At 63.6% G+C, this 230,686-nt stretch carries 194 protein-coding genes (2 of these 194 running past the window's edge); 85 read left to right on the forward strand and 109 right to left on the reverse strand.

Going from position 1 to position 230,686, the window contains the following annotated elements; all coding sequences use genetic code 11:
- On the reverse strand, positions 1 to 1,564 hold the 5' portion of the coding sequence (gene gshA / locus Q2K57_RS02025) for a glutamate--cysteine ligase (protein WP_112054758.1). It extends 44 nt beyond the left edge of the window; the window shows 1,564 of its 1,608 coding nt (coding positions 1–1,564); it begins with the start codon at positions 1,562 to 1,564; the stop codon falls past the left edge of the window.
- A 172-nt stretch (positions 1,565 to 1,736) separates the two neighbouring features.
- Complete coding sequence (locus Q2K57_RS02030) at positions 1,737 to 4,100, reverse strand: Tex family protein (protein ID WP_304526643.1); 2,364 nt, start codon at positions 4,098 to 4,100, stop codon at positions 1,737 to 1,739.
- A gap of 217 nt (positions 4,101 to 4,317) precedes the next feature.
- Here Q2K57_RS02030 and Q2K57_RS02035 point away from each other — a divergent pair, with 217 nt between their 5' ends.
- Positions 4,318 to 6,048 (forward strand): methyl-accepting chemotaxis protein, encoded by a 1,731-nt coding sequence (locus Q2K57_RS02035; protein ID WP_304525999.1) that lies wholly within the window; start codon positions 4,318 to 4,320, stop codon positions 6,046 to 6,048.
- An 82-nt stretch (positions 6,049 to 6,130) separates the two neighbouring features.
- On the opposite strand, the gene msrB is transcribed toward Q2K57_RS02035, so the two are convergent.
- The 5 genes from msrB to yrfG all read right to left on the reverse strand — a co-directional run bounded on the left by msrB (position 6,131) and on the right by yrfG (position 10,697).
- Positions 6,131 to 6,628 (reverse strand): peptide-methionine (R)-S-oxide reductase MsrB, encoded by a 498-nt coding sequence (gene msrB / locus Q2K57_RS02040; RefSeq protein WP_112054701.1) that lies wholly within the window; start codon positions 6,626 to 6,628, stop codon positions 6,131 to 6,133.
- A 231-nt stretch (positions 6,629 to 6,859) separates the two neighbouring features.
- A complete protein-coding gene (locus tag Q2K57_RS02045) occupies positions 6,860 to 8,440 on the reverse strand; it encodes a phosphoenolpyruvate carboxykinase (protein WP_304526000.1) in 1,581 nt (526 codons plus the stop codon).
- Positions 8,441 to 8,681: 241 nt separating this feature from the next.
- A complete protein-coding gene (hslO, locus tag Q2K57_RS02050; RefSeq protein WP_112054703.1) occupies positions 8,682 to 9,563 on the reverse strand; it encodes an Hsp33 family molecular chaperone HslO in 882 nt (293 codons plus the stop codon).
- A 61-nt stretch (positions 9,564 to 9,624) separates the two neighbouring features.
- Positions 9,625 to 10,011 carry an RNA-binding S4 domain-containing protein gene (locus Q2K57_RS02055; RefSeq protein WP_304526001.1) on the reverse strand — a complete coding sequence of 129 codons (387 nt, stop codon included), beginning with the start codon at positions 10,009 to 10,011 and terminating at the stop codon, positions 9,625 to 9,627.
- Between the two features lie 2 nt (positions 10,012 to 10,013).
- Positions 10,014 to 10,697, reverse strand: coding sequence for a GMP/IMP nucleotidase (yrfG, locus tag Q2K57_RS02060; RefSeq protein ID WP_304526002.1), 684 nt, complete (start codon positions 10,695 to 10,697; stop codon positions 10,014 to 10,016).
- 73 nt (positions 10,698 to 10,770) lie between these two features.
- Between yrfG and nudE the strand changes: the two genes are divergently transcribed.
- Positions 10,771 to 11,361, forward strand: coding sequence for an ADP compounds hydrolase NudE (gene nudE / locus Q2K57_RS02065; RefSeq protein ID WP_112054706.1), 591 nt, complete (start codon positions 10,771 to 10,773; stop codon positions 11,359 to 11,361).
- A 36-nt stretch (positions 11,362 to 11,397) separates the two neighbouring features.
- On the opposite strand, the gene Q2K57_RS02070 is transcribed toward nudE, so the two are convergent.
- The 14 genes from Q2K57_RS02070 to nrdR form a co-directional block, all read right to left on the reverse strand.
- Positions 11,398 to 12,465 (reverse strand): oxidoreductase, encoded by a 1,068-nt coding sequence (locus tag Q2K57_RS02070; protein WP_112054707.1) that lies wholly within the window; start codon positions 12,463 to 12,465, stop codon positions 11,398 to 11,400.
- Between the two features lie 417 nt (positions 12,466 to 12,882).
- A complete protein-coding gene (gene ilvD / locus Q2K57_RS02075; RefSeq protein ID WP_304526003.1) occupies positions 12,883 to 14,727 on the reverse strand; it encodes a dihydroxy-acid dehydratase in 1,845 nt (614 codons plus the stop codon).
- Positions 14,728 to 14,992: 265 nt separating this feature from the next.
- Entirely contained in the window at positions 14,993 to 15,691 is a 699-nt protein-coding gene (locus tag Q2K57_RS02080; protein WP_304526004.1) for an ATP-binding cassette domain-containing protein, read from the reverse strand.
- Positions 15,691 to 17,406 carry a thiamine/thiamine pyrophosphate ABC transporter permease gene (gene thiP, locus Q2K57_RS02085; RefSeq protein ID WP_304526005.1) on the reverse strand — a complete coding sequence of 572 codons (1,716 nt, stop codon included), beginning with the start codon at positions 17,404 to 17,406 and terminating at the stop codon, positions 15,691 to 15,693. The genes Q2K57_RS02080 and thiP overlap by 1 nt, the downstream gene beginning before the upstream one ends.
- Before the next feature lie 42 nt (positions 17,407 to 17,448).
- A complete protein-coding gene (gene thiB, locus Q2K57_RS02090; RefSeq protein WP_304526006.1) occupies positions 17,449 to 18,474 on the reverse strand; it encodes a thiamine ABC transporter substrate binding subunit in 1,026 nt (341 codons plus the stop codon).
- Between the two features lie 101 nt (positions 18,475 to 18,575).
- Positions 18,576 to 21,008, reverse strand: coding sequence for an endopeptidase La (lon, locus tag Q2K57_RS02095; RefSeq protein ID WP_112054712.1), 2,433 nt, complete (start codon positions 21,006 to 21,008; stop codon positions 18,576 to 18,578).
- Between the two features lie 128 nt (positions 21,009 to 21,136).
- Complete coding sequence (locus Q2K57_RS02100) at positions 21,137 to 22,384, reverse strand: DUF945 family protein (RefSeq protein WP_304526007.1); 1,248 nt, start codon at positions 22,382 to 22,384, stop codon at positions 21,137 to 21,139.
- Between the two features lie 100 nt (positions 22,385 to 22,484).
- A complete protein-coding gene (locus tag Q2K57_RS02105; protein ID WP_112054714.1) occupies positions 22,485 to 22,958 on the reverse strand; it encodes a phosphatidylglycerophosphatase A in 474 nt (157 codons plus the stop codon).
- Entirely contained in the window at positions 22,955 to 23,908 is a 954-nt protein-coding gene (gene thiL / locus Q2K57_RS02110; protein WP_112054715.1) for a thiamine-phosphate kinase, read from the reverse strand. The genes Q2K57_RS02105 and thiL overlap by 4 nt, the downstream gene beginning before the upstream one ends.
- Before the next feature lie 40 nt (positions 23,909 to 23,948).
- A complete protein-coding gene (gene nusB, locus Q2K57_RS02115; protein WP_112054716.1) occupies positions 23,949 to 24,458 on the reverse strand; it encodes a transcription antitermination factor NusB in 510 nt (169 codons plus the stop codon).
- Positions 24,455 to 24,937, reverse strand: a complete 483-nt coding sequence (ribE, locus tag Q2K57_RS02120) for a 6,7-dimethyl-8-ribityllumazine synthase (protein WP_092522121.1) — start codon at positions 24,935 to 24,937, stop codon at positions 24,455 to 24,457. Before ribE ends, nusB begins: the two co-directional genes overlap by 4 nt.
- 119 nt (positions 24,938 to 25,056) lie before the next feature.
- A complete protein-coding gene (gene ribBA, locus Q2K57_RS02125; protein ID WP_112054717.1) occupies positions 25,057 to 26,238 on the reverse strand; it encodes a bifunctional 3,4-dihydroxy-2-butanone-4-phosphate synthase/GTP cyclohydrolase II in 1,182 nt (393 codons plus the stop codon).
- A gap of 190 nt (positions 26,239 to 26,428) precedes the next feature.
- Positions 26,429 to 27,562, reverse strand: a complete 1,134-nt coding sequence (gene ribD, locus Q2K57_RS02130; protein ID WP_112054718.1) for a bifunctional diaminohydroxyphosphoribosylaminopyrimidine deaminase/5-amino-6-(5-phosphoribosylamino)uracil reductase RibD — start codon at positions 27,560 to 27,562, stop codon at positions 26,429 to 26,431.
- Positions 27,563 to 27,604: 42 nt separating this feature from the next.
- Positions 27,605 to 28,084: a transcriptional regulator NrdR gene (gene nrdR / locus Q2K57_RS02135; protein ID WP_092522115.1), complete on the reverse strand. Its 480-nt coding sequence runs from the start codon at positions 28,082 to 28,084 to the stop codon at positions 27,605 to 27,607.
- Positions 28,085 to 28,248: 164 nt separating this feature from the next.
- Here nrdR and Q2K57_RS02140 point away from each other — a divergent pair, with 164 nt between their 5' ends.
- Complete coding sequence (locus Q2K57_RS02140) at positions 28,249 to 30,033, forward strand: sugar phosphorylase (protein WP_112054719.1); 1,785 nt, start codon at positions 28,249 to 28,251, stop codon at positions 30,031 to 30,033.
- A gap of 212 nt (positions 30,034 to 30,245) precedes the next feature.
- On the opposite strand, the gene Q2K57_RS02145 is transcribed toward Q2K57_RS02140, so the two are convergent.
- The 9 genes from Q2K57_RS02145 to Q2K57_RS02185 form a co-directional block, all read right to left on the reverse strand.
- Positions 30,246 to 30,665 (reverse strand): DUF6691 family protein, encoded by a 420-nt coding sequence (locus Q2K57_RS02145; RefSeq protein ID WP_112054720.1) that lies wholly within the window; start codon positions 30,663 to 30,665, stop codon positions 30,246 to 30,248.
- On the reverse strand, positions 30,662 to 31,120 hold the full coding sequence (locus Q2K57_RS02150) for a YeeE/YedE family protein (protein WP_112054759.1): 459 nt from the start codon (positions 31,118 to 31,120) through the stop codon (positions 30,662 to 30,664). Before Q2K57_RS02150 ends, Q2K57_RS02145 begins: the two co-directional genes overlap by 4 nt.
- A gap of 165 nt (positions 31,121 to 31,285) precedes the next feature.
- Positions 31,286 to 31,477, reverse strand: a complete 192-nt coding sequence (locus Q2K57_RS02155; RefSeq protein WP_112054721.1) for a DUF2892 domain-containing protein — start codon at positions 31,475 to 31,477, stop codon at positions 31,286 to 31,288.
- Positions 31,474 to 33,249 (reverse strand): SulP family inorganic anion transporter, encoded by a 1,776-nt coding sequence (locus tag Q2K57_RS02160; RefSeq protein WP_112054722.1) that lies wholly within the window; start codon positions 33,247 to 33,249, stop codon positions 31,474 to 31,476. Before Q2K57_RS02160 ends, Q2K57_RS02155 begins: the two co-directional genes overlap by 4 nt.
- A gap of 28 nt (positions 33,250 to 33,277) precedes the next feature.
- Positions 33,278 to 34,543, reverse strand: a complete 1,266-nt coding sequence (locus Q2K57_RS02165) for an FAD/NAD(P)-binding oxidoreductase (protein ID WP_304526008.1) — start codon at positions 34,541 to 34,543, stop codon at positions 33,278 to 33,280.
- A gap of 57 nt (positions 34,544 to 34,600) precedes the next feature.
- Entirely contained in the window at positions 34,601 to 35,467 is an 867-nt protein-coding gene (locus Q2K57_RS02170; RefSeq protein ID WP_304526009.1) for an MBL fold metallo-hydrolase, read from the reverse strand.
- A 260-nt stretch (positions 35,468 to 35,727) separates the two neighbouring features.
- The gene (locus tag Q2K57_RS02175) at positions 35,728 to 37,164 is read right to left on the reverse strand and encodes an MBL fold metallo-hydrolase RNA specificity domain-containing protein (RefSeq protein WP_304526010.1); all 1,437 of its coding nucleotides are present in this window, start codon (positions 37,162 to 37,164) and stop codon (positions 35,728 to 35,730) included.
- 85 nt (positions 37,165 to 37,249) lie between these two features.
- Complete coding sequence (locus tag Q2K57_RS02180) at positions 37,250 to 38,470, reverse strand: glycosyl transferase (protein ID WP_112054726.1); 1,221 nt, start codon at positions 38,468 to 38,470, stop codon at positions 37,250 to 37,252.
- A gap of 79 nt (positions 38,471 to 38,549) precedes the next feature.
- Positions 38,550 to 39,425, reverse strand: coding sequence for a mannosyl-3-phosphoglycerate phosphatase (locus Q2K57_RS02185; RefSeq protein ID WP_304526011.1), 876 nt, complete (start codon positions 39,423 to 39,425; stop codon positions 38,550 to 38,552).
- A 259-nt stretch (positions 39,426 to 39,684) separates the two neighbouring features.
- On the opposite strand from Q2K57_RS02185, the gene Q2K57_RS02190 reads away from it, so the two are divergent.
- Positions 39,685 to 40,296 (forward strand): gluconokinase, encoded by a 612-nt coding sequence (locus Q2K57_RS02190; protein ID WP_309251219.1) that lies wholly within the window; start codon positions 39,685 to 39,687, stop codon positions 40,294 to 40,296.
- 474 nt (positions 40,297 to 40,770) lie between these two features.
- Here the strand turns inward: Q2K57_RS02190 and Q2K57_RS02195 are convergent, their stop codons facing one another.
- The 8 genes from Q2K57_RS02195 to Q2K57_RS02230 all read right to left on the reverse strand — a co-directional run bounded on the left by Q2K57_RS02195 (position 40,771) and on the right by Q2K57_RS02230 (position 51,319).
- On the reverse strand, positions 40,771 to 42,072 hold the full coding sequence (locus tag Q2K57_RS02195; protein ID WP_304526012.1) for a TRAP transporter large permease subunit: 1,302 nt from the start codon (positions 42,070 to 42,072) through the stop codon (positions 40,771 to 40,773).
- Positions 42,072 to 42,689 (reverse strand): TRAP transporter small permease subunit, encoded by a 618-nt coding sequence (locus tag Q2K57_RS02200; protein WP_304526013.1) that lies wholly within the window; start codon positions 42,687 to 42,689, stop codon positions 42,072 to 42,074. The genes Q2K57_RS02195 and Q2K57_RS02200 overlap by 1 nt, the downstream gene beginning before the upstream one ends.
- Positions 42,690 to 42,792: 103 nt before the next feature.
- A complete protein-coding gene (locus Q2K57_RS02205) occupies positions 42,793 to 43,842 on the reverse strand; it encodes a TRAP transporter substrate-binding protein (protein ID WP_112054731.1) in 1,050 nt (349 codons plus the stop codon).
- 81 nt (positions 43,843 to 43,923) lie between these two features.
- Positions 43,924 to 44,712 carry a FadR/GntR family transcriptional regulator gene (locus Q2K57_RS02210; protein WP_112054732.1) on the reverse strand — a complete coding sequence of 263 codons (789 nt, stop codon included), beginning with the start codon at positions 44,710 to 44,712 and terminating at the stop codon, positions 43,924 to 43,926.
- A gap of 207 nt (positions 44,713 to 44,919) precedes the next feature.
- The gene (gene glyA, locus Q2K57_RS02215; RefSeq protein WP_112054733.1) at positions 44,920 to 46,185 is read right to left on the reverse strand and encodes a serine hydroxymethyltransferase; all 1,266 of its coding nucleotides are present in this window, start codon (positions 46,183 to 46,185) and stop codon (positions 44,920 to 44,922) included.
- A 185-nt stretch (positions 46,186 to 46,370) separates the two neighbouring features.
- A complete protein-coding gene (locus Q2K57_RS02220) occupies positions 46,371 to 47,810 on the reverse strand; it encodes a hypothetical protein (protein WP_304526014.1) in 1,440 nt (479 codons plus the stop codon).
- A 111-nt stretch (positions 47,811 to 47,921) separates the two neighbouring features.
- A complete protein-coding gene (locus tag Q2K57_RS02225; RefSeq protein ID WP_369700304.1) occupies positions 47,922 to 50,579 on the reverse strand; it encodes an ABC transporter permease in 2,658 nt (885 codons plus the stop codon).
- Entirely contained in the window at positions 50,579 to 51,319 is a 741-nt protein-coding gene (locus Q2K57_RS02230) for an ABC transporter ATP-binding protein (RefSeq protein ID WP_304526644.1), read from the reverse strand. The genes Q2K57_RS02225 and Q2K57_RS02230 overlap by 1 nt, the downstream gene beginning before the upstream one ends.
- A gap of 319 nt (positions 51,320 to 51,638) precedes the next feature.
- Here Q2K57_RS02230 and Q2K57_RS02235 point away from each other — a divergent pair, with 319 nt between their 5' ends.
- Positions 51,639 to 52,295, forward strand: a complete 657-nt coding sequence (locus tag Q2K57_RS02235) for an arylesterase (RefSeq protein ID WP_304526016.1) — start codon at positions 51,639 to 51,641, stop codon at positions 52,293 to 52,295.
- Here Q2K57_RS02235 and Q2K57_RS02240 read toward each other — a convergent pair.
- On the reverse strand, positions 52,286 to 53,176 hold the full coding sequence (locus Q2K57_RS02240) for a DMT family transporter (RefSeq protein ID WP_304526017.1): 891 nt from the start codon (positions 53,174 to 53,176) through the stop codon (positions 52,286 to 52,288). The genes Q2K57_RS02235 and Q2K57_RS02240 overlap by 10 nt on opposite strands.
- Positions 53,177 to 53,333: 157 nt before the next feature.
- Positions 53,334 to 53,603 carry a SelT/SelW/SelH family protein gene (locus Q2K57_RS02245; protein ID WP_112054738.1) on the reverse strand — a complete coding sequence of 90 codons (270 nt, stop codon included), beginning with the start codon at positions 53,601 to 53,603 and terminating at the stop codon, positions 53,334 to 53,336.
- Between the two features lie 86 nt (positions 53,604 to 53,689).
- Here Q2K57_RS02245 and Q2K57_RS02250 point away from each other — a divergent pair, with 86 nt between their 5' ends.
- From Q2K57_RS02250 to Q2K57_RS02270, 5 genes are all read left to right on the forward strand, one after another.
- Positions 53,690 to 55,006, forward strand: coding sequence for an MFS transporter (locus Q2K57_RS02250; protein ID WP_304526018.1), 1,317 nt, complete (start codon positions 53,690 to 53,692; stop codon positions 55,004 to 55,006).
- Positions 55,007 to 55,113: 107 nt separating this feature from the next.
- A complete protein-coding gene (locus Q2K57_RS02255) occupies positions 55,114 to 55,545 on the forward strand; it encodes a PAS domain-containing protein (RefSeq protein WP_304526019.1) in 432 nt (143 codons plus the stop codon).
- Between the two features lie 132 nt (positions 55,546 to 55,677).
- Positions 55,678 to 55,920 carry a PA3496 family putative envelope integrity protein gene (locus Q2K57_RS02260; RefSeq protein WP_304526020.1) on the forward strand — a complete coding sequence of 81 codons (243 nt, stop codon included), beginning with the start codon at positions 55,678 to 55,680 and terminating at the stop codon, positions 55,918 to 55,920.
- Positions 55,921 to 56,161: 241 nt separating this feature from the next.
- Complete coding sequence (ettA, locus tag Q2K57_RS02265; protein ID WP_304526021.1) at positions 56,162 to 57,823, forward strand: energy-dependent translational throttle protein EttA; 1,662 nt, start codon at positions 56,162 to 56,164, stop codon at positions 57,821 to 57,823.
- A gap of 265 nt (positions 57,824 to 58,088) precedes the next feature.
- A complete protein-coding gene (locus Q2K57_RS02270) occupies positions 58,089 to 59,441 on the forward strand; it encodes a DUF2254 domain-containing protein (RefSeq protein ID WP_112054322.1) in 1,353 nt (450 codons plus the stop codon).
- A gap of 81 nt (positions 59,442 to 59,522) precedes the next feature.
- Here the strand turns inward: Q2K57_RS02270 and lpxL are convergent, their stop codons facing one another.
- The 14 genes from lpxL to gap all read right to left on the reverse strand — a co-directional run bounded on the left by lpxL (position 59,523) and on the right by gap (position 72,441).
- On the reverse strand, positions 59,523 to 60,449 hold the full coding sequence (lpxL, locus tag Q2K57_RS02275) for an LpxL/LpxP family Kdo(2)-lipid IV(A) lauroyl/palmitoleoyl acyltransferase (protein ID WP_112054321.1): 927 nt from the start codon (positions 60,447 to 60,449) through the stop codon (positions 59,523 to 59,525).
- Positions 60,450 to 60,473: 24 nt separating this feature from the next.
- Positions 60,474 to 61,574: an alanine racemase gene (gene alr, locus Q2K57_RS02280; protein ID WP_112054319.1), complete on the reverse strand. Its 1,101-nt coding sequence runs from the start codon at positions 61,572 to 61,574 to the stop codon at positions 60,474 to 60,476.
- Between the two features lie 327 nt (positions 61,575 to 61,901).
- The gene (gene rpoS / locus Q2K57_RS02285) at positions 61,902 to 62,876 is read right to left on the reverse strand and encodes an RNA polymerase sigma factor RpoS (protein WP_112054316.1); all 975 of its coding nucleotides are present in this window, start codon (positions 62,874 to 62,876) and stop codon (positions 61,902 to 61,904) included.
- A 120-nt stretch (positions 62,877 to 62,996) separates the two neighbouring features.
- On the reverse strand, positions 62,997 to 64,181 hold the full coding sequence (locus tag Q2K57_RS02290) for a peptidoglycan DD-metalloendopeptidase family protein (RefSeq protein ID WP_112054315.1): 1,185 nt from the start codon (positions 64,179 to 64,181) through the stop codon (positions 62,997 to 62,999).
- Positions 64,182 to 64,198: 17 nt separating this feature from the next.
- Complete coding sequence (locus tag Q2K57_RS02295) at positions 64,199 to 65,131, reverse strand: DUF368 domain-containing protein (RefSeq protein ID WP_258396032.1); 933 nt, start codon at positions 65,129 to 65,131, stop codon at positions 64,199 to 64,201.
- Positions 65,128 to 65,808: a protein-L-isoaspartate(D-aspartate) O-methyltransferase gene (locus tag Q2K57_RS02300; protein WP_112054313.1), complete on the reverse strand. Its 681-nt coding sequence runs from the start codon at positions 65,806 to 65,808 to the stop codon at positions 65,128 to 65,130. Before Q2K57_RS02300 ends, Q2K57_RS02295 begins: the two co-directional genes overlap by 4 nt.
- Entirely contained in the window at positions 65,795 to 66,541 is a 747-nt protein-coding gene (gene surE, locus Q2K57_RS02305) for a 5'/3'-nucleotidase SurE (protein ID WP_112054311.1), read from the reverse strand. The genes Q2K57_RS02300 and surE overlap by 14 nt, the downstream gene beginning before the upstream one ends.
- An 87-nt stretch (positions 66,542 to 66,628) precedes the next feature.
- Positions 66,629 to 67,657 carry a tRNA pseudouridine(13) synthase TruD gene (truD, locus tag Q2K57_RS02310; protein WP_304526022.1) on the reverse strand — a complete coding sequence of 343 codons (1,029 nt, stop codon included), beginning with the start codon at positions 67,655 to 67,657 and terminating at the stop codon, positions 66,629 to 66,631.
- A 76-nt stretch (positions 67,658 to 67,733) separates the two neighbouring features.
- On the reverse strand, positions 67,734 to 68,234 hold the full coding sequence (gene ispF, locus Q2K57_RS02315; RefSeq protein ID WP_112054402.1) for a 2-C-methyl-D-erythritol 2,4-cyclodiphosphate synthase: 501 nt from the start codon (positions 68,232 to 68,234) through the stop codon (positions 67,734 to 67,736).
- Positions 68,235 to 68,236: 2 nt separating this feature from the next.
- Positions 68,237 to 68,959: a 2-C-methyl-D-erythritol 4-phosphate cytidylyltransferase gene (gene ispD, locus Q2K57_RS02320; protein ID WP_112054307.1), complete on the reverse strand. Its 723-nt coding sequence runs from the start codon at positions 68,957 to 68,959 to the stop codon at positions 68,237 to 68,239.
- On the reverse strand, positions 68,956 to 69,252 hold the full coding sequence (gene ftsB, locus Q2K57_RS02325; protein WP_112054305.1) for a cell division protein FtsB: 297 nt from the start codon (positions 69,250 to 69,252) through the stop codon (positions 68,956 to 68,958). Before ftsB ends, ispD begins: the two co-directional genes overlap by 4 nt.
- A gap of 86 nt (positions 69,253 to 69,338) precedes the next feature.
- Positions 69,339 to 70,496: a GNAT family N-acetyltransferase gene (locus Q2K57_RS02330; RefSeq protein ID WP_112054304.1), complete on the reverse strand. Its 1,158-nt coding sequence runs from the start codon at positions 70,494 to 70,496 to the stop codon at positions 69,339 to 69,341.
- A gap of 291 nt (positions 70,497 to 70,787) precedes the next feature.
- A complete protein-coding gene (locus Q2K57_RS02335) occupies positions 70,788 to 71,204 on the reverse strand; it encodes a hypothetical protein (protein WP_112054303.1) in 417 nt (138 codons plus the stop codon).
- A 235-nt stretch (positions 71,205 to 71,439) separates the two neighbouring features.
- Positions 71,440 to 72,441, reverse strand: a complete 1,002-nt coding sequence (gene gap / locus Q2K57_RS02340) for a type I glyceraldehyde-3-phosphate dehydrogenase (RefSeq protein ID WP_112054400.1) — start codon at positions 72,439 to 72,441, stop codon at positions 71,440 to 71,442.
- A 223-nt stretch (positions 72,442 to 72,664) separates the two neighbouring features.
- Between gap and edd the strand changes: the two genes are divergently transcribed.
- From edd to Q2K57_RS02380, 8 genes are all read left to right on the forward strand, one after another.
- Positions 72,665 to 74,551 carry a phosphogluconate dehydratase gene (gene edd / locus Q2K57_RS02345; RefSeq protein ID WP_181463047.1) on the forward strand — a complete coding sequence of 629 codons (1,887 nt, stop codon included), beginning with the start codon at positions 72,665 to 72,667 and terminating at the stop codon, positions 74,549 to 74,551.
- Positions 74,552 to 74,624: 73 nt separating this feature from the next.
- The gene (gene glk, locus Q2K57_RS02350; RefSeq protein ID WP_112054300.1) at positions 74,625 to 75,593 is read left to right on the forward strand and encodes a glucokinase; all 969 of its coding nucleotides are present in this window, start codon (positions 74,625 to 74,627) and stop codon (positions 75,591 to 75,593) included.
- Entirely contained in the window at positions 75,590 to 76,636 is a 1,047-nt protein-coding gene (locus tag Q2K57_RS02355) for a D-hexose-6-phosphate mutarotase (RefSeq protein WP_258396028.1), read from the forward strand. The genes glk and Q2K57_RS02355 overlap by 4 nt, the downstream gene beginning before the upstream one ends.
- Positions 76,636 to 77,511 (forward strand): aldo/keto reductase family oxidoreductase, encoded by an 876-nt coding sequence (locus tag Q2K57_RS02360; protein ID WP_112054298.1) that lies wholly within the window; start codon positions 76,636 to 76,638, stop codon positions 77,509 to 77,511. The genes Q2K57_RS02355 and Q2K57_RS02360 overlap by 1 nt, the downstream gene beginning before the upstream one ends.
- A gap of 130 nt (positions 77,512 to 77,641) precedes the next feature.
- The gene (gene pgi, locus Q2K57_RS02365; RefSeq protein WP_304526023.1) at positions 77,642 to 79,336 is read left to right on the forward strand and encodes a glucose-6-phosphate isomerase; all 1,695 of its coding nucleotides are present in this window, start codon (positions 77,642 to 77,644) and stop codon (positions 79,334 to 79,336) included.
- Positions 79,333 to 80,307: a carbohydrate kinase gene (locus Q2K57_RS02370; protein ID WP_304526024.1), complete on the forward strand. Its 975-nt coding sequence runs from the start codon at positions 79,333 to 79,335 to the stop codon at positions 80,305 to 80,307. The genes pgi and Q2K57_RS02370 overlap by 4 nt, the downstream gene beginning before the upstream one ends.
- 125 nt (positions 80,308 to 80,432) lie before the next feature.
- Positions 80,433 to 82,997 carry an ATP-binding protein gene (locus tag Q2K57_RS02375; protein ID WP_304526025.1) on the forward strand — a complete coding sequence of 855 codons (2,565 nt, stop codon included), beginning with the start codon at positions 80,433 to 80,435 and terminating at the stop codon, positions 82,995 to 82,997.
- A 50-nt stretch (positions 82,998 to 83,047) separates the two neighbouring features.
- Positions 83,048 to 84,796: an EAL domain-containing protein gene (locus Q2K57_RS02380; protein WP_258396027.1), complete on the forward strand. Its 1,749-nt coding sequence runs from the start codon at positions 83,048 to 83,050 to the stop codon at positions 84,794 to 84,796.
- A gap of 160 nt (positions 84,797 to 84,956) precedes the next feature.
- Here Q2K57_RS02380 and Q2K57_RS02385 read toward each other — a convergent pair whose 3' ends face one another.
- The 3 genes from Q2K57_RS02385 to zwf form a co-directional block, all read right to left on the reverse strand.
- Complete coding sequence (locus Q2K57_RS02385) at positions 84,957 to 85,619, reverse strand: bifunctional 4-hydroxy-2-oxoglutarate aldolase/2-dehydro-3-deoxy-phosphogluconate aldolase (protein ID WP_112054396.1); 663 nt, start codon at positions 85,617 to 85,619, stop codon at positions 84,957 to 84,959.
- 160 nt (positions 85,620 to 85,779) lie between these two features.
- Entirely contained in the window at positions 85,780 to 86,445 is a 666-nt protein-coding gene (gene pgl / locus Q2K57_RS02390; RefSeq protein ID WP_304526026.1) for a 6-phosphogluconolactonase, read from the reverse strand.
- A gap of 49 nt (positions 86,446 to 86,494) precedes the next feature.
- Positions 86,495 to 87,988, reverse strand: a complete 1,494-nt coding sequence (gene zwf / locus Q2K57_RS02395; protein ID WP_112054290.1) for a glucose-6-phosphate dehydrogenase — start codon at positions 87,986 to 87,988, stop codon at positions 86,495 to 86,497.
- A 268-nt stretch (positions 87,989 to 88,256) separates the two neighbouring features.
- Between zwf and Q2K57_RS02400 the strand changes: the two genes are divergently transcribed.
- Positions 88,257 to 89,123 carry a MurR/RpiR family transcriptional regulator gene (locus tag Q2K57_RS02400; RefSeq protein ID WP_112054288.1) on the forward strand — a complete coding sequence of 289 codons (867 nt, stop codon included), beginning with the start codon at positions 88,257 to 88,259 and terminating at the stop codon, positions 89,121 to 89,123.
- A gap of 127 nt (positions 89,124 to 89,250) precedes the next feature.
- Entirely contained in the window at positions 89,251 to 90,006 is a 756-nt protein-coding gene (locus tag Q2K57_RS02405; RefSeq protein WP_304526027.1) for an outer membrane lipoprotein carrier protein LolA, read from the forward strand.
- On the opposite strand, the gene Q2K57_RS02410 is transcribed toward Q2K57_RS02405, so the two are convergent.
- Entirely contained in the window at positions 89,996 to 90,355 is a 360-nt protein-coding gene (locus Q2K57_RS02410; protein WP_304526028.1) for a RidA family protein, read from the reverse strand. The two genes, Q2K57_RS02405 and Q2K57_RS02410, sit on opposite strands and share 11 nt — an antisense overlap.
- Positions 90,356 to 90,487: 132 nt before the next feature.
- On the opposite strand from Q2K57_RS02410, the gene Q2K57_RS02415 reads away from it, so the two are divergent.
- Positions 90,488 to 91,681 (forward strand): MFS transporter, encoded by a 1,194-nt coding sequence (locus tag Q2K57_RS02415; RefSeq protein WP_304526029.1) that lies wholly within the window; start codon positions 90,488 to 90,490, stop codon positions 91,679 to 91,681.
- Positions 91,682 to 91,704: 23 nt separating this feature from the next.
- Here the strand turns inward: Q2K57_RS02415 and Q2K57_RS02420 are convergent, their stop codons facing one another.
- The 5 genes from Q2K57_RS02420 to Q2K57_RS02440 all read right to left on the reverse strand — a co-directional run bounded on the left by Q2K57_RS02420 (position 91,705) and on the right by Q2K57_RS02440 (position 98,270).
- Positions 91,705 to 92,559, reverse strand: coding sequence for a universal stress protein (locus tag Q2K57_RS02420; RefSeq protein ID WP_304526030.1), 855 nt, complete (start codon positions 92,557 to 92,559; stop codon positions 91,705 to 91,707).
- A gap of 124 nt (positions 92,560 to 92,683) precedes the next feature.
- Positions 92,684 to 94,174 carry a SulP family inorganic anion transporter gene (locus tag Q2K57_RS02425; RefSeq protein WP_304526031.1) on the reverse strand — a complete coding sequence of 497 codons (1,491 nt, stop codon included), beginning with the start codon at positions 94,172 to 94,174 and terminating at the stop codon, positions 92,684 to 92,686.
- Positions 94,175 to 94,735: 561 nt separating this feature from the next.
- Complete coding sequence (locus Q2K57_RS02430) at positions 94,736 to 95,515, reverse strand: slipin family protein (protein WP_304526032.1); 780 nt, start codon at positions 95,513 to 95,515, stop codon at positions 94,736 to 94,738.
- Between the two features lie 85 nt (positions 95,516 to 95,600).
- Positions 95,601 to 97,205 carry a nodulation protein NfeD gene (locus tag Q2K57_RS02435; protein WP_304526033.1) on the reverse strand — a complete coding sequence of 535 codons (1,605 nt, stop codon included), beginning with the start codon at positions 97,203 to 97,205 and terminating at the stop codon, positions 95,601 to 95,603.
- Between the two features lie 267 nt (positions 97,206 to 97,472).
- Complete coding sequence (locus tag Q2K57_RS02440) at positions 97,473 to 98,270, reverse strand: aspartate/glutamate racemase family protein (RefSeq protein ID WP_112054268.1); 798 nt, start codon at positions 98,268 to 98,270, stop codon at positions 97,473 to 97,475.
- A 426-nt stretch (positions 98,271 to 98,696) separates the two neighbouring features.
- Here Q2K57_RS02440 and Q2K57_RS02445 point away from each other — a divergent pair, with 426 nt between their 5' ends.
- The 8 genes from Q2K57_RS02445 (at position 98,697) to Q2K57_RS02480 (ending at position 105,874) form a co-directional block, all read left to right on the forward strand.
- A complete protein-coding gene (locus Q2K57_RS02445) occupies positions 98,697 to 99,797 on the forward strand; it encodes an aminoglycoside phosphotransferase family protein (protein WP_304526034.1) in 1,101 nt (366 codons plus the stop codon).
- Positions 99,798 to 99,893: 96 nt separating this feature from the next.
- Complete coding sequence (locus tag Q2K57_RS02450; RefSeq protein WP_304526035.1) at positions 99,894 to 101,165, forward strand: ABC transporter substrate-binding protein; 1,272 nt, start codon at positions 99,894 to 99,896, stop codon at positions 101,163 to 101,165.
- Between the two features lie 4 nt (positions 101,166 to 101,169).
- Positions 101,170 to 102,867 (forward strand): ABC transporter permease, encoded by a 1,698-nt coding sequence (locus Q2K57_RS02455; protein ID WP_304526036.1) that lies wholly within the window; start codon positions 101,170 to 101,172, stop codon positions 102,865 to 102,867.
- A gap of 86 nt (positions 102,868 to 102,953) precedes the next feature.
- Positions 102,954 to 103,619: an ATP-binding cassette domain-containing protein gene (locus Q2K57_RS02460; RefSeq protein WP_304526645.1), complete on the forward strand. Its 666-nt coding sequence runs from the start codon at positions 102,954 to 102,956 to the stop codon at positions 103,617 to 103,619.
- A gap of 48 nt (positions 103,620 to 103,667) precedes the next feature.
- The gene (locus tag Q2K57_RS02465; protein WP_304526037.1) at positions 103,668 to 104,378 is read left to right on the forward strand and encodes a TIGR04283 family arsenosugar biosynthesis glycosyltransferase; all 711 of its coding nucleotides are present in this window, start codon (positions 103,668 to 103,670) and stop codon (positions 104,376 to 104,378) included.
- Complete coding sequence (locus tag Q2K57_RS02470) at positions 104,368 to 104,994, forward strand: TIGR04282 family arsenosugar biosynthesis glycosyltransferase (RefSeq protein WP_304526038.1); 627 nt, start codon at positions 104,368 to 104,370, stop codon at positions 104,992 to 104,994. The genes Q2K57_RS02465 and Q2K57_RS02470 overlap by 11 nt, the downstream gene beginning before the upstream one ends.
- Positions 104,995 to 105,047: 53 nt before the next feature.
- Complete coding sequence (locus tag Q2K57_RS02475; protein WP_304526039.1) at positions 105,048 to 105,656, forward strand: sigma-70 family RNA polymerase sigma factor; 609 nt, start codon at positions 105,048 to 105,050, stop codon at positions 105,654 to 105,656.
- The gene (locus Q2K57_RS02480; protein ID WP_304526040.1) at positions 105,653 to 105,874 is read left to right on the forward strand and encodes a zf-HC2 domain-containing protein; all 222 of its coding nucleotides are present in this window, start codon (positions 105,653 to 105,655) and stop codon (positions 105,872 to 105,874) included. The genes Q2K57_RS02475 and Q2K57_RS02480 overlap by 4 nt, the downstream gene beginning before the upstream one ends.
- Positions 105,875 to 105,950: 76 nt before the next feature.
- Here the strand turns inward: Q2K57_RS02480 and Q2K57_RS02485 are convergent, their stop codons facing one another.
- The 12 genes from Q2K57_RS02485 to doeA all read right to left on the reverse strand — a co-directional run bounded on the left by Q2K57_RS02485 (position 105,951) and on the right by doeA (position 121,672).
- Positions 105,951 to 106,622, reverse strand: a complete 672-nt coding sequence (locus tag Q2K57_RS02485; protein ID WP_112054261.1) for a haloacid dehalogenase type II — start codon at positions 106,620 to 106,622, stop codon at positions 105,951 to 105,953.
- A 216-nt stretch (positions 106,623 to 106,838) separates the two neighbouring features.
- Positions 106,839 to 107,816 carry a cyclodeaminase gene (locus tag Q2K57_RS02490; protein ID WP_304526041.1) on the reverse strand — a complete coding sequence of 326 codons (978 nt, stop codon included), beginning with the start codon at positions 107,814 to 107,816 and terminating at the stop codon, positions 106,839 to 106,841.
- A gap of 46 nt (positions 107,817 to 107,862) precedes the next feature.
- Positions 107,863 to 108,861 (reverse strand): hydroxyectoine utilization dehydratase EutB, encoded by a 999-nt coding sequence (gene eutB, locus Q2K57_RS02495; protein ID WP_112054259.1) that lies wholly within the window; start codon positions 108,859 to 108,861, stop codon positions 107,863 to 107,865.
- Positions 108,862 to 109,018: 157 nt separating this feature from the next.
- A complete protein-coding gene (locus tag Q2K57_RS02500; RefSeq protein WP_304526042.1) occupies positions 109,019 to 110,425 on the reverse strand; it encodes an aspartate aminotransferase family protein in 1,407 nt (468 codons plus the stop codon).
- A 132-nt stretch (positions 110,426 to 110,557) separates the two neighbouring features.
- Complete coding sequence (locus Q2K57_RS02505) at positions 110,558 to 112,051, reverse strand: NAD-dependent succinate-semialdehyde dehydrogenase (protein ID WP_112054256.1); 1,494 nt, start codon at positions 112,049 to 112,051, stop codon at positions 110,558 to 110,560.
- A gap of 310 nt (positions 112,052 to 112,361) precedes the next feature.
- Positions 112,362 to 115,151: an aminotransferase class I/II-fold pyridoxal phosphate-dependent enzyme gene (locus Q2K57_RS02510; RefSeq protein ID WP_304526043.1), complete on the reverse strand. Its 2,790-nt coding sequence runs from the start codon at positions 115,149 to 115,151 to the stop codon at positions 112,362 to 112,364.
- Positions 115,152 to 115,229: 78 nt separating this feature from the next.
- Positions 115,230 to 116,276: a C45 family peptidase gene (locus tag Q2K57_RS02515; RefSeq protein WP_304526044.1), complete on the reverse strand. Its 1,047-nt coding sequence runs from the start codon at positions 116,274 to 116,276 to the stop codon at positions 115,230 to 115,232.
- Positions 116,276 to 117,745: a biotin carboxylase gene (locus Q2K57_RS02520; protein ID WP_112054253.1), complete on the reverse strand. Its 1,470-nt coding sequence runs from the start codon at positions 117,743 to 117,745 to the stop codon at positions 116,276 to 116,278. Before Q2K57_RS02520 ends, Q2K57_RS02515 begins: the two co-directional genes overlap by 1 nt.
- 184 nt (positions 117,746 to 117,929) lie before the next feature.
- Positions 117,930 to 118,799 (reverse strand): carbon-nitrogen hydrolase family protein, encoded by an 870-nt coding sequence (locus Q2K57_RS02525; protein WP_112054252.1) that lies wholly within the window; start codon positions 118,797 to 118,799, stop codon positions 117,930 to 117,932.
- Positions 118,800 to 118,952: 153 nt separating this feature from the next.
- Positions 118,953 to 119,423, reverse strand: coding sequence for an Lrp/AsnC family transcriptional regulator (locus tag Q2K57_RS02530; RefSeq protein WP_112054251.1), 471 nt, complete (start codon positions 119,421 to 119,423; stop codon positions 118,953 to 118,955).
- A 7-nt stretch (positions 119,424 to 119,430) separates the two neighbouring features.
- Complete coding sequence (doeB, locus tag Q2K57_RS02535) at positions 119,431 to 120,462, reverse strand: N(2)-acetyl-L-2,4-diaminobutanoate deacetylase DoeB (protein ID WP_304526045.1); 1,032 nt, start codon at positions 120,460 to 120,462, stop codon at positions 119,431 to 119,433.
- A 10-nt stretch (positions 120,463 to 120,472) separates the two neighbouring features.
- On the reverse strand, positions 120,473 to 121,672 hold the full coding sequence (gene doeA / locus Q2K57_RS02540; RefSeq protein ID WP_304526046.1) for an ectoine hydrolase DoeA: 1,200 nt from the start codon (positions 121,670 to 121,672) through the stop codon (positions 120,473 to 120,475).
- Positions 121,673 to 121,949: 277 nt separating this feature from the next.
- Between doeA and Q2K57_RS02545 the strand changes: the two genes are divergently transcribed.
- The gene (locus Q2K57_RS02545; protein WP_304526047.1) at positions 121,950 to 122,921 is read left to right on the forward strand and encodes a glyoxylate/hydroxypyruvate reductase A; all 972 of its coding nucleotides are present in this window, start codon (positions 121,950 to 121,952) and stop codon (positions 122,919 to 122,921) included.
- Positions 122,922 to 123,021: 100 nt separating this feature from the next.
- Here the strand turns inward: Q2K57_RS02545 and Q2K57_RS02550 are convergent, their stop codons facing one another.
- Complete coding sequence (locus Q2K57_RS02550) at positions 123,022 to 123,606, reverse strand: TetR/AcrR family transcriptional regulator (RefSeq protein ID WP_304526048.1); 585 nt, start codon at positions 123,604 to 123,606, stop codon at positions 123,022 to 123,024.
- A 185-nt stretch (positions 123,607 to 123,791) separates the two neighbouring features.
- Positions 123,792 to 124,349 carry a DJ-1/PfpI family protein gene (locus tag Q2K57_RS02555; protein ID WP_112054246.1) on the reverse strand — a complete coding sequence of 186 codons (558 nt, stop codon included), beginning with the start codon at positions 124,347 to 124,349 and terminating at the stop codon, positions 123,792 to 123,794.
- Between the two features lie 244 nt (positions 124,350 to 124,593).
- Between Q2K57_RS02555 and Q2K57_RS02560 the strand changes: the two genes are divergently transcribed.
- The 3 genes from Q2K57_RS02560 (at position 124,594) to Q2K57_RS02570 (ending at position 127,357) form a co-directional block, all read left to right on the forward strand.
- Entirely contained in the window at positions 124,594 to 125,274 is a 681-nt protein-coding gene (locus Q2K57_RS02560) for a hypothetical protein (protein ID WP_112054245.1), read from the forward strand.
- Positions 125,275 to 125,450: 176 nt separating this feature from the next.
- Positions 125,451 to 126,377 carry a lysine exporter LysO family protein gene (locus Q2K57_RS02565; protein WP_112054244.1) on the forward strand — a complete coding sequence of 309 codons (927 nt, stop codon included), beginning with the start codon at positions 125,451 to 125,453 and terminating at the stop codon, positions 126,375 to 126,377.
- A 155-nt stretch (positions 126,378 to 126,532) separates the two neighbouring features.
- Positions 126,533 to 127,357, forward strand: a complete 825-nt coding sequence (locus Q2K57_RS02570) for an AraC family transcriptional regulator (RefSeq protein ID WP_112054243.1) — start codon at positions 126,533 to 126,535, stop codon at positions 127,355 to 127,357.
- Positions 127,358 to 127,368: 11 nt separating this feature from the next.
- Here Q2K57_RS02570 and Q2K57_RS02575 read toward each other — a convergent pair whose 3' ends face one another.
- The gene (locus tag Q2K57_RS02575; RefSeq protein ID WP_112054242.1) at positions 127,369 to 127,968 is read right to left on the reverse strand and encodes a LysE family translocator; all 600 of its coding nucleotides are present in this window, start codon (positions 127,966 to 127,968) and stop codon (positions 127,369 to 127,371) included.
- Between the two features lie 342 nt (positions 127,969 to 128,310).
- On the opposite strand from Q2K57_RS02575, the gene Q2K57_RS02580 reads away from it, so the two are divergent.
- The 12 genes from Q2K57_RS02580 (at position 128,311) to betT (Q2K57_RS02635) (ending at position 146,084) form a co-directional block, all read left to right on the forward strand.
- Positions 128,311 to 129,606 carry an ABC transporter substrate-binding protein gene (locus tag Q2K57_RS02580; protein WP_112054391.1) on the forward strand — a complete coding sequence of 432 codons (1,296 nt, stop codon included), beginning with the start codon at positions 128,311 to 128,313 and terminating at the stop codon, positions 129,604 to 129,606.
- A 12-nt stretch (positions 129,607 to 129,618) separates the two neighbouring features.
- The gene (locus Q2K57_RS02585; protein WP_112054241.1) at positions 129,619 to 130,596 is read left to right on the forward strand and encodes a carbohydrate ABC transporter permease; all 978 of its coding nucleotides are present in this window, start codon (positions 129,619 to 129,621) and stop codon (positions 130,594 to 130,596) included.
- A complete protein-coding gene (locus Q2K57_RS02590; protein ID WP_112054240.1) occupies positions 130,593 to 131,435 on the forward strand; it encodes a carbohydrate ABC transporter permease in 843 nt (280 codons plus the stop codon). The genes Q2K57_RS02585 and Q2K57_RS02590 overlap by 4 nt, the downstream gene beginning before the upstream one ends.
- Positions 131,436 to 131,461: 26 nt before the next feature.
- Positions 131,462 to 133,099: an alpha-glucosidase family protein gene (locus Q2K57_RS02595; RefSeq protein ID WP_112054390.1), complete on the forward strand. Its 1,638-nt coding sequence runs from the start codon at positions 131,462 to 131,464 to the stop codon at positions 133,097 to 133,099.
- A gap of 47 nt (positions 133,100 to 133,146) precedes the next feature.
- Positions 133,147 to 134,253 (forward strand): ABC transporter ATP-binding protein, encoded by a 1,107-nt coding sequence (locus Q2K57_RS02600; protein WP_304526049.1) that lies wholly within the window; start codon positions 133,147 to 133,149, stop codon positions 134,251 to 134,253.
- Between the two features lie 125 nt (positions 134,254 to 134,378).
- Positions 134,379 to 135,431 carry a LacI family DNA-binding transcriptional regulator gene (locus tag Q2K57_RS02605; RefSeq protein WP_304526050.1) on the forward strand — a complete coding sequence of 351 codons (1,053 nt, stop codon included), beginning with the start codon at positions 134,379 to 134,381 and terminating at the stop codon, positions 135,429 to 135,431.
- Between the two features lie 481 nt (positions 135,432 to 135,912).
- Positions 135,913 to 137,172 carry an efflux RND transporter periplasmic adaptor subunit gene (locus Q2K57_RS02610; RefSeq protein WP_304526051.1) on the forward strand — a complete coding sequence of 420 codons (1,260 nt, stop codon included), beginning with the start codon at positions 135,913 to 135,915 and terminating at the stop codon, positions 137,170 to 137,172.
- Entirely contained in the window at positions 137,169 to 140,348 is a 3,180-nt protein-coding gene (locus Q2K57_RS02615; protein ID WP_304526052.1) for an efflux RND transporter permease subunit, read from the forward strand. Before Q2K57_RS02610 ends, Q2K57_RS02615 begins: the two co-directional genes overlap by 4 nt.
- A complete protein-coding gene (locus tag Q2K57_RS02620) occupies positions 140,345 to 141,781 on the forward strand; it encodes an ATP-binding protein (RefSeq protein ID WP_304526053.1) in 1,437 nt (478 codons plus the stop codon). The genes Q2K57_RS02615 and Q2K57_RS02620 overlap by 4 nt, the downstream gene beginning before the upstream one ends.
- Before the next feature lie 79 nt (positions 141,782 to 141,860).
- Positions 141,861 to 142,574: a response regulator gene (locus Q2K57_RS02625; RefSeq protein ID WP_112054235.1), complete on the forward strand. Its 714-nt coding sequence runs from the start codon at positions 141,861 to 141,863 to the stop codon at positions 142,572 to 142,574.
- Positions 142,575 to 142,757: 183 nt separating this feature from the next.
- Positions 142,758 to 143,465 carry a Spy/CpxP family protein refolding chaperone gene (locus tag Q2K57_RS02630; RefSeq protein ID WP_304526054.1) on the forward strand — a complete coding sequence of 236 codons (708 nt, stop codon included), beginning with the start codon at positions 142,758 to 142,760 and terminating at the stop codon, positions 143,463 to 143,465.
- Between the two features lie 582 nt (positions 143,466 to 144,047).
- The gene (gene betT, locus Q2K57_RS02635; RefSeq protein ID WP_181463043.1) at positions 144,048 to 146,084 is read left to right on the forward strand and encodes a choline BCCT transporter BetT; all 2,037 of its coding nucleotides are present in this window, start codon (positions 144,048 to 144,050) and stop codon (positions 146,082 to 146,084) included.
- A 157-nt stretch (positions 146,085 to 146,241) separates the two neighbouring features.
- Here the strand turns inward: betT (Q2K57_RS02635) and Q2K57_RS02640 are convergent, their stop codons facing one another.
- The 3 genes from Q2K57_RS02640 to adhP form a co-directional block, all read right to left on the reverse strand.
- Positions 146,242 to 146,889, reverse strand: coding sequence for a periplasmic heavy metal sensor (locus tag Q2K57_RS02640; RefSeq protein WP_304526055.1), 648 nt, complete (start codon positions 146,887 to 146,889; stop codon positions 146,242 to 146,244).
- Positions 146,890 to 147,195: 306 nt separating this feature from the next.
- On the reverse strand, positions 147,196 to 148,716 hold the full coding sequence (locus tag Q2K57_RS02645; protein ID WP_304526056.1) for an aldehyde dehydrogenase family protein: 1,521 nt from the start codon (positions 148,714 to 148,716) through the stop codon (positions 147,196 to 147,198).
- A 242-nt stretch (positions 148,717 to 148,958) separates the two neighbouring features.
- Positions 148,959 to 149,987 (reverse strand): alcohol dehydrogenase AdhP, encoded by a 1,029-nt coding sequence (gene adhP, locus Q2K57_RS02650; RefSeq protein ID WP_181463041.1) that lies wholly within the window; start codon positions 149,985 to 149,987, stop codon positions 148,959 to 148,961.
- Positions 149,988 to 150,140: 153 nt separating this feature from the next.
- Here adhP and Q2K57_RS02655 point away from each other — a divergent pair, with 153 nt between their 5' ends.
- Positions 150,141 to 150,821 (forward strand): response regulator transcription factor, encoded by a 681-nt coding sequence (locus Q2K57_RS02655; protein WP_112054230.1) that lies wholly within the window; start codon positions 150,141 to 150,143, stop codon positions 150,819 to 150,821.
- On the opposite strand, the gene Q2K57_RS02660 is transcribed toward Q2K57_RS02655, so the two are convergent.
- The 4 genes from Q2K57_RS02660 to Q2K57_RS02675 all read right to left on the reverse strand — a co-directional run bounded on the left by Q2K57_RS02660 (position 150,813) and on the right by Q2K57_RS02675 (position 155,970).
- Positions 150,813 to 152,288, reverse strand: a complete 1,476-nt coding sequence (locus Q2K57_RS02660) for a hybrid sensor histidine kinase/response regulator (RefSeq protein WP_304526057.1) — start codon at positions 152,286 to 152,288, stop codon at positions 150,813 to 150,815. The two genes, Q2K57_RS02655 and Q2K57_RS02660, sit on opposite strands and share 9 nt — an antisense overlap.
- Positions 152,218 to 153,417, reverse strand: coding sequence for a nitric oxide-sensing protein NosP (gene nosP, locus Q2K57_RS02665; protein WP_304526058.1), 1,200 nt, complete (start codon positions 153,415 to 153,417; stop codon positions 152,218 to 152,220). Before nosP ends, Q2K57_RS02660 begins: the two co-directional genes overlap by 71 nt.
- Positions 153,418 to 153,673: 256 nt before the next feature.
- Complete coding sequence (locus Q2K57_RS02670) at positions 153,674 to 155,155, reverse strand: TrkH family potassium uptake protein (RefSeq protein WP_112054384.1); 1,482 nt, start codon at positions 155,153 to 155,155, stop codon at positions 153,674 to 153,676.
- A gap of 101 nt (positions 155,156 to 155,256) precedes the next feature.
- Positions 155,257 to 155,970 (reverse strand): ZIP family metal transporter, encoded by a 714-nt coding sequence (locus Q2K57_RS02675; protein ID WP_304526059.1) that lies wholly within the window; start codon positions 155,968 to 155,970, stop codon positions 155,257 to 155,259.
- A 392-nt stretch (positions 155,971 to 156,362) separates the two neighbouring features.
- Between Q2K57_RS02675 and betT (Q2K57_RS02680) the strand changes: the two genes are divergently transcribed.
- Entirely contained in the window at positions 156,363 to 158,435 is a 2,073-nt protein-coding gene (gene betT, locus Q2K57_RS02680) for a choline BCCT transporter BetT (protein WP_304526060.1), read from the forward strand.
- 90 nt (positions 158,436 to 158,525) lie between these two features.
- Positions 158,526 to 160,220, forward strand: coding sequence for a choline dehydrogenase (gene betA / locus Q2K57_RS02685; RefSeq protein ID WP_304526061.1), 1,695 nt, complete (start codon positions 158,526 to 158,528; stop codon positions 160,218 to 160,220).
- A 190-nt stretch (positions 160,221 to 160,410) separates the two neighbouring features.
- On the opposite strand, the gene Q2K57_RS02690 is transcribed toward betA, so the two are convergent.
- Genes Q2K57_RS02690 through ptsP form a run of 3 tightly spaced genes read right to left on the reverse strand, consistent with a single transcriptional unit; the run spans position 160,411 to position 166,015 of the window.
- Entirely contained in the window at positions 160,411 to 162,156 is a 1,746-nt protein-coding gene (locus tag Q2K57_RS02690) for a PTS fructose-like transporter subunit IIB (protein ID WP_304526062.1), read from the reverse strand.
- A complete protein-coding gene (gene pfkB, locus Q2K57_RS02695) occupies positions 162,153 to 163,127 on the reverse strand; it encodes a 1-phosphofructokinase (protein WP_304526063.1) in 975 nt (324 codons plus the stop codon). Before pfkB ends, Q2K57_RS02690 begins: the two co-directional genes overlap by 4 nt.
- A complete protein-coding gene (gene ptsP, locus Q2K57_RS02700) occupies positions 163,127 to 166,015 on the reverse strand; it encodes a phosphoenolpyruvate--protein phosphotransferase (protein ID WP_304526064.1) in 2,889 nt (962 codons plus the stop codon). Before ptsP ends, pfkB begins: the two co-directional genes overlap by 1 nt.
- A 234-nt stretch (positions 166,016 to 166,249) precedes the next feature.
- Between ptsP and cra the strand changes: the two genes are divergently transcribed.
- A complete protein-coding gene (gene cra, locus Q2K57_RS02705; protein WP_304526065.1) occupies positions 166,250 to 167,239 on the forward strand; it encodes a catabolite repressor/activator in 990 nt (329 codons plus the stop codon).
- Between the two features lie 59 nt (positions 167,240 to 167,298).
- On the opposite strand, the gene Q2K57_RS02710 is transcribed toward cra, so the two are convergent.
- The 7 genes from Q2K57_RS02710 to Q2K57_RS02740 form a co-directional block, all read right to left on the reverse strand.
- Positions 167,299 to 169,575: an ATP-binding protein gene (locus tag Q2K57_RS02710; RefSeq protein ID WP_304526066.1), complete on the reverse strand. Its 2,277-nt coding sequence runs from the start codon at positions 169,573 to 169,575 to the stop codon at positions 167,299 to 167,301.
- 39 nt (positions 169,576 to 169,614) lie between these two features.
- Positions 169,615 to 170,130 carry a molybdopterin-dependent oxidoreductase gene (locus tag Q2K57_RS02715; RefSeq protein ID WP_304526067.1) on the reverse strand — a complete coding sequence of 172 codons (516 nt, stop codon included), beginning with the start codon at positions 170,128 to 170,130 and terminating at the stop codon, positions 169,615 to 169,617.
- 71 nt (positions 170,131 to 170,201) lie between these two features.
- Positions 170,202 to 171,029 (reverse strand): MOSC domain-containing protein, encoded by an 828-nt coding sequence (locus Q2K57_RS02720; RefSeq protein WP_304526068.1) that lies wholly within the window; start codon positions 171,027 to 171,029, stop codon positions 170,202 to 170,204.
- A gap of 133 nt (positions 171,030 to 171,162) precedes the next feature.
- Positions 171,163 to 171,978, reverse strand: a complete 816-nt coding sequence (locus Q2K57_RS02725) for a DUF2189 domain-containing protein (RefSeq protein WP_304526069.1) — start codon at positions 171,976 to 171,978, stop codon at positions 171,163 to 171,165.
- Between the two features lie 288 nt (positions 171,979 to 172,266).
- On the reverse strand, positions 172,267 to 172,695 hold the full coding sequence (locus Q2K57_RS02730) for a universal stress protein (protein ID WP_304526070.1): 429 nt from the start codon (positions 172,693 to 172,695) through the stop codon (positions 172,267 to 172,269).
- A 15-nt stretch (positions 172,696 to 172,710) separates the two neighbouring features.
- Complete coding sequence (locus Q2K57_RS02735) at positions 172,711 to 175,305, reverse strand: TRAP transporter permease (RefSeq protein WP_304526071.1); 2,595 nt, start codon at positions 175,303 to 175,305, stop codon at positions 172,711 to 172,713.
- A gap of 142 nt (positions 175,306 to 175,447) precedes the next feature.
- Complete coding sequence (locus tag Q2K57_RS02740) at positions 175,448 to 176,422, reverse strand: TAXI family TRAP transporter solute-binding subunit (protein WP_112054215.1); 975 nt, start codon at positions 176,420 to 176,422, stop codon at positions 175,448 to 175,450.
- Between the two features lie 408 nt (positions 176,423 to 176,830).
- Here Q2K57_RS02740 and Q2K57_RS02745 point away from each other — a divergent pair, with 408 nt between their 5' ends.
- Entirely contained in the window at positions 176,831 to 177,367 is a 537-nt protein-coding gene (locus tag Q2K57_RS02745) for a macro domain-containing protein (protein ID WP_304526072.1), read from the forward strand.
- Positions 177,368 to 177,431: 64 nt separating this feature from the next.
- Complete coding sequence (locus Q2K57_RS02750; protein ID WP_304526073.1) at positions 177,432 to 178,352, forward strand: histone deacetylase; 921 nt, start codon at positions 177,432 to 177,434, stop codon at positions 178,350 to 178,352.
- A 119-nt stretch (positions 178,353 to 178,471) separates the two neighbouring features.
- Here Q2K57_RS02750 and Q2K57_RS02755 read toward each other — a convergent pair whose 3' ends face one another.
- From Q2K57_RS02755 to Q2K57_RS02770, 4 genes are all read right to left on the reverse strand, one after another.
- The gene (locus Q2K57_RS02755) at positions 178,472 to 178,924 is read right to left on the reverse strand and encodes a DUF4124 domain-containing protein (protein WP_304526074.1); all 453 of its coding nucleotides are present in this window, start codon (positions 178,922 to 178,924) and stop codon (positions 178,472 to 178,474) included.
- 135 nt (positions 178,925 to 179,059) lie between these two features.
- The gene (locus tag Q2K57_RS02760) at positions 179,060 to 180,355 is read right to left on the reverse strand and encodes a TRAP transporter large permease (protein WP_304526075.1); all 1,296 of its coding nucleotides are present in this window, start codon (positions 180,353 to 180,355) and stop codon (positions 179,060 to 179,062) included.
- Positions 180,345 to 180,824 (reverse strand): TRAP transporter small permease, encoded by a 480-nt coding sequence (locus tag Q2K57_RS02765; RefSeq protein WP_304526076.1) that lies wholly within the window; start codon positions 180,822 to 180,824, stop codon positions 180,345 to 180,347. The genes Q2K57_RS02760 and Q2K57_RS02765 overlap by 11 nt, the downstream gene beginning before the upstream one ends.
- A gap of 118 nt (positions 180,825 to 180,942) precedes the next feature.
- Positions 180,943 to 181,950 carry a DctP family TRAP transporter solute-binding subunit gene (locus Q2K57_RS02770; RefSeq protein ID WP_304526077.1) on the reverse strand — a complete coding sequence of 336 codons (1,008 nt, stop codon included), beginning with the start codon at positions 181,948 to 181,950 and terminating at the stop codon, positions 180,943 to 180,945.
- A gap of 295 nt (positions 181,951 to 182,245) precedes the next feature.
- Here Q2K57_RS02770 and Q2K57_RS02775 point away from each other — a divergent pair, with 295 nt between their 5' ends.
- Entirely contained in the window at positions 182,246 to 183,106 is an 861-nt protein-coding gene (locus Q2K57_RS02775; protein ID WP_304526078.1) for a DMT family transporter, read from the forward strand.
- On the opposite strand, the gene Q2K57_RS02780 is transcribed toward Q2K57_RS02775, so the two are convergent.
- The 4 genes from Q2K57_RS02780 to modA are packed head-to-tail and all read right to left on the reverse strand — an operon-like array spanning position 183,076 to position 186,418.
- Entirely contained in the window at positions 183,076 to 183,681 is a 606-nt protein-coding gene (locus tag Q2K57_RS02780; RefSeq protein ID WP_304526079.1) for a DUF192 domain-containing protein, read from the reverse strand. The genes Q2K57_RS02775 and Q2K57_RS02780 overlap by 31 nt on opposite strands.
- A 16-nt stretch (positions 183,682 to 183,697) precedes the next feature.
- Positions 183,698 to 184,900 carry an ABC transporter ATP-binding protein gene (locus Q2K57_RS02785; RefSeq protein ID WP_304526080.1) on the reverse strand — a complete coding sequence of 401 codons (1,203 nt, stop codon included), beginning with the start codon at positions 184,898 to 184,900 and terminating at the stop codon, positions 183,698 to 183,700.
- On the reverse strand, positions 184,893 to 185,558 hold the full coding sequence (gene modB / locus Q2K57_RS02790; RefSeq protein WP_304526081.1) for a molybdate ABC transporter permease subunit: 666 nt from the start codon (positions 185,556 to 185,558) through the stop codon (positions 184,893 to 184,895). The genes Q2K57_RS02785 and modB overlap by 8 nt, the downstream gene beginning before the upstream one ends.
- Positions 185,558 to 186,418 carry a molybdate ABC transporter substrate-binding protein gene (modA, locus tag Q2K57_RS02795; RefSeq protein ID WP_304526082.1) on the reverse strand — a complete coding sequence of 287 codons (861 nt, stop codon included), beginning with the start codon at positions 186,416 to 186,418 and terminating at the stop codon, positions 185,558 to 185,560. Before modA ends, modB begins: the two co-directional genes overlap by 1 nt.
- Before the next feature lie 179 nt (positions 186,419 to 186,597).
- Between modA and Q2K57_RS02800 the strand changes: the two genes are divergently transcribed.
- The 6 genes from Q2K57_RS02800 to fetB all read left to right on the forward strand — a co-directional run bounded on the left by Q2K57_RS02800 (position 186,598) and on the right by fetB (position 194,569).
- Complete coding sequence (locus Q2K57_RS02800; protein ID WP_304526083.1) at positions 186,598 to 188,349, forward strand: bifunctional diguanylate cyclase/phosphodiesterase; 1,752 nt, start codon at positions 186,598 to 186,600, stop codon at positions 188,347 to 188,349.
- Positions 188,350 to 188,736: 387 nt separating this feature from the next.
- Positions 188,737 to 189,585 (forward strand): formate/nitrite transporter family protein, encoded by an 849-nt coding sequence (locus Q2K57_RS02805; RefSeq protein ID WP_304526084.1) that lies wholly within the window; start codon positions 188,737 to 188,739, stop codon positions 189,583 to 189,585.
- A gap of 107 nt (positions 189,586 to 189,692) precedes the next feature.
- The gene (locus Q2K57_RS02810) at positions 189,693 to 191,216 is read left to right on the forward strand and encodes a methyl-accepting chemotaxis protein (RefSeq protein ID WP_304526085.1); all 1,524 of its coding nucleotides are present in this window, start codon (positions 189,693 to 189,695) and stop codon (positions 191,214 to 191,216) included.
- Between the two features lie 180 nt (positions 191,217 to 191,396).
- A complete protein-coding gene (locus Q2K57_RS02815; protein WP_304526086.1) occupies positions 191,397 to 192,986 on the forward strand; it encodes an ABC-F family ATPase in 1,590 nt (529 codons plus the stop codon).
- Between the two features lie 150 nt (positions 192,987 to 193,136).
- Entirely contained in the window at positions 193,137 to 193,760 is a 624-nt protein-coding gene (locus Q2K57_RS02820; RefSeq protein WP_304526087.1) for an ATP-binding cassette domain-containing protein, read from the forward strand.
- Complete coding sequence (fetB, locus tag Q2K57_RS02825; protein WP_304526088.1) at positions 193,757 to 194,569, forward strand: iron export ABC transporter permease subunit FetB; 813 nt, start codon at positions 193,757 to 193,759, stop codon at positions 194,567 to 194,569. Before Q2K57_RS02820 ends, fetB begins: the two co-directional genes overlap by 4 nt.
- Positions 194,570 to 194,616: 47 nt before the next feature.
- On the opposite strand, the gene Q2K57_RS02830 is transcribed toward fetB, so the two are convergent.
- A complete protein-coding gene (locus tag Q2K57_RS02830; RefSeq protein WP_304526089.1) occupies positions 194,617 to 195,519 on the reverse strand; it encodes a LysR family transcriptional regulator in 903 nt (300 codons plus the stop codon).
- Positions 195,520 to 195,610: 91 nt separating this feature from the next.
- On the opposite strand from Q2K57_RS02830, the gene Q2K57_RS02835 reads away from it, so the two are divergent.
- Positions 195,611 to 196,360 carry an NAD(P)H-dependent oxidoreductase gene (locus tag Q2K57_RS02835; RefSeq protein ID WP_304526090.1) on the forward strand — a complete coding sequence of 250 codons (750 nt, stop codon included), beginning with the start codon at positions 195,611 to 195,613 and terminating at the stop codon, positions 196,358 to 196,360.
- Here Q2K57_RS02835 and Q2K57_RS02840 read toward each other — a convergent pair.
- Positions 196,326 to 197,876, reverse strand: a complete 1,551-nt coding sequence (locus Q2K57_RS02840; RefSeq protein ID WP_304526091.1) for a PLP-dependent aminotransferase family protein — start codon at positions 197,874 to 197,876, stop codon at positions 196,326 to 196,328. The two genes, Q2K57_RS02835 and Q2K57_RS02840, sit on opposite strands and share 35 nt — an antisense overlap.
- Positions 197,877 to 197,961: 85 nt before the next feature.
- On the opposite strand from Q2K57_RS02840, the gene Q2K57_RS02845 reads away from it, so the two are divergent.
- From Q2K57_RS02845 to Q2K57_RS02855, 3 genes are read left to right on the forward strand one after another with little or no spacing between them, the layout of a single operon-like run.
- Positions 197,962 to 198,423 carry a GNAT family N-acetyltransferase gene (locus tag Q2K57_RS02845; protein WP_304526092.1) on the forward strand — a complete coding sequence of 154 codons (462 nt, stop codon included), beginning with the start codon at positions 197,962 to 197,964 and terminating at the stop codon, positions 198,421 to 198,423.
- A gap of 51 nt (positions 198,424 to 198,474) precedes the next feature.
- Positions 198,475 to 199,218, forward strand: coding sequence for a GNAT family N-acetyltransferase (locus tag Q2K57_RS02850; RefSeq protein ID WP_304526093.1), 744 nt, complete (start codon positions 198,475 to 198,477; stop codon positions 199,216 to 199,218).
- Positions 199,219 to 199,256: 38 nt separating this feature from the next.
- Positions 199,257 to 199,871 carry an FMN-binding negative transcriptional regulator gene (locus Q2K57_RS02855; RefSeq protein WP_304526094.1) on the forward strand — a complete coding sequence of 205 codons (615 nt, stop codon included), beginning with the start codon at positions 199,257 to 199,259 and terminating at the stop codon, positions 199,869 to 199,871.
- A gap of 153 nt (positions 199,872 to 200,024) precedes the next feature.
- Here the strand turns inward: Q2K57_RS02855 and Q2K57_RS02860 are convergent, their stop codons facing one another.
- Complete coding sequence (locus tag Q2K57_RS02860) at positions 200,025 to 200,405, reverse strand: phasin family protein (RefSeq protein WP_304526095.1); 381 nt, start codon at positions 200,403 to 200,405, stop codon at positions 200,025 to 200,027.
- Positions 200,406 to 200,752: 347 nt separating this feature from the next.
- Here Q2K57_RS02860 and Q2K57_RS02865 point away from each other — a divergent pair, with 347 nt between their 5' ends.
- From Q2K57_RS02865 to Q2K57_RS02880, 4 genes are read left to right on the forward strand one after another with little or no spacing between them, the layout of a single operon-like run.
- Positions 200,753 to 201,535 (forward strand): ABC transporter ATP-binding protein, encoded by a 783-nt coding sequence (locus Q2K57_RS02865; RefSeq protein ID WP_112054186.1) that lies wholly within the window; start codon positions 200,753 to 200,755, stop codon positions 201,533 to 201,535.
- On the forward strand, positions 201,532 to 202,251 hold the full coding sequence (locus Q2K57_RS02870; RefSeq protein WP_112054185.1) for an ABC transporter ATP-binding protein: 720 nt from the start codon (positions 201,532 to 201,534) through the stop codon (positions 202,249 to 202,251). The genes Q2K57_RS02865 and Q2K57_RS02870 overlap by 4 nt, the downstream gene beginning before the upstream one ends.
- 2 nt (positions 202,252 to 202,253) lie before the next feature.
- The gene (locus Q2K57_RS02875) at positions 202,254 to 203,123 is read left to right on the forward strand and encodes a branched-chain amino acid ABC transporter permease (RefSeq protein WP_112054184.1); all 870 of its coding nucleotides are present in this window, start codon (positions 202,254 to 202,256) and stop codon (positions 203,121 to 203,123) included.
- On the forward strand, positions 203,123 to 204,067 hold the full coding sequence (locus tag Q2K57_RS02880) for a branched-chain amino acid ABC transporter permease (RefSeq protein WP_181463039.1): 945 nt from the start codon (positions 203,123 to 203,125) through the stop codon (positions 204,065 to 204,067). The genes Q2K57_RS02875 and Q2K57_RS02880 overlap by 1 nt, the downstream gene beginning before the upstream one ends.
- A 233-nt stretch (positions 204,068 to 204,300) precedes the next feature.
- On the opposite strand, the gene Q2K57_RS02885 is transcribed toward Q2K57_RS02880, so the two are convergent.
- On the reverse strand, positions 204,301 to 205,521 hold the full coding sequence (locus Q2K57_RS02885; RefSeq protein WP_112054183.1) for an ABC transporter substrate-binding protein: 1,221 nt from the start codon (positions 205,519 to 205,521) through the stop codon (positions 204,301 to 204,303).
- Between the two features lie 261 nt (positions 205,522 to 205,782).
- On the opposite strand from Q2K57_RS02885, the gene Q2K57_RS02890 reads away from it, so the two are divergent.
- The 4 genes from Q2K57_RS02890 to Q2K57_RS02905 all read left to right on the forward strand — a co-directional run bounded on the left by Q2K57_RS02890 (position 205,783) and on the right by Q2K57_RS02905 (position 210,341).
- Positions 205,783 to 206,001, forward strand: coding sequence for a DUF1656 domain-containing protein (locus tag Q2K57_RS02890; RefSeq protein ID WP_112054182.1), 219 nt, complete (start codon positions 205,783 to 205,785; stop codon positions 205,999 to 206,001).
- Entirely contained in the window at positions 206,001 to 206,867 is an 867-nt protein-coding gene (locus tag Q2K57_RS02895; RefSeq protein ID WP_112054181.1) for an efflux RND transporter periplasmic adaptor subunit, read from the forward strand. The genes Q2K57_RS02890 and Q2K57_RS02895 overlap by 1 nt, the downstream gene beginning before the upstream one ends.
- Positions 206,864 to 208,915 carry an FUSC family protein gene (locus Q2K57_RS02900; protein WP_369700287.1) on the forward strand — a complete coding sequence of 684 codons (2,052 nt, stop codon included), beginning with the start codon at positions 206,864 to 206,866 and terminating at the stop codon, positions 208,913 to 208,915. The genes Q2K57_RS02895 and Q2K57_RS02900 overlap by 4 nt, the downstream gene beginning before the upstream one ends.
- 247 nt (positions 208,916 to 209,162) lie before the next feature.
- Entirely contained in the window at positions 209,163 to 210,341 is a 1,179-nt protein-coding gene (locus tag Q2K57_RS02905; RefSeq protein ID WP_304526096.1) for a hypothetical protein, read from the forward strand.
- 125 nt (positions 210,342 to 210,466) lie between these two features.
- Here Q2K57_RS02905 and Q2K57_RS02910 read toward each other — a convergent pair whose 3' ends face one another.
- A complete protein-coding gene (locus Q2K57_RS02910; RefSeq protein WP_112054179.1) occupies positions 210,467 to 211,177 on the reverse strand; it encodes a glutathione S-transferase N-terminal domain-containing protein in 711 nt (236 codons plus the stop codon).
- Positions 211,178 to 211,451: 274 nt separating this feature from the next.
- On the opposite strand from Q2K57_RS02910, the gene Q2K57_RS02915 reads away from it, so the two are divergent.
- From Q2K57_RS02915 to Q2K57_RS02950, 8 genes are all read left to right on the forward strand, one after another.
- On the forward strand, positions 211,452 to 213,152 hold the full coding sequence (locus Q2K57_RS02915) for an L-lactate permease (protein ID WP_304526097.1): 1,701 nt from the start codon (positions 211,452 to 211,454) through the stop codon (positions 213,150 to 213,152).
- 358 nt (positions 213,153 to 213,510) lie between these two features.
- Positions 213,511 to 215,010, forward strand: a complete 1,500-nt coding sequence (gene glcD / locus Q2K57_RS02920) for a glycolate oxidase subunit GlcD (protein ID WP_304526098.1) — start codon at positions 213,511 to 213,513, stop codon at positions 215,008 to 215,010.
- Positions 215,011 to 215,093: 83 nt separating this feature from the next.
- Complete coding sequence (gene glcE, locus Q2K57_RS02925; RefSeq protein WP_304526099.1) at positions 215,094 to 216,170, forward strand: glycolate oxidase subunit GlcE; 1,077 nt, start codon at positions 215,094 to 215,096, stop codon at positions 216,168 to 216,170.
- A gap of 81 nt (positions 216,171 to 216,251) precedes the next feature.
- A complete protein-coding gene (gene glcF, locus Q2K57_RS02930; RefSeq protein WP_304526100.1) occupies positions 216,252 to 217,484 on the forward strand; it encodes a glycolate oxidase subunit GlcF in 1,233 nt (410 codons plus the stop codon).
- 104 nt (positions 217,485 to 217,588) lie between these two features.
- Positions 217,589 to 217,990 (forward strand): heme-binding protein, encoded by a 402-nt coding sequence (locus Q2K57_RS02935; protein WP_112054174.1) that lies wholly within the window; start codon positions 217,589 to 217,591, stop codon positions 217,988 to 217,990.
- Between the two features lie 642 nt (positions 217,991 to 218,632).
- Entirely contained in the window at positions 218,633 to 218,923 is a 291-nt protein-coding gene (locus tag Q2K57_RS02940; RefSeq protein WP_304526101.1) for a hypothetical protein, read from the forward strand.
- A 130-nt stretch (positions 218,924 to 219,053) separates the two neighbouring features.
- Complete coding sequence (locus Q2K57_RS02945) at positions 219,054 to 219,674, forward strand: flavin reductase family protein (RefSeq protein WP_304526102.1); 621 nt, start codon at positions 219,054 to 219,056, stop codon at positions 219,672 to 219,674.
- 230 nt (positions 219,675 to 219,904) lie between these two features.
- Entirely contained in the window at positions 219,905 to 220,171 is a 267-nt protein-coding gene (locus Q2K57_RS02950) for a DksA/TraR family C4-type zinc finger protein (RefSeq protein ID WP_304526103.1), read from the forward strand.
- Positions 220,172 to 220,213: 42 nt separating this feature from the next.
- On the opposite strand, the gene Q2K57_RS02955 is transcribed toward Q2K57_RS02950, so the two are convergent.
- The gene (locus Q2K57_RS02955; protein ID WP_304526104.1) at positions 220,214 to 221,131 is read right to left on the reverse strand and encodes a DMT family transporter; all 918 of its coding nucleotides are present in this window, start codon (positions 221,129 to 221,131) and stop codon (positions 220,214 to 220,216) included.
- Positions 221,132 to 221,440: 309 nt separating this feature from the next.
- Here Q2K57_RS02955 and ftsH point away from each other — a divergent pair, with 309 nt between their 5' ends.
- The 7 genes from ftsH to Q2K57_RS02990 all read left to right on the forward strand — a co-directional run.
- Entirely contained in the window at positions 221,441 to 223,381 is a 1,941-nt protein-coding gene (gene ftsH, locus Q2K57_RS02960; RefSeq protein WP_304526105.1) for an ATP-dependent zinc metalloprotease FtsH, read from the forward strand.
- Positions 223,382 to 223,391: 10 nt separating this feature from the next.
- Entirely contained in the window at positions 223,392 to 225,158 is a 1,767-nt protein-coding gene (locus tag Q2K57_RS02965) for an alpha/beta hydrolase (protein ID WP_304526106.1), read from the forward strand.
- Positions 225,159 to 225,333: 175 nt separating this feature from the next.
- Entirely contained in the window at positions 225,334 to 226,905 is a 1,572-nt protein-coding gene (locus Q2K57_RS02970; RefSeq protein WP_112054167.1) for a carbon-nitrogen hydrolase family protein, read from the forward strand.
- 3 nt (positions 226,906 to 226,908) lie between these two features.
- Positions 226,909 to 227,715, forward strand: coding sequence for a zinc-dependent peptidase (locus Q2K57_RS02975; RefSeq protein WP_112054166.1), 807 nt, complete (start codon positions 226,909 to 226,911; stop codon positions 227,713 to 227,715).
- A gap of 606 nt (positions 227,716 to 228,321) precedes the next feature.
- Positions 228,322 to 229,152 carry a glycosyltransferase family 2 protein gene (locus tag Q2K57_RS02980; protein WP_112054165.1) on the forward strand — a complete coding sequence of 277 codons (831 nt, stop codon included), beginning with the start codon at positions 228,322 to 228,324 and terminating at the stop codon, positions 229,150 to 229,152.
- Complete coding sequence (locus Q2K57_RS02985; RefSeq protein WP_112054164.1) at positions 229,149 to 229,448, forward strand: lipid-A-disaccharide synthase N-terminal domain-containing protein; 300 nt, start codon at positions 229,149 to 229,151, stop codon at positions 229,446 to 229,448. The genes Q2K57_RS02980 and Q2K57_RS02985 overlap by 4 nt, the downstream gene beginning before the upstream one ends.
- Before the next feature lie 40 nt (positions 229,449 to 229,488).
- Positions 229,489 to 230,686, forward strand: the 5' portion of a protein-coding gene (locus Q2K57_RS02990; RefSeq protein ID WP_112054163.1) for a glycosyltransferase family 39 protein. The gene runs 587 nt beyond the window's last position; the window shows 1,198 of its 1,785 coding nt (coding positions 1–1,198); its start codon is at positions 229,489 to 229,491; its stop codon lies beyond the right edge, outside the window.

Below are 230,686 nucleotides of genomic sequence, written 5' to 3' on the forward strand. Positions count from 1 at the left end.
AGTGAGCCAGAAAGTCGTCGAAGTTCTCCACGTCAGCTGCCTCGATGTCGCCCTGCTGCTGCAGGGAGGTCTCGCGAAGCTCTTCAAGCAGCGCATCACGGGCGCGATCCATCGGCTCGGCGCGCCAGGCCTCAGCCTGCTCCCTGGCAAGCGCCAGGGTCGCCTCGACGAAGTCTTCGTCGTTGTCGCGCAGTCGAGCCGCCAACTGCCCGGAAGGCGTCAAGCGCGGGTCATCGAGACGCGGTTCCAGTGCGTTCAGCGCCTGGGCATGTGCTTCGCCACCTTCGATGATATCGAGCAATTCGGCCACGCCCCTGAGCTCCGAGAAGATCGTGTGGCCGCGCTCGGCAAGACGCTGAGACTGGCCGTCGATGGTCAGGCACAGCTCGGGGTCACGGCCGCGCTCGACAACGAGCCGGCGATTGTCGTCGAGCCGATCGCACTCCTCATCGGAAATCCACGGGCTTTCAGTAAGCAGGCACCACAGCAGGAAGGTATCGAGGAAGCGCATCTGCGTCTCGTCCAGGCCCAGCGCCATGAAGGGGTTGAGGTCGAGACAGCGCACCTCGATGTACTCGACGCCACGCGCCTCCAGGGCCTGGGTCGGGGTCTCGTCGTGGCGCGCCACCCGCTTAGGGCGAATGTCGCTGTAGTACTCATTTTCGATCTGCAGGATATTGGCATTCAGCTGCCGCCATTCCCCGTCTTCCTTGACGCCCTTCTCCTGATAGGCCGGCCAGGGGGTCGAGATGGCATGGCGAAGCGTGCCGACATAGTTCGACAGCGAGTTGAAGCAGATTTTGAGCTGCTCCTGCACCTTATTCTGGTAACCCAGATCGGACATGCGAAGCGTCGTGGCATAGTCGGACAACAGCGTATGGCGGCCATGACGGTGGAGCTTGTCGGAGGCAAGCCGGCCCTCGAGGAAGCTCTCATCGATGGCAGGCGACGCACCGAACAGATACATCAAGAGCCAGCTATTGCGACGGAAATGCCGGATCAGCCCGAAATAACGCAGCGACCGATAATCACCCTCGGTGTCACGACCCGCCTGGCGGTCGAGTTCCTTGAGCAGCGGCCAGAGGTTGTCCGGCACCGAGACGTTATAGTGCAGTCCGGCGATGGCCTGCATGATGCGCCCATAGCGCACATCCAAGCCCTTGCGATAGACATGCTTCATGGTGCCGACGTTGGAGTCACCATAGTCAGCGATTGGCACACTATCGTTGCCATTGAGCCGTGAGGGCATACTGGCTGGCCAGATTAGCTCTTCGCCCAGATAGCGATAGCTATAGCGATGCAAGTCACCAAGAAACGCCAGTGCATCCGCCGGCCGACAATGCACCGGTGTGATGTACTCGAGCAGCGCCTCGGAGTAATCGGTGGTGATGTACGGATGCGTCAGCTTCGACCCCAGGCGACGGGGATGTGGCGTCGCGGCAATCATGCCGTGGGCATCGGCGCGCAGGCCCTCTTTCTCGATACCACGACGCAGTCGGCCGATCAGCCCTTTGCGGGCAGGCCCCTTGAGACGGGAGAGGACGGTGGCGAGTTGCTCGGACAAGGTGAACACCCCATGTCATGGAAGGGCGGGGCCAGGCCCCTCTCTTCGCTCTTGAAAACGGGGCGAGCGCCATAGTCGTGACGCTCGCACGAAACGGGTTCCCACAATCGGGATCTCAAACAAATAATTATGCGGCCTCGACGGCGGCTTTCAAGGCGCCGTCAGCAGGCCATCACTTGGTCTTGTGCTTGGCCTGCAGCAGGGCCGCACCCAGCGCGCCCACCGACTGGTCGCTCCGCGGGGCTTCACCGCCCTGGCGGCGCGGCTTACGGTCACGAGCGCTGCCGCGCCGCGACTCTCCGCCACGTCCTCCGCTGCTTTCGGCTTCGGGCGCTTCGGGCTCGTCGTCCAGCCGCATCGACAGGCCGATGCGCTTGCGCGGAATATCCACTGCCATCACCTTGACCCGCACGATGTCGCCGGCCTTGACCACGCTGCGCGGGTCCTCGACGAAGCTGTGCGACAGCGCCGAGATATGCACCAGGCCATCCTGGTGGACACCGATGTCGACGAAGGCGCCGAAGTGAGTGACGTTGGTCACACTGCCCTCGAGCAACATGCCGGGCTCGAGATCCTTCAGGGTCTCGACGCCCTCCCGGAACTCAGCGGCCTTGAACTCCGGACGTGGATCGCGGCCCGGCTTGTCGAGTTCCTTCAGGATATCGCTGATGGTGGGCACACCGAAGCGCTCATCGGCATGGTCGGCGGGCTTGATCGCCTTGAGAGTGGCGCTGTCGCCGATCAGGCTCGCCACCTCGCGGCGACCGGCCTTGGCGATGCGCTCGACCAGCGGATAGGCCTCCGGGTGCACGGCGCTGGCATCCAGCGGATTGTTGCCGTTCATGATGCGCAGGAAGCCGGCACACTGCTCGAAGGTCTTCGGCCCCAGGCGACTGACCTCGAGCAGCGCCTGGCGGCTCGAAAAGGCACCTTCGGCGTTGCGGCGGGCGACGATGTTCTCGGCAAGCCCCGGGTTGAGCCCCGAGACCCGGGAAAGCAGCGCGCTGGAGGCCATGTTGAGATCCACGCCCACGGCGTTGACACAGTCCTCGATCACCGCCTCGAGGCTTCTGGACAGCTGCACCTGGGAGACGTCGTGCTGATACTGGCCGACGCCGATCGACTTGGGCTCGATCTTGACCAGTTCCGCCAGCGGGTCCTGCAGCCGACGGGCGATCGAGACGGCACCGCGGATGGTGACGTCAAGATCGGGGAACTCCCGCGCCGCATACTCGGAGGCGGAATAGACCGAGGCGCCGGCCTCGCTGACCATCACCTTGCTGATCTTGCGACCACCCTGGCCGCCCAGACGACTTATCAGCTCACCGGCCAGCTTGTCGCTTTCGCGGCTGGCCGTGCCGTTGCCTACCGCGATCAGCGCCACACCGTGTTTCTCGACCAGCTTGCCAAGCACCGCAAGCGCCTCATCCCAGCGGTTCTGGGGCGCGTGGGGGTAGATGGTGGCATGCTCGAGGAACTGGCCGGTGGCGTCAACCACCGCGACCTTGCAGCCCGTCCGCAGCCCAGGGTCGAGGGCCAGCGTGGCCTTCGGGCCCGCGGGTGCCGCCAGCAGCAGATCCTTCAGGTTAGCGGCGAAGACATTGATGGCCTCGAGCTCGGCGCGCTCGCGCAGCCGGCCCATCAGCTCGGTCTCAAGATGGGTGTAGAGCTTGACCCGCCAGGTCCAGCGGACCACCTCGCGCAGCCAGCGATCGGCTGGGCGGCCATGGTCCTGAATACCGGCCTGGCGGGCAATAGCCACTTCGGCCGGGTGTACCGGCGCTTCGTCCTCGCCGGGTAGCTTGAGGGCCAGCGCCAGCACCCCCTCGTTGCGGCCACGGAACATCGCCAGGGCACGGTGCGATGGCACCTTGGCCAGCCGCTCGTCATGCTCGAAGTAGTCGGAGAACTTGGCGCCCTCCTCGGCCTTGCCCTCGATCAGGCGGGCGCTGAGCTCGCCCTCCTCCCAGAATCGCTCGCGCAGCCGCCCGACCAGCTCGGCATCCTCGGCGAAGCGCTCCATGAGAATCTGCTTGGCACCGTCGAGAGCCGCCTTGGCGTCCTCGATGGCCGGGGTATCGCCCTCAGCGGCGCGCAGGTAGCCCTGAGCTTCCTGCTGGGGATCAAGAGAAGGATCGGCAAGCAGCGCATCCGCCAGCGGCTCCAGGCCAGCCTCACGGGCGATCTGTGCCTTGGTGCGGCGCTTCTTGCGATAGGGCAGGTAAAGATCTTCAAGTCGCTGCTTGGTGTCGGCATCGCGAATCTGCTTGGCGAGAGTGGGGTCGAGCTTGCCCTGCTCGTCAATGGCGGCAAGCACCGCCTCGCGGCGCTCTTCGAGCTCGCGACAGTAACGCAGACGCTCATCGAGCTGGCGCAGTTGGGTGTCGTCCAGCCCGCCGGTGACTTCCTTGCGGTAGCGGGAGATGAAGGGCACGCTGGCCCCGCCGTCGAGCAGCTCCACCGTGGCCGCCACCTGCTGGGGGCGAACGGCGAGTTCTTCGGCGAGGCGAGCATTGATCTTGGCTTGTGCGTCCATGGAGTCCTTGACGTTCGACCGACGAAAGATCGCGACAAGGTACCATAAACGCTTGGACATCGCTGGTATCCCAGCAGCGCCCCAAGTCGCCCGTCTCCGTGTGGCACCTGTCGGCGCAAGCTGTCCTCAAGGCGGCTCGGCGCCGGCCGATAAGAAGACCATGTGGACCTGACTTTCCACATGCCCCTTCCTCTGTCGGCTCAGGATACAAAAGCCCATGTTAGAGCAATTGAATAAGATAAGCGTTAAATACGCTATTGCCTTCATCGGCGTGGCACTGTCGTTGATCGCTGTCGTCACGGTCGACTTCCTCCTGGTCAATACCGTCAAGGAACGAATGACCGAATTCAGCAGCACCTTTAACAACGCAACATCCAATGTTCTCAACGCCGACCGCGACCTCTATCAGGCGCATGTCGCCATCCTGGAATACCTGGGCGAGGAGCCGGGCACCACTTCAGCCAAGGCCCAGCTCGACGATTATCGCGAAAATGCCCAGCAGGCCTATGACCGGATGCAGAACTTCCAGCAACTGCTGGCCGACTACCCCAGTATCACAGCCAAGCTGAATGGATTCGAGCAGCTCTATACCGACTGGCGCAGTCAGACTGACCAGGTCATTTCCCTGCACGACAACGGCCGACGGGATGATGCAGATGTCCACTTCGAAGGTCCCATGAGCCAGGCCTTTGGCGCCCTGCGCAACGTCTATGATATCGGGGGCGAGGCAGTCGCCGACAAGACCCAAGCGCTTGAAGCGGCCACCCTCGAGAAGGTCCAAGCTCAGCAATATGCGGTCACTCTATTTACATTGGTGGTGGCCATCGTCGCCATCGCCATCGCCCTGGGGGGACCACTGATGATGTCCAGGGCGATCCGCCAGATCACACATCGCATCAAAGAGATTGCCGAAGGCGATGGCGACCTGACCGCGCGCATCCAGTCAAAGCGCAGAGACGAAATTGGCGAACTCGCCTCTCAATTCAATGTCTTCGTTACGCGCATCGACCGGACCCTACAAGCTGTTCGCGCCAGCACCCATAGCGTACAACATGCCTCCGATGAGATCGCCAAGGGCAGCCAGGATCTGGCCTCGCGCAGCCAGCAAGCGGCCTCCAATCTGCAGGAGACATCGGCCTCCATGGAGGAGATCACATCCACAGTAAGCAACACCGCCGACGCAGCACAGCAGGCCAATCAGCTGGTACAGTCGACGTCGAACGTCGCCCATGAGGGTCAGCTGGCGATGAGCCAAGTCGAGCAGACCATGGACGACATCAGCGCCTCGTCGGCCCAGATCAAGGACATCATTGCCCTCATCGATGGGATAGCTTTCCAGACCAACATCCTGGCACTCAATGCCTCAGTCGAAGCGGCGCGCGCCGGCGAGCACGGTCGTGGCTTCGCCGTTGTGGCCCAGGAAGTACGCACGCTGGCCGGTCGTTCCAGCGATGCGTCTCAGAGCATCCGCGAACTGATCGACACGTCGGTCACACGCACTCAGTTCGGTGCCGACTTGGTAAAAAGAACGGGCAAGACCATGGAGGAGATCGTCAAGAGCATCAGCCGCGTCACCGACGTTATCGGCGACATCAGCGCCGGCGCGAAGGAACAGAGCCTAGGCATTGGCCAAGTCAACACGGCAGTGAGCGAACTCGACGCCATGACCCAGCAGAACGCGTCCATGGTTGAACAGACCAATGCCGCCGCGTCCGGAATGCAAGAGCAAGCGGAGCGTCTCAACGAACTGCTCGCCTCGTTCCGGTTGGGCAATGATCTGAGCGAAAGCTTGCCTTCCCCCTCAGCCACCGGCGCCGGCACAACACACGCTTCCGCCCAGACTTCCCACGCCCAGACTTCCCACGCCCAGGCCGCCCCCGCCCGGACAACCCGAACGTCATCACCCACGCCGTCCAGAGCACCGGCCGAGGAATGGGAGGAGTTCTAGACACACGCGTAACCTGAAGAAAGACGGCCAGAGCAATTGCTCTGGCCGTCTTGTTTCTTGTCCATGCTGCACGCTAGCCGGATCAGGCAGCCACGAAGGTCAGCGCCAGGCCATTGTTACACCAGCGCAGGCCGGTGGGCTCTGGCCCGTCCTCAAATACGTGCCCCTGGTGCCCACCGCAGCGCGCGCAATGATACTCGGTGCGCGGCCAGATCGACGAGTAGTCGACCTCGGTCAACAGGTGGCCTTCCACGTGGGTGAAGAAGCTCGGCCAGCCGGTGCCGGAGTCGTACTTCATGTCACTCTTGAAGAGCAGCAACTCGCAGCCCGCACAGCGGAACTCCCCTTTTCGGGTTTCCTTGTCCAAGGGGCTCGAATGCGCAGGCTCGGTACCCGCCTCGCGCAGCACGTTGAACTGCGCTTCGCTAAGCCGCTCACGCCACTGCGCCTCGCTGAGTTCAAGCACCTCGATTCCCGCGGCGCGCTCCAGGTCCAGCTTGGGCCGGGCACTGGCCAGTGCGGGAAACAGGCTTGCTATGCCGCCGGCGCCAAGCAGACCGATAAAGTGTCGACGTTGCATTACTACCTCCACTGATGGCACCGGTTCATCCAACATGGCGACGGTGCGCCAGGAAGCCCCGGTACTTAAGTTCAGGTGCCTGGATATAAGCAAGCACTTGAATACAGGTATCCGAATACAGCTGCCTGAAAGGCGACGCCCACAAAAAAGGGAAGCCGCAGCCTCCCTTCTCTGACTCTTGATCGGCGCCGGGGTTCGCCCCTGTGCGCTAACGTTTACGCCTAAAGGCGCTTACGTCAGTTGCGGACCGGCCTGCACGATCGCCTCGTCGACGCCGGCAAACTTCTTGAAGTTGTCGACGAACTTGGCCACCAGGTCCTTCATGTGGCGATCATAGGCGGCGCGATCTTCCCAGGTCTCGCGCGGATCGAGCAGGCTCGAGTCGACGCCCGGCACGGCCATCGGCACCTCGAGGTTCAGGCCCTCGACGGTGCGGGTCTCGACGTCGCGCAGCACGCCGGACTGAATGGCGCCAATGATGCCGCGGGTGGTGGGGATCGCGAAGCGCGAGCCGCCTTCGCCATAAGCACCGCCAGTCCAGCCGGTGTTGACCAGGTAGACGCGCGCATCATTCTCTTCGACGCGCTTGATCAGCAGATCGGCGTACTCGCGGGCCGGGCGCGGGAAGAAAGGCGCACCGAAGCAGGTTGAGAATGTCGCTTCCAGGCCTGCCGAAGAGCCCATCTCGGTGGAGCCGACCTTGGCGGTGTAGCCGGACAGGAAATGATAGGCCGCGGCTTCCTTGGACAGCACCGATACCGGCGGCAGTACGCCAGACATATCGCAGGTCAGGAAGATGATGGCGTTGGGTTCGCCGGCCCGATTCTCCGGCACGCGCTTCTCGATGTGCTCGAGCGGATAGGCGGCACGCGAGTTCTGGGTCAGGCTGTCATCGGCATAGTCCGGGCTGCGACGGTCATCGAGCACCACATTCTCGAGCACCGCGCCGAACTGGATGGCCTGCCAGATCACCGGCTCGTTCTTCTCGGACAGGTCGATGCACTTGGCGTAGCAGCCGCCCTCGATGTTGAACACCGTGCCCTTGCCCCAGCCATGCTCATCGTCGCCGATCAGGTAGCGTGCCGGGTCGGCTGACAGCGTGGTCTTGCCGGTGCCGGACAGGCCAAAGAACAGGGTGGTCTCGCCGTCTTCACCGACGTTGGCGCTACAGTGCATCGGCAACACGTCATGAGCCGGCAGCAGGAAATTCTGCACCGAGAACATGGCTTTCTTCATTTCGCCGGCGTAGTGCATGCCGGCGATCAGCACCCGACGACCGGCGAAATCCAGGATCACCGCCGCTTCGGAGTTGGTGCCGTCGCGGGCCGGGTCGCAGGCAAAATGAGCGGCATTGAGGATGGTCCACTCGTCCTTGGTGGCCGGATTATAGCCCTCTGGACGCACGAACATGGTGCGACCGAAGAGGTTCTGCCAGGCCGTCTCGGTGGTCATGCGCACCGGCAGGTAGTACTGCGGATCGGCCCCCACGTGCAGCTCAGAGAAGAAGCTGTCGCGCTCGCCCAGGTAAGTCTCGACCCGCTGCCACAGCGCCTCGAAGGCGGCCGCATCGAAGGGACGGTTGACGCTGCCCCAGTCGATCTGGCTGCTGGTCGACGGCTCCTCAACGATAAAGCGATCCGCCGGTGAGCGCCCCGTGCGCGCCCCGGTGTTCACTACCAGGGCGCCGTTGTCGGCCAGTCGCCCTTCGCCGCGAAGCAGGGCATGCTCGACCAGCTCAGCGCTGCTCAAGTTGGTGAATTGCTGATGGCTGGCGGTCGCGTCGACGCGTGGGACGGCTTGGTTCGTGGTCATTTAGGTGTCCTGGGCCCGAAGGCACTTCTCTCTCGATGGCCGGCGCGTCATGACGCGCCCTCTGTGTTCGCGCCGGCGCCGGTGACAGGTGGGCCTGTTCTTTTGGGGAAACGGCGCCGGGCGGCTCGAATGGTCGAGCATTATGGCAAAAAGGGACGCGTGGGAAAACGCCCCGTTTCGCTATCGTTCGTGTAGTTTTTCTACTACATAGAAGCACTTATCCGACGATGGCGCGCATCGCTCAGTGAAGGGTCGGCGAAGGCGCGTCAGGCGACTCGATCAGCGCTTCGATTTCCGCAGCACCAAAATGATAGCGGGTATGGCAGAAGTGGCACTGGGTGTCGACGGCCTGCTGCTCCTCGAGGATGCTGCGCAGCTCCGCCTCACCCAGATTGTGGAGTGCCCGGGCGATGCGTTCCCGCGAGCAGCTGCAGGCGAAATACAAGGGTTTGGGATCGAAGACCCGCACGGTTTCCTCATGGTAGAGCCGATGCAGAAGCTCACGCTGCTCGAGGCCGAGCAGTTCTTCATCCTTGAGGGTGCTGGCCAGATGCACGGAGCGTTCCCAGGCGTCCTGGTCCTGGTTCTGGCTCTCGTCGGGCAGGCGTTGCAGCAAGAGCCCACCGGCCCGATGCTGCTCGGCATCCGCCGCCAGCCAGAGCTTGGTCGGCAACTGTTCAGAGCGGGCGAAGTAATCTTCCAGGCAGCCGGCCAGGCTGTCTTCGCTAAGCTCGACGATGCCCTGATAGCGGTTGCCCTCTTTCGGGTCGAGGGTGATCACGATGCGGCCATCGCCCAGCAGCTCGCGGAAGCCGGCGCCGTCATCGGGCAGGGACTGATCCTCGGCCAGGCGCGCGATGCCCCGTAGCTCACCACCGGGGTTGGACTCGGCCATCAGCAGGCCCAGCGGCCCGTTACCGCGCACCTCGAGGCTCAGGGTGCCGTCGAGCTTGACGGTCTCGGTGAGCAGCGCAGCGGCGCTCAGCAGTTCGCCCAGCAGCCGGGCAACCGGCGCTGGGTAGGTTTGGGTATCGAGCACCGCCGCATAAGCAGCGTCGAGGGTCATCAGCTCGCCGCGAACGTTGGTGTCGTCGAGCAGGAAGCGTTGGATCTGGTCGGTCATGTGAAGATTTCCGGTAACGTCGAATCTGGGGAATGCGGGCTCTGCAGAGCGCTGTCGGCGCCTAGTCGCCCGAGTCACGCATGAAGCGCTTGATCTCGCGCCGATCGCGCCGGTCGGGCCGCTTGAGGGGGTGCTGCATGGCCTGGTTGGCCAGACGACGCTGCTCGGCTTCCTTAGTACGGCGCGCGACGCTCTCCTCGGTCTCGCGGTACAGGGTGCGCGCCTCCGGGGCGCCGCGTCTCTGGCCAGAGAGCTCAAGCACCTCGACTTCGTAGGTGTCGAAGCCCTGCGGTACGCGAACCAGGGCGCCCACCTCCACCGTCTTGCTGGTCTTCGCGCGGCCACCGTTGTAGTGCACCTTGCCGCCCTCGACCGCCTTCTTGGCGAGCTGGCGGGTCTTGAAAAAGCGCGCCGCCCACAGCCACTTGTCGAGTCGTACGTCGCCCATGCTTACCCCTCCTCGTCTTGCTGATCGCCGGGCCGCTCGTTTGGCAGGATGCTCGCGAAGCGATCCAGGGCGATAAACTCCTCGAGATCGCGTTCCGGGCGTCGGCTGTCGGGCTGCTTGATGCCCAGCAAATGGCGGATGCCGAACTCACGAGCGCTCTCGAGCACCGCCGGATTATCATCGATAAAGAGCGTCCGGGCGGGATCGAAGGGCTCGATGTCCTGCAGGGCGAACCAGAATTCCTGCGCCTCCTTGGGAACGCCGACATCCGCCGAGGAGACAATGGCATCGAGGAAATCCTCGAGCCCCGTCAGCGGCAGCTTCAGCGCCAGGCTCTCGCGGTCGGCATTGGTCGCCAGCACCACCCGCGGATGGGCATGCTTGAGCCAGGTAAGAAAGTCCAGAGCGTCGCTACGCAGACCGATCAGGTGCTGCACCTCACGCTTCAGGGCGACAATATCGACGCCCAGTTCGCGGCTCCAGTAGGCCAGGCTGTACCAGTTGAGAGTGCCCTGCTCCGAGATGATGCGCGAGCGGATTTCCTCCTGGCTGGCGGCATCCAGGCGGTGCAACTCGACATAGCGGCGTGGCAGGTGCTCAAGCCAGAAGTGGCTGTCGAAATGCAAGTCCAGCAGGGTACCGTCCATGTCCAGCAACACGGTATCGATGGCGCGCCAGTCGATCATCGGCCAAGGGCTCCGCAGCAATGAATAGAGTGCTATTGTACCCCTTCATGCCATCGCTGCCCACGGAGCCCCCATGCCACAAGACGCCGACTGGCCACAGAAACCCCGCACCCTGGCACGCCGCGAGGTGGCCAGGAGCCGACTGTTCGCCATCGAGGAAATGGAGCTGCGGTTTGCCAACGGCGCCGAGCGCACCTTCGAGCGCCTGATGCCACGCGGCAACGGCGTGGGCGCGGTGATGATCGTGGCCATGCCCGACCCCGAGCATGTGCTGCTGATTCGCGAGTATGCCGCCGGATTCGACGACTACGTGCTGACGCTGCCCAAGGGGGTGGTCGACCCCGGCGAGGATATCGTCGGTGCGGCCAATCGCGAGCTGATGGAGGAATGCGGATTCGGCGCCCATCGCCTGGAACCGCTGGTGGAGCTGTCGCTGGCGCCCAACTACATGCATCACCGCATGCAGGTGATGCTGGCAAGCGACCTTTACCCCCAGCGCCTGCCCGGCGACGAGCCGGAGCCGCTGATCGTCGAGACTCACGCCATCGAATCACTACCGAGCCTGCTCGCCCGTGAAGACTTCCACGAGGCCCGCGCCATCGCCGCGCTCTACATCGCCAGAGACCGGCTGCGCGAGGCCAGCCCGTCGATGGATCTCTGGTAGCCCTGGCTTCACAGGGCGGCGACGGCTGCCCGCAGACTAGCGCTGGCGCATGCCATTGCCCTCGCGCAACTTGACCCAGCGCTGCTGGCGATAGCTGTCGAGGCCGGCCTCCAGCAGCGTCATCACCTTGATCGCCGAACCAGCATCGACAGGATTCGCCGCCTGACCCGCCAGCGCATCGGCAATGCCCTGATAGTAGGCCAGGTAGTCACCGGGCAGCGTCGGATGCTCCCGGGAAACCAGTTCCTGCGACGCTTCGTCCCAGGTCCGCAAGGTGCCGCGGTTCGTATCGACACCCCACTCTGGCCCCGGCGTATCGCCGGCCTTGAGGCGATCTTCCTGGGGGTCGAGGCCATACTTCACATAGCTGCCCTTCGTGCCGTGGGCGGCGAAGCGTGGCGTCGGCTCGGCGATCAGCGCACTGGCCTTGAGCGTCACGCGGCGCTCGTCGTAATCGAGCAGGGCCACGAAGTCATCATCGGTCTGGGCACCGTCACGACTCACCGCCAGGTCGAGCAGAATGCCCCGCGGCATGCCAAACAGCTCCAGCGCCTGGTCGAGAAGGTGCGGCCCCAGGTCATACCAGATGCCACCGCCGGGCTGGGCCTGTTCCCGCCAGCGATCGCGCACCTCGGGGCGAAAGCGATCGAAGCGTGATTCAAGTGAGACCAGACGACCGAGCTCGCCAGCATCCAGCAGCGCCTTGAGGGTCAGATAATCGCTGTCCCAGCGGCGGTTGTGGAATACCGACAGCAGCCGATCGCTCTCTTCGGCCAGACCGCGCAGCACCTTCGCCTCTGACAGGGTCACCGTGAAAGGCTTGTCGACGACCACGTGCTTACCGGCAGCGAGTGCTGCCTTGGCCAGCGGAAAGTGGCTCTGATTGGGCGTCGGAATCACCACCAGGTCGATGTCACTGCGCGAAAACAGCGCCTGGGGCTTAGCCTCCACGTCCATCTCGGGCAGCCTTGCGTGCACCTTGTCGGCGTCACTCGAGGAAATCGCCACCAGTTCGAGATTGGGCGTGGCCTGGATCAATGGCACGTGAAAGGTCTGGCTGGCAAAGCCGAAGCCCACCACGCCGACCGTAAACTTCTGCTTCATCGAGGATCCTTGAGGTATGTCGAGAAGATAAGGGCCCTCATGGGCCTGAAGATGTCGCGACCTATAGAGCTGTCGCGCCCATGCATATCATCAAACGGTCAGAGAAACGTCATATCGACCTTGGTCGAGTCAACCATACTGAAGTGTGGCTGTTCTGTTCCACCATGGTGGTTGCCCATGATCGAGGGAGGTTGATTTGATGTGTTACAGCGAAGAAAGTCTTGCACAGCTGATGCTGTGGTATGAACTGGAATGTGAACTGTATGCGCCACTCAATGAGGAAGAGAAGATTCTCGAGGCGGCGTAGGCGCCCCCTGGCGGCGAAAAAGCCAGGAACTGCCGGATTTCATTGAGGCCCGCGCCGAAAGGCGCGGGCCTTATCACTGATGTCAAGCGCATTGATGATTCGCGAGCGCCTCAGTCCAGCTTGTCGAGATCGCGCACCGCGCCCTTGTCGGCGGAGGTTGCCAGCAGCGCATAGGCCTTCAGTGCCGCCGACACCTTGCGAACGCGCTCGATGGCAGGCTTCCAGGCCTGTTTGCCGCGCGCCTCCATCGCCTCGCGACGCGACGCCAGGGTGGCGTCATCCAGCAGCACGTCGATGCGGCGATTGGGGATGTCGATGCGAATGCGATCGCCCTGCTCGACCAGGCCAATGGCACCGCCAGCGGCCGCCTCCGGCGAGACGTGGCCGATGGAGAGTCCCGACGTACCCCCAGAGAAGCGCCCGTCGGTCAGCAGCGCGCAGGCCTTGCCCAGCCCCTTGGACTTCAGATACGAGGTCGGATAGAGCATCTCCTGCATGCCCGGGCCGCCCTTCGGGCCCTCGTAGCGGATCACCACCACATCGCCCTCGCTGACCTTGTCGGCAAGGATGTGCTCGACCGCCTGATCCTGTGACTCGACCACATGGGCGCGGCCCTCGAAGACCAGAATGGCGTCATCGACGCCGGCGGTCTTCACCACGCAGCCATCGACGGCGATGTTGCCCTTGAGCACCGCAAGCCCGCCCTGGGTAGAGAAGGCATGGGCCAGATCGCGAATGCAGCCGGTGGCACGATCACCGTCCAGGCTCGGCCAGCGGGCACTCTGGGAAAACGCGGTCTGGGTGGGAATACCGCCGGGGCCGGCGCGGAAGAACTCCACCACCTCGGGGCTCGGTGAGCGCATGATGTCCCACTCATCGAGTGCCGCGGCCAGGCTATCGCCATAGACGGTCGGCACCCGGGTATCCAGCACGCCGGCCCGGTCCAGCTCGCCGAGGATCGCCATGATGCCGCCGGCCCGATGCACGTCCTCGATGTGATACTTCTGGGTGTTGGGCGCGACCTTGCACAGCTGCGGCACTTCCCTGGACAGCCGATCGATGTCGTCCATGGTGAAGTCGACCTCGGCCTCCTGCGCTGCGGCCAGCAGGTGCAGGATGGTGTTGGTGGAGCCGCCCATGGCGATATCCAGGGTCATGGCGTTCTTGAACGCCGCCTTGGCACCGATGGCGCGGGGCAGCAGATGTGCCTCGTCGCCCTCGTAGTAGCGCTTGGCCAGCTCGACGATGCGATGCCCGGCAGTCTCGAACAGCCGCCGGCGATCGGCGTGGGTGGCCAGCACCGTGCCGTTGCCGGGTAACGCCAGACCCAGAGCCTCGGTCAGGCAGTTCATCGAGTTGGCGGTGAACATGCCCGAGCAGCTGCCACAGGTCGGGCAGGCGCTGCGCTCGACTTCGTTCAGCGTCTCGTCGTCAACGCTATCGTCGGCGGCCATGACCATCGCATCGACCAGATCCAGGCCGTGATCCAGCAGCTTGGTCTTGCCGGCTTCCATGGGCCCGCCGGAGACGAAGATCACCGGCACGTTGAGGCGCATGGCGGCCATCAGCATGCCCGGCGTGATCTTGTCGCAGTTGGAGATACACACCAGGGCATCGGCGCAGTGGGCGTTGACCATGTACTCGACGCTGTCGGCGATGATGTCGCGACTCGGCAAGGAATAGAGCATGCCGTCATGACCCATGGCGATGCCGTCATCCACCGCGATGGTATTGAATTCCTTGGCCACGCCCCCGGCCTTCTCGATCTCGCGAGCCACCAGTTGACCCATGTCCTTGAGATGCACATGGCCCGGCACGAACTGGGTGAAGGAATTGGCGACGGCGATGATCGGCTTGTGGAAGTCGTCGTCCTTCATTCCGGTGGCGCGCCACAGGGCCCGGGCGCCGGCCATGTTGCGACCGGCGGTGGTGGTGCGAGAGCGATATTCGGGCATGCGATCCTCTGTCTTCTTGCGCGTCTCGTGTCTCGAGACGTCGTTTTCGTCGTCCTGGCGCCACGGTCGTTGCCGGGCGCTCGGTGTCCAGTGAACCGACGATTCTTACATGAGCCCGGTTGGCATGGAAGCGCCCGCCCCTTCCCGCAGCGCTCTCCGCCACATTCTCCGCTGCACTTCTCCGTAACGCTCTCAGCAACGCTCTCAAGACGCTCTCAACGACGCTCGCCGCGACGCCCTGGGCAACGACGGCCTTCGACGGGCGCTACACCGCCACCAGGCGGCCACCCAGCAACTGCAGACGACGCTGGGCCAGAGCGTCGACGTCTTCCGGATCGTGACTGACCAGCAGCACCGCGACACCCGCCGCCTGCTGGCGGCGCACCAGGTCCCAGAGCGCCTCGCGATTACCGCGATCCAGGCCGCTGAAGGGCTCATCGAGCAGCAGCACGCGGGTCTCGCGCAGCAGCGAGCGCAAGAGCGCCACCCGCTGCTGCTGGCCGCCAGAGAGCTCGCCGGGTAACCGATCATGCAGTCCGTCCAAGCCGACCTCGGCGAGGCCTTCGAGAATACGTCCGCGCTGGGCACCCGAAAGCGTGAGATCCGGTGAAAGCCCCAGACCAACATTCATCCAGACCGGCAGATGTTCGAAAAGGTTGTGATCCTGAAAAACCGTGGTCATGCCCCGATTCCAGGGCGGTTGCTCGATCAGGTTTTCGCCTATCTCCTCGTTCAGGCCCTTGGTCAGGCACTCGCCCTGCCCCTCGCTCAACCAAGAGAGCCGGCCATCGCTTGGGGTAAGAAATCCCGCCAACAGATTAAGCAGGGTGCTCTTGCCCGACCCGGAGGGCCCGGATACGGCCAGGCACTCCCCCGGCGCCAGGCGGAAGGTGAAGGCGAAGTCCGGGGTCTCGCCCGGATCGCAGCGGGTGTAGTGAAAACTCAGGTAATCGGCGGAAAGCATCAGGGCTCCGGGCGGTCCGCGTGAGGCTTACGGGAATGAGGTCTATGCGGATAAAGAAATGGATAGCGCGGCAGGTGACGCGTCAGCCAGGACAAGAGCACGAACAGCGCGGCCACCGTTGCCAGCAGCACCAGGGCAGTGGCCGCGGCGGTCTGCCAGCGGTAGCTGCCGAGCTGCTGGTAGAGCAGCATCGGTAGCGTCGGCGCCGAGGGGCTGCCGAACAGGGCGATAACGCTGAAGTCCCCCATCGACAGGGTCATGGCATAGGCAAGGGCCAGCGCCGCCGGGCGTCGCAGGCGCGGCCACAGCAGCCAGCGAAAGCGCGCCACGCCTTGAATATCAAGCTGGTCGGCGAGTCGCCGCTGGGCCAGCGGCAGGCCGAGCAGCGCTCCGCGCAGCACCTGCATGACGAACGGCAGGGCCATGAAGCCGTTGACCAGCACCACCAGACCATAGCCCTGCCAGCCACCACCGAGCCGCGGGCGCAGCAACAAGAAGAGCCCGGTACCCAGCACCAGCGCCGGCAGCACCAGGATCAGCTGGCCGCTGCCCTCCATCAGCCCCGCCGCCAGGCGCCGCCCGCGTGCGGCCAGCCAGCCGCGACCGGCGAGCAGGGCAAGCCCCAGCATCAGCGCCAGGCTCCCCGCCCCGGCGGCCATGACGAGACTTCGCCCCAGCGCCGGCCACAGGCTCGACTGACCGGCGAGATCGGTCACACCCCCGAGCCCCGCCACCACCACCGCCGCCAGGGGTGGCAGCAACAGTAAGGCAAGACCCACGAGCCAGAGACCATCCGTGATCCGTGAGACACCCAGGGCGTCGCGGCGCTGCCAGCGCCCCTTGAGCGGCATTGCGCCGTCGCCAGCCACCAGCGAGGGGGCTCCGCCGCGGTTCAGCGCCAGGGCCCAGAGCCCCAGGCAGATCGTCAATTGGGTCAGCGCCAAGAGTGCCGCCAGCGCCAGGTCGTTATCGAACTTGAGGGCCTGATAGAGCGCGACCTCGAGCGTCGTCGAGGAAGGCCCACCGCCCAGGGTCATGACGATGGCGAAGCTGGTGAAGCACAGGGTAAAGATCAGCGCGGCGAGTCGTGGCAGCAGCCTCTTGAGCGCCGGCCATTCGAGGGTACGCCAGATGGCCCGGCGTTTGAGACCAAGCTGCGCCGCCAGACGCCAGTGGGCGGCGGGGGCGCGTTCAAGCTCCTGCAGCAGCAGCCGAGCGGCCAGCGGCAGGTTGTAGAAGACATGCGCCAGCACGATGCCAGAGAGGCCATAGAGATAGCCCGCCGGCGTGCCCGTCAGTGCCTCCCAGAGCGGCGACGCCCAGCCCTGACGGCCATGCACCGCCACCAGGCCAAACAGGGCGATCAGGCTGGGGATCACCAGCGACAGCTCCATGGCGCGCAGCAACAGGCGACGCCCGACAAAATGCGGTCGCCGGGCCAAGGCCACCGCTACTGGCACCGCCAGGGCCAGCGAGGCAAGCGTCGATAAGCTGGCCTGCCAGAGGCTGAAGCGCAGCACGCCGGCCAGATACGGTTCCCGCCACAGGCTCGACGGCGAGATACCGGGCGCCTGCACCAGCAACGCCCCCAGGCTGCCAAGCCCCAGCCCGACCAGCGCCGTCAGGGCCGCGAGCCCCGCCCAAAGTGGCAGGCGGGTCAGCCGCCGGCGGCCATATGGGGTCGCCTCGCTCGCCGTTAGCGCCTCAGACGCCATGGCGCACGGCCAAGACCTGAGCATAGGTGCGCTTTACCTGCGTCATCGAGTGCTGGCATTGAGCCATTCGCGGATCCATTCGCGGCGATGGGCCTGCACCTCGTCGGGGGTGAAGGTGAAGCTCTCGGGCTCGATCAGTCGATCGAAGACCGCGGGGCGCTCATCACCGAGCTCGATGGCCGGATACATGACGTTGCCAAGCGGTATATGGCGCTGGAAGTCCGGGGTCAGCACGAAATCGAGAAACTCTCTCGCGAGCGCCGGGTGCTCGCTGGTCTTGAGCATCGCCGCGGTCTCTACCTGCAGGTAATGCCCCTCGGCGAATTCGGCGGCCTGATAGCGATCGGTGTCCTCGACGGCCATGTGGTAGGCCGGCGAGGTGCTGTAGGAGAGCACCATCGGCGCCTCGCCGTTCATGAACAGCGAGAAGTAGGCCTGGCTCCAGCCGCCGGTGACGGTCAGCACGTGATCGTTGAGCTTCTCCCAGGCCGCAGGCGCCTCGTCGCCGTAGACCCGCTTCATCCACAAAAGGAGCCCAAGACCGGTAACGCTGGTGCGTGGGTCCTGAATGATCACCTTGAGATCGTCAGGCGCTGCTAACAGCTCGGCGAAGCTTGTTGGTGGGTTGGGCAGGGCCTCGCTGTCATAGACGAAGGCAAAGCGCCCCCAGTCATAAGGCAGGAAGACCGGATCGTCCCAGGCGATCGGCAGTTCCAGGCGCGACAGATCCGCCTGGTGCGGGGCCAGCAGATCCAGGTCACGCGCCTCTGCCATCAGGTTCATGTCGAGACCCAGCACCAGATCGGCGGCACTGCCCTCGCCTTCCAGGCGCAGCCGCTGCAGAATATCGACGCCGCCGGAGAGTGCTACGAACTCGAGCCGGCAATCGCCGCAGCGCGCCTCGAAGGCTTCCTTGATACCCGGGCCCGGGCCCCATTCGGCGACGAAGGAATCGTAGGTGTAGACCGTCAGGGTGCGCGGCTCGTCGGCCATCGCCGAAGCGGCGGCCAGCCCTGCCGCAAGGCCTGCCGTGACTCCCAGTGCCGTGCGGATCGCCTTGGCGTTCATGATGGTAGTGTCCCCTCATGCGCAGGGCCCCGAGATCGGGGCCCTGCCGTGATGAAAGCGTGACCGGTGCCTCACTCAGGCACCGACAAGGACGCCGGTGTCTAGAAGACCACTTTGGCCACGTCCTTGTACTGCTTGGCGAAGTGAACCGTCATGCCCTCGCGCAGATAGTCCGGCAGCTCGTCGTAGTCACGCCGGTTGGCCTCGGGCAGGATCACCTCGAAGATGTCGCTGCGCCGTGCGGCGATGATCTTCTCGCGGATACCGCCCACCGGCAACACCTGGCCGGTCAGGGTCAGCTCACCGGTCATGGCAAGCGAGCGATCGATGGACTGATGGCGCGCCAGCGAGAGCAGCGTCGTGGCCATGGTCACCCCCGCTGAGGGGCCATCCTTGGGCGTCGCCCCTTCCGGGACATGCAGATGAATGAAGGCGTCGTTGAAGAAGTCGGCATCGGCGCCGAATTCACCCAGATGGCCCTGCACATAGCTGTAGGCGATGTTGGCGGACTCCTTCATCACATCGCCGAGCTGGCCGGTAAGCTTGAAGCCGCGATCCAGGGCATGGACCTTGCCGGCTTCCACCGGCAGGGTCGCGCCGCCCATCGAGGTCCAGGCAAGTCCGGTGACCACGCCCTCGCCCTTGAGCACCGTCTCCTTGCGAAACGGCGGCGCACCAAGGAATTCCTCGAGGTTGTTGACCGATACCTTGACCGTCTGCTGGTCGTGCTCGAGCAGCTTGACCGCCGCCTTGCGTACGATGCGGTGCAGCTGTTTCTCCAGTTGGCGCACGCCGGCCTCGCGGGCATAGCCCTCTATCACCTGGCGCAGCGCCGCATCGGTGAGGTTGATGCGCTTCTTGGGGATCCTGTCGCGTTTGAGCAGCTTCGGCCAGAGGTGGTGCTTGGCGATGGCCATCTTTTCCTCTGCGATATAGCCGGACAGGCGGATCTGCTCCATGCGGTCGAGCAGCGCCCCGGGGATCGAGTCCAGGGTGTTGGCGGTGCAGACGAACAGCACCTTCGACAGATCCAGCCGCACGTCGAGATAGTGATCAAGGAAGTCGACGTTCTGCTCCGGGTCGAGCACTTCGAGCAGCGCCGAGGCCGGGTCGCCCTGGAACGACTGACCAAGCTTGTCGATCTCGTCAAGCATGATCACCGGGTTTTCGACTTCCACTTCCTTGATGGCCTGAACCAGCTTGCCCGGCATAGCGCCCACATAGGTGCGGCGGTGGCCCTTGATTTCGGCCTCATCGCGCATGCCGCCCACCGAGAAGCGATAGAACTCGCGACCCAGCGCCTCGGCGATGGAGCGTCCCACCGAGGTCTTGCCGACCCCTGGAGGCCCCACCAGCAGCAGGATCGAGCCGCCCACGTCGCCCTTGAAGGTGCCTTCGGCGAGAAACTCGACGATGCGCTCCTTCACGTCAGCAAGGCCGTCATGGTCGCGATCCAGCACCGTGCGCGCGTGCTTCAGATCGAGCTGATCCTGACTGGTGATGCCCCAGGGCAGCGAGGTAAGCCAGTCGAGGTAGTTGCGGGTTGTGCCGTATTCCGGCGAGCCGGTCTCGAGCACCGAGAGCTTGTCGAGCTCATCGTCGATGCGGCGCATCACCCGCTCGGGCACCTCGAGCTCGGTGAGGCGCTTCTTGAAGGTATCGACGTCGTTGTCGCGGTCGTCCTTGGAAATTCCCAGCTCGCGCTGGATGACCTTCAGCTGCTCGCGCAGGAAGAATTCGCGCTGGCGATCCTGCATCTGGGCGTTGACTTGGTCGCTGATCTCGCTCTGTAGCTGAGCGACCTCGATCTCCTTGCGCAGCAGCGGCAGCACCTTCTGCATGCGCTCCATCACCGGCCAGGTCTCGAGAATGGCCTGCAGCTCAGGGCCCTTGGCGGAGGTCATGGCGGCGGCGAAATCGGTCAGCGGCCCCGGCTCATGGGGGCTGAAGCGGTTGAGATAGTGCTTGAGTTCTTCGCCGTAGAGCGGGTTGATGGGCAGCAGTTCCTTGATGCCGTTGATCATCGCCATGGCGTAGGCGCGGGTCTCGTCCTCGTCGGCGTTGACCGGCTCCTTGGGATAGCTGACCTCGACCAGGTAGGGCGGCTTTTTCGACAGCCAGCGCTGGATGCGAAAGCGCCGCATGCCCTGGGCGATAAACTGAATCTGATCATCCTCGCCCTGCACCTTGTGCATGCGCACGGCGGTGCCGGTGACCGGGAAGTGGCCGTAGTCCAGTTCGTCGATCTCGGTATCGCCCACATAGGCAAGGCCAACCGTATGATGCGGCGTATTGCCCACGCGCTTGATGGTCTCTTCCCAGCGCGGGCGATGAATCACCAGCGGCTGTACCTGAGCCGGAAAGAAGGGACGGTTGTGAATCGGCAACAGATAGATCCGCTCGGGAAGATAGTCCCGAGTCGGCACCACTGCGCCACTTTCGATGTGAGCATCTTCGTCCGGCGCCTCCTCGTCGGAGGCCCGGTCATCGCGTTCGTAAAAGACTTGCTGAAGATCGTCGTCGCGCTCGCTCATGATCCATCCTGTGATCCGGTTGGCCGTATGACCCTAGGCCATGGAATGCGGGCGGCGGTGACGAACTTCAAGTCATGCTCTGCGTCGAGAACGAACCGGGCCCAGCCAATGAGCTGGGCCCGAGTGCCTCACAGCAGCGGCGGCAGGGGGCGGCCGTTGACGGTCGGCCGTCCGTTTTCGATAAGGATATTCAGGCGTTCGGTGGTCATCGGCAGGCCCAGCTGCATCACCGCCATCGGCGGCACACCCTGCCAGTCAAACTGGCCATTGAGTCGCCGCACCCAGCGCAGGCGCTGCTTGGTCTGGCCGAGATCCTCGAGCGACAGGTTCTCGGCGCCTTCGCCATCGAAGGTCAGCTCACCACTCAGCTCGGTGTCCATGGAGAGCATGTCGCTCTGCACGGCGAGATGATCGAGCGTCAGTGTTGGCGAATCAACGAACAGCGCCAGCAGCTGGGGCTCAAGGCGTTCAAGCAGAGCGGAGAATTCGGCATCGCTGAGCTCTTCGATAGGCGTGCCGCGGGCTGTCTCATCATCGATGGCCGCTTCGAGGGTGCGGACCGCTTCAGCGTTAATATGCGACAGCGAGAAAGCAAGCTCACCGGAGAGAAGGGGTTCATCGTCGACCCGCGCTTCGCCGAGTTTTAGGGTGCCGTCCAGCTGCAACTCCTCTGCACCGAGACTCAGGTCGCCCTGATAACTCAGGTCGGCGAGTTCGACCGTGGGGTTGTAATCACGAGCCATCATCAGGCTATCCAGTGCGAAACTCGCCTGCTGATCACGTTCCTGGCCCGTTTCGTCCTGCTGGTAGCGAGAAGACAGCGTCAGGCGTCCCACCTTGAGATCCCCCTCCTCTCCACGAAGCTCCCAGGGCGAAATCTCACCGGCCAGACGCACGTCGTCGGGTTGCCCCTCGAGGGTCAGGAAGCCGCCTTCGCTGATCAGCCGGCTATCGGTGACCTGGCTATCGATAGCGGCGAGATCGAGCCGCCCGGTGAAGTTGCCGCTCAGGGTCTCGATCTCGGCATGCCAGCGCGGGGGCGCCGCTTCGAGCTTGTCGGCGAACAACGCCTGGTCGCTCATGGCAAGCTCCAGCTCTCCCGAAAGCCGCGTGCTGGAAAGCCCGTGGCGGGCACTGTAGGGAAGACTCAGGTTCCAGCCCTCGTCGAGCTTGGGCGTGATGACGATCTCACCGCTGGAGGTAAACCAGCCCTGCTTGATGTTCTGGCGCTCGATCGTGACATCATCGCTTTCCTCGAGGGACTTCAGGCCCCGCGTCAGCTCGTCGTCGAATCGTTCGCTCGAGTAGACCTGAGCGGCGACATAGCCGCCCCCCACTAGTACAACCGCGGTCACGGCCAACAGTCCCTTGCGCATCGTGCTCACTCACTGGCAATGATCATCGCTTGGCGATGATGAATGAATTTTTATCAAACGCTATATTGGCAAGCCGCCCTGGTCACCCACCGGTACGGGTCTAGTGCAACCACAGCCAAAGGTGGATGGTGCTCCAGGCATAGATGCCGGCCAGCACGTCATCGATCATGATGCCGAAGCCACCGGCCACTCGCCGGTCGGCCCAGCGGATTGGCCAAGGCTTGTAGATATCGAAGACCCGAAAGATGGCGAAGCCCCATAGCGCCGCTTCCCAGGAAAACGGCACCGCCGCCATGGTGATCCAGTAGCCGACGAACTCGTCCCAGACGATACCGGAATGGTCGTGGACGCCGAGATCCCGCGAGGTGCGATCGCACAGCCAGATCCCCAGGAAATAGGCCACCACCACGACGCCCAGGTACCAGGACAGCGGCAGATCCGTCATCAACCAATAGAAAGGGATCGCCGCCAGGGTCCCGAAGGTGCCAGGGGCGAAGGGGACGACGCCGCTACCCAGACCAAAAGCCAGGAAATGGCTGGGGCGTCGCCAGACGCTGCCCGGTGCACGATTCATGGCGTTGCTCCTGAAAAGTGTTGCCAGCCCCCTGGGCCGTTCGCTTCCACACCGTGAATGCCGGGTGTAATAGTGAAGCGTCCGATGACCGTCAGCGGCACCCCAAGAGTGCCGAGCGCCTGGCGAGCCGATTCAAGGGCCTCCGCCGGCAGGCCGACCAGCAACTCATAGTCGTCACCTCCGGTAAGCGCTGCCTGGCGGGCGCCCTCTCCCAGCCGCTCGACCAGGCCCTCGGCCAGCGGCAGCGCCTCAAGATCCAACTCCACGCCAAGCGCCGAGGCATCGCAGAGATGCTGAAGGTCGGCGAGCAGACCATCGGAGACGTCGATTGCCGCACTGGCCAAGCCACGCAGCGCTTGCCCGGCAGCCAGCCGCGGCTCGGGTAGCAGGTAGGCGGCCAGCAGCGGATCATCCAGCGAGCGCTCGCCTGACTGCCAGGCGGCCAGACCGCCGGCCCCGCCACCCAGCGAGCCGGTGACGGCGAGCAGGTCACCTTCACCGGCACCATCGCGGGTCAGGGCCTCGCCGGGCGGAACCTCACCCTGCACGGTGACGCTAACCGAAAGCGGGCCGCGGGTCACATCACCACCGACCAGATCGACCCCGGCGCGGGCGCAAAGGGCATCGAAGCCCTGAGCGAAAGGCTCGAGCCAGGCATCGTCGGCATGGTCGAGGGTCAGCGCCATCAGGCACCAGCGGGGGGCGGCGCCCATGGCCGCCAGATCGCTCAGGCTGACCGCCAGCGCCCGATGGCCGATGGCCGCGGCGGGCGCTGCGTGGGGAAAGTGGACGTCGGCCACCGACGTATCGACGCTGACCGCCAGCTGGTGGCCGGGGGTAGGCGTCAGCAGGGTGCAATCATCGCCTACGCCCAGCACCACGCCGGCGCTGCGCGCAGGCCGCGTGAAGTGGCGGGCGATCATGTCGAACTCGCTCGGCGAGGCACCCATGGACTGGCCTGGCGTCGGCTTTTGCATCGCGAGTGACATTTCAGCGGCGGGCGCTGACCTCGGCATAGCGCAGACGCGCCGCGAGCTTGTCGAGCAGACCATTGATGTACTTGTGACCATCAGTGGCACCGAAGGACTTGGCGAGCTCCACACCCTCATTGATCACGGCCCGATACGGGACCTCGAGGCGCCGGGACAGCTCGTAGGTACCCAGGCGCAGGATCGCCAGTTCGATGCTGTCGAGATCTTCGAGGCGACGGTCGAGCAGCGGGGTCAGCGACGCATCCAGATCCGCCTGGAAGCGCACCACGTTGTGGACCAGCTCATGGAACAGCGCCAGGTCGGCGATCTCCATGACCTTGTGCCAGTTTTCATGGTCCTCGAGATCTTCATCGGCGATCTGGCTGCGGAACTCAGCCTCAATGGTGCTGACCGGCTTGCCGGTCATCTGCCAAGTGTAGATGGCCTGCACCGCCAGCTCGCGAGCCGCATGGCGGGAGATCTGGCTCTTCGACGGCGCCCGACGCTCGTTATCCGAGGAACGGCTCATTCTTCACCTCCGAAATGCTTGAGCAGCGAGACCATTTCCATGGCGGCCATGGCGGCCTCGGCGCCCTTGTTGCCGGCCTTGGTACCGGCTCGCTCGATGGCCTGCTCAATGGAGTTGACGGTCAGCACGCCATTGGCGATCGGGGTATCGAACTGCAGCTGCAAGGAGCCAAGAGCGGTGTTGCAGCTGCCGGCGACATGCTCGAAGTGCGGCGTGCCGCCGCGAATCACCGCGCCGAGAGCGATCACCGCATCCGGACTCGCCACCTGGAGGGCACGCTTGACCGCCAGCGGCAGCTCCCAGGCGCCCGGCACATGGACGATGTCGATATGTTCGGCGTCCACGCCATGGCGAACCAGGCTGTCCACGGCACCTTCGACCAGGCTGTCGACCACATGGTGGTTGAACCGGCCGACCACGATCACGTAGCGGCCATCGACGTCGGTGAAGTTACCTTCGACTTGGGAGATCGGTTGCATGCTTGTCTTCCTGCTTGAATCTTCTACGCGCCCGGGAGGGCGCTTCTCGGGTGTTGCGTTCGTCGCCGGGGCGTCCGCTCGCCTCGAGCGGACGCCCCGGATATTACGATATCAAGGGCTCAGGGGCTCAACCGCTCGACCACTTCCAGATCGAAGCCGGAAAGGGCCGAGAACTTCCAGGGCGAGCTCAAAAGGCGCATCTTGCCGACGCCCAGATGACGCAGGATCTGTGAGCCGGTGCCGATGGTCAGATAATTGCCGGCGCCATCGGAGTCGCTCGAGCGCGGTGCGCGCTTGCGCTCGAGCAGCACATCGAGCTGATCCTTGAGGTCAGAAGCCTGGCGGGCATCGTCAAGCAGCACGAAGACACCGCTCTCGGCGTCGGCGATCTCGGCCAGCGCCTGCTGGGCGGTCCAGCTCTGGCTGCCCGGACGGGTAAGCGTCAGGATGTCGCGCAGGGTGTCGGCCAGGTGCACGCGCACCGTGGTTGGTTCCTCGGCGCGGGGCGTACCCTTGACCAGCGCCATATGATGGGCGCCCTGAATGCTGTCGCGGAAGACGTGCAGAGTGAGCTCACCGAAGGCGGTCTCCACGGGCGTCGCCTCGAGGTGATCCACGGTCTGCTCGGTGTGAATGCGATAGTGGATCAGATCGGCAATGGTACCCATCTTCAGGCCGTGCTCGGCGGCGAAGCGCTCGAGCTCCGGACGACGCGCCATGCTGCCGTCGTCGTTCATCACTTCGCAGATCACGCCACTGGGATCGAGCCCGGCCATCGCCGCGAGGTCACAGGCCGCTTCGGTGTGGCCGGCGCGGCGCAGCACGCCACCTGGCTCGGCCATCAGCGGAAAAATATGGCCCGGCTGGACGATATCGGATGCCTTGGCATCCCGAGCCGAGGCCGCGCGCACGGTGCGGGCGCGATCGGCGGCAGAGATCCCGGTGGACACGCCCTCGGCGGCCTCGATGGACAGCGTGAACTTGGTGCCAAAGCCGGAGCCGTTGTCGTGCACCATCAGCGGCAGCTGCAGGCGCTCGCAGCGCTCGCGGGTCATCGGCAAACAGATCAGGCCGCGGGCGTGGCGAGCCATGAAGTTGATGTGCTCGGCCTCGACCTTCTCGGCGGCCATGATGATGTCGCCTTCGTTCTCGCGATCCTCATCGTCCATGAGGATCACCATCTTGCCCTGACGGATGTCCTCGATCAGGTCCTCGATACGCGCCAGATCGCTGGCCGACTCGCTCTGGTCGTCCGCGGTCTGAGCAGACAGGTCCTTGGTCAGGTCATTGGAAAGCGCCATGGGATCTCCGAATTACTGTGCGTGCTGGCGTCAACGGTAGGCGCCGCATACCGGGGCGCCGCTAATAGAAAGCTGGCGCCGACGGGCTGCCGATGAATGATGCCGGCAGCAGATCGGCGCTCAGGGTACCTTGGCAAGCCGCGCGGCGCCAGCATTGGGCCGCAGCCCGGCGCTACTCTCAAGCCCACCCTCAGGATGACTGGCGCTGGGGGCGAGCGATGATCCGCCAGTCGCGTCCCACGGCACGCATGTCGAGTATATCCAGCGGCCGCTGCTGCGCCATGCGCTCGAGCCCGGGCAGTGCCACCAACGGGCGTGCCTCGCCGCCAAGCAGGGTCGGCGCAACGAACAGCTGCATCTCGTCGACAAGCTCGGCATCAAGCATGCCGCCGGCCAGCGTCGCCCCAGTCTCGAGCAGCACCTCGTTGGCCTGCTCCTCGCGGGCCAGATACTCGAGCAGCGCGACCAGGTCCACTCGGCCATCGACGCCTGACGGCAAGCACAACACCTCGGCGCCGGCCGCCTCGAGTCTTGTCCGGCGCTCGCCGTCCCGGGAACAGGTGGCGACCAGCGTGCGCCCCGGTTCGCTCAGACAGGCCGCCGCCAGCGGCAGGCGCAGGGTGGTGTCGACGATGACCCGCAGCGGCTGGCGGCGGGCGATCGCCTCGCCGTCCTCGAGGTCGAGCTGGGAGGCGCGCACCGTCAGGCGTGAATTGTCGAAGATGATCGAGTCGACGCCGCTGATCACCGCACTGGAACGAGCGCGCAGACGCTGCACCTCGGTGCGTGCGCGAGGCCCGGTAATCCATTGTGATTCCCCGGAGCGCATCGCGGTGCGCCCATCGAGGCTCATCGCCATCTTCATGCGCACGAAGGGTCGCCCGCGGGTCATGCGCGACACAAAGCCCGGGTTCAGCGCCCTCGCCTCGTCCTCGAGTAGCCCGCACTCCACCTCGATACCGGCCTCGCGCAGCATGGCGAAGCCCTGCCCCGCCACCGCCGCATGAGGGTCCTGCATGGCGGCCACCACCTTATTGACGCCGGCCTCGATCAGCGCCTGGGCGCAGGGCCCGGTGCGGCCGTGATGAGCGCAGGGTTCCAGAGTCACATAGGCAGTGGCGCCCCGCGCGGCGTCGCCGGCGTCAGACAGGGCATGGATCTCGGCATGGGGCTCGCCGGCGCGGACATGATAGCCGTCGCCGACGATCTGGCGGCGTTTGACCAGCACGCAGCCGACCCTAGGATTCGGGTCGGTGGTATAGAGGCCGCGGCGTGCCAGGGTCAGGGCACGGGCCATGAAGGCTTCCGGGGTCGCAGTGGCCATGAGCATCCTATGCAATTGAGCAGGCAAGAGAAGTGTGCGGCGTCAGTGATCGTCCTGAGGCGAGAAGCTCGGCTCCTGGGCCAGGCGGTCGATTTCTGCACGAAACTCGTCGATATCCTGGAAGCGGCGATAGACCGAGGCGAAGCGGATATAGGCGATCTGATCCAGACGCTTCAAGGCATCCATCACTTCCTGGCCGACCTCAATGGCCTTGATCTCACGCTCGCCCCGTGCCCGCAGGCGCTGGCGAATCCGCTCGACGGCGGCCTCGATCGATTCGGCGCTCACCGGGCGCTTCTCCAGCGCCCGAAGCATGCCGGCGCGCAGCTTGGCCTCATCGAAACTTTCCCGCGAACCGTCCGCCTTGACGACCCGCGGCATGACCAGCTCAGCGGTCTCATAGGTCGTGAATCGTTCACCGCAGGCGGCGCACTGACGTCGACGACGAACCTGGTCGCCCTCGACGACCAGGCGCGAATCGGTGACCTTGGTGTCATGGGTACCGCAGAAAGGACAATGCATCGGCTGGATTCCGGCCTGTTCGACACAACAACTATTGCTCTATTGTAACGATTTGGCCGCATGGCGCCCAGTCACTCTTCACGATTGGCACGAGCCCTGCATGATGCCAAGGATATGCCCCGCCGCCGGCCAGGTGCGCGTTTCGGCCCCTCGAGGAATTGACCATGAGCTCATCCCTGCCCCCCACGCCCCCACGCCAGTTGGACGAAGCCGGCTTCGTCAACGCCGCTCGCGCACGACTGGAGGAAGTCTACGGCCCCCGCAGCGAGGCGATCATGCGCCGCCTGGTCACCCTGATTTCGCACCAGCGTGGTGCCATCGATGCCACGCCGCGTCCATTGTGGAGCGAGCGTGACCAGTGGCTGATCACCTACGGCGACAGCCTGCTTGACGGTGATCGCGCGCCGCTGGAGGTGCTGAAGGGATTTCTCGATGAGCGCATGGAAGACACCTTCAGCGGGGTGCATGTGCTGCCCTTCTTTCCGTGGAGCAGCGACGATGGTTTCTCGGTCGTGCACTACCGGGAGGTCAACCCGGAGCTCGGCGACTGGCCGGATATCCGCTCGCTGGCCGAGCGCCGGGACCTGATGGTCGACCTGGTGATCAACCATGTATCTCGGGACTCGCTGTGGTTCGTCGACTACCTGGCCGACAGCCAGCCCGGGCGCGACTACTTCATCGAAATGGACCCGGCGACCGACCTGTCTCAGGTCACGCGGCCGCGCAACTCGCCGCTGCTGGTGCCGGTCAGCACCCGCCGCGGCACCCGCCACCTGTGGGCCACCTTCTCGGAAGACCAGATCGATCTCAACTTCGACAACCCGGACGTACTGATCGAGTTCGTCGGCATCCTGCTCTTCTACCTGCAGCAGGGAGCCCGCACCATTCGCCTGGATGCCATCGCCTATCTGTGGAAGGAAGTCGGCACCTCCTGCATTCACCTGCCCCAGACCCACGCCATCGTGCGACTGCTGCGGGCAGTCGTCGATTACGTGGCGCCGGGCACGCGGCTGATCACCGAGACCAATGTGCCGCACCGCGAGAACATGAGCTACCTGGGGCTCGAGCGGGCAACCATGGAAGGCATGTCACCGGACGAGGCGCACCTGATCTATCAGTTCACCCTGCCACCGCTGCTGGTGCATACCCTGACCAGCGGCGATGCCACGGCGCTAACCCAGTGGGCCAGCAGCCTGCCGTCGCTACCGCCGGGCTGCAGTTACTTCAACTTCACGGCCAGCCACGACGGCATCGGCGTGCGCGCCCTGGAAGGGCTGCTCCCGCAGCATGAGGTCGACGTGATGCTGGATCTCATGCACCGCTTCGGCGGCTTCGTCAGCATGAAGACCAACCCGGACGGCCAGGACTCCCCCTACGAAATCAACATCGCCTACTTCGACGCCATGAAGGGCACCCGACGCGGCGCCGATGCCTGGCAGGTCGAACGCTTCCTGCTGAGCCAGAACCTGCTGCTAGCCCTGCAGGGCATCCCCGGTATCTACCTGCACTCGTTGACCGCGACACTCAATGACAACGAGGGCGTGGAGCGCAAGGGCCAGCTGCGGGCCATCAACCGCCGCCGTTGGCAGCTTTCCGAGCTCAACGAACTGATCGACAGCCGTAGCACCCCGACCCGCGAGGCCTTCGGCTCGCTCAAGGAGCGCCTCAAGCTGCGCGCCGCGGAACCCTGCTTCCACCCCGAGGCGCCTCAGCGGGTTCTCGATACGCCGCCGGGGCTCTTCGCCATCGAGCGCGGCCCACTGCCGGATGGCCGCCGGCTGCTGGCGATCTACAACATCAGCGACCAGCGCCAGCCGCTCAGCATGCCTGAGCTGGATCAGGGCCAATGGCTCGACGTGCTCGCCGACGGCGCGGTCTGGGCACCGGAAGAGCGCGAGATACTGCGCCCTTACCGCAGTCTGTGGCTGGTGCAGCCGGGCCATAACTGAGCCCCAAGCAGACTGAACCAAGGGAACTAGGCCAAAAGAACTAAGCCAAAAGAACTAGGCAAAGCGGACTGAGCCACGCCTGAAGGGCGGTGCCAGTCCGAACAGCGCCAATCTGACCCTAACTGAGGCGCAATAAGCCTGGCTCAGCCAAATTAAGCCAAATTAAGGCGAGGCTGGACTAAACTAGGCCGAAAGCACGTAGCGCTTATCAATCACCCCAGGCGCCGGGCAAGCCACCAGCCGGCTACCATCGTGGCTAGCATGGCCGCAAGCGGTAGGCTCAGGCCCGAAAGCGATGCGAAAGCCGGCCCCGGGCAGTAGCCGGAGAGCCCCCAGCCGATGCCGAACAGCGCCGCACCGCCCAGCAGCTTGGTATCCAGGTCGCGGCGCGTCGGAAGCTGGAAGGCGCCCGTGAAGAGTGGCGCGGGACGGCGCAGCACCCACCGGTAACCGATGAAGGTGGTCACCACCGCCCCGCCGAGTACGAACATCAGCGTCGGGTCCCAGCCGCCGGCCAGATCGAGAAAACCGATCACCCGAGCAGGGTCCGTCATACCGCCAAGCGCCAGCCCCAGGCCGAACAACAGGCCGGCGAGATAGCCCGCGACGGGCTTGAGCATCGCTGTCTTCATGCCCCACCTCCCAGCAGATGCCGCACCACATAGACAGTGACGATACCGGTGACCAGAAACGTCAGGGTCGCCGCCATCGAGCGCGGCGAGAGCCGCGACAGGCCGCAAACGCCATGGCCGCTGGTGCAGCCGCTACCGATACCGGTACCAAACCCCACCAGCAGTCCGGCGATCAGCATCAGCCCCACCCCGCCGGCGGGTGCGCCGATCACGGCTCCCGGCTCGCCGGCGACGTTGCCCTGTCCGCCGAGCGCCATCAAGATCAGCGGCCCGCTGACCAGCCCCAGCAGAAAGGTCAGGCGCCAGGCGGTATCTCCCTTGGGCCGTTCCAGTACCAGCGCCGAGAGAATGCCGCTGATCCCGGCGATGCGGCCAAGGGTGGCCATCAACCACACCGCCGAGAGGCCGATCAATACGCCACCGGCCAGGCCATACAGACTCGAAGTCCAATCCAACATCGTCTCCTCCGTGGTTTCCGTCATAGGTTGCCGTAACTGATTTCCCTGGGTCATTGCGCTACTTCGGTGCTTTAAGCAGCTGTACTACTGCTTTGCTCCAAGCGGCTGCGCCAGGTGATTGCCCTAACGCGTGGCCTAGCGAGGGTCAATCACCAGCTCGACTCAGGGCCCCGGCTTGCAGGTACGGATGCCCAGCATCGAATAGAGCGGGCAACTGCCCAACAACCCGGTCACCACCGGCACCACACCGATCCAACCCCAGACGCCGATGGTGCCGGTGACGGCCAGGCCGATCAGGATGGCGCCGATCACGATGCGAGCGATCTTGTCGATACTGCCTATGTTCTTCTTCATGGTCCCACTCCTTGCTTGAGGGACGCGTCGGGCGTCTCGCCCGGTGCGTGTAAAACCCCGGCGGCGTCGCCGTGAAGCACGTGCCAGGCATCGAAGGTGCTCAGGAACACACGTCCTGTCAGCGCCTTGATCAAATGCGTGCCCTTGAGATGATCCATTACCGGGCCCTTGACCTCGGCCAGATGCAGGCAGACGCCTGAGTCCTTCAACCGGCCATTGATGGCCTCCAGGCTATCCAGGGCGGAAGCGTCGATCACGTTGACCGCCTGACAGGCCAGCACGATGTGTTTGAGATCGGGCTGGCGGCTGGCCAGCGCCATCACGGTGTCTTCCAGGTAGCGGGCATTGGCGAAGTAGAGGCTCTCGTCGACGCGCAGTATCGCCAAGTGCTCGTCAGTCTCGACTTCGTGGCGCTTGACGTTGCGAAAGTGCTCACTGCCCGGCACCCGGCCCACCACGGCACTGTGCGGCCGGCTGGTGCGATACAGATGCAACCCCAGCGACAGCGCGACGCCGACCAGAATGCCGCTCTCCACCCCTTGCAGCAGGGTCAGCACCAGGGTCGCCAGCATGGCCACGCCGTCGGCCCGGGAATACGCCCAGGTGCGCTTGATGGCCGGCAGGTCGATCAGGGTACCCACGGCGACGATGATGGTGGCGGCCAGCGTCGCCTTGGGCAGGAACGCCAGTGGGGTGGTCAGGGTCAGCGTCGCCAGGGCGATGCCAAGCGCGGTGAAGGCACCGGCGAGTGGCGTAGCGGCGCCGGCTTCGAAGTTGACCACCGAACGGGAGAAACCGCCAGATACCGGCGATCCGCCGCTGGCACCCGCGCCGAGGTTGGCAAGCCCCAGCGCGATCAGCTCTTGGTTGGGATCAATGCGCTGGCGGCGTTTGGCGGCCAACGTCTGGGCCACCGAGACCGATTCCACGAACCCCACCAGGCTGATCAGCACCGCCGCAGGAGCAAGGCTCGTCCACAGTCCCGAATCGAGGCTCGGCAAGGCCAGGTTGGGCAGCCCGCTTGGCACCTCGCCGACCAAGGCCACGCCTCGGGCGCCGAGCCCCAGGGACCAGGCCAGCAGCGTGGTCACGATCACCGCCGAGACCGGCGCCGCCTTGGCGACCAGATCGGCCGCTGTGGCCGACAGCCCCAGGCGGTGCAGGATGCCCTTGAGCCGGCGCCGACACCACAGCAGAAAGCCCCAAACGCCGAGGCCGATCGCCAGCGTGATGAGGCTGACCTGGCCAAGCGAAGCGACCAGCGACGTGACCATCTCCACCAGGTTGTCGCCAGCGGCCTTCACGCCCAGCAGATGACGCAGCTGACTCGCCGCGATCAGGATGCCTGAGGCAGTGACGAACCCCGAGATCACCGGATGGCTCAGAAAATTGGCCAGAAACCCCAGCCGCAGCAGCCCCATGGCCACCAGCAACAGCCCCGATAGCGCGGCCAGCACCAGCGCCGCCCCCACATACTCGGCACTGCCCGGCGCGGCGATGCCCGACAGCGCCGCGGCGGTCATCAGCGATGCCACCGCCACTGGCCCCACTGCCAGGGTGGCGCTAGTGCCGAAGACGGCATAGAAGACCAGCGGCAACATGCTGGCGTAGAGCCCCACTTCCGGCGGCAGGCCCGCCAGCAGGGCATAGGCCAGCGCCTGAGGCACCAGCATCAGGGTCACGATCACCGCTGCCAGCAAATCGCGGGCCAGAGTGTCCCGGCGGTAGCCGTGCAACCAGCCGATCAGGGGAATCCAGCGTGAAGGGGTCATGAGCGTCTCATTACCTGGGGCATCCTGCTCAATCACGGCGAGCGGGACGCACCAGCCATTCGCGTCCCTTGAGCATGCCGTTCCAGTAGATCCAGGGCAGCAGGCTGGCCTTGAGCCACCAGGCCAGTCGCGTGGGGCGCGTGCCGTCGTTGAGCCAACGCGGAAACGTCGGCTGAAGCACGCCGTCATAGCCAAATTCGGCCAGCACGATGCGTCCGCGCTCCACGGTCAAGGGACAGGAGCCATAGCCCAGATAAGCTGCCGCCAGCGGGGTATCGTCCAGCGAGGCCAACAGGTTCTCGGCCACCACCGGGGTCTGCTTGCGCACGGCGGCAGCGGTCTTGGCATTGGCGGTGCCGCTGGCATCACCCAGGCCAAAGATGTCGGCGTATGCCCTGTGCTGAAGCGTGGCCGGATCCAAGTCGAGCCAGCCGGCCTCGTTCGACAGCTGCGACTGGGCGATAAAGGCCGGGGCCTTCTGGGGCGGCACGACGTGTAGCATGTCAAAGCCCCGCTCCTCTTCGCGTTCACCGTCCTTATCGCTCACCGCAAAGCGGGCGGTACGCGACGGACCGTCTACCGCAATCAACCGATGACTGAAGGCCGTCTCGATTCCATATAAAGTGATATAGCGCTGCAACGCTGGCACGTAGTCGGACACGCCAAACAGCACGCCGCCAGCGTTACAGAAGCTCACGTCTATATCTTTCAGACGCTGCTCGCGGCGCCAGTGGTCGCAGGCCAGGTACATCGCCTTCTGCGGCGCGCCGGCGCACTTGATGGGCATCGGTGGCTGCGTGAACAGTGCCTTGCCTTTTTCAAGCGACTGCACCAGCGACCAAGTGTAAGGCGCCAAATCATAGCGATAATTGGAGGTGACGCCATTCTGACCCAGCGCTTCCTCGAGCCCCTCGATGGCGGACCAATCACAGACCAGTCCCGGCGCCACTACCAGCCGCTCGTAAGCTACCGACTCGCCGCTCTCCAGGCGGACCAGGCGGGCCTCTGCGTCAATATTCTCGGCCCGACTGGCGTGCCAGGTCACAGCGTCGGGCATCACCTCACGCATCGGGCGACGCGTCACTTCCGGCGTAAAGACACCGCCGCCGACCATGGTCCAGCCCGGCTGGTAATAGTGCTCTTCGGCGGGCTCGATGATGGCGACATCCAGACTCGACCGGCGCTTGAGCAGACTCGCGGCCACCGAGATGCCGGCGGCGCCACCGCCGATGATCAGCACCGTATGGCGGCGAACCTGGCCGGAGGGGGAAGCCTCAGAAGAGTGATCGGTCATTGCATACTCCAGAACAGCGATTTATGAAGGCAGCGCCTGGCTGCGGGGCCAATCGCCTCACAACAGGTTGATCGGCACCTTGAGGTAAACCTGGCCATTCTCATCGGCCGGTGGCATTTCGCCCGCGCGCATATTGACCTGAACAGAGGGCAATATCAGGCGTGGCATGCCCAGGGTGGCGTCACGCTCGGTGCGCAGCTTGACGAAGTCCTCCTCGCTCACGCCCTCATGAACATGAATATTGTCGGCGCGCTGCTCGGCCACCGAGGTCTCGTGGTGATAGCTGTCGCGATCCGGGCTCTTGTAGTCGTGACAAAGGAAAAGCCGCGTCTCACCGGGCAGGGCCAGCACCTTCTGAATCGAACGGAAGAGCGTGGCGGCATCGCCACCGGGAAAATCGCAGCGGGCAGTGCCGTAATCGGGCATGAACAGGGTGTCGCCGACGAAGGCGGCATCGCCGATCACATAGGTCAGGCAGGCCGGGGTATGCCCCGGGGTGTGCAGCACTCGGCCCTCGAGGCCGCCGATGGCAAAGGTATCGCCCTCTTCGAACAGGCAGTCGAACTGGCTCCCATCCCGGGCGAACTCGGTCCCGGCATTGAAGGCCTTGCCGAAGATCTCCTGCACCTCGGTGATGCGGGCACCGATGCCGGTCTGGCCGCCGAGCTTCTGGTGCAGATAAGGCGCCGCCGACAGGTGATCGGCGTGTACATGGGTCTCCAGAATCCAGGCGACCTCTAGCTCGTGCTCACGGATGAAGGCGATGATCGCATCGGCACTCTTCACGTCGGTGTGCCCGGCGGGGTAATCGAAATCCAGCACCGAGTCGAGAATCGCACAGGCCCGACTCGCCGGGTCCTGAACCACGTAGCTAAAGGTATTGGTGGGTTCGTCAAAGAAAGACGTGACGATCGGGCTTTTCATCGCGGATACCTCTGCAACCAAAAAACACGGGGAAACCGAAAGCGCGTGGTTAGCGCAACTGGCCTCAGCATAACGCAAATAACGTTCTAACGTTATACCATTTAAATATATTTAAAGGAGGCTACCCCGAGCTGGGGCTAACGGCAAAGCGGTGGGCTTTCTACCAGCATAGGCGTCAGCGGCGACATCACCGGGCAATAGCAGGCGCCGCTTGACCTACGTCAAGCGGCGTAAGGCACAGGTGGCATGCGCGCGCCGCGCTAAAGCTCAATGCGCTGCTGGTAGGCGGGAATCTCGGCATCGATGCCGGTGGTAGCAAGGATCTGCTGCAAGGCCAGCTGAGCCGTGGGCTCGCCGTGCACCAGATAAAACCGTGGACGATCACGAAAGGCGCTGGCCCAGGCGACCAGCTCGGTCTGGCCGGCGTGTGCTGAAAAGCCGCCAATGGTGTGGATGTGCGCCTTCACCTTCAGGTCCTTTCCCAACACCTTGAGGTGGTTAGCGCCATCAACCAGTCGCCGACCATTGGTCCCCGCGGCCTGAAAGCCGACGATAACGACCCGGGTACTGGAATGTTCAAGGTTGTAGCGAAAGTGATGCAGGATGCGGCCACCGTTGCACATCCCGGCGCCGGCGATAATGATCGCCCCGCCCCGAATCCGGTTGATAGCCATGGACTCCTCGACGCTGCGGGTCAGTCGCAGCCCGGGCAAATATTGTTCGGGGTCGCCATGGGCCGCCACGTTGAGCGCATGCAGGTCCTCGGGATCGAGGGTCGAGCGGCGACGCTCGTAGAGTTCGGTCACCCGGATCGCCATTGGGCTATCCAGAAAGATGCGCTGCTGGCGCAGCCGGCCCTGGTGATAGAGCATGCTGAGGTGATAGAGAATTTCCTGGGTGCGACCGATGGCGAAAGCAGGAATCAGCACATTGCCGCCATCTTCGAAGGCCGCCGCGAGCACCTCGGCAAACTCCTCGATGGTCTCCTTGAGCGGACGATGATTACGGTCGCCATAGGTGCTTTCCATCAACACCAGGTCGGCGTCACGCTGGATTTCGGGGTCCTTCATCAGCGCCGATTCGGGATTGCCGAGGTCTCCGGAGAACACCAGGCGCCGGGTGCGCCCGCCTGATGGAATCGCCAGTTCAACGATCGCCGAACCGAGGATATGGCCGGCATCGTGATACACGAGAACGACGCCGCCGGCGAGGGTCACCGGCTGGCCGAAATGCTGGGTCTGGCAGAGATCGAGCGTCCTCTCGACGTCGTCGATGTCGAAGAGCGGCTCAAGGAGTGGTTTGCCGGCCCGATGCCGCCAGCGGTTCTCCCACTCGATATCCTTGGCCATGATGAAAGCGGAGTCGGCCAGCGTGATCTCAAGTAGCGCCTTGGTGCCGGGCGTGCAGTGGATGGGGCCTCGATAGCCCTCTCTCACCAGCTTGGGCAGCAGCCCGCAGTGATCCAGGTGGCCGTGGGAGATCACGACTTCGTCGAGGGTCTTGGCCAGGCTACCGAAGGGGGCTGAATTGACCCGCTCCGCCTCTTCTGCCCCCTGATGCATGCCACATTCGAGTAGCAGCCGCCGAGAGGCGCTGCTCTCGCCCGGCTCGACAACATCATCATCTCCATCGACTTCAATCAGATAGCGCGAACCGGTCACCTCGCCGACCGCACCCAGAAACGTCAGTGTCGACATCGGGCCTACCTCCGACTGCTGGGGTCACGCGTTCAGCATAGTCGCAGGATGTCACCAGGCCAGATTCGTAAGGACAGGAGCGCGACTACACCTTGCCCTGATTGTCGAGCTCCACCGCCGCATGCATGCGCTCGAGCAGATCGGGAATCGCCGCCTGCACCCGGTTCCAGCTGGGGATGAACGGCTTGTCGCGGGGATTGTCGAGGAAGGCCGCCCCCGCCTCCATGATGTTGGAGGCAAACAGTTCCACCGCCTGTTCCTCGCTGTGCCGGTCGAGTTTCAGGCCATTCATGGCGGCATCGTTGTCGTAGGCCTCGATCAGGTCCAGCGCGATGCGATAGTAGGTCGCCTTGATGGTGCGGAAGGTCTCGGCATGAATCTCCACTCCCAGGGTCGCCAGCTTGCGATACAGCGCCTTGGCGATATCCAGGCTCATGCGGTTGAGTCCGGTGGTGGCATCCTCTGCAGAGACCGTCTGATGCTTGTGGTCGTAGACATCGGCGATGTCGACCTGGCAAAGCTGCTTGGTGGAGTAGTTGCGATGCACCTCGGAGAGCACGCCGATCTCGAGCCCCCAATCGCTGGGAATACGAATGCCATCGAGCACATCGGTGCGCATCGAGAACTCCCCGGACAGCGGATAGCGATAGCTGTCGAGGTAGTCCAGATAGGGCAGCGGGCCGTAGATCTTTTTCAGCGCCCTGATCAAGGGCGTGACCATCAGCCGCGAGACCCGGCCATTGAGCTTGCCCTCGGCGATGCGCGAGTAGTAGCCCTTGCAGAATTCGTAGTTGAACTGCGGGTGCGCCACCGGATAGATCAACCGCGCCAGCAGGCCACGATCGTAGGTAACGATGTCACAGTCATGCAGGGCGACCGCTTCGGTGCGCCGCGAGGCCTGGACATAGCCACCGCAGAACCAGACGTTGCGCCCTTTGCCCGGCTCCTGGGGCGAGATGCCCTCCTCGGCCAGCTCGGCGTCCAGTGCCTTGAGCCGGGGGCCATCGTTCCACAGGATGCGGTGGTGCTGAGGCAAGCGCGAAAAGAATTCCCGCGCGTGCAGAAACTGCTCCCGATCGGCCCGATCAAGCCCGATCACGATCTCTGAGAGGTAGGGCACCTTGGCCAGCTCATCGACGATATGGGAAAGCGCCGGGCCCTCTAGCTCGGAGTACAAGGAAGGCAGAATCAGCCCCATCGGACGGCGCCGGGAAAAGCGCACCAGATCGGCCTCGATGTCCTCCACCGGGCGCCGCATCAGGTTATGGAAGTTGGTGATGATACCGTTCTGGTAAAAGTCGCTCATCCGGGGCTCTCCTGATCATCGTGCTTGTCACTGTTTCCAGTAAGCGTGTCTTGTCATCGTGTTGTGTGATCGAGTCTTGTCATGGCGGCGACTGTTCGTCGAACGGCTTGGGGAGCTCGTCTCCCCACCAGTAATCAAGCCCCTCGGCCCAGCCCGTGGGTCCCGGCTGGCGTGCGTGAAACTGGTGGGCATTGCCAAGATTCACAGTATGACCATGGTGGCCCGGGATCAGCACGGCGCGATCCACTGCCTCGAGCAGCGGCACATCGTTAGGCCCGTCGCCGAGCCCCAGGGTCAGAGGCCGGCGGCCACGCAGCGCCTGATAGCGCTCCACTAGCCAGCGAACGCCGTCGCCCTTGTCGAGCTGTCCCATGGCATGCCAGAAGCGCCCGCCGCGAAGCAGGCATAGCCCGTCCGCCTCCAGCGCCTGGCGAAAATCTACGAGCGCCATCTCGGTGTCGTCCCACACCAGCGGCTCGCAGCCCTCACGCACCCTGGCCAGACGGGCCTGGGGTTCCGACAGGCCGGTCAGCGACATGATCTCGTCGATGCTGAGTTCACCCATGCTGCGAAAGCGAACGCCGAGGCGCTCGCGCATCACGCCCAGCCGAGTGCGCAGGAAACTGATATCGATGCCCGGCGTCTTGACCGCCAGGCCATCGACAAAGTTCGGATCACGATCCAGGCGGGCGTGCTGCCAGGCGGGTGGCAGGCCAATCACCGCACCGTTTTCGGCAATGAAGGGAGTATCTTTCAGGCCCAGCTCCCGACGCAGCGGCATGAGCTCGGCTCGCGTCTTGCTGGTAACCGGAATCACCGCCACTCCAGCGTGACGGAGACGCTCAAGCCAGGGTACGGCCGGCTGCCACTCGTAGCTGTCGTGGTCGAGCAGGGTGCCGTCGAGGTCGGTGAAGACCAGGCGAGGCAGGGAGGGCGTGGCAGAGGACATGGGCATTACCTGCTGGCTGGCATGAGCGTGCCAATATGAAAAAACCCTAGCACGCAGCGTGCCAGACTACTGCATTCGCCATGACGCGTGGCGCAACGCTGGGTGTTGTGGGTCCTGACAGAGGCCTTTAGCACCACGATGAGGCATTCTTTCAGCAACACACCGCCACCTTGCACCATTTTAGGTCAGGATATACCTGAGCGCCGTTGGTCGACACAAAAGACGCCTACATGACGAGCTGAATGGCCATCATAACGCCACCACATTGATACAATATATCGCCATATTATTACTGGCCATCAATGGCTTATTTTCGCTATTATCCCCTGAAGTTCACTGTTCTATTTATCGAGAAAAACGCATGAATACCTCGCCACTCACTCTACTCGTCATGGGCGTTTCCGGCTCGGGTAAATCGCATATCGGACACCTGCTTGCCCAGGCAATCCATGCCGACTTCATTGATGCCGACGACCATCACAGCGAGAACAGTATCGCCAAGATGGCGCGAGGAGAGCCGCTGAATGATAACGATCGTCAAGGCTGGCTGCTGACGCTTGCGAATCTTTACCGCGACTATCGCGAACAGGGGAAAGATGTCGTCATCGGCTGCTCGGCACTGAAACACCGCTACCGTGACGTGCTGCGCCAAGGCGCTCCCGAACTGAAAATCCTTTATCTTCATGGCTCACGGGAAGTATTGATGGAGCGCTTGGGCGGTCGTAGCGGCCACTTCTTTACCGGTGAACACATGCTGAACAGCCAGCTTGCCGATCTCGAGATGCCGGAAGAAGCCGAGGCCGTTCGCCTGGATATCCGTCAGTCGCCTGAAGGCATTGTGACGGACTTTCTGTCGCGATCCGGCATTCAGCGCTGAGCGAGCACTTCGAAAGAAGAACCTCAAAAGAAAATCCTCGAAACAAGCACCTCGAAAGACAACCTCAAGCCCAAGTGCCATGAGTCTCGACATGGCGCTTACCTTCAATTTTTGGCATCAACTCCCTACTCTTTTTCACCTCCCACCTGATATTTTCCTCATAGATCTGCACCCTCTTAGGCAATACGTCTCTATCGGCACGCTGCTTTGCCTTATTCTTAATAATCGTTCCTGATTTCACTCTTTATGTGGCTCTTCATTCTGTGCTTAATATCATGCCATCGACGCTTCACCAGGCATGAATTTTCGCTGCCCAACTGATGCACCTTCGGCTAATCAACTTGGTTTTTTGTTATCACTGATTGATAACAGCGCCCCCCGCAGAGCCTTAAATGAAAAACGCCCCGACCATTCGCATGGTCGGGACGTTCGGTCAGGCGTATTCCATGGCGATCACGAACGAAGTGTCGTGAATCAGACCAGCCACATGGCCAGATCGGGGAAGAACAGCAGCAGGAACAGCACGCACAGCTGAATGGCGATAAACGGCAGCAGCGATACGAAGATGTCCTTGAGGCTGATGCTGGGCGGCGCCACCCCCTTCAGATAGAAGGCAGCTGGGCCGAACGGTGGCGACAGGAAGGAGACCTGCATGTTGACCGCGAACAGGATGCCGAACCAGATCGGGCTATAGCCCAACTGCTCGACGATCGGCACGAAGATCGGCAGGGCCAGCATCGCCACCCCGATCCAGTCGAGGAACATGCCCAGCACCAGCAGGATCGCCATCATCACCAGCAGGATCACGATCGGCTCAACGTCCATGCCGAGGATCACCTGCGAGATGAAACGGTTACCGCCCATCAGGTTATAGACCCCAACCAGCGCCGCGGCACCGATACCGATCCAGATGATCATGCCACAGGTGGTCATGGTCTGGCCGAGGCTTGCATGCAAGGTCTTGAAGGAAAACTCACCGCGCAGCACGATCGCCAGCAGCACCCCGAACACGCCCATCGCCGCCGCTTCGGTGACCGAGGCCACACCGCCGTAGATCGTGCCCAGCACCATGAAGGCGATCAGCCCCGGCACCATGATGGCCCTGAGTGCCTGCCAACGATTGGAGAAGCCGTCTTCACGATCAGCATCGGTCATCGGTGGCCCCATCGCCGGGTTGCGCATGCAGCGCACCAGCACATAGGCGATGTAGGAGCCCATCAGGATCACCGCGGGCGTGATCGCGGCGGTAAACAGATCGGCGATCGATACGCTGGCAATCAGGCCATAGATGATCAGCACGATCGAGGGCGGCATCATGGTGCCGAGGGCACCGCCCGCACAGACCACACCGATCGACAGGTGCTTGTCATAGCCCAGTCGCAGCATCTGCGGCAAGGCCAGAATACCCAGCAGCACGATCTCGCCGCCGATAATGCCGGACAGCGCCGCCAGGAAGAAAGCCACCACGATGGTCTGAACGGCGACCCCGCCAGGCAGGCGGCCGGCAAAGACCCGCATGGCGTTGAAGAGATCCTTGGCTATCCCCGATCGGTCAAGTAACGAGGCCATCAACACGAACATCGGCACTGCCACCAGCGAATACTCGGTAACGAAGCCAAATACCCGGCTGGTGACCAGCGGCAAGGCGTTGCCGCCGAACCAGCCGAAGGTGAAAACGAGGGCCACCAGGCCAGTGATGAAGGCCAGCGGCAGGCCCGTCACCAGCAGCGCAAAGATGGCGGTAACCAATAACAGCGTTCCGTCGGCGATATCCATTACCGGCTCCCCTCAGCGTTCGTGGTCGGCTTGGCGCGCAGCGACTGGATGCTATGAATCAACGCCTGAATGCTCATGACAATCAGCGAGACCATGATGATGCCCTTGACGAAGGCCGGAAACGGCGGGTTCCAGGAGGTGCCCGAACGCTCCAGCGACCAGTCGCCAAACGGATTGTGGGAGGCATCCCAGAACATCACGAAGGCGGCGTAGCTCATCGCTAGGCAGAAGCCCAGCGTCACCAGATCATTGAAGCGATCCAGCCAGACCTTGAGCCGCGGACCGGCGTGGTCGTAGAGCACGCGTACGCGAATATGCTGGTTGCCGGCCAATGCCGCGGGGCCACCCAGGGCAAAGCTCACGGCCACCAGCATGACCACGCTCTCATGCACCCAGGAGGTCGGCGAATCGAAGCCGTAGCGCATGATGACCTCGAAGACGCTGATGCCCATGGCGATGAATACCAGCCAGGCGGCACCTCGGGCACACCAGGTCACTCCGTGATCGAAGGCGCTGCGCGTCGGATCACTCGGCTCAGGCTCCCCCGCGGTGGCGGCGACCAGCTCGTCGTCGCGCGTCACGCCGGCCGCCTCGTGGCGTTGGGATTGTCGAGACATGACGTTTCCTCTCAAATGAACAGGGACGACGGCACCACCACCGGGCGCTCGGTGACGGTGCCGTCGACGCGGGGCCGGAATCCAGGTCCCGGCCCCGGGCGGGTTACATCAGGTTATGGTCCTGCAGATAGCTGACCACGGAGTCGTAGTACTTCTGGGTGATCTCGTTCTTCTCGGCCCAGACCGCCCACTCTTCCTTGGCGATATTGCGGAACTTGGCACGCTCTTCGGCCGGCATGTCGATAATCTCGATGTTCGGATCCTCGTTCACCTTCTTCACCGCCGCGAGATCCCGCGCCTTGAGCATGGCCACCATTTCATAGGACATGCTGTCGACGGAGGTCTCGAGGATGGCCTTCAGATCAGCCGGCAGGCCGTCCCAGATGTCCTTGTTGAGCGAAATCGCCACCATCGGCAGCGAGTGGAAGCCCGGATAGTTCGGATAAGGCGCGAACTCGTAGAGACCCTGGTCGTAGTTGGTGGCAAAGACCGTGTAGTCGGCGGCGTCGATCACGCCCTTCTCGAGAGCGGTATAAACCTCGGACCCCGGCAGGTTGACCGGCGTGGCGCCGGCCTTCTCGAAGATGTTGTAAACCATCCCCTGAGGCGCACGCAGCTTGAGACCTTCGAGGTCTTCGACGGAGCGAATCGGGCGCTTGGAGGGCAGTGCCTCGAGGCCAGTGGCAGCCGCACCAATCAGGTGCACACCGTAGGGCTCGGCCAACTCGTTGTAGATGTCCTCGCCGCCGGCGTAATTCATGTAGTCAAGAAACTCCACCGGGTCGCCCCAGGCGCCCACCAGATTGCCCATCATGCCGAAGGCCGGGTTCTGACCGGAGAAGTAGCTCGGGTCGGTCATGTGGCCCTGGAGGATGTTGGCACTCACCGCCTGCAGGGTTTCGGTCGCCCCGACCACGGCGTTGACCGGCAGAATCTCGATCTCGATACGACCGCCGGACATGGTGTTGACGTTCTCGGCCCAGGCCTTCTTGAGCTCGAACTGCGGCTCACCGGAGGTCTCCGAGGTCTGGAAGGTCCATTCGTATTCTGCCGCCTGGGCGCCGAAAGCCATGGAGCCGAGCACGGCCGCCGTCAGGGCCTTGAGGGCGAAAGGCTTGAGAGCGGAAGACTTGATAGGCGTGACGTTTTTCATGGTGCGTTTCCTCGTCATCGGTTGAGAGTGAGGTTGTTGTTACCGGTACGCGAAGGCACCGCGGACGGCCCGATCACATCGTCATGACGCGGGCGGCAATGCACCCGGAAGGCGCAAATGAGAAAGCGGCGTGGCAAAGATGCTATCGATGCCCAGATCCAGCCCGGTGCGTTCGAGAACGCGCAGAGCGGCCTGCTCGGCCTCTTCGGGGCGACGCAGACGAATGGCCTCCATCAGTTGACGATGGCGTTCCATGCTGTCCTGCAACTCGTCGGCGCTGTGGTTCGAGGTCTCGACCAGTAGCGCAATCGCCGGCTTGAGCACATGGCTGATCTGAGACCACAGCAGGTTGTGTGTGGCCGCGAAGATCGCTTCATGGAAGGCCACGTCGTGATCGTCATGACTGACGTCCTGATGGCAATGGTCGGGCGACTCCAGCGCCTTGATCATGCCCAGATAAGCGGTCTCGATCTCGTTCAGATCGGCGGCAGTGGCATGCTCCGCTGCCAGGCGAGCCACGAAAGGCTCCACCGCTACCCGGAAAGCGAAAATCTCCTGACGGATGCGCGGGTTCGGCTGGGCGAACCGCGCCATCCAGTCGCTGACCCTTGGATCCAGCAGATGCCACTGCGCCAGCTCCTGGACGCGACTACCCTGCCCCGAGATGCGCTTGATCATGCCGGCGGCTACCAGAGACTGCAGAGCGCTGCGCACGGTACTGCGGCTCACGCCATAGGTCGCGCAGAGGTCGAGCTCCTTGGGCACGAAGTCGCCCGGCGCATAGACACCGCCGAAGATGGCCTCGGCCAGCTGTTCGGCGATATCCGGCCGCGTGGCGCGACTGCTTGTAGTGGAAGGTGCTTGGCCCATGAGGGAACCTGCCCGGCGTGTCTGTTTGTTGAATCGCTATGTCTGACATAGGATCAACCAACAACGGACATAGCGCCTTTAGACCATGGTCGCGTTTTCAACATCGGAATCGCCCAGAAGCGACTCGCAGCCACAAAAAAACGCCCCAGCCAGTGTGGCCGGGGCGTTGTCATGTACCGCCAGGAAATCAGGCGGTCGGAATCAGGCTCAGTCGCGATAGACCGGGAAACGGGCGCAAACCGCTTCGACCTTGGCCTGAACCTCGGATTCGACGGCGCTGGAATCACCGCTGACCATGGCGTCTAGGATGTCACAGATCCAAGTGGCTAGATCACGGCATTCGGTCTCACCAAAGCCGCGGGTAGTGACAGCCGGCGTGCCGATGCGCAGGCCGGACGTGACGAACGGGCTCTGCGGGTCGCCCGGCACGGCGTTCTTGTTGACGGTGATATGGGCACGGCCCAGAGCGGCGTCCGCGTCCTTGCCGGTCAGGCCCTGCTTGATCAGCGACAGCAGGAAAAGGTGATCCTCGGTGCCGCCGGACACGATGTCGAAGCCGCGCTCGATGAAGACCTTGGCCATGACCTGGGCGTTCTTGACCACCTGTTGCTGGTAGGCCTTGAAGCCCGGCTCCATGGCTTCCTTGAAGCAGATCGCTTTGGCGGCGATGACGTGCTCGAGCGGGCCACCCTGGCCGCCCGGGAAGACGGCAGACTGCAGCTTCTTCTCGATATCGGCATTGCCTTCGGCGGACAGGATCAGGCCGCCGCGCGGGCCGCGCAGGGTCTTGTGGGTGGTGGTGGTAACCACGTGGGCATGCGGCAGCGGCGTCGGGTAGACACCGGCAGCGACCAGGCCAGCCACGTGGGCCATATCGACCAACAGGTAGGCGCCCACTTCGTCGGCGATCTCGCGGAACTTGGCCCAGTCGATGATCTGGGAATAGGCGGAGAAGCCGGCGATGATCATCTTCGGCTTGTGCTCGCGCGCCAGGCGCGCGACCTCCTCGTAATCGATCAGGCCGCTGTCGTCGAGACCGTACTGGATGGCTTCGTAGTGCTTGCCCGAGAAGTTCGGCTTGGCACCGTGAGTCAGGTGACCACCGGCGTCGAGGCTCATGCCGAGGATGGTATCACCCGGCTTGACCAACGCTTGGAAGACTGCGCCGTTGGCCTGGGAGCCGGAGTGCGGCTGAACGTTGGCATAGCTTGCCCCGAACAGCTCCTTGGCGTAATCGATGGCCAACTGCTCGACGATGTCGACATACTCGCAGCCGCCGTAGTAGCGCTTGCCCGGATAGCCTTCCGCATACTTGTTGGTCAGCTGCGAGCCCTGCGCTTCCATCACTCGCGGGCTGGCGTAGTTTTCGGAAGCGATCAGTTCGATATGCGCTTCCTGGCGAGCAGTTTCCTTCTGCATCGCCTCAAGCAGAGCATCATCGAATCCGGCAATCTGCATGTCACGGCTGAACATCGTCGTTGGTCCTCGAGCTAGGGGGGGTGAAACGATGCCGTCATAATACCGCAGCCAAGGGCGCCTTTCACATGAAAGCCGGTCATCCCGTGCTCGATAATTTCTCACCTTGGCTTTAGTCACGCTAAAGCCAAGGTGAGCCCCACGGAGAAGACAGCCATGCGACGCGCCCCTATCGGCCGACCTCAGATATCGCCGTCCAAGCGACGCTCAAGCAACCCATTGACCCGCTCGATCACCTCGAGACGCGCCTGGCGCTTGTCATCACAAGTGATCAATGACCAGGGGGCATGCGTCCGGTGGGTCTGGGCGAACATCTCATTGATGGCGACCTCGTAGTCATCCCAGCGAGCGCGGTTTCGCCAGTCTTCCTCGGTCAGCTTGTATTGCTTGCGAGGGGTGTTGGCTCGCGCCTCGAAACGCTTGAGCTGCTCATCCTTGCTGATCGACAGAAAGAACTTGCCAAGCACCGTGCCGTGTTCGAGCAAGCGCTTCTCGAAATGGCGAATCTCACCATAGGCGCGCCGCCATTGAGCCGGGGCGGCAAAGCCCTCCACCCGCTCGACCAGCACTCGCCCGTACCAGGAGCGATCAAAGATCGCGAAGCGCCCATCGGCGGGAAGTCGTCGCCAGAAACGCCACGCCCAGGGGTGGAGACGCTCCTCATCGTTAGGCGCAGCGATACTGTGCACGCGATAGTGCCGTGCATCCAGCGCCGAGGTCACCCGGTGAATACTGCCGCCCTTGCCGGCGGCGTCATGGCCCTCGAAGACCAGCACCACCGGAATGCCGCGTCGGGCCGCCTCGCGGCTGTTATGCGACAGCCGCGCCTGCTGCTCGACCAGCCGCTGCTGATAGTCGTCCTTGTCCAGGCGCCCGGCCGACTGATGGTCGGAATCAGGCTTGGTCACCGAGGGTGCATCCTTGGCCGGCGGCGCTAGGTGACAGCTTGCCCAGGGCGCTTCGGGATCGACCGTCGGCTGGTTCGCAGTGTCGAGCAGTCGCTCGGCCACCTGGTGGATCAAGTCTTCCGGGTCGTCACCGGAAATGCAGTGCCAGGGCGCCCAGTCGGTATGAGTAGTCTCGCGTAGCGGCTTGCCGAGCGCCTTGATCAGCGGATGCTGGAGATGGCGTTGCCAGTCAGCGGGATCAAGCTGCCATGCCCGACTCGGATCCTCCTGCATGGCGGTCAGCCGCTCGCCTTGAGTTTTTCGGTCGATGTCCAGCCAAATCTTGACCAGCGCCACGTTCTCGGCGGCGAGTTCGGCCTCGAAATCGCGGATCATCGCCAGGCGATCCTCGAAAGCGCCGGCGCCGATGCGCCGCTCGGCGCGAGCGAAGAGCGCATCGCCATACCAGCCGTGGACGAAGATACCGGTAGTGCCGCGGGCCGGGATACGCCGCCAGTAGCGCCACAGTGCCGGCCGCTTGGCATCCTCGCTGCTGGGCTCCAGAGCGTGCACCTCAGTACGGCGGTTCTCCAGCCAGTGATTGAGCATGTTGAGCATGGGATGCATGTAGCTCGCCGCCTGGCCGCTGAGCATCAGCACCACGGCCCGGTTCTCGCGCTTGGCCATCTCCAGCTGGGCTTCCAGCAGCTGATAGCGCAGTGTCTCTGTCTTCATCTGTCGGCCTTCATCCGTGTGTTTCTATCCATCTGGCCTGGTTGTCCCTTGCCAGTTCTTTACCAGTACCGGGACTGCCGGACGACTGCGGATTGCCACATGGGTCCTGCCTCACGCCTCGCCGAGCAGGCCAAGGCTCGCCATGGGGGTCTGGCGGCGCAGGCTGCGCGACAGACCATGACCGATCACCCCGACCAGCAGGGCGCCACCCAGCGGCAGCCCTATCCACAGCCAGGGGTGCAGGCGCGGGGCAAGATCCAGCCAGCCGGCATAGATCCCTGCGGCGGCAAGCTCGGCGAGCAACGCGCCCATCAGACCACTCGCCAGGCCTAGAATGGCAAACTCGGCCCCCTGCACCCGGGATATCAGGCGATCGCCGGCACCGAAGACCCGCAGCAGACCACTCTCATGGGCACGCAGCGGACGGCTGGCGATCAGCGCCGCATAGAGCACACTGATGCCGGCCAATAGCACGAAGCCAAGCACCAGCTCCACCGAGCGGGTGACCTGAGTCAACAGCTCGCGCACCTGACCGAGGATCGCCTCGACGTTGAGCAGCGATACCGCCGGGAAATTCTTGACGATCTGGCCGGGCAGCGGGCTCTGGGCATCGCCCAAGTGGAAGGCGGTGATATAAGTGTGGCCGAAGCGCTCCAGCACGCCAGGGGGGAAGATCACATAGAAGTTGGGGCGGAAGCTGTCCCAGTCGAGATCGCGAAGACTGGTGATACGCCCGGTGAGCGTATCGGCGCCAATGGTGAAGCTCATGGTGTCGCCAAGCGCCAGGCCTAGACGGCCGGCCAGTTCAGCTTCAAGCGATATCGGCACGATCTTGTCGGACGGCTCCGTGGCCGTCCCGCCGCCGGCACTCGATGCATCACCGGAAGACTTTCCTGCAGCCGACGCCGTAGCGTCCGGCCCGGCGCCGCCTGTCCCGAACCATTCCCCCGCCAACAGGCGGTTGCCCTCTGGGAGGGTGTCGCGCCAGGTCAGATTGAGCTCGCGCCGCAGGGCATTGCTGCCCCGGCCGCTCTCGGGCACCGCCTCCAGGGGCGGCTGGCCGTTGAGCGCGGTGATGCGCCCACGCACCATCGGATAGAGCGCGGTGCGATCATCTACCGTTCCGGCCAGGGTCTCGATGAAGGCGTCACGTTCCTGAGGCTGGATGTTGATGGCGAAGTAGTTGGGGGTATCCTCGGGCAGTTGGTCCTGCCAGGCCGTGAGCAGGTCGCCGCGCACCAGGCCGATCATCGCCATCGCCGCAAACGTCACCGCGAAGGCCAGTAGCTGACCGAGACTCGCCTGACGACGGCGGCCGAGCTGACGGGCGCCGAGCCGCAGTGCCCGGGTCGGTGAGGAGGCATGCAGGCCCTGTGGCAGCAGCGCGGCCAGGCGCAGTACCCCGCTTAGCAGCAGCGTGCCGACCCCACCAAGCATGACCAGCATCACCAGCCCTCCGACGAGCAGTGCCGCAGACAGCCAAAGATCGCCGGAGTAGAGCCACATCAGACCGCCGAACACCAGACTCGCCATCGCCACCACCAGCCAGGCCGAGGCCGGCAGCGGGTCGAGTTCACGCCGCAGCACCTTGAGGGCACTGACCCGCTTCAGGCGCAGCAGCGTCGGGCCGGCAAAGCCGACCAGCACGGCAAGCGCCGTGAGCACCCCGAGCGCCAGAGGCAGAGGGCCAGGCGGCGGCAGCTCGAGCGGCAGGAAGGCCGTCAGCAACGCCAGAAGCCCTGCCTGGCCAGCCAAGCCCAGCAGCGCCCCGCACACCGAGGCCGCCAGCGCCAGCCAGCCGAGCTGCAGCGCGAACAGTCGAGTCAGCTGTCGCTGGGAGGCGCCAAAGCAACGCAGCAGTGCAGCGGTATCCAGGTGGCGATCCACATAGCGCCGGGTCGCCATGGCCACCGCCACCCCGGCCAGCAGCACCGCGGCGAGGCCGGCCAGCGCCAGGTACTTCTCGGCACGCTCCAGGGCTCGCCCGAGGCCCGGTCGGTCGACCCGCACATCCCGCACCTCGACGCCATCGCGCCTGAGCGCTTCAAGGCGGGCATCGAGGCTCGACACTGCCTCCGGCGGGCCGGCAGCGAGAATCTCGTATTCGACCCGCGAGCCCGGCTGCACCAGGCCGGTGGCCGCCAGATCATCGACGTGCATCATCAGCCGCGGATTGAAGCTCGAAAAGCCCCCGGACTGGTCGGCCTCGCGCTCGATGATACCGCTCACGGTCAGGGTGGCTCGCCCCACTCTGACCTCATCGCCAATCTTCAGATCGATCAGCGACTCGAGCCTGGGGTCGACCCAGGCCTCGCTCGGCGCGGGGCCGCGAGCCAGCGGCTCGACGCCGTTGCCGACATCGACCCGTGACGCGCCATACAGCGGGTAGGCGCTGTCGACCACCTTGAGGCTCGCCGGTTGGAAACGCTCGCCGCGGCTGATCATCGATACCAGATCGACCTGATCCGAGAGGGTCATGCCGGCCTCTCGCAGCGTGCTTTTTAGCTCGCTGGAGAAGGGCTCGCCCTGCTCGAGCACCAGGTCTCCCCCCAGCATCTGCCCCGCCTGACGGGTCAGGCCGCGTTCGAGACGATCGAGGAAGAAGCCGATCATGGTCGAGGCCGCCACCGCCAGCGCCAGCGCCACGAACAGCGCCCTCACGTCGGCAGCGCGCAGATCCCGCTTGAGGCCGCGGGCCGCGAGCCCCAGCCAGTGCAGGCCGTTGCCCGAGGCTCGTCGGGTATCGCGCCGTGAGTCACCGCTTGCCATCATGCGCCCACCTCCTCTCGGGTCATGTCCACCAGCTGGCCGTCGATGAGCCGCAGGCAGCGATCGCAGCGGCGCGCCAGCGCATGGTCGTGGGTAACCAGCATCAGGGTAGTGCCGGCTTCGCGGTTGAGGGCGAACAGTCGCTCGATGATGCGCTCGCCGGTGGCCGGGTCCAGATTGCCGGTCGGCTCGTCGGCGAACACCAGCTCGGCCCCGGTGACGAAGGCGCGGGCCAGGGCGACCCGCTGCTGTTCGCCGCCGGATAGCTGCTTGGGCAGGTGGTCGAGGCGCTCGCCAAGCCCTACACGCGTCAACCAGTCGCGGGCCCGGGCATCGTTGTCGGCGGCAGGCGCCAGCTCCAGCGGCAGTAGCACATTTTCAAGCGCGGTGAGAGTCGGCAGCAGCTGGAAGTTCTGGAACACGAACCCTACCCGGCCGGCACGCAGCTGGGCGCGTCCGTCCTCGTCCAGCGCGGCCAGCGACTCGCCAAACAGGGTGAGTTCACCGCTGCTTGGCGCATCGAGTCCGGCCAGCAATCCCAACAGGGTAGACTTGCCAGCACCGCTCTCGCCGAGGATCGCCACCGTTTCTCCGGGGAACACCGTGAGCGAGAGATCACTCAGAATGGTCAACGACCGATCGCCACTCCTGACCTGCTTGCCGAGCTGGCGAGCCTGTAGGATAGGCGCAAGATCATGATCCGAGGAGGTGGACGTAGTGTTGGAAAAAGTGGTGGACATAGTGGTGGACATAGCGACTGGATTTCCTGTTGGCCTGAGAAGGTCGAAACGCGGTGCCAGAGGCCCCGCCGGGCGAAAAGCTGCGCTGAGTGCTGATCCACGCGCGGTGGCGAGGGCTGAGCCCCGTGTCGGGCTGAGCGTCGGACCGGGCGCTTGGGGTGCGCGGTGCGCCCGACACGCAAGACATCTGGTGCAAACGTTCGGCCGGTGCCTGCTGGGGGTGGCTCCAGTCAAGAAACCCGCTGCGACCCCCACCCTGACAATACGTCGAGGGTCACTCGCAGGACTGACAGCTGGCCTGAGCCTGGCCGCGCTTGCAATGGCGACGCCCGCCCTGGCTGCCTCGCCCTCAGCCACCGATGATCGCCCCACCCTGTTGGTGATGGGCGATAGCCTGAGCGCCGCCTATGGCCTCGAGCGGCCGGAGGACGGCTGGGTCAGTCTGCTGGCCGCAAGGCTCGACGACGAGGCCCGGGTAGTGAATGCCAGCATCAGCGGCGAGACTTCCGCCGGCGGCGCCACACGCCTGCCTGAGCTGTTACGACAGCATTCCCCTGAAATCGTGCTATTGGAACTGGGCGCCAACGATGGCCTGCGCGGCCTGGCGCCTGGCCAGATGCGCACCAACCTCGAGTCGATGATCGAGAAAAGTCAGGCCAGCGGCGCCCAAGTGGTACTGCTCGGCATCGATATTCCGCCCAATTACGGCGACGCCTACCGGGCTGCCTTCACTGGCGTTTTTGAAGACTTGGCCGAGCGCTATGAGCTGCCGCTGGTGCCCTTCCTGCTCGAGGGTGTCGCTCTGGAAGATGGGCTGATGCAGGACGACGGCCTGCATCCCACCGCCGAGGCCCAGCCACTGATCCTTGAAAATGTATGGACGACCCTGGCGCCGCTGCTCGATCAGGCGGCGACAGGGTCAGAGATCACTTCCCAAACGACCTCCCTATCCAACTCATTATCCGCTCAGACCTGAGGGGCCGGCTCGGCGGTCTTCTGCCACTGCTGAAGGCCCAGGCCGCCTAGAATCAGCACCAGGCCAGCCAGCGTCGAGATCAGGATCGGCTCGCCGACCACCAGGTGCAGCAGCAACAGGGAAATCGGCGGCGACAGAAAGATCAGATTGGCCACCTTGGCCGTGCGCGAAATGCCGCGCACGGCCAGTTGCCAGAGCACGAAGGCGATGCCCATCTCGAAAAGCCCCACATAGATGCCGGCGCCAACGCCTTTCCAGCCATACCACTCGAAGCCCGGTCCCAGTGCGATCAGCACCGTGAACACCGGCAGGCCAACGCTGAAGTTCTGCCACTGTGCGACCAGCGGGGGACGGCTATCGCGAGCATTGAGCAGCCAGTAGAGCGCCCAGAGCAGAGTCGAGGCCAGCGCCAGCCCTACGCCCAGCGGGTCGGCGAAGGCCACGTCGAGCACTGCGCCGCGGGTGGCGATGGTCCAGACACCGGCATAGGCAATCAAACCGGCGAGTATATCGATGCGGGTCAACCGCTGGCCGAGAATCGGCACGGCGAGAAAGGCCATGGCCAGGGCCCAGGTGTAGTTGAGTGCCATCGCCTCCTGCCCCGGCAGTCGATCATAGGCAGCGAACAGCACCAGGTAGTAGGCCACCGGGTTCATCAGCCCGGCCCACAGCGCGGTGCGCCAGCCCTGCACCAGCGCCTGGCGCAAGAGCCCCTTTCGCCATACCAGAATGCCCATCAGCGCCCAGGAGACCAAGGCAGCGATCCACATCAGTTCCAGCGGCGACATTTCGCCAAGCGCGACCTTGAAGGCCGTTGCCACCGTGGACCAGAGCCCCACGGCGCCCAGGCCGCAAAGCATGGCGTGACGTTCCTGTGTCATGCGCTCTCCTTTGTGTGTGATGTGCCATGAGCGGGCAGCATCGGCGTTGCTGACGGTCAGCGATGCAGAGCCATCAGCCATTCATTACGAGCCATCAGCCATTCATCAAGAGCCATCAGCCGTTCATTAAGAGCCATCAGTTATTCATTACAAGCCCTCAGCGGTCCAGATGCCCCAGGTCTCGCGAGGGGTCAAGCCGATCCCGCACTCGCTGCTTGAGCAGCTTGATGTCAGGGAAGCCGTCATCGCGCTTGCGCTCCCAGAGTCGCTCGCCGTCAAAGGTGATCTCGAAGTGCCCACCGTGGCTTGGCACCAGCGCGACCTCATCGAGGTCCTCGCCGAAGGTCGACAGCAGTTCCTGCGCATACCAGCCGGCGCGCAGCAGCCAGTGGCACTGGGTACAGAAGTGGATACGCACGCTTGCCATGAGGCCCTCTCCTTGTTGGACATTTGCCAGGCATCATAACTGAGGCATCATGGCTGCTGGAATGCGCGCACAGGGAGCCCCACTGCATGCCACCAACCGAGATTTCACAGACCCGCCTCTACGAGTGGCTGACCGGCGATGACGACAGCCGGATGTGTAAGGATATTCCCGACTCCGCCTGCGAGGTGCAACCCACGAACTTCCTGCGCCATCTGATCGCCTCGCTCGGCAACAAGCTGGCCGACGAGCTGTCCAGTGCCCGCCTGGTGCTGCCCTGGCTGATGGGGGCGATCGGTGCACCGCTATGGATGGTGGGTCTGCTGGTCCCGATCCGCGAGGCCGGCGCCCTGCTGCCTCAGGTGTTCGTGGCCGGTTTCATACGCCATCAGGCGCAGCGCAAATGGACCTGGGTAGCCGGCGGGCTGATTCAGGCCGTGGCCGCTCTGCTGCTAGTCGCCCTCGCCCTGCTGGGTCAGGGCGGCCTTGGCGGCAGCCTGGTGCTGTTAGTGCTGATCGTGCTGTCACTGGCCCGCGGCCTGTCGTCGATCGCCACCAAGGACGTGCTGGGCAAGACCATCGCCAAGCAGCGCCGCGGCACCCTGATGGGCTGGAGCGGCAGCATCGCCGGCGGCGTGACCCTGGCCGCCGGTATCGTGCTAATGCTCTTCGATGACCGCCCCAGTGAGCTGGCCCTGGCGGTACTGATGGGCGTGGCGGCGCTTGGCTGGGGCCTGAACGCATTTTGCGCGGCCCTCATCGAGGAGGCGCCTGGTGCCGTGGAAGGCGGTGAGAACGCCTGGGACAGCGTGCGTCAGGGCCTGCACCTGCTGCGCGAAGACCCGGCCTTCCTGCGCTTCAACCTGGCCCGCGCCCTACTGCTCTCCAGCGCCCTGGCCCTGCCCTACATCGCGCTACTGGCTCAGCAACGCAACGGCTCGGCCCTTGGCGACCTGGGCCTTCTGATCATCGTCTCGGGGCTTGCCAGCATGCTGGCAAGCCCGGTGTGGGGCAAGCGTGCCGATGCCTCGAGCCGGCGTGTGATGCGTGACGCCGGCCTCGCTGCCGCCATTTGCTGTGCCCTGGCGGCGCTGGCGGGCGGTCTTCCCGGCGCCTGGACGGCGACCCCCTGGCCCTACGCCCTGCTCTACGGGCTGTTGGTGATCGCCCATGCCGGGGTGCGCCTGGGCCGCAAGACCTACGTGGTAGATCTCGCCGGTAGCGATCGACGTGCCCTTTATGTGGCGTTGTCCAATACGCTGACCGGCTTTTTGATGCTGCTGGTCGGTGGTCTGGTCGGCGCGCTCGCCCAATGGTTCGGCAGCGCCGTGCTGCTTGGGTTGCTTGCTGCCTGCGCGCTTGCCGCCGCGCTAACCGCTCAGGGCCTGCCCGAGGTCGAGGAGTGAACGCAACACATTGAAATCTGGCAACCGCCTAGCCATGATAGAGCGATATACACCGTGGCTAGGCCATACCTACCCACACCCATAGGGTCGCGACAGGAACGCTTCGCATGAAAAGACCGCCCATGATCAGCCCCGAGCTTCTGGAACGCATCATCGACGCCTCGGAGGACGGTATTGTCGTTGCCGAACGCGAGGGTGAGGAACACATCCTGATTTACGTCAATCAGGGGTTCGAACGGCTGACCGGCTATAGCACCGATGAGATCCTCTACCGTGACTGCCGCTTCCTGCAGAACGACGACCGCGATCAGCCCGGCCTCGCCCGCATACGCGATGCCATGATCGAGGATCGGCCCTGCCGCGAGATCCTGCGCAACTACAAGAAGGACGGCACCCTCTTCTATAACGAGCTGTCGATCACGCCGATGTACGACGAGCAGGAAGACATTACCTACTACCTTGGCGTGCAGAAGGATGTCACCGAGCGAGTCGAGGCCATCGCCGAGCTCGAACGCGTCAAGGGCACGGCCAAAGACTGATTTTTTCCCTTCCCCCTCTTGTCCTCACCCGCAACTGGCGTTATATAGCCAGCTACGCACCCGCGTTGCCCGATGCTCGCCCAAGGCGAGCATCCGTTGCCATCTCTACATGGGGTCATGGGAGGACATCACATGAGCCGCAAACACCAAGTACACGACACGTCCGACGATGCCAATGATGATGTGATCTATGATGGGGATGTCGACGCGTTCATGGACGCCGTGAACGACAGTCAGTACACCCCCAGTCGTTCCTCACGCGCTGAAAACCTTCAGGCACGGCGCCGTCTCGAGAGCCTCTTGGAAGAACGTCGCCTCAAGCAGGTCATCGACGATGACTGGGGACTCGACGCCGAGGAAGAAGAAGAAGAGTAACCCCCGGCTAACTCCAATATCCATCTGCAGGACAGCCACCTGCATGACAGCCAACTTCGGAACGAGCATCAGGATGGTGCGGGCACTGCCGGCCGCGCCATCCTGAACTTCTCTGGTGGCCATTCACCTCCCGCCACCCTCCGCCATCGCTCATCTCCTCGGCTCAATCACCGCCCAGCGCTGGCCTTTCGCGGGTGCGGCCACTATCATCGTGCCGAAACCCTCAACCCAATGGATATCCATGGCGCAATACGTCTATACCATGAACCGGGTGGGCAAGGTCGTCCCTCCCAAGCGTCAGATCCTCAAGGATATTTCGCTTTCCTTCTTCCCGGGCGCCAAGATTGGCGTGCTCGGCCTGAACGGCGCCGGCAAGTCAACGCTGCTGCGCATCATGGCCGGGATCGACACCGAGTTCGAAGGCGAAGCGCGCCCCATGCCGGGCATCAACGTCGGCTACCTGCCCCAGGAACCGGAACTCGACGACGACAAGAGCGTGCGTGAGACCGTTGAGGAAGCGCTGTCCGGCATCAAGGAGGCCCAGGAGCAGCTCGAGGCCGTCTATACCGCCTATGCAGAGCCCGACGCTGACTTCGAAGCCCTGGCAAGCGAACAGGCGCGCCTGGAGAACATCATCGAGGCCGCCGACGCCCACAACCTCGAGCGCAAGCTGGAAGTGGCCGCCGAAGCGCTACGCCTGCCGGCCTGGGACGCGCGGGTCGGCCACCTGTCCGGTGGCGAGCGCCGCCGCGTGGCGCTGTGCCGTCTGCTGCTGTCGAGCCCGGACATGCTGCTGCTCGACGAGCCTACCAACCACCTGGACGCCGAGTCCGTGGCCTGGCTCGAACGCTTCCTGCACGACTACAGCGGCACCGTGGTGGCGATCACCCACGACCGCTACTTCCTCGACAACGTGGCCGGCTGGATCCTCGAGCTCGACCGCGGCCAGGGCATTCCCTTCGAAGGCAACTACTCCGGCTGGCTGGAAGCCAAGGAAAAGCGCCTCGAGCAGGAGTCCAAGCAGGAAGCCTCGAAGAACAAGGCCATCAAGCAGGAACTCGAGTGGGTGCGCAGCAATGCCAAGGGCCGCCAGGCCAAGAGCAAGGCACGCCTCAACCGCTTCGAAGAAATGCAGTCCGGCGACTTCCAGAAGCGCAACGAGACCAACGAAATCTACATTCCGCCCGGTCCGCGTCTGGGTGACAAGGTCATCGAGTTCCACGACGTGGCCAAGGCCTTCGACGGCCGGCTGCTCTACGAGGACCTGACCTTCAGCGTGCCCAAGGGCGCGATCGTCGGCATCGTTGGCGGCAACGGCGCCGGCAAGTCGACGCTGTTCAAGCTGATCACCGGCAAGGAACAGCCCGACGCCGGTGAGGTAGTGCTCGGCGATACCGTCGACATCGCCTACGTCGAACAGCTGCGCGATGCCCTAGACGACAAGCAGACGGTATGGGAAGCGGTATCCGACGGCCAGGACATGCTCAACATCAATGGCTACGAGGTGTCCTCGCGGGCCTACGTGGGTCGTTTCAACTTCAAGGGCAACGACCAGCAGAAGCGTCTGTCGGAGCTTTCCGGCGGCGAACGTGGTCGCCTGCAGCTGGCGCAGACCCTCAAGCAGGGCGCCAACGTGCTGCTGCTCGATGAGCCCTCGAACGATCTGGACATCGAGACGCTGCGTGCCCTGGAAGATGCCCTGCTGGCCTTCCCCGGCTGCGCCATGGTGATCTCTCACGACCGCTGGTTCCTCGACCGTATTGCCACCCACATTCTCGCCTACGAGGGCGATTCCAATGTGGTGTTCTTCGAAGGCAACTACACCGAGTACGAGGCCGACCACAAGAAACGGGTCGGCAACGACACCCCGCATCGCATGAAGTACAAGCGCATCGACGCCTGAAGCAAAAGGCATTTGCGCGATGATCCGACGGGCGGTGGCGACACCGCCCGTTTTCATGCTGAGGTGACGGCTCCGCCGTCATCCTTAACGCCCCCTCGACCTAACGCCCTTTCGATCTAGCCCCCTACCGACCACCTGACGCGTCGCTCCCATGCTTGATGCCACGGGTCGCGTTGCCTCTTGGCGCCTTCGAACGCCTCACCGACCTTGCATGGCAGGCCCACACGGGGGATAAAGCAGGCATGATCTTCACAAGGATGTGCTCATGACGAACCCCATACGCTGGCTGATAAATCGCGTTCTGAGCTTTCGACAGAGCATTGCCTTCCTGCCTAGCCTGCTGGCCATGCTCTACCTGGTGCTAGGGCTCTTGGCCGTTCTCCCGCTGGGCGAGCGCCTGCCGCTGCCGGGCTTTCTGGCAGGCATTCGGTTCACAGATATAGAAACGCCGCGAACCCTGCTGTCGACGCTGATCGCCGCCATGATCTCACTGGCCGTGTTCAGTTTTTCCATGGTGATGTCGGTGCTGACCCAGGCCGGCGGCAACTTTTCCCATAAACTGGTCTTCGGGCTGATCACAGAGCGTCATCATCAGCGAGTCCTGGGCCACTACCTGGGTACCATCCTGTTCATCCTGATGCTGCTGATGGTCCCGGTGAGCGGTGAGGTACCCAGCACCTGGCGTTCGCTGAGCACCTACCTGGGCGTGGCCATGGTCACCCACTGTCTGGCGCTGTTTGTCTACTTCATTCACAACGCCTCCCAATCAGTGCAGATCAATGCCGTGAATCGCGGCCTGCACCAGGCCACCCGCAAGTCGCTTGCCAAGCTAGAGACCCGACAGCAACGCCCGGGATGGTGTCACCGGCCGACGTCACAGCCAGTACAGGCTCACTGGCCGCAGATCAAGGCACGCCGCAGCGGCTATATCCAGAATGCCGACATCGAGGCGCTGGGCCGCCTGGCCATTGAGGCCGATGTCGTGGTGCATATGAATTTCAGCTTCGGCGACTTCACGGTGGAAGGCTTTCCCTTGTTCACGATCGAGGCCGCCGAAGCCCCCGGAGAGCGCTTCGAAACATCGGCGCTGGGGCTGCTGGTCTATGTGGAGGGGGAAGTCGCGGAGGATCTCTACGTCAACGGGATGACGCAGCTAATGGAGGTCGCCGTCAAAGCGCTGTCGCCGGGCATCAATGACCCGGGCACGGCTCGACTCTGCCTGCACCAGCTGACCGAACTGCTGTGCCGGCGCCTGGAGTTTCATCCCTGTAACACCTTCACCGATCGGCAGGGAAAGCGGCGGGTGATCTGGAAGACCGAACGCTTCGACAGCCTGCTGTACCGGCTGGTCAATCCGATCCTGCACTACGGCAAGGATGATGTAAGCATCGGCCTTGCCCTGCTCAAGTCGCTGAAGACGCTTTCGCTGTTCGCCGAAGAAGCCGAGCTCACCACCATCCAACGTCATGCCGAGCGGGTGATTGCCACCCTCGCCGAGCGCGACACCCACGCCCTGGATCGGCAGTTCATCGGCGAGCGGCTGGCCAGCGGCGAGCACCGCCTGACGCTTCCCGCCGAGCTGCCGACGCCGGGGGCGAGACCGGTAACGGCGCCTTGAGGCGCTTTCTGGGTGGGCATCCGTCGATCTGCATAAGTCAGGCTCTGAATCACTTCCGCCACTAGGCGAGCCGCAAAGCACTCAGTAGAAGCCCGGCTCGCCCTGAGGGCGGGTCTTGAAGCGGCGATGCAGCCACAGATACTGCTCGGGATGGCGACGGATCGCCGCCTCGATGACCGCATTGACCTGAGCCGCATCGGCCACCTCGTCGCCGCTCGGGAAGTGCTCCAATGCCGGCAGGTATTCGAGGGTGTAAGTGCGGTTGTCGGGGTTGCGGTGGAAAATCAGCGGCATGACCGGCGCGCCGGTCATGCGCGCGATCTTGGCGGTCAGCTTGATGGTCGCGGCATTGATACCGAAGAACGGCGCGAAGACACTGACGTCACGCCCAAAATCCTGATCCGGAGAATACCAGACGTTGTTCCCGGCCTTGATCCGGCGCACCACGCCACGCAGGTCGTGTCGATCGATGGCTCGGCCGAAGATCCGGTTGCGAGCCTTGGTCATGAAGCGCTCGAAGAGCGGATTATCATGAGGGCGATAGACCACGTCTGCGGGGAAGAACAGCGAGTGCAGGGCCCCTCCCAGGTCGAGGGTCGAGAAGTGAACGCCGATGATCAGCACCCCCTTGCCCTGTGCCTGTGCACGCACCATGTGCTCCTGACCCTTGAAGGTGACCCGGTGGCGCAGATGTTCCGGGTCCCTGCACCAGCCGGTGGCGGTCTCAACCAACCCCATGCCATTGGCGATGAAGGCCTCGCGCACCAGCCGGGCCCGGGCCTTTTCATCCCGCTCGGGAAAGCACAGCCGGATGTTGGTCTCGGTGATGTGCCGGCGGCGCTTGGCAAAACGCCAGGCCAAGAGACCTATCAGGCGACCGATGCCGAGCTTGAGGCGCCAGGGCAGCCATGCAATAAGGCGCATCAGCCCAATCGATAGCCAGGTCGGCCAGTACCGAGGATGGGCGAAGGAAGTCTGGGTGTCAGTCTTGGTGTCGTCCTGTGACATGCATTTCTCTAGTTCAGGGTCGGATCAGCCACCATGATACCGCCTTGGCACCCGCGGCAGCACCCCGGTAAGCAGGGTATAGCTGATGGTGTCGCAGTAGCGGGCGACCTCATCGACCGACAGCACCTCGCCGTTGGCCGCTTGCCCCCATAGCACCACTTCGCTGCCGATATCGGCAGCCGGCAGCTCGGTAATATCCACGATCAGCATGTCCATCGACACCTTGCCGGCCAGCCCCGCACGCTGGCCGTCCACCAGTAGCGGCGTGCCATCCACCGCATGGCGGTCATAGCCATCCCCATAGCCACAGGCCACCACGCCGACGCGACTAGGGCGCGGCGCCTTGAAACGACCGCCATAGCCCACCGGCTCGCCGGCGGCGATCTCGCGCACGGCGATGATCTCGGAGCGCAGCGTCATCACCGGCACCAATGACCGGCTGGCGTCATTGGCGCCCTCCAGGGGGTCGCTTCCATAGAGCATCACCCCGGGGCGGTTCCAGGCACCATGGGCCTCGGGCCAGGCCAGGGTGGCCGGCGAATTGGCCAGACACGTTGGGGCGTCAAGGGATTGGGCAAGCTCATTGAGCAGCCCGAGCTGGCGGCGGAAGTAGCCCGGCTCGAGGGCGTCGGCGGTCGCGAAATGGCTCATCAGGTGGAGATCGGCGACGTGATCGGGCGCTGCCTGTAGACGCGCCCAGATATCGGCGGCCTGAGCCGGGGGAAAGCCCAGGCGGTGCATGCCGGAATCGACCTTTAACCAGGCGGGAATGGGGCGACGAGGCGTGAAAGACAGCAGCGCCTCGACCTGCCACTCGCTATGCACCGCCACCCACAGGCCGAGGGCCTCCACTCGCTCAAGCTCCGCGGCCTCGAAGATGCCCTCGAGCAGCACGACCGGCGCCTCGATGCCCGCCGCGCGCAGCGTTTCCGCCTCTTCGAGGCAGGCCACCGCAAAGGCTGGCGCCAGATCCTCGAGCGCCCGCGCACAGGCCACGGCGCCGTGCCCGTAGGCATCGGCCTTGAGCACCGCCACCGACTGGCTATGCGGCGCCAGGTCCCTTGCCAGGCAATAGTTGTGGCGCAAGGCATTGAGGTCGATGTCGGCGATCAGGGGACGAGCCATGGAGGTCTCCGGCCAGATTGGAGAGGACAAAAAAGAGCCTAAGATTATTTGTCATCTGGCGCGCTTTTTCACGAAACTTTTAACCGATTTTAGTTAAAAATACATTCTAAAAGACTATCAAGAATATTTATTTAAGATTATTCGACTACCAATCGCACGCTCGGGTCTTCCACCCTCCATAGCACCCTCGACCCGCACGCGATGATCGGCAGGGAGAGAGGTTTGAGAACGCACAGAGGGGCAATGCCAGCAGCAACGGCGATTATGCCGGCGCACAGCAGTCGCAAAAACGCCGCGATGCAGTCATCGCGGCGTATATGGGGTAGATCACTCGAAAATGGCGTCCAGCGATAGGCCCTGCTTCTCGAGGACGCGCCGCAGCTTCTTTAGTGCCTCTACTTGAATCTGGCGAACTCGCTCACGGGTCAGGCCAATTTCTTCACCGACCTCCTCGAGCGTGGCCGCCTCATGGCCGCGCAGGCCAAAACGCCTGACCACCACTTCCATCTGTTTCTCGGTGAGTTCGGCCAGCCAATCGTCAACGTGCTGTTTTACATCGCCGTCGACCAGCGAGGACTCGGGGCCATGGTCATTGTCATCGGCCAACGTCTCGATCAGCGGCTTGTCGCTCTCGCCACCCATCGGGTAATCCACCGATGATACCCGTTCATTGAGCCCCATCATCTTCTTGACCGTCGCCACCGGCTTATCGAGGAAGTCAGCAATTTCCTCGGCGGTGGCCTCGTGGTCGAGTTTCTGGGTCAGCTCACGGGCCGCACGCAGATAGATGTTGAGTTCCTTGACCACGTGAATGGGCAGTCGAATGGTACGCGTCTGATTCATCAGCGCACGCTCGATGGTCTGACGAATCCACCAGGTTGCATAGGTAGAGAAGCGAAATCCACGCTCGGGGTCGAATTTCTCCACGGCGCGAATGAGACCAAGGTTGCCCTCCTCGATCAGGTCAAGCAGCGACAGCCCCCTGTTCAGGTAGCGCCTGGCGATCTTGACCACCAGGCGGAGATTGGACTCGATCATCCGCGAGCGCCCGGCAGGGGCGCCGGCCTGGGCGAGGCGACCAAAGTGCACTTCTTCCTCGGGACTCAGCAGCGGCGAGAAACCGATTTCGTTGAGATAGATCTGGGTGGCATCGAGACTGTGATGATAGGTGTTCTCTTCCCGGTTCAGGGCCTTCTCGAACGCCCTTTCATCTTTCTCTTGTGCCTCTTCGACCTCATCGCCACCTGTCGTTTCGACATCCTCTATCTCGACATCCTGAATATCCCGTTCAAGCATGCTCATCTCGCTACCCCACTATCTGCTTAGCCATGGCCAGGTCGCCCCCAGCGCTTATACTGCGATAGCGAAGGCCTGGCCATTAGGCTTCTGTCGTAGGCTCCCGCCTACGTCAAGCGCTGCGGGTCAACGCCCAGGGAGAAAATCCAGGGGATCCTTGGGCTGCCCATCCTTGCGCACCTCGAAGTGCAGTTTGACGGCATCGGCGTCGGTGTCTCCCATGGTGGCGATCACTTCACCGGCTTCGACCACGTCGTTTTCCTTCACCTGTAGACTGTCATTGTGGGCATAGGCACTCAGGAACTGATTATTGTGCTTGAGCAGGATCAGGTTGCCGTATCCCCGTACGCCATCCCCTGCATAGACCACGATTCCTGGGCCGGCCGCCTTGACAGACTGCCCCTTTTGACCTCCGATATCAATGCCTGCGGTAATGCTCGATCCTTCACCGAAGCCGTTAATCACCTCGCCGTCAGCAGGCCACTGCCAAGGCACCTCATCGACAGGCTGATAAGTGCGTCGCTCGGAAGCCGGTTCACTTTCCCCGGCTACTGCAGCGCCAGCGTCAGCCTGCTGAGATGGCGTCTTGCTTTGCTCGGACGACGGGGCTGAAGCCGTTTCAGATTTGGCCTCCGTCGTGCCCGCTTCCTGTTGTTGCTGCTCGGCGGCGTGAGCCTTCTCACGGGCTTCCCGCTCAGCGCGGTCGGCCGCACTCAGTTCGCCATCGGCGCCTGGGCTTTCGTAGTTGTAGACCGGGCCCGGCGCTTGCTCGCCACCAGCAACCGCTGTGCCGCCTTGGTCAGCTCCCTGATTGGCTGCTTGGCCAGTGTCGGCCGCTGACGCCTGGGTCTGTTGACCGGCCTGCTCACCGGAAGAGTCGGGTAACGGCGCGGAGGTAAGCCGGCGATTACGCTCGATGGCCGAGGTATCCGGCTCCAGCCAGTCCGGGCTTTCACCGCCACCGCTGCGGGCCGCGCTGGCCTGGGCCCCACCAGCCGTTTCGGCCTGAGCAATGGCGGTTCCCTGCAAACTCCCGCCCTGGCCGCCTGACAGGCTCAACTGCTGGCCTGGCTTAATGCGATAGGGCGGAGTAATGCCGTTGAGCTGGGCCAGATCGCGGAAATCCATCTCATAACGCCAGGCGATGCCGTAGAGCGTATCGCCGGGTTCGACGGTATAGGTGCCGGTAGTCGCCTGCTTACGGGTCAACGAGAGATCCTGTACCTGTATGCCATTCGCCCCTTCCGGGGGCTGGGCCGCACAGGCGGCCAGGGACAACGTCACGGCAGAGGCCAACAGAGCCTTGCGCATCACAAACTTCCTCCTTGTCAGTGGCTGTCGGTCGGCGAAGCAAAACGCCCCACCGCCAGCACCAGAATCAGGCCGGCCAGCATCAGAGCCACGGCCGGGAACAGAGCCGACGGATCACCCGTCAGCTGGGCATAGTCATTAGGTAGCAGATACCGGTATTCCATCGGGATGATCTGCTCATCGGGCCCCAGACGGTAGCTGACCAATTCCCGCCAGGGCCACAACAACGGCAAGGACCCGAGAATGAAGCCGATCAGCAGCTGCAGGGTCGCGGTATGAAAACGCGAAAGCAACCAGGATAGCAGCCGCGAAAAGGTCACCAGCCCCACCAGGCACCCCAACCCAAACTGCGCCATCAGCACCACGTCGAAGGCCTTGAGGCCCTCCATCACGCTGCTATAGAGCCCCATGGTCAGCAGCAGGAAGCTGCCCGAAATGCCCGGCAGGAGCATGGCACTGATGGCGATCGCACCCGCCACGCCAAGCATCAGACCCTCGCTGCCCAACCCGCTGACCAGCGGCATCAGCGCTGGCAGACCGTCCGCCAGCAAGAGGCCGGCAGCCAACGGCAGCACATGCCAGATTCGCCAGTCGGTCAGCCGACGGCTCACGACCCAGGCCGAGGCAGCGACCAGGCCGAAGAAGAAGGCGTCGAGCAGCAACCGCTGGTTTTCGAGCAGGTAGGTAACCAGGTGAGCAACGCTTACCAGGCTGACGCCGATCCCCAGTACCAGAGGAATCACGAAACCGAGATTGAGATGAACCGCCACTCCCTTGAGGCCACCACGCCGCCAGGCACCCCAGGCACTGGGCCCGAAGTTCTTGATGGAATAGATCAATTCCTCGTAGATGCCGGTGATAAAGGCAATGGTACCGCCGGAGACGCCGGGCACCGCATCGGCGGCCCCCATGCCGGCACCCTTGAGGAAAACTGAATAGGACCGCTTCAACGTATGACTCCCTGTAATAGCGGCACGAAGCGCACGGGCTCCAGCCGCTGGTATTCAAAATGCTGACCCTGTCGGCGCACCCGCGTCAGCCATTGATGGCCGGCATCATCCTCAAGCGGCGTGATCAGGACACCGCCCTGTGCCAGCTGATCGAGCAGCGCCGGCGGCAGTTCGCTGGCGCAGGCTGTTAGCAGAATCACGTCGAAGGGCGCGGCCTCGCGCCAGCCGTGCCCGCCGTCGGCCAGGCGCAGCGTGACGTTATGCACCAACAGGCGACGAAGCCGCTCGGCGGCCCGTTCCTTGAGCGCGGCGATACGCTCGACAGAAAACACCCGCGGCACCAGCCGCGAGAGTATCAGGGTCTGATAGCCAGAGCCGGTTCCGACCTCAAGCACCCGCTGCGGCGCCTCGGCCACCACCAGCTCGCTCATCCGCGCCACTATCCACGGCTGAGACAGGGTCTGGCCATGCCCGATCGGCAGAGAGCTGTCCTCGTAGGCCCGATGCGACAGAGCCTCGTCGAGAAACAGGTGACGAGGCTCCCGGCGCAGGGTATCCAGCACCCGCTCATCGGCGATGCCGGCCTCTTCCAGGCGCCCTACCAGACGATCCCGGGTGCGCTGAGAGGTCATGCCGACACCGATCAACGCCGGATCTTTCAACTCACGCAAAGGCATCCAGCCACCCCTGTACGTCTCCCAACGCGGCATGGCGCGTCAGGTCGGTTTGCAATGGCGTGATCGACACGAACCCCGCCTCCACGGCGGCGAAGTCGGTATCCGGGCCATCATCGGCGTTCTCACCAACGGCGGCGATCCAATAACGCTCGCGGCCACGCGGGTCGAGCACTTTCATCGGCTTGGCGGCGGGGCCACGATAACCCATCCTTGTGACCTTGAAGCCACGGATCTGGTCCCAGGGCAGGTCCGGCACATTGACGTTGAGCAGGCTGCGGGGCGGCAGTGACAGGGAGGACGCAGCACCGACCAGGCTTGCCGCCACGCGCCCGGCGGTTTCGAAATAGCGCTGACCGACCAGCGACATGGCGATCGCCGACATGCCCAGGTTGCGCCCCTCCATGGCTGCGGCTACGGTGCCGGAGTAGAGAACGTCATCACCCAGGTTGGCGCCATGGTTGATGCCCGATATGACCAGGTCCGGACGCTCTTCCCAGACCCCATTGACGCCGAGGTAGACGCAGTCGGCTGGCGTGCCATCAACGCTGTAGAAACCGTTATCCAGCCCCGACAGCATCAGCGGCCGATTCAGGGTCAGCGAATTGCTGGCCCCGCTCTTGTCACGGTCAGGCGCCACCACCCGCAGGTGGGCATGATCACTCAGGGCGTCATACAGCGCCCGAAGCCCCGGGGCATGGACGCCATCATCATTGGACAGCAACAAACGGTGCATCCGATCTCCTTGCCTTCCCAACATCCGGCCGGCAATCGCCGGCGGAAGGACAGCCGCCCAACGGCTGCCCCTGTTCTATGGCCCGCCCTATAGGGTCGGGTGTGTCATCAACTCACGCAGCACCGCGGTGGCGAAGGCGCCCCGCGGCAGGCCGAAGGCCAGCCGAAGCTCATGACCATCCCGGGCCAGGCGCGGTGCGTCGAGACGCAGACGCAGCGGGCGGCGCCCCATGCGCACCTCGGCCGCCTCGAGCCCGGCAGCAAGCTCGGGCTCGGAGGCGATCATCGCACGCTCCCGTTCTGCCGCCTGGTCCTGACTGGCCAGGCGGCCACTACCCCACAGCACGCCGCTGGGATGGACATCCAGACGCGCCGCACGTTCCCGCAGCTCGTCGTCGACGTCATCGACCAGAAACTGGCTGGCGGTGCCCTCGAGCATGACAAGCTCGCCCGGCAGCGGAGTGGCCCAGCTATTATCCACGATGCGCGCGGCCAGGAGTTGGTTGAACAGGTAACTGCGCGCCGCCGACAGCAACATGCCCTGGCGATCATCCCGCTTGCGCCAGCCCCGCGCCAGCAGCGCTCGCGCCCTGGCCAGATTGCGTCCGTCGGGACCGAAACGCTGCGGGCCGAAATAGTTGGGCACTCCGCCTTCGATCAGCCTCTGCCAGCGTGACTCGAGCATGGGGTCGTCGACGACATCGCCGCTCAGGCGCAGCAGGAAGTGGTTGCCCCGATGCACGCCCCGCTTGAGCTTGCGCGGGTGGCGGGCCTGATCGAGCAGGCGCACCGAGCGGGCATCATCGCTTGCAAGCCGTGCATCCAGCGCCGCCTGGATATCCTCGGGGGCTTCACGGCCAGGAAGATGCACCGAGAGCCACTGGCGTGTCACCGCCTGGCGATCCTTCATGCCCGCATAGCCGATATCGCGCTCCCGCACGCCGCACACCTGGGCCAGCATCCGGGCCAGCTCGTGAGTCGTCAGCGCACGCTTTTCGACCCACAGCCAGAGATGTTCACCGCTGCCTTCCGGGCTGAACCCCAGACACTCCTCGACCACGAAATCCTCGGGCACGGCCCGGTAATCCCCGGCCGGCAGCGCCTCGTGTGATCCCATGCCCGACACCCTGTCCGGTGCCATGTCCGATGTTAAGCCCAGTGCCCTCGGCCAGGCCGGGGGCCAGGGTGTCGCTTCAGCCGTCATGGCGGGCTCCCAACGGTGGACGCGCCTCGAGCAGCACCACCGCCTCGGCGGCGATGCCCTCGCCGCGACCGGTAAAGCCAAGCTTTTCCGTGGTGGTGGCCTTGACGTTGACGGCGCCTGACGCGACCTCGAGATCAGCGGCCAGGTGCTCGATCATGGCCATCAGGTGAGGCGCCATCTTCGGCGCCTGGGCGATAAGCGTGACGTCCAGATTACCGACCCGCAGGCCCTTGCCCTGCACCAGACGCATCACGTGGCGCAGCAGCGCACGACTGTCGGCCCCCGCCCAGGCCTGGTCGGTGTCGGGGAAGTGGCGGCCGATATCGCCAAGGGCACAGGCGCCGAGCAGGGCATCACAAACGGCATGCAGCAGCACGTCGCCGTCGGAGTGGGCGACGAAGCCGCGTTCGAAGGGAACCCGCACCCCGCCTAGCATCAGGTGGTCGCCCTCGCCGAAGCGATGAACGTCGAAACCGTGGCCGATCCGCAGCGTCATGTGGTGCTATTCCCGAAAGCTTGCGAAGACGCGGCCTGGGCGGCCAGCACATGAGCCGCCAGCGCCAGGTCTTCGGGATGAGTGATCTTGAGATTATCGCGACGCCCCACCACCAGGCACGGCGCGAAGCCCAGTGCCTCGACGGCGGAAGCCTCGTCGGTGACGGCCACGCCCTGCAAGCGTGCTGCCTCAAGGGCCTCGCGCAGGAGACCGACGCGAAAGCCCTGGGGCGTCTGGGCATGCCACAGGCCGCTGCGTGGCTCGGTGGTGGCGACCCGCCCGGCGGCATCGGCGCGCTTCATGGTGTCGGCCACCGGCGTCGCCAGCAGCGCTCCTGCCGGTTCTTCCTCGATAGCAGCCCGCAACCGCGCTAGATCCCCGAGGGACACACAGGGCCTGGCCACGTCATGCACCAGCACCAGGTCATCGTCGCCGGCCTGCTCACCGAGCATAGCAAGCGCCCGGCTCACGGTATCGGCCCGCTCCGCGCCGCCCGAGCTGCGTCGCCAGTCGGCAAAGGGCACCCAGGCCGGATCGAACCAGCGGTCATCGTCATCCAGGCACAGGCAGAGGCCGGCCTCGGGAAAGGCCTGATACAGGCGTGACAGGGTGTGTGCCAATACCGGACGACCGCCGAGCTCCAGGTACTGCTTGGGGCGGTCGGCCCCCATGCGCCGTCCCTGGCCGGCGGCCGGCACGATCAGCCACAGACGGCTCATGGGCTCTCCTTGTCGGCGTTGACATCCGGCACCCAGTAGAACTGCTCGTCGCGACGCACCATACCGATGTCGCTCCGCGCTCGCTCTTCGATGGCATCGAGACCGTTCTTGAGGTCGACCACCTCGGCGGCAAGCCGCTCGTTACGCGCCCGCATCGGCTGGTTCTCGTTTTCCATGGCATCGGCTCGAGCGCGGATCTGAGAGTACTCCTTGAGCCCGCCCTCGCCGAACCACAGCCGGTACTGCAGCAGCATAATCAGGGCAACCAGCACGATGGCCAACCACTTGAGCATGAAGGGTCCTGTCAGGGGATTTCGATGGCACGCATTATGCCATCATCTCTCGACCAGCGGCGAGCGGTGCCATCCGTCTACGGTGATCAATGCTTGAACGGCAGCGACGCCTCGGCCTGCTGACAGTAGGCCTCGACCTGGGCGCCTTCCTCGTGGCAGAAGCGGGCCACGGCATCATGCAGGCGAGGATCAGCGATGTGATGCAGCGAGCGCAGTCGGCGCGGCGAGAACCCCCGGGTAAGTTTGTGCTCACCCTGGGTGCCGGGATCGAAGCGACTGAGCCCTCGCTCCAGGCAGTGCTCGATGCCCTGGTAGTAGCAGGCTTCGAAGTGCAGGCAGTCAGCCATGACCTCACTCCCCCAGTAGCGCCCGTAGAGGGTATGACGCCCCTGCAGACAGAGTGCTGCCGCTACCGGCTTGCCTTGTAACCGGGCCTGAATCAGCACCAGAGCCTCGGGCAGGCTTTCCCGCAGGCGCTGGAAGAACTCGACATTCAGATAGCCCTGTCGGCCACGCTCCAGGTAGGTGATCTGGTAGCAGCGATAGAAGTGCTCGAGGGCATCCGCGTCGATAGCCTCGCCTTCCAGGCGGTGCAGGCTGAGCCCCTGATCGGCAACGATGCGACGCTCGCGGCGAATCTCCTTGCGCCGGCGCGACGTCATGGCCATCAGGAAACCGTCGAAGTCCCCGTAGCCCGCGTCCTGCCACTGGAATTGCACGCCCCGTCTCTCGATGAGCCCGGGACGAGCGGTGCACCAGTCATCGACTTCGGCGTCTTCGGCAAACAGCAGGTGCCAGGTGAGAATGTCGCGACCTTCCCAACTGCCCGCCAGCAGCTGCATGGCCGCCAACCGATCCTCGCCGGGCGCCAGGGCCAGCCGAGGGCCCGGAGCCGGCGTAAAGGGAATGGCCGACAGCGCCTTGGGGTAATACTCCCCGCCGGCACGCTCCCAGGCATCCGCCCACCCCCAATCGAAGACGTACTCCCCGTAGGAGTGTGTCTTGTCATAGCTGGGTAGCACGCCGACCAGCACGCCGCCCCGCCATAGCGTCAGGTGCCTGGGCGCCCAGCCGGTGTCAGGCGCCACCGCGCCGCTGGCTTCCAGGGCATGCAGAAACTCGTGACGCAGGAAGGGATGATCATCCCCTACCAGGGCATTCCACTCATCACGCGGGATAGCGGCAACGGCATCGACACAGGAAATCGACAGACCCGTCTGATCGGGCCGGGAAGGAGCGGTCATCGCGACCTCAGAGATCAAAAGAGTGACGAGTGGACGACTGGAAGGCCATTGAGCGGATGACTCAGGCGTGGACGAGCTTGCGTCGCTGATACCTGAACCTGATGGCCAACGCCAACACTTGGATCTGACGTCCAGATCTAATAGCTAGAACTAAAATTAAACCTAGAATCAAGCGCGCTCAACGTGCCCGACTCAAATATTTCTGACTCAAAATACGATAAATAACTACGATTAAACCCGGCGGCAGTCAACGCCCACTCTCACCCAGGTGACGGCTAAGCAGCCCTGTCCTCAGCGGCGACCATCGCTGCCGGTCGCCAGGGGGCGATAGTCGACCGCCCCGGTCGCTGCCGATGAGGAGACATTGGGTGCAGCTTCGTCATCTCGAGCGCGACCCGCTGGCTGGTCTCTGCGCGTGCGCTCGTGGGCCTGCTCAGCGGCGCGGGAAGGCTGGCGTTCCGAGACGGTCCTGTCTTCGCGAACGTTTTCACGCACATTGCGCTCATGGGCAAGGCTTGCCGTTACCAGATCAGACAGCTCGGTGACGCTGAGCGCCACTCGTTCTACGCCCGACTGGCCCCAGTTGACCAGCAGTGCCGGGGCCTCGCGGGACTGATCGATGCCCACGATACGCCCCAGGCGCCCGCTGTCCGGATCACGCAGCTGTGACCCCAAGAGGCAATGTGTGTCTGCTACTGCCTTGTCCATGATGGCTGGCTTCCTGAAGCTGAGGAAGATGATTGACCTTGATAAGTGAGAGCTTAGCAGCTAAGCCGCCAGTGCGAGACCCCATTAGCGCCAAGTCATGAAGAAAGGCAACAAAAAAGGGTGCCTATCGGCACCCTCTGCTGCAAGTAGGACATCCCGCCGGCCTGCGAACACGAGCGGAGCCGTGAGATCGCCGGAACCGCAGGATGACGCGATGTCCGTACCCTTTACCGCCTCAGGAGGCGGCGTGCATGGCCAGCGCTGTGTCCAGCATGCGATTGGAGAAGCCCCACTCGTTGTCATACCAGGCCATCACCTTGACCAGGCGACCGTTGACCCGCGTGTGGTTGGCATCGAAGGTGGAGGAATTGGGATCATGATTGAAGTCAATCGACACCAGCGGCTGGGCGTTGACGGCCAGCACCTTGGAGCCTTCCGCCGCCTTGGCGACGATCTCGTTGATCTCTTCCTTGGTGGTGTCGCGACTGGCGTTGAACACCAGATCGACCAGCGACACGTTGATCACCGGCACGCGCACCGCCAGGCCGTCGAACTTGCCTTCGAGCTCCGGCAGCACCAGTCCCACCGCCGCAGCGGCACCGGTCTTGGTCGGGATCATCGACTGGGTCGCGCTGCGCGCCCGGTACGGGTCCTTGTGGTAGACGTCAGACAGATTCTGGTCGTTGGTATAGGCATGAACGGTGGTCATCAGGCCGTTCTCGATGCCTACAGCATCGTTCAGGGCCTTGGCCACCGGCGCCAGACAGTTGGTAGTGCAGGAGGCATTGGACACGACCTTGTGTTCGGCAGTCAGCACGTCGTCGTTGACGCCAAACACCACGGTGGCGTCGGCATCCGGGCTCGGCGCGGAAATCAGCACGCGACCGGCACCGGCCTCAAGGTGTTTGCCGGCATCGGCCTTCTTGACGAAAAGACCGGTGCACTCCATGACCAGATCGACGTTCAGGGATTTCCACGGCAGCTGTGCCGGATCTCGCTGAGCGTAGATGCTGATGCGCTGACCATCGATGCTGATGCTCTCGTCATCGTGCTCGACCCGATGCGGGAAATGCCCATGCACGCTATCGTGCTTGAGCAGGTGAGCATTGAGCGACGGATCGCCCAGGTCATTGATGGCAACGACCTCGATCCGGTCGCTGTAACCGTTTTCGTAGAGTGCTCGCAGCACATTGCGGCCGATGCGGCCGAAACCATTGATAGCTACTCGTAACGTCATGACGGCATCCTCACGCTGATTCTGCTGGCGTCTGCTTGAATCGAGGGTCATATGCAGGAACATTGCCCGAAGCATACGAGAGACGGTCGAAATACCGCCGCGACCCCCAGTGAAATAATCTTACATTTGCGCCCCAATTTGGCCCAAAGCATGACGACATTCAAGGCAATTTTTTGCTAAATTTACAAACATTGCCACCCACCACCCCTCAGCGAGGCTGCCCATGGCTACACAAGATACCCCTCTGAACGACGTCGTCCGCCAGGTCACCGAACGCATTCGCGAACGCTCCCAGGAGCGGCGGGCTCTCTATGAACGCCGCATGGCCGACCAGCATGGCCGCGGTGTGCATCGCGGCGAGCTGTCCTGCGGCAACCTGGCTCACGGCTTCGCCGCGTGCGGCGATACCGACAAGGGTCGGCTCAAGATGATGAACAGTGCCAACCTCGGCATCATTTCGTCATATAACGACATGCTGTCGGCGCACCAGCCGCTGGAATCCTTCCCGGAAACCATCAAGGATGCCGCCCGCGCCATGGGCTCGACCGCCCAGTTCGCCGGCGGCGTACCGGCCATGTGCGACGGCGTCACACAGGGCCAGCCTGGCATGGAGCTGTCGCTTTACTCCCGCGAGGTGATCGCAATGGCCGCCGCCGTGGGGCTATCGCACAACATGTTCGACGGTGCGATCTTCCTCGGTGTATGTGACAAGATCGTGCCAGGACTGTTCATCAGCGCCGCGCGCTTCGGCCACCTGCCGTCGACCTTCGTGCCGGCCGGCCCTATGACCAGTGGCCTCCCCAACAAGGAAAAGGCCCGTATCCGCCAGCTGTTCGCCGAAGGCAAAGTCGGCCGCGAAGATCTCCTGCAGGCCGAGTCCGATTCTTACCATGGCCCGGGCACCTGCACCTTCTATGGCACTGCCAACTCCAACCAGTTGATGATGGAGATCATGGGTCTGCACCTGCCCGGCGCTTCATTCATCAACCCGGGCACCCCGCTGCGCGAGGCACTGACCCGCTACGCGGCCGAACAGACGATCCGCAACACAGAGGCCGGCGGCGACTATCGTCCCTTCTACAAGCAAGTCGATGAGAAGGCGATTGTCAACGCCATGGTCGGCCTGCTGGCCTCCGGCGGCTCGACCAACCACACCCTGCATCTGGTGGCCATGGCCGCCGCGGCGGGGCTGACCATCACCTGGGACGACTTCACTGCCCTTTCCGCCGTGGTGCCGAGCATGACGCGCATCTACCCCAACGGTCAGGCCGACATCAACCATTTCCAGGCCGCCGGCGGCATGAGCCTGCTGATTCGCGAACTGCTCGGCGCCGGGCTGATCCACCAGGATATCGCTACCGTCTTCGGCACCGACATGAGCGCCTACACCCAGGAGCCCTTCCTCGAGGACGGCAAGCTGGTCTGGCACGAGGGCCCCACCGAGAGCCTCGACCGCGATGTGCTGCGTCCGGTATCTGAGGCCTTCGCCCCGACCGGCGGCCTGACCGTACTTGACGGCAATCTGGGCCGCGGGGTGATCAAGGTCTCTGCCGTGGAAGCCGAGCACCGGCTGGTGGAAGCGCCGGTGCGGATCTTCGATGATCAGAATCAGCTCAAGGCCGCCTTCGAAGCCGGCGAGCTCGACCGAGACGTGGTGGTCGTGGTGCGCTTCCAGGGGCCAAAGGCCAACGGCATGCCGGAACTGCACAAGCTCACGCCTTTCCTCGGCGTGCTGCAGGATCGTGGTTTCAAGGTCGCCCTGGTCACCGACGGGCGCATGTCAGGCGCCTCGGGCAAGGTGCCGGCGGCCATCCACATGACTCCGGAAGCCATCGACGGCGGCCCACTGGCCAAGCTCAAGGAAGGCGACGTGGTGCGCCTTGACGCCAACCGCGGCGAGCTCAGCGTACTCGTCAAGGCCGATGAGTGGGCCAAGCGCTCCCTGGCTGACGCCAACCTGGAGCACTACCACTCTGGGCTTGGCCGCGAGCTCTTTGCCGGCTTCCGCCATCTGGCCATGGGCGCCGAAGAAGGTGCCGGCGTGTTCGGCGGCTTCGAAGCCGACGACCTGGCGCGCCAGCAACAGCAGATTCAGGAAGAGGACGCCTAGTGACCCGCCCCGCTCTGATGGGTGCCGCCGCCGAAAGCGGCGGCGCCCTTTTTCGAACGCCGGAGGCAGATACATGACCCGCCCTGCCCTGATTGGTGATATTGGTGGCACCAACGCACGCTTTGCGCTGGTGACGCCGGGGAGTTTCGCGCCCCACGACATCCTGAGCCTGCCCTGCGCCGACTATCCGAGCCTGGTGGACGCCGTCGATGATTATCTGGTGCGGGTCGGCCATGGTGGCGAGCGCGCCCCGCGGGAAGCCTGCCTGGCCTTCGCCTGCCCGGTACACGACGACTGGGTCAAGATGACCAACAATGCCTGGGCCTTCTCGAAAGCCGAGGTACAGCAGTCGCTCAACCTCAAGCTATTCAAAGTCATCAACGACTTCACCGCCCAGGCGCTGGGCGTGCCTCATGTCGCCACCGAGGATCTCGTCCCGGTGGGCGGCGGCTCGGCCCAGGCACACAGCATCCGCCTGGTGATCGGCCCCGGCACCGGCCTCGGCGTAGCCGGGGTCTTCCCCGGTCAGCACGCCTGGATTCCGCTGCCTACCGAGGGGGGACATGTGACCTTCGCGCCCACCGACGAGCGAGAACAGAACCTGCTGCGCTATTTCCATTCACGCTATGGCCGCGTTTCGGTGGAGCGCATCCTCTGCGGGCAGGGGCTTCTGGACCTTTACTGCGCCCATGCCTCCCTGAAGGGCGTCAACCCGCACTATCAGAGCCCCGCCGAGGTCACGGCCGGTGCCGCCGAAAGCGATGCCATCGCGGTGGACACCGTGCAGCGCTTCCTCAAGATCCTCGGAGACGTGTGCGGCGATGCGGCCCTGACCATCGGTGCCCGTGGCGGTGTCTACCTGTGCGGTGGCATCCTGCCACGGCTGATTGACTGGCTGCCGGATAGCCGCTTTCGTGCTGCCTTTGCCGACAAGGGCCGGATGAGCGCTTACAATGCCGACATCCCGAGCTGGGTGGTGACCGCACCCTGGACGGGGCTGCTGGGCGCCGCCGAGGCATTGCACAACGAGGAGGTCGAATGATTCCAAGGTCCCTGCGCGAACTGCTGGATTCCACTCATGGACAGCGCCAAGCCGAATGGCAGGGGCGCACCCTGTGGCTGGCCCGTGAGCCCTGGGGGGAGCTTGTGGTATCGCTGCAAGGCGCCCAGGTGCTGCACTTCTTAACCGCGCCCGATGCCGCGCGAAAAGCACCCGCCACTCAGACGCCCGAAACCGGGCGAGCCGCAGGCGCTTCACCCGCGCCCAATGCCGCACGAAAAGCGCCCGCCACTCAGACGCCCGATGCTGCGCTAGAAGCAGCGGAATCTCCGGCGGCGGACGCCGATGAAAGCGGCCTTGTGCCCGGTGGCTGGCTTTGGGTCACCCCTACGCCACAGCAGCGGCCGGGCGCGATTCGCGGGGGTATCCCGCTATGCTGGCCCTGGTTCGCCGACGAGCATACCGCCGATGAGTCGCCGGACCGTTCCGGCCCCATGCATGGCCCGGCACGCCTGACGGACTGGCACCTGGACGCCGTGGACGAGCATGAGGAAGGCGTCGAGCTGCACCTCTCGCCTACTCAGCGCCTGCACTCTCAGCTGCTGGTGCGAGCGGTGATCCAGGCCAATGCCCAGCGCCTGCACGTGGAGCTGATCAGCGAGCATGTCGGTGAAACGCCGGTCAAGCTGACCGCCGCCCTGCACAGCTACCTGGCCGTGGCCAACGTACAGGGCTGCCGCCTTACTGGCCTTGCGGGTGCTCGCTATCTCGACAAACGCGCCGGCTTCGCCGAACGTGAGCAGCAGGGCGAGCTTGGCATCCGTGGTCCTCTGGATCGCATCTATCATTCCAACCGGCCACTGGTATTGGATGACGGCGAGCGCCAGCTCACTATCGCCAAGCAGGGCAGCGACTCGACGGTGGTCTGGCATCCGGGCGATGACCTGCCGGCCGACACCTCAGCGCAGGCCGGTCGCCACTTCCTGTGCGTCGAGTCAGCCTTCACGCGCCTCGATCCGGTCTGGCTGGTTCCCGGTGCCCAGCACCTGCTGGGCACTACCCTGTCACGTGCGGAGAGCGATTGATGAGCACCGAGCTTTTTCGCGATGCCCCCTTCCTGCTGGGCATGATGCGGTTGCATGAAGACGAGGCGTTGCACCAGCCGAACGCCATGGCCGACTGGATCGAGGCGCGCCTCGACCAGGGCCTCAACTGGTTCGACCATGCCGACATCTACGGCGACCGTCAGGGCGAAACCCTGTTCGGGCAGGCGCTGCGCGCCCGCCCGGAGCTCGCCAAGCGAGTCAAGATCGTCACCAAGGCAAGCATCGTCACCCCCGGGCGCGATCTCTCGCCGATGGGCGTCAAGCACTACGACAGCTCGCCTGAGTACATCACCCAGGCCATCGACGACGCCCTGGATCGTCTCGGCGTCGAGCGCCTCGAGCACTTCCTGCTCCACCGCCCCGACCCGCTGATGAATGCCGAGGACACCGCCCGCGCACTGGACGCCGCCATTGACGCCGGCAAGATCGGCGCCGCTGGGGTCTCGAACTTCCTGCCCGAACAGTGGCGTCGACTGCAGCACGCCATGCAGCACAAGCTGGTCGGCCACCAGCTGCAGCTGTCGCTGGCCTACCCTGACCCGCTGTTCGACGGACGCTATGACGCTCTGATCGCCGATAACCTGCAGCCCATGGCATGGTCGCCGCTGGGCGGAGGCATCGTCTTCGAGGACGTTCTCGGCGAATCGCTCTCAAGGATCGCGGAGGACCTCGAGACCAGTTCCGCCGGCCTCGCCCTCGCCTGGCTCAGGGCCCTGCCCCAGCGCCCGGTGCCGGTGATTGGCACCCTGAGGCCCAGCCGCATCGATGAATTGCTGACCGGCGCCAACCTGAACCTGGAGCGCCCCACCTGGTTTGCCCTGCTCGAGGAGGCTCGCAGCCACCGCGTCGCCTGAGCGGTCTGGGTGCCGATACGAGCGCTGACAGAGAAACATCCGCCACGGGTGACTCGATTCATCCAATCGACGACCATGATAACAAGCAACCACCACAACAATGACGCCACCCACGATCCCGGAGGACGGCATGTTCCAACTGACCCGCAGCGTCACCTGGCAGGCCCTCGAGCGCCTGCACCAGCAGACCGCCAATGATCGCATCAGCGACTACTTCACGGCTGACCCCGAGCGCTTCGAGAAGATGAGCCTGCGCGTCGGTGGACTCTTCCTCGACTACTCCAAGCATCAGGTGTCCGACGAGGTGCTCAAGACGCTGCTCGAGCTTGCCGACCATTCTGCCCTGGTACAGCGCCGCGCGCAGATGTTCTCCGGCGACATCATCAACGTCACCGAAGATCGCCCGGTGCTGCACACCGCCCTGCGCAATCTGAGTGACGAGCCGGTCTACGTGGATGGCAAGAACGTGATGCCTGAGATTCACCAGACCCGCGAGCAGATCAAGCGTTTCTCGGAAGAGGTGCGCAGCGGCGAGTGGAAAGGCTACAGCGGCGAGCGGATCAAGGACGTGGTCAACATCGGCATCGGCGGCTCGGACCTCGGCCCCAACATGGCCTGCCGGGCGCTGCTCAAGCATCGTCACCCGGAACTCAACTTCCACTTCGTTTCCAACGTCGATGGCACCCATATCCAGAAGGTGCTGAAGCGCCTCGACCCGGCGACCACGCTGTTCATCGTCTCGACCAAGACGTTCTCGACGCAGGAGACGCTGCTCAACGCCAAGACCGCACGGCGCTGGTTCCTCGACGGTGCAGGCGAGGACGCCGATGTGGGCGCTCACTTCATCGCCGCCTCGACCAACCGCAAGGCGGCGATGGAGTTTGGCATCCGTGAAGAGAACGTCTTCGAGTTCTGGGCCTGGGTCGGCGGGCGTTATTCGATGTGGTCATCGATCGGCTTACCCATCGCGCTGTCCATTGGTTTCGAGGGCTTCATCGAGCTGCTCGAAGGCGCTCAGGAGATGGACAAGCACTTCATCGAGGCCCCCTTCGCCGAGAACATGCCGGTGCTGATGGCGCTGATCGGCATCTGGTACATCAATTTCCACGGTGCCGAGACTCAGGCCATCGTGCCCTACGACCAGGCGCTGCATCAGCTGCCCGCCTTCCTGCAGCAGCTCGACATGGAGTCCAACGGCAAGTCGGTGGATATCTTCGGCCAGCCGGTCAACTACAAGACCGGGCCGATCGTCTGGGGCGAGACCGGCTCCAACGGGCAGCACGCTTTCTTCCAGCTGCTGCACCAGGGCACACGCTTCGTGCCGATCGACTTCATCGCTTCGCTGAAGCCCGAGTCCGGCTTCGAGGATCACCACTTCGCTCTGCTGACCAACATGCTCGCCCAGGCCAATGCCTTCATGGAAGGCAGCCAGGACAGCAGCCAGCTAGATCCCTACAGCTGCCCGGGTAACCGTCCGTCGAGCACCCTGTTGCTGGATGAACTGACGCCGAAGAACCTGGGCGCGCTGATCGCGCTCTACGAACACAAGGTGTTCGTGCAGGGCGTGATCTGGAACATCAATTCCTTCGATCAGTGGGGCGTTCAGCTCGGCAAGCGCATCGCCGGCGAGATCAGCGAGCGCATCGACGAGAACAGCCAGGACTTCGATGCCTCGACCCAGGGGCTGCTGGCCCTGGTACGCGGCCACTTCGGCGAGCGCCAGAGCGGTACCGCCGCAAAGACCAAGGCTGCTGAAGGCACCAAGAAGAATACCGCCAAGGCCAAAGCCACCCAGTCACCGGCCAAGCAGGATACTTCCTCATGACGCCCATCATTGCCTTCGGCGAGGCCCTCGTCGATATGCTCTCCAACCGTCTAGGCGACGATGCCCAGGGCCCCGAGACCTTCACCCCCTACGCCGGCGGTGCGCCGGCCAATGTCGCCGTGGCCTGCGCCCGTCTGGGCGTGCCCAGCCGCTTTCTCGGCATGCTCGGCGACGACCACTTCGGCGACTTCCTGGCCGACGAACTCGAGTCCCATGGGGTCGATACCTCGGGCGTGGTGCGCACGCGTGAAGCGCGCACCGCGCTTGCCTTCGTCTCTCGTGACGCGGCAGGCGAGCGCACCTTCGACTTCTATCGCCCACCGGCGGCGGACCTGCTGTATCGCCTCGAACACCTGCCTGCCGGCGTTTTCGAATCTCCGGCAATCCTGCATTTGTGCAGCAACAGCCTGACCGAAGACGGCATCGCCGAGACGACCCTGAGTCTCGCCGACATGGCGGCCAAGAGCGGAAGCCTGGTCAGCGTCGATGCCAACCTGCGACACAACCTGTGGTCGACCGGCCAGGCCGAGGTCGGACCGGTGACGCAGCTGATCGAGCGTGCCGCCCTGCTCAAGCTGGCCCGCGAGGAACTCGATTTCCTGCGCGGGGACCACCCCGCCGAGGACTGGCTGGCCGAGCGCCTGACCGCCGGCGTACGCCTGATCCTGATCACCGATGGTCCTGGCGCGGTCGAAGTGCGCACCGTGAATGGCTATTTCACGGTCACCCCGCCTCGCGTCACCGCGGTAGACACTACCGCCGGCGGCGATGCCTTCATCGGGGGGCTGCTGGCCACTCTTGCCAATCAGGACCTGTCTGCCCAACAAGCCGGCAACGACTGGTGGCACGATGAAGCCATGCTGCGCCGCGCCGTGGATGTCGCCTGCCGCTGCGGTGCCCACGCGGTCACCCGCCCCGGCTCCTATGAGGCCCTGCCGGGGCGCAGAGAGCTCGACGCCTGGCAACCCTGAATCCTGGGAAGCCGCACACATGCATTGTTTGCGCTAGACAAACGACCTAAAGTATTTCGCGGCGCCTCCGATATATCGTCGCTAGGGGGTTTTTGCCCTTGGCGACTATTGCTCGGAGCAGGGCCATGAAAATACCCGGTAAACATCCTGAAGAAACTCGTCGGCTGGCCGCCCTACAGGCACTGCAGATCCTTGACACCCCCGCCGAAGATGGCCTGGATGGTCTGACGCGCCTGGCACAGGAACTCTTCGACGTCCCTATCGCCTTGATCTCGCTGGTCGACGACAAGCGTCAGTGGTTCAAATCATGCCACGGCCTCGATATCCGCGAAACGCACCGCGATGTTTCCTTCTGTGGCCATGCCGTCGCCAATGACGCTCCCTTTGTCATCGAAGACACTGCCAGTGACCCCGCCTTTGTCGATCACCCCCTGGTCACCGGCCCCCCGAATATCCGCTTCTACGCCGGTCACCCGCTACGCCCTCAGGATGCCCTGCCGATCGGCACTCTGTGTTTGATCGACACCCGTCCACGCACGTTCGGTCCCAACGAGCACCTTCGCTTGGCCATGCTAGCCGCCCAAGCCGAAGAGTTGCTGCGCTTGCACCTGCTCCGCGTCGAGGAGGCCGAGAAAAAGGCCGAAATCAAGCACCTCAGCAGCCTGTTGCAAGGCGTCCTCGACAGCAGCCGGGACCCCATCTACGCCCGCAGCACTGGGGGACGCTATCTGACGGCCAACCGTGCCTGCCTGGATAAGCTGGGACTCGATGACGTTCCGTTAGATCCCCTCAAAGTCGAGGAGCACCTGCCTGCCCCCATCGCCGAGCGTCTGGCCGCCGCGGAGCAGCTGGTCATACGCCAAGGCGTGCCCGAGCGCTTCATTCTGCCCCCGCTCAACGACACCGTGTTCGATGTGACCGTATCGCCACTGCGCGATGCACAGGGCAACATTCGCGGCACCGTCGGCGTCGCCCACGACATCACCTCTGCTCAGCGACAAGCGGCACTGCTCAAGGTGCTTCATCAGGGAATCACCGACTATCAGGCCCTGATGTCGGGAGAGCACCTCTGGGAGTTCCTGATGGAAGGTCTGCAAGTGCTCACCGGCAGCGATTACGCGCTGATCGGCGAAGTCATCAAGGTCGAGGGACATCCCGCGCTGAAGATTCATGCCATCACCGACCTGAGCTGGAGCGAGGAATCCCGTAAATTGATGTTGCGGCTACGCAGTGGTGACATGACGCTGGATAATCCCAACAGCCTGCTTGGCCGGGTGTTCGCCCACGGCGAAACGGTGATGACCAATGACGTCGCTTCACACCCAAATCGCAGCGGCTTTCCTTCCGGTCATCCCGCCATCCACAACTATCTGGGCGTACCGATTCACGACGGCGACCAGGTGATCGGCATGTACGCCATCGCCAACAGCCCCCAGCGCTTCAACAAGGCGCTGCTTGACTGGATCGAGCCCTTTACGGCGACCTGTGCCCTCTTGATCAACTTCTATCGTCAGCGAGCACAGCGCGAGAACATCATCGCCGAACTGGCTGCCGCAAGAGACCAGGCGGAAAAGGCCAACTTGGCCAAGAGCGACTTTCTTTCCTCGATGAGTCATGAGCTGCGCACCCCGCTCAACGCGATTCTCGGCTTCGCCCAGTTGCTTGCCAACAGCCGCAAAGCACCGCTCAACGAACGCCAGCAGCGCCAGGTCCACCAGATCGAAAAGAGCGGCCATCATCTGCTCGGCTTGATCAATGAGGTACTGGATCTCGCCAAGATCGAGGCCGGGCACCTGCAACTCTCTCTGGAGCCTCTGCTGCTGGGTAGCCTTATCAAGGATGCCAGTGACACCCTGGCCGGCATCGCCGAGAATGCCGGCATCAAACTGATGGCCAGGTCACCCGAGCCGGATATTGCCGTGATTGCCGACTACACCCGCACCAAGCAGGTGTTGTTGAACCTGATGTCCAACGCCATCAAGTACAACCGTGAAGCCGGGCACGTGAAGCTGTACGTCACGCTAATCGACTCTCGCGTGCGCGTCACCGTCAGTGACACCGGCCATGGAATTCCTACCGAGCATCAGGCAGAGCTGTTCGAGCCCTTTCAACGACTTACCGCCGAACACAGTGCTATCGAGGGCACCGGAATTGGCCTGGCCATCACCCGCGAGCTGGTTGTGCACATGCAGGGCTCCATCGGCGTCGACAGCACCCCCGGCGAAGGCAGCGACTTCTGGTTCGAACTGCCGCTGGCCGTTAATGGCGCAGCCAAGGAACATGACGCCTCGCCGGATGCAAATGAGACGAACACCCGCCTGACGGGTCATCGACTGCTCTACATCGAAGACAACCCCGCCAATCAGCGTCTCATGGAGGACATCATCGAGGATCTCGAAGGTTTCAGCCTGCAGGTGGTGCCCAGTGCTGAAGTCGGCCTCGAGCTGATCCGCCACTGCCCTCCGGATCTGGTGCTAATGGACCTGCACCTACCGGGCATGGACGGCTATCAGGCATTGGCCGTGCTGCGCCAATCCACCGAGCATGCCGATCTGCCGGTGATCGCCCTGTCGGCCAATGCCATGGCCTGCGACCAGCAACCCGGCCAAAAGGCCGGTTTCGATGCCTATCTCACCAAGCCGCTAGATCTAGGCACATTTAGCGAGACGCTGGCTCGCCTGCTGTCCTGATGCTCGATACCTGATGCTCACATGATGCCCGCGATTCAAGGAGCCCTACGTTGACGGATGACACCGCCCTGACCCATAAGCGCCTGCTGGTGGTTGACGATAATCCGGCAAACGTCGAGCTGCTGCTCGATCTGCTCGACGATCACGGCTTCGAAAACGTCACCAGCACCAGCGACAGCAGTCGCGTGGTGTCGCTCTGCGAGGCCGATTGCCCGGATCTTATCCTCCTCGACATCCGCATGCCGGGCCTTGACGGCCATGGCGTCATGAGTGCTCTCACGGAACGCTTCGACTCCCAGGCGCCACCGGTGATCGTGCTCACCGCCCAGCACGATCATGAGACCCGGCAAACAGCCCTGTCTCTAGGCGCGCGTGACTTCCTGACCAAGCCCTTTCGCCACGATGAGGTCTTGCAGCGCATCAATAATGTCCTTTCGGTGCAACACCGCTTCGAGGTCCGAGATCAGCAGGCGGAAGCCCTCGAACACCTGGTGTCATTGCGCACCCAGGCGCTCGAACGCCAAACGCGCACCGATCCGACGACCGATCTGCCCAACCGCCATGGATTGAGTGAGGTGCTAGAACAGCGCGCAACGCTTAGCGACCCCACCGGCATCCTCTTCATCGCCCTGGACGAGCTGGATGACATCGTGCGCCTGCATGGCTACAGCGCCATCGAAGGGCTGCTCAAACAGCTCGGCCAGCGACTCGCGGCCAAGCTGCCGCCCTCGCATGTCGTCGGTCCCTGGGGAGGCACTGAGTGGCTGGTGATCTGCCCCGATCCCGTGGATACCGCAACCCTCGTTGAGCTGGCCAACTGTCTGTGTCGCCTGATTCATCAGGACCACCCCGTGGGCGACCTGCTGCTGTCCATCAAGGCGCGAGTCGGCATCTGCCAGGCCAGCCGCTTCGAACCCGAGCGTCTGATCCACCAGGCCGCACTGGCCCTTCCTCATGGTTACTCGCCGATGGTGCAGTACTATTCCGAGACCCTTGAGCAGCAACAGCGCCGTCGCCTAAGGCTGCAACAGGCTCTGCGCGGTGCAGGAGAACGGGGCGAGCTCGAGCTGGCCTTCCAGCCCAAGGTCGATCTTGCCAGCGGACGAGCAGTCGGTGCCGAGGCGCTGCTGCGCTGGCATCATCCCGACTTCGGAACGGTCTCGCCGGCCGACTTCATCCCTCTGGCCGAAGCCAGCGGCGATATCCTCGCCATCGGCGACTGGGTCATCGATGCGGCGCTCGATCAGCTCAAGGCGTGGCGCCAGGAAGCCTGGATCAATGAGGACTTCCACCTGGCCATCAACGTGGCGGCCCGCCAACTGTCGCGACAGGATTTCGCCGAGCGGCTGCTGGAACGTCTGCGCTGGTACGACCTGCCCGGCTCCAGCCTGGGACTCGAAGTCACCGAATCGGGGCTGATGGTGGATGTCGGCCTGGCCCGCGAGCAGCTCACCATCCTCGCTCGCGCCGGCACTCGTATCGCCATCGATGACTTCGGCACCGGCTACTCGTCGCTTGCCTACTTGAAGACCCTGCCGGTCAGCACCCTGAAGATTGATCGCGCCTTCGTCAGTCCTCTTCCGGATAGCGAAGAGGACCGCAATCTGGCCGCCACCGTCATCGCCATGGCGCACAGCTTCTGTTGCGACGTGGTCGCCGAAGGCATCGAGCAAGCCTCCCAGGCGACCCTGCTCCGCGAGCTGGGCTTTGAGACCGCTCAGGGCTACTACTATTCCCGCCCGCTGCCGCCTGAGGCCTTCGCCGACTGGCATCGCCAGCAGCAAGCGGCGATGGCCTAGCGCCTGCCCAGATAGCCTTACGGCAGGGAGTACCGCCGGTAGCGATAGCGATGGGAAGCGACTCGGCAGGTAAAAAAAGACCCGCCAGCGGCGGGTCGAACAACAGCAGAGCTGTCGAGAGAGAAACGTTTAGCGATGAAGCACTCTGCCGGCGGCCGGTTCAGTGGTGGAAACGCTCGGCGGCCTGGCGTGCCAGCTCGCGGATGCCGTCCCAGTCCTCGGCCTCGACCAGCGCCTGGGGCGTCAGCCAGGAGCCGCCCACACACATCACGTTAGGCAGCTTGAGGTAGTCTTCGGCATTGTCGACGGTGATGCCGCCGGTCGGGCAGAAGCGCGCCTCGGGAATCGGGCCGCCGAAGGACTTGATGGCCTTGGCACCGCCACTGGATTCCGCCGGGAAGAACTTGAAGCGACGATAGCCATACTGCCAGCCGGTCATCAGCTCAGAGATGGTAGAGATACCGGGCAGCATGGGCACCGGGCTCTCGACCCCATAGCGATACAGCGCCTCGGTCGCCCCGGGAGTCACCACAAAATCGGCCCCGACCTGTTCGGCCTGACGGTACTGAGCCGGCGTCAGCACGGTGCCAACGCCGATGCTGGCGCCGGGCAGGGCTTCGCGCATGCGGCGGATGGCCTCAAGCGCACAGTCGGTTCGCAGGGTGATCTCCAGCACCGGCAGGCCGCCCTCGACCAAAGCGCGTGCCAGAGGGACTGCATCCTCGATCCGTTCGATGGTGATCACCGGAATCACCTCGGCCTTGAGACAGATACTGTCGAGTTCGGTCGTGCGGGTGGAAGGCAGCTGCTTGTCGATGGTCATGATGGTCTCCAAAAAGTCAAGGAAGCGCTGAATCAATCGTCGAGCGGTTCAAGCACAAGGCGCACGGAGCACAGGAACCGGAGCATATGCGGTATATGTGAGGATTCCGAGCACCGCGCAACGCAGTGATTGAAACGCGCAGGCATTCATTCAGTGTTTCCTAGGGCGCCCAGTAGATCGCCAGCGGGCAAGCGAGGAAGGCGCGAATCGGCAGCGCTTGCACGTCATCGCCGCCCAGGGCCGCGGCCAGCTTGGAACGCTTGCCCTCGCCGTTGAGATGTAGCACATGGCGCTTGGCCTGATGCAGCCGGTCGGCGCTCAGAGTAATCCGCGCCTGGGGCTGGCTGGGGGTACGCACCGCAACGACCGTCGCTTCGGTACTCAGCGCCAGCGGCAGTTCCTGGCTATCCGGGAACAGCGAGGCCGTGTGGCCATCGTCGCCCATGCCGAGAATGACCATGCTTGCCGGCCAGCTAAGCCCCGCCAGACGCTCGCCGACGGCCGCCGCGCCCTGCTCCGGGGTGGCATCGTCGGTGGTCAGAGGCACGAAATTGGCGGCAGCCGCTTCTGCCGTCAGCAAGTGCTCGCGCACCAGCCGGGCATTGCTGTCATCGGCGTCCTCGGCGACCCAGCGCTCGTCGGCCAGGGTCACGTCGATGCGCGACCAGGGCAGCGACTTGGCGGCCAGAGCATGGAAGAACGGCACCGGGGTGGAACCGCCGGAGACCACCAGCAAGGCCCTGTCCTGATGTGCGAGATCGGCGCGCAGTGCTTCGGCCACGGCCTCAGCCAGCTGGTGGGCCAAATGTTCGCGACTGGTGCTCATGTTGCATCCTCGTGCAGTTATCGTGGTGCCCCGCTCGCGGGGCACCGGGTCAATAGTCTTCGTACCAGCTACGGCCGTCCTGGGTGATCATGGCGATCGAGGCCACCGGCCCCCAGGACCCCGCCGGGTAGCGCCGTGGCGGCGTACCACGATCGTCCCAGCCGGCGATCAGCTGATCGCACCAGCGCCAGGCATATTCAATCTCGTCGCGACGCACGAACAGGTACTGCTGCCCCTTCATTACCTCGAGCAGCAGACGCTCGTAGGCATCGGGAATCCGCGTCTTGGGGAAGGCGCTGTTGAAATCCAGATGCAGTGGGCCGGTGCGCAGGCGCATGCCCTTGTCGAGCCCTGCATCTTTGGTCAACACCTGCAAGGCAATGCCTTCTTCAGGCTGCAGGCGGATGACCAGCTTGTTGGCCGCCAGGCTGCGCTGGTCCGGATCGAAGATATAATGCGGCTGCTGGCGGAAATGAATGACGATCTGCGACAGCTTGTCCGGCAAGCGCTTGCCGGTGCGCAGATAGAACGGCACCCCTGCCCAGCGCCAGTTGGCCACTTCGGTCTTCATGGCCACGAAGGTCTCGGTATGGCTCTCGGTATTGGCACCCTCTTCCTCGAGATAGCCAGGCACCGCCTGACCGGCGCTGGTGCCGGCGGTGTACTGACCGCGCACCACGTCCCTGTCCAGTGACTCATGGGTGAAGGGTTTCAGGGCCTTGAGCACCTTGACCTTCTCGTCACGGATAGCATCGGCGTCAAGATTCGAGGGCGGATCCATGGCCGTCAGGCAGAGCAGCTGCAGCAAGTGGTTCTGCACCATGTCGCGCAGCTGGCCTGCCTGGTCGAAGTAGCCCCAGCGCCCTTCGATACCCACTTCCTCGGCCACGGTGATTTCAACGTGGGAGATATGGTTCTGGTTCCACTGGGTGCCGAACAGCGGGTTGGCGAAACGCAGCGCGATCAGGTTCTGAACGGTTTCCTTGCCCAGGTAGTGATCGATGCGATAGATCCGCGATTCCGGGAACACTTCGCCGATGACGTCATTGATTTCCTGAGACGAGATCAGGTCATAGCCGATCGGCTTTTCGACCACCACCCGCGACTCGTCATCGAGGCTGCCGCTGGTGTCGAGGTTGCGGCAGATGTCGCCATAGATTTTCGCCGGCACCGACAGATAGACCACCATCGGCCGTGGCGACCCCTCTCGCCAGGCGCGCACGGCCTGATAATCGTCGGGCTTGGCGAAGTCGACCTTGGCGTAGTCGATACGCTCGAGGAAGCGAGCCAGACTCTCGGCGTCCTGCTCCTTGGGCTTGACCCGTTTCTTCAGGGCCTCGGCCACCTTGTCGCGAAAGTCGCTGACATCCAGCTCGTGACGCGCCAGACCGAGCACGCGGGTATCGGCGGGCATCAGCCCTTCGCGATCAAGCTGATAAAGCGCTGGAAACAGCTTGCGCAGGGCCAGATCGCCCAAAGCACCGAACAGGGCCAGGTCGACATCCAGGTGGCCAGTGTTCTGAGAACGGGTATCGCGGGTCATGCCTCGCTCCCTGAAATATGGTTAACTTACGCACAAAATACGTTATTCGCGCGACAAAAAGCAATATTTATAAGTAACTTTACCACTTGCTCGGCATGGCAATGGCGTTGATTTGGCGCACACCTGCCGCTCACGCTAGCATATCCTGCATAATGTAGTTAAATCACTACATGACGAGGACCGCGCCGCGGATCGCTCCGCGAGTGCGGCACAGCCTGCCCATCATGCCGCCTCGTCATGTTCGTCGCTACGGAGACTTTCCCTCAGCATGGCCAGTCACGATCTGATCGCCCGCATCCGCGCTCGTCTGGACGAGCTCAATCGCTCCGAGCGCAAGGTGGCCGACGTCATCCTGCAGGACCCGGCATCTGCCACCGGCATGAGCATCGCCACCCTGGCACAAGCGGCCTCGGTCAGCGAACCGACCGTCAACCGTTTCTGCCGTAACTTCGAGGCCAAGGGTTACCCGGATTTCAAGATCAAGCTGGCACAGAGTCTGGCCGGTGGTACACCCTACGTCAGTCGAAACGTCGAGCGCGACGACGATGCCGCCCACTACGGTGACAAGATCTTCGGCGCCACCATCGCCGCCCTCGACGAGGCCCGCCGCGAGCTGGATGCCAAGCGCGTCGAGCGAGCCGTCGATTACCTGATTCAGGCCAAGCAGATTCACTTCTTCGGCCTCGGGGCCTCGGGGCCGGTGGCCCAGGATGCCCAGCACAAGTTCTTTCGCTTCAACCTGCCGGTGATGGCCTACGAGGACGTGCTGATGCAGCGCATGGTCGCCGCCTCCTGCCATACCGGCGACGTGGTGGTGATCATCTCCTATACCGGACGTACCCGAGAGCTGGTCGAGATCGCCCGGCTGGCCCGTGACAACAGCGCCGTGGTGCTGGGTATCACCGCCCCTGACTCGCCGCTGGCCAGGGAATGCACCGAGACCCTTGAGGTCACGACGCCAGAAGATACCGATGTCTACATGCCGATGACCTCGCGCATGATCCACCTGGCACTGATCGACGTGCTGGCCACCGGCGTGACCCTGCGCCGCGGCGAGGATTTCCTCGACCACCTGAAGAAGATCAAGGAAAGCCTGCAGCCGACCCGCTTCCCGACCGATTCGGATGCATCCTGAGGGCTGCACGGAACGCCTGCAGTAGCCGAGGGCAGCTGTCGGTCACCTGCTGCGTTACACTGACGGCCCTCCCGCATACAGAAGCAAGAGAACGCCCGATGAACTACGCCGCGCCCCGGAAGAGATCATGAACGCCAGAGTGCTCGCCCTGCTGCTGCCTCTGGTGCTTGCAAGCCTGCCGGCTCATGCCTTCGATCTCGATGAACTGGAGACACGTCTGGCCACTCCCGAACGGATGCAAGGCCACTTTCGCCAACTCCACTGGCTGGCCGAACGAGAAGTCCGCCTGCACAGCCAAGGCCGCTTCCTGTATCAGCGTGACCGACAGCTGATCTGGCTCTTCGAGTCGCCCAGTCGTCAGGTACTGAGCTTCACGCCGGGCCAGGTGGCATATGGGCCAACTGCCGACGCAAACGACGTAGAAACCGACATCGAGGCACTGTTACCCGAGCGCGAGACCTTTCAGCGCCACATGGTCGATCTAATCGGCGGGCACTTTTCAGCGCTCGATGAGGACTACCGGCTCGACCTTTCCGGTGACAGCGACGCATGGCAAGTATCGCTTCACCCTAGGGCTTTGGGCCTGGAGCTGCCGCTGACAACCCTGACCCTTTCTGGCGGCGAGCGAATCGAGCGCCTGGACATGGCCATCGCCAATGGCGACACCCTCACCATCCAGCTGACTGATAGCGAAGAAGTGATCAACGAGAGCCTGGTGCCCTGGCTGGTGAACTGGCTGACCGGCGAGCCCCTGGCAACGGGGCAAACGCCCGCCTCGGAACCCCTGGAGGATACCGCGACCGGTTCGGCAATGGAGCAGGAGCACAAGGCGGGGAGCGAAGAAGACGCTCCCCGGAAGGGTGAGACGTCGCTCAGCCCTTGATGGCGCAGGTAACGGTGATCTCGACCTTGAGCTCATCGGCTGGCATCGGTGCGGTGATGCAAGTCCGCGCCGGGGCATGCCCTTCGGGCACCCAGGCGTCCCAGACCTCGTTCATGGCGGCAAAATCGTGGCCTTCCTTGAGATAAATGGTCGCCGAGAGCAGGTGCTCGCGGTTGGAACCGACTTCCTCGAGCAGCGCTTCGACACGCTCTAGCATGCTGCGGGTCTGCTCGGCGATATCGCCGTGACGTGCTTCGGGGCCGGCCACCTGGCCACACAGATAGCCCACTCCGTTGTGGATCACGGCGCGGCTCATGCGTGCCTTGGTATCATGTCGAACGATGGTCATGAGTGTCTCGCTGCTTGAGTGAGTGGCAAATCCAAACGGCATCCTAATACAGCGCAACAGGGCGGAAAACACTTTACTTCAGCACGGCCCTGCGACGCGGCGCCGTGCCAGCCGATAGGGACGTTGGCCATTATGGCGGGATATCGAGACTTGCTGCGTCATCATCGCGGCTTACTGTCCATCGCCTTTCTGGCGATGTTCTCATCAAGCTTCGGGCAGAGCTTCTTCGTCGGGCTCTTCCAGGCGCCCATCAGTGATCGACTAGGCCTAACGGCCGGCGAATTCGGCAGTGCCTATGCACTGGTCACGCTGTTCGCGGGCTTCGCCATGCTGAGACTGGGCCCAAGCATCGACTGGATCCCGCCGCGCCGCTTCGCCATTCTCGTGCTGGCGAGCCTGGCACTTGGCGTTACGCTGCTCACCCTCGCTCCCTGGTGGCTCCTGGGCCTGCTGGGCCTGGGTCTGGTGCGCCTATGCGGCCAGGGCATGATGACTCACCTGGGCAACACCCTGGCCGGTCGCGAATTCGTGGCCGAGCGCGGGCGCGCGCTAGGGCTGATCAGCCTGGGAGTAATGCTGGGTGAGAGTGCCCTGCCACCGCTGATCGCCATGCTGCTGGTATGGTTCGGCTGGCGGGAGCTGTGGTGGCTGTTTGGCCTGGTACTTGCCACCCTGTGGCTGCCGCTGCTCTTGCGCGGTCCCTGGCCGCAGGCGCCGGGCATGCGGCCGGCCTCTCACGAGGGCCGCCAAGGACCGCGCCCGTTCCGCGAGACGCGTTTCTGGCGGCTGCTGCCATTGCTGATGACCCTGCCGGTCTCGATGACCGGCCTGTTCATCTACCAGGCGCGCATGACCGAAGATCTCGGCAGCACCCTGGCGACCTATGCCCTGGCGTTGACCGGCATGGGGCTCGCCAAGCTGCCTGGCGCCCTGCTGGGTGGACGCCTGGTCGATCATATCGGTCCCATGCTACTGGCCCGCCTCTACCTGCTGCCATTCGCTATCGCGCTACTGCTGGCCATGCTGATAGGGGGCGATCTCGGGGTATGGGCGCTGATGGTCGGCGGAGGCCTGGCGATGGGCACTCAGGAGCCGATCGCCACCAGCCTGCTGGTCAGGATATGGGGCAGCGAACACCTGGGCACGGTCCGCTCGACGCTGAGTGCCGCCATGGTGTTTTCCACCGGCATCGCCCCGGCCCTGCTGGGCATCGCGCTGGACGCCGGCATCACTTTCGAGGGCGTACTGGGTGGCATGCTGGTCCTGCTGATAGTCGGCTGGTGGCTGGCTCAGGGCGCCCTTCCGGCAGATGCCGACACGCCCTGAGATCCTCGTTCAGCCGAACACCGTTAGCGCAACAGCAGCACCGGCAGGCTGGCCCGGCGCAGCATGGTGGTAGTCGTGCTACCCACCAGCAGGTGGCGCACCCGCGAGTGGCCATAGGCGCCCATCACCAGCATATCGATGTCATGCTCTTCGGCGTAGCCTCGCAGGCTCGCTTCCACCTCACCGGCGCGGATCTCGCCGTGGGCTTCGAAGCCGGCGTCCGTGAGGGTCTTCAAGGCCCAGTCGAGCTGCGAGCGCACATCGGCCACCTCGGCTCCGACCATCACCACATGACAGTCGATTCCCTTGAACAGCGGGCTCTGGGCGATCATTTCGACGCCCTTGCGGGTGGTCTTGCTGCCGTCAAAGGCAATCATCACTCGCTTGGGGGCGCGAAACTCATCGGGCACCATCAGAATCGGACGATGCAGGCTGCGCACCACTCGCTCGAGGTTGGACCCCAGGTGCTCGGGCGCCTGATGAGCGGCTTCGCCACGCTTGCCAATTACCAGCAAGCGGATGTCGTTCTCGAGTTCGGTCAGGGTCTCGACCAGCTCGCCGTTGCGCTGGCGTGAGGAAGGCTCCGTCACGCCATCTTCGATGGCACGGGCCTTGGCGGCATCGAGCGTCACACGGCCGTGCTCCTGAGCCAGCCGCGCTCGCTGTTCATCCAGTGTCGTGAGTTCCTCGAGCAGGTGCTCCCGGGAGCCCAGTCCGATGTTGCCGGTCAGGTTGGCTTCGGCCACCTGTGGGTGGTTGTCGACCACATGCAGGAAGGTCAGTGGCGCAGCCATGGCAAGGCTCGCCCAGGCAGCGTAATCGCATACGCCGGTGGAGAAGTGAGAGCCGTCGATGGCTGCCATCACTTGATCGGTCATGGTGCAGGTCCTTGGCAGGTGGGTGGCGTCTCTGCTGTTGCCGTTCCAGGTTTTCTTCTTTCCTGGTTTATCGCCTTTCTACCGCAATGCGCCGGCGCTGAATAGCACCGGCGCGCTTCGCGGCTCAGTGGCCGCCCATCAGCTTGTCCACGGCGTCCGGCTTGTCGTGGACCGCGAAGCGGTCGACGATGGTCGCACTGGCTTCGTTGAGGCCAATCACCTCGACCTCGGTGCCTTCACGGCGGAACTTGAGCACCGCCTTGTCCAGCGCTTCGACGGCCGTGATATCCCAGAAATGCGCCCGGGACAGGTCGATCACCACTCGCTCGACGCTTTCCTTGAAGTCGAAGGCATCCATGAAGCGCTCGCCGGAGGCGAAGAACACCTGCCCGACGACCTGATAACGACGACCGCGGCCATCTTCGGTGGCCTCGGTACCGATGTAGAGAATGTTGCCGACCTTGTTGGCGAAGAACAGCGAGGCCAGCAGCACGCCGACAAAGACACCCATCGCCAGGTTATGAGTGCTGACGGTCACCACCACGGTCGTCAGCATCACGATATTGGTGCTCAGCGGATGCTTCTTCAGATCACGGATCGAGGTCCAACTGAAGGTACCGATGGAGACCATGATCATCACGGCCACCAGCGCCGCCATGGGAATCTGGGAGACCCAATCGGACAGGAAGACGACCATCATCAGCAGCACCACGCCGGCGACCAGCGTCGACAGGCGCCCACGCCCGCCGGATTTGATGTTGATCACCGACTGACCGATCATCGCGCAGCCCGCCATGCCGCCGAGCAGGCCGGCACCAATGTTGGCGATACCCTGGCCCTTGCACTCGCGGTTCTTGTTGGAAGGCGTATCGGTCAGGTCGTCGACGATGGTGGCGGTCATCATCGATTCCAGCAGGCCCACCACGGTCAGCATCACCGAGTAGGGCAGGATGATCCAGAGCGTCTCGAGGTTCAGCGGCACTTCCGGCCACAGGAACACCGGCAGGGTATCCGGCAGATCCCCCATGTCACCGACGGTGCGAATATCCATGCCCGAGACCATATACACCACGGTCAGCACCAGGATGCAGACCAGCGGAGACGGCAGGGTCTTGCCGATCACCGGGATCAGCGGGAACAGGTAGATAATGCCGAGCCCCGCGGCCGTCATGGCGTAGACATGCCAGGTCACGTCGGTGAGCTCAGGCAGCTGCGCCATGAAGATCAGGATCGCCAGGGCGTTGACGAAGCCGGTGACCACCGAACGCGACACGAAGCGCATCAGATCGGCGAGCCGTAAATAGCCGGCCACGATCTGCAGCACCCCGGTCAGCAGGGTCGCCGCCAGCAGGTACTCAAGGCCATGCTCCTTGACCAGCGTCACCATCAGCAGCGCCATGGCGCCAGTCGCCGCCGAGATCATGCCCGGCCGACCGCCGGTGAAGGCGATGATCACGGCAATACAGAAGGAGGCGTAGAGGCCGACCTTGGGGTCGACGCCGGCAATGATCGAGAAGGCAATGGCCTCCGGAATCAGCGCCAGCGCCACCACGATTCCCGATAGCGAATCGCCCTTGATGTTGGAAAACCAGTCTTGCTTGATTGATCGGATCATTCTGCGGTCCAGTCGTGGGTCCATGTCATGCCCGAAGGCGCGAAGCGCGTGGCGCGCGGTGGCGTCGAAATATGGGAGCCGCCTGAAGCGCGACGCTAAGCTCGGCCTGCCAGCAAAGGCAGGCCGGAGACGCGGCGGAGCGTGTCGCTAATCAGCACGCTTGGCGTCAGGATGACGCCAAGCGATGACGCTGCCATGAAGACAGCGACAGGATGGGAAAGGGAACGCTAGGGCGGGGTGCTGCCAGTGGCTGGCAGGCTATGCCAAGTAGTAACTATCGTATCTGCTGTCACAGTGAATCATCCCGTCACTCGCAGGCAAGGACCGTCACGGCGACCCTCGACCCTGGTGTTATCAACGTCTGTTTTGACAAGCGGCGGATTCTACCAGCTGACTGCGCGACCTGCACCCTAGGAGAAGTGACGACCTGGGCTAACGTGACAGCCGAGGGGCTCGCCACACCGGCCGCTTAGCTCACGGTTGACTCAACACTTACTCAATACCTACTCAACACTTGCTCAAAATTTTGCCCGCCACTCACTGACTGCCGACCTCGCTTGTTTAGTCGGACCGGGGCGGTGCCGGGGGCTTCCGGTACTCACCCATGTCCCGGAAGGCCTGCATGACATCCATGGGCAGCGGGAAGAAGATGGTCGAGGCATTCTTGTTGCTCATGTCGCTCATGGTCTGCAGGTAGCGCAGTTGCAACGCTGCCGAGTTTTCAGACATCACATTGGCGGCTTCGACCAGTTTCTTCGAGGCCTGCAGCTCGCCCTCGGCATGGATGACCTTGGCGCGCCGTTCGCGCTCCGCCTCAGCCTGGCGGGCGATGGCGCGGATCATGCTCTCGTCGAGATCCACGTGCTTGATCTCGACGTTGGCGACCTTGATGCCCCACCCCTCGGCGGAGCTGTCGATGATCTCCTGAATGTCCTTATTGAGCTTGTCGCGCTCGGAAAGCATTTCGTCGAGTTCGTGCTTGCCAAGCACCGAGCGCAGGGTGGTCTGGGCCAGCTGGCTGGTGGCATTGACATAGTGCTCGACCTGGATGATGGCCTTCTCCGGATCGACTACCCGGAAGTACAGCACCGCATTGACCCTGACGGTGACGTTGTCCTGAGAAATCACGTCCTGCTCCGGCACATCCATGGTGATCAACCGGAGATCGACCACCTGCATCCGCTGGACAGCGGGGATAATGAATAACAGCCCCGGCCCCATGACCCGTTGGAAGCGCCCCAGGAAGAACACCACACCACGCTTGTATTCCGGCAGGATGCGAATCGATGCCGCCAGCAGCATGATCAGCAGCACCACCGGCACTAGATAGGAAATCCACATGGCTCACACCTCCTTGGATGAAACCGGCCGCAATGGCTCGGCTCCATCTGATAAATGCCCAGGCTCGCCGTCCCTGAGACGACACCTAGGTCTCGGATGATGATTCCTTGATCGGCTCGACCTCGACGGTCAGGCCGTCAAGGCGCACCACCCTGAGCGACTGCCCCTTACGCACCGGCTCGCCTGCATGAGCCCGCCAGCGTTCGTTATGCAGCCACACATGACCGTCGCCATCGAAGTCCTCCAGCGCCCTGGCCTCGGCGTCCAACATCTCTTCCTTTCCGGTCCGCGCAGGGCGTCGGCGCAGACGCATGAAATGGATCATCATCCACAGCAAAAGGGCCGCGGCGAGCCCTGCCACACCGCCGATCAGCGGCAGCGAAACACTCAGGTTCTCGGCATCCATCAGAATCACCGAGCCAATCACGAAGGCCACGATGCCGCCGATGCCGAGAATGCCAAAACTGGGCATCAACGCCTCCCCGGCGATCAGCCCCAGACCGACCAGGATCAGCGCCAGGCCGGCAAAGTTGACCGGCAGCACCTGAAAGGCGAACAGCGCCAGCAACAGCGAGATCACGCCGATGGTGCCGGGCACCAGGCTGCCAGGGTTGGCGAGTTCGAAGATCAGCCCGTAGAAACCGATAATCAGCAGGAAGTAGGCAACGTTGGGATCGCTGATCACCGACAAGAGCTCGGTACGCCAGTCCGGATCAAAGCGCTCAAGGGTCAGGCCGGCGCTGTCCAGTACCCGCTCGCCGTTGGCCATGATCACGGTCCGACCATCGATCTGCACCAGCAGGTCGTCGAGGTCGCGGGCCAGCACATCGATCACGCCCTGCTCGAGAGCCTCTTGGGAGGTCAGGGTGCGAGCCTCGCGCACGGCGAGTTCGGCCCAGTCGGCGTTGCGCCCGTGTCGCCCGGCGAGGCTGCGGATATAGGCCACCGCATCCTCGAGCACCTTGCGTTCCATGGCGGTGGTACCCCGTCGTTTCGGAGCGTCGGCGGCGGAGTCCTCTGCCGGCTGAGAGCCTGAGCCCTGAGAGCCTGAGCCCTGAGAGTCTGAGCCCTGAGAGTCTGAAGCCCGGGCGTCTAAAACCTGGGTATCGGCACTCTTGGCAGCGCCGGTACCGCCCGACGCACCGACGCTCGTCGCGGCTTCACCGCCCTTGGCCTTGCCCGGCGCCGCATTCCCTGCATCTTCCTCACCGGTCGCGGGGGCCTCGTCGCCAAGGCCGGGCAGACCGCCGCCGCCCATACTCACCGGAGTGGCCGACCCCAGATGCGTCGAGGGCGCCATGGCCGCCACATGGCTGGCATACAAGAGATAAGTGCCGGCACTGGCCGCTCGCGCGCCGTCGGGTGCAACATAGACCACCACCGGGACCGGTGAGGCGAGCATCTCGCTGATCATGTCGCGCATCGAAGCATCGAGCCCGCCGGGCGTATCCAGGATAAGAATCGCCAGTTCCGCCTGAGCGTCCCGGGCCCGGTGCAGGCCACGAATGAAGTAGTCGGCGGTGGCGGGGCCAACGGCGCCATCCAGGGTCATCACCAGGCCCAGACGATCACGCGCATCCTGCTGGGCAAGAACCGGCCCCAGCCAGGCAAGCATCGCCCCGAGCAGCAGAGCCGTGAGGCTCGGCCACAGCCAACGGCGTCGTATGCGATGGGATGTGATGACCTGCATGACATCTGCCCCCTTCCCTGCTCCCTGGCATCCAGCGGCTCCGGTCCAGGCGAAGGCTTCCTTCACCGTCTGCCTGTACCGCACATCCGGCTAGCCCCCCTTACAACATAGTCAAGATAACCCCGACCCGGGCCGAATAGTCAGGCTCAGAGCCGCGCGATGCCCGCCGTCCTCATGCCTCTCTCTTGCATAGACTCCTCCTCATAGCCTCGCCTTCATCTACTTTCATAACCCTGCTTTCAGATCCCTACTTCCATATCCCTACTTTCAAACTCCAGCCAAAAGCCGGCCGAAACCCGCCTGGCAGGTAGGCCGGCCGGCGATCCATCGAGCATGCCAATAGAGCGCTTGATTGCTGGAGACGCAGGGCACGCCGAAGCGCTGCTCGAGTTCGTCGAGCACATCCAGCGCGCGCAGGTTGGTACAGGGCAGAACCACCGCATCTACTGGCCCCGCGCCGTCGAGCAGCGTCGCCAGGGCATCGCCCAGGCAGGCGGGGTCCACCGCCGGAATGTCCGGATCATGATCAAGACGGAAACCGCCGATGGCCGCGACCTCGATTCCCAGCGCCGTGAAGGCGTCAAGGAAGGCGTCATCGACCTCCCGCACATAGGGCGTCAGCACGGCGATGCGTCGGGCCTCCAGGGCCTCCAGGGCGGCACGGATGGCGAGCCAGGGATGAGTAACAGCCACTTCCGGGCGCACTGCATGCAGGCGCTCGGCGATCGGCACATCGCCAATCAACAGCCCCGCCGAGGTGCAGCCAAATGCCAGGGTGTGCAGCGGCAGCCCCGGCACCAGAGTCGCCGCCGCCGGGGTAATGCCCGCCTCGAGCGCCTTGAGGGCGGCTGGGGTAACCTCGGCGTGGGTGGGCATGCGAGTGCAGAACAGCTCCATGTCGTCACCGACCAGCCGATGCCAGTCACGCTCCAGGGTGTAGTCGGTATCGAGCAGTACCAGGCCGATGCGCAAAAGCTCCGGTCGGTTATAGCGCTGAAAGGCCAGCGCGCGATCATCTGCAACGGCAACGTGAGGTAGTGAGGACACTGAAGAGACAGACGACATGGCGACATCCATGAACCGGGGGTGATGCCATTACCTTAGTCGCTTCACGCGGCTCAAGCTTGGATCATCATGCCGTCGCGGCGCTTATTTCCATGCGCCAGATTTTCATGCAGCGGCTTTCTATGCAGGACGACCGCGCTGTCCTGCGGTCTGGTGATCGCTCACTGTCTTCTATCCACTACCTATCCACTACCTACATTACCTACCACTGCCCACCACTACCTATCCACGACCAGCGGGCCTTCCCGCATCGCCCGGCAAGCATCGTGAACAACACCGGTCCGGGGCCTCACCTCAGACGGCGCCAAGATTATGTGATTCACTCCGCTGGCATGGGGTAAGGTCCTGTGACAAAAAGATTGTAAGCTTGCCCGACGACGGCCGACCAAGTGCCATTACCCGTTCTTTTCCCGACCCGAGACCGCTATGCTCGACACGGACACCGCTGCCTCGACACAGGCCATCGCCTCGCTGTGCCAGCCGCTGCGTCAGGCGCTCATCGAGGCGGGCCTCAATGGTGAGCTAACGGCGCTGACCCCGATGGCCGACACCGGCCTGGCTCACGCCCACCTGTGGCTCTCCCGCCAGAACGGCGAGGACTGGGTGGCGCGGCTGCCCAAGCAGAGCCAGATGCGCCTTGCCGCCGATGACAACCTCGCCTATCAGGCGGCCTGCTTCACCCGGGCGAGCCAGGGCGGCCACACTCCGGCTCTGAAGGCCGTGCTCCCCGTAAGCGACGCCTTGCCGCGAGGCGGCCTGCTGGTGTCGGCGATCCGCGGCCGCCACGCCCGGCTGCCCGAGGACCTGCCGGCGATCGCCAAGGCCCTGGCCAGCCTGCATGCACAGCCGCTGCCACCGGCCGCAAAGCGGACACCCTTGCAGGCACCGACCGACCCCTGGGCGGCCATGCTCACGGAACTTCATCAGCAGGCGGCGTATCTTGATCGAGCCAAGATCACCCCCGAGGTTCGCCGTCAGCTCTCTGATGATCTGGCAGACCTTGAGCAATGGTGCCGCCGGGCACCGCCAGCCAGTCAGTCGCTGATCAGCTTCGATGCCCACCCCGGCAACTTCCTGATCCAGGACGACGGCCGCGCGATGCTCGTCGATCTGGAAAAATGCCGCTACAGCCTGCCCGGCTTCGACCTGGCCCATGCGAGCCTCTACACCTCGACCACCTGGGACCCGCACAGCTATGCCGAACTGAGCCTTGGCGAGGTGCGCGCTTTCCACCGTGCCTGGGCTGCCGCCATGGCCGAGCACGGCGCCCGCATCGACGCCGACGAGCTGTTGCAGTGTCGCCGCGCCATGTGGCTGTGGTCGGTGACCTGGTGCGCCAAGTGGCAGGCCGAGCAGCGAAGGGCCCGAGACGCCAGCGCTGCGGGTGAAGACTGGTCATCGGAACTCAGTGATCCAGCGCTGATCGCCCATGTCGCCGACCGGGTCGAGCACTATCTGTCGCCGCCGGTCATTGCCCAGGTTCGCCATGAATGGCGGTCACTGGCCGGTGATAGCGGCCTGGCCTGACGCGCCTTCTCAAGCGCCTGACCAAGCGCCTTACTGTGCAATGCTCATCACCGTAAAAGATCATCGCCGTATCAGTTCAACACAAGGACTCTCGCCATGCACCGGATTGCCCCCCTTGCCCGCTCGCGCTCGTTCACTGGCTATTTCGGCCGCTCGATTGCCGTGGCTACTCTATCTGCCACTGCCCTCGCCACCGCCTTGCCGAGCCTCGCCCAGGACGACGCGCTGGCGCTGGATGACTGGACCGCCATCGAACAGGCCGCCCAGGGACAGACGGTCTACTGGAACGCCTGGGGCGGAGATAGCCGCACCAACGACTACCTGTCCTGGGTCGCCGACGAGCTCGAGGCACGCCACGACATCGAACTGGTACACGTCAAGCTCAGCGATACCGGCACGGCAGTCTCGCGGGTCATCGCGGAGAAGGCCGCTGGCAACCTCGATGAGGGTGCCATCGATCTGATCTGGATCAACGGCGAGAATTTCGCCGCCATGAAGGACAACGACCTGCTGTTTGGCCCCTTCGCCGAGGCCCTGCCTCATTACGCCCTGACTCGTGCCGATGCCAACCCGGAAGTGCGCGTCGACTTCACGGTGCCCACCGAAGGCTTCGAGGCGCCCTGGGGCAAGGCGCAGTTGACCTTCTACTACGACAGCGCCCGCGTCGAGAGCCCGCCGAGCTCCATGGCAGAACTGCTCGACTGGGCTCGCGCCCACCCGGGTCGCTTCACCTATCCCCTGGTGCCCGACTTCACCGGCAGCACCTTCCTCAAACAAGCCCTGATCGAGCTGACCCCGGACACCGCGCCGCTCTATCAGCCGGTAGAGGAGAGCGACTTCGCCACCGTCACCGCCCCGCTGTGGGACTATCTCAACGCTCTGCACCCCTATCTGTGGCGCGAGGGACGCAACTTCCCGACCAGCGGCCCCGAAATGAAGCGCCTGATGGGCGACGGCGAGCTGAGCCTGGCCTTTACCTTCATCCCCTCCGAGCCGGCCGCGGCCGTGGCCGACTTCCAGCTGCCGCCCACCACCCGCAGCTACGTGCTCGACGCTGGCACCCTGGGCAATGTGCACTTCGTCGCCATTCCCTTCAATGCAAGCCATAAGGCCGGCGCCCTGGTGACCGCCAACTTCCTGCTCTCGCCGGAAGCACAGGCACACAAGCAGGACCCGGCCGTGTGGGGCGATCGCACGGTACTCGATATGGACGCAGTGAGCGACGAGGTGCGCGCGACCTTCATCGACGACAGTGACAACCCGGCCGCCCTGCCCGCCGGCGCCTTGTCGAAGACGGTTCCCGAGCCGCACCCGAGCTGGATGGAACGCCTCGAGGCGGCCTGGCTCGAGCGTTACGGCAGCCAGTGACCCGATGCGCCTCTTCTCACCGACCATTCGCACCATCCCCTGGCTCGCCATGGCCCTGCTCAGCCTGCCGGTGGCCGGGGGACTCGCCGGGATTCTAGCCCCGGCGCTGGGCTGGCTGCCGGCTCTCGGCGGCGATGAACTGACCCTTGAGCACTGGCGGACCCTGGTGGCGACGCCGGGACTTGCCGACATGGTGCGCCTGAGCCTGAGCGCCGGGCTTGCCAGTTCGCTGATCTCGCTGGCCATCGTCATGCTGTTTCTCGGCGCCTTCGCCGAGACACGGGCCCTGGCCCTGGTGCGGCGACTGCTGTCGCCCCTGCTGGCGGTGCCGCATGCTGCTGCCGCCATCGGCATCGCCTTCCTGCTCACCCCCTCGGGGCTCGCCAGCCGTATGATCTCCCCCTGGCCCAGCGGCTGGGACACGCCGCCGGACTATCTCTTCCCCGGCGACCCCTGGGGCCTGGGCCTCACCATCGGCCTGGTCATCAAGGAAGTGCCCTTCCTGTTACTGATGAGCCTGGCCGCCCTGCCCCAGTGTCAGGCCCAGGCACGGCTGCGGCTGGCCCGATCGCTGGGCTATGCGCCAGTCACCGCCTTCGCCAAGGCGGTGCTGCCGGGGCTCTACCCGCTGATTCGCCTGCCGATCTATGCGGTAATCGCCTTCGCCTCCGCCAATGTCGAAGTGGCCATGATCCTCGGCCCCACCACCCCGCCGCCGCTCGCAGTGGCGGTGGTGCGCTGGATCAACGACCCGGACCTTTCCATGCGCTTCGTCGCCTCGGCGGCGGCCCTGTTGCAGCTCGGCGTGACCCTGGCGGCGCTCGGCCTGTGGTGGCTCGGCGAACGACTGGTCGCACGCCTGACCCGGACCGCCCTGTCCAGCGGCCGCCGCCAGGCCGGCGACCGTCTGTGGGCCGGCGCCGGCGGGCTCACCACCCTGCTGGCCGTCCTGCTGCTCGGCGGCAGCCTCGTGGGGTTGGTGCTGTGGTCACTGGCCGCCTGGTGGCCCTTCCCGGCAGCGCTGCCAAACCCCTTGAGCCTGCACGCCTGGCAGGGGGCGCTGCCCGGCCTCAAGGACCCGCTGGCACAGACGGCGCTGATCGGCCTGGCCGCCACCGGGCTGTCGCTGGTATTGACCGTCGGCGCTCTGGAGGCCGAGCATCTGCGCAACCGTGGCATGGCCGCCTGGGCAGAACTGGTGCTGTATCTGCCGTTAGTCGTACCGCCGGTCGCCTTCCTGTTCGGTCTGGTCCAGCTGCAGGTTCAGGCCGGCCTGGCCCCGGGAGCATTGGCCGTGATTCTGGCCCATAGCCTCTTCGTGCTGCCCTATGTCTTCCTGTCGCTTGCCGAGAGCTATCGGCGTCTGGACCCTCGCTGGGCACAGGTGGCGGCGAGCCTCGGCCATTCCCCGGCCAGCCTCTTTGTGCGCGTACGCCTGCCGCTGCTGACGGTTCCGATCCTGACCGCCGCGGCGGTCGGCTTCTCGGTAAGCGTCGGCCAGTATCTGCCGACTCTGCTGATGAGCGCCGGTCGCCTGTCCACGCTGACTACCGAGGCGGTAAGCCTGGCAAGCGGTGGCGACCGCCGCCTGACCGCCGTCTATGCACTGATGCAGCTGCTGCTGCCGGCCCTGGGCTTCACCCTGGCCCTGGCCCTGCCCCGCCTGCTGATGCGTCACCGAAGTGGAGTACTCAATCCGTGACCCCTCTCGATACCCTTTCCCCTAGCGGGGCTATCCATACGAGCGCTGAGCGCACGGCAGACGGCCGCCTTTCCACCGGGCATGCCCTGATCCTCGAGGACATACGCATCGACCAGGGCGGCCGCCCGCTGCTATCGCTGGATGCCCGCATCGCCCCGGGCGAGGTGCTGACGCTGATGGGCCCGTCAGGCGTCGGCAAGTCGACCCTGCTTGCCTACCTGGCCGGCTTCCTGGCGCCCGCCTTCACCGGCCAGGGGCGGGTGCTGCTCAATGACAGCGACCTGACTCGCCTGCCGGCCGAGGCGCGCCAGCTGGGCCTGTTGTTTCAGGACCCGCTGCTCTTCCCCCACCTGAGCGTCGGCGGCAACCTGGCCTTCGGCATGCCCCGGAAGGAGCCCTTGAATGCATCCGGGAAAGGGCCCCGGAAAGAGACTCGGCGGGCACGACACGAGAAAATAGAGGCAGCGCTCGAAGAAATCGGAATGGCCGGCTTCGCCGACCGCGACCCGACCACGCTATCTGGCGGCCAGCGCTCACGGGTGGCGCTGATGCGGGTGCTGCTCTCAAAGCCCTGTGCCATGCTGCTGGATGAGCCCTTCTCGAAGCTCGATGCCTCGCTGCGCCAAGAAATGCGTTCGCTGGTCTTCACGCGGGTGCAGCGCCTTGGCCTCCCGGCGCTGATGGTGACCCACGATGCGGCCGATGCGAATGCCGCCGGCGGTCCGGTCATCGAGCTGGGAGCCCAGCCTTGACCCCATCCATGTCTTGACCCTATCCATGCCTCGTCCAAGCCAGTGACCATGCCCGTATCCATAGTCCTCTCCCGCCCCCCGCGCCTGAGCATCATCATTCCCACCCTGAACGAGGCGGCCAGCATCGAAAGCCAGCTGACCGCCCTGCTCGGCCTGTGGGTGTGTGGCGTCGAGCTGATCGTCGTCGATGGCGGCAGCCAGGACGACACCGTGGCGATTGCCAAGCGCCACGCCAGCCGAGTGCTATCCAGCGAACCGGGCCGCGCCAGGCAGATGAACCTGGGCGCCCGGACCAGTCGTGGCGAGCAGCTCTTGTTCCTGCACGCCGATACGAAACTGCCCCGCCGTGCCGACCGACTGATCGCCAAGGCCTTGTCTGGCTCACGCTGCTGGGGGCGCTTCGACATTCGCCTATCAGGTGAGCAGAGCATGCTGGGTGTCATCGCCTTCTGCATGAACTGGCGCTCGAGACTCACCGGCATCGCCACCGGCGACCAGGCCCTGTTCATGACCCGCGCCGCCTTCGAGGCCGTGGGCGGCTATCCAGATCAACCGCTGATGGAGGACATCGAGATCAGCAAACGCTTGAAACACCTATCGAAGCCGGCCTGCCTGCGCGCGCGGGTGGTGAGTTCCGGGCGACGCTGGGAGAACAACGGCCTGTGGGTCACCATGCTGCTGATGTGGCGGCTGCGCTATCGCTACTGGCGCGGCGAGGACTGCCAACGGCTGGCCGAGGAGTACCGCCATGCACGCTGATCCGCTTAACGACGGCTTCCCCCTGGCCATTCTCGCCAAGGCCCCCGTGCCGGGACGGGTCAAGACGCGGCTGACCCCTACCTTCGCCCCCGAGACCGCGGCCAGGCTGCACGAGCAGCTGCTACGTCAGACCCTGAAGGTCGCACTGGCCGCCACTCCGGCCCACCGCATCGTGCTGTGGACCAGCCTCGAGCATGACCACCCGCTGTTCGTGGAATTCGCCGAGCGCCATGGCATCAGCCTGCGCCCCCAGCCTGAGGGCGACCTAGGTGTGCGCATGTTCACGGCGCTCGAGGCCATGGGCGCCCCGGGACTCTTGGTGGGCAGCGACTGCCCGGTGCTGGCGCCTCAACTGCTGGCCGACTGTCACGCGGCCCTTTCCCGCCATGACGGCGTGCTGCTGCCCGCCGAGGACGGCGGCTATGCACTGGTGGGGCTACGGGCGCCTTGTCAGGCGTTCTTCACGGATATCGCCTGGGGCAGTGATCGAGTGCTTGCCCAGACGCTGGCCCGAGCCGACAGCCTGGGCTGGCGACTCGCGCAGCCTGCCAAGGTATGGGACGTCGATCGGCCCGAAGATGTGGCCCGCTGGCAGAGCCAAGACACCTCGCCTTGATGTTTCGCATCGGCGGATCATGCTACGAAGAGCGATCGACGACAGGGGATGACATGGCGGCGGGAACAACGCAAGACACCAACGCAAGGATGCAGCGCCTGGCGGCCGTGCGGCCTCGGCTGGTGTCCTTCGCACGGCTGCAGCTCAGGGAACCAGCCCTGGCCGAGGATGCCGTGCAGGAGGCGCTGGCCACCGCCATCGAGAAGGACGACGACTTCGCGGGGCGTTCCGGTTACGAGACCTGGGTGTTCGGCATCCTCAAGTACAAGATCCTCGATGCCCTGCGCGCCCAGCGCCGCCAGGGCAAGTGGCAGCCCTTCGACGACGAAAGCGACGACGAGGCCATCGACCGGCAGTTTCAACAGAGCGGGCACTGGCAGCTCGCCGCCCGCCCCTCGGACTGGGGCGATCCGGAAGCCACCTTCGCCAACGAGCATTTCTGGCGGGTCTTTGACACCTGCATGATTGCCCTGCCGGAGAACATCGCCCGCGTCTTCTCGCTGCGCGAACTGATGGGACTTTCCACCGCGGACATCTGCAAGGAAACCGGGCTCAAAGAGAACAACTGCTGGGTGATCCTGCACCGTGCTCGCCTGCGCCTGCGGGCCTGCATCGAGCGCGGCTATCTCTCCCAGCACGGCCTGTCGGAGCAAGAAAAATGATCAAGGTGATGATGTGCCGGGAAGCGACCCGGCTGATGTCCAAGCGCCTGGACGCCACACTCAGCCTTGGCGAGCGCTTTTCGCTGCGCTTTCACCTGGGCATGTGTCGTGCCTGTCGCCACTGCAATGCCCAGTTCGACCTGCTGCACCAGGCCGGCCGTCGCTTCGACGATGAGCCGCCCGCGGACGAAGGTGACAACACCTCAACCCGGCGCTGATTCGTCGTCGATGGCTGACGGCTAGCCTGAGCGACCGCCCCGGCGCGAGGCCGGGGCGGTCGTTGCTGCATAACGCCTAGATAAGCCGATCGGCCAATTCCCAGAGATCGCCGACCGTGAAGTCGGGCTCGCCGCCCCAGGCATCAAAGGGTGCCTCGGCGCTGCGCCTTATCCAGGCGGCATGCAGGCCGGCATGGCGAGCCCCGATCACGTCGAAGGGATTGCTGGAAATCAGCCAGGTGTCCTGGGCCTCGCTCTCCATGCGGTCGCGCAGGTGGGAATAGACCGCAGGATCGGGCTTGAATCGCTTGATCTCATCGACGCTTACGATGTCGTCGAAGTGATCGCGCAGCCCGGCCTGACTCAGCAGCCCATCGACCGCCTCACGGGTGCCGTTGGAGAAGGCCACGCAGGTCACCCCGGCCCGGGTGAAGCGCTCGAGAGCCTCGGCGACGTCGGGAAAGGCCGGCAGCTTGCCGTAGGTGGCCATCAGGCGATCCTTCTGCCCCTCACTAAGGCCAGCGCTCAGAGCACGGTCGGTAAACTCAAGCGCCTCACGAGTGCAGTCGGAGAAAGGCGCATAGGCCCCCATCAACCCTCGCCGGAAGCTGTACTCCAACTGCTTGTCACGCCAGCGCTGAGAGAAGGCCGCTGCCCGCTCACCCAGGGCCTCTTCCAGTTCAGCGATCACGCCGTGGGTATCGATCAGGGTGCCATAGACGTCGAAGGCCAATACGCGTTTGCTCATCGTGCATCCTTGTGTCTAGTGCTTAAAAAGAAACCTGAGAACTTGTACTTAATACTAAGAAAGCGTCCTGAGAAAGCGACCTGAAGAAGCGTCCTGAAGAACCGTTCAGCATCAGTATCGGATCAACAGCTTGGTAGCATTTAGTCTTGGCGACAAGCCAAGGCCTGGCAGATCCCCCAGCGCTGGACTCATTCCAAACGGCTAAGCCCAGACGGCTCAGGTTAAGCGACTGAGGGCGAAATCCGCGATGGCGGTGTCCTGCACACCGGTGCCGGTAAGATCACAGACCGTAATGGTCGCCGGCGTCAGCCTCAGGCGCTGGCCCTCGGCAATCACTTGGCCCAGCTCGAAGACCTTGAAAGGCAACTCTCCATCGGCCCCGCTCCCGGCCGAAGGTCCATCAGCGGACCCGGCGAAGGCCTTGAGCTCGCCGTTGCGTTCGCTCTGGGCCCGGCTGTCGCAAACGAAGGCATCGGCGCGGGTCAGCACGCTGGCATCGAGTTCGCGTTTCTCGGGGCTGTCCGAGCCCATGGCGGTGACGTGCACACCCTCGGGCAGGTCCGCCGCACTGAGAATCGGCTGCTGGGACGGTGTGGTGGTGACGATGATGTCGGCCTCGGCGCAGGCGGCCCGGACGCTTTCATGCACCGTCACCGCAAGCCCCATGGCGCGCAGTTGCTCGGCGCAGTCATTCGCCGCCTCCGGCCGACGCGCCCAGAGATCAACGGCCTCGATATCGCGCACCAGACGCAGCGCTTCGACCTGCCGCTTAGCCTGTTCACCGGCTCCCAGCACCGCGACCCGGCGACTGTCGGCCCGCGACAGATGTTTGGCGGCAATGGCGCCTGCCAGGGCGGTGCGCACCATGGTCAGATAGCCCTCGTCGAACAGCACCGCCTCGACCAGGCCGGTCTGGGCCGAGAATACCATCATCAGACCATTGAGGCTGGGAAGCCCTCGCTTGGGATTATCGAAGAATCCGGGGCTTACCTTGATCGCGAAACGGGAAAAGCCGCGAATATGTGCGGTCTTGACGTCGACCTCGCCGTTGGCTTCCTCGATGGCCATGGACAGGATCGGCGGCTGCACCGCCTCGCCGCGCCCCAGGGCCGCAAAGCCCGCTTCCACGGCGCTCAGGGCGTCCTGATCCAGCGTCACGGCCGCGCTGATCGCCGCCCGGTCGAATAGCTGCATGAGCCTCTCCTGATGAGGGAATGTCGTGATGAGGGAATCAAGTGCACTAGCGTCCTACGAGACGCCGGGCCCGATCAAGGGTCTCGAGTGACACCCCGTTGCCGGAGACGATCAGCGCAACCGTCTGGCCACGGATATCGATGTGGTGCTCTTCGATCGCCGCCAGCCCGACCGCCGCAGCGCCCTCGACCAGCAGTTTCTCGTTCTCGAGCATGTCGACCATGGCATGGGCGATGGCGGCCTCGGAGACCTGATAGTGATCGTCCATCACCTCGTCGACTAGGGCAAAACTGCAGCGGTTATCCAGGCCGATGCCGCCGCCCAGCGAATCGCCGAGGCTCTCGGCCTCCTCGACCGTCACCGGGTGGCCGGCTTCCAGGCTCTTCCACATCGCCGCCCCGCGACTGAGGCTGACCCCAGTTATCTGGGCCTCGGGGCGAATGGCCTTCATGGCCGCGCCGATGCCGCCGAGCAGGCCGCCACCGGAGAGCCCGACGAAGACCCGATCGAGACCGGGGGCATCTTCCAGCAGCTCGAGTCCGATGGTGCCCTGACCGGCGGCAATCAGCGGATCGTCGAAGGGCGGGACCAGGGTCATGCCCTCCTCGTCGACCAGCCTCGCCACTTCCTTGAAGGCCTCGTCCTGACTGGCGCCGATGCGTGTGACAGTGGCGCCCAGGGACTCGATGGCGGCGATCTTGTTGGCCGGCACCAGAGTCGACAGGCAGATGGTCGCCGGCACGCCCAGGCGTGCCGCGGCGAAGGCCACCGCCCGGCCGTGGTTGCCGGTAGACGCGGTGGTGACGCCGCGGGCCAACGCCTCGCGGCCATGGCGTTCAATCAGGGCGGCAATCATGTTGGTGGCGCCGCGCAGCTTGAAGGCGCCAGTGGGCTGGCAGGTCTCGAGCTTGAGCAGCACTTCGGCCTCGAAGCGCCGCGAGAGGGGCGCCGAGCGCACCAGCGGCGAGCGCACCACCTGGCCGGCGATGCGCTTGCGAGCCTTATAGAGCTCGGCCAGGGTAACGCCATGAATGGGGTGGGACATGGGCTCTTCCTTTATCCTTTCATCCTTCACCGGATGACCATAACCATAGCGGTAACCGCCATCATAACCAGCGTCATAGCAACCGTCATAACCAAGCGCGCCGCCCAGTGGGCGGCGCGCTTGGTTCTCAATCGGCGCTTGCCTGACCTGGCCTCGCTCAGCGCAGATCGCCCGATGCGGTGAGTTCGTCGGTCACCTTGTCCACGGCGCGCTTGGCGCGCGCGATGATCTCGTCGACCTGGTCGGGAGTGGTAATCAGCGGCGGCGCGAAACCGAGGATATCGCCCTGCGGCATGGCACGCGCGATCAGGTTCTCCTCGAAGGCCGCCGCGGCGATCCGCGGGCCAACCTTGAGGCTCGGATCGAAGTGGGCGCGCTTGGCCGGATTGGCGGAGAACTCGAGCGAGGCCAGCATCCCCACGCCGCGCGTCTGGCCGACGATCGGGTGATCCCCGAAGGTCGCCTGCATCTGCTGCTGCAGGTAGGCACCGGTCTCGGCGGCGTTGGCGGTAAGGCCCTCGCGCTCGATGATCTTGAGGTTGGCAAGCCCCGCCGCACAGCCCAGCGCATGACCGGAGTAGGTCCAGCCGTGGCCGATCGGGCCGTATTCACCGGTGCCCTGCTCCAGCACCTTCCATACCCGATCGCCGACGATCACCCCGGACAGCGGCTGGTAGGCGCTGGTCAGGCCCTTGGCCACGGTGATCAGGTCCGGCTTGATGCCGTAGTGATGGCTGCCGAAGTTGGTGCCGATACGCCCGAAACCACAGACCACCTCATCGGCGATCAGCAGCACGTCGTACTTGTCGAGCACCGCCTGGATCGCTGCCCAGTAGCCTTCCGGCGGCGGCACGATGCCACCGGTGCCGAGCACCGGCTCGCCGATGAAGGCGGCCACGGTGTCGGGGCCCTCGGCGAGAATCATTTCCTCGAGCCGGGTCGCGCAGTAGGCCGAGAATTCCTGCTCGCTCATGCCTTCCTGCTCGGCGGCACGGTGGTAGTAATACGGCGCCTCGGTGTGGCGGATGGTATCGATCGGCAGGTCGAAATGATCGTGAAACGCCTTCAGACCGGTCAGTGAACCCGATGCGATACCAGAGCCGTGATAGCCACGCATCCGCGAAATGACTTTCTTCTTCTGCGGGCGGCCGAGCACGTTGTTGTAATAACGCACCAGCTTGAGCTGGGTCTCGTTGGCATCGCTGCCTGACATGCCGTAGTAGACCTTGGACATGCCGGGACCGGCCAGCTCGAGAATCTTCTCTGAAAGCTCGATCTGCGCCTCGTTGGAGTGCCCCACATAGGTGTGGTAGTAGGACATCTGCAGGGCCTGCTTGTAGATGGCGTCAGCCACCTCAGTGCGGCCATAGCCGATGTTGACGCAGTACAGGCCGGCAAAGCCGTCGATGAACTCGCGACCATCCATATCGACAATATTGATGCCCTTGCCACCGGTAATGACTCGGCCCGGCGCATCGCCATGGGCAAAGTCACGCAGGTGCGTGGACGCATGGAAGGTGACCTTGCGGTCGCGATCGATCAGCTCCTGGTGCTGCTGGCTCATTTCGTTCTCTCTTTTCTCGTGCTCCCCGGCATCCCACCGGGGAGAAGGTTCAAATCAATTATTCAAGACCACTAATCTTGGGAGCTCTGTATTGGGAGCTGTGTCTTGGGAGCTGTGCGTTCGATGGCCTGGCTAGCTTCCTGACACGGAGCCCAGGGCGCCCAGGCAGTAGTACTTGGTCTCCAGGTACTCATCGATGCCGCTGACGCCGCCTTCACGCCCAAGCCCTGACTGCTTGACGCCACCGAAGGGAATCGGCGGCCCGGTCATCTTGACCGAGTTGACCGAGACCATGCCGTATTCCAGCGCCCGCATCAGCTTCCAGATGCGGCGGATGTCGTGGGTGTAGACATAGGCGGCAAGGCCGTATTCGGTGTCGTTGGCCATGGCGATGACTTCATCGTCGTCGCTATAGGCGGTGATGCCGGCCACCGGGGCGAAGTTCTCTTCGCGCCAGACTTTCATCTCGCGGGTCACACCAGTCAGCAGCACCGGCATGAAGAAGTTGGGTCCGGGCGCCGCCGACTGATCGCCGGCCACCAGGGTCGCGCCCCGGGAAATGGCGTCGTCGACAATGCTCGAGGCCTTCTCGACCGCCTGGCCGTGAATCAGCGGGCCGAGATCGACCTCGCTCTGCAGGCCGTTGCCGACGGTCAGCGCCGCCATGCGCTCGGCGAAGTGCTCGACGAAGGCGTCATGGATCGACTCGTGCACCAGGATGCGGTTGGCCGCCAGGCAATCCTGGCCGGCAGTCTGAAACTTGGCAGCGACCGCCGCCAGGGCGGCCTCATGCGGGTCCATATCCGGGCCGACGATGAAGGGCGCGTTGCCGCCAAGCTCCAGCGAGACACGCTTGACGGTGCCGGCGCTCTGCTCGAGCAACAGCCGCCCAACCCGGGTGGAGCCGGTGAAGGACAGCGCCTTGACGCGCTCCTCTTTGCACAGGATCGAGGACACCTCGGCGGGCTCGCCCAATACCACGTTGAAGATACCCGCGGGAATACTGGCCCGCTCGGCAAGCTCGGCCAGCGCCAGCGCCGAGAACGGCGTCTCGCCGGCCGGCTTCACGATCACCGGGCAGCCGGCGGCCATGGCGGCAGCCGCCTTGCGAGTGATCATCGCCAGCGGGAAGTTCCAGGGCGTGATCAGGGCGGCGATACCGATCGGCTCCTTGATGGTGCCCAGGGCCGCATTGGGAATGTGGCTCGGAATGGTTTCACCGAAGGTACGCTTGCCCTGCTCGGCGAACCATTTGATGAAGCTGGCGCCATATTCCACTTCGCCGCGGGCATCCGGTAGCGGCTTGCCCTGCTCCATGGACATCAGGATGGCCAGGTCTTCGCGGTGCGCCTGCAGAAGGTCGTACCAGGCCAGCAGACGGTCGGCGCGCTCGTCGGCACGCAGCGCACGCCACTGGACGAAGGCACGCTCGGCGGCGTCCACAGCGCCGCGAATCTGGTCGGCTTCCAGCCAGGGGATATGGCCCAGGACCTCACCAGTGGCCGGATCGGTCACGGCCTCCTCGCGGCCACCATCACCGTGGGTCCACTTGCCATCAACATAGGCGTACTGGCGGAACAGGCGCGGATCGTCGAGCCGCTGAGTCACCGTCGTGGACACTTTCATGAAACACCTCCTGGAAAAGCAGCGCCCGTGGCGCTCACGCTAAAATACGACCGGGCGGCCAATGCCGCCTCATGCATACAGAGTACGGCGCCCAGGAGGACGAGACTTTTTGTTGGATCGCCATCAGCGCCAGGTTTTTTTCGTGTTAAGGCCGAAAGCAGCAGAATCTTCTGTTGGACACTCTTAGCCAGCAGAGGCAGGCCTACGACCGGCAAAAACGGGGCCCAGAAACGCCTTCGCCCCGGCCGAGTGGCCGAGGCGAAGGTGATGCTTGGCAGTGAGTGGTGGGGCTAGGAGCGGCCCGAAGGCGTCAATCAGCGCCTTCGGAAGTCGCCAGCAGCGCCTCTTCGGTGAAAACGATCAAACCGAGCTCCGGGCGATAGCCATGGATCTCCGTGACATCCAGAGCCTGCAGGAAGTAGAGAATCTCCTCGCTGATCACCTGGCCCGGCACCAAGACCGGGAAGCCCGGCGGATAGGGGATCACGAAGCTCGCCGAGACGACATCTCGTCCAGCCGTCATGGCTCGCTGCAGCTCGCCATTGTCGAAGCGCAAGTACTCGGTATTTTCCTCGTCGTAGCTGAGGAAGTAGGCGCGGCGAATATCGCCATCGGGTGTGCCTGCTTCCACATGGGGCCGGAAAGCATCATGGAAGCGGCTAAAGTCCGGCAGCGGCGGCAGATCATGGATCAGCGATTTGACCTGATGCTCAATGATCTTGCGTTCCGGACGACTGCTTTCCTCCCAGCGTCGATCGAAGGATTTGGCCAGCTTGATCAGTACGTCCAGCAGGTAGGCGATTGCCCCGCGAGTAGTGCCAATGTTGGTCATGAACAGTACGGTGTTGCGAGACGTCTTGTTGATCTGAATACCGTACTGGTTCATCAGGTAGTCGTTCTTGAAGGCATCGCCGTCGATACCCGTCTTGCCGATCGACAGGGTGATGCGCGTCGGGTCAACCACGAACTCATCCTGGGCCCAGGCCTCTTCCATCTTGTTCCAGCCCGCATTGGGGTCGTAGTAGGTCTCGACCCCTGACTGGCGGAACTCGGCAGGCACCAGATCACTGTTCTTGAGCACCTCGAAATACTTTTTCAACAACGGGTTGGTATAGAGCTGCTCGCGCAACGATAGCGCCGCCTCGACCTGGGAGTGCACCAGCTCAAAACCTTCCATCTCAGCCTGCATGCGTCCCACGTCCAACGAGGCCAGAATCTGGTAGTTGGGCGAGGTCGAGGTGTGGGTCATGTAGGCTTCGTGGAACGGCGCCTCGACCTTCTGGCGGTAGTCCTGATCGTAGACGTGAATCATCGACCCCTGGCGCAGCGAGGTCAGGGTCTTGTGGGTCGAGTGGGTGGCATAGGTACGCACCCGCACGGTCTCGGGGTCCGGCATCAGCGGCCGATCGAGCCAAGTGGCATCGTCATCTGGATCCAGCTGATCAAACTCTTCCTTCCAGGCGGCATATTCCGCGGCATACTCCTCGCTGCGATAGCGGTCGCGCAGATGGCGCGCGGCATGCATCGCGGTGCGCGGGCGATAGGTCGGGTTGAAGGTGGCAAAGGCAAACCAGGCCTCGTCCCACAGAAAGACCAGGTCAGGCTTGATGGCCAGACACTCTTCCATGACCCGACGCACGTTGTAGACCACGCCGTCGAAGGTACAGTTGGTCAGCAGCAGCATCTTGACCTTGTCGAGCTGCCCCGAACGCTTGTATTCCAGCAGGGTCTTCTTGATCTCGCGCAGCGGCACGGCGCCGTACATCGAATAATCGTTGAGCGGATAGGAATCCAAATAGGCCACGTGAGCGCCGCTCAGCACCATGCCGTAGTGGTGCGACTTGTGGCAGTCGCGATCGACCAGCACGATGTCGCGCGGCTTGACCAGCGCCTGCACGACGATCTTGTTGGCCGTCGAGGTGCCGTTGGTGACGAAGAAGCTCTGCCGCGAACCAAAGGCGCGGGCCGCGTACTCCTGGGCCTTCTTGATCGGCCCATAGGGCTGCAACAGGGAATCCAGCCCGCCGGACGTCGCCGAGGTCTCCGCCAGGAAGATATTGATGCCGTAGAAGTCGATCATCTGCCCCGCCCAGTGGGAGCGGGTGATCGATTTGCCCCGGGAGATCGGCATGGCATGGAAGACCCCGGTGGGCTTGCGGCTATACTCCCGCAGCGCATCGAAGAACGGCGTGCGGAAGCGGTTGTCGATGGCACGCAGGATGGTGTGGTGCTGCTCGATATAGTCCGTTTCGCGGTAGAAAATCCGGTTGAAGTGACGGATATCTCGGCTGGCGGTGACTTCCACATCGCCACTGGTGACCAGGAACTGATCGATCTCCGGGCGAATCTCGCGAATCATTGAGCTCAGCAGAATGCTGCGTTCGGCCTCGGACTTGGTCTCGAGTTCGACTTCGGAGATACCTTCGAGATAGTTGCGCAGCGCGCTCAGATTGTACTTCGACTTGTAGGGGAATTCGTAGCGAATCAGGCAGGCCTGAATGTTCGGGTTGACTAGGATCGCGATCAACGCATCCTCGAAGCTGCGCACCGTCACCACATCGTAGACGAACTTGTCTTCGGGGCGCCGCAGGTTATGGAACGCCTCGCGCACCACTTCCTCTTCCTGCAGTGACATGGCATCGACGATCAACACCTCGAAGTAGGGCTGCGAGGAGCTGTTGGAGGTCGGGTGACCGCGACGCAGCTGCGCCAGGGCATCCAGGGTCTCGAGGTCTTCCGCATCGGCGTCGGTCTCGCTGAGATCGACCTGGCGACGACGGTAGGACTCGCTGATCATCGCCCGCACCAGGCGCTTGACCACCTTCTCAAGCAGCGAATATTCCTGGCGGTTGAACAGGTGCCAAAGGTGGCGAAAATCTTCCTTGGAGGGGAAAGCGTGGTAGTCCTCGATGATCTCCAGGCGGGTCAGCTTGATGTCGACGGCCTTGACCAGATTTCGGGACTGGGCGTCGTCCTTGAGGTGGATCAGCTTGCCAAGATCCCGCTTGAGAGCATTCCAGGTATCGGCACGAAGCTGGGAGATCTTGTGGTAGAACCCCAGGGCCGTATACGGCGTGTCTGTTCCAATCGTATCGCTCATGGTCCTTCCCCAGCAGTGCTGCTTGTCATTATTACATCCGCCACAAGCATCCTGCCCGCATGCAGCGTTATAGAGAGGCTAGCCGGCACCGTGGTGCCGGGGCCCGTAGTGAATGATGAAATTGGTCTCGGGAAAATGCGTGAAGCTCAGGTCTAGGTCGTGCGACGGCCAATGAAACTGCACGCGCCCCTGTAGAGGCCGGTACACCGAGGTGTAAACGGTGCCCAATCCGCGACGGTGGTCGGTGCGGTAAAGCGGCGGTGCGAAGAACGCAGAGACCAGACGCTCTTCGGTAGTGGCGTCGTCATCGACCAGGATCGAGAGCTGTCGCTCGCGGATCAGCGTTTCCGACGCCAACGCGTGGGCATACCACTCGATCTTCTTTTGATGGTTGGTCGCCACCGGCACGCGCTTGATGGTGGCCTTGCGATCCGGCGCAATCATCGCCGTGATGTAACGCCCTTGGGCATCATCGACGGTGATGTTGTAGGCCATGTGCGTCGGCACCCGCGCCAACACCTCGGCCGCCTCGGGGGTGGTATCACAGAACTCGAGGATATAGCGCAGGATCATCGGCGCACCGAAGCCGTCGCCAACCACGGTCCGCCCCCCGAAGGCCAGCGACACCGCCAGGCCGCTGTCGTTCATGCCGTCAAGCACACCCCACAGACAGTCGGTCATGGCGATCACCTGCCGCCCGTTCCAGCACGAGGACAGGATGGTGCCCTCGCACAGCTCGGGCGGGTAATCGTAGTTGCGCACCAGCAGATTGCTGTTGCCGTTGGCCAGCACGGCCTGTGAACAACCGGTGATATAGGCTGGCGGGCGATAGAGACTTAGCATGCGCGAGGAGAGATCACCGCCGCCAGCGAGCTCACACAAACGCTCGTAGGTCGGCAGCAGCTCGGGCATGTGGCGTCGCATGGCATTGAAGCCGGCCAGATACCCTGGCCGCTCCCGTTCGCCTTCCGACAAGAACCAGCGCTCATAAGCCGGCCAGTGGAGGTCAAACAGCGATTGCCACTTCACGCCAGCCTGCGGCTCATGGACGGTGCGAAAGGCCAGCTGCTTGACCGCGTCAGCGCCCCACTGGCGGCCGGCCCGTCCCATAGCGGTATCCTTCATCAAAGAATCTTGAAGTTGCCGCCGCCCACCGCATGATTCACGGCCACCTGCTCCACCACCGGATCCTGCACCGACTGACCGGCATACTGCCCACGAATGGCATCGATCCAGGCCTTGGCGCGCTCGGTGAGCTGGAAGTCATCATCCATCAGTCGTCCACGGGTGATCAGGATGCCGAGGTCCGCGCCCTCATAGCGGAAGTCGCCAACGCCACTGATGCGCATGAAGAAGGCCTCTTGCTCGCTCTCGGCGGCATGTGGGTGGGAATCGTAGTGATCGAATGCGATGCTACCGTCCACCGCCATGCGCCAGACGCCGGACTGCGGCGCCTGTGTCAGCAGATCCACCGTTTCATCGGTGTGCTTGATCACAAGTTGGCTCCAGCTATCGATGCTATCAGGGTGTGCCCAGCGATCGTTGACGGCCTGGATGTCGATATCGAAATCCTGGCTCGAGAACTCAAGCAGGTGGAACAGGAACAGCGGCACATCCGAATGGGCGAAGGCAGCCACGTTGGTCAACGAGCTGGCACCGGTAACCCGCGGATTGAGTTCGCCCAGATAGACATCGTTGGTGTCCATGTCGATCAGGAAGTCGAGTTCGAAGTAGCCACGATAGCCTTCCTCGCGCAGCGCCTCGCCAAACTTGTTGGTGTATTCCTGGGCCTTGTCACGCACTTCCTGGGTGAAGGCACCGGCGAACATCTCGTTGCCGCACCAGCCGCCCTTGTAGGGTGTCAGCGTCTTGAAGCCGACCAGTTCGGTCATCAGTGGGCCCACCACGGTGCCACAGCGCGTCGCACAGGCTTCGATGGCCGAGCCGCGGCAGTTGATGCGCTTCATGATCTTGACCTCTTCCTCGGCCTCGATCTCTTCGGCGTGGCGGTAGTACTCGTCTTCATTGGAAACGAAGAAGGTCGTATGGCCGGAGTCGCCATAGGCCGACTGGATGACCAGATCGTTGGTGCCCAGCTCCTTGCTGACTTCCATCAGGTGCTGATAGCTGTCGACCTTGGCCAGCACGTTGGGCACGCTGGGTACGCCAACCTTGTTGCCGATACGCACCGTTTCGATCTTGTTGTCCATCCGCGAACGCAGCTTGGCCGGCGGGAAGGCCACCCGCAGCCCCAGCTGTTCGCAGATTTCCTCGGTGTGCTCGTCGAACATCAGGAAGGCAGCCACCCCCTGCTCGCCACGAGAACGGATATAGTCGATGACTTCCTTATGCTCGAGCAGATAGTTGTTGATGTCCTCGATGCTCTCGAAGTCGCGCGGGAACTTCTCCTTGGGCACGAAAACGTTCTTCTGCTTGTCATCGAAGCAGTTGATGTAATTGATGTGGCGGAAATTACCCACCCAGTCGCCGATCCCCAGCAGGTTGAAGTTGGTCGCCGAAATGAAGTAGACCGGCTCCTTGTTGTTATGAAAGAAACGGCGCACATCGGAGATGCTGGTTAGTGTTGTTGTCATGGAGCTGGCTCCTTTTGGGTGACGTTCCTGCGCTGCTTGCGAGGCGGAGGGTGAAGCGCCGCCACTCTGGGCGGCGCTTTTGTGACTCATCAGGCGAGAAAACAGACGTCGTAAACCTTGAATAATAGGGGTTACCACCATGAACTCCTTTTCAGTACACGCCGCCCATCAACGCGAGAGGCGATCAGTATGGTTCGATATCCTGACGCGCTGGCTTCGCAAGCGGGCCCAAAGTGTCGAGGAAGGGAGTGGAACGGGTCTCGCTCCGGTACAGCGAAAAGTCCACCTGACGGTCACGGAAGCTCTTGAGTGGCTGACCCAGTCCCCGCAGCCCCGCCTCACGCTCGCGACGCACCCGTGTCATATCGATCTCGATCGGCATGACCTCTTCGCCGATGCCCGCCTGGTGAATGACATCCCCCGACGGCCCGACCACAATCGAGCGGCCGTTACCCAGCGCACCAGCACCGTTGATGTCGAAGAAATAGCACTGGTTGACCGCCGCATTGGTGCGCGCGATGGACAGTTCGATATCACGATCGATGGTGTCGGTCATGGTCGGGTGCAGGATCACCTCTGCGCCCATGGCTGCCAGGGTACGCGTGGTTTCCGGGAACCACATGTCGTAGCAAATCGAGACGCCGAAGCGACCGATGTTAGGCACGTCGAACACCACAAACTCGGTACCGCTTTCAACACCTGCCTCGTAGGGACGGAAGGGGAACATCTTGCGGAAACGATTGACCACCTGCCCCTGGGGATTGATCACGCTCAGGGTGTTATAGACCAGCTCACCGACCTGTTCGAACATCGAGCCTGGAATCAGCCACAGGCGATGCTTCTCGGCCAGCTCACAGAACATGGCCTCGGTACCGCTGGGCATGGGCTGCGCGTTCAGTGGGGAAGCGCCATGAGCCATCAGCTCGCTGAACACCACCATCTGAACATGGGGGAAGCGCGCCACCAGCATTTCGATGCGAGCGCGCATAGCATCGGTGTTGTCACCGTGGTGGGGTGCCTGGAGCTGAACCCCTGCAATCGTAAAATAAGACATGCGAACCTCTGCATTGCGATAGCCTAAAAACGATTGGTCGCCTTGTGCGCCAATCACCCTCGTAGTAGGCGATATCGCCAAACTGCTCGCTACGTTTCCAGCTTATGTCAGTTTTGCGTGAAGTGGAATCCACGAGATTTACACGGGCGCCATTTAATCAGACGCAAGCTCAATCGGTGGGGCCGTATGCTTGACGGTCTTGGTGACGATATAGGTGAAATAGCGCTGAATACCGATCTCCGACATCAGCCAGCCGTCGATCAGCCGCTGATAGGCATCGATGGTCTCTGCTTCGACCTTGATCAGATAATCGACACCACCCCCCACGGCCACGCACTCGGTGACCTCGGGGGTAGCCATGACCTCTGCCTCGAAGCGCTGGAAATCGCCCGCATGATGCGACTTGAGCTCGATCTGCACCCAGACCGGCGTCCGGCGCACCGCCATCCGGGCATTGAGGCGCGCGCCGTACCCTTCGATGATGCCGGCCTTCTCCAGTCGCCGCACCCGCTCCCAACAGGGGCTGACCGAAAGATTGATCGCCTCGGCCAGTCGCGATTTGGTAATGCGGCCGTCCTCGGCCAGGATCTCGAGGATCTTCAGATCATAACGATCGAGCTTCATCGTGGTCTCATCCGTCCAGGGCGTCGACGATATCGGCGATGACCGCGATGGTATCGCCCATACACACCTGGGCCGGGAAGCGACGCGCCACCAGCAGGCCGCTGCGCTCGGCGCGGTACTCGATCGGCGCGGTGCCGGTGCGGCTCATGTCATAGACCCGGGCGATTACCTCGCCCTCGCGGACCGGCTCACCCAGCGCCAGCGTCAGTTCCAGCAGCCCCTGATGCTCGCTCTGCACGTAGCAGGAGGCATCCGGCATATCGACGTAGACCTGAGGCTCGGCCGGCCCCTCGAGCTCGCCATCGATCAGACCGAAGTGAATCAGGAAGTTGTTGACGCCACGCTCGGCGATCACCAGGCGCTCCGGTGTTGTGGTGCCGCCGCCGCCAAGCTCAGTGGCCACGAACACCTTGCCCTGGCGTTCCACGGCCGTGTCGAAGAGTTTCTCGGCGTCCAGCTCGAACATCATCATCGCCGTGGGCGCACCGAAGGCCTTGGCGCCTTCCAGGGCGCGGCGTTGCAAGTCCCGGTCCTCGAGCTGATGCGAGGCGGCGAAAGGCACGATATCCAGGGTGCGCCCCCCCGAGTGCAGGTCCAGCACCACATCGCACATCGGCACCAGATAGCGGGTGAAGTAGTCGGCGATCTGTTCGGTCACTCCGCCATCCGGATTGCCCGGGAAACTGCGATTGAGGTTGCCGCTGTCCATTGGCGAGGTCCGTCGGCCGGCCTGAGCGGCCGGGGTATTCATCATCGGCACGATGATCACCCGACCGTGGACCTGCTCGACATCCAGCCCGTTGGCCAGCTTCATCAACGCAGTCATGCCCTCGTACTCATCGCCATGATTGCCGCCGGTCAACAGCGCCGTGGGGCCCTCTCCGTGCTTGATCACGGTAATCGGGATCATCACCGCGCCCCAGGCCGACTCGTCGTTGGAGATCGGCAGCTTGAGGAAACCGTGCTGGACGCCTTCGGCCTCGAAGTCGACCGTGGCGGAAATGGGGCTTGGCCGCACTCGGCTGGCTGACATGCTCATGAAGGTCTCCTTATTTGACGAACAGCTGGCGTGGGAAGTCGGCCAGCGTTTCACAGCCTGTCTCGGTGATCAGAATGCTTTCGGTGATTTCCAGGCCCCAGTTCTCATCCCATAGCCCCGGCATGAAATGGAATGTCATGCCAGGTTCGAGAATGGTCTCGTCAGACGGGCGCAGACTCATGGTCCGCTCGCCCCAGTCCGGCGGATAGCTGATGCCGATGGGATAGCCGCAGCGAGCGCCGCCACGGTCAAAGCCGTACTTGTCCATGGCCGAGCCCAGGGCCATGGCGATGTCCGCACAGCGGTTGCCGGGCTTGGCGACGGCCAGACCATTTTCGATGCCCTCGAGCAATGCCGACTCGGCGCGAATGAAGTCACGCGGCGGTGTGCCCAGATAAATGGTACGCGACATCGGCGCGTGATAGCGCTTGAAGACACCGGCGATCTCGAAGAAGGTGCCTTCCCCCTTGCGAAAGGGGGTGTCGTCCCAGGTCAGGTGTGGTGCTGCGGCATCGCTGCCCGTCGGCAACATCGGCACGATGGCCGGATAGTCGCCGCCGAAGATCTTGCCCTGGTCATCGCGCCAGCCTTCGATACCGACCCGGTAAATCTCGGAGACCAGTTTGCTCTTGGGCAACCCCGGCTCGATCATCTCGAGGATACGTGAATGCATTCCCTCGACGATCCGCGCCGCCACGCGCATGTACTCGACTTCTTGCGGCGACTTGATGGCCCGACACCAGTTGACCAGCGCATTGGCATCGATGAAGCGGGCGTGAGGCAGCTCGCGCAGCAGGCTCTGGTAGGCCTTGGCCGAGAAGTAATAGTTGTCCATCTCCATGCCCACCACGCCCTGATGCCAGCCGTAATACGGCAGGATGGTCTGAGCCAGGTAGTCCATGGGATGCATATCCGGATTCTGCACGTAGTAATCCGGGTAGTAGGTAATATTTTCCGGATCGATCCAGCAGGTCCGCAGGGCGCCGTTGGCGTCCATTCGCCGGCCATACCAGACCGGCTCGCCCTCGAGCCCTACCAGCACGCACTGGTGAACATAAAACGACCAGCCATCGTAGCCGGTTAGCCAAGCCATATTGGAGGGATCACTGACGATTATTACGTCAATACCACGGCTGGCCATCTCAGCACGCACCTTCCACAGCCGGCTTGCGTACTCCTCACGGGTGAAGGGCAGGGTTACCTGAATCATGGGCCATTCGCCATCAAAGAATCACCAAAACCGGCCTTGCTGACCAAGGCCGGGACCATAGGGCGTGTTATCGCCACCAACATGTCGTTGCTACTGACAAACAGTGATTGCTATCAAGTGCTTGACACTCGATTATGACAATCATCGGTCATTGACCTAGTGCTGATACTAGCACCGGCGTTGAGCCCTCCGTCAAAGGCTTTATTGTCTTTTCTTGCCGGATCGTGAGAGCCCGCCCAAGCCCCGCGTTAGAGCCGCCGCACAGGAGCCGATTGTCATGCAGATTCTCATCCACGCCGCCGATGCCGAGCAGTGGCAAACAGCCATCGCCAAGGCTCTGCCAACGGCCACGGTCATCACCAGTCATGTCTCCCTGGAGGCACGCCAGAATGCCGACTACCTGGTCGCCTGGCAGCCACCCGCCTGGCTGTTCGAGGAGCAGAAAGGGCTCAAGGGCATCATCAACCTCGGTGCTGGCGTGGACGCCCTGCTCAACAACCCGGCCCTGCCGGCGGGTGTACCAATCGTCAAGCTACGCGATGCCGGCATGGCCGATCCGATGATCGACTACGTACGCTACGCCGTGCTGCACTTCCAACGCGATTTCGATCTTTACGCTCGCCAGCAGGCACGCATCCAGTGGCAGGAACAGCCACTGGTTCCCAAGGCCGAATGGGGTATAGGCGTACTGGGGCTTGGCGCTATCGGCGCGCGAGTGGCACAGGCGCTGGCTGCCGATGGCTTTCCGGTTCACGGCTGGAGCCGCCGCCCCAAGGCGTTGGACGGCATCCGCTGCTATCACGGCAAGGAAGGCCTCGCGACCTTGCTTGGCCAGGTCAAGAGCCTCGTCACCCTGCTGCCGAACACGCCAGCGACCCGGGACATCATCAACGCCGAGACCCTGGCCGCCCTGCCCCCTGGCGCCAGCCTGATCAACCCCGGACGCGGCAGCCTGATCGACGAGGCCGCCCTGCTTGAAGCGCTGGGGCCCGTCGACGCCGAGACTAGGTACGGAAAAGATGACGGAAACGGCGACACCGGACGGCTACGGGGCGCGGTGCTGGACGCCTTTGCGTACGAGCCGCTGCCTGCCGATAGCCCACTGTGGCGACACCCGCGCGTACTGATTACCCCGCACATGGCCGCCCCCACGCCGCGTGATGCAGCCCTTGAGCAGGTAATAGACACCCTCAAGGCCTGGCAGGCCGGCGAACAGGTGCCAAGCGTCGACCCCACCGCGGGCTACTGAGCCAGAGCGGCGACCCCGTCCAAGAACCTGAACGAAAATAAGCTGAAGGTCACTATCGGCCTGACGGGGGCTTAGAAACGGGCGCCAAGAAACATAGGGGTCAGCGCAGCACTCGGGCGAAAAGAATATCCTCGAAGTGCTGCATGGGCGTCACCGACTTGAGAGTCTTGGCCCGCAGCAGCGCCCCCTGCCAGCCGGCCAGGATGAAGCTCGCCAGGGCCTCGCTATCGGTGTCTGGCGCAATGTCGCCTGCGCTCCGGGCCTGCTCCAGGCAGACAGCCAGCCGACGTTCCCACTCCTTGAGAATGCCGTCCAGCCGCTCGCGAAACAGCGCGTTCCGCGCCGACAGTTCCTGGCCCAGATTCCCAATAAGACAGCCACGACTGTGGTCACAGTCGGCCATATCGGCACGCCCTGCAGCAAAGAAGCGCTGCAGCCGCTCAAGCGGGGGGCGATCATCGTCGAGCAGCTCGTCCAGGCGTTGCTCATAGGTGTCGGCAAAGGCCTCGATCACGGCAAGGCCGAAATCTTCCTTGCTCGAGAAATAGTGATAGAAGGAGCCCTTGGGCACCGCTGATGCCTTGAGTACGGCATTGATGCCGGTGGCGTGGTAGCCCTGTTCGGCAATCAGCTCGGCGCCGACCTGAATCAGGGTGTCGCGGGTAGTGGCATGCTTGGAGGTCATCGAACGGGCAGTCATGAAAGGATGAAACAGGGGAAACTGTCCAAAAGCGGACAGCACAGATAGACCGTACAAGATCATGATACGCAAGGCACCGGGAAGGTGGGAACCGGGAGATACGAACCGCCCCGGCAGCAGGCGCCGGCGGGGCGGGATTGGTCATAAAGTGTGGCCCGAGGGTGACGTGCTTACAGCAGGGCGTTGAACTGCTTGATCCATTCCGGGTGCGCGGGCCAGGCCGGCGCGGTCACCAGCTTGCCGCAGGTGATGGCATCCGTCACCGCGATATCGGCGAATTCGCCACCGGCCAGATGAACCTCGGGAGCGCAGGCCGGGTAGGCGGAGACACGCCGCTTGTCGAGAGACACCGCCGCTGCCAGCAGTTGGGCACCGTGGCAGATCGACGCCACCGGCTTGTCGGTATCGAAGAAGTGGCGCACTACTTCAAGCACTCGCTCGTCGAGACGCAGGTATTCCGGCGCCCGACCGCCCGGCACGACCAGACCGTCGTAGTCGGCGGGGTCGATCTCGGCGAAAGTGGCGTTAAGCGCGAAATTATGTCCCGGTTTCTCGGTGTAGGTCTGGTCGCCCTCGAAGTCGTGAATAGCGGTCTTGACGCTATCGCCCTCACGCTTGTCCGGGCAGACGGCGTCGACTTGATGCCCCATGGCCTGCAAGGCCTGAAAGGGCACCATGATTTCGTAGTCCTCGACGAAGTCGCCGGCAATCAACAATAGCTTGGCCATAGAGAGCATCCTCTTATCCATAAGTGACGGGGCATCAAGCAACCGCAGACACGCGCAGCCGTCGGCGGTGCTGAGGAATCAGGTTAGCGCGCAATTCATTACAACGATAGCCGCGGAACCTTTCCCCCCACCACCTATCACAACCATGATGATTTCAGCATGACGGCTCGACTACCACCCCTGAAGCCCCGACTCGGGAGAGATGCAGATGAACCTCGCCACACCGAGGCGCCAACGACACCTGATGAGACTACTATCAGGGTTCGCTCTACTGCTCATCGCCTCCTTCAATGCCTTTGCGGCCGACGATGCGGCCGCGCCGCGCACCTTCGAGGCCACCTACCGTCTGGAAATCGACGGCTGGCCGGATGCCGACATCAGCCACAGCCTGAAGCGTCAGGGCGGGGCCTGGGTCAGTGAGATGCGCGCCTCCGTTGCCGTGGCCAATGGCTGGGAGCGTGGCCGTTTCACCCTCGGTGACGACGGAGTAACCAGTAGCGAATACGCCGGCGGCTATTCGCTGCTCGGCATCGGCGAGGATTACCATATGGGCCAGAGTGAGCTTGCCGCCTGGCCCGACCGCCAGGCGGCACTGTTCGAGCTCTCGCGACAGGCCGACCAGGTCTCTTGCTGGCACCCTCAGGTAGCGCCCTGCACCCTGAGATATACCAACTACAAGGGCGAGACGAAGAGCTTTCACTACCGCCGCCTCGAGACCACCACCCTCGACCTGCCGGCCGGCAACTTCCCGGCGGTGACCATTGCCCTGTGGCGCGGCGAACATCCCGATCGCGATCTTCGCCTGACCTTCAGCCCAGAGGTGCCGGGCCTGCTGCTGGCGGCCGACTATTTCAAGAACGGCGAACGCACGAGCCACCTGCGTTTGAGAAGGCTGCGCTTCAACGACCTGGCCAAGGCCAACTGAGGAGCGGCCAACTCGGGCTGGCCAGCTACAGAGAGACAATCCCGCTAAGCAACGCTCACGATCATTACGTTCGCTGATTCCCCATCAGCGAAAATCATTTCTCCTCATATAAGAGTCTGGTTACAGTAGCGCCTCCTGGTCGCCACATCGGCGACCCGCTGGTTAATGGAGGACCGATGCTGTCCGGCCTGCTTATCGTATTGCTGCCCCTGATTCTCGGCTACCTGGTGCCGCTGAAACATGAAAGCCTGCTGGCGGCGGTCAACCGCGCCGTCAACGGCGCCATCTACGTCATCCTGCTACTGATGGGCGTTGGCCTCGCCGGCCTGGATAACCTGGGCGGGCAGCTGTCACGGCTGGGGGGCCAGACCCTGCTGCTGTTCCTGATCACCGCCGCCTGCAATCTGCCTGCGCTGTGGTGGCTGTCACGACGCAGCGCCCTGCATGCTAACGGCGCAACGGTCGTCAAGGGGGCACCGACCAGCAAGCTGGCGGCCATGGGTGGCTCGCTGCTGCTGGTCGCAGTGGTGATCGCGGGGGTGCTGCTAGGCTTGGCCGGCAAGGCATTGGCCATCGACGGTCTGCATGGCGGCGCCGAAACACTCGCCGAGTGGGTGCTCTATGTGCTGTTAGCCCTGATCGGCTGCCAGTTGCGCAACTCCGGCATGTCGCTCAGGCAGATCCTGCTCAACCGCCACGGCCTGGCGATCGCCGCCACGGTCGCGGTCAGTTCACTGGCTGCTGGCCTGATCGCCGCCCCGCTGATGTCGCTTGAGTGGAACGAGGGGCTGGCCATGGCCGCCGGCTTCGGCTGGTATTCGCTGTCGGGCATCCTGATCGGCGACCAGTTGGGTCCGCTACTCGGCGGGGTGGCCTTCTTCAACGACCTGGCCCGGGAACTGATGGCTTTCATTCTGATCCCGCTGGTCATTCATCGCGCCACACCGCTCGCCATCGGCTATGGCGGCGCTACCTCGATGGACTTCACCCTGCCGGTCATCCAGCAGCATGGCGGCGTGGCCTGCGTGCCCATCGCCGTGGTCAGCGGCTTCATCCTATCGCTGCTTTCACCGCCGCTGATCCTGTTCCTGCTGTCACTGTAAATTCTCCCAAGAGCGAGGGAGGACGGGCGTTTAACCGAAGCGGATATGTCACAATACTACCGAGGTGATTTTCCCAAAAGGTAGCGTAGGCTATTCGCATCAGCCTGAAAAATGCCCCCGTCCAGGCCGTGGGGGATTGCTGGAAGTGAGTCACCATGAGCACCATTGCCCCCGTTTCTTCCTGCTTTCTCCGTGATCCGGCGCTCCCCTTCATTGAGGCGCGCCTGGTGGCTGATGGCAATGCCCTGAGCCATGCTCTCCATAGTCACGATTGTCACTCCTTCGGCGCCATCACCTCGGGATGCTCGCACTACTGGAGCCGTGGCCAGGGTCAGAAGGTCAGTGCTGGCGATGTGGTGGTCATCAACCCAGAGGACCGCCACGCTTGCAATGCTGTTCAAGACACGTCCTGGGGCTATCACATGCTGTATCTGGATAGCCAATGGCTGGCCGCACGCTGTCCTTCACTGCACGCTGATGACCAGGCGGACGTGCCGATGTTCGCCGCGCGGGTCAGCCGTGACCCTCGCCTCCACCAGGCCATCATCGCGCTGGGTTTTGCTCTCGCCGATCATGATACTCCCCGCATGGAACGAGAAAGCCGCGCCGAACTCATGGCAGAGCGCATACAGGAAGTACTCCATCCCCAGCGCCATTCGCCTATCCCGCCGGTACATTTGGCTCGTGCACTGGACCTACTGGCAACCGATTGGCACCGAGACCTGACACTCAAAGAGCTATGCCAGGCCGCCGAGTGCAGCGCCACCAGTCTGATCGCCGCCTTTCGCCGGCATCACGGCCTGACACCCCACGCCGCTCTGATCGACCTGAGGGTGCGCCATGCGCGCCAACAACTGCGCTTGGGTACTTCCATCGCAGACGTCGCCCAGGCCTGTGGATTCGCTGATCAGGCTCACCTGCAACGCACCTTCAAGCGTCTGCTGGCGACAACACCGGGGCACTATCTGGGACGCCGCTAGCCGCTGCCCCCTCAACCCAGCAACACAAGACCTGCGCTTAGCACCAGCAGTCCCGCTAACCCACGATTGATACACTGCATTCGGTGGGGCGACGATACCCAACCGTTCAACTGCCCCCCCGCCAGCGCCCACAGACTGATCGATAACGCGCACAGGCTGCCCCACAGCACGGCGAATACTGTCACCAGCGCCGGATCGCCATCTGCCGCGAAGGCCCCCATTCCCGCAACGGATGCCAACCAGGCCTTGGGGTTTATCCATTGCATAAAAGCGCCAGTGCACGCCCCCGCCGGCTCGGCTACCCGATCCATGTCGAGCTCACCATCGCTACGCGCTAGCCTCCAGGCCAGCCAGATCAGAAAGGCCACCCCGCCCAGGCGCACCAGATGGCGAAGCAACGGCCATTGCTGCCACAGTTCCACCATGCCGATCCCAATCAACCACAGCAGCAGGGTGAAACCAGCGCTGGCCCCCATTACCAGCGGCATAGCACCGCGCCAACCTACGTGAATGGCCGTTGATAGCACCAGCAGATTCACCGGACCAGGAGAAACGGACGCCGCCACAGCGAAGGCAGACATGGACACTAATAAAGATACCGACAAGGACATGGGACGACTCCACGAGACACGATGGCCCCATGTTGGCTAACCACCAGTGCTTCGTATTGAAGGAAATTTCAGCCAGCCGCATCCATCAACCTTCTGCCGTATCTTTTCTGGGTATTCCCTGGCAAGCACCTGCATGACCAAAGCAGCGTCATATCCACCCAGAAGCCCGACCGCCGGGGGTACACCCAAAGTCTAGGTTGATGGCAACCAACGCCGGGGCTAGTGTTTCCTTATCATCCAACTTAAACGATTAAGTTTGCATTTAATCACCGCCAGTCGCCCTGGTTTGCCACCAGGATTCGCCCATTCAGACAACAACAACACGACAAGGAATGCCTGATGATCAAGAAACTGATTCCCGCCATCGCACTGGCCAGCATCGCTGGCACCGCCACCACCCAGGCTCAGGCCGCTGAGCTGACCATTTCCTGCGGTGCCGTCGGCGCCGAACTGGCCCTGTGCGAGGAAGGCGTGAAGGCCTGGGAAGACAAAACCGGCCACACCGTCAACATCGTCTCGACGCCCAACTCTTCTACCGAACGTCTCTCGCTCTATCAGCAGATTCTGTCTGCCCAGTCCAGCGACATCGATGTGATGCAGATCGACGTAGTCTGGCCAGGCCTACTCGCCAACCACCTGCTCGACCTGAAAAAAGTCCTCGGCGAGGACGCCGCCGCCGGCCACTTCGACACCATCGTCGCCAACAACACCATCGACGACCGCCTGGTGGCCATGCCCTGGTTCACCGACGCCGGCGTGCTCTACTACCGCAAGGATCTGCTCGAAAAATACGGCCATGAGGCGCCCGAGACCTGGGAAGAGATGACCGCGATCGCCGAGGAAATCCAGGACGCCGAGCGGGCCGCCGGCAACGAGCGCATGTGGGGCTACGTCTTTCAGGGCCGCGCCTATGAGGGCCTGACCTGTAATGCCCTGGAATGGGTGGCGAGCAACGGCGGCGGCACCATCGTCGATGCCGACGGCGAAATCACCATCGACAATGCCAAGGCCGCCGAAGCGTTGGACCTGGCGGCAAGCTGGATCGGTGACATCTCACCGGAAGGCGCCCTCAACTACACCGAGGAAGAGGCCCGCGGGGTCTTCCAGTCCGGCAATGCGGTCTTCATGCGCAACTGGCCCTATGCCTGGTCGCTTGCACAGAGCGAGGACAGCGACGTGCGCGATCAGGTCGGCGTGGTCAAGCTGCCCCGCGGGGCCGATGGCCAAAACGCCGCGGGGCCGGGCGGCGAAAACCAGAGCGCCGCGACTCTGGGAGGCTGGAACCTGGCGGTCTCCAAGTACACCGAGTCCCCCGAGGTTGCGGCCGAGCTGGTGGCCTTCCTGACAGGCGAGGCCGAGCAGAAGCGCCGCGCCATCCAGGGCGCCTACAACCCGACCATCGCCAGCCTCTATGACGACGAGGAAGTACTGGCGGCCGTGCCCTTCTTCGGCACGCTCTACGACACATTCACCAATGCCGTCGCCCGCCCCTCTGCCCCCACCGGGGACAACTACGGCCGCGTCAGCAACAGCTTCTTCAATGCCGCACACAGCGTGCTGTCTGGTAACCAGACCGGCGCCGAGGCGGTCTCCCAGCTGGATAGCGAGCTGTCGCGCATCAAGCGTCGTCGCTGGTAACCGGAGGTCGTCATGTCCACTCCTGCAACCGAAAGCGCCTCCCGGGTGGGGGCGCGCTCTACCAAGGCGGGCTATCGAGGCACCAAGGTCCGCCGCCAGCGGGTTCGCGCCGCCTGGATGTTCCTGATTCCGATGCTGATCACCCTGGCGCTTGTCGCCGGCTGGCCGCTGGCGCGGACCTTCTACTTCAGCTTCACCGACGCCTCGCTGTCGGATACCGCCGGTGCCGCCTGGATCGGCATCGAGAACTACCTGGTCTTCGATGATGGCCACTGGTACGGCATCCTCACCGACCCGGTATGGTGGCAGTCGGTGTGGAACACCCTGTTCTTCTCGGTGGTATCGGTGTCCCTCGAAGTGGTGTTCGGCATCATCGTCGCCCTGCTGCTCAACGCCGAATTCAAGGGCCGCATGCTGGTGCGTGCCGCGGTGCTGATTCCCTGGGCCATCCCCACCATCGTCTCGGCCAAGATGTGGGCCTGGATGCTCAATGACCAGTTCGGGATCATCAACCACCTGCTGATGGCCATGGGCCTGATCGATGCGCCCCTGGCCTGGACCGCCGATGCAACCCTGTCGATGTGGGCGGTGATCATGGTCGACGTCTGGAAGACCATTCCCTTCGTCGCGCTGCTGGTGCTGGCCGCGCTGCAGATGCTGCCCAAGGATTGCTATGAAGCCGCCGAGGTCGACGGCATCCACCCGGTCAAGGTGTTCTTCCGGGTCACCCTGCCGCTGATCACCCCGGCCCTGCTGGTCGCCGTGATCTTCCGCCTGCTCGACGCCCTGCGCGTGTTCGACGTCATCTATGTGCTGACCTCGAACTCCACCAACACCATGACCATGTCGATCTACGCCCGTCAGCAACTGGTCGAGTTCCAGGACGTGGGCTACGGCAGCGCCGCCTCGACCCTGCTGTTCCTGATCATCGCGCTGGTGACCATCCTCTATCTGTATCTGGGCCGCCGCCAGTTGGGAGTCGACGAATGAACCGTTATCAGCAGATCAAGCTCGCCAAGCAGGTCGGCAAGTGGGCCCTGATCGCCGTGATCATGGTCTACGCCATTTTCCCCTTCTATTACGCCGTGATCACTTCGCTGAAACCCTCGAGCGAGCTGTTCCAGGTCGATTACTGGCTGTCCTCGGTGGACTTTGGCAACTACGCAGAGATCTTCTCCCAGGACAGCTTCATTCAGGCCATCGGCAACTCGATTCTGGTCGCCATCAGCGTGGTGTTCATTGCCCTGCTGCTGGGTGTGACCGCCTCCTATGCCCTGGGGCGGGTGCGCTTTCGCGGCCGCACCACGGTGATGCTGGTGGTCCTCGGCGTGTCGATGTTCCCGCAGGTCGCGGTGCTCTCGGGCCTGTTCGAGGTCATTCGCACCCTGAACCTGTACAACAGCCCCGGCGGCCTGATCCTGAGTTACACCATCTTCACTCTTCCGTTCACCGTCTGGGTGCTGACCACCTTCATGCGTCAGCTGCCGATGGAGCTCGAGGAGGCCGCCATCATGGACGGCGCCACCCCCTGGGTGACCCTCACCAAGGTGTTCCTGCCGCTGATGTGGCCGGCCATGGCGACCACCGGCCTGCTGGCCTTCATCGCCGCCTGGAACGAGTTCCTGTTCGCCCTGACCTTCACCCTGACCGACAGCCAGCGCACCGTGCCGGTCGCCATCGCGCTGATCTCTGGCGGTAGCCAGCATGAGCTGCCCTGGGGGCCGATCATGGCCGCGTCGGTCACCGTCACCGTGCCGCTGGTCATCCTGGTGATGATCTTCCAGCGCCGCATCGTCTCCGGCCTCACCGCCGGCGCCGTCAAAGGATAACGCTCATGTCATCGATGGAATCCAAGATGCAAGAATCAACGTTCTGGTGGCGCGGCGGCGTCATCTATCAGATCTACCCGCGCAGCTTCATGGACAGCAACGGCGATGGTATCGGCGACCTGCCGGGCATCACCGACAAGCTCGACTATGTGGCCTCGCTGAACGTCGATGGTATCTGGCTGTCGCCCTTCTTCACCTCGCCGATGCTCGATTTCGGCTACGACATCAGCGACTACCGCGACGTCGACCCGATGTTCGGCACCCTCGAGGACTTCAAGACGCTGCTCGAGCGTGCCCATGCGCTGGGTCTCAAGGTGATGATCGACCAGGTGATCAGCCACACCTCCGATCAGCACCCCTGGTTCCAGGAGAGCCGCCAGGACCGCACCAATGACAAGGCCGACTGGTTCGTGTGGGCGGACCCCAAGCCCGACGGCACGCCGCCCAACAACTGGCTGTCGATCTTCGGCGGCTCGGCCTGGACCTTCGATTCGCGCCGCCAGCAGTACTACCTGCACAACTTCCTGGAAAGCCAGCCGGACGTGAACTTCCACAACCCGGCGGCGCGCCAGGCCCAGCTCGACAACATGCGCTTCTGGCTCAAGCTCGGTGTCGACGGTTTCCGTCTCGACACCGTCAACTTCTACTTCCATGACCTCGAGCTTCGCGACAATCCGCCGGTACCGGCGGGCGAGGCCAAGACCCTGGGGGCGCCGGCCACCAACCCCTACACCTGGCAGCGCCACGTCTATGACCTGAGCCGCCCGGAGAATCTTGATTTCCTCAAGGACCTGCGCGCCCTGATGGACGAGTTCCCCGGTACTACCACGGTGGGCGAGATCGGCGACGACAACCCGCTTGAGCGCATGGCCGAATACACCGCCGGCGGCGACAAGCTGCACATGGCCTATGGCTTCGATCTGCTCAATGCCCCGCATTCGGCCGGCTATATCCGCGAGGTGATCGAACGCTTCCAGCGCCTGGCCGGCGATGCCTGGCCGTGCTGGGCGCTGTCCAATCATGACGTGATGCGCAGTGCGACCCGCTGGGGCGCCGACGAGGACCCCATCGCCTACCCCAAGGTGGCGCTTTCCATGGTGATGTCGCTACGCGGCAGCGTCTGCCTTTACCAAGGCGAGGAACTGGGACTGCCGGAGGCCGACGTGCCCTTCGAGCGTATCCAGGACCCCTATGGCAAGGTGCTGTGGCCGGAATTCAAGGGTCGCGACGGCTGCCGCACGCCGATGCCCTGGAGCGATGACCTCCAAGGCGGCTTCTCCCCGGTCGAGCCCTGGCTGCCGGTAGAGACTCGCCACCTGCTGCTCTCGGTAGCCCGTCAGCAGGATGACGCCGACTCGGTGCTCAACGCTACCCGCGCGATCTTGGCCTTCCGGCGCGATCATCCGGCGCTGATCGACGGCGAGCTGTCGCTGGTCGAGGTCGGCGAGGATCTGCTCGGCTTCATCCGCGAGGCGGACGAACGGGCAGGCGGCGAACGACTGCTATGCGTCTTCAACCTGACCGGGAAGCCCCAGGAGACCACCCTGCCGGCCTCTCTCGGCGAGCACGCCCGGCTGCTCGACGGCCCCGGCTTCCAGGCGGGCCTTGAGGCATCGCAGCTGACATTGCCGGCCTATCAGGCCGCCTTTATCTCGCTCGATTAACCCCTTTTCATATGCTGGCGCCTGAGGCGCCGGCAGGGAGTCGCAAGATGGCAAGCGTGAACCTCACACAGATCAACAAGATCTTCGGCAGCACCCACATCATCAAGGACCTTGATCTTGAGGTCGGCGATGGTGAGTTCGTGGTCTTCGTCGGCCCCTCGGGCTGTGGCAAGTCGACCCTTTTGCGCCTGATCGCCGGGCTCGAGTCGATCACCGACGGCGACATGCACTTCGCCAACGACCTGGTCAATGACCTGCCGCCCCGGGAGCGCGGCGTGGGCATGGTCTTCCAGTCCTATGCGCTCTATCCGCATATGACGGTATACGAGAATATGGCGTTCGGTCTCAAGCTCGCCAAGACCGACAAGCAGAGCATCGAGCAACGGGTGATGGAAACGGCCCGCATCCTGCAGCTCGAGGAGCTACTGCAGCGCAAGCCCAAGGAACTCTCCGGCGGCCAGCGTCAGCGCGTGGCCATGGGCCGTGCCATGGCCCGCGAGCCGCGCATCCTGCTGTTCGATGAGCCGCTCTCCAACCTGGATGCCTCGCTGCGCGTGCAGATGCGCAACGAGATCGCCCGGCTGCACCATCGGCTGGGTTCGACCATGATCTACGTCACCCACGATCAGGTCGAAGCCATGACGCTGGCCGACAAGATCGTGGTGCTGAGGGACGGTCGCATCGAACAGGTCGGCAGCCCCCAGACGCTCTATCAGCAACCCGCCACCAAGTTCGTTGCCGGCTTCATCGGCTCGCCAACCATGAACTTCCTGCCCGCCGAGCTGGTCTCGGGCGGCGACGAGGGCTGCCGAGTACGCGCCGAGGGACTGGGTGAGCTGGCCCTGCCCCAGGACGCAAGCGCTCAGGCCCAGGGGGCTGCCCTGTCCCTTGGCGTGCGTCCCGAGCATCTGAGCCTCGCCGAGGCCCAGGGCGACAACCGCTTCGAGATCGTCAACGTCGAGTACCTGGGCAATGAGGTCTATGTCTATCTCGAGCCCAAGGCCGGCGAGGCGCTGCTGATTCATCGCAGCGAAGCCCCCAGCCAGTGGCAGGTTGGCCAGCAGGTCGCCCTAGTACCACAGCTCGAACACGTGCACCTGTTCGATTCAAGCGACCGGGCCCTGGGGCTCGCCAAGGCCGCTGCGGCCGCCTGAGACCCCGACATCCCATAGCGCTCCCGCCACCGGCTGACGGTGGCGGGCACTCCTTTCACCGGTCTGTCACCAGCCTGTCACGAGCGGTATCATCGAGCCGAGATCCTATCGTCATGGAACCGCCTGTGAGTGCTGCCCCACCCCGCATCACCCTGAAAGACCTGGCTCGGGAGCTTGGCGTATCAACGGCCAGCGTCTCCAACGCCTTCAACCGCCCCGACCAGTTGTCGCCCAAGCTGCGCGAACGCATTCTCAGCGAGGCACAGCGACTCGGCTACTCAGGCCCCGATGCCAAGGCGCGCAGCCTGCGTACCGGTCGCTCGCGGATCATCGCCGTGGTGCTCGCCGAAACCCTGACCTACAGCCTCAATGACGCCGTGGCAAGCGAGTTGCTGGCCGGCATCGCCGAGGTGCTCGACGTCCACGGTCATACGCTGCTGCTGCTTTCGGGCCGACAGCATGTCTCCCAGGCCCCCGGCTCGGCCAACATCGCCGATGGCTTTATCGTCTATGGCCTGATGCCAAGCCTCAAGGTGCTGAACGACATACCGGCTCAGCGTCCTATGGTGGCGGTCGACTTCAATATCCAGTCGCGTCCCAGCGTGCATGTCGATAACGAACCCGCCAGCTATGCCGTTGCCAGCCATGCTCTGACCGCGCGCCCCAAGCGCCCCGGGATCATCAACCTGCGCCTGACAGAATCGCCCTGCAACGGCAGGGTCACCGCCGAGCACACCTTGCTGGCCGCCGGCCAAACCATCACCCGTTCGCGGCTGGCCGGCTTTCATCGCGCCCTTGAGGAGCAGAGCTTTGACCCGGCCACGGTGCCGATGTGGAACATCGAGGAGAACACCTTTGATGTCTGCGCGCCGGTGATCGGCGAGATTCTCGATCTCCCCGACGACGAACGTCCCGACCTCTTGCTATGCATGTCCGACCGCATCGCCCTGACCGTGCTCACCCTCGCCGAGCGGCGGGGCCTGCGCATTCCCGAAGACCTGCGCCTGACCGGCTTTGACGGCATCGCCGAGGGCCAGAACCGGGATCCGCGGCTGACCACCATCCGCCAGGACAGCCATGAGAAGGGCCGCATCGCCGCACGTATGATCCTGGGGCTGGCGCCTCGGGAAGACTGCATGCTGCACACCGAGCTGATTCTCGGCGACACCTGCCCGTAAAAATGCTGACCTTAATAACGAGACGCTGGAGAGCCCGGCCTTAGAGGGCGTTGCCCTCTCAGTGCCATGACTAGGGCCTTGGCTAGGTTATTGGCTAGTTCTTGGAGATTCTTGGATGGTTCTTGATTAGTTCTGGACACAAGACGCTTCGCACTTCTCGGCTCCCTCAAGCCACCGCGTCACCTCTTGCGAGACTGCCAGGGTTGCACGTTCTTTCCCCTCTTCCCCAATGCCCGACATGCGATCATGGCGACCTGCCGTTACTCGTATTGCAACACCTCTTACAGAAGAGCCTCCCTCTGACAGCACGTCTCTTTCAACAGAGCTCTTTAGGGACGTTCAAAAAGCATTGCTCTGGAAGCCAGGTTCTAGCAACCCGGTCCTAGCATCCCAGCCCTGGAAACCAAGCTCTGGGACTAAAGCTCTAGAAAAGAAGCTCTGTGAGCTGGGTTCTGTCAGCGCCTCGATGATTGGAGTATTCATGTCTGCCCCTCCTGCCTCACCATCTCATCCTCCTCGCCGCCCATGGCTGGCGCGGCTGTCTGCTATCGCGATACTGGCGCTCGCCGTCGCCGTGGCTGGCTACTGGCTGACGCATCGGCCCCAGGCGCCCAAACGCGCGCCAGCCGAACGCCCTGTGCCGCGCGTCGAGGTGATGACGGTCGGGCACCAGGCCGAGGCACCGGTGCTGAACGCCCATGGCCGCGTGCTGGCCGCCCGGGAAACGACCCTGTCGACCTCGATCAACGGCCGCCTGGAGGCCTTCGCTCCGCAGGTCGAACCGGGCCGCCGGGTCGCCAAGGGGCAGTGGCTGGCAAGGCTCGAGCGCACCGACTACGAACTGGCCCTGCGCGAGGCAGAGGCGTCGCTTGCCAGCGCCGAATCGGATCTTGCCTCCGAGCAGGGCGAGCAGATCCGCGCCGCCGCCGAGTACAGGACCTTTGGCCGCGACCTTCCCCCGGCCAGGCGAGCCTTGGTGCTGCGCGAGCCCCAGCTCAAGGCGGCCAAGGCCGCTGTGGAAACCGCTCGCGCCCAGCGCGACCGCGCTCAGACCGACCTGGCACGCACTGAGGTTACCGCCCCTTTCGATGCCGTGATTCAGGAGAAGCTGGTCGGCGAAGGGGCCGGGCTTGGCGCCTATGCCGACATCCTCAGCCTGGTCGGCATCGAGCGCTTCTGGGTGCGCCTCAACCTGCCTCAGGAGGCGCTGACCTGGCTTGACACTCACACTGCCGACGGCCACGGCAGCCGCGTGGAGCTCGACAGCCCCGCCTGGCCCGACGGCCAGATCCGTGAGGGCGAAGTGTGGAGTGTGCTGCCGAGCCTCGAGGAAAGCGGCCTGATGACCCAAGTGATGGTGGCGGTGGATGATCCGTTGGCACTCGAACATGAAGGCGCCCCGGCGCTGCGCCTGGGTGACCTGCTGGAAGCACGGCTGTATCCCGCGCAGACCCGCCAACTGATCCGCATACCGGTCTCGGCGCTGCGCGGCAACCGCAGGGTCTGGCTGCTCGATGAAAACAACCACCTGAGAATGCGTGATGTCGAACTCGCCCATCGAGGCGACGAAGTCGCGCTGATCGAGTCGGGCCTGAACGACGGCGAGCGTGTGATACTGGGCAACCTGGCCAATGCTGAGGCCGGCATGGCGTTGAAGGCCCGTGACAGCGAGATGGCCGAATCCACAGACAGCCCCTCCGGCGACGCAGCAGCAACACCCCACCAGGAGGGCAACGCATGAGCCAGCCCCCTGATCACCGTCGCATCCGCGGCCCTATCGCCTGGATGCGTGATCACGGCGTAGCCGCCAATCTGCTGATGCTGTGTCTGATCCTCGGCGGCCTGTGGAGCTCGACCCTGATCACCAAGGAGGTCTTCCCACGCTTCACGCTGGAAAACGTCAATGTATCGGTGAGCTACCCGGGCGCGACGCCCGAAGAAGTCGAGCAGAGCCTGCTGCTGGCCATGGAATCGGCCGTGCAGGATGTCGAGGGCACCGACAAGATCACCGCCACCGCCCGAGAAGGCAGCGGCTCGCTGTCGATCGAGCTGCAGGACGGCATCGAGACGATGCGCGCCTATCAGGATATCCAGCAGGCCATCGATGGCCTGACCACCCTGCCCGACGCGGCCGAGGCGCCACGCTATTCGCTCAGCGGTCATTCCCGCTCGGTCATCGAACTGATGCTGCACGGCGACACCGATGCCTTGACACTGCGTGACGTGGGCGAACGGCTGCGCAGCGAACTGCTGTCGGGCGACGGCATCACCAAGGTCGAGCTATCCGGCATTCGGGACCGACAGGTGCAGGTGACCCTCGACCAGACGGCGCTGCGCCGCTACGGCCTCGACCATGGCGACCTGGCAACCCGCATCGGCAACGAGGCCCTGAACCTCGCCGGCGGCAGCCTCGACACCCGGGACGGCGAATACATGGTGCGCTACGAGGCACGCCGCGAGGGCGCCGCGGACTTCGCTCGGCTGCCGGTACTGTCGACCCAGGATGGCAGCGTGATCCGCCTCGGCGATATCGCCACCATCAAGGATGGCTTCGCCGACAGCGACAGCGACAGCGAAGTACTCTACGACGGCCAACCCGCTATCGGTCTGGATATCTATCAGGTCGGCGACCAGACCCCGACCGAACTCTCGGCCGTGACCCGGGAGCTGCTGCCGGCCCTGCGCGCAAGCCTGCCCGAGGGACTCTCGCTGAGCGTCGCCGACGATGACTCGGAGATTTATCAGGACCGCCTGGAACTGCTGCTCAAGAACGCCTGGCTGGGGCTGGCGCTGGTGCTGGTGCTGCTCGGGCTCTTCCTCGAGGCGCGTCTGGCATTCTGGGTCACCCTGGGCATTCCCACCGCCTTTTTGGGCTCTCTGCTGTTTCTGCCGCTGATGGATGTCTCGATCAACATGATCTCGATGTTCGCGTTCATCATCGCGCTAGGCATCGTGGTCGACGACGCCATCATCGTCGGGGAAAACATCCACGCCCACCGGGAGCGCGGCGCTAGCCCCCGGGAGGCGGCGATCCTCGGTGCCCGTGAGATCGCCGTGCCGCTGGCCTTCGCGATTCTCTCCAACATCGTCGCCTTCCTGCCGCTGCTGTTTCTGCCCGGCTTCCTCGGCCTGATCTTCGGCATCATTCCGATGGTAGTGATCTGCATCTTCGCCCTGAGCTGGATCGAAGCGGTGTTCATTCTGCCCGCCCACCTGAGCCATGCGAGTCGCGCGCCAAACCGCCTGCTAGCACCGCTGGACCGACTGCGTCGACGGGTACAGGGCGGCCTCGACCGCTTTACTCAAGGGCCCTTCCGCTCACTGCTGGAACGAAGCCTCGACTACCGCGGCCTGACCGTGGCGCTGGCCATGGCAATGCTGGTCCTGGCGCTCGGTTGGCTGGGCAGTGGCCGACTCGGCTTTACCCTCATGCCGCGGGTAGAATCCCACCAGGCCGGCGTCACCGCCAACCTACCGGCGGGCAGCCCGATCGCCGACGACCGGGCGCTGCGCAACCAGCTGCTGGCCGCCCTCAAACGGGTGGAACAGCGCGACGATGGCCCGGTACTGGCTGCCAGCAGCGCCACCATCGATGCCGATAGCCTCAGCGTAGTGGCCTTCCTCGATACCGAGGCCGACGACAACTGGTCTACCGGCCAACTCAGCCGCGCCTGGCGTGAGGAGGTCGGCCACCCGACCGGCGCCGACACCCTGCTGTTCGAATCCGACGTGGGCGGCCCCGGCAGTGGCGCCGGCCTGACGATACGTCTTTCTGCCGCTGACAGCGCCTCGCTGGAAAAGGCCGCCAAGCGTGTTGCAGAGCGGCTCGCCGACTACCAGCCGCTCTCCGACATCGACAGCGGCCTTGAGAACGGCAAGCGTGAGCTGCGCCTGTCGTTGACCGCCACCGGCCGTGCCCTGGGGCTCGATGGTAGCGACCTGGCGGGCCAGCTGCGCGGCCCCCTGCAAGGCGCTACCGCCCTCAAGCAACAGCAGGGCCGCAATGAGGTCGAGGTCAAGGTATTGCTGCCCGAGAGCGACCGAACCAGCCTCGCCCAGCTCGAGGGGCTCAGCGTGCTGACGCCGGACGGCGTCGAGGTCCCCCTGTCGCGGGTCGCCCACATCATCACCGACACCGCCGCGTCGACCATTACCCGCATCAATGGGCGGCGGGTCATCGACGTCACCGCCAACGCCACTCCGCCGACGGCGGTCAATCAAGTGATCACAAGCCTCAAAGAGGAGGTCTTTCCCCAATTACGCGCCGACATACCCGGACTTAACATTGGCTTTGGCGGTCGACAGCAGGAGACCAGCGACAACTTGAAAAGCCTCCAGACGTCGTTGCTGTTCACCCTCGCCGCGCTCTATCTGCTGCTGGCGATTCCCTTTCGCAGCTACCTGCAGCCGCTGCTGGTAATGGCGGCGATTCCCTTCGGCCTGATAGGCGCGGTGATCGGTCACCTGCTGATGGGCTATGGGTTGTCGGTGATCAGCCTGCTCGGCATGCTGGCGCTATCGGGGATCGTCATCAACGACGCCCTGGTGCTGATCGACACCGCCAACCGGCACCGCCGGGCCGGGCAAGATCCGCGCAGTGCGGTGACCGCGGCCGCCCTGCGCCGGCTGCGCCCGATCCTGCTGACGACGCTCACCACCTTCTTCGGTCTGGCGCCGATGATCTTCGAGACTTCCCGTCAGGCGCGCTTCATGATCCCGATGGCGATCTCGATCGGCTTCGGGATCCTGTTCGCTACCCTGATCCTGCTGGTGCTGGTTCCCTCGCTGTACCTGCTGATCGAGGATGCCCGCCGAACCCTGGGCATGCCTCGGCGCACTGAAGCAGACGAGCGCGATACGGACGACCACAGCGCGCAGTCTCCTGATGGAGAAACCCCATACCTGGAGTCGCCATGACTGATGACGCTCTGCCTGCAAAACGCCGCCTGGCGCGCCCGGCTCTCTCGGTGCTGGGCCTCAAGCTGTTCGCGATTATCCTGATCGTCAACGTGGCGATTTCCGGGCTGGTCTTCGTCGGCGTGTCGCGAAGCATCAATAACGGCTTCATCGACTATCTAGAGACCACTCAGGCTGAGCTGGTGAATAACCTCGCCAACGCCCTCGGCGAAGAGTGGGGACGCAATGGCAACTGGCAGTGGCTGCGCACCGATCCGCGAGGCTGGCGAGAACTGGTTCGCCGTCAGCTGTGGCCGGATGGCCGACCACCTCAGATCGGCATCAAGCGCGATCTGGCCCGGGACCGGGACTTCGTGCTGCATGACGAGAACGGGCTGCCGGTGATCGGCCTGCCTCCTCGCCGTGACAGACTGCCGGCGAGGCTTGAGTGGGTGCCGATCCGCTATGAGGGTCGCCAAGTCGGCACCCTGGGCTATGTGCCGCCAGACCAACTGATGGAACACTTGGACGAGCTCTTCCTCGATCAGCAGCAGCGCAACCTGGGGATCATCGTCGCCTCACTGGTGTTGGCCTCCCTGCTCCTGGCAGGCGGCTTGTCCTGGTGGCTCGGTCGACGCACCCAGAGCATGGCGCTGGCCACCCGCCGCCTCACCCAGGGCGACTATGGCGCTCGCCTCACCGAACGCGGTCGCGATGAGCTATCGCGCCTCTCCCAGGACTTCAACGTGCTGGCCGCGACCCTCGAAGCCAACCGCGAGTCGCGACAGCGCTGGGTGACGGATATCGCCCACGAGCTACGCACCCCGCTTGCGGTGCTGCGCGGCGAGATCGAGGCCATGCAGGACGGCATCCGCCCGCTGGACCAGGACAATCTGGACTCGCTATCCCAGGAAGTCGGCCAGCTCGAACGCCTGGTCGGCGACCTGCGCTTACTCGCCCAAAGCGATGCCGGGGCCCTGGAGGTCTCGCTGGCCCCTCTGGACCTGGCCGACAGCCTCAGGGGGCGCCTGGACGATGCCAAGGGCTGGATCGCCGAGCACGACATCACCCTTGCAAGCGACATCCACCCCCCCATGATGATTCGCGGCGATGCCCAGCGGCTGCGCCAGCTGTGGAGCAACCTGATCGATAACACCCTGGCCTACACCACGGCGCCGGGACAGCTTCGGGTCACACTAGAGAGGCAAGGCCAGATGGCACGTCTGACCTGGGAAGACAGCGCACCCGGCGTGCCGGAGGCGGAACTTGAGCGGCTTACCCAGCGGCTCTATCGCGTTGAAGGGTCCCGCAGCCGCAAGAGCGGCGGCTCGGGACTCGGACTCTCGATCGCCGCGGCGCTGGTCAGCGCCCACGGTGGGACCCTGCATGCCACGCCTTCCCCCCTTGGCGGGCTATGCTGGACCATCGACTTTCCCCTGATGCCTGACGCCTAATGCCTGAAAACTGATACCTGAATACTGATACTTGAAAACCAGGCCCCACTGAACCCACGGAATCCCCGGAGACATTGGCATGACTGAGGCTTCCCCCAGCCGCATCCTGATCGTCGAAGACGAACCCAAGATCGCCCGCCTGATCGGCGACTACCTTACCGGCAGCGGCTACATGCCACACCACCTGGACCATGGCGATGAGGTCATGCCCTGGCTCAACGATCAGCAGCCCGACCTGGTACTGCTCGACCTGATGCTGCCCGGCACCGACGGCCTGGTGCTGTGCCGCCAGATCCGCGATCGCTGGCCGCAGCTGCCGGTGATCATGCTGACCGCCCGCGTCGAGGAGGTCGACCGCCTGCTGGGCCTCGAGCTCGGCGCCGACGACTACATCTGCAAGCCCTTCAGCCCTCGCGAAGTGGTCGCCCGCATCAAGGCGGTGCTGCGGCGCAGCCAGGCCCTGCCGCAGGACAGACCCGGCGCCCCCGGAACTCAAGGTGCACTGGTGCTCAACGAGGATGGCTGGCAGGCGCTGGCCGACGGCCAGGACCTAGCCCTGACCGCCGTCGAATACAAGCTCCTCAAGGTGATGATGGATGCCCAGGGGCGCATCTTCTCCCGCGACCAGCTGATGGATCACATGTATCGCGACCATCGCATCGTGTCCGAGCGCACCGTGGATTCCCACATCAAGAAGCTCAGGAAGAAGATTGCCGGTGTCTGGCCCGAGCGTGAGGTGATCCGCTCGATCTATGGCGTGGGTTACAAGTACGAGCCCGAGCCCTTGGACTGAAACTACGCTCCACACCTAAGCGCTGAAACCAGCAACTGACGTACAGCAGCCAGGACCGGCGCACCATCATGCTGATTTGCGTCTTGATCGCTGCACAATGGCGCCACAATGCCGGCGGATACTCTTCTTATCCGCGGTCGATCGTCGGCCCGGAACGCCAAGCATCAAGACGGGAGTGTCCGCATGAACCCTTTCAAACGCCACCTGCTCGCTATCAGCCTGGTCTCAAGCCTCGCCCTGCCGCTGACCGCCATCGCCGGCATGCCATCGAATACGCCCAAAGAGATGGGCCCGCATCAGGGGCCGCGCCTGGAAATGATGGCAGAGCTCGACCTGACCGATGAGCAGCGCAATGCCCTGCAGGAGACACGTCAAACCTTCCGGCAAGAGCACCAGGCACTGCGCGAGCAAGAACGCACCGCCATTGACGACATCCTCACCGAGGAGCAGCGCGCCAGCCTGTCGGCAACCCTTGAGCGGCATCAAGGTGCAGCGCGCCATGATCAGCGCCAGGCGCGTCAGCAAGTAAGGCTTGATGCACTGCTCGACAGCTGGTCACTAAGCGATGAAGATCGCGCTACGCTGAACGACGCACGCCAGGCCTTGATGGACAAGATGCGTGCCCTGCACGATGCGACATACGACAGCCGCGAGGAAAAGCGTGCCGCCATCGAGGCCCTGCGCCAGGAACATCAAGCGGCGCTGGCCGACGTACTCAACGAAGCACAGCGTCACGCTCTGGTCGTATTCATGATGCCCCACCACGACAAGCTCTCGCGCGACCACCTTGGTGGCGAAGGAGGTGAGCATCGTCATGAGCGGCATGGTGAACACAAAGGCAGCTACCAGGGAGAACCCCAGCAGTCCGCCGAGGCCAACGGCAACGGCTGATCCTCGCTAGCAGTCGACAGGTGCAATCCGGCCCGATGCCGTCACGCTCGACGTTTGGATGCTGGTATTGATGCCCGGCCCCTTGCCGGGCATCGCACATCTGACCAACTCACCTCAGAACCAACCTCAGAACCAACCTCAGAGCCAGGCCGCGACTTCGAAATGTCTTTCCCGCGCCTGGCCCAGCCCCACCCTCACGTTTCAGCCCACCTCCTGCCCCTTCCTGGATCCCAGCACTGCACGGCCCCCCAGTCCCGCCGACACCGTGTCTGTGGCCACATGGCGCCTTGCTCTTATCACGCCAGCACCACGCAAGGATCAGGCGCCATTTCCCAAGCCAATCGCCGTCAACGGTTGAAGGTTAATTCAGAAGCCTGTATTTTATTTGAACGGTCAATCAATAAAAAGCCGTCATGGCATGTCACCATCACCATGGCGAAAACAGCTCAGAACGCGCCCCGCCTCATCCGCGGTGTGCGATGCGTCACGTTTATCGTTATTTTATTGATTGGTCGTTCAATCAAAATAAATGAAGCACCTTCTTCAACGACACAAGGGAGTCTGCCCACTATGGCGCAAGACATGAAAGCCACCGAACGACGAGATCGCCTCAACCCCGTCGTCTTTATGGGGTCAGCAGCCGGCATCCTGCTGTTCCTGATCTTCACCATGACCTTCACCGAAAAGGCCGGCGCCATCTTTAACGCGGGCCTGGCATGGATCAACGATACCTTCGGCTGGTATTACATGCTGGCCGCCGTGGCCTATCTGGTCTTCGTGGTAGTGATCGGCTTTTCACGGGCCGGCTCGATCCGCCTGGGCCCTGACCACTCGCGCCCGGAATTTTCGCTGGTCTCCTGGGCATCCATGCTGTTCGCCGCGGGCATCGGCATCGATCTGCTGTTCTTCTGCGTAGCCGAGCCGCTGTCGCACTATCTCACGCCGCCCGACCTGGCGCCCGAGAGTGCCGCTGCATTACGTCAAGCCGTTCCCCAGACTTTCTTCCACTGGGGCCTGACCGGCTGGGGCATGTATGTGCTGATGGGCATGGCACTGGCCTACTTCAGCTATCGCCATCGCCTACCGCTGGCCATCCGCAGCGCGCTTTATCCGCTGCTCGGCAACCGCATCAATGGTCCGATCGGTAACGCGGTCGACATCACCGCCGTGATTTCCACGGTATTCGGTATCGCCACCAGCCTCGGCATCGGCGTCATCCAGCTCAACTACGGCCTGACCTTCCTGTTCGACGTGCCGGAGAGCCTGACCACCCAGATCATTCTGATCGTGCTGGTCGTGATCCTCGCTACCATCTCCGTGGTAACCGGCGTCGAGAAGGGTATCCGTCGCCTGTCCGAGTTCAACATGCTGTTGGCCACTGCGCTGCTGCTGTTCGTGCTCTTCCAGGGCCAGACCCTGCACCTGCTCGACGCGCTGGTGCTGAATGCCGGTGACTACCTGAGTGGCTTCCTTGCCAAGAGCTTCGACACCTACGCCTTTGCCGGCGAAGATGCCCAGCAGTGGATGGGCTGGTGGACGATCTTCTTCTGGGGCTGGTGGATCGCCTGGACGCCGTTCGTCGGCCTGTTCCTGGCACGCATCTCCCGTGGTCGTACTATCCGTGAATTCGTCACCGGTGCCCTACTGATCCCGCTCGGCTTCATGATGGCCTGGATGTCGATCTTCGGTAACAGCGGTATCGATATGGTCGCCAACCAGGGGCTGGTGGAACTCGGTCAACAGGCCCTGAACAGCCCGCAGACCACCATCTATACCTTCCTCGAGCAGTATCCGTACATCGGCATCACCGCCTCGGTGGTCACCGTGCTGGGCGTGGTGTTCTTCGTCACCTCCGCCGACTCCGGCGCTCTGGTGCTGGCGAACTTCACCACCATCCTGTCGGACGTGAACCACGATGCGCCGATCCGCCTGCGTATCTTCTGGTCCGCGGTCATCGGCCTGATCACCATCGCCCTGCTGATGGCCGGCGGTCTCGATGCACTGCAGAGTGCCGTGGTGATCACCGCCCTGCCCTTCTCACTGGTGATCTTCGCCATCATGGCCGGCCTGACCCGTGCCCTGCGTCTGGAGACCCACAAGGCCGACGCCCGCCAGCAGGTTGGCAGTGGCGCCGTTCAGGGCGACTGGCGCGAGCGCCTCGACCGGGCACTGGACACCTCGAACCGGGCTGGTACCGCGGCAACCATTGAGCACGCCATTCGTCCGGCGCTGACTCAGCTCGCCGAAGAGCTCAAGAGCCGTGGCCAGGCCGCTTACGTCAGCGAGACTCAGATCGATGGCGAACCGCTGCCGCGTGTGACCCTGCAGGTCGACCTCGAAGAAGCGCCGAGCTTCGTCTACGAGGTTCGCTCCCAGCGCCTGCGCACGCCGAGCTTCCTCCAGGTGGACGACGACTACTACCTGCGCCTGGACGTCTATCTGGCCGAAGGTGCCCTGGGACAGGATCTCAACGGCTGCACCCGCAATCAGGTAGTGCATGACGTGCTCGCCGAGTACGAGCGCCACCTGCAGTTCCTGAGCACGGCCGGAGAAGCCGGTGCTGTGCCGGCCATGCCGGGCTCGATCGGCGACATGGAGACCATGCCCAGCGCCAATTAAGGCGCCCGCGCAAGCACGGCATGATCCTCCGGGGCCCTGAGTCATGAACCTCGAGCCCCAGAACGCCAAACGGCGACTCTACGGAGTCGCCGTTTTTTTGGTTAGCGCTGCGCGGCTGAACTAGCCACCACAGGCGGATCACTCGCTCCAGCGACCCTCAGGAATCTGGCAGACCCCGTTGCTCGCGCTGCTCGGCCGTCAGCAGGTCCTGCAGGGCATTGTGCAACCGCAGCCGCTCCTCAAGCATGGCCCCGTGCAGCTCGGCCAGCCGCTGGTTCAGGGTCCGGGCCTGGTCGGGATCAGGGCGAGGATCCTGCAGCAGTAAACTCAGGTCCAGACGCAATTCGGCCATTTCCTCCATGCGCGCGAACTGGGCGCTGCGATGCGCGCGCAGCAGCTCGCGAACCTGTTTCACCTGCTCGGCGCTCAAACCATCGAAGAAGATGCCCCCCGGCATGCCAGACATCATACCGGGACCCATACCAAGCCCCGGCCCCATGTCATCCATCATGTCGCCATGCCGGCCGCCATAGTAACCGCCGTCTTGGTCACCTTGACGACCGCCCATCATGCCGGGCCCCATGCCATGACCTTCGCCATGACCTTCGCCATGACCTTGGCGATACCCTTGGCCATAACCTCCGCCCATCATGCCGTGGTGCACGCTCTCTGTCCCATCATCTCGCACACCCTCTCCCCCGCCATGACCAAACGCACTGCCCACGCCCAGCGCCACTACAAGTACTGGTGCTGATGCAAGTGCCAGCAGGCAGGGCGTCCAGCGGCGCCGCTCTTGTCGTTTCATGATCGCCTCTCCTGCGGGCCCAAGACGTGGCCCGGCTGTCACCGCTCGAATGGGCCCCATGATGCGCCCGCTACTACAAGGATAGCCGCGCTGCCTAACGCAGCCATGACGTGCATCAAGGCTTGGCCTGAGAAGGAGGCGTAGGTGGCCTGACGACCCTGACTGTCTGTAGCAGCACTTGCCAGACATATGGTTCAGCCACAGAAAAAGGGGCGCGACCGATGTCGCGCCCCTTTCTCTTTAGCTGCACCTGTGCGCCAAGATCGGCAACGAGGGCAGCCGGGCCTCCTGGCCCGGCGCATGGCCTCAGAAGAAGCCCAGCGGGTTGATATCGTAGCTGACCAGCAGGTTCTTGGTCTGCTGATAGTGCTCGAGCGCCATCTTGTGAGTCTCACGGCCGACACCGGACTTCTTGTAGCCACCGAAGGCGGCATGGGCCGGGTACTGGTGATAGCAGTTGGTCCACACCCGCCCGGCCTGGATCCCGCGGCCCATGCGGAAGGCCACATTCATGTCGCGGCTCCAGACCCCGGCGCCAAGGCCAAACTCGGTATCGTTGGCAATCGCCAGCGCTTCCTCCTCGTCCTTGAAAGTGGTCACCGCCACCACCGGACCGAAGATTTCCTCCTGGAAGACCCGCATCTTGTTGTGGCCCTTGAGCAGGGTCGGCTGGATATAGAAGCCCTTGTCGAACGCCGCCTCGACACGTTCCACATGACCGCCGGTCAGGAACTCGGCGCCTTCTTCGCGGGCGACCTCCATATAGGACATGATCTTGTCGAACTGCTCCTTGGAGGCCTGAGCGCCCACCTGCACCTCGGTATCCAGCGGGTTGCCGCGCTTGATCGACTGGGTGCGCTCCATGACCCGCGCCATGAAGTCGTCGTACATGCTCTCCTGGATCAGCGCCCGCGACGGGCAGGTGCAGACCTCGCCCTGATTGAAGAAGGCCAGCACCAGGCCTTCCACCGCTTTGTCGATAAAGGCGGGTTCGGCATTCATGATGTCGGCGAAGTAGATGTTCGGCGACTTGCCGCCGAGCTCAACGGTGGAGGGAATGATGTTCTCGGCGGCGCACTTTAGGATATGCGAGCCAACCGGAGTGGAGCCTGTGAAGGCGATCTTGGCGATGCGCTTGCTGCTGGCCAGCGCCTGACCGGCCTCGGCGCCGTAGCCGTTGACGACATTGACCACGCCTGGCGGCAACAGGTCGTGGATCAACTCCATCACCTTGAGGATCGAGGCCGGCGTCTGTTCGGCCGGTTTGAGCACCACGCAATTACCGGCGGCCAGCGCCGGAGCCAGCTTCCAGGTGGCCATCAGGATCGGGAAGTTCCAGGGAATGATCTGCCCCACCACCCCCAGCGGCTCGTGGAAATGGTAGGAAACGGTGTTGTTGTCGATATCCGCAGCGGTGCCTTCCTGGGCGCGGATGCAGCCAGCGAAGTAGCGGAAGTGATCCACCGCCAGCGGCAAATCGGCGTTGAGGGTCTCGCGCACCGCCTTGCCGTTGTCCCAGGTCTCGGCCACGGCCAGAGCCTCTAGATTCTGCTCGATGCGATCAGCGATCTTCAGAAGAATGTTGCTTCGCTCGGCCGCCGAGCTACGCCCCCAGGCCGGGGCCGCACGGTGAGCGGCATCCAGCGCCAGATCGATGTCCTCGGCCGTGGAGCGCGGGATCTGGCAGAACACCTCGCCATTCACCGGGCTAACATTATCGAAATACTGCCCCTTGATAGGGGCAACGAACTCGCCGTCGATGAAGTTGCCGTAGCGCTCGGCAAACGATACCAGCGCATCGGCGCTACCGGGGTTGGCATAGATCATGGCGTGACTCCTGAATTGACTATTATCGTTATGGACGAATCATCGTTATGGACGGATCGTGAATACCGTACTCTCAGTGTTGGCCAGTTATGCCGGGCGCGACATACATCGATGGCAGGAGACGACCTCCTCCTTCGGTAGGAGGCGAGGCGCTACCGCCAAGAACGCGAGTAACACTCCCCCTAACCCGCATAAAAAAAGGCGCGATTCGCATCGCGCCTTGCCGTGGTCTAGCGGGCGGCTCAGGTCGTCATGTCTAGTACCACGCGACCCTCTATCTGGCCCTCGATCATGCGCTGGAAGACATCGTTGATGTTCTCCAGTTTGTCGGTGCTCACCGTCGCCTTGACCTTGCCGTCACCGGCGAAGTCCAGCGACTCCTGAAGATCCAGACGACTGCCGACGATAGAGCCCCGAATGGTGATGCCATTGAGCACGGTATCGAAGATGGGCAGTGGGAAATCCCCTGGCGGCAATCCATTCAGCACCAGCGTGCCGCCGCGCCTCAGCATGCCCTGGGCCTGACCGAAGGCCTTGGGTGAAACCGCCGTCACCAGCGCGCCATGGGCACCGCCAATCTCGCGTTTGAGGAAAGCGGCCGGGTCGGTTTGCAGCGCATTGACCGTTACCGTGGCACCCAGCCGCTGCGCCAATGCCAGCTTGCCGTCATCGATATCGACGGCCGCCACGTTGAGCCCCATGGCCTTGGCATATTGCACGGCCATATGACCCAGACCGCCGATCCCGGAGATCACCACCCACTGGCCGGGGCGTGTGTCGGTCATCTTCAGCCCCTTGTAGACCGTGACGCCGGCGCACAGCACCGGGGCGATCTCGATAAAGCCAATGTTATCGGGCAGGCGTCCGACATAGCCAGCATCCGCCAGGGTGTAGTCGGCAAAACCGCCGTTGACCGAGTAGCCGGTATTCTGCTGCGATTCACATAGCGTTTCCCAGCCGCCCAGGCAGTGCTCGCAACAACCGCAGGCGGAGTACAGCCAAGGCACCCCGACACGGTCCCCTTCCTTGACGTGCGTGACCCCCTCGCCCACCGCCACAACATGGCCCACGCCCTCGTGACCGGGAATGAAGGGGGGCTCAGGCTTGACCGGCCAGTCACCATGAGCGGCGTGCAGATCGGTATGGCAGACACCCGACGCCGCCACCTTGACCAGGATTTCTCCCCGTTTGGGCCGAGGCGTCTGGACCTCCTCGATGGTCAGCGGTTCGCCAAACTGGCGTACCACGGCGGCTCTCATCGTTGCTTCCATGTCGAATCTCCTTTTTTATCGGCCGCGAGAGTGATGTCGTTGTAGCGGCGCACTCTCCAGTCTTGGTCAGCGAGACCTTCTGCGACATACTCTGATGGCAGGAGACGACCTCCTCCTTAGGGAGGAGGCGAGAGATTCCAGGAGATATTGCCCATGTACACCCTGATGGTCGCCGATGACCATCCGCTTTTTCGCGAGGCCATCGGCGCGGTGATCGCCTCCGGACTACCCGACAGCTTGCTGCTGGAGGCCGATAGCCTGGAAGGCGCCCTGCTAAAGGCGGAGGAACACGAGGAAGTCGACTTGGTTCTGCTTGATCTTGGCCTACCCGACGCCGAAGGGCTCTCGGGTCTAAGGCAAATACGCGAGCGGCGCCCCGACTTGCCGGTCGCGATTATCTCCGCCGATCAGGACCGACGCACCATCCTCGACGCCCTGGACCTGGGCGCGGTGGGCTACATCACCAAATCGACGCCGCGCCCAGACCTGCTTGCCGCCCTGACACGCATTCTGGAGGGGCAGCTTTACCTGCCCCCAGACATCATGCGTCGTCCCCCGTCCGAGGCTCAGCGGACACCGCCTGTAGACGAGGACATCAGGCGGCGCCTCTCCGAGCTCACCGGCAAGCAGCTGGAGGTGCTGATCCGCCTGACCCACGGCGCCTCCAACAAGGTGATCGCCCGTGAACTGGATATTGCCGAGACCACGGTGAAGACCCATGTCTCGGCGATTCTGCGCAAGCTCGGTGTGACTGGGCGGGTCCAGGCGATCCTCGCCGCCGGCTCGGTTGACCTCGACGCCCTGCTGACCGAGCGGCACGAACCCTCACGTTGAGCCGTCGCCCAACAAGCCGACCAGCTGCATGCGCAACCGCAGCGGTTTCAGGGGTTTGAGCAGACATCCGTAGCCTAGCTGGCGGGCCAAGCTCTTGATCGCCGCGTCGTGATTGGCGGTGATCATCACCACGGGCAAGCCGGGCTGGCGACGCCGAAGGTGCGCGGCCACGGCCAGTCCATCGGGGTTGGACGCGTCCAGGTGATAGTCGACCAACAGCACGTCTGCGGTCTCAATGGCCGCCTGAGTATCCAGGTCGGCCTCCAGGGCAGCCAGGGAGGTCGCGGTCCTTACCCGGCACCCCCACCCTTCCAGCAGCGCCGCCATTCCCTCGCAGATGCCGGGGTCATTGTCGATGACCCATACCCGCATGCCCGACAGGACGTCACTCTGCGTGGACGACGCCGCGGTCGAGGGGCGCGTCGGTGACGCCGGTAGCCGCCCATAGGGCACCCGCACCGAGAAGAGCGAACCGCGCCCCGGCTGAGAGGCCAGTCGCAGCGGATGATCCAGCATGGAGGCGATCCGATCGACGATAGCCAACCCCAGACCCAGCCCGCGATCCTGGGCATCGTGTCCACTCTCGGCACGCTGGAATTCGACGAAGATCGCCTCGCGTTGTGACTCGGCGATACCGGCTCCGGTATCGCCCACCAGGATCTCCAACCCTTCCGGGCGGCGCCTACAGCCCAGCAGCAGATGGCCCTGGCGAGTGTAGCGAATCGCATTGGTCAGGAAGTTGCGCACCACTCGTGCCAGCAACGCCAAATCCGACTCGATGACAGCGCTGGTGCCGACGTAATGCAGCGTCAGCCCCCGTGACGCGGCGATCTGACGGTACTCCTCGGCCATCACGTCGAGCAGATCGGCGGCGCGGAAGGCGGCGACATCCGGCTTCAGCACTCCGGCATCCAACCGTGAGATGTCGACCAGGGTGCCCAACAGGGCCTCGACGTCCTGCAGCGAACGGCCGATATTGCCCACCAGCCGCTGGGAGGCCTCTGGCACCGACTGCTCGCCAAGGGCGCTGGTGAATAGACGCGCGGCATTCAGCGGCTGCATGAGATCATGGCTGACCGCCGCGAGGAACTTGGTCTTGGAGAGATTCGCCGCTTCCGCCTCACGCTTGGACTCGCGCAAGCGCTGCTCGGCCTCGACCCGCACCGCAATCTCGTCGCGCAGCTGGAGATTGACCTGGCCCAACTCATCTAGAGTGCGGTGCAGGGTTTCGGTGCGTTCACGCACCTGCTCGGCCAGTAGCACCGCATGCTCGAAGGCGGCATAGGGCGCGCCACCGGCGGCCCCGCTGGACTCCACCCGCTCGATCAGCGCGCTACAGACCTTGCGCAGGCGCGCATTCTCCTCGGCTAGCGCCCGCTCACGCGGCGTGGCGGCCTCAAGCGCCTCGGGCTCCTCCGGGTCGCCCAATGACAACCCCCGTGAAGGTCTGGTTGACGTGCATGCCATGGTGCTGCTCCCCGTAGGTATTGAAGCCAATCACCCGCTGTTCACGCAGCCTTTGCGAGGCCAAGGCGGTCTGGTCGAGCATTTCGATCTCGAGCCGACGCAGGAAGCAGTCGCAACCGATGATCAACTGCGGCTTACCCAAGCGCTCCTGCAAGGCGGCAAACACCGCATCCAGGTCCTCGAGAATCGGCGCCGGCTGCATGGCGGTGAGCACGATGCCGTGTTCCACCGCGCAGTAGAAGGTCAGGCTGCCGTCGGCGTTGACCCGCTGGATCGAGCGTACGTAGTGGGCATCGCCGATCCGGACCGCCAAGGGCACGCGGGCGAAAACCTGCTCGTCGAGAGCCTCGACGGCACACCCGACTAATCGTGCGTATTCCTCGGCGGCCGGCGCGGCATTGAGCTCCATGACCTGACGACGCTCATGATCGGCGCGGGTCACCACCAGCTTCTCGCGTCGCGGCCGAAGATGGTGGGTGGTGAAGACTTCGAACGGCAGCCGAGTGTTGATCATGACCACCACTGCCGCCTGACTATGGAAATGCCCTTGGTAGAATACGTAGGTATGCGCCAGACGATTGTCGTCCCCAGCGGAGCCGCCAAAGCTCGGAATGCTGCCCAGCGCTGCGTCCAGGCTCGCCAGCACCTGTTCCTCGCTGCTGGACAGCCCATCGAGCAGCGTCAGCGCAAAGCTGTGGCCGCCGACTGGCGCCAAGGCCTGGCGCCGGCAGTCATCCAGCAAATTAGCCGTCAAGCGCTGGGCCCCGATCAGGTCGAAGCCTTCGAGGTCGCTGATCAGCGCCTGCGATACCGAAAAATGGCGCTGATCGAAGCCGATCGCCACGATGCAGCCCCGCCCGTAGCCCAGAGGTGTGATCTCACCGGCGGTGGTACAGCCGACCATGGCCACCGCGCCGAAGGCCTCATCCAGTGCCCGCCCCAGAGCGCCGAGATCATACTCCGCGCTGCAAAAGAACAGCACAAAGCCCAGTTGCGGATGACAGAGGGCCGCCGCCAGCTCCCCGGCGACGGCACACGGATCATCGGCCTCACTGTAGGCGACCCGCAGAGGTTCATCGTTGGCGGACCGGGGACGCGACTCGGCAACAGAGCTAGGCAGTTCGGACATGGCAGGCACTCGTCGGTCAATAATACCTTGAGTGTATGCCGCGCCTGGCCAGGCTCACAACGCGAAAACTCGCCCAGCATGGCGCGCCTCATGCGCGGTGATGGAGCAACAGACGTGCCAACTGCGCCATCATGGTCACCTCACCGTGCAGCCATAGGGCCAGACGCGAAGAGAACGGCATGCAAAGGAACACCATCACCGGAGAATGCCAAGCATTGCCACGGGCCCGGACGCATTCGCCCCGTTTTCCGTCAGGCTAGCCACGCCAGAACAGCGGCGTCAGCAGCACCAGTACGGTAAGGATTTCCAGGCGCCCCATCAGCATACCCAGGCACAGCAGCCATTTGGCGGTATCCGGCAGGGACGCGAAGTTACCCGATGGGCCGATGATGTCGCCAAGCCCCGGCCCGACGTTGGCCACCGCCGTCGCCGCCCCGGAGAGCGCTGTCACCAGATCCAGGCCCAGCAGGGAAAGCCCCAGCGCCAGCCCGGCGATAGTCAGGAAGAAGAAGAACGAGAAGGCGACCACGCCTCGGGTGATGTCATCGGTCAGCACCTGGCCATTGTAGCGGGAGCCGAAGACGCCGCTGGCATGGGTCAGGAAGCGCAGCTGGTTGCGCAGCATCACGCTTGCCACCTGAAAGCGAAAGATCTTGAGCCCGCCGCTGGTCGAGCCGCTGCAGCCGCCGACGAAGGTCAGGTAGAAGAAGGCCACCACGGCGAGCGGCCCCCACTGGGTATAATCATCCGAGGCATAGCCGGTGGTAGTGACCACCGAAATCACGTTGAAGGCTACCTGGGTCAGGGATTCGAAGAGCGGCGCCCCCACCCACACTCGCCAGGCGGTCAGCATCAAGATGACGATGGCCAGAAAGCCCAGCAGGCCTCGCACCTGCTGATCCCGCCACATTGCCATGGGCATGCCACGCAAGGCGCGAATATAGAGCACGAACGGCAGCGCCCCGCACAGCATGAACAGGCTTCCCATCCACAGCAGCAGCGGTTGGTCGGCATAGGCACCGAAGGACGCATCGGAGTTAGCAAAGCCGCCGGTGGACATCGACGACATGGCATGGACCACCGCATCCACCGGCAACATGCCCCCCAGCCAGTAACTGACCACGGCCAGCAGGGTAAAGCCGCAGTAGATACCCAGCGTCGCCTTGGCGATGCCACCGGTGCGCGGCATGACTTTCTCCGACCAATCGGAAGACTCGGTGTGAAACAGCCGCATACCACCGACCTTGAGGAAAGGCAGGATGGCGATGCCCATCACGATGATGCCGATGCCACCAAGCCACTGCATGATGCCGCGCCACAGCTTGAGACCATCGGAGAGCCCCTCGATACCCACCAGCACCGTCGAGCCGGTAGTGGTGATGGCCGAGACCGACTCGAAGACCGCATTGGTAAAGCTCAGCTGTGGCGCCCCCAGCACCAGCGGCAGGCTAGCCAGACCGCTGATCGATGCCCAGCTCAGAGTAGTCACCACGAACATCTGCCAGGTCTTGAGAGCCACCTGGGTGTGCCGGGTCGCCAGGCCCGTCACCGCCACGATGGCAAGCACGATGCCGATCGACAGCGCAAAAGCCTCGGCGTCAGGGTCCTGCTCGAACAGCAGCACCACCCAAGGCACCGTCATGAAGGCGGCCAACACCAGCCACAGCACCGCCATGACCTTAAATACCGGCGCCCAACCCCGCCCCCACTGGCGAATCCTTTCGGTCACGCTCGCCATCATGGACATGACGTTTTTCACCTCCTTATGAATCACCGGGCGATATAAACATGTCAGCCCATGGAATGCCCGCCCAAAAGCGCCCGTCATGCCCAGTAGATTCAGCCGATCACCATCAGCCCGACCACCCCGAACACGAACCCCAGCACCGCGCCCATTGGCGGCGCCCAGTGTTTTTCCAGCCTCACTCCCGGGGCGATATCCTGAAAGATGGAATAAAGAATCCCGCCCGAGGCCACCAGCATGATGGCGCCCACAAAGCCTCCATCATCACCAAGCCACAGGTAGCTTGAAAGCCCCGCCAGCGGGCCCAGTAGCGCCATCAGGGAAAAGCTCATGATGACCCGACTGGCACCGAAGTGCCCTGACTGCATGAACTCCCGATAGGCATTGAACGCCTCGGGTATGTTCTGCAAGGCGATCAGCCCGGCAATCAGCATCGCCTCTTCGGGTCGGATGGCGAAGATAGCCCCGACGACAATGGACTCCGGGATAAAGTCCAACAGCATGGCCAGGAACTGACTGGCCGGCAGCTGCCAGCGCACCATCGCCATGTCGACGACCATGAACACCATCCCGCCAAGCAACAGATATAGCGCAGCCATCGGCATCGACGTGATCGCGATGCCATCAGGCACTAGCACCAGCGCTACCGCAGAAAGCAGCGCCCCCCCGCCGAAGGCTAGCACGCTATGACGCAATTCCTGTTCCAGCCACTGCGGGTGAATGTGTTCGATTTGAGCCAGATAGGCGCCCAGCGGCATCGCCAGGCCCGCCATCAGGGTAATGGCCACCAGCAGCAACAGATCGAGCATGAGGTCTCCTTGTCGGGGGATTTATTGAACCTCCCATGATACGGCATGACCCCCGCCACACCGTCAGGCGTCGTCCACATCGTGTCGCGAAACCAGAAGGAGACACGGCCCTCACGGTGCCGATAGCCTGCCAGTAACGTTGAAATGGCAAGGGAACAGCGTTTGTACATGGCTACCCTCAAGCATCTATACCTCATAACGTCCCGATGTCTTGGAGAGAGCGGCCACTGCTGCAAGGATCATCACCGTTTTGGTGATGCCCACCTTGCGTTCATCGGCCATCTCTCCCCCACCTCTGCGGCCACAAGACCTGTTAACCGGCACTGAATCGTTACTGACGCTGCACTGCCGCCGCTGTTGAAAGGCGTTTCCTCTTCAACCAGGAGTTGAGCATGGCAACCGCCCCGGATGACTTGCAGACAGATGTTCACAAGGACCGCATCAATCCCGTCGTTTTCTATGGCTCGGCCATCGGTATCGTGGCCTTTGCGCTATGGACGATGGTCTTCACCGACTCCGCCAGCGCGGCGATCAATGCCGTGCTGGGCTGGATCTCGGATACCTTCGGCTGGTTCTACTTCGTCGCGGTGGTGGCCTACCTGGTATTCGTGATCGCCATCGCCACCTCTCGCTTGGGCAAGCTGCGACTCGGCCCGGCGCACTCCACGCCGGATTTCAACGTCGTGACTTGGGCCGCCATGCTGTTTTCCGCAGGGATCGGCATCGATCTGATCTTCTTCTGCATCGCCGAGCCGGTGACCCAATTCCTGGCGCCACCCGACGGCGATCCCTCTACCGTCGCGGCGGCACGTCGCGCCATGGAATTGACCTTCCTGCATTGGGGACTCTCCGGCTGGGGCGTCTACACGCTGGTGGGCATGTCACTGGCCTTCTTCAGCTATCGCCACGGCCTGCCGCTGACCATTCGCAGCGCGCTTTACCCCATCTTTGGTAAACGCATCCATGGCGCCATCGGCCATAGCGTGGACATCGCCGCCGTCCTGGGCACCCTGTTCGGCATCGCCACCAGCCTCGGCATCGGCATTATCCAGCTCAACTTCGGTCTGAGCTACATGTTCGGCCTGCCGGAGAACACGACCACCCAGGCGGTGCTGGCCGTGCTGATCGTGATCTTTTCCGCGATTTCCGCAGTAACCGGGGTCGACAAGGGCATCCGCAGGCTCTCCGAGTTCAACATGCTGCTGGCCCTGTTGCTGTTGCTGTTCGTGCTGTTCACCGGCAAGACCGTGTTCCTGCTTAATGCGTTGGTGATGAACGTAGGCGATTACCTGACCCATTTCGTCTCTCTGTCGATGAACACCTATGCCTTCGACCCGCCCACCGACTGGCTGAACGGCTGGACGGTGTTCTTCTGGGCCTGGTGGATCGCCTGGGGGCCCTTCGTGGGGCTTTTCCTGGCACGCATCTCGCGTGGGCGCACCATCCGCCAGTTCGTCGCCGGCACCCTGATCCTGCCCCTGGCTTTCATGATGGCGTGGATGTCGATCATGGGTAACAGCGCCATCGACATGGTGATGAACGGTACCGGAGTGGCCGATTTCGGTGAGCAGGCCATGAATAACCCCGGTTCGGCGATCTACCTGTTCCTTCAGAGCCTGCCCTGGGTCGGCCTGACCACAGTGGTCGTGACCCTGCTGGCGATCGTCTTCTTCGTGACCTCGGGCGACTCGGGCTCGCTGGTGCTGTCCAACCTGACCTCGATTCTGCGCGATCCCAACCATGATGCCCCGGCCTGGATGCGAGTGCTGTGGGCTGTGATCATCGGCGTGCTGACCCTGGCGCTGCTGATGGCCGGTGGCCTGGGAGCGCTACAGAGCGCGGTAGTGATCACGGGCCTGCCCTTCGCCTTCGTGCTGTTTCTGATGATGCTGGGGCTCTACAAGGCATTGAAAGTAGAGGGCCTCAAGGAAGACAGCCTGCAACGCAGCATGGCGGGCCATCTTTCGGGGCGCACCCTGCCCGGCGAGAGCGCGAATCGCAACTGGCGTCAGCGGCTGTCCCGCGCCGTGAGCTTCCCCAAGCGTGAGCAGGTGAGTCACTTCCTCGGTGACGTCGTCCAACCGGCCATGGAAGAGATCTGCAGCGTCTTGAGCGAGCAGGGCTACCCCGTGGAGATCGTCGAGGGTGAAAAGGCAGATGAGCACCTGGCGCTGAACGTGGGCCTTGGCGGCGAACAGGACTTTACCTATCAGGTCTGGCCCCGCCAGTGCGCCATGCCGGCCTTCTCGATTCGCGACACCCACGCCGGCACCCGTTACTATCGGCTGGAGGTTCACATCATCGAAGGGGGCCAGGGCTATGACATCTATGGCTACACCCAGGAGCAGCTGATCGCCGATATTCTCGATCAGTACGAGCGCCACCTGCTGTTCCTGCATATTCAGCGCGAGCAGCCCGGCACCCACACCGAGATGCCCGACGACCCGGCTTCCGCAGGACGCTGACCGTCACGCCCGACATCACTGATCGCGACATCAATGATCTCGGCACTAAGTATCACGCCACTAAAGGCCTTATGCCCTAGGAGCGATGAAATGAGTGAACAATCCTTCGACCGCAGCGTTGACTACGTGGTCGTCGGCGCCGGCTCAGCGGGTTCGGTGCTGGCCAACCGCCTCAGCGCAGAGAGCGACCTGGAGGTGTTAGTACTGGAGTTCGGCGGCAAGGACAACTCCATCTTCATCCAGATGCCGACCGCCTTCTCGATCCCGCTGAACAAGCCACGCTTCGATTGGGGGCTTCACACCGAGCCGGAGCCGGGCCTAAACGGGCGCAGCCTTCACCAGGCGCGAGGCAAGGTGATCGGCGGTTCATCCTCGATCAACGGCATGGCCTATGTGCGGGGCTGCGCCGGCGATTACGAGGAATGGGCCGAACTCGGCGCCGTCGGCTGGAACTATGCCGACGTACTGCCCTACTTCAAGCGTGCCGAAGGCTGCCTGTATGGCGATGATGACTACCGCTCCGGCAACGGCCTGCTTGGCGTGTGCAACGGCAATAACATGCAGAACCCGCTGTACAAGGCCTTCATCGAGGCAGGCCGCCAGGCAGGCTACGGCGAGACTCAGGACTACAACGGCTATCGCCAGGAAGGGTTCTGCCGCATGGACATGACGGTGCGTGACGGGGTGCGCTGCTCGACCGCCAATGCCTACCTGAAACCCGCCCTCAGCCGCGACAACCTGCAGCTGGAAATGCATGCCCTGACCACGCGGATTCTGTTCGAGGGCAAGCGGGCCGTCGGCGTTGAATACACAAAGAGTGGCAAGACCTTTAGGGTCCAGGCCCGTCGTGAAGTCATCCTTTCGGCCAGCGCCTTCAACTCACCCAAGCTCTTGATGCTCTCCGGCATCGGTCCTGCCGAGCACCTCAAGGAACACGGCATCGAGGTCGTCCACGACCTGCCGGGAGTCGGCCAGAACCTGCACGATCATCTCGAGGTCTGGGTGCAGCAAAGCTGCAAGCAGAAGATCACCCTCAACGGCTGGCTCAACCCTATCGGCCAGGCGCTGATCGGCCTGCGTTGGCTGGCATTCAAGTCAGGCCTCGGTGCCACCAACCACTTCGAATCCAACGGCTATATCCGCAGTCGCCCGGGCCTTGAATGGCCCGACCTGCAGTATCACTTCCTGGCCGGCGCCATCGCCTACGATGGCTCCAGCGCCGCCGAGGGGCACGGCTTCCAGGTACACCTGGGCGCCAACAAGCCCAAGAGTCGCGGCTGGGTAAAGCTTGCCTCCTCCGACCCCGCCGCACCGCCGAAGATCTTCTTCAACTACCTGCACGAGGAAGAAGACAAGCAGGCCTATCGGGACGGCCTGCGCCTGACTCGCGAAATCTTCGCCCAGCCGGCCCTAGATGCCTATCGCGGCGATGAGCTATCGCCCGGGAAAGACGTCGTCAGCGACGAGCAGGTCGATGAGTGGGTCGCCAACAGCGCCGAAACCGCCTATCACCCCTGCGGCAGCTGTCGCATGGGCACTGACGATATGGCGGTGGTCGACCCCGAGTGCCGCGTTCGTGGCATCGAACGACTGCGGGTGGTCGACTCCTCGATCATGCCCACCGTGACCAACGGCAATATCAATGCCCCGACCATCATGATCGCCGAGAAAGCCGCCGATCATATCCTCGGACGAGCGCTTCTGGCGCCGTCAGAAGCCGCCGTTTTCAGGATCAAGGACCCGCAGCGCCAGCGTGAGGGAGAGCCCGAAAGGCAAGCCTCATAGGCTCGTCGCTCTAACTCGATTCTCTAATGCGTTTCGCTAACCGGTTCGCTAACCTGCTACTCCAGGTCGCATCTCAAGGGCATCTTTCAACTTCCACGGCGTTTTTACCCGGCCACACTCGCCCCCATGCAAAAGCCCCGATATCCGCGAGGATACCGGGGCTTTTTGGCGACGGGGCAGCCGTCGGCGATCAGGCGTTAGCGGCCACCGACACTTCCTGACTGCCACGCTTGATCAGCGCGTAGCCAAGACCGGTGACCAGCGAACCGATGACGATGGCGGCAAGGTACATAAACACCGGCGTGATGGCGTTGGGAATCAGCAGCACGAAGATGCCGCCGTGCGGCGCCATCAGCTTGGCACCCACCAGCATCGAGATGGCACCGGTGATCGCCCCGCCGACCATGCAGGCGGGAATCACGCGCAGCGGATCCTTGGCGGCAAACGGAATCGCCCCTTCACTGATGAAGCACAGGCCGAGCACGAAGGACGCCTTGCCGGCTTCCCGCTCAGGCTCGGAGAACTTCGACTTGGCAACGAAGCTGGCGATACCCATGCCGATCGCCGGCACCATGCCTGAGGCCATGACGGCAGCCATCGGCGCATAGGTCTCGGAGGCCAGCAGGCCCACGCCGAAGGTGTAGGCCGCCTTGTTGACCGGCCCGCCCATGTCGAAGCACATCATGGCCCCAAGCAGGATGCCCAGCAGCACGGCGTTGGCAGAGCCCATGTTCTCGAGGAAGTTGGTCATCGCAGAAAGTACGGCGGCGACCGGCTCGCCGACCACATAGATCATGGTCAGACCGGTGATCAGGCTCGCCACCAGCGGGATGATCAGAATCGGCTTGAGCGATTCGATGCTCGAGGGCAGCTTGACGTACTGGGCGACCGCCTTGGCGACGTAACCGGCAAGGAAACCGGCGAGGATACCGCCGATGAAACCGGCGCCGATGTTCGAGGCCAGCATGCCGCCGATCATACCCGGGGCGATGCCCGGCCGGTCGGCGATCGAATAGGCGATATAGCCGGCCAGTACCGGCACCATCAGCGCGAAGGCGGTCCCACCGCCAATCTGCATCAGTGCTGCGGCGAAGGTGCCCTCTTCCTTGAAGGCCTCGATGCCGAACACGAAGGACAAGGCGATCAACAGGCCCCCGGCCACCACCATCGGCAGCATGAAGGACACCCCGGTCAGCAGGTGCTTGTAGACGCCCTTGTCCTTGACGCTCTTCTTGGCCTCGCCGCCACTGGCAGCACTGCCGGCCGATTCCACATCGGCCTCCGCAAGGGCAGCCTCGATGGCCTGGCGAGGCTTCTTCAACGCATTGCCGGTGGAGGTGCGATAGATGCGCTTGCCGGCGAAGCGGGTCGGGTCGACCTCGATGTCGCAGGCCAGCAGCACCACGTCGGCGGCAGCGATCTCTTCTTCGGTCAGCTTGTCCTGGGCGCCCACCGAGCCCTGGGTCTCGACGCGGATCTGGTGGCCCAACGCCCGCCCGGCTTCACTCAAGGCCTCGGCAGCCATGAAGGTGTGTGCCACCCCGGTCGGACAGGCGGTCACGGCGACGATTCGCTTGGCGCCGGCCGTATCGGCTACCGCCGGCTTGGCATCATCGGCAGGCGGCGTATAGGCGGCTGCCTGAGCCTGAGCCCGCTCGAGAAAGCCGGCGGGATCGGGCAGTGCCTGGGCGATCGGGGCCTGGTAAAGCGACTTTCCGGCAAAGCGTTGTGGACTGGGCACCGCATCGGCGGCCACCACCACCAGATCAGCCGCGGCGATGGACTCGGCAGAAGCCGGTTCCACCGGCGCCAGTTCACCGTGCATCTCTACCGTGGTGGACCAGCCCAGCCGGCTGGCCGCCTGCTCAAGGCGCCGCGCGGCGAGGAAGGTGGTGGCCATGCCACTCGGGCAGGCAGTAATCAGGATCACATTCATGCGAGCGCTCCCCCTGCGTCCACGTCGTTCAGGCGACGCACGCGGGTCTGTTGTTGGAGGTGAGGGAAGTCATCGGCGTGGGGATTGCCCACGCCAACATGGCGTACGGCTTCGGCGGACAAGGCCGTCGCGAAGCGCAGCGCCGCATCGGGGGCATGGCCCTCGAGGACGCCGTGCAACATACCGGCGAGCAGGGTGTCGCCAGCACCCACGGTACTGGCGACCGTCATCTTCGGCGGCGTGGCGTGCCAGGCCCCGCGATGGCTGACCCACAGCACGCCGTCGGCACCGGCAGAGATCAGCGCCTCCTGGATGCCGGCCTGATGCAGGCGAAGCCCCGCCGCCAGCCGGCGAGCGTCGCTGTCCAGGGCCTCGCCGGCCCACTCGGCCAGTTCCAGCTCGTTGGGCTTGACCGCCGCTGGGGAAGACGCAATGGCGCGGGTCAGCGCCGGACCGCTGGTATCGACCCATACCGGCAGGCCATGCGCTTTGAGACGCGTGATCAGCGCGGCCTGATCGTCGGCGTCGATGCCCGGCGGCAGGCTGCCGGCGATCACCACCGCGTCGGGACGTCGGCTGGGGTCGGCCGCCAGCGCCACCAGATCATCCAGAAGGTCTTTGAAGGTGGCCGCATCGATGACCAGGCCTGGACCGTTGACGTCGGTGACGCGGCCACTGTGCTCGGCGAGCTTGGCATTGATGCGGGTCTCGCCGGGCACGCGCCGGAAGCCATCCTCGACGCCCATGTCCTCGAAGGCGCGCCGGAAGGGGCCATCATTGTCTGCCCCCAGAAACCCGGAGACCACGACCTCATGCCCCAGTGCCGCCAGCACCCGGGCAACGTTCACGCCCTTGCCGGCGGCGCTCAGCTGCGTGGCATCGGTCCGGTTGACCTCGCCAAGGGTCAGCGTCGGCAGGCCGATCGCCAGATCCAGCGCCGGATTGAGACTGATCGTCAGCACCCTGGCCATCAGCGCACCTCCAGCGCGTTTCTTACGTCATCGCTGGTCGCCTGGGCCAGTGCCAGCGCGGCCTGGGCCTTGGCTTCGGCGAGATCGAAATCGCGCAGCCGCGCCTTGACCATCGGCACCTGGCGGGCACTGACCGAGAGTTCATCGACACCGAGGCCAACGAGCACCGGCACCGCCTGGGCGTCCGAGGCCAGCTCGCCGCATACCCCGACCCACTTGCCTTGGGCATGGGCGGCGTCAACGGTCATCTGGATCAGGCGCAGCACCGCCGGGTGCAGGCCGTCGGACTGAGCGGACAGCGCCGGGTGGCCGCGGTCGATGGCCAGGGTGTACTGGGTCAGATCGTTGGTGCCCACCGAGAAGAAGTCGACCTCGGCGGCAAGCGTCGGCGCCAGCAGCGCACAGGAGGGCACCTCGATCATCACGCCGAGCTGCACGTCGGTGGCGCGCTCCTCGGCCGGGATCTCCTCGAGCAGACGATCGTAAATCGCCTTGGCGGCCCGGAACTCGGCGATATCCTTGACCATCGGCAGCATGATGCGCAGCGGCCGACCCGATGTATTGTCGCCACCCGCAGCGGCCATCAGCAGAGCGCGCAGCTGGGTCTCGAGCACCTCGGGCTGGGTCAGGGCCAGACGAATCCCGCGCAGGCCGAGGAAGGGATTGTCTTCCTGAGGCACCGGCCAGTAGGGCAGTGGCTTGTCACCGCCCACATCCAGGGTACGAGCGACCAGCGGACGACCATCGAGGGCATCCATGGCCTCCTTGTATTCGCCGATCTGGGTCTTGAGGTCAGGCGCCTCGGAATGCGCCATGAAGATGAATTCGGTACGCAGCAGGCCCACGCCCTCGGCACCACGCTCGACGGCATCCGCGGTGTGGGCAGTGTTACCCAGGTTGGCGGCGACCTCGACGCGATGACCGTCGCGGGTACGGCCTTCCTCGAAGCGTGCCGCCCAGGCTTCACGCTCCAGGCGCTCATGCTCCTTGAGACTCAGTTCGGCGCGCTGGCGGCGCTCGGTAGACGGCGCAGGCGTGATGCGCCCGCGCTCGCCGTCGAGGATCATCTCAACGCCATCTTCAAGCGTCAGCACTCGCTCGCCGGCCCCCACGACGGCAGGGATGCCCAGCGCACGGGCCAGAATCGCGCTGTGGGCCGTCGCACCGCCTCTGGCGGTCAGCAGGCCGCGGACGCGGCTGGTATCGAGACGGGCCACATCGGAGGGGCCGACGTCGTCCATGACCAGGATGTAGGGATGATCCGGCGGCGTGGGCAGGCTGATGTCGCACAGGATCCCCAACACCCGCCGGCCCACGTCTCGCAGGTCGGCCGCGCGTTCGGCAAGCAGGCGATCGGCAAGCATTTCCTGGGCCCGGGCGGCGGTCTCGATAGCGGTCCACCAGGCCGCTTCGGCGGAATAGCCTTCCTGGATGCCTTCGCGGGCGGCCTGGTGCAGCTCCGGGTCGTCGAGCATTTCCTCGTGCATCGACAGGATCTCGGCGACCTCGCCACCCTGGGCACTTTGCACCAGCACCTCAAGCTGCTCGGCGCCTTCACGAATGGCCGCATCCAGACGGCGCTTCTGTTCACCGGCATCGCCGGCCCGCTCGGGGTACTCGAAGCGCGGCGTGCGCATTACGAACAGCGGCGCGATGGCCATGCCCGGGGAGGCGGCAACCGCCTGATAGGCGGTATCGGCAGGCAGCGGCTCCGGCGGCTTGGCGCCCTCGGGAGGCGTGCTGGCCACGTGCTCACGGCCTTCCTCGAAGGGCTGGACCACTTCACCCAGGCCGTCCAGCATGGCCTCACACATGGCGTCCAGAGCCTGGCTGGCGCCCTCGCCTTCTGCCGAGAACACCAATTGCTGGCCACGCCGGGCGCCAAGACCAATAACCTTGGTCAGACTGGCCGCAGACACGGCCTCGCCGCTGCCATCGGCCAGGCGCACCCGGACCGCGACGCTCTGACGACGCGCTACCTGAATCAGCTGCTTGGCCGGACGCGCATGCAGGCCGTGGGCGTTTAGCACTCGGGCACGTGCGGTCTGGGCACTGGCCGACTCGCCGGAAAGGCGCGCCAGCACGTTCTCGGCAGACAGCTGATGCAGATCATGGCCCTCACCGCGTTCGAGCAGGGCCGTTAACCGTTCCAGCAGGCTGCGATGCGCATCGCCCTGGGCAGCCAGACAAAAGACGCCGCTGACCGCGCTATCGCCCTGGCCGATGACGACCTCCGGGGTGGCCAGCGACAGCGCCGGGGCCTTCACATCTTTCGCACTGGTCGCGAACCAGAGCCCCTGGCCCAGCGACAGCGGCGACTGAGAGGCGATGTCGGAAACGAAGTCATTCCCGACGCAGCCCGCCTGGCGCAGTCGAGCGGCAGCGGCCAGGGCAAGCTCGAGCCGGTCTCGGGCGGGGAAATTGAGGCAGAGGGTATCGTCATCGAGGCGCGCTTCGACGACGGCCTTCGACAACAGCCCGGCCACCTCGGCGCGGGAGCCGGCGGCGGCCAGTCGCTCGGACACGCCCTCGCGGTCCAGCACGTGGGTCAACTGGCGCAGGATGTCCAGGTGCTCATCATTCTGAGCCGCGATGGTCACCAGCACATGCACCCGGTTGCCGTCGTGCCAGTCGATGCCCTTGGGGAACTGCAGCACCCGCACGCCGGTGCGCTTGACGTGAGTACGGCTCTCAGGCGTGCCATGGGGAATGGCGATGGCGTTGCCGAGAAAGGTGGATGACTGCGCCTCGCGGGCATGCAGGCCATCGCGATAGCCCGGCGCCACCAGGCCGGCCTCAACCAGCGCCGAAGACGCCTGATCGAGAGCCGCGCGCCAGTCATCGGCCTTGCGGTCGAGCAGGATATCGTCCTGTCCGAGTGTCAACATACTAGCCTCCTGTGCCTGGGGGCGGGCAGCGAGAGTGCCGGCCGCTGGCTGGCGGCCGGTGCACCTGGCCTTGCCAACCTTGCTTTCCCATGGCTGAATCGTGTCACCTAAGGTTTCGTACAATGCTGGATCGAGTCAGGCCATTTATCAAGCAGGATCGGCTACGACCTTGGGCGTAGCCGGTGATGCCAAGGGCTGGAGTAGAATGAGCCGCATCGCACACAAGGGATCACCATGACGCTCGCAGAAATCGCTCGCCTGTCCGGCGTTTCCCGGACCACGGCAAGCTATGTCATCAACGGCAAGGCCAAGGAACGACGCATCAGTCAGGAGACCGTCGACCGGGTCATGGCGGTGGTCGAGCAGCACCACTACCGAATCGATGCCCAGGCCGCGGCGCTGCGCCGCGGCGCCAGTCGCACCATTGGGCTGATCATTCCCGACCTGGAGAATGCGAGCTACGCCCTGCTCGCCAAGCGCCTAGAACAAGGGGCGCGACGCCGGGGCTATCAGCTGCTGATCGCCGGCTCCGAAGATAATCCGGAAAGCGAACGCGAGCTGGCTCGCGCCCTGCGTGCCCAGCGTTGCGAGGTGCTGATAGTGGCCAGTTGCCTGGCGATGGACGACCCCTTCTATGCTGAGCTGATGGACGGCGGCCTGCCGGTCATCGCCGTCGATCGTGCGCTGGATCCGCAACGCTTCGTCAGCGTGGTCAGCAACAACCAGTCGGCCGCCAAGGCGCTGACCCGCTCGGTTCTCACCCCGGAGCTCGAGCGAGTTGCCTGGTTCGACGCCGTACCTCAACTATCGATCAGCACCGAGCGACTGGCGGGCTTCCACGAGGCCCTAGAGGGCCACCACTGCCAGGCCGTGACCCGCAGCGCGGTCCGCTATGACCGCCAGGAAGGCGCGCGGCTGATGCGCGAGCTGCTCAAGGAGGGCATGCCGGACGCGCTGGTCACCGCCTCCTATACGCTGCTCGATGGCGTGCTGGATGAGCTTCTGGAAAGCGGTGGCCTACCGCCGTCGCTGCGCCTGGCCACCTTCGGCGATGATCGACTGCTGGATTTCCTGCCGCTGCCGGTTAACTCGCTGCCTCAGCAGCATGACCGGATCGCCGAACTGACGCTCGATCGCGCCATCGCCGCCGCCCATGGCGACTATCACCCCGGCCAGGTGGTGGTGGAACGCGCCCTGCGCCGGCGGCTGCCGCCCGGCGGGTGAGCGACACGAACGCCCTTCAGGCCAATGCTGGTGGCATTTCCCGCTTCAGACTTCCCACTTCAAGTCGGTTCGTTACCGGCACTCGGCGACCAGACGGGGCTGTCTGAAGCCTGACGGCTGTCGATGCCATCAAGCCAGGCATCCAGGGCGGCGAGCGAAGGAGCCAGGCAGTGATCAAGCGCGAGCAGTAACGTTGGCATCTCAACGTGCCGTGATTCCTTTGCCGCGGCTTCAAGCGCCCTGGCCCGCTCCCCGACCTGCACCAGGCCAAGGCTGAGCGCTTCGCCCTTCATCAAGTGCGCAAGCTGCATGACTTGCTCGGCCTGTCCATCGCCGACAGCCGTCAACAGGGCCTCCCGGCGATCCGGCAACTGGCGACGATAGATGCCCACCAACTGTCTGGCGCCCTCTATCTCGATGTGCTCGAGCAGCTCATCGAGCGGCTCCAGCGCCAGCCACTGACTGTCTTCTGCGTTAGCATCAACCGAATCAGCCGCTCCGTTGACAGGCTGTTCGCTGGCATCCTCAATATCCGCCTGGCCCGTCGCGGGCTCGGCTGACTGGCCAATATAGAGATGCAGCGTCTTGAGCAGCTGAGCACTGGCAAGCGGCTTGACCATATAGTCGTTCATGCCCGCCTCCAGGCAGCGCGAGCGCTCGTCACCAAAGGTGCCGGCCGTCATGGCAACGATCGGCACCTCGGCGCACCAGTCGCGGCGCTTACGCAACTGTCGCGTCACTTCAAGCCCGTCCATCAGCGGCATCTGCACATCCATGAAAATCAAGGCATAGGGCTCGGCCTGGGTCATTCTGAGCGCCTCATCACCCGACGAGGCAATATCGACCTGACACCCCAGACGCGACAGCATGATATGCGCCACCTGCTGATTGATCTCATTATCTTCGACGACTAGCAGCCGCTGGCCAGGTGGCAAGGCGGGCAAAACCTCCTGGGTGTCTTTTTCCCTCGCACCCTCAGGCACAAGGACGCGCGGCAATGGCACCTTGAACCAGAAGCAGCTACCCTCGCCAATTCGGCTGACGAAGTCTATTTCTCCGTCCATGGCGCTCACCAAACGTCTGCAGATCACCAGTCCTAAACCACTGCCCCCGAAGCGGCGAGCGGTGGAGGCATCGCCCTGCCGAAAGGGCTCGAACAGTCGATGCTGGTGGCTGCTGGGAATCCCTGGGCCACTATCGCTGACCGATACATGCAGTCGTTCTTGCAAAGACGAGTAGGCCACCAGCACCGAGACCTCGCCCTGCTCAGTGAACTTGATAGCATTGGAAAGCAGGTTGAGGAGCACTTGTCGAAGCCGGCCTGGGTCGCCCTTCAGCCGCGCAGGCACGTCTTCGGCGAGCCGGGCCGTCAGGGTGATATTCTTGTAGGTGGCCCGGGGCTCGAAGAGTCGCACGGCTGAATCGATCAGTTCCTGTAGCGAAAAATCGACCTGCTCGAGCTCGAGCCGACCGGACTCGATGCGAGAGAAATCGAGAATGTCATTGATCAATACGAGAAGCTTGTCGGCGCTGTCATGGATGATCTCGGCATAGCGTCGCGAGGAAGTATCCAGTGGTCGGCCGCGCAGCATCTCGCTCATGCCGATGACGCCATTGAGCGGCGTGCGAATCTCGTGACTGACGGTGGCCAGGAACTCGGATTTGGCTTCATTGGCAGCCTGAGACTTTTGCGCCGCCTCCTCGAGACGGCGTCTCAGCACTTCCTGGTCGCGCCGAGACGCCGCATTCTCCCGGGCCTCGCGAAAGAGAAACCGCGTCACCATCAGGATCGAAAGGCTCATCAACCCCAGCATGATAAGCAGCACCCAGTGAAGCAGCTGCAGGGCTTTTCGCTCTTGCTGCTTGGCGTCGGCCAGATAGGCGTTGGTAGCAATCACCAACTGCTGGCTGAGATAGATCAAGGGATCAAGTGCTGACTGAAGCGAGCGACGCGCTGCCACATCCAGGCGCTCTAGACCGCCGAACTGGAGGTCCAGAATATCCATCTGGTCTGCAATGGCAGGTATCAGGCGCGCCTGATCGTCGATACGGCTAAAAAGCTCACTAATCTCACCGCGTTGCAGAAAGTTGAGCCGGCTATAGAGCAGCTCGAACTTGACGCGTAACGACTCGAGATCCTCAGCATCGTTGAGCCGATCGCGTAGCTGGATAGCATCCCTATCAAGCTTGTAGGCTGCCCAGGTCGCATCCCCGCCGACACTGGCGGCAAGGCCTTCCTGGCGCCAAACGACCATGCCAGCCACCACCACCGCAGCCATGAAGAACACCAGCACCGAGGCGGCGCCGAGTTTCAGCCGCAGCGGGTAGCGAAGCATGATGTGAAATGCCGCTGGGAAGGATGGTATCGATACAGCTTAGTGGACATGGATCTTGGCAACCTGCCATACACTTCGATAGCGGATATTCTCGGTATTGAGTTCAGGATTCTCATCGAAGGGGTATAACACGAAGAGTGGCCCGAAGTCGCGAATCGCCAATGGCTCACCGTCCATGGTCATGGCCAGGATGACCGCGTAATCCTGAACATCACTGACCGGTATCTCCCCCGAAAAATGGTTCAGGGCCTCGACTCGCAGCTGGTCGCCGTGAGCACCGACCCGGGACAAAAGATCCCTAAGCAGCGGGCCTCGAAATTGCCGTTCCCGATCCGTCCAGGGTGTGTGGGTACTCACGACACGGCTAGGCAGCGCATCAAGCATCTCTCGATCGAAGCGGGCCTTGTCGCCGGCGTTGGTGTAGCGAATATCGCCGCTGATTTCGAGCAGCACCTTGCCTTCAGGCTTGGGCAAGGACAGTGGATCAGCGTGAGCGGCGACAACGCTAAGGCCTGCAAGGAGGCACCAGGCCAGGGAGTGGGCGATCGGGTTCATATAAGACCTCCGACGGTCCAGAATGCGTGCTGCCACCCTACGCGATCGTTGCACACGGGTCAGGGGCCGAATCATGCCAGAATTTCGACCTCGTCACCGAGCGCCAAACGGCCCTCTTTCAGCACGACCAGATTTTGACCAAACAGCACTTTCCCCTTCTCACCTCGTCGATAGGTCGCCAGTGTCTTGAGTGGTTCCTTGCCAGGCAAAAAGGTTCCAGTGGCCGGGTCGACGGTAATCATCGCGCAACGCGAGCAAGGTTCTGCAACCCCAAGCTCTACCTCCCCGATACGCAGCCGCTGCCAGCCATCCTCAGCAAAGGCATCGCTACCGGCCACCACCAGGTTGGGACGAAACTGGGCCATGATGTGAGGCTTACCTTCTGATGTTCCCTGTGAATGAGCCAGACGGGCATTAAGGTCGGCAAGCGACCCTTCACCGATCAGCAGCAGCGGGTAGCCGTCGGCGAATCCGACCCGCTGGTCGATCGATTGTCGATAGCGCGGTGAGCGCTCGCCGATACATAGCAGCTGGGCCGTCTCACCCAATATTTCACTGCACCAGGCATCGGCGTCTTGCGAGGTCGTCAGCGCTTCGAAGCGGTCACCCCATACCTCGGTCGCAAATGGTGCCAGAGCGAAGTCCGCCCGGACCAGCTCGAGATCCCGATGCCCGGGGAAACGCAGCACCACTGTTCTTTCACCTAGCTGAACCTGCATCAGCTCTAGTCGGGGATGCGTCCGTGCCGTGATGAAGCGCCCATCGGGCCGAGCCAACATCAGACGCCGATCCCCGACGATTCCTTCCTGATGCACCTGGGCACGTTCGAGCGCCTCTCCAGCACAAGACTTGAGCGGATAGCGATAAAGAGCAGACAAACGCAGGGAAGAGGTGGTCATGGCAAGCAGTCCTTGCTGGCAGGAGTAAGCATGGCGTGGAGCGCTCTAGGCTCGACGCCACGCGATATCGTCAAGGTGATTCGCCTGCATAGCTTACCGAAGACCGCCAATGCTGGGCCAGTTGCCTACACACTCAGTGGGTCGGAGGCTCGATGATCTCGACCTTTACCAGGTCTTCGTAGGCATGCCAACTGGCATGACCCAGCACCGGCAGGATCACGGCCAGGCCTATGTAGAAGGTCACCACGCCAAGCAGTACGCTGCCAGTAAGAATCGCGGCCCATAGCAGCATGGGACGGAAATTCTGCGCCACGGCCTTGAGGCTGGCCTCGATGCCCTCCATGAAGGTCAGGTCCTGATCCATCAGTGTCGGAATGGCGACGACACTGATCGAGAATGCTCCGAAGGCCAGTACCGCACCCGCCGCCGTGCCCACCAACAGCATGCTCAGCCCTTCTGAGGTGGTCAGCAAGGAGGTGTAGAGCGTATCGGGGCTTGGCACTTCGAAACCAAAGAAAAGTGCGAACAGCAGCGTCGCCAGCCGAATCCAGGCGAGGAAAAAGATCATCATCATCAGGCCCATCATCGCCAACTGACCGGTATGGGCACTCCAGGCACCAAAGGCATCGCCCATGGTCGGTGTCCGATGTTCCTCGAGGGCACGGCTGATCCCGTAGGCACCTACCGCCACCAGAGGGCCGAGGAACATGAAACCGGCCACCAACGGCAGCAACCAGTGCCAAAGGTCGAGGGTAAAGGCCGCGAGGGTCATCGCCAGGCTAAGGCCCACCCAGAACATGCCATAGGCCAAGCTAACGACAGTGGCATCGCGAAAGTCCTGAAAACCGGAAACCAGCCAGGCTCTGGGTCTATCCATACCCACCGGGTTGATGCTGATCTTGACGTTGTAGTCAGAAGGCTTGGGGCCCTTCGTGGCAGCTGCATTCATGGCATACCCCTCAACCGTTCGCGAAGATGGTCACCCTCAGGCCTGAACCTGACGCCGCACCCGGCGACGTCCAAGGGAGCGCATTGGCCTGCAAGGCAAGATCCCCTAACGTTTTTTCAATAGTGCTTTTTTTAATGTAGACGAGGGGGTGAAGAGTTGCCCCTACCGGCGCTTATGCTCGACCAGAGCCGACCCACGGATGCCTGTCAGGTCCCAGAAACGCCAACCCCCGAGCGGCAGAACCGTTCGGGGGTTGGCGACTAGCTTAGCGACGTGGCCGTTGATGAATCACCGCACAATCATTACCGACATTTTGCTGTGATGCACCACATGCTCGGCATTGGGGCCAAGGACGTAGTCGGCGAACTTGCGCTTGTTGTGCGAGGCCATCACCACTAGGTCAATATCGAGTTTCTTGGCGGTATCGATGATGGCTTCCCAGGGAGAGCCCTCGGCGATAGCACATTGCACGGTGATATCGCTGGGTATGTGCTGCTGTACGAACGCATGCTGAGCATCGGTTAGCGCCTTATGCGCCTTCTCGCTGAAGTCAGCAGGGAAATAGGACCCGACCAGCGGCATGCGGTAGTCAGGCAGCACGGTCACCAAGTGCAGCGAGGCGCCGAAGGTGTGACACAAGGCCAAGGCGGTGGGCAGCGCCCTTTCCCAGGACGCCTCCTCGTTGAGATCCAGCGGCAGCAGGATTTTCTGATACATGATCTACCCCCTCTGTTAGGCGGACACCGGTTTGGCCGAGCCATCGCGGCGACGCCGCTGCATCAGCACGATCAGGCCAAAGACCCCGAGGGCCGGAATCCACATCCACTCCTTGGACCAACGATCCACAGGTGCCAGCACCTCGATGATCTGCTGATCGAAGTCGAAGCCAAGTTTCTCGGCCTGACTGCCGAAGGCGACCATATCGACGACCAGGCTTTCATCCTTGACCAGTAGCTCCAGGCCGAAGTTGGACAGGCGTTCTTCCCCCGTCTCGCCTTCCGGCACCGGCAATGTCATGTAGGTAGTCAGTGGATCACCATAGGCGTCCTTACCCGCCACCTGGACACGCAGCGTACTGTCATCATCCATCTCACCCAGGGCCTGGACGAACTGGCTCGGCGGTATCGACTGGTAGGGATCGTGGATCATGTCCATCCAGAAGCCCGGACGGAACAGCGTGAAGGCCACCAGCAGCAGCAGGATACTCTCGTACCAGCGGTTGCGGGTCAGCATGAAGCCCTGGGTCGCCGCGGCAAAGATCAGCATGGCGATTGTCGCCACCACGAAGACCAGAATGCCCTGCAGGAAGGTCACGTCGATCAACAGCAGGTCGGTGTTGAAGATGAACAGGAACGGCAACGCAGCAGTCCGCAAGCTGTAGTAGAACGCCTGGAAACCGGTACGCAGCGGGTCACCCCCCGATACAGCAGCGGCGGCAAAGGATGCCAGCCCCACCGGTGGCGTGACGTCGGCCATGATGCCGAAATAGAACACGAACAGGTGCACGGCGATCAATGGCACCAGCAGGCCGTTCTGCTCACCCAAGGTTACGATCACCGGCGCCAGCAGCGCAGAAACCACGATGTAGTTGGCGGTGGTTGGCAGGCCCATGCCGAGGATCAGGCTCAGCACCGCGGTGAGCATCAGGATCAGCATCAGGTTGCCCATCGACAGGATCTCGACCACGTCGGCGAGCACCAGGCCAACGCCGGTCTGCGATACGGCCCCGACAATGATGCCGGCCGTGGCTGTGGCGATACCGATGCCGATCATGTTGCGGGCACCGGTGACCAGCCCATCCCACAGATCGAGGAAACCTGCTTTTATGTCCGCGGAGAGATCGCTCTGACCGCGGAAGATCGCCATGATCGGGCGCTGGGTGACGATGATGAAGGTCATGAACACCGTGGCCCAGAAGGCCGACAGCCCTGGCGACAGCCGCTCGACCATCAGACACCAGACCAGCACCACTACCGGCAGGATGAACTGCAGGCCCACCATCACGGTCGGGCGCGTCTGGGGCAGCTTGACCACCGGTGCATTGGGATCATCGGTCTCGAGCTCAGGGTAGTTGGAGCCAACCTTGAGCAGCCCGATGTAGATCACCGACAGACCCACAGCTACCACCCAGGGGGTTGCCTCGCCGAGTACCGGCTTGAGCCAGCCCAAGCCGTAATAGACCACCAGGGCGGTGATCATCATCAGCAAGAGACCGCCCAGGAAGCCAATGACCTTGCGTACCAGCGGCTTTGGCGGGTTGCTGCTCTCAAGCCCCTGCATGTTGGCCTTGAGGGCCTCGAGATGGACGATATAGACCAGAGCGATGTAGGAAATCAGCGCCGGCAGGAAGGCATGCTTGATAACTTCCACATAGGAGATGCCCACGTACTCGACCATCAGGAAGGCCGCAGCGCCCATCACCGGCGGCATGATCTGACCGTTCACCGACGAGGCGACCTCAACGGCCCCCGCTTTTTCGGAGGAGAAGCCGACCCGCTTCATCATTGGAATGGTAAAGGTACCGGTGGTCACCACGTTAGCGATAGAGGAGCCGGAAATCAGGCCGGTCATGCCTGAAGCCACCACTGCCGCCTTGGCCGGACCACCCTTGTAGTGGCCAAGCAGCGAGAAGGCCACCTTGATGAAGTAGTTACCGGCGCCCGCCTTGTCGAGCAGCGCACCAAACAATACGAACAAAAATACGAAGCTGGTCGACACCCCCAGCGCGATGCCGAACACCCCCTGGGTGGTCAGCCACTGGTGGTTGATCAAGCCCGAGACGCTGACCCCTCGATGGGACAGAATGCCCGGCATGTAGGGACCGGCAAGCGAGTAGCCGATAAAGACCAGGGCCACGATCATCAGCGGCGGGCCAAGCGCCCGGCGCGTGGCCTCGAGCAGCAGCAGAATGCCGATGACGCCGACGATCACATCCTGCATGATCGGCGCCCCCGGCCGCTGGGCCAGCTGCTCGTAGAAAATGAACATGTAGGCACCGGCGAGTGCCGCCAGCAGGCCAAGCACCCAATCCTGAATGGGGATACGATCCCGCGGGGAGTTTTTGGTAGCCGGATAGGCCATGTAAGCCAGAAACAGGGCAAACGCCAGGTGAATCGAGCGCGACTCGGTGGCGTTGAACACCCCGAACTCGAGCACGAAGGGTAGCGGTGAAGCGATCCACAGCTGGAACAACGACCAGACCGCTGCCGTAATCACCAGCACCTTGCCAGGCAGTCCGGGCGGCTTTCGCGCCCCGGAGTCCGAGGACGCCACCATGTCCTCGAGATCGACGCTCGAGGCTGAGGTCCTTGTTTTGTCTTCGCTCATGAAATCATCCTGCTTGCTATCCATCGCCGGAAAGGCCTGGGCTCCCGGGCCATACCCCGGGGCTAGAAACCATAATGCGCGACCTTCCTGCAGGAACGGCCGCGCATCGAGTCAGGAGCCTTGAACTCCGTTTAGACCAGGATCACTCGATCCAGCCACGCTCGCGATAGTAGCGAGCCGCACCCGGATGCAGCGGAGCCGACAGCCCCTGGGTGACCATTTCTTCTTCTTTCAGATTAGCGAATGCAGGGTGCAGACGCTTGAAGCGATCGAAGTTGTCGAACACCGCCTTGACGGTCTGATAGATGATGTCCTCATCCACGGAGGCCTTGGTCACGAAGGTCGCTGCCACGCCGAAGGTGGTCACGTCCTCGTCGTTGCCCTTGTAAAGACCACCCGGGATCAACACCTTCGAGTAATACGGATACTCTTCGACCAGACCGTCGATAGCCGGGCCATCCAGCGGGATCAGCTTGGCATCCACGGTTGTGGTGGCTTCCTGGATGGAACCGTTGGGGTGACCAACCACATAGACCATGGCGTCGATGTTGTTGTCGGCCAGGGCGGCAGCCTGCTCAGCGGCATCAAGCTGAGACGCCAGCGAGAAGGTGTCCTCGGTCCAGCCCTTGGCTTCCATGACCTGTTCCATGGTGTTGCGCTGGCCAGAACCCGGGTTACCGATGTTGACGCGCTTGCCTTCCAGATCATCGAGAGTTTCGATGCCGGAGTCAGCGCGGGCCAGCAGCGTCAGAGGCTCGCCGTGCACGCGGAAGACCGCACGCAGCTCGGGGTAGGCGTCGCCTGCAAAGTTGCCGGTACCGTTATAGGCCTGGTACTGCACGTCGGACTGAGCCACACCCATGTCCAGCTCACCGGACTTGATGCCGTTGATGTTGGCCACAGAACCGCCGGTGGACGGCGCGTTACACTTGATATCTGAGTCTTCGAGACGGTTCACGAGACGGCAGATCGACTGACCGACGACATAATAGACGCCGGTTTGACCGCCAGTACCGATCGTGATGAAGCGCTCCTGCGCTACGACCGGCGAGGAGAACATGGCGGCACCCATCAGCATGCCGGAGACGGCTGCAGCAGTGATTGCATGGCGTTTCATTCAGACACCTCTTGGTATTGTTGATGTTGGGTGGCATTGCCACCTCTGCGACATCGTCGCCCGTCTTGCGTCGGCGCGCATACCCAGAATGACGATTGACCCTTTTCGATCATCGCATTCGATGTATAAGGTATAGCTTGCCAGTGCGGGTCTGGCGACGTTGCGCTATCAGCGTTCAGTTCCGCTGACCCTTACAGAATATGATTATGCACTACTTTAGATCAAAACAACCGTACGATTCTGCTATTTACGACCAACATCTTAGTACTCTTTGCCGTTGAAACATGCCGACATCGGTCAACATGTACCGGCGAAACCTGATAGCCGTGCAACTGATATCGATGAGACTGATATCTACGAGCATCGCGGATAGACTGAGAAGGGATGAACCCTCGACTCGGACTCCCCATGACACCTGCCGTCGAGATCGAATGCCACCAGGGTGACATCGCCCACCAGCCCGACATGGACGCGGTGGTCAATGCCGCCAATGCGCAGCTGATGCCGGGCGGCGGAGTCGCCGGCGCCCTGCACCGGGCCGCCGGCCCGGGCCTCGCCGACGATTGTCGTCCGCTGGCACCGATCCGCCCCGGCCAGGCGGTAATTACCAGCGCCCATGGTTTGCCGAACCGCCACGTGATTCACTGCCTGGGGCCGGTCTATGGCCGCGACGAGCCCTCGGACATGCTGCTTGCCAGTTGCTACCGAGAGGCCATCGCCCTTGCCGAGGGTCACGGGCTCGCTTCCATCGCCTTTCCCGCTCTGTCCACCGGCGCTTTCGGCTACCCTATGAACGAAGCCACTTGGGTGGCCCTGACCACGGTACTGATGGAAGCCCCGCACTGCCGCCACCTGCGCCGGGTGCGTTTCGTTCTCCACGATGCCGCGAGCCTGACGCTCTATCGCCAGACCCTGACCTTGCTCGAGAACGCGGCATCGCCCTGAGCCGGTCTGCGGTGGCCGCGGGCCCAGCCGGCGGGTAGAGTGAGGCCTTTCTCACCCAAGACTTATGCCCCTAACGCCCGCCATGCCACTGCCGCTGATCCATCACCCTGGCTACACCATCGAGCTTCCCCCGCGTCATCCCTTTCCGATGGCCAAGTTTCGGGTGCTGCGAAACACCTTGGCCGCCGATGAGAACGAAATTCGTGCTGAGTGGATCACTCCACAAGCGGCGAACGAGACAAGCCTGGCTCGAGTCCATACGCCCGACTACCTGCGGGCCTTTCTCGGCGGCTCCCTGAGTGAGGCTGCCCAGCGACGCAGCGGTTTTCGCTGGTCCGAGGCGCTGGTCGAGCGCACCCTGCTCGAAGTCGGCGGCACGCTGGCAAGCGTCGAAGCGGCGCTCGATACCGGCCTTGCCTGCAATACCGCTGGCGGCACTCACCATGCGCATGCCGATGCCGCCAGCGGCTACTGTCTGATCAATGATCTCGCGGTCGCCGCGGCCCATGCGCTGGCCAAGCGATGGGTCGCGCGCATCCTGATTGTCGATCTGGACGTGCATCAGGGCGACGGCACCGCACGCCTTTTTCGCCACAATCACCGGATATTCACTTTCTCGATGCACGGCGCGGCGAACTTCCCGGCTCGCAAGCAGCATAGCGATCTGGACATCGCCCTGCCCCGTGGCACCGGTGATGATGACTACCTCGCACACCTCAAGGCGAGCCTGCCACAACTGCTGGCCCAGTTCGCGCCTGACCTGGTGCTCTATGATGCCGGCGTAGATGTGCATGCCGATGATCGACTCGGCCACCTGGCATTGAGTGATACAGGCCTGTTCGCCCGGGATCATTACGTGCTGGCAACCTGTCGCGAAGCGGGTTTGCCGGTCGCGGCGGTGATCGGTGGCGGTTATGACCGCGACCTCGAGGCGCTGGCCGACCGCCACGCCCAGCTGCATCGCGCCGCCAGCACGCTGACCTGAACCGCCTCAGAGTTACTCCCCGGGTTCAACTATCAAGCACGCGCTTTGGCTCCCACCACAAGACAGGCTCATGCACCTATATAGAGCGGCTGGAGAGAGCCGATTCAGGGACCTACCATCTAATCGCGGCACTCGCGGCGATAGGCCGCGGCAAGCTCACGCCGGGCGGCCCGCAGCCGATTGCCACGAGGCTCCTCGTACCCGGCCCGCAGCTGTTGCTGGACGGATTCGAGGCGCTGCTCGAGCCTTTCGCAGCGAGGATTCACCGCACTGGCAAAGCCCTGCGTCTTTCCACTAGAAGGCCGCGACGACGGCACCGGGCGATAGGGAGAGGCGCCGGGCGGACGCATACTATTGATATCCGGCAACTCATCAAGGCTGCGTTGCTCACCGCCGCCGTCGGGAGAGTGATCAGAGAAATGCCACTGGCCCTCCTCATCCTGCCAGGAATAGACCTGTGCCTGAGCCGCCATTGCCCACCCAACAAGCACCAGGCACACCCCTAGGCGGGTCAGGGCCGAACCTTTCATCGTCTCATGGCGCAGATGCGCCGCTCGGTTCACTGCTTTCATCGATGCCACTTCCCTGTGGTTGCTGTCATGCGGCGGCTGCCTCTGAGGAGGTATCTGCCTCCTATTCCCCGGCCCCTATTCCCCGGCCCCTATTCCCTGGACCCTGTTCTCTGGACGCACGCCTCTTTAATTTAGCTAGACGTTATATCCCAGAACGCCAGGCAGCCAAAGAGCGATCGACGGAAAGACCGCCACCAGGGCAAGCGCAGCCGCCATGGCGACCACGAAGATCAGCGCCCAACCCACGGTCTGTTCGAGGCGAATCTTCGCCACTTCGGTGGTGACCATCAGGTTTACCGCCACCGGCGGGGTAAACTGGCCGATGGCGATATTCATGGCCAGCAGGATGCCGAACCACACCGGATGCCAACCAAAATGCTCCATGACCGGAATCAGGATCGGCATCATGATCAGGTAGATCGAGATCGCGTCCAGCACCATCCCCGCCAGCAACACCGCCAGCATGATCAACACCAGCAGCCAGGCGCCATTGTCGGACAGGCCAATGATCCATTCGGCCAGATGTCGAAAGGTACCCAGCATAGTGCCGGCCCAGGCGAAGATCCCGGCCAGCGCGATGATCAGCATCACCACCCCGGTGATCACCGCGGCCTCGCCGAACAGTCGCCAAAGCTCCCGCCAGTCGAGCTCACGGGTCAGGAAGATGCCCACGATGACCCCGTAGGTGACCGCCGCCACAGCCGCCTCGGTGGGCGTAAACAGCCCCGAGCGCAGCCCACCCAGGATCAGCACCGGCGCGAAGAGCGCTGGCAGCGCCTGACGGAAACTCTCCCCCAGCGCCGGGCGCGACACGCTCTGCGGCGACTCCCAGCCATAGCGCCGCGACAGCCACCAGGCAGGCACTAGCAGGGCCGCACCGGCGAGCATGCCCGGGAAAAGCCCGGCGGCAAACAGCGCGCGCAGGTCGACCCCCGGCACCACGATCGAATACAGAATCAGCGCCACCGACGGCGGAATCAGGATCGCCGTGGAGGCAGAGGCCGCGATCAGCGTTGCCGAGAAAGGCTTCGGGTAGCCGGCGCGGGTCATGCTCGGCAGCATCACCATGGCCACGGCCGCCGCATCTGCTGGCCCCGAACCACTCATCCCGCCCATGATCATGCAAACAAGCACCGCGACCAGCGCAAGCCCGCCATGGCGAGGCCCGATCAGCGCCTGGGCGAAGCGCACCAGGCGGGCGGCCACCCCGGCACGCTCGAAGATCAGCCCGGTGAGGATAAATAGAGGAATGGCGATCAGCGGATACTTGGCGACGCTGTTGTAGGTGTTGGTGCCCAGGGTCGCCAGCATCGTCGCCGGCAATCCCAGCACGATGCCCAGGGCGCCTGACAGGCCAAGCGCAAAAGCTACCGGCACCCCAGCGATCAAAAGCCCAGCGAACGCCAGGATCATCCATACATCAGGACTCATCTTCGATGCCTCCGCGCAGGCGATCCAGGCACTGCTGGCTCAGCCGCAGCAGCATCAGTGCGGCAAGAACAGGCAGCCAGACGATGTACCACCACTGCGGCAGCCCCAGCCCCGGCGACAGCGACTGCCAGTGATATTCATCCCAGGCCAGCTTGCCGCCAAACCACACGATCAGGCTCAGTACCGTGGCACTGCAAAGCCATTGGAAGACGATCAGCACCCGTCGCGGCGCCGCCGGCAAGGCACGTTCGAGCAGGCTGATGCGGATATGGCCGTTGCGACGCAGCGCCACCGACGCACCGGCAAAGGTCAGCACGACCAGCAGGAATACCGAGAATTCCTCGGTGAAGGCGAAAGAGGCATCGGTGATGTAGCGCACGACGACATTCGCCAGGCTGATCAACGCGATAATTACAAGCGACAAGGTAGCCAGCACCCGCTCGGGTCTGGCATCGGGTTGGCTCTTCATGGCGTCCTCAAACGTCAAAAGCCGGCCCTTTTCGGGGCCGGTCAATCAGAGACAAGAGCTATTTACACAAGCGTTGGTCGCGCAGGCGTGCGTCGCTCAAGCGACAGGGACCTGTCATTCAGTCGGCCGCCATATCGTCGCGGGCAGCCTGCACCAGAGACTCGCCGATCTTATCGCCCCAGGTGGCATAGACGCTCTGGGTCGCCTCGACGAAGGCCTGGTGCTGCGCCTCGGTGAGCTCAACCACCTCGACACCGCGCTCCTCGATCGCTGCCCGACGTGCGCTTTCTTCATCGCGGGTCATGGCGATCTCCCACTCGCCGGCATCGACGGCGGCCTGACGCAGCAGGGCTTGATCCTCGGCGGACAGCGAGCCCCAGACACGCTGATTGGCCGCGAACACCAGCGGATCATTCATGTAGTTCCACAGCGTCAGGTTCGTCTGGCCGACCTGGTCGATGCGCGCCACGTCGAAGACCGAGAGCGGATTCTCCTGGCCATCGACGGCGCCGGTGGTCAGCGCCGGCTTGGCATCCGCCCAGCTCATCTGGGTCGGGTTGGCGCCCAGCGCCTCGAAGGTGTCCTGGAACAGGGGCGAGCCCACCACACGAATTTTCAGGCCATCCAGGTCGCTCGGTTCATCGACTGGGCCCTTGGAGTTGGAAAGCTGGCGAAAACCATTCTCACCCCAGGCTAACGGCACCACACCGCCCGCCTCGATGGCCGCGAAGACCTGCTCGCCAGCCTCACCGCCGGTCACCGCATCGACCGCCGCGTTGTCGGGCATGAAGAACGGCAGCGAAAAGAGATTGAGCTCCGGCACTTGCGGCGACCAGTTGATGGTCGAGCCCACCGCCAGGTCGATCAGCCCCGAGCGCATGGCCGAGAACTCGCGGGTCTGATCGCCAGACACCAGCTGGGCATTGGGATAGACCCGCAGCGTCAGACGGCCATCAGAGCGGGCCTCAACCAGCTCGGCCCACTTCTCCGCCGCCTGACCCCAGGGGAAGGCATCCGACAGCACCGTCGAGACCGAAAGTTCGCGAGCCTGGGCAGACAGTGCCGTGCACAGCAGGGCGGTTCCGGCCAGAATCGTCGTGAAACGGGAAAAACGAAACGTCATCATTGCGTGTCCTTGTTCAGGCTCCCTATAACCCGATGGTCGAGCCAAGGGTCCGGGCCTTCGTTATTGGTATGGGTATTGGTACAGCAATCGATCAATCAGCGGCTTCTATAGCAGTGTAAATAGAACCCGGCCGAAATGATGCCAAACCAAGGTATGAGGGGCGCGGCCGCGGCATGGCAAGCTTGGCGCTCCATGCTTTTAGAACATACACGCCAGCGCCTCGACGGGCTCATCACGTCAACAAACTGCTATGCTGCTAACTTTTTCGCCCATCGACCAACCTGAAGGACGAGCCGTGCCACTCCGCGATCTGCTACTGGGCCTCTTCGTCATCGCCATCTGGGCGCTGAACATCATCGTCATCAAGCTCGGGGTAGCCGACCTGCCGCCGCTGCTACTGACCACCCTGCGCTTTGCACTGGTGGCCGGGCTGCTGGTGCCCTTTCATCCGGTTCATCGACACCAACTGCCTTTCCTGCTCATGCTCTCGCTGACCTTCGGCAGCCTGCACTTTGCCCTGCTGTTCATCGGCCTCGGTCAGGCCGAGGCAGGCACCGGCGCCCTGCTAGTGCAGATGGGTACCCCTTTCGCCACGGTACTGGCGGTCATCTTCCTGCGTGAGCACCTGGACGCCAGACGACTGATTGGCCTGGTGCTGTCGTTCGGTGGCGTGGTGGTCCTGGCTGGCGGCCCCACCCTTCCCGCGCCGCTGCCACTGGCACTGCTGCTGCTCAGCGCACTGGGCTGGGCCATCTCGCAGCTCTTGATCAAACGCGGCCCCAAGATTCCACCACTGGCACTGGCCGGCTGGATAGCGCTGCTCTCGGTGCCTCAGGTGGCGCTGGGCTCATGGTGGTTCGAGACGGATCATCTCGCGGCGCTCAAGAACGCCGGTTGGGCGGGCTGGGGCGCAGTGGTTTACACCGCCGTGATGTCATCGATCGTCGCCTACGGCATCTGGTATGGCCTGCTGCGCCGCCACCCGGTCAGCAGCGTCACACCGCTGACGCTGCTGATGCCGGTGGGCGCGGTGCTGCTTGGCGCCTGGCTGCTCGGCGATAGCCTGAACATTTACAAGCTGGTCGGCGGCGGGCTTGTGCTGGCCGGGCTCGCGCTGATCATCCTTCAGCCGGCCCGCCAGCAGGCCGATACCTGAAGCTCACGGCTCGCACTGCCCCTCTGCTGGTCAAGCGGCCCGGGCAGGCTCACACAGTCGCCCACCTCAATACCGCGTTTGGCGAAATACCCGGCATTAACCTCCAGCGCCGCCACATAGGCGACACCGGCTCGATAGGCGCGGCAATCCCCCGACACATCAGAGCCGCAGGGGGTCATCTGGCGGATGGCGGCAATGCGCCCGTCGCCGTCGATGAAGGCGATATCCAAGGGAATCAGGGTGCGATACATCCAGAAGCCGCTGTCCGGCGATTGGGGCCGCTCATAAACAAACAGCATGCCGGCTTCTGCCCCCAGCTGTTCGCGCCCCATCAATCCATTCGCCCGCTGCTGCGGACTCTCGGCTAGCTCCACCTCCAGGCGCGATGGCCCCTGATCGCCATGAATGGCCAGGGTCGTGGACGCGTAGTGAAGCTCGGCTGCGCGGGCAGTGCTTGCCGGCCAACCGGCCAACGGCAGCCAGGCGATTGCGCCCGAGGCACCGCCGATGGCGGCCAGGCCTGAAAGAAAACGACGGCGGCTCATGCTTGCGGACAGGCTTATAGGAACCTTCATGAGTGGACCTCTCGGGTCATGAGGATGCGCCTGGCATCAGGTGGATAGCGGCGGCCAGCAGCGAGACCTGCACGGTCTCGCCTCGCGCCAGATCATTGCGACGGGCGGCGTGGGTGGTGATCTCGAAGCGTAGCGTCTCCGCACCATGATCGAAGGCCAGCGTGATCTGGGTCACGCCGCCCAGCACCACCATTTCCTGAACCTGGCCTTCAACCGGATTTTCTCGCTCGCCCTTTGACGGCCGGCCACGCCGGTGCAGGACCACGTCAGAGGGCGGCAGATACCAGCGCAGCGTCTGGCCGGGGGCGAATGCCTCGAGCCCTTGACCGACCTCTAGCCGATAGGGGCCCCAAGCCAGCCGTCGTTCGCCATGCTGTTCGATCACCTCACCGCTGAAGACATTGTGGCGATCCAGCAGCCGGGCAATCAGTGGCGTGTCTGGCGTGCGAAACAGGGTCTCCGGCGTCCCGCTCTGCAGGGTCTTGCCGCCATGAAGAACGCACAGCCGATCGGCCAGGGCGCTGGCCTCTTCCAGGTCATGAGTGACCAACACCATGGGAATGGTCAGCGTTTCGCGCAATAGCGCCAGTTCGCGTTGCAGGCGCCGACGGGTGACCTGATCCACCGCCGAGAAAGGCTCGTCGAGCAGCAGCACCTGGGGCTTGCGGGCCAGGGCCCGGGCCACCGCCACCCGCTGGCACTGGCCGCCCGAGAGCTGGTGAGGCAGGCGGTCCTCTAACCCTTCGAGCCGCACCCGCGAAAGCCAGGCCTCCGCCGTTGCACGCCGCGCCTCGCCACCATCACCCTCCACCGCCAGCAGGACGTTATCCCGGGCGCTAAGGTGAGGAAACAGGGCGTAGTCCTGGAAGACGAAGCCGATACGCCGGGCCTGGACGCTGAGCGAATGCCCGCGCGCGGCATCGAACCAGCTCTCGCCGCCACAGTGAATCTGCCCGCTGGCCACCTGGGTCAGGCCGGCGATAGCCCTCAGCAGCGTGGTCTTGCCGCTGCCAGAGGGACCGACCAGGCCCAGAAGCTCACCGGGCGCACAGGCAAAGTCAGCTGCCAGCGGAATCGGCCCTGCCTGATGCAGCGAGACGCTCAGTCCCTGGACGTGATGTCCTTGGAAATGCTGCCCCTCGGTATGAAGTGCCTCGACATCGGCCCCCTCGTCGCCGACACCCACGGCCTGTGAATCGTCATGTCCGCGCTCAGCCATGGCGGCGCCCTCCTCGCCTGGAAAGGCCATAGACCACACCAATGGTCAGGAACGAGATGCACAGCAGCAGCGCCGACATGCGGCCGGCGCCGGCTTCGTCGAAGGCCTGCACTCGGTCATAGATAGCGATTGCCAGGGTGCGGGTCTCGCCGTCGATGGCGCCGCCGACCATCAGGATCACCCCGAACTCGCCAAGGGTGTGGGCGAAAGTCAGCGCCAGCGCCGACACCACGCCTGAGCGCACCAGCGGCAGTTCGATGCGCCAGAAGGTCTGACTAGTCGACAGACCACTACACCAGGCGGCCTCGCGCAGGGTCTCCGGCACTGATTCGAAGGCGCGCTGAATCGGCTGCACGGCGAAGGGCAGGTTGACCACCAGCGAGGCGAGCAGGATGCCGGTGAAGGAAAAGTTCAGGCTGGTGCCGGTCATCGACGCCCAGAAACCACCCAAAGGGCCGTCCCCGGCGAAAGCCAGCATCAGATAGAAGCCCAGCACCGTGGGTGGCATCACCAGCGGCAGAGCCACCAGGGCTTCGATCAGCGCCCGGCGTCTTTGCATTCGGGCCAGACGCCGCCCCAGCCAAAGCCCCACCGGCAGCAGGATCAGACAAGTGCCGAACGCCAGGCGCAGCGAGACAGACAGCGCGCCCCAATCCATCAGGGCGCGTCCGGAGCCGGCACGGCAAAGCCATAATCACGAAACACCTGCCGCGCGGGCGGGCTCTGTAGGTAGGCATAGAAGGCCTCAGCCGTTTCCCCGGCTCCCGGCAGTAGAGCCATGCGCTGGTAGAGGGGCACATGCCAGGCCTCGGGAATCAGCACATAGCGGCTCTTCTCTGCAAGCAACGGTGAGCATGCCAGTGAATAGGCCACCAGACCGCCGCGGGTATCGGCAGACAGCGCGAAACGTGCCGCCTGGGCGACGTTCTCACCCTGCACCTGCAAGGGCTGGCTGGCGTCCCACAGGCCCTCATGCTCCAGTGCCTGACGCGCCGCGACGCCATAGGGCGCATGCTCAGGGTTTGCCAGGGCGAAGCGAGCCCGGCTGCCGTCGGTCTGCCAGGCCCGCACGGCGGCTTTCACCGCGGCCAGCGGCGCCTCGGGGGAAGGCTGCTCGCCCAGTTGACCGTCCTCTCCGCCTTCCCCGCTCTCCCCGCCTTCCTCGCCATCTAGGCCCTTGCGCTGCAGCCAGACCAGGCGCCCCCGGGCGTAGCGCACCCCGGCATCCCGGGTCTTGCCGGCCTCATTAAGCGCCTGCACGTAGCCTTCATTGGCCGAGAGAAACAGCTCGAAGGGCGCGCCCTGGACGATTTGCCGACGGAAGTTGCCAGATGACCCCATGTTGAGGATTACCTGGCGTCCGCTGACCTCCTGAAAATCTTCGGCGATCTCGGTCAGGGCGAACTGCAGGCTCGACGCCACGGCAATGCGGGGTACGTCGTTGGCCATGACGGCTGGCGCGACGGCCAGGCCCACGACCAGCAGCCACTGGGCAAGCTGGCGCGTCAACACTCGCATAGTGAAATCCTTGTCTGAGAATGAAGATCAAAAGATCAAAGGTGCAGGGGCATATCATCACAGCGTCCCTGAGCCGGCAACGCACGCGGCGACATGCCAGGATGTCACATCAGTGCAATGATACTAATTCAGTCTGAATGGTATGGCGCCATCCCCCCGACGAGGCTGATTTTCACACAATGCCGCTCTCCACGCAGACCCTGATGCAGCAAAGCGATGCCCAGTGGCTTGATTTCATCATCAAGGCCAACGCCCTGACGGTGCTTTTTCAACCCATTGTGGATGGCGAAAGCCAGCTGATCTTTGGCTATGAAGCGTTGGTTCGCGGCCCCTCAGATTCCCCGCTACATTCTCCCCTGAAGCTATTTGCCAGTGCCGAGCACGCAGGACGATTGGTCGAACTCGACCTGCTGTGTCGTCGGTTGGCTATTCAGCGCTTCGTCGAAATGGAGCTGCCGGCGCGCCTGTTTCTCAACGTGATGCCGGCCACCATCCTCGAATGGGATTTCCGCGAAGGGGCCACCATCGAGTACCTGAAACTCGCTGGCCTCTCGCCAGAACGGGTGGTGATCGAGCTGACCGAGCACGCGCCGATCCATGATTACGAACTGATGCGCCGAGCGGTTACCCACTATCGCAACATGGGTTTCAAGGTAGCGCTGGACGATCTTGGTGCAGGCTATTCCGGGCTGCGCCACTGGGCCGAGCTGCGCCCGGACTTCGTCAAGATCGATCGCCACTTCATCGAAAGCATCGACCAGGACTGCCTCAAGCAGCAGTTTCTGCGCTCGATCATCGACGTCTCACGCAATCTGGGCTGCCAACTGATCGCAGAGGGCATCGAGACCCGAGAGGAATATCACATCCTCTGGGAAATGCAGCTGACCTATCTGCAGGGCTATCATTTCGCACGCCCCAGCGAAGCCCCCCCTCGTAACATTGAAAATCTCAGGTACACCCCGCAGCGTCAGCCTGCCACCAGCCACATCGCCGCCTCGATCAGCCAGCCGATTGCCGCTATCGATGCCAAGAGCAAGCTGCCAACGCTGCTCGACCGGTTCAAGCATGATCTCGGGCTGCGTTGCGTGGCACTGGTGAGAGAGGGTCGTCCGATCGGCGTCATTCGTCGCAACGACTTCCTGACGCTGTTTGCCAACCCCTTCGCTCACTCTCTGTACGCCAAGAGCCACCTGGAAGAGCTCGCCGACAAGCAGATGATCGTGGCACGCAATGACACATCTCTGGAGCAGCTGAGCCAGTGGGTCACCGAAGCCGATGGCGGCCGTCACGAGGACTTCGTGATTGTTGATGAGGATGGGCTTTACCAAGGCATGGGCAATATCATCGACTTGCTTCGCGAGATCACCTCTCAACGTGTGCGCCAGGCTCGCCACGCCAACCCCCTGACCGGCCTGCCAGGCAATGCCCTGATCAACGACGCGATGGCGTCGCACCTTGCCGAAGGACGCGATTTCGTCGCCGCCTACTGCGACCTGGACCAGTTCAAGGCCTACAACGATGATTACGGCTATGCCCATGGCGACGAAGTCATCATTGCCGTGGCGAATCTGCTGCAGGATACGCTGATCGAGCACGGTCACTTCGTCGGCCATATCGGCGGTGATGATTTTATGCTGCTGCTGAGCGGCGGTGACTGGCAGGCCCATTGTGAGCAGGTGCTGGACCGTTTCGAGGCCATGGCGCCCAGTTTCTACCGCCCCGCCGACCAAGAGGCCGGTGGCATCGCAGGCGAAGACCGCCAGGGAAACCGCCAATTTTTCCCCTTCATCAGCCTGACGCTGGCCGCTCTGCCGGTGAAGCCCGGCCGTTTCAGCAGTGCCTTGACCATCGCCGACCGACTCTCTGAACTCAAGTGCCATGCCAAGCACGTGTCAGGCAATAACCTGCTGATCGAGCGCCGACGCCACTGAATCCAGTAACAACGAAGGCAGGTCGTCCACTTATCACTTTCCCTTCTTAGCTGCTTCTCTTACTGCCTCCTCCCAGGGCCTGCTCACAAGCTCCGACTGGACCGGGGCCATCCAACCACCTTTGGATGAAGTAGCCTCGGCAAGCACACGCCATAGACGAGCTTAAGGCCCACATCAGTGTCGCCGGCAGGGCGACTAGACGGCAGCGCGGAATCCCGTCACCGATGCTTGACGCCCGCTGGGTAGCTGAGTGACCGAGGCGACCGGCACGTCAATCTAGACGATCGCGAAATCAGCCGGCTTGCCTTCTGCGCTCTGATACACATCAAAGATGGCCTGCAATGCCGCCGCTATACTGCCCTCAACCCCGCGTCGCCGGAGATTACCATGGATCCCTCACCGCTCTTCAGCGATGCCTACCAGCCCCGCGAGATTGCCAAGCGGGTGGCCAGCATGGGCGTGACCAAGGCCCACGCCGATGCGCTCACGCTGCTGGTACTCGGCGTGCTGGCCGGCGCCTTCATCGCCCTGGGGGGCTTCTTCTACACCGTGGTGATCACGGACAGCACCCTGGGGCTGGGCGTGACACGGCTGCTCGGCGGGCTGGCCTTCAGCCTCGGCCTGGTGCTAGTGGTAGTGGGTGGCGCCGAGCTTTTCACCGGCAACAACCTGCTGGCCATGGCCTGGGCCAGCGGCCAGATCAGTACCCGCGCGCTGCTGCGCAACTGGGGGCTCGTGTATGTCGGTAACGTAATCGGAGCGCTGGGCACCGCGCTTCTGGTGGTGTGGGCCGACAGCGGGCTGCTGGGGGGCGGTGCGGTGGGCGAGACCGCGCGGGGCATCGCCGTCGCCAAGGCCGAGCTCGGCCTGCTCCCCGCCTTCGCTCGGGGCATGCTATGCAATGTGCTGGTGTGTCTCGCTGTATGGCTGGCCATGGGCGGGCATAGCGTCACCGACAAGATCCTGGCCATCACTCTGCCGATTGCGGCCTTCGTGGCGATGGGCTTCGAGCACTCCATCGCCAACTGGTTCTTCCTGCCGCTGGGCATGGCGCTGGATGCTCAGGGCCAGGTCTCGCTGGCCGGCGCAGCCACCAACCTGCTGGTGGTGACCCTTGGCAATATCGTCGGCGGCACCCTGCTCGTCGCCGGCGTCTACTGGCTTGCCTACCTGCGCCCTGCGCTACACCCGAATGGCAACGACAAGCCTCCGCCATCGCCCCCCTCTCTCAAGTAAAACCTGGCGGAGCCGATAAGCGATCATGCCTTTAAATTGTACATTAGCTATACAGGTAAGTTTAAATGTACAATCAAAAATAACGCTTACAGAAGGAATTGCCGCTCATGCCCCGCCAGGCTTTCACCATGTCACGCCATCATCAGCGGGCCGACCGATTGATGTGGATGCCCGCCCTGCTTCATCTACTCCTTTGCCTGGGACTCGGGCTCGCCACCGATACCCTGGCGCTGGCCGTCGGCTTCGTTGCCATCGCCTTTCCCATCGCCGCACTGGTGCAGTGGAAGGCCCCGGGACACATCGTCAACGGCTTCCTCAAGGCGGCCCTGTTCATGGGCCTGTCGGCACTGCTGATTGAACAGAGCGACGGACGCATCGAGGCCCACTTCAGCATCTTCATCATGCTCTCGACGCTGATCCTTTACAGCGACTGGCGCGTGATTGCCTTCGGCGGCGCGGTGATCGCCATTCATCATGCGCTCTTTACCTGGCTGCAGTATCAGGGCCTGGTCAGCCTCTACTTCAGCATGAGCGAGATGACACCGAACCATCTGCTGGCCTGCCTTGCGATGCATGGTGGCGCCGTGGTGGCACAGGTGGTGGTGCTGGGGTATCTGGCGCGGGTGCTGCATCAGCTGCTTAATGAAAGCCTGCGTGTCTGCGAGCTTGCGGAGCGTGCCGGTCATGGCCGACTCGACACGGCCTTCACGCCAGATGAGCGCGCGCGCCCGGCGCTCGGCGCCATGGCCAATATGCAGCAACGCATCAGCACTACCCTGCACGCCGCCCTCGACACGGCAAGCCAGGTCAATGACCTGAGCGATGGTCTTTGTCGCGAGCAGGACGCACTCCGCGAACAGGCGCACCGAAACGCCGCCCAGGTCGAGCGGGCCTCGGCCAGCGCTACCGAGCTGACCGCTACCACCCGCGAGAGCGCCGCTGAGGCCGGCCGGGTGCATCAGCTCGCCGGCGAGGCCGAGCAGGCTGCCCGACAGGGCGGCGAGACCGTCATCGAACTGCGCCATGCCATGCAGGCTCTGGAAGCCCAGATCACCGATATCACCGGTCTGCTCGGCGAGATCGATGCCATCACCTTCCAGACCAACCTGCTGGCGCTGAATGCTTCCGTGGAAGCGGCTCGGGCCGGGGAACAGGGTCGAGGCTTCGCCGTGGTGGCAGGGGAGGTCCGCAACCTGGCCGCCCGCACCAGCGACACCGCTTCGCGAATCGGCGAACTCACCCGCGACACCGGTGAAAGCCTGCAAAACGGCATGACGCAGACCCACCAGGCCGATGCGGCGATGCGCCAGGTGGTCGATGTCTTCGAGCAGGTCTCCCTGCGCCTGGCCGGCATCGATCAGGCCAGCACGCAGCAACGCCAGGGCATCGAGGCGCTCGAGGGCAGCATCAGCGAGATGCAGTCATCGCTGCACCACACGACCCACGCGCTGGAGGAGTCCCATCACATGGCCGAGCGCCTGGCAGGCTCCGCCGCCGTCCTGATGCATCACGTAGGAGAATTCCGCCTCGCCGAGCCCTCCGGAACCACCCCCTCACCGGCCACAGACACCCGCGAGGCACCGCGCCTTGGCGGCCAGCCCCCGGCCCTGAGTGCCTTTGCCGGCGCATGAATCTTGCTTCGCCAGCGCATGCGTACTTATCCCCGGGGCCGCTGACAGGTCCCGAGGCCGATACCGCTCAAGCATCGAATCGATTGTGAAGAGGCGGGCGTGAACCGGTATAATGCGCGCCCGCACGTTTGCACACTCGCACGCTCGGCGCACGCTGAGCCCTTTCGATTGGACCCCCCTTTGATCTCCACCGCCAATATCACCATGCAGTTCGGGGCCAAGCCCCTGTTCGAAGATGTCTCGATCAAGTTCAACAACGGCAACCGCTATGGCCTGATCGGCGCCAACGGCTGCGGCAAGTCGACCTTCATGAAGATTCTCGGCGGCGATCTCGAGCCGTCCGGCGGGCAGGTGATGCTCGATTCCGGGACTCGCCTGGGCAAGCTGCGTCAGGACCAGTTCGCCTATGAAGACCACCGGGTGATCGACACCGTGATCATGGGCAACACCGAGCTGTGGGAGGTCGCCGACGAGCGCGAGCGCATCTATTCGAACCCGGAAATGAGCGAAGAGGACGGCATGCGCGTCGCTGATCTCGAGACCCGCTTCGCCGAGCTCGACGGCTACACCGCCGAAGCTCGTGCCGGCGAGCTGCTGCTCGGCCTCGGCATCCCCGAGGCCCAGCACTTCGGCCCGATGAGCGAGGTGTCGCCTGGCTGGAAGCTGCGCGTGCTGCTGGCTCAGGCGCTCTTCGCCGACCCGGACGTACTGCTGCTCGACGAGCCCACCAACCACCTGGATATCAACACCATCCGTTGGCTCGAGGGCGTGCTAACGGCCCGCAGCAGCACCATGGTGATCATTTCCCACGACCGCCACTTCCTCAACAGCGTCTGCACCCACATGGCGGACCTGGACTACGGCGAGATCCAGCTGTTCCCGGGCACCTACGACGACTACATGACCGCGGCGACTCAGGCCCGCGAGCGCCTGCACGCCGACAACGCCAAGAAGAAGGCCGAGATCGCCGACCTGCAAGCCTTCGTCAGCCGCTTCTCGGCCAACGCCTCCAAAGCCAAGCAGGCCACCTCGCGCCAGCGCAAGATCGACAAGATCCAGCTCGAGGAGGTCAAGCCGTCTAGCCGTGTCAGCCCCTTTATTCGCTTCGAGCAGAACAAGAAGATCCACCGCGGCGCCGTGCAGGTCGAATCTCTCACCAAGGGCTTCGATGAAGGCCCGCTGTTCGAGAAACTGGGTCTGCAGATCGAGGCCGGTGAGCGCGTGGCGATCATCGGACCCAACGGCGTCGGCAAGACCACCCTGCTACGCTGCCTCAGCGGCCACCTGGCCCCGGATGCCGGCGAAGTGAAATGGACCGATGCCGCCGAGATCGGCTACTTCGCCCAGGATCATGCCGACGACTTCGCCAACCCGGCCACCCTCTACGAGTGGATGGCACAGTGGACCGACGGCGGCGAGCAGATGATCCGCGGCGCACTCGGTCGCATGCTGTTTTCCAACGACGATATCGGCAAGTCGGTGAAGGTGATCTCCGGCGGCGAACAGGGCCGCATGCTGTTTGGCAAACTGGCCCTGCAGAAGCCCAACGTGCTGCTGATGGACGAGCCCACCAATCACCTGGACATGGAATCCATCGAGGCTCTCAACCTGGCCCTGGATCACTATCCGGGCACCCTGGTGTTCGTCAGCCACGACCGCGAATTCGTGTCGTCACTTGCCACCCGCATCCTCGACATGAGCGGCGACAAGATCGTCGACTTCAGCGGCAGCTATGACGACTACCTGAAGAGCCAGGGCGTCTACGGCTAAGCGGCTGACTGTCACGCCTCCGCAATGCGGCATCGGCTATGCTTGAGGATTTGGACGGCGTGAGCGGCGCGGAGATCGACGCGAGGGGCGCGGGTTGCGCCGTCGATCGAGAGCCACGTCGCCGCACAACTGTCAGCGAGTACCCGCCGAATGCCAGCCCCACCCGACACTCAGACAGCGACGTCCCTGATCCTTGAGGCCGTCGCCGTCGGCGCCCTTGAGGATGTTTCCCTGAGCCTCGCTCCGGGCGAGATCACCTGCCTGTCCGGCCCCAGCGGCTCTGGCAAGAGCCGCCTGCTGCGCGCCATTGCTGATCTGGAGCCTCACGAAGGCGAGATCCGACTCGGTGATCAGGCTCAGGCGACGCTGCCCGGCCACGCCTGGCGCCGGGCGGTGATGCTGGTGCCGGCGGAAAGCCAATGGTGGGCCGAGGATGTCGGGGCGCATTTCGACCGCGACTGCCAGGCGGGTCTCGAGGCTCTGGGCCTTTCTCCGCAAACCCTCGACTGGCAGGTGGAACGGCTCTCTTCGGGCGAGAAGCAGCGGCTCGCCCTGCTGCGTGCCCTCTCCCGCCGGCCTCGTGCTCTCCTGCTGGATGAACCCACCGCCAACCTGGATCACTCAACCACCCTTTCTTGCGAGGCCTGGCTAGGCGAGCAGGCCCGCCAAGTCGGCATGCCGGTGCTGTGGGTCGCCCATGACCCGGAGCAGATCAAGCGAGTCGCCCAGCATCATGTCCGGATCACAGGCTCCCGCCTGGAGACGACCCCATGAACTTGATTGCCCTGGAATGGTGGCAGTTGGGCCTCGCTGCACTGATGGTCGTGGGCCTTGCGGCCTGCACCACGTTTGCACGCCTGGAAATCGGCCGGCCATTGCTGATCGCCGCGGCGCGCACGGCGGTGCAACTGACGCTGATCGGCCTGGTGCTGGAGGCGCTGTTCGCCTCGGCACGCTTTCAGTGGGTGGTGATGATGGCCGTGGCCATGCTGCTGATTGCCGGGCGCGAGGTGATGACGCGCCAACGACGGCGGCTCACCGGCGGCTGGGCCTTCGGGATCGGCACTCTGGCGATGTTCCTGTCCTCCTTCAGCGTCACGGTGCTGACCCTAACCGTAATCGTCGGGCCCGAGCCATGGTACGCGCCCCAGTACGCCATCCCGCTTCTAGGGATGCTGCTCGGCAACACCATGACCGGCGTGTCGCTGGCGATGGACCGTCTCACCACCAACGTCTGGCAGCAGCGCAGCGTGATCGAGAATCGGCTGATGCTGGGCCAGCCCTGGCAGGAAGCCATCGGTGACGTGCGCCGTGAGGCCATGCGCAGCGGCATGATCCCCACCATCAACGCCATGGCCGCGGCCGGCGTCGTCAGCCTGCCGGGCATGATGACCGGCCAGATACTCGCCGGCAGCGCCCCGGCCCTGGCCGTGAAATATCAGATCCTCATCATGTTCATCATCACCGCCGGCACCGGCTTCGGCACTCTGGCCGCCGTCGCCGCCGCCAGCCGACGGCTGTTCGATGAGCGCGAGCGGCTGCGTCTGGATCGGCTTAGCCCGCTCAAGGGCCAGGGTAGTTGAGTAGCCGGTCCGACGGCGCAGCAGTTCAGCGCACTAGCTTTGCCCGCTCAACCGTGCTTTCCGATCAACCGTTCTTGGCGCTCAATCACCGCTTCGGCGATGAAATCCAGGAAGGCGCGAATCCGGGCCACCCGGCGCAAGTCGGGGTGCGTCAACAGCCACAAATCGGTACTCAACTCCGCCAATGGCTCGCTGAGCCTTACCAGCCGTGAATCGGCATCGGCGAGATAGCAAGGCAGTACCGCCACACCGGCGCCTTCGCGAACGGCACTGAACATGCCCAGCATGCTGTCGAGTCGGTAGCGACACGTCGCCGCCACCGCTTGGTGCTCCATCCAGGCCTCCAGCGCCGAATAGCCCAACTGGGCATCGGGCCCCACCCAGTCCAAGCCATGCCAATCCTGCTCAGCGGCGTTATTGGCTTGGCACTCACGTGAGCCATATACGGCCTGAGCAATTTCGCCAATACGGCGCCCGACCAGCATCTCCGGCGGCGTCGACGAAGGCCGCACCGCCACATCCGCATCGCGTCGGGTCAGGTTGTACAACTGATTGGAGACGGCGACCTCTAGCACGATATCCGGATGCATCCGGCGAAAGTCCGCCAATAGCGGCGCCAACAGACCGGCGAGCAAGGTATCCGTGGTCGTCACCCGCAGCGTGCCGGACAGTCTCAAATCACGCCCCGCGACTCGGCGCTCGGCCCCCAGCACCTCTCGCTCGACACGGGCGCCGGTGGCGGCCATGTCCTCGCCGGCCGGCGTCGGCGTGTAGCCGCGGCGACCGCGCACGAAGAGGCTGACGCCCAGACGCCGTTCGATGCCGTCCAGGCGGCGAAACACCGTGGCGTGACTGAGTCCCAGGCGGCGTGCGGCACCAGACAAGGAGCCCGCCGCGTGGATGGCCAATACGACCCGCAGGTCGTCCCAGCGGACGCTCTGTTCATCCATGCAAAGTTATCTATCAGTTATGGAGAATGTTGTTTCACCAGTGCAAAGCCTAGGCTACTCCTGACCCTAACGTCACCCCAGGAGACACGCCATGCAGGTATTGATCGTCCACTGCCACCCCGAGCCCCGCTCCTTCAACGCGGCCCTCACCAACATCGCCGTCGACACCCTGGAGGGGCTCGGCCATCAAGTGGACGTCGCCGACCTCTACGCGGAGGGCTTCGATCCGGTGGAACGCCCCCAGCACTTCGCCGCGCGGCGCGACGACGAGCGGTTCGTGCCCCTCGACGAACAGCGACATGCCGTCGAGACCGGCGGTCTGCCCGAGGACGTGCAAGGCGAGATCGCGCGCCTCGAGCGGGCGGATCTGGTGATACTGCAGTTCCCGCTGTGGTGGCATGCGCAGCCCGCGATGCTCAAGGGCTGGTTCGATCGCGTCTTCGTCTACGGCGGAATCTACAGCGGCCGCATGCGCTACGATCGGGGCCGCCTGCGCGCCAAGCGGGTCCTATGCTCGGTGACCACCGGCTCGCCGGCGCCCGCATTCTCGCGGGATGGCCGCGGCGGGGATATCGCCGCCTTGATGTGGCCCATCCACTGCTCGCTCTACTACGTTGGCCTCGAGGTACTGCCGCCCCAACTCAACTACGGCATTCAGGGCGGTGGGCTCAGCTACCAGTCCGAGGCCACCTTTCGCGACCAGCTGGAAGCCGACAAGGCGCGCTGGGTGAGTCGCCTTAAGTCACTCGACGGTGATACCCCGATCGCCTTCGCGGGATGGGACGACTGGGACGAGGTCGGTGTGCTCAAGCCCGAGCACCCGGCCCGCTGGCGTCCCTAACGCCTCGTTCTTCCCTGAGCGCCAGCCACTCCCGGCACAGCCAGCCGCCGGCCCTAGCGATCTCCGCCTCGCTCGCTCCGGCGTAGCCCAGCACCAGGCCGGGCCGGCCGGGTGGCGTCAGGTAATACGCCGACAACGGCGACAGCCCGATGCCTTGGTCGACGCCGCGGGCCACCAGCGCCGCCTCGGTGGCGTGGTTGTCGAGCCAGGCCACCAGGTGCATGCCGGCCTGCCCCTCCGACAGCTCAAGCCCCTCACTGACCGCCGGCGCCAAGGCTTCTCGCAGCCGCGCCTGGCGGTCGCGGTAGCAGTCGCGCATGCGCCGCACATGGCGCGAGAAGTGGCCAGCGGCGATGAACTCGGCCAGTGCCGATTGCACCACGTACTGCCCCTCGCGATGCAGCCGGGCGTTGGCCCGCCGACACGGGTCCACCAGGGGCTCGGGCAGCACTACATAGCCCAGCCGCAGCCCCGGGTAGAGCACCTTGCTGAAGGTGCCGACATAGAGCACCCGCCCGCCGTTGTCGAGCCCCTGGAGCGCGGCGATGGGCCGTTGGCCATAGCGAAACTCGCTGTCGTAGTCGTCCTCGACGATCCAGGACCCATGCCGCTCGGCGGCCTCGAGCAGGGCCAGGCGCCGCCCCAGGGTCATGGTCACCCCGCTGGGATACTGATGCGAAGGCGTGACCTGAATCAGCCGCGGCTCGGGCAGGTCCGCCGCCACCCGCAGGCCCTCGTCATCCACCGGCACCGGGCGCATCTCGAGCCCGGCGGCCTCGAAACAAGCCTTGGCGCCGCCGTAGCCGGGTTCCTCGACCCAGACCCGGTCGCCGGGGTCGGTGAGCAGCCGCGCAATCAGCTCGAACCCCTGCTGGGCGCCCTGGACGATGAGGATCTGCTCGGGGCGGCAGCGCACCGAGCGCGACAGCCGCAGGTAGTCGCACAGCGCCTCGCGCAGCGCCGGCACGCCGCCATGAGTCTGATAGCCCAGCCAGTCAGTGGGCGCGCGATGCAGATGCCGTCTCATCAGTCGCTGCCATAGCGCCTGGGGGAAGCGATCCAGCGCCGGCACTCCCGGCGTGAAGACGCCGGGACGCGCATTCGGGCCGGCGCTGTAACCGAGCAGCCGCGTGCCCCGGGACGACAGTGCGACGGCCGTTGCCGTCCCGGGGGCCGCACCGGCCGGCGCCGATGCCAGCCTTGATGCCGACGAAGACCCGGCCAGTCGCGGCAGATCGGCGATGAAGGTCCCGGCGCCGGGGCGCGTCTCCAGGAAGCCCTCGGCGACCAGCTGCTCGAGGGCGGCCAGCACGGTATTGCGCCCCAGGCACAGCTCCCTGGCCAGGCGACGCGAGGACGGCAATCGGCTGCCCGGGGCCAGGCGCCCCGCCTGGATGCGCTCGCGCAACCCACGATAGAGCCGCCGACTGAGCGGTCCCGATGCGGCCTCGGCGAGTTCCATGGCGAGGGCGTCGATGACCCAGTCCAGCTTGGCCTGCGATGAAAGCGGTTCCATGATTTTCCCCAAAACCGGTTCTTATTCTGGAACCACTATGCCGCCAGACTGGCATTCGGTCACCCCAAACCTCAGGAGAACCGCCATGCCCGTGCGTCCCGCGACCCACGATGACCTTTCTGCCCTAGCCGAGCTGCTCGACGGCTATCGCCGCTTCTACGGCCAGGCGGCGGACCTCGCTGCCGCCACCGACTTCGCGGCGCGCCGCCTGGCGCTCGGCGACTCGCGCCTGCTGGTGGAGGCCGGCCTCGACGGCACGCTGCGGGGCTTCGTGCAGCTCTACCCGACACTGTCGACGGTGCAATTGGCCCCACGCTGGATCCTCGGCGATCTCTTCGTGGCCCCCGAGGCGCGCCGCCAGGGCGTCGCCAAGGCCCTGATGAACGCCGCCCGCAACCTGGCCGAATCTCACGGCATCGCCCAGCTGCGGCTGCAGACGCAGGTGGATAACCACAGTGCCAAGGCGCTCTACGCCTCGCTGGGCTGGCGTCGCGACGACGCCTTCGATCACTACGCCCTGTCGCTGCCGACCGCCACGACTCGCTGAGATGGCACCTATATGGCACCTGGAGATGGCGCTTAAAGAGAGGATCACCGGATGACGACGACCAATGCCTATAACCAGCCGGTGGGCCGGCCCGTACCGGGTTGGCAGGGCGCTGCAAGCCTCAGCCCCGTCACGCTGACGGGCCAAAGGGTGCGCGTCGAGCCCCTAGTCGCCGACCGCCACGCCGACGCCCTATTCACGGCCTGGCAAGCGCCCAACGCGGCACCGGAAACGCGCGACGCCCTGGCGGCACGCTGGACTTATCTGGGTGGGCGGCCCTTCGACGACGGCCCCGGCTGTCACGCCTGGCTGGCCGACCGAGCGGCCAGTGCTGATCCATGCTTCTACGCCATCGTCGACGCCGCCAGCGGCCAGGCGCTGGGCATCGCTGCCTACCTGAACATCGTGCCCGAACACGGCAGCCTAGAGGTCGGCCACCTGCACTTCTCGCCGCGCCTCGCGCGCACCGCCGCCGCTACCGAGGCGATGGTGCTGATGATGGGACACGCCTTCGCGCTGGGCTATCGGCGCTACGAATGGAAGTGCGACGCCCTCAACGCGCCGTCTCGGCGGGCCGCCGAACGGCTGGGCTTTCGCTTCGAGGGCACCTTCCGCCAGCACCGGGTGGTGCAGGGCCACAACCGCGACACGGCCTGGTTCTCGGTGCTCGACGGTGACTGGCCGGCACTGGAGCGCGCCTTCGCGTGCTGGCTCGCTCCCGACAACTTCGACCCCCGGGGCCGCCAGCACCGCTCCCTCCGCGAACTGACCGAGGCGGCGCTGGCGGCCACCTAAAGACACGGCTGATCCCTGTCACGACGAGGAGTCACTCGATGTACGTATCCCCCGCGCTGCGGATGTCCACGCCTAAGGCCCAGGCCTTGATCGAGGCGCATCCCTTCGGCGTGCTGGTCGGCGACGACCTGCAGGCGACCCACCTGCCGTTGCAGCTGAGACGCGACGAAGGCGAATTCGGCACTCTCTACGGCCACTTCGCCCGAGCCAACCCGCACTGGCAGGCACTGGAGAGTCGCCGAGTGCTGGCGATCTTCACCGGTCCCCATGCCTATGTGTCGCCCACCTGGTACGCCACCCGCCCGGCCGTACCGACTTGGAACTATGCCGCCGTGCACGCCGAGGGGCGGTTCGAACGACTCGACGGGGCCGCCACCGCCGCGCTGATCGAGCGCAGCCTGGCCCATTTCGAACCCGGCCTGCTCAACGACAAGGTGACGCTCGACGACGCCTTCCGCGACCGGCTGCTGGCCGGCATCGTCGGCTTCCGGCTCCCCATCGCCTCGCTCCAGGGCAAGGCCAAGCTCGGCCAGCAGCGCAGCGCCGCCGACCAGGCCGGGGTCGCAGCCGGGCTGCGCGACAGCGCCGCTCCCGAGGCCCGAGCCCTGTGGCGCTATATGCAGGACCAGGCAGGAGGCACGGGAGCCCCCTGATCTCGCACCAGCTCTATGCTCCAGAGCCATGCCCCAACGCAAAACGCCGCCGCCCCAAGGGGCAGCGGCGTTTGGCTAATCTAGCTCGTCGGCGAGGGAAACGCCCTGCCAACGACCCGCCAAGTGGCGTTACTTTTCGCGTTACTTTTCCCGTTACTTGGCAGCCGGCTTGGCCGCGGTAGTCGCGGCCTTGGAGGCGCTCTTGACGCTCTCTTCAGTCAGTTTCTGTGCCTGCTGAACCACTTCCTGGTTCATGGCGACTACCTTCTCTGCATCGGCCTTGACGCGCTCACCGACGTCCTTGGCCACTTTCTGCTGACCTTCGACGTAGGTGCGCAGGCCTTCGGCATCCTTGACGTTCAGGGCGGTGCGCGCTTGGCTGAGGCCGAGATCGCTGTAGGCCTTGGCGGCATCAAACTGGGCGGCCATCAGCTTTTCGGAGTAGTCCAGGCTCATCGCGGCATAGGCGCGAGCCGGGCCGAAGAACATGGATTCGAACTGCTGGGTGACTTGATCAAAATTAGTGCTGCTCATGGTCCACCTCTTAGCGAACGGTTTCGAATGGAGAGGCATCCTGCCCCTCGCTGCATTGCAACATAGCAAAGCACTTGCTGCGCCGCAACATCGGTTTCATGCTTCTTATGTGTCTCTATTTGACGCCCATCCGTCAGCCTCGGTGCGGGGCATTGAACCGCTGCTGACGAACAGATTCCGGTCAGATGACCACACTTTGATTCAAGCGTTTAAACCGCGTCTGATCAGCGCCTTGATGCGCCTCGTGCACGGCGATACTGTCGTTGCATTGGGCGAGCCTGCCTTCGGGCGAGCGCTGCCCGCTCCACCACAATTTCAAGAACAATCTCAAGGCAGGAGCTCCCACCTTGATCCGAATCGAAAACGTCTCCAAGTCCTTTGGCGGCTTGCAGGCGGTGAAGGACGTGTCCTTCGAGGTTGCCCAGGGCAGCATCACCGGCTTGATCGGCCCCAACGGCGCCGGAAAAAGCACCCTGTTCAACATCGTCGCTGGCCTCTTCCCGCCCACTAGCGGCCGCATCGTGCTCGACGGCCAGGACATCACCGGCCTGCCTACCCACGAGCTCTTCCACCGTGGCCTGGTGCGCACCTTCCAGATTCCCCATGAGTTCTCGCAGATGACGGTGCGCGAGAACCTGATGGTCGTGCCCCCTGAACAGAGCGGTGAAAACCTCTTCAACAGCTGGCTGCGCTGGGGCCAGGTCTGCAAGGAAGATGCCAAGGTACTCGAGCGGGTCGACGAAGTGCTCGACTTCCTCGAAATCTCGCACGTCGCCGACGAGCTAGCCGGCAATCTCTCGGGTGGCCAGAAGAAGCTTCTCGATCTGGGGCGCACCATGATGACCGACGCCAAGATGGTGCTGCTGGATGAGCCCGGTGCCGGCGTCAATCGCACCCTGCTCGGCAAGATCCGCGAGGCGATTCGTCGCCTCAACACCGAGCGGGGCTATACCTTCTGTCTGATCGAGCACGACATGGACCTGATCTCGCAACTCTGCGACCCGGTACACGTGATGGCCAACGGCGAGCTGATCGCCTCTGGCCCAATGGACGAGATTCGCCAGAATGCCGAGGTCCGCGAGGCCTACCTGGGTGGCGGCGTCAGTGGTCATATGGGGGAAGACGCATGAGCAGCTCGACCACCACCCTGTTGGATGCCCGCGATATCTACGGCGGCTATGGCGGTGCCGACATCCTCAAGGGCACCAACCTGCGCGCCAACGCAGACGAAATCGTGGTCATCGTCGGCCCCAACGGCGCCGGCAAGTCCACCGCCATGAAGGCCATCTTCGGTCTGGTGAAGATCCGCACGGGCCAGGTCCTTTTTCAGGGCGAGGACATCACCAACGCCAAGCCGGAACAGATGGTGCGCCGGGGTATCGCCTACGTACCTCAGGAGCAGAACGTCTTCCCCTCGCTGACCGTGCAGGAAAACCTCGAGATGGGCGGCTATCTGATGACCGGCGATCTCGGGCCGCGGATGGAGATGATCTATGATCTCTTTCCCAAGCTCGCCGAGCGCCGCCGCCAGCCTGCCGGACTGATGTCCGGCGGCGAGCGCCAACTGGTCGCCATGGGCCGTGCGCTGATGGTCGACCCTAAACTGTTGATGCTCGATGAGCCCACTGCCGGCCTGTCACCGAAGCTGATCGACGAGACCTTCGAGCGCATCAAGGAGATCAACGCCCAGGGCATCGGCGTGTTGATGGTCGAGCAGAATGCCAAGCAGGCGCTGGCTATCGCCAGCCGCGGCTATGTGCTTGCCACCGGCGCCAATCGCCATGAGGACACCGGGCCCAATCTGCTGGCCAACCCGGAAGTCGCTGAAATGTTCCTGGGGGGCTAGCCATGAATGACATCATACAGATCCTGATCTACGGCATGGTGCTGGGCAGCGTGCTCAGCATGGGCGCCATCGGGGTGTCGATGATCTTCGGCATCCTGCGCTTCGCACACTTCGCTCACGGCGACTTCATGACGCTTGGCGCCTATATCGGCCTGACCTTCATCGGGGTGATGGGGCTAAGCCCCTGGTTCGCCCTACCAGCAGCCATGGTCGGCATGGCCGTGGTCGCCGTGGTCATCGACCAACTGCTCTACCGGCGCATCCGCCGCACCCAACCGGTCATTCTACTGATCTCCTCGTTCGGCATGGCGCTGATCCTGCGCAGCCTGATCCAGCTGATCTGGGGCTCCGAAAACCAGACCTACGCCAGTGGCATCCAGTTCCCCTGGCGCCTCGACGTGCTCGGCGGTCTGCGCATCAAGCCTGATCATGTGTGGATCGTGCTGATCTCGCTGGGCCTGGTGGCCGGCGTGCATCTGTTCCTGACGCGCACCCGGATGGGCAAAGCGATGCGCGCCATGTCCGACAACATGGACCTGGCGCTGGTCAGCGGCATTCCGGCCGAGCGGGTCATCATCGTCACCTGGATCATCGGCGGCGCCCTGGCGGCAGCAGCCGGGGTGTTCCTCGGCATCGATACTCGCCTACACCCGGTGATGGGCTGGACAACGCTGCTGCCGGTGTTCGCCGCGGCCATTCTCGGCGGCATCGGGCGACCCTATGGGGCCATCGTTGGCGGCATGATCATCGGTATCTCGATGGAGATGTCGACACTGTTTATCTCTGCCGCCTACAAGCCGGCCGTGGCCTTCGCCATCATGGTGGTGATGCTGATCTTCCGGCCTCAGGGCATCTTCAAGGGGACACTGTGATGGAACTCGCCAGCCTGTTCGCTTACCTGGTCTCGTTTCTGACCTTCGCCGGCATCTATGCGGTGCTGGCCATGGGCCTCAACACCCAATGGGGCTTCACCGGTCAGTTCAACATCGGCATCGCCGGTTTCTTCGCTGTAGGGGCCTATACCAGCGCCATTCTCACTACCCCGGAAAGCCCCGCCTATCTCGGCGGGCTGGGCATGCCCTTCCTGGTCGGCCTGATTGGGGCGACGCTTGCCTCGGCGCTGATCGGCCTGGTGATCGGGCGCATCACCGCCAAGCTGCGCACCGACTACCTGGCCATCGCCACCATTGGCATCGCCGAGATGATTCGCCTGTTCATCAAGAACGAAGACTGGCTGACCAACGGCGTGCGCGGCATCGCCGGCATCGAGCGCCCCTTCGCCGGCACACCGCTGGACAGCCCCTTCGGCTATCTGCTGGTGGTGGTGGCCTTCGTGGTGCTGGTCTACTTCCTGCTTGAACGTGCCTATGCCTCGCCCTGGGGCCGGGTGCTGCGGGCGATCCGCGAGAACGAACCGGCGACCGCCGCGGCGGGCAAGTCGATCGCCCGCTTCCGCCTGCAGGCCTTCGTGCTTGGTGCAGCCATCATGGGGCTGGGCGGCGGCCTCTATGCTCACTTCTTCGGCTTCCTGAGCCCTGAGGCCTTCATGCCGCTCTACGGCACCTTCCTGGTGTGGGTGATGCTGATCGCCGGTGGCAGCGGCAATAACCGCGGCGCGATCCTCGGCGCTGTGGTGGTGTGGGGCGTGTGGACGCTGACCGAGCTCGCCACCGACCTGCTGCCCACCGAGTACGCCACTCAGGCCGCCGCCCTGCGGGTGCTGCTGATTGGCGTGCTTCTGCAGGTCATACTGGTCACTCGGCCGCAGGGCATTCTGCCCGAGAAGCCACCCAAGCTGATCGCCCGCAAGAAGTAACCCTCGACGAGACGGGCGGGCACGCTCCCGCTCATATTCCCACCGCCCCGGCCCTTGCGCCGGGGCTTTCTTTAGGACTCCGTCTCCATAGCGACGAGGCCGCCCCAAGGCACAGGCCCGCTCGCCCCGCCGGGCAACCTCGCCTACCGGCCGCCGATACGTCGCCCGCAAAAAAACCGCCCCGGCGCGCGGCCGGGGCGGTTACTTGGAGCTATCTCACAGCGGACAGGGCATCACTCGGGCATGGTGGGCTCGAAGATGCGGTTGGTGATGATCTCGCCATCCTTGAACGTCCACTCACCGAAGGTGCCCGGCACGTCGCCGTTACTGTCGAAGTTCACCGAACCCGAGGCGCCCTCGTAGTCAATGTCCTCACCGGCCGCGATCAGCTCTACGGCCTTGGCAAACTCGCCCGGGCCGACCTTCACGCCCGGCGGATTGGCGACCATGCGAACGCTGTCACGGATCGCCACACGATCGGTGGAACCGGCCTGCTCGGCAGCCAGCGCGATGACATAGAGTGCATCGTAGGCGGTATCCAGGTAGGGCTTGGGCGGCACCTCGCCGTATTCGCCGTCATAGGCGCTGGCAAAGTGCTGGGCACCCGGCGAATCGCCGCGAGCCTGAGGCACGGTGCCGATGGCGCCTTCCACGGCCTGGGCCCCAAGGTTATCGACCAGTTCCGGCGCCTTCATGCCATCGGTGAACACGAAGTCGCGGAAGAAACCGCCCTCGAGGGCCTGGCGCAGAATGGTCTCGCCGTTCTCTGGGTAGCCGATCAGCACCAGTGCCTCGGTACCACCAGTATCGGCCTGCTGCAGTTCACCGCGATAGGCGGCCTGGCCCTGCTCGTAGGCCACGCTTGCTGCCACGGTGCCGCCCTGGGCCTCGAAGGCCTTGCTGAAGGCATCGGTCAGGCCCTTGCCGTAATCGTTGTTCACGTAGATGACACTGACGGTCTTGTAGCCTTTCGCAGCGGTGATCTCGGACAGCGCCACACCCTGGAAGGCGTCTGATGGCACGGTGCGGAACAGGAAGTCGTCGTCATCCAGGCTAGTGATCACCGGCGAGGTAGAGGCGTTGGAGATCTGCAGCACCTGCTCGGGCTTGGATACGCTCTGAGCCACCGGAATGGTCACGCCGCTGGACAGCGCGCCGAAGATGGCATGCACGCCCTGCACGTTGACCAGTTTCTGAGCCGCTGCCACGCCGGGCTGCGGCGAGGTCTGGGTGTCACCGGCACTGATTTCCATCGGCTCACCCATCACGCCGCCGTCGGCGTTGATCTCCTTGACCGCCAGCTCAGCCGCGCGCAGCGACGGCTCACCATAGCTCTGCAGGTCGCCGGTCAGCGGCACCAGCACGCCAACGTTCAGCGGTTCGGCGGTGGCCGCGAGGCTTGTCGCCATCGCCATGGCAGAAATGGCCCCGATTAATGGTTTCTTGACGATCATGGTAAACGTCTCCTGTTGCTGACCTTGATTGTTCATTATTGACAGTCCGTTAGCGAGCGCGACACTGACATCGTGACGGCCCTTGTATCGCAGCATAAGCGTAGCCTAAACATTAAACAAAATGTCTGAGCGCAATCCTGTCAACGGTGCCAGCGGGCTTCTCGAACAGCGCCCAGAGGGGCCACATGCAACTATTTTGATAGCGTGCTAACATATTGCGTTTACCCACCAGTGCCCGACTGCCGACCAAAGGGAGACAGCATGGACCTCAAGGAAATCGCCCTCGGCGGCATCTACGTAAGCCCATTGCTGCTATACGCCCTGCTGGGCTTTCTCGGCGCACTGCTCGTTCGCACCCTGCTGCATCGCCTGGTGGGCTCGAGGGTGTTCTGGTATGAAGCCTGGTTCGACGCGGCATTGTTCGTGATCATCACCGCAGCCATCGCATTTCTCTCTTCTTCTGCTACCGGATCGTTATGATGCGCAAACTGCTTCGCATGCTGACCACGCTCGTGATCGTGGCCCTGGCCCTCGCCGCAGGTGCCTGGCTATGGCATTACTATCTCTATACGCCCTGGACCCGGGACGGCCGGGTACGGGCCGAGGTGATCACCATCGCACCCGATGTCTCCGGCTGGGTGAGCGAGCTGTCTATCGAGGATACTCAGGCAGTGGGCAAGGGCGATGTCCTGTTCCAGATCAACCGCCAGCGCTATGCAACGGCCGTTGAGCAGGCCAAGGCGGTGGTCGCACAAAGGCAGGCAGAGTGGCAGTCAAAGCAGCATGAAGAGACCCGCCGCAGCCGCCTTAGCAACCAGGCGATCAGCGACGAGGATCTGGATCTCGCACACCTTGAGACCCGCAGTGCCAAGGCCACTCTTGATCAGGCCCAGGCCGAGCTTGAAAGCGCGCAGCTCGACCTCGAACGCACCACGGTAACCGCGCCGGCCGATGGCCACGTCCTGAATCTCAAGCTCAGCGAAGGCAATTACGTCAATACCGGCAACCCGGTGATGGCGTTGGTGAAGGCAGATTCCTACTACGTGACCGGCTATTTCGAGGAGACCAAGATGCCGGGCATCGCCCTCGGCGATCCCGCCCGCGTCACCCTGATGAGCGGCGACACCCCGCTTGAAGGCCATGTTGCCGGCATTGGCCGTGGCATCGCCGACAGCAATACCTCATCCAACGACCAGCTGCTGCCCCAGGTCGAACCGACCTTCAGTTGGGTGCGATTGGCGCAACGTATCCCAGTGCGCATCGAACTCGATGAGATCCCCGAGAACACCCTGCTGAGTGCCGGCATGACTGCAACCGTGCGCATCCTCGAGGCACCGTCGCCTTGAGCCGCCTGTCACCCTGGATCGATGCCTACCTGACGCCGTCTCGATCCGCCCTCAAGTTTGCCACCAAGGCCACGCTCGCCATGGTGCTGGCGCTCTATGTGGCGCTACTGTTCGATCTCGACCGCCCCTACTGGGCGTTGATCTCGGCCGCCTTCCTGCAAATTCGGCCGATGAGCGGTATGGTGATCGAGAAAGGCCTGTGCCAGATCGGCGGCACCCTGATCGGTGCTTTGGTCGGCATCGGCATCATGGCCCTGTTTTCACAGGCGAGGGTGCCGGCGCTGATCACCCTCACGCTCTGGCTGATGCTGTGCGCCTACGCAAGCTCCCTTTTGCGCAACAACTTTTCCTACGGCTGCATCATGGGCGCCGTGACCGCGATGCTGGTGGTGGTCATCGGACACAGCCAGCCCGGCGGTGTCTTCGACATCGCCGTGGCCAGGCTCTCAGAGCTCGGCCTGGGGGCGATCTGTGCGACCCTGGTCAACGCCTTACTATGGCCCACGCCAGTCAAGGAACACCTGGCTCGTCAGGCCGACACCGTCGTCAATCAGGCCTTTACCCATGCCGCCCAGCGGCTGGATGCCAGCGACGATATGAGCGAGCTCCAGCAATCGCTGACCCAGAGCCTAGAGCCGCTGATGACGCTCGAAATCGACAGCCAATCGGCACGCTACGAGGGCCCCGGCAGTGCCGGCCGCGTCCGCGCGACTCACCTTTTGACCAAGCGCACGCTCCGCTTCTTTGCCACCCTGAGCGCGCTGCATCAGCTGTTGCAGAACCAGGCCGGCCAGATCAACGCACCGCTGAGACAGCTCGCCGGCGAGAGCGCCCAGGCCTTTCGCGATGCCGCGGATGTCAGCGGGGTACCAGCCGCCCGTGAGCGTCTGCAGGCCCTGCGCCATCAGGCCCATGCCTGCCCGGACGCCGATCTCGCCCCTCTGCAGCGCCGCCTGCTGCTTGGCCTGCGCGAGGTGCTGGGCAGCGCCATGATCATGCTCGACGCCCGAGAAGCCATCGCCCACCCCGGCCGCAAGCGCCTGCGTGCCGGCGCCCTCTCCTGGCACCGGGACCACCTGGCGGCACTGCTCAATGCCGGGCGTGCCGGGCTGGTGTTTTCCTGTCTGGCGACCTTCTGGCTACAAACGCACTGGTCCAACGGCCAAGTCGCGATGCTGCTGGGCACCCTGTTCTCGACGTTCTTCGCCAGCCGCGATAACCCGGTCACGATCTGCATGATGTTCTTCAAAGGCATGCTGGTGGCCCTGCCCAGCGCCTTCCTGTTCGGCCATGTACTGCTTTCCCAGGCCAACGGCTTTCCGATGCTGGCCATGCTGCTCTTCACGCCGCTTTTCCTGGGGCTTCTGGGGGCCGCAAAGCCCCAGCTGATGGGCTACTGCCTGGCCTTCACCATCTTCAATATCCTGCTGACCATGCCCGGCAACGGCATGGATTTCTCCTTCGACAGCTTTGCCAACCGCGCGATTGCCGTGATTATCGGTCTGAGTGCGGTCGTGATGGCATTTCGGCTGATACCCGGGTTAGGGGCTCCCGTTCAGCGCCGCCGTCTGGTCAGCGCCATCAGCCGGGACCTGCGCGACATCGGTACGCCACCGTTACACGAAGCAGAGGCCACGTTCAGCGGCCGCATGGCGGATCGCCTGCTGCAGCTCGGCCGCCACGACAACATGCTGCCCGAGGATCAACGACACCTGTTCATGATCGGCCTCAATGGCCTCGACCTCGGCCGCTCCTGCCTGCGTCTGCGCCATCGCCTCGACGATACCGCACCCCCGGTCCGCCAGGCCCTGCATGAGCTGCTGGCAGTACTTGCCAAGGCCTTCGAGGAAAGCGCTCGGGGCCAGTCGCCTCGCGGCATTCGCGAGGCGAGCCAGGCACTGGATGACGCCCTCGCCACCCACGGCGGTATCTCCAGGGACTGGCACGTATTGCTCGAAGGACTGGTCGAGCGCCTGTCGCTGACCCTCGAGCGCCAGGCCGAGGTGATGGCCGGCCACCCCACGCGACTTGCCAGTAAGCCCTCTTAAGTTGATTGCACGTCCAAATTTCTAACCTGTCGATATTTTTGATAGTGTGCTGTCGCCAAAAAGCGACAATCACTTCCAAAAAGGACAGGTAGCACCTGTTTTCTTCCTGATATCTTTAAATGTGAGCAAGCGATCACTCAAGGCCGTTGGCTTGACCATGGGGCTCTTCGCCGTTGCCACCCCGGTACTGGCTCAGGACAAAGATACCGCAAACGTCCAGCGCTAACTGGACGCCCTGCGCGACGAAATGCAGCAACTGCAGAATCAGCTCGAGCAACAAGAGAGCACATCAGCACAGGCCGAGGATGCCAGCGGCCAGGAAACACGCGAGCTGGCCGAAGAAAACCGCACCCTCATCGAAGCCGCCCAGCAGACCACCATCAGCGGCCAGCTTGAATTCGGCTCGGTATTCAACGACTGGGATCAGCGCGACAAGGACACCGTCGGCGACTTCGACTTCGGCAAGTTCAATCTTGGCATCAGCGGCGGCGAAGGGGCCTTCAACTACTCCTTCCAGTATCGCTTCTACAACGGCTATCGTTTCCTCCAGCACGGCTGGATGGGCTATGACGTATCAGAAAACGACAGTCTGAAGCTTTGCCTGGTGCAGACTCCGTTCGGTAACATGGATTATGGCTACCTGGGTTGGTACGGCACCCTGCCCTACATTGCTGGCTTCAACGACAACCAGAATGCGGGTATCAAGTGGGATCACAGCCAAGGCGCCTGGGACACATCGCTTGCCTTCTTCAAGAGCGACCAGCTCGGCGACGATAACGCCCACTACGGCGCCAATGCCGTCGGCAGCAGCGCTCAGGGCAACAGCGAAGAAAACCAGCTTGCCGCTCGCGTCGCCTACACCCTCGGCCAAGGCAGCGATTACACCACCGAAGTTAACCTGTCGGCCAAAGGCGGCCAGCTCTACAACACCAAGACTGGTGAGAGTGGCGACAACTGGCAGGCGGCCGTGGGCCTCAGTGGCAACTACGGCAGCTGGATGACCCGCTTGCAGGCCACCACCTACGCATACAATGCGGAAAATCCGGCGGAATCGGCCTCCGAAATCTCTGACAATGTCATGCAGATCGGGGCGTTCAACTTCAATTACCTGATCCCCGCCAAAGGTGAAATGTACTCGGCAAGCCTGGCCTACAGCATGGACGTCAACTGGGGTCCGGTAGAGAATGCCTATTTCTACAACGATCTAAGCATGATCGATCCGTCAGGCGACTTCACCCCGGCCAGCGGCGGCTTTGGCGACCGGGATAACCCCGTGGTCAACGACCTGGGCATGAAGCTCACCGCTGGGCCCTACTACGCCTGGTTCGATATCGTTACCAACAAGAACGGCCTCAACTATTTTGGCTTGCCGATCGACGATCAGTGGCACACCAGCTTTCAGACCCACGTCGGCCTGACGTTCTAAGCTGACATTTGACACCTCGCACATGAAAACGCCCCGCTCATCAGAGCGGGGCGTTTTCTATGCAAGCCAGCTAACGTTGCTTGGCGATGCGGCGCCGAAGACGTCGTCTGGCGCTCATGACAGCATCACTTGTCGTAGGCGCCCTGGATATCGACGATACGCTTGGCGTTGCGGCCCAGACCGGCGTGGGCATCGAGCATGCGCTCGACCCAGCCATACACAGGGTCAGCGTTGGACAGCAGGTCCGCCGTCGACACCGTGCGTGCCCACATGAAGTTGCCGAACAGCAGGTAGTCCGCGGCACCGGGGGTCTCGCCATCCATGAAGTCGCTCTCCTCAAGGCGCCCCCGCAACGGGGCCAGCGCCTGGTCGAGCATGCTCAGGCCCTTGGCCGGCGAATGCATTTCCTCCAAGGTGCGGCCGAAACGCTTCTCGCGGGTGGTACGGAAGTACTCCCGGTCATCGGGATGGATCGCATTGTAGAGATCCATGACGATGGTGCGCATCATGCCCGGCGCCAGCGAACGCTCGGCGTAGTGCTTGAAGAAGCGAGCCCTCGCTTCGGCTTCCGGGCTTCCCAGCAGCGGCTTGTCGGGATAGACCCGATCCAGATAGCGCATGATCTCGAAACTGTCGCTGACCACCTCATCGCCGTCGACCAACACCGGCACCAGTCCTTGCCCCGAGAAGGCGATGGCGTCTTTCTCGGAAAAGAGCCACGGTCGTGTCTCGGCATCAAGCCCCTTGTGCGCAAGCGCATAGCGCACCCGCCAGCAGAAGGGCGAAAAGAGCAGCTCGTCATCAATCCCGCACAGTTCATAAAGCACTCGGCTCATGTGGTCTCCTCACCTGTCCATTAGTCTAAAAATTGCGCCCCAAAACACCACGAACTTTCGTAAAAAAGGGCCATATTGGCGCTAACAATGCTTGTATATCAAAGAGATGGAGAAGCTTATTTAGCATAACACCAATGGTCATACCAATTATCCACTGATAGCCAAAGCATCAATCCAACCTTATGGTGCCAAGCCGTAGTATCGGTTACTAACCTAACCACCTTATGTCCTCGGCACCTCCCTTCCACCCAATGAAAACAAGGATTGCTGCCTCATGAGTCAAACCCTACTCGCCCTGCTCGCCTTCATGCCACTGTTGTTGGCTGGCGTGTTACTGATCGGCTTTCGTATGCCGGCGCGTCAGGCCATGCCCATCGTTTATGTGGTGACTGCCGCCATCGCCCTGTTTGCCTGGGACATGACGGCCAACCGCGTTCTGGCCTCGACCCTGCAGGGTCTGATGCTAACGGTGGCGATCCTGTGGATCATCTTTGGCGCCATCCTGCTACTCAACACTTTGAAGCATTCCGGCGGCATCGCAGCGATCCGCAACGGCTTCTCGGGCATCAGTCCGGACCGCCGGGTTCAGGCGATCATCGTCGCCTGGCTGTTTGGCTGCTTCATCGAAGGTGCTTCGGGCTTCGGCACGCCTGCCGCCGTAGCCGCACCGCTGATGGTAGCGCTCGGCTTCCCGGCGCTGGCCGCGGTGATGGTCGGCATGATGATCCAGTCCACGCCGGTATCCTTCGGTGCCGTGGGCACGCCCATCGTGGTCGGCGTTAGCGGTGGCCTGGACAAGGCCGGCATCACCGAGCAGTTGACCGCCGGCGGCGGCACCTGGCTCGAGTACTTTCGGCTGATCACCTCTGAGGTGGCCATCATTCACGGCATCATCGGTCTGTTGATGCCGCTGCTGCTGGTGCTAATGATGGTGCGTTTCTTCGGCGCCAATCGCTCCTGGAAGGAAGGCCTGTCGATTGCGCCCTTCGCCCTTTTCGCCGGTGCCTGCTTCGTGGTGCCCTACATGCTGGCCGGCGTGCTGCTGGGGCCGGAGTTCCCGTCGATGATCGGCGCCATGGTAGGCCTTGCCATCGTCGTGCCGGCCGCTCGCAGTGGCTTCCTGATCCCGAAAGACACCTGGGATTTCCCCGAGTCCAGCTCCTGGCCTGACGAGTGGATCGGCAAGCTCGAGATCAAGCTCGATAACGTCGGCGGCAAAGCGCCGATGTCTACCTTCATGGGCTGGGTGCCCTACGTGCTGCTGGCCATCTTCCTGGTCGCCTCGCGCACCATCGAGCCGCTCAAGCAGGCGCTGACCTCGCTCAGCCTGTCCTGGAGCAACATTCTTGGCGAGGCCGGCGTGTCGGGCAGCATCCAGCCACTCTACCTGCCTGGCGGCATTCTGATCGCGGTCGTGCTGGTCACCGTCGCCCTGCATCGCATGCGTATTGCAGAGGTCAAGGCCGCCGTCCACGAGTCGTCCAAGACCCTGCTGGGCGCTGGTTTCGTGCTGCTGTTCACCATTCCCATGGTGCGCATCCTGATCAACTCCGGCGTCAATACCGCAGACCTAGTCTCGATGCCGGTCGCCATGGCGCAGTTGGTGGCCGACAGCATGGGCCATGTCTATCCGCTGTTTGCACCGGCAGTGGGCGCCCTGGGGGCCTTTATCGCCGGCTCCAATACCGTGTCGAACCTGATGCTGTCGGACTTCCAGTTCAACGTCGCGCAGCAGCTGGGGCTATCCACCGCCATGATGGTGTCCCTGCAGGCGGTCGGCGCCGCCGCCGGCAACATGATCGCCATTCACAACGTGGTCGCAGCCTCGGCAACCGTCGGCCTGCTGGGTCGAGAAGGCATCACCCTGCGCAAGACGATCCTGCCAACGATCTACTACGTGACCGCCGCCGGTCTAATCGGTTTGATAGCGCTTTACGGCTTCAATATCAGCGACGGCCTGCTCGGCCTGGGCTAAAGGGGCCGGCACCCTAAGCCATCATCACGACGCCCGCGCCCAGCCGGGCGTCGTGCTTACTGGCCCTTGTACTGCGCTCCTTCTAATCTTGCTTTGCTCCCTTCGTTATTGCCTGCCTCTATCACGCCACTTCCTGACTGCTTTCGGCGTATGAATGCGTCATTCGTCGCTGGGCAACCGGCCATGCCCTTGGACACAATGACCCGGACACAATGAAAAGATGGAAAATATTTCCATTTTATCTCATCCATTGGTCATACCATCGTCCCAAGAGGCTTTACAGGCTTCCAAGGATTGCGCAGATTGGAGGACTAGCTTTTGCCGTGGCCCGTGGCCACGACCCAGTTGAGGCACGACCATGAACATCCTCTACGATGAACATCTCGACGGCGCGATTGCGCCCCATGACAAGGCCGATGTGCTCGCTGACCTGAGTCGGGCCATTCCGGGCATGACCCTCTTGCACCACGAGGAAGACCTGCGACCCTTCGAGTGCGATGGCCTGTCGGTCTACCAGGTGTTGCCAATGCTGGTGGCGCTGCCCGAGACCCTTGATCAGGTCGAGACGCTGATGCGCCGCTGCAACGCCCTGGGCGTGCCGGTTGTGACGCGCGGCGCCGGCACCGGCCTTTCCGGCGGCGCCCTGCCGTTAGAGCAGGGCGTGCTGCTGGTGATGTCGCGCTTCAAGCGCATCCTCGACGTCGACCCCGAGGCCCGCGTCGCGCGAGTGCAGCCCGGTGTTCGCAACCTGGCGATCTCCGAAGCCGCCGCGCCCCATGGTCTCTATTACGCTCCCGATCCTTCCTCGCAGATTGCCTGCTCGATCGGAGGCAACGTCGCCGAGAACGCGGGCGGTGTGCACTGCCTGAAATACGGCCTGACGGTGCATAACGTGCTCAAGGTCGAGGTGATTACCATCGAAGGCGAGCGCATGACCCTGGGCTCCGAGGCCTTCGACGCGCCGGGCTTCGACCTGCTGGCCCTGTTCACCGGTAGCGAGGGCATGCTCGGCGTGATCACCGAAATCACCGTCAAGCTGTTGCCCAAGCCCGAGACCGCCAAGGTGCTGATGGCAAGCTTCGACGACGTTGAGAAGGCAGGCCGCGCAGTGGGCGAGATCATCGCCGCGGGCATCATCCCTGGCGGCCTAGAGATGATGGACAAGCTGGCGATCCGCGCCGCCGAGGACTTCGTCAAGGCCGGCTACCCGGTAGATGCCGAAGCCATTCTGCTCTGCGAGCTCGACGGCGTGGAAGCCGACGTGGCCGACGACTGCGAGACGGTGCGCCGCGTGCTTGAAGCCGCCGGCGCCACAGATATCCAGCAGGCCCGCGACGAGGCCGAGCGGGCGCGCTTCTGGGCCGGTCGCAAGAATGCCTTCCCCGCCGTGGGGCGCATGTCTCCGGACTACTATTGCATGGACGGCACCATCCCGCGCCGGGCCCTGCCAGGCGTGCTAAAGGGCATCGCCCGGCTCTCCGAGGAATCGGGCCTGCGTGTTGCCAACGTCTTCCATGCCGGTGACGGCAATATGCATCCGCTGATCCTGTTCGATGCCAACCAGCCCGGCGAGCTTGAGCTTGCCGAAGAAGTCGGCGGCAAGATTCTTGAGCTGTGCGTGGAGGCCGGCGGCAGCATCACCGGCGAGCACGGCGTGGGCCGCGAGAAGATCAATCAGATGTGCGCCCAGTTCCAGCCCGATGAGATCACAGCGTTCCATGCGGTGAAGGCAGCCTTCGACGATCAGCGACTGCTCAACCCGGGCAAGAACATCCCGACCCTGCAGCGCTGTGCCGAGTTCGGTGCCATGCACGTCCACAACAACGAGCTGCCGCATCCAGAGCTTCCGCGGTTTTAATCGAGAGCTTCCACGGTTCTGATCAAGGCGGCCGCGGCGGCTAGAGGCCGCCGCGGAGCTGGCGAGACCCAGAAGGATTCATCATGTCTGAGAAATACGTATCACCCCGCGATCAGGACGCGAGCGCAGAACTTGGCGAGCAGATCCGCCAGGCAGATGCCGCTGGCTCGCCGTTGAGAATCGTCGGTGGCGACACCCGGGGTTTTTACGGCCGAACGATGGACGGCACGCCACTGTCGCTGGCCGCCCATCGCGGTATCACCCACTATGACCCGGTAGAGCTCGTCGTTTCGGTACGTGCCGGCACGCCGCTCGCGGAGCTAGAGGCAGCGCTTGAAGCAGAAGGCCAGATGCTCGGCTGCGAACCGCCTCGCTTCGGTGAGGGAAGCACCGTCGGCGGCATGATCGCCACCGGGCTATCCGGCCCGCGCCGTCCCTGGGCCGGCGCGGTGCGCGACTTCGTGCTCGGCACCCGCGTAATCGATCGCGCCGGCTGCGAGCTGCGCTTCGGCGGAGAGGTGATGAAGAACGTCGCCGGCTACGATCTGTCGCGGCTGATGGTCGGTGCCCAGGGCACCCTCGGTGTCGTCAGCGAGGTGTCGATGAAGGTGCTGCCCAAGCCCGCCGCAAGTGCCAGCCTGCACCTGGACATGCCGCTGGAGAAAGCCCTGGACCGGCTCACCGAATGGGGCCGCCAGCCGCTGCCGATCACCGCTGCGGCCTACGCAGCCGGCGCCCTGCACCTGCGCCTGGAGGGCGGCGCCAGCTCGGTGGCCGCGACCCGCGAGCGCCTCGGCGGCGACGAGCTCAAGGACGGCTTCTGGCAGGCGCTGCGCGACCTGAGCCTGCCCTTCTTCAACCAAGACTCACGCCCTCTGTGGCGGCTGTCATTGCCCAACCATACCCCGCCGCTTTCACTGGCCGGAGAAACGCTCTTCGATTGGGCCGGCGCCCAGCGCTGGCTGAAGAGCGACGCCGATCCCGAGGAGATTCGCGCCGCCGCCAGCAGCGCCGGCGGCCACGCCAGCTGCCTGACGCCCGGAACAGCCGAGCCCTTCACGCCGCTGGCCCCGGTCATCGCCAAGTACCACCGTCGGCTCAAGGCCGAACTCGACCCGAACGGGATCTTCAACCCTGGCCGCCTCTACGGCGACTTCTGAGCTCGGTAACAGCTCGAAGGGAACTCCCAAAAGAGCAGCACGACGGGAACGCCTGAAGAGATAGCCCGAAGAGAGAGCCCGATGCAGACTCATTTCAGCCAAGACGATCTCAAGAAGCCGCATATCCGTGAGGCCGACCGGGTACTGCGCAGCTGCGTGCACTGCGGCTTCTGCAATGCCACCTGCCCGACCTACCAGCTGCTCGGAGACGAGCGCGATGGGCCCCGCGGTCGCATCTACCTGATGAAGGAATTGCTGGAGAGCCGCGATGACGACGACCGGGTCACCGAGGAGACTCGGCTGCACCTGGACCGCTGTCTGACCTGCCGCAACTGCGAGACGACCTGCCCCTCCGGCGTCGAGTACCACAAGCTACTCGACATCGGCCGCGCCGAAATCGAGCGCCGCGTGCCGAGAAGCCTGCCGGAGCGAACCCTGCGCTTCGGGCTGCGCAAGGCGCTGGTCGAGCCCGCCCGCTTCAAGGCCCTGCTCGCGTTGGGTACTGCCTTCAAGCCACTGGTGCCGAGCCGGCTCAGCAGCAAGATACCGCCGGCGCCGGTGGATGCCGGCAAGCGCCCCGAGGGCAGGCGCCATGCTCGCCAGATGCTGATTCTCGAAGGCTGCGTACAGCCTGGCCTATCGCCCAACACCAATGCCGCCACCGCCCGAGTGCTGGACAAGCTCGGCATCGGCTTGACCCCAGCGCCCGAGGCCGGCTGCTGTGGCGCCATCGATTTCCACCTGAATGCCCAGGACGCCGGTCGAGAGCGCATGCGCGCCAATATCGACGCCTGGTGGCCGCACCTGGAAGAGGGCTGTGAAGCCATTGTTCAGACCGCCAGCGGCTGCGGCGCCATGGTCAAGGAATATGGCGAAGCGCTGGCCAACGATCCGGCCTATGCCGAGAAAGCCGCCCGCGTCAGCGCACTGGCCAAGGATCTCGGCGAACTACTGGCCAACGAAGACCTGGACGCCCTGAGCATTCAGGACAAGAAGCGGCTGGCCTTTCACTGCCCCTGTACGCTGCAGCATGCACAGAAGCTAGCGGGCAGCGTCGAAGGCGTACTCAGCCGGCTGGGCTTCTCGCTAACCCCGGTTCAGGATGGCCACCTGTGCTGCGGTTCGGCAGGTACCTATTCGATCACCCAGCCAGAACTGGCCACCCAGCTGCGAGACAACAAGCTCGACGCATTGGAAGCCGGCGACCCGGAGATGATCGTCACGGCGAACATTGGCTGTCAGACCCACCTGGCCGGGGCCGGCCGCACGCCGGTTCGCCACTGGATCGAAATCGTCGATGAGGCGCTGACATGACGTACCTAATGAAGGAGCGTCACCGCGCGATTCATGCAGGCGCCAGCCCTATCTGGCTGGCGCCGCTCAACCACCACATGTCCCACACCCCATAGGAGCATTCCATGCAGACCAAATCCGTACTGACCCTCGCAGATGCGAACATCATTCTCGACGCCGCACAGAAAGAAGCGGAAGCCAACGGCTGGGCCGTGACCATCGCTGTTGCCGATGACGGTGGCCATCTACTGGCCCTGCGCCGCCTCGATGGCGCCGCGCCGATGACTCCCTCGGTGGCCTCCGAGAAAGCCCGCACCTCCGCGCTGGGCGGCAAGGAAACCCAGGCCTTCGAGGACATGATCAACAACGGCCGCACAGCCTTCCTGTCCGCCCCGCTGACCGCCACCCTGTCAGGCGGTGTCCCGGTACTACACGACGGCCAAATCGCCGGCACCGTGGGCGTCTCCGGCGTCAAGCCGGATCAGGACGTACAGGTCGCCAAGGCAGGCATCGCCGCCCTGGGCTAAGCACGCACCGCCAACACGTTATTCCGGTTCTCCCCTTGCCCCCAGCCTAGAGCTGCGGGGCCCTTTTTCGTCCCGCCTTTTACTACACCGCTGATATACGCCACCGCTTGTCTGCCCTGCTGCAAGATCACGCCTTGCTGGCGACTTGTCTCGACAATGAGCACCGGCCGCCCGCCACATAGTGGCAATCGATACGATGCTGTCGAGATACTGAACTTACGCGTCAATCACTCCCGCTGGATCCACCAGCCATGAGCATTAGCCCGGCCCCCAACCCCGACATCAAGGCGCCCAAAAACGCCAGCCCCGACTGCTCCAGAAAATACAGGCCCAAGCCGACACCTAGCAGCACCGCGCCGCCTAACGTACAGGTTCCCTTGCCTAGTATGTCTCTCATGATCGCCTCCTCGCGCCTCATCCTCTGACTGTGCGCTGACCCACCCCTAACGCTGGAACTCTCGCCCGCTCTATTAGTCTTAGCCTGTATAGCGCCAAGCGCCATTACCGTGTGCGATTCCGAGTATGCAAATCCGTCATGCACGAAATGGTTGCATGCTACCTAATTATCGAATAGGTCGTGTATAGCATTCGTACAGCCACATGAATGCATTGAAGTGCCATTCACTGGACGAGAGGTACACTATGAAACGCATTGTGACCACAGCTTCAGCCCTGACACTGATGATGATGATGTCAGGCGCCGCTCTCGCTGAGCACCATGAAGACAAGATGGCCGACCCGACCGGCGTCGACTCAGCGAATGAAGTCAGCGATATGTCATCTGAGAGTGATGCAAAACTGGAAGATGGCCAAATCGTCAAAGAAGGCGGCAATGACAGCGCCAACGACATCGAGATGAAAGATAGCGATGCGACGCTGGAAGATGGCGAAGTCGCCCCGGATAGCGGCGTAGATTCCGCTAACGAAAACTAAGTTTCAGCCCCCTTGCTGATACATTGGACCCCGGCCATGCCGGGGTTTTTTCGTTTTGCCAGCCTTGACCATCCGGCGGCATACTGACGACTCGCCTTATACACCACCCGCCAACGCCCGGAGATGTTTCATGCCCGACAACGTGCATTTCTACCGCCCTGATGACGGCCACGGCCTGCCCCACAATCCCTTCAATGCCATCATCGGACCGCGACCCATCGGCTGGATTTCCTCGCAGAGCGCCGATGGCACCCGCAATCTAGCGCCCTACAGCTTCTTCAATGCCTTCAACTACACGCCGCCGATCATCGGGTTCGCAAGCGTCGGCTACAAGGACAGCGTGCGGAACATCGAAGCAACCGGCGAGTTCTGCTGGCAGCTATCAACTCGCGAACTGGCCGAGCCCATGAACCAGAGCTGTTCGGCGGTCGGCGCCGAGGTGGATGAATTCACTCTGGCCGGCCTCACTCCTGCGAACTCTCGCGTGGTCAGCGTCCCCCACGTCGCCGAGGCACGGGTGGTCTTCGAGTGCCGGCTAAGCCAGCTCCTGCAGCTCACCTCCGCCGCAGGCGATGCCGTCGACACCTGGCTGGTGCTCGGTGAGGTAGTCGGCGTGCACATCGATCAGACCCTCCTCAAGGATGGCGTCTACCAGACAGCCGACGCCGGCCCCATCCTGCGCGCCGGCGGTCCTGCGGACTACTTCGAGATCACTCCCGAGCAGCGCTTCGAGATGCATCGCCCGGGATAATGACTCGCGCCTCACAGCGCCCCCGTTTGCCAACCCCGGCAGTCGTGCGCAAGGTCGTGCAGGAAAAGAGACGGCCCGCCAGCCCATGGCGCGCCGCCCGCCGATGCACCAGACTGAACGAACATCGGAGATGAGGCAGCAGCCGAGAACAGCCCGAGAAGACCAGAGAAGAAGTCGATAGAGCGCGAGCGAAACACCAGGCCGGCGCAGTCGCGCCGAAGGAGAAGAGCATGGCCGGTGGATGGTCGAAAGATGGCGCCGTGCAAGAGCAGATCGACAGCACGGTAGAAGACGCCCTGGAACGGGCACGCAGCGAGCTCCCCCGCGGGGAAAGCCTTGCATACTGCGAGGAATGTGACGAAGCGATTCCACAGGCGCGGCGCGAGGCGGTGCCGGGCGTGCGCCTGTGCATCAACTGCCAGAGCAAGCGCGACAAGCACCGCTCTGCGGTCAGCGGCTATAACCGCCGTGGCAGCAAGGACAGCCAGCTTCGCTAGAGGCTCGAGCAACACACGCGGCAAGGCAGCCAACTACGTCTACTATCGGCCCTCGCCTGCCGTGGCCTTTTGCACCCTGAGCTCAAGGCGCCGCTCATAGAGCCCCTTGGCCACTAGAGTGCCCAGTACCAGGGCTCCGCCGACGAAGGCGATGGGCGTGGGGCGCTCGCCGAGAATGCCCCATGCCCACAGCGTGCCCACCACCACCTCAAGCAATAACAGCAGCCCTACCTCGGCCGCGGGCAGGTACAGCGGCCCGCGCTGCAAGAGCGTCACGCCCAACGGCACGATACCCAGACACAGCCCCACGATCATCAGCAAGCGCTCGCCATCCGGCAGCGTAAGCTCGCCCCCGGCACTCGCTACCAGGGCCCCACCCAGCCCCACGATCAGCCCTGCGAAGGTCAGCATCGGGCTCATGTCGACCCCCGGCCGGCGGCGACACAGAGTAAAGTTCAGCGCCAGGGTCGTGGCCGCCAGCAGGGCAAAGCCATTGCCCACCAGCGAGCCGGCGCCAGCGTCATCCGCCACGACCATCGTGATGCCTGCCATGCACAACCCGATCGAAAGCCAGGTGCGACGCGGCAGGCGCTCCTTGAGGATCACCCAGGAGAGCCCCGCCGCGATGATCGACGACGAGGCGAGAATGATCAGCACATTGCCGGCGCGGGTGTACTGATTGCCGAGCACGAAGCCGCAGGTGGTCAGGCTGAACAGCAGCGCCACCACGATGCCGGTGCCGCCGCAGCGTCGATAGGCCGCCAACGTATTGCGACCGTGTCGCGCCACTACCAGCAGCAGAAATCCCAGCGCCGAGACCAGGCCTCGCCACATCAGCATCTGCGCATCCGGCAGGTCGATCAGCTTGATCAGTAGCGCATCCGGGGACATGACCAGCGCCCCGCCGCCCGTCAGCAGCAGGCCCTGCTGGCGATAAGAAAGCCCTTGGTGAAGGGGCATTGGGAGACCTCTTGTGGATTCAAGAATAAACGCCTGCGCAGCAGGGGTTACACCCATCACGCCTGCCGCCAAGCCGCGACAACACTCGAGCACTATTGGCCATCAGTCGGGCGCCTAGGTGCATGAAAGGCCAGTTAAGCGAACCCGAATATGGATTGCAAAGGGAATGGCGGGCATCCGTCGAGTAAAACCCTGCGCTGGATCAAGCCGGTTGCGCCGTGACACAGCGTGGGATGGCTACACTGAGAAACATCGGCCGGATCGCGAGGCAGGCTGCCTTGCGAGCCGCACGGCGTGACGGGGTGTCGCATGGAAAAGAAGCACCAGATCAACCTGACTTACGTGATCGTCGCCTTTCTGGCGGTGATGGCCTTCCAGAGCCTGATCAGCCACCAGCGCACGACGGAGTCGATCCCCTATTCGCAGTTCATGCAAATGCTGGATAACGGTGAGATCGCCTCGGTGGAAATTGGCGAGGATCGTATCACCGGCACCTATCAGAATCCGCACGACGATGGCAGTACGGGCTTCAGCACCCGCCCCGTCGACCCGGCCCTTGCCGACAAGCTTGCCCAGTACGATGTCACCTACACCGGGGCGGCCAAGAACACCTTCCTGAGCATCCTGCTGTCGTGGATGGTGCCGCTGCTGTTCTTCTTTCTGATCTGGAGCTTCGTGATTCGCCGCATGTCCGGCAGCCAGGGGCTCGGCGGGATGATGACGCTGGGCAAGTCCAAGGCCAAGGTGTACGTCGAGACCGAAACCAAGGTGACCTTCGAGGATGTTGCCGGGGTCGACGAGGCCAAGGACGAACTCAAGGAAGTCGTCGATTTCCTGCGCGACCCGGTACGCTACGGCCGCCTAGGGGCGCACATTCCCAAGGGCATCCTGCTGGTCGGCCCGCCGGGCACCGGCAAGACGCTGCTGGCCAGGGCGGTGGCGGGTGAAGCCGGCGTGCCCTTCTTCTCGATCTCTGGCTCCGAATTCGTCGAGATGTTCGTCGGTATCGGCGCTGCCCGGGTACGCGACCTCTTCGAGCAGGCCGCAAAGGCCAAGCCCTGCATCATCTTCATCGATGAGCTGGATGCACTGGGCCGGGCACGAGGCCCCAGCATAATGGGCGGACAGGACGAGAAGGAGCAGACGTTGAACCAGCTACTGGCGGAGCTCGACGGCTTCGATCCCTCCGAGGGCATCGTGCTGCTGGCGGCCACCAACCGCCCGGAGATTCTGGATCCCGCGCTGCTGCGCGCCGGGCGCTTCGATCGTCAGGTATTGGTCGACCGACCGGAACGTGTGGGGCGCCGCGCCATCCTCGAGGTGCATATCGGCAAGGTGCAGCACCTGGCGCCGGACGTGGACCTGGATCATATCGCCGCGCTGACCCCAGGCTTCACCGGGGCCGATCTCGCCAACCTGGTCAACGAGGCGGCGCTGTTGGCCACGCGCCACGACAGCGACCAGGTCAGCATGGCGGACTTCACCAATGCCATCGAGCGCATCGTGGCGGGACTCGAGAAGAAGAGCCGACTGCTCAATGTCCACGAGCGCGAGGTGGTGGCCCACCACGAGATGGGACACGCCCTGGTAGCCTCGGCGCTGCCGGGTATGGACCCAGTACACAAAGTGTCGATCATTCCCCGCGGCGTGGGGGCGCTGGGTTACACCATGCAGCGCCCAACCGAGGATCGTTTCCTGCAGACCACCGGTGAGCTCAAGGACCGCATGACGGTGCTGATGGGTGGGCGGGCCGCAGAGCGGCTGATTTTCGACGAAATATCCACCGGCGCCGCCGACGACCTGGCCAAGGCCACCGAGATCGCTCGCCACATGACGACTCGCTTCGGCATGACCGCAGACACCGGCCAGGTGGTCTACGAGCAACAGCGCCAGGCCTTCCTCGGTGACACTTACGGCACGCTGAGCCCGCGAAGCTATTCAGAGGCCACCGCGCGGGAAATCGATCTGGAGGTGCGCGCGCTGATCGAGGAGGCCTACGGCGAGGCACAACGCATTCTCATCAGGCGCCGCGACACCCTGAAAGAAGGTGCGACCCTGCTGCTCGAACGCGAAACCCTGACCGCCGACGAATTCCCGGCCATCAAGCTGCAAGAGGGCGCAGAAAAGGTGGCGGAAGATGTGGAAGAAAATCAGCCAGCAGGGATTAAGGAAAAGTGGGTGCCCACGCAGGGCGAACCGACCAAGACGCCCCCCGACCACTGCCCGCCGAGCACGCCCCGCCGACTCTAGGTAAACCGCGATGATCAAGCCTGACCCCAGCATAAGTAGCACCAGCCCGACCCGTGCGGAAACCAGCCTCGAGGAGAGCACCGACCGCTTGATGCGGGCGTCGCTGGCACGGCTGACATCCGGCGTCTCGCCGTCGGCGGTGGTTCTGACCTACGTCGATTGGCTGACCAGCGTGGCGATGTCACCGGGCAAGCAGGCAACCCTTGCGCGCAAGGCGATGGACAAACAGCTGAGGCTGGCGATGTGGGCCGGCCGCTCGGCGCTCGACGCCGAGGCGGCGCCCTGCATCGAGCCCCTGCCCCAGGACCGGCGCTTTCGCGCCCCGGCCTGGCAGCGTTTTCCCTATAACCTGATCTACCAGTCGTTCCTGCTGCAGCAGCAATGGTGGTGCAATGCCACCACCGGCCTTGCCGGCCTGTCCCCACATCACGAACAGGCGCTCGAATTCGGCGCGCGCCAGCTACTCGACATGGTTTCCCCCGCCAATTTCCCGCTCCTCAACCCGCAGGTGCTGGACAAGACGCTTTCGACCGGCGGGGCCAACCTGATGAAGGGTGCCCAACAGTTCATCGACGACCTGCAGCGCCAGATGACGGGCCAGAAGCCGGCCGGAGCCGAGCAGTTCCTGCCCGGGCAGGCGGTCGCACTGACGCCTGGCATGGTGATCTATCGCAATGACCTGATCGAGCTGATTCAGTACGCCCCGTCAACCGACGAGGTGCATGCCGAACCGGTACTGGTCGTGCCCGCCTGGATCATGAAGTACTACATCCTCGACCTGTCGCCGGATAACTCGCTGGTGCGCTATCTGGTCGGCAAGGGCCATACGGTCTTCATGATCTCCTGGCGCAACCCCACGGGAGAGGACCGCGACCTCGGGCTCGATGACTACCAGCGCCTGGGCATCATGGATAGCCTCAAGGTAATCGGGTCGGTCTGCCCCGGAGCACCGGTACATAGCGTTGGCTACTGTCTTGGCGGCACGCTGCTGGCTATCACCGGGGCAACCATGGCGCGAGATCGCGATCACCGCCTGGGCTCGATGACGCTGCTAGCCGCCCAGACCGACTTCCGCGAGGCCGGCGAGCTGATGCTGTTCATCGATGACAAGCAGCTCTCTTTCCTCGAGGACACCATGTGGACACAGGGCGTGCTCGACACCAAGCAGATGGCCGGCGCCTTCCAGCTGCTGAGCTCCAACGATCTGATCTGGTCGCACCTCATCAACGACTATCTGCTGGGCGAGCACCGCCCCATCAACGACCTGATGGCCTGGAACGCCGATGCCACTCGCATGCCCTATCGTATGCACAGCGAATACCTGCGCCAGCTGTTCCTCGACAACGATCTCGCCGAGGGCCGCTTCAAGGTCGAAGGCCGTCCGATAACGGTCAGCGACATCCGTGTGCCAATCTTCGCGGTGGGCACCGAAAGGGACCATGTCGCCCCCTGGCGCTCGACCTACAAGATCCATCTGCTCGCCGACACCCAGGAGATCACCTTCTTGCTGACCAGCGGCGGCCACAATGTAGGCATCGTCTGCCCGCCAACGGACACCCGGCACCATTTCCGCATGGCCACCGCCAGCGAGGGCGATGCTTATGTCGACCCGGAGACCTGGCTTGAGCGCACCCCGGAGACCGCGGGTTCCTGGTGGCCCGCCTGGCAGGAGTGGCTGGCGGCACATTCAGGCGATCCCCAGGCGCCGCCGTCGATGGGGTCGGACGACTATCCTCCGCTGGACGATGCGCCCGGGCGCTACGTGTTGATGGAATAGTCATCACGCGGGCATGGAGGGGCCCGGCGTTTAATATGTAGAAGCCAAGGGAATCATCGTTGCCGACACTGGCGGGAATAAGCCCTGGTGTCGCTCTGCCGCACCGTTGCATCATGCGCCGGTCGGCCCCATGTTAGACTGCAACGATTTACTCTTGGCGGGAGCCCCGGCACACATGTCCCTAGAAGATCTCCACCTGACGCTGCGCAACCTCACCCTGGACGACTATTCTCAGCTCAAGACGCTGATGGACCGCGTCTATCACGACATCGGCGGCGCCTGGCCACAGCGCACCATCGAGCGGCTGATCAGCGAATTCCCCGAGGGTCAGATCGTCATCGAGGACGACGAGACCCTCATCGGCGTGGCCCTGACGGCCCGGGTCGACTACGAGGAATTTTCCAACCCGCACCGCTACGACGACCTGATGGATCAGCGGGAGATCATCCTCAACGCCCCCGAAGGCGACGCCATGTACGGTCTGGACGTGCTGATCGATCCGGCCTACCGGGGGTATCGGCTTGGCCGGCGCCTCTACGAAGCTCGCAAAGATCTCTGCAAATCCTTGAATATGCGAGCGATTCTTGCCGGCGGCCGAATCCCCAACTACCACCAGTACGCACACGAGATGGCGCCGGCCGAGTACCTGGATCAGGTCTCGCGCAAGGAGATTCACGACCCGATTCTCTCCTTCCAGCTGGCCAACGACTTCCAGGTCAAGCGACTGCTGCGCAAGTATTTGCCGGAAGATGAAAAGTCTCAGGGCTACGCGACCCTGCTCGAGTGGAACAACATCCTCTTTGAGCCTGCTGAATCGGTGCTCGACACCCGCAAGACCCAGGTACGAGTGGGTGCAGTGCAGTGGCAGATGCGCGAATTCTCCTCGGTGGAAGCGGTTCTGCAGCAGGCCGAATACTTCGTCGATGCGCTGTCAGATTACCAGAGTGACTTCGCGGTATTCCCGGAGCTTTTCAACGCACCGCTGATGGGCTTGCAGGACCGCGCCGCCCAGCAGGATCAGATCGAGGCTATCCGCTTCCTGGCCAGTTTCACCGAACGCTTCAAGACCGAGCTGTCGCGTATGGCGGTGTCCTACAACATCAACATCGTCGCCGGTTCGATGATCGAGGAGCGGGAAGACGGCCACCTCTACAACATCGCCTATCTCTTCCACCGCGACGGCGACATCGAAGCCCAGGCCAAGCTGCACATCACCCCCCAGGAGCGCCGTGACTGGATCATCGAGGGGGGCGATGACCTCCAGGTATTCGACACCGATGCCGGCCGAATCGGCATCCTGATCTGCTACGACGTCGAGTTCCCGGAAATATCGCGCCTGCTCGCCGATCAGGACATGGACATCCTCTTCGTGCCCTTCTGGACCGACACCAAGAATGGCTACCTGCGTGTACGCCATTGCTCCCAGGCCCGCGCCATCGAGAACGAGTGTTACGTCGTGCTGTGTGGCAGCGTCGGCAACGTGCCGGCCATCGAGAACATGGAGATCCAGTACGCCCAGTCTTCGGTGTTCTCACCCTCTGACTTCGCCTTTCCCCATGACGCCGTGCTGGCCGAGACCACACCCAACACCGAGATGATCATGTTCTCGGATCTCGACCTGAAGCGACTCACGGTGTTGCGCAACGAAGGCTCGGTGACCAATCTCAAGGACCGCCGCAAGGATCTCTTCGACCTGCGCTGGCGCGACTGGTCATGGAAGTCCGGGTCCCGCCAGGAAGACAACTGATCCATGCTCGAACGCTGGCGGCGTTGGCGGGCCGCCCGTTTTAACGCCCGCCATCCCTTTCCCGCCGACACCTGGCGCGAGGCTCGGGCTCGGCTGCCCCTGCTTGCCGCCTTGAGCGATGAAGACGCCGAGCGCCTGGGCCAGCGAGCCTGGGCCTTTGTGCATGACAAACGTCTGTCGCTGCACCCTGCCCTGGCCGATATGCCTTTTGACGAACCGGCGCGGCTGGCACTGGCCGGCCAGGCGTGTCTGCTGACCCTGGGCTGGTCGCAGGCCGAGCATCAGGAAGCCTTCGCCAATGTGCACGAGATCCTGATCCTGCCAGGTGCCTTCGCGCGCCAGGTCGAAGAAATGGATGAAGCAGGGGTGATGCACGAGTATGCCGATCAGCGAGCCGGCGAGACCTCTTTTCAAGGGCCGGTGGTGGTGGCCTACCCGGAACTGATGGCAAGTGGCGACTTCAGTGGCTTCAACGTGCTGATCCACGAACTCGCCCACAAGCTCGATATGGGCAACTCACGGGATGCCGATGGCTTCCCGCCGCTGCCGCGGGACATGGCCGCCAGTGAATGGCACCAAGTCTTCACCGCGGTTTGGGACGACCTGCAGGCGCACCTGGAGCGCGGTGAGGACACTCCCATTGACGACTATGCGGCTAGCCACCCCGGGGAATGTTTCGCCGTCTGCTGCGAGCATTTTTTCAGCGCGCCGGACCTGCTAGACAAGGCCTATCCGGCGCTTTACTCGCTGCTTTCCCGCTACTTCCAACAAGATCCGCTAGCACGCCTACCGGTGCCCTCTCAGCCCTGATCGGTGCTACCATCATGTCATCGAGAGGCTCACAAGGCGTTTCCCACGAGAGCCCAAACGGGTCTCAATTGACGCCTCACAGGTATCCAGGAAAGCGTCATGAAGGGTGATTTAAATAGCGTCCTTCCAGGCATTCTAAAACGCATTTAGAAAACGGCCCGGAAAACGCCGTTAAAAGAGTCTCGGCAAGGTCCTGAAAAGAGCCCTTGGTCCTGAATTCAGGGGTAAAGGGTTGGAAGAGTCCTGTGAAAATTCCTGGAAAACTCTAATAACCCCTGATAAAAGCTCTGAGAAACGTCCTGAGAAGCGTCCTGAAAAATGGCCATGAGCATGCCAGATAGCACTACCCTGACAGCCGTTCATGCATCACAACGGCGCCTATTTGCTGGCCAAACCCCCGTGCAGCTTCTAGCCTCATAAAGTGAGACGGGATCTCATTGAGGGCCCAAGTCATAAGATTGGATTGCCCATGGATTGAGGGACCCTGCGCCCCACGTCACATTCACTATTGAGCCAACTGTCTGTAGTCTTAAGGCTCCCTTAAGGAAAAGAGTGCAGGCTACGCGGCCTGCTGCTAAGACATTACGGAAGCAAAGAGACATCATCTTGAGTACACCGCTGGTATCGATCGTCATTCCTGCCAAGGATGAAGCAGGCAACCTGCCTGCGCTGCTCGACGAGGTCGACGCAGCTCTCGTCGGCACCGACTACGAAGTGCTGGTCGTGGACGATGCTTCCCAGGATGGCTCCTGGGCCATGCTGACTCGTCGCGCCACCGAAGACCCCCGCCTGCGACCCTTGCACCATGACAAGAGCGCCGGCCAGAGCACCTCCGTCTGGCAGGCCGCTCGTGCAGCCCGGGGCACCTGGCTCGCCACGCTCGACGGCGACGGTCAGAACGACCCTGCCGACCTGCCCAATCTGCTCGAACGCGCTCAGCGCGGCGATGTCACGCTAGTGGCCGGCCACCGCACCACTCGCCGCGACGACTGGCTCAAGCGGCTATCCTCACGGGTGGCCAACAAGGTGCGTTCGGCACTGCTCAAGGATGACACACCGGATACCGGCTGCGGCCTCAAGGTTATCCATCGCGAAGCCTTCCTGGCACTGCCCTACTTCAATCACATGCACCGTTTCCTGCCGGCTCTCGTGCTGGCACAGGGCGGTCGCTGTGTGTCGGTACCGGTCAACCATCGTCCTCGCGGCGCCGGCGAGTCCCACTACGGCCTCAACAACCGTTTGTGGGCAGGCCTGCTCGATATCCTCGGGGTGATGTGGCTGCGCAAGCGCACTCGCCTGCCGGCACCGCTGGATACCTTCGAGGCGAGTCCAGCCGCAGTTTCCAAGCTGACCCCTGATAGTTCAAGCGATCAAAGCTCGGGCGCTGACTCTGCCGAGGCCCCGACACCCACCTCAGCGCGGGAAGCCTCACGATGAACACCGAATGGCTGTGGATCGGCGTCGGCTTTCTTGGGCAGGCAATGTTCTCGGGGCGTTTTCTTGTGCAGTGGTTGGCCAGTGAGCGGGCCAAGCGCAGCGTGGTTCCCTTGGCGTTCTGGTTCTTCAGCCTTGCCGGTGGCGTCACGCTGCTGGCCTACGCCATCTATCGCAAAGACCCGGTATTCATCGCCGGCCAGGGCGCTGGCCTGCTGATCTATACCCGCAATCTGATGCTGATCCGTCGTGAGGCCAAGGTTCTGTCCGAGTCCGAGTCCGAGTCTGCCCAGTCCTGAACCACGTCTTTTCGTTTCGATATCTGCCGCGAGTTCCTCGATGCAACGTCCTGCTTACCTGCATGCCACCTACCGTCACGGGTTCTGGTGGCTAGCCCTAGTGGCCCTGGGCCTGCTGGCTCTCGGCCTTGGCCTGCGAGACCCCTGGCCCGCCGATGAGCCGCGCTTCGCGCTCAACGCCCTAGAAATGCTCAAGACCGGCCAGTTCTGGCTGCCGCATCGCGGCGGAGAGCTCTATCCTGACAAGCCGCCGATCTTCATGTGGGCCACCGCCGTATCGATCGCCATCACCGGCTCGGTACGGCTCGGCTTTCTGCTGCCTTCGCTAATTGCCGCGCTGGGCACCCTGGCGCTGGTCACCGACCTGACGAATCGCCTCTATGGCCGCCGGATAGCGCTGCTGTCCGGCGCCGCACTGCTGTCGACCGTGCAGTTCGCGCTGCAGGCCAAGACCGCCCAGATCGACATGCTGGTCACGCTGTGGATCACTTTGGGTGCCTACGGACTGATGCGACATGCGCTGCTCGGTCCGGCGAGAGGCTGGTGGTATCTGGGCTGCGCTTCGATGGGACTTGGCATCATCACTAAGGGGGTCGGCTTCCTGCCGCTGCTGATGGTGCCTGCCTGGGCGCTGCTGGCCTGGCGCGGCCAGGCCACGCCGCTGCGCCTGAAGGAACTGGGGCTCGGCCTGGCGATGATTCTGGGCGTCGCGGCACTCTGGGTGGTGCCGATGGCGCTGATTACCACTTTCGGCGATGAACCGGGGATGACCGCGTATCGCGACAACATCCTCTTCAAGCAGACCGGCAAGCGCCTGGCCACCGCCTGGCACCATGTCAAACCCTGGCATTACTACATTGTCTCGGTGCTGCCCTGGGCTTGGCTGCCGTTGGTACTGGGGCTGCCCTGGGTGGTGCCGTCCTGGTGGCATCGTATCCGCCGCATGGATGCCCGAGTGCTGCTACCACTCAGCGGCACGCTACTGGTCGTCGTATTCTTCTCGCTGTCCCCGGGCAAGCGCGGCGTCTATATGCTGCCGACCTCTCCGCTGCTGGTGTTGGCCATGGCACCGCTGCTGCCCGGCCTGCTTTGCAAGCGGGGCCTGCATTGGCTTGCCACCGGATTGCTGGCCCTGCTCGGCGGCATCTTCCTCATTGCTGGCCTGCTGGGCGCCTTCGGACTGCCGGCGCTGACTGAGCTTGCCGCCAAGTATGACGTCATGCCCTGGACCTGGTGGA

The sequence above is a fragment of the Halomonas sp. I5-271120 genome (assembly GCF_030553075.1).
GTDB lineage: Bacteria > Pseudomonadota > Gammaproteobacteria > Pseudomonadales > Halomonadaceae > Onishia > Onishia taeanensis_A.

Excerpts from the sequence above, each read along its gene's own strand:
- glk (WP_112054300.1), top strand. The coding sequence starts at position 74,625 with ATGACCCGCCCTGCCCTGATTGGTGATATTGGTGGCACCAACGCACGC.
- betT (WP_181463043.1), top strand. The coding sequence starts at position 144,048 with ATGAAAGCCACCGAACGACGAGATCGCCTCAACCCCGTCGTCTTTATG.
- glcF (WP_304526100.1), top strand. The coding sequence starts at position 216,252 with ATGCAGACTCATTTCAGCCAAGACGATCTCAAGAAGCCGCATATCCGT.
- Q2K57_RS02475 (WP_304526039.1), top strand. The coding sequence starts at position 105,048 with ATGGCGGCGGGAACAACGCAAGACACCAACGCAAGGATGCAGCGCCTG.
- Q2K57_RS02620 (WP_304526053.1), top strand. The coding sequence starts at position 140,345 with ATGACTGATGACGCTCTGCCTGCAAAACGCCGCCTGGCGCGCCCGGCT.
- Q2K57_RS02940 (WP_304526101.1), top strand. The coding sequence starts at position 218,633 with ATGAAACGCATTGTGACCACAGCTTCAGCCCTGACACTGATGATGATG.
- Q2K57_RS02805 (WP_304526084.1), top strand. The coding sequence starts at position 188,737 with ATGGATCCCTCACCGCTCTTCAGCGATGCCTACCAGCCCCGCGAGATT.
- Q2K57_RS02965 (WP_304526106.1), top strand. The coding sequence starts at position 223,392 with ATGATCAAGCCTGACCCCAGCATAAGTAGCACCAGCCCGACCCGTGCG.
- Q2K57_RS02105 (WP_112054714.1), bottom strand. The coding sequence starts at position 22,958 with ATGAATCGTGCACCGGGCAGCGTCTGGCGACGCCCCAGCCATTTCCTG.
- Q2K57_RS02400 (WP_112054288.1), top strand. The coding sequence starts at position 88,257 with ATGGCCAGTCACGATCTGATCGCCCGCATCCGCGCTCGTCTGGACGAG.
- Q2K57_RS02655 (WP_112054230.1), top strand. The coding sequence starts at position 150,141 with ATGTACACCCTGATGGTCGCCGATGACCATCCGCTTTTTCGCGAGGCC.
- Q2K57_RS02225 (WP_369700304.1), bottom strand. The coding sequence starts at position 50,579 with ATGGCAAGCGGTGACTCACGGCGCGATACCCGACGAGCCTCGGGCAAC.
- Q2K57_RS02445 (WP_304526034.1), top strand. The coding sequence starts at position 98,697 with ATGCTCGACACGGACACCGCTGCCTCGACACAGGCCATCGCCTCGCTG.
- Q2K57_RS02525 (WP_112054252.1), bottom strand. The coding sequence starts at position 118,799 with ATGTCTTATTTTACGATTGCAGGGGTTCAGCTCCAGGCACCCCACCAC.
- Q2K57_RS02880 (WP_181463039.1), top strand. The coding sequence starts at position 203,123 with ATGGAACTCGCCAGCCTGTTCGCTTACCTGGTCTCGTTTCTGACCTTC.
- Q2K57_RS02885 (WP_112054183.1), bottom strand. The coding sequence starts at position 205,521 with ATGATCGTCAAGAAACCATTAATCGGGGCCATTTCTGCCATGGCGATG.
- Q2K57_RS02300 (WP_112054313.1), bottom strand. The coding sequence starts at position 65,808 with ATGCCTTTGCGTGAGTTGAAAGATCCGGCGTTGATCGGTGTCGGCATG.
- pfkB (WP_304526063.1), bottom strand. The coding sequence starts at position 163,127 with ATGGCCAGGGTGCTGACGATCAGTCTCAATCCGGCGCTGGATCTGGCG.
- ptsP (WP_304526064.1), bottom strand. The coding sequence starts at position 166,015 with ATGTTGACACTCGGACAGGACGATATCCTGCTCGACCGCAAGGCCGAT.
- Q2K57_RS02670 (WP_112054384.1), bottom strand. The coding sequence starts at position 155,155 with ATGGCGAGCGTGACCGAAAGGATTCGCCAGTGGGGGCGGGGTTGGGCG.
- Q2K57_RS02175 (WP_304526010.1), bottom strand. The coding sequence starts at position 37,164 with ATGTCGACACTGACGTTTCTGGGTGCGGTCGGCGAGGTGACCGGTTCG.
- Q2K57_RS02760 (WP_304526075.1), bottom strand. The coding sequence starts at position 180,355 with ATGAGTCCTGATGTATGGATGATCCTGGCGTTCGCTGGGCTTTTGATC.
- Q2K57_RS02875 (WP_112054184.1), top strand. The coding sequence starts at position 202,254 with ATGAATGACATCATACAGATCCTGATCTACGGCATGGTGCTGGGCAGC.
- Q2K57_RS02570 (WP_112054243.1), top strand. The coding sequence starts at position 126,533 with ATGAGCACCATTGCCCCCGTTTCTTCCTGCTTTCTCCGTGATCCGGCG.
- Q2K57_RS02255 (WP_304526019.1), top strand. The coding sequence starts at position 55,114 with ATGAAAAGACCGCCCATGATCAGCCCCGAGCTTCTGGAACGCATCATC.
- Q2K57_RS02770 (WP_304526077.1), bottom strand. The coding sequence starts at position 181,950 with ATGATGACGTTTCGTTTTTCCCGTTTCACGACGATTCTGGCCGGAACC.
- Q2K57_RS02155 (WP_112054721.1), bottom strand. The coding sequence starts at position 31,477 with ATGAAGAAGAACATAGGCAGTATCGACAAGATCGCTCGCATCGTGATC.
- Q2K57_RS02045 (WP_304526000.1), bottom strand. The coding sequence starts at position 8,440 with ATGACCACGAACCAAGCCGTCCCACGCGTCGACGCGACCGCCAGCCAT.
- Q2K57_RS02070 (WP_112054707.1), bottom strand. The coding sequence starts at position 12,465 with ATGAAGCAGAAGTTTACGGTCGGCGTGGTGGGCTTCGGCTTTGCCAGC.
- Q2K57_RS02425 (WP_304526031.1), bottom strand. The coding sequence starts at position 94,174 with ATGATCCGATCAATCAAGCAAGACTGGTTTTCCAACATCAAGGGCGAT.
- surE (WP_112054311.1), bottom strand. The coding sequence starts at position 66,541 with ATGCACCGTTTGTTGCTGTCCAATGATGATGGCGTCCATGCCCCGGGG.
- Q2K57_RS02055 (WP_304526001.1), bottom strand. The coding sequence starts at position 10,011 with ATGGGCGACGTACGACTCGACAAGTGGCTGTGGGCGGCGCGCTTTTTC.
- Q2K57_RS02500 (WP_304526042.1), bottom strand. The coding sequence starts at position 110,425 with ATGAGCCAGCAGCACCAGGAGCTGATCGATCGCGACCGCAAGGTCACC.
- alr (WP_112054319.1), bottom strand. The coding sequence starts at position 61,574 with ATGGCTCGTCCCCTGATCGCCGACATCGACCTCAATGCCTTGCGCCAC.
- Q2K57_RS02610 (WP_304526051.1), top strand. The coding sequence starts at position 135,913 with ATGTCTGCCCCTCCTGCCTCACCATCTCATCCTCCTCGCCGCCCATGG.
- doeB (WP_304526045.1), bottom strand. The coding sequence starts at position 120,462 with ATGAGCATGTCAGCCAGCCGAGTGCGGCCAAGCCCCATTTCCGCCACG.
- Q2K57_RS02970 (WP_112054167.1), top strand. The coding sequence starts at position 225,334 with ATGTCCCTAGAAGATCTCCACCTGACGCTGCGCAACCTCACCCTGGAC.
- nudE (WP_112054706.1), top strand. The coding sequence starts at position 10,771 with ATGCCACAAGACGCCGACTGGCCACAGAAACCCCGCACCCTGGCACGC.
- edd (WP_181463047.1), top strand. The coding sequence starts at position 72,665 with ATGGCTACACAAGATACCCCTCTGAACGACGTCGTCCGCCAGGTCACC.
- Q2K57_RS02595 (WP_112054390.1), top strand. The coding sequence starts at position 131,462 with ATGCAAGAATCAACGTTCTGGTGGCGCGGCGGCGTCATCTATCAGATC.
- Q2K57_RS02245 (WP_112054738.1), bottom strand. The coding sequence starts at position 53,603 with ATGGCAAGCGTGCGTATCCACTTCTGTACCCAGTGCCACTGGCTGCTG.
- Q2K57_RS02905 (WP_304526096.1), top strand. The coding sequence starts at position 209,163 with ATGCAGCAACTGCAGAATCAGCTCGAGCAACAAGAGAGCACATCAGCA.
- Q2K57_RS02735 (WP_304526071.1), bottom strand. The coding sequence starts at position 175,305 with ATGAGCGAAGACAAAACAAGGACCTCAGCCTCGAGCGTCGATCTCGAG.
- Q2K57_RS02335 (WP_112054303.1), bottom strand. The coding sequence starts at position 71,204 with ATGGACAAGGCAGTAGCAGACACACATTGCCTCTTGGGGTCACAGCTG.
- thiL (WP_112054715.1), bottom strand. The coding sequence starts at position 23,908 with ATGGGTGCCTCGCCGAGCGAGTTCGACATGATCGCCCGCCACTTCACG.
- Q2K57_RS02465 (WP_304526037.1), top strand. The coding sequence starts at position 103,668 with ATGCCCGTATCCATAGTCCTCTCCCGCCCCCCGCGCCTGAGCATCATC.
- Q2K57_RS02405 (WP_304526027.1), top strand. The coding sequence starts at position 89,251 with ATGAACGCCAGAGTGCTCGCCCTGCTGCTGCCTCTGGTGCTTGCAAGC.
- Q2K57_RS02240 (WP_304526017.1), bottom strand. The coding sequence starts at position 53,176 with ATGACACAGGAACGTCACGCCATGCTTTGCGGCCTGGGCGCCGTGGGG.
- modA (WP_304526082.1), bottom strand. The coding sequence starts at position 186,418 with ATGCGAGTGTTGACGCGCCAGCTTGCCCAGTGGCTGCTGGTCGTGGGC.
- hslO (WP_112054703.1), bottom strand. The coding sequence starts at position 9,563 with ATGACCGACCAGATCCAACGCTTCCTGCTCGACGACACCAACGTTCGC.
- cra (WP_304526065.1), top strand. The coding sequence starts at position 166,250 with ATGACGCTCGCAGAAATCGCTCGCCTGTCCGGCGTTTCCCGGACCACG.
- Q2K57_RS02520 (WP_112054253.1), bottom strand. The coding sequence starts at position 117,745 with ATGACAACAACACTAACCAGCATCTCCGATGTGCGCCGTTTCTTTCAT.
- rpoS (WP_112054316.1), bottom strand. The coding sequence starts at position 62,876 with ATGAGCATGCTTGAACGGGATATTCAGGATGTCGAGATAGAGGATGTC.
- Q2K57_RS02485 (WP_112054261.1), bottom strand. The coding sequence starts at position 106,622 with ATGAGCAAACGCGTATTGGCCTTCGACGTCTATGGCACCCTGATCGAT.
- Q2K57_RS02615 (WP_304526052.1), top strand. The coding sequence starts at position 137,169 with ATGAGCCAGCCCCCTGATCACCGTCGCATCCGCGGCCCTATCGCCTGG.
- thiB (WP_304526006.1), bottom strand. The coding sequence starts at position 18,474 with ATGAACGCCAAGGCGATCCGCACGGCACTGGGAGTCACGGCAGGCCTT.
- Q2K57_RS02480 (WP_304526040.1), top strand. The coding sequence starts at position 105,653 with ATGATCAAGGTGATGATGTGCCGGGAAGCGACCCGGCTGATGTCCAAG.
- pgi (WP_304526023.1), top strand. The coding sequence starts at position 77,642 with ATGTTCCAACTGACCCGCAGCGTCACCTGGCAGGCCCTCGAGCGCCTG.
- Q2K57_RS02360 (WP_112054298.1), top strand. The coding sequence starts at position 76,636 with ATGAGCACCGAGCTTTTTCGCGATGCCCCCTTCCTGCTGGGCATGATG.
- Q2K57_RS02780 (WP_304526079.1), bottom strand. The coding sequence starts at position 183,681 with ATGAAGGTTCCTATAAGCCTGTCCGCAAGCATGAGCCGCCGTCGTTTT.
- Q2K57_RS02840 (WP_304526091.1), bottom strand. The coding sequence starts at position 197,876 with ATGGAACCGCTTTCATCGCAGGCCAAGCTGGACTGGGTCATCGACGCC.
- thiP (WP_304526005.1), bottom strand. The coding sequence starts at position 17,406 with ATGGCGTCTGAGGCGCTAACGGCGAGCGAGGCGACCCCATATGGCCGC.
- Q2K57_RS02625 (WP_112054235.1), top strand. The coding sequence starts at position 141,861 with ATGACTGAGGCTTCCCCCAGCCGCATCCTGATCGTCGAAGACGAACCC.
- Q2K57_RS02250 (WP_304526018.1), top strand. The coding sequence starts at position 53,690 with ATGCCACCAACCGAGATTTCACAGACCCGCCTCTACGAGTGGCTGACC.
- Q2K57_RS02555 (WP_112054246.1), bottom strand. The coding sequence starts at position 124,349 with ATGGCCAAGCTATTGTTGATTGCCGGCGACTTCGTCGAGGACTACGAA.
- Q2K57_RS02910 (WP_112054179.1), bottom strand. The coding sequence starts at position 211,177 with ATGAGCCGAGTGCTTTATGAACTGTGCGGGATTGATGACGAGCTGCTC.
- Q2K57_RS02440 (WP_112054268.1), bottom strand. The coding sequence starts at position 98,270 with ATGTCGTCTGTCTCTTCAGTGTCCTCACTACCTCACGTTGCCGTTGCA.
- modB (WP_304526081.1), bottom strand. The coding sequence starts at position 185,558 with ATGGATTGGGGCGCGCTGTCTGTCTCGCTGCGCCTGGCGTTCGGCACT.
- Q2K57_RS02200 (WP_304526013.1), bottom strand. The coding sequence starts at position 42,689 with ATGTCTCGACAATCCCAACGCCACGAGGCGGCCGGCGTGACGCGCGAC.
- ispD (WP_112054307.1), bottom strand. The coding sequence starts at position 68,959 with ATGAGCCGTCTGTGGCTGATCGTGCCGGCCGCCGGCCAGGGACGGCGC.
- truD (WP_304526022.1), bottom strand. The coding sequence starts at position 67,657 with ATGGGATCACACGAGGCGCTGCCGGCCGGGGATTACCGGGCCGTGCCC.
- Q2K57_RS02975 (WP_112054166.1), top strand. The coding sequence starts at position 226,909 with ATGCTCGAACGCTGGCGGCGTTGGCGGGCCGCCCGTTTTAACGCCCGC.
- Q2K57_RS02755 (WP_304526074.1), bottom strand. The coding sequence starts at position 178,924 with ATGAAAGCAGTGAACCGAGCGGCGCATCTGCGCCATGAGACGATGAAA.
- Q2K57_RS02895 (WP_112054181.1), top strand. The coding sequence starts at position 206,001 with ATGCGCAAACTGCTTCGCATGCTGACCACGCTCGTGATCGTGGCCCTG.
- Q2K57_RS02430 (WP_304526032.1), bottom strand. The coding sequence starts at position 95,515 with ATGTGGATTTCCTATCTAGTGCCGGTGGTGCTGCTGATCATGCTGCTG.
- Q2K57_RS02890 (WP_112054182.1), top strand. The coding sequence starts at position 205,783 with ATGGACCTCAAGGAAATCGCCCTCGGCGGCATCTACGTAAGCCCATTG.
- Q2K57_RS02330 (WP_112054304.1), bottom strand. The coding sequence starts at position 70,496 with ATGACCGCTCCTTCCCGGCCCGATCAGACGGGTCTGTCGATTTCCTGT.
- nrdR (WP_092522115.1), bottom strand. The coding sequence starts at position 28,084 with ATGCATTGTCCTTTCTGCGGTACCCATGACACCAAGGTCACCGATTCG.
- ftsH (WP_304526105.1), top strand. The coding sequence starts at position 221,441 with ATGGAAAAGAAGCACCAGATCAACCTGACTTACGTGATCGTCGCCTTT.
- Q2K57_RS02260 (WP_304526020.1), top strand. The coding sequence starts at position 55,678 with ATGAGCCGCAAACACCAAGTACACGACACGTCCGACGATGCCAATGAT.
- Q2K57_RS02030 (WP_304526643.1), bottom strand. The coding sequence starts at position 4,100 with ATGGACGCACAAGCCAAGATCAATGCTCGCCTCGCCGAAGAACTCGCC.
- Q2K57_RS02235 (WP_304526016.1), top strand. The coding sequence starts at position 51,639 with ATGGCGACGCCCGCCCTGGCTGCCTCGCCCTCAGCCACCGATGATCGC.
- lon (WP_112054712.1), bottom strand. The coding sequence starts at position 21,008 with ATGAGCGAGCGCGACGACGATCTTCAGCAAGTCTTTTACGAACGCGAT.
- Q2K57_RS02725 (WP_304526069.1), bottom strand. The coding sequence starts at position 171,978 with ATGAATGCAGCTGCCACGAAGGGCCCCAAGCCTTCTGACTACAACGTC.
- Q2K57_RS02195 (WP_304526012.1), bottom strand. The coding sequence starts at position 42,072 with ATGGATATCGCCGACGGAACGCTGTTATTGGTTACCGCCATCTTTGCG.
- Q2K57_RS02630 (WP_304526054.1), top strand. The coding sequence starts at position 142,758 with ATGAACCCTTTCAAACGCCACCTGCTCGCTATCAGCCTGGTCTCAAGC.
- Q2K57_RS02945 (WP_304526102.1), top strand. The coding sequence starts at position 219,054 with ATGCCCGACAACGTGCATTTCTACCGCCCTGATGACGGCCACGGCCTG.
- Q2K57_RS02180 (WP_112054726.1), bottom strand. The coding sequence starts at position 38,470 with ATGAGCGACTTTTACCAGAACGGTATCATCACCAACTTCCATAACCTG.
- Q2K57_RS02550 (WP_304526048.1), bottom strand. The coding sequence starts at position 123,606 with ATGACCTCCAAGCATGCCACTACCCGCGACACCCTGATTCAGGTCGGC.
- Q2K57_RS02935 (WP_112054174.1), top strand. The coding sequence starts at position 217,589 with ATGCAGACCAAATCCGTACTGACCCTCGCAGATGCGAACATCATTCTC.
- Q2K57_RS02450 (WP_304526035.1), top strand. The coding sequence starts at position 99,894 with ATGCACCGGATTGCCCCCCTTGCCCGCTCGCGCTCGTTCACTGGCTAT.
- Q2K57_RS02165 (WP_304526008.1), bottom strand. The coding sequence starts at position 34,543 with ATGACCGATCACTCTTCTGAGGCTTCCCCCTCCGGCCAGGTTCGCCGC.
- Q2K57_RS02470 (WP_304526038.1), top strand. The coding sequence starts at position 104,368 with ATGCACGCTGATCCGCTTAACGACGGCTTCCCCCTGGCCATTCTCGCC.
- Q2K57_RS02515 (WP_304526044.1), bottom strand. The coding sequence starts at position 116,276 with ATGAAGGATACCGCTATGGGACGGGCCGGCCGCCAGTGGGGCGCTGAC.
- Q2K57_RS02835 (WP_304526090.1), top strand. The coding sequence starts at position 195,611 with ATGCAGGTATTGATCGTCCACTGCCACCCCGAGCCCCGCTCCTTCAAC.
- Q2K57_RS02140 (WP_112054719.1), top strand. The coding sequence starts at position 28,249 with ATGAGCTCATCCCTGCCCCCCACGCCCCCACGCCAGTTGGACGAAGCC.
- Q2K57_RS02370 (WP_304526024.1), top strand. The coding sequence starts at position 79,333 with ATGACGCCCATCATTGCCTTCGGCGAGGCCCTCGTCGATATGCTCTCC.
- Q2K57_RS02410 (WP_304526028.1), bottom strand. The coding sequence starts at position 90,355 with ATGACCATCGTTCGACATGATACCAAGGCACGCATGAGCCGCGCCGTG.
- lpxL (WP_112054321.1), bottom strand. The coding sequence starts at position 60,449 with ATGTCACAGGACGACACCAAGACTGACACCCAGACTTCCTTCGCCCAT.
- Q2K57_RS02640 (WP_304526055.1), bottom strand. The coding sequence starts at position 146,889 with ATGAAACGACAAGAGCGGCGCCGCTGGACGCCCTGCCTGCTGGCACTT.
- Q2K57_RS02820 (WP_304526087.1), top strand. The coding sequence starts at position 193,137 with ATGCCAGCCCCACCCGACACTCAGACAGCGACGTCCCTGATCCTTGAG.
- yrfG (WP_304526002.1), bottom strand. The coding sequence starts at position 10,697 with ATGATCGACTGGCGCGCCATCGATACCGTGTTGCTGGACATGGACGGT.
- Q2K57_RS02455 (WP_304526036.1), top strand. The coding sequence starts at position 101,170 with ATGCGCCTCTTCTCACCGACCATTCGCACCATCCCCTGGCTCGCCATG.
- gap (WP_112054400.1), bottom strand. The coding sequence starts at position 72,441 with ATGACGTTACGAGTAGCTATCAATGGTTTCGGCCGCATCGGCCGCAAT.
- Q2K57_RS02870 (WP_112054185.1), top strand. The coding sequence starts at position 201,532 with ATGAGCAGCTCGACCACCACCCTGTTGGATGCCCGCGATATCTACGGC.
- Q2K57_RS02505 (WP_112054256.1), bottom strand. The coding sequence starts at position 112,051 with ATGAAAGTGTCCACGACGGTGACTCAGCGGCTCGACGATCCGCGCCTG.
- Q2K57_RS02860 (WP_304526095.1), bottom strand. The coding sequence starts at position 200,405 with ATGAGCAGCACTAATTTTGATCAAGTCACCCAGCAGTTCGAATCCATG.
- Q2K57_RS02510 (WP_304526043.1), bottom strand. The coding sequence starts at position 115,151 with ATGAGCGATACGATTGGAACAGACACGCCGTATACGGCCCTGGGGTTC.
- Q2K57_RS02800 (WP_304526083.1), top strand. The coding sequence starts at position 186,598 with ATGCCGCTCTCCACGCAGACCCTGATGCAGCAAAGCGATGCCCAGTGG.
- betA (WP_304526061.1), top strand. The coding sequence starts at position 158,526 with ATGAGTGAACAATCCTTCGACCGCAGCGTTGACTACGTGGTCGTCGGC.
- Q2K57_RS02845 (WP_304526092.1), top strand. The coding sequence starts at position 197,962 with ATGCCCGTGCGTCCCGCGACCCACGATGACCTTTCTGCCCTAGCCGAG.
- Q2K57_RS02530 (WP_112054251.1), bottom strand. The coding sequence starts at position 119,423 with ATGAAGCTCGATCGTTATGATCTGAAGATCCTCGAGATCCTGGCCGAG.
- Q2K57_RS02560 (WP_112054245.1), top strand. The coding sequence starts at position 124,594 with ATGAGACTACTATCAGGGTTCGCTCTACTGCTCATCGCCTCCTTCAAT.
- Q2K57_RS02645 (WP_304526056.1), bottom strand. The coding sequence starts at position 148,716 with ATGATCTATGCCAACCCCGGTAGCGCCGATGCGCTGGTATCGTTTGCC.
- Q2K57_RS02100 (WP_304526007.1), bottom strand. The coding sequence starts at position 22,384 with ATGCGCAAGGGACTGTTGGCCGTGACCGCGGTTGTACTAGTGGGGGGC.
- Q2K57_RS02740 (WP_112054215.1), bottom strand. The coding sequence starts at position 176,422 with ATGAAACGCCATGCAATCACTGCTGCAGCCGTCTCCGGCATGCTGATG.
- Q2K57_RS02955 (WP_304526104.1), bottom strand. The coding sequence starts at position 221,131 with ATGCCCCTTCACCAAGGGCTTTCTTATCGCCAGCAGGGCCTGCTGCTG.
- Q2K57_RS02830 (WP_304526089.1), bottom strand. The coding sequence starts at position 195,519 with ATGGATGAACAGAGCGTCCGCTGGGACGACCTGCGGGTCGTATTGGCC.
- Q2K57_RS02435 (WP_304526033.1), bottom strand. The coding sequence starts at position 97,205 with ATGCAGGTCATCACATCCCATCGCATACGACGCCGTTGGCTGTGGCCG.
- msrB (WP_112054701.1), bottom strand. The coding sequence starts at position 6,628 with ATGCAACGTCGACACTTTATCGGTCTGCTTGGCGCCGGCGGCATAGCA.
- Q2K57_RS02660 (WP_304526057.1), bottom strand. The coding sequence starts at position 152,288 with ATGGCATGCACGTCAACCAGACCTTCACGGGGGTTGTCATTGGGCGAC.
- Q2K57_RS02575 (WP_112054242.1), bottom strand. The coding sequence starts at position 127,968 with ATGTCCTTGTCGGTATCTTTATTAGTGTCCATGTCTGCCTTCGCTGTG.
- ribD (WP_112054718.1), bottom strand. The coding sequence starts at position 27,562 with ATGGCCACTGCGACCCCGGAAGCCTTCATGGCCCGTGCCCTGACCCTG.
- Q2K57_RS02355 (WP_258396028.1), top strand. The coding sequence starts at position 75,590 with ATGATTCCAAGGTCCCTGCGCGAACTGCTGGATTCCACTCATGGACAG.
- glcE (WP_304526099.1), top strand. The coding sequence starts at position 215,094 with ATGTCTGAGAAATACGTATCACCCCGCGATCAGGACGCGAGCGCAGAA.
- betT (WP_304526060.1), top strand. The coding sequence starts at position 156,363 with ATGGCAACCGCCCCGGATGACTTGCAGACAGATGTTCACAAGGACCGC.
- ettA (WP_304526021.1), top strand. The coding sequence starts at position 56,162 with ATGGCGCAATACGTCTATACCATGAACCGGGTGGGCAAGGTCGTCCCT.
- Q2K57_RS02785 (WP_304526080.1), bottom strand. The coding sequence starts at position 184,900 with ATGGCTGAGCGCGGACATGACGATTCACAGGCCGTGGGTGTCGGCGAC.
- Q2K57_RS02730 (WP_304526070.1), bottom strand. The coding sequence starts at position 172,695 with ATGTATCAGAAAATCCTGCTGCCGCTGGATCTCAACGAGGAGGCGTCC.
- Q2K57_RS02765 (WP_304526076.1), bottom strand. The coding sequence starts at position 180,824 with ATGAAGAGCCAACCCGATGCCAGACCCGAGCGGGTGCTGGCTACCTTG.
- ftsB (WP_112054305.1), bottom strand. The coding sequence starts at position 69,252 with ATGCTCAAGTGGTTGGCCATCGTGCTGGTTGCCCTGATTATGCTGCTG.
- Q2K57_RS02810 (WP_304526085.1), top strand. The coding sequence starts at position 189,693 with ATGCCCCGCCAGGCTTTCACCATGTCACGCCATCATCAGCGGGCCGAC.
- Q2K57_RS02290 (WP_112054315.1), bottom strand. The coding sequence starts at position 64,181 with ATGCGCAAGGCTCTGTTGGCCTCTGCCGTGACGTTGTCCCTGGCCGCC.
- Q2K57_RS02375 (WP_304526025.1), top strand. The coding sequence starts at position 80,433 with ATGAAAATACCCGGTAAACATCCTGAAGAAACTCGTCGGCTGGCCGCC.
- adhP (WP_181463041.1), bottom strand. The coding sequence starts at position 149,987 with ATGGAAGCAACGATGAGAGCCGCCGTGGTACGCCAGTTTGGCGAACCG.
- Q2K57_RS02745 (WP_304526072.1), top strand. The coding sequence starts at position 176,831 with ATGACACCTGCCGTCGAGATCGAATGCCACCAGGGTGACATCGCCCAC.
- Q2K57_RS02675 (WP_304526059.1), bottom strand. The coding sequence starts at position 155,970 with ATGCTCGATCTGTTGCTGCTGGTGGCCATTACCCTGATGGCGGGCCTG.
- Q2K57_RS02185 (WP_304526011.1), bottom strand. The coding sequence starts at position 39,425 with ATGCCCATGTCCTCTGCCACGCCCTCCCTGCCTCGCCTGGTCTTCACC.
- glyA (WP_112054733.1), bottom strand. The coding sequence starts at position 46,185 with ATGTTCAGCCGTGACATGCAGATTGCCGGATTCGATGATGCTCTGCTT.
- Q2K57_RS02210 (WP_112054732.1), bottom strand. The coding sequence starts at position 44,712 with ATGGGCCAAGCACCTTCCACTACAAGCAGTCGCGCCACGCGGCCGGAT.
- Q2K57_RS02545 (WP_304526047.1), top strand. The coding sequence starts at position 121,950 with ATGCAGATTCTCATCCACGCCGCCGATGCCGAGCAGTGGCAAACAGCC.
- Q2K57_RS02160 (WP_112054722.1), bottom strand. The coding sequence starts at position 33,249 with ATGACCCCTTCACGCTGGATTCCCCTGATCGGCTGGTTGCACGGCTAC.
- Q2K57_RS02385 (WP_112054396.1), bottom strand. The coding sequence starts at position 85,619 with ATGACCATCGACAAGCAGCTGCCTTCCACCCGCACGACCGAACTCGAC.
- Q2K57_RS02710 (WP_304526066.1), bottom strand. The coding sequence starts at position 169,575 with ATGCTTCGCTACCCGCTGCGGCTGAAACTCGGCGCCGCCTCGGTGCTG.
- glcD (WP_304526098.1), top strand. The coding sequence starts at position 213,511 with ATGAACATCCTCTACGATGAACATCTCGACGGCGCGATTGCGCCCCAT.
- Q2K57_RS02690 (WP_304526062.1), bottom strand. The coding sequence starts at position 162,156 with ATGAATGTGATCCTGATTACTGCCTGCCCGAGTGGCATGGCCACCACC.
- Q2K57_RS02145 (WP_112054720.1), bottom strand. The coding sequence starts at position 30,665 with ATGAAGACAGCGATGCTCAAGCCCGTCGCGGGCTATCTCGCCGGCCTG.
- Q2K57_RS02230 (WP_304526644.1), bottom strand. The coding sequence starts at position 51,319 with ATGTCCACCACTTTTTCCAACACTACGTCCACCTCCTCGGATCATGAT.
- Q2K57_RS02590 (WP_112054240.1), top strand. The coding sequence starts at position 130,593 with ATGAACCGTTATCAGCAGATCAAGCTCGCCAAGCAGGTCGGCAAGTGG.
- Q2K57_RS02205 (WP_112054731.1), bottom strand. The coding sequence starts at position 43,842 with ATGAAAAACGTCACGCCTATCAAGTCTTCCGCTCTCAAGCCTTTCGCC.
- Q2K57_RS02720 (WP_304526068.1), bottom strand. The coding sequence starts at position 171,029 with ATGACCACCTCTTCCCTGCGTTTGTCTGCTCTTTATCGCTATCCGCTC.
- Q2K57_RS02565 (WP_112054244.1), top strand. The coding sequence starts at position 125,451 with ATGCTGTCCGGCCTGCTTATCGTATTGCTGCCCCTGATTCTCGGCTAC.
- Q2K57_RS02985 (WP_112054164.1), top strand. The coding sequence starts at position 229,149 with ATGAACACCGAATGGCTGTGGATCGGCGTCGGCTTTCTTGGGCAGGCA.
- Q2K57_RS02585 (WP_112054241.1), top strand. The coding sequence starts at position 129,619 with ATGTCCACTCCTGCAACCGAAAGCGCCTCCCGGGTGGGGGCGCGCTCT.
- Q2K57_RS02170 (WP_304526009.1), bottom strand. The coding sequence starts at position 35,467 with ATGAAAAGCCCGATCGTCACGTCTTTCTTTGACGAACCCACCAATACC.
- Q2K57_RS02420 (WP_304526030.1), bottom strand. The coding sequence starts at position 92,559 with ATGACCGATCAAGTGATGGCAGCCATCGACGGCTCTCACTTCTCCACC.
- Q2K57_RS02600 (WP_304526049.1), top strand. The coding sequence starts at position 133,147 with ATGGCAAGCGTGAACCTCACACAGATCAACAAGATCTTCGGCAGCACC.
- pgl (WP_304526026.1), bottom strand. The coding sequence starts at position 86,445 with ATGAGCACCAGTCGCGAACATTTGGCCCACCAGCTGGCTGAGGCCGTG.
- Q2K57_RS02080 (WP_304526004.1), bottom strand. The coding sequence starts at position 15,691 with ATGCTTTCCGCCGATTACCTGAGTTTTCACTACACCCGCTGCGATCCG.
- Q2K57_RS02950 (WP_304526103.1), top strand. The coding sequence starts at position 219,905 with ATGGCCGGTGGATGGTCGAAAGATGGCGCCGTGCAAGAGCAGATCGAC.
- zwf (WP_112054290.1), bottom strand. The coding sequence starts at position 87,988 with ATGACCCGCGATACCCGTTCTCAGAACACTGGCCACCTGGATGTCGAC.
- Q2K57_RS02715 (WP_304526067.1), bottom strand. The coding sequence starts at position 170,130 with ATGAACCCGATCGCCCACTCCCTGGCCTGGTGCCTCCTTGCAGGCCTT.
- Q2K57_RS02850 (WP_304526093.1), top strand. The coding sequence starts at position 198,475 with ATGACGACGACCAATGCCTATAACCAGCCGGTGGGCCGGCCCGTACCG.
- fetB (WP_304526088.1), top strand. The coding sequence starts at position 193,757 with ATGAACTTGATTGCCCTGGAATGGTGGCAGTTGGGCCTCGCTGCACTG.
- doeA (WP_304526046.1), bottom strand. The coding sequence starts at position 121,672 with ATGATTCAGGTAACCCTGCCCTTCACCCGTGAGGAGTACGCAAGCCGG.
- Q2K57_RS02750 (WP_304526073.1), top strand. The coding sequence starts at position 177,432 with ATGCCCCTAACGCCCGCCATGCCACTGCCGCTGATCCATCACCCTGGC.
- Q2K57_RS02415 (WP_304526029.1), top strand. The coding sequence starts at position 90,488 with ATGGCGGGATATCGAGACTTGCTGCGTCATCATCGCGGCTTACTGTCC.
- eutB (WP_112054259.1), bottom strand. The coding sequence starts at position 108,861 with ATGTCCCACCCCATTCATGGCGTTACCCTGGCCGAGCTCTATAAGGCT.
- ilvD (WP_304526003.1), bottom strand. The coding sequence starts at position 14,727 with ATGCCCGAATATCGCTCTCGCACCACCACCGCCGGTCGCAACATGGCC.
- Q2K57_RS02915 (WP_304526097.1), top strand. The coding sequence starts at position 211,452 with ATGAGTCAAACCCTACTCGCCCTGCTCGCCTTCATGCCACTGTTGTTG.
- ribE (WP_092522121.1), bottom strand. The coding sequence starts at position 24,937 with ATGCAACCGATCTCCCAAGTCGAAGGTAACTTCACCGACGTCGATGGC.
- Q2K57_RS02220 (WP_304526014.1), bottom strand. The coding sequence starts at position 47,810 with ATGAAGACAGAGACACTGCGCTATCAGCTGCTGGAAGCCCAGCTGGAG.
- Q2K57_RS02270 (WP_112054322.1), top strand. The coding sequence starts at position 58,089 with ATGACGAACCCCATACGCTGGCTGATAAATCGCGTTCTGAGCTTTCGA.
- Q2K57_RS02490 (WP_304526041.1), bottom strand. The coding sequence starts at position 107,816 with ATGCAGCTATTCGACCGGGCGGCGATCAGCGCGGCCGTGACGCTGGAT.
- ribBA (WP_112054717.1), bottom strand. The coding sequence starts at position 26,238 with ATGGCGCTTTCCAATGACCTGACCAAGGACCTGTCTGCTCAGACCGCG.
- Q2K57_RS02035 (WP_304525999.1), top strand. The coding sequence starts at position 4,318 with ATGTTAGAGCAATTGAATAAGATAAGCGTTAAATACGCTATTGCCTTC.
- Q2K57_RS02855 (WP_304526094.1), top strand. The coding sequence starts at position 199,257 with ATGTACGTATCCCCCGCGCTGCGGATGTCCACGCCTAAGGCCCAGGCC.
- nosP (WP_304526058.1), bottom strand. The coding sequence starts at position 153,417 with ATGTCCGAACTGCCTAGCTCTGTTGCCGAGTCGCGTCCCCGGTCCGCC.
- nusB (WP_112054716.1), bottom strand. The coding sequence starts at position 24,458 with ATGAGCCGTTCCTCGGATAACGAGCGTCGGGCGCCGTCGAAGAGCCAG.